A 230,686-nucleotide genomic window follows, 5' to 3' on the forward strand; every position below is an offset into this window, starting at 1 on the left:
GACAGCACGGCCCATTCATCATCGGAGAGTTCATGACGGCGCACCACGGCAAACATGATCCATCACGCAAGACGATCTTTGAAGACGCCCCCTAGAGGGGCGGGCGGTTCTCCGTCGCGGTGTTACGAAGCTGCGAGTCCCTTGACGGTCCGCCGCGGCTCCGGCGCCTGTCGCAGACCCACTAGGAGGCACCCATGAGGATGCTCATCAACGTCGCCGAGACCGTCGTCGCCGACGCGCTGCGCGGGATGGCCGCCGCGCACCCCGAGCTGACGGTCGACGTCGAGAACCGCGTGATCGTGCGCAGGGACGCCCCGGTCGAGGGCAAGGTCGCGCTCGTCTCGGGCGGTGGATCCGGGCACGAGCCGCTGCACGGCGGGTTCGTGGGGCCGGGGATGCTGTCGGCCGCGTGTCCGGGCGAGGTGTTCACCTCACCCGTGCCCGATCAGATGGTGCGGGCCGCGGCCGCCGTCGACAGCGGGGCGGGCGTCCTCTTCATCGTGAAGAACTACACGGGTGACGTGCTCAACTTCGACATGGCCGCGGAGCTCGCCGAGGACGAGGGCATCCAGGTGGCCAAGGTGCTCGTCGACGACGACGTGGCAGTCACCGACAGTCTCTACACCGCGGGGCGGCGCGGTACCGGCGCCACCCTCTTCGTGGAGAAACTGGCGGGCGCTGCCGCCGACGCGGGCATGCCGCTCGAGCGGGTCGAGGCCGTCGCCCGGCAGGTCAACGAGAACGCGCGCAGCTTCGGCGTCGCACTCGGCGCGTGCAGTACACCGGCCAAGGGCATCCCCACCTTCGAACTCCCGCCAGGCAGGCTGGAGTTGGGAGTGGGTATCCACGGCGAGCCGGGGCGCGAGCGGCGGCCCATGATGACCTCGCACGAGATCGCCGACTTCGCGGTCAACGCCGTACTGGAGGACCTCGACCCGCGCAATCCGGTCCTCGTCCTCGTCAACGGCATGGGGGCCACGCCCCTGCTCGAACTGTACGGCTTCAACGCCGAGGTCCAGCGCGTCCTCATCGAACGCGGCGTCCCCGTGGCGCGCACCCTCGTCGGCAACTACGTGACCTCGTTGGACATGGCCGGAGCCTCGGTGACGTTGTGCCAGGTCGACGAGGGGCTGCTGCGGCTGTGGGACGCGCCGGTCCGCACCCCGGGCCTGCGCTGGGGCGCCTGACGCTCCGGGACGCCTCCGCACGCACGGCAACCGGCCCGACAACGCAAGGAGACCCCGTGCTCGACGCCGACTTCTTCCGCCGCTGGCTGACGGCCACTGCCGCCGCCGTCGACCGTGAGGCCGACCGGCTCACGGAGCTGGACTCGCCCATCGGCGACGCCGACCACGGCAGCAATCTGCGGCGCGGGTTCACCGCCGTCGCGGACGTCCTGGAGAAGGAGGCCCCGGACACGCCCGGCGCCGTCCTCGTGCTGGCGGGGCGCCGGTTGATCTCGACCGTCGGTGGTGCTTCGGGGCCGCTCTACGGCACGTTGCTGCGCCGCACCGGAAAGGCGCTCGGCGACGCCGCGGAGGTCGACAGGGCGGGGTTCGCCGAGGCGCTGCGGACCGGCGTCGACGCGGTGGCCGCGCTCGGCGGCGCCGCGCCCGGCGACAAGACGATGCTGGACGCGCTCTTCCCCGCGCTCGACGCGCTGGAGGAATCCTTCGACGCGGCGCGGGAGGCCGCGCTCCACGGCGCCCTGGCCACGACTGCGCTGCAGGCGCGCAAGGGGCGCGCGAGCTATCTGGGCGAGCGCAGCATCGGCCACCAGGACCCGGGCGCGACGTCGGCGGCGCTGCTGTTCGAGGCGCTGGCCGAGACCGCGGAGGGCGACGATGGCCGGAAGGCCGGCCGTGGCTGACGGCCCGCTGGTCGGCATCGTCCTCGTCTCCCACAGCGGTCCCCTCGCCGAGGCGGTCGCCGCGCTCGCCACGGGCCTGGCGGGCGGCGGGGCCACCGCACCGGTGGCCGCCGCCGGTGGAACGCCGGACGGCGGCCTCGGCACCAGCGCCGAGCTGATCTCGGCGGCGGCGGCGCGGGTCGACCGCGGCGCGGGCGTCGCGATCCTCACCGACCTCGGCAGCGCGGTCCTCACCGTGAAGGCCCTGATCGCCGAGGGTGACGAACTCCCGGACGGCGCCCGCCTGGTGGACGCCCCCTTCGTGGAGGGCGCGGTGGCGGCCGTGGTGACCGCGTCGGCTGGCGCGGGGCTCGCCGCGGTCGAGGCCGCGGCGACCGAGGCGTACACCTACCGGAAGGTCTGAGCCTGTCTTTGAACTCCCGCCCGCGCCCCGACGCCCGGCACGCGCCCTCGGCGCAAGCAGTTCCTCCGCGTGGCTAGTCGCCCCGCACGAACTGCCGGGCCAGCGCGTCGCCCCGGTCGACCGCGTCCTGGTGGCTCTCGATCGGGACGGCCTTGGAACCCTTGAAGAAGATGTACGTGACGTCGGAGGCCGCGCCGCCCGTCCGGGGGTCGGGCGGGATGCCGAGCGCCGCGGCCGCCGCGTACGACGCCTCGCCGATGAGCTCGGTGGGGCCGGTGTCGCCGACGACGGCGTACAGCACACTGTCGCGGTGGACGACGGCGGCGACGGTGCCGCCGGTGATGCCGTGCGCGAGGTGGTTCCAGCGTTGGCTGGGTCCGGGCACGACGACGTAGGGCAGTTGCTGGGCGTTCAGTTGGCGGCCGTCGGACTGCTGGTAGGTCGTGGTGTCGAGGAACAGCGGGTCGGTGCGGCGGTTGCAGGCCTGGGTCGGCTGCCCGTCGCAGTCGATGTCCATGTCGGCCTTCCAGAAGACCGCGTTCGGCGTACCGCAGACCGGGACGTCGGCGGGGGCGCCGTCGTCGGTGCGGTACTCGCCCTGCGAGATCTTCGTGCAACCGCGCGTGCGGGCCAGCAGGTCGGCGGCGCGCACCGTCCCCTCGCTTGCGGGTGACCGCTGGGCGGCGGAGTACGGGGCGGGGGGCGGCAGGGCAGCGCCGACCACACCGGCCGCGGCGACCAGGAACACCGCTCCACGACACCTGAATCTGTTACGCACGAGAGGGATATCCCAGTTTGCGCCCCGGCCCATGCCCTTGTCCGCCGATCAGGGTCCGGACGGCCCACGCCCCACCTCTTGATGTGCCCTCGTCACCTGTGTCAAATAGGTCCGGACCAATGCCGTCGAGTGGAAGGCAGCACCGTGCGACGGACGCCCCACCTGTCCACCCCTCCCGCCCTGCTGACCGCCATGGCCGCGACCGCGGTCGCGCTGGGCGGCTGTGCGTGGAGCGGCAGCGACACCAAGGACACCAACCCGCCGGCGGCACCCCGCGGCGTCACCGTGCAGGCGGGCAGTTCGACGACCGCCCACGTCATGTGGAACCAGGCCGTCGACGACACGGACGTCACCGGGTACGAGGTGTACCGCGACGCCAGGAAGGTGAAGACGGTGCCGGGCAGGGAGCTCATGGTGGACGTCGTCGGCCTCAAGCCGTCCGCCACGTACACCTTCACCGTGCGCGCCCGCGACGCCGAGGGGAACGTCAGCGAGGACAGCAAGCGGCTCTCGGTCACGATGCCGGCCGCGACCGCGGCGGACCACGAGCCCCCGTCCCGCCCCGCGCGCCCGACGGGCAGGGCCGAGGGAAGCAGCGCGGCGATGCTGACCTGGGGGACGTCGTCGGACGACGAGCGCGTGGCCTCGTACGAGATCTACCAGGCCGGTTCGAAGATCCACAGCGTCGGCGGGAACCAGACCGCGACGCTGGTCACCGGGCTGCGGCCGGGCACCACCTACACCTTCACGGTCAAGGCCCGCGACGCCGCCGACAACTTCTCCCCCGCGAGCCCCGAGGTCCGCCTCACCACCACGGGCAAGGGCTCGGGCCGCGGCACCGCGCCCACCGGCTTCCGGGCCCGCACGCACCGCGCGGACGGCGCGTACTACATCGACCTGTCCTGGACGCCACCGCGCACCGGCGGCGCCGTGGCGGAGTACCAGATCCAGCTGGACGGCCGCACCGTCACCTCACTCGTCTTCGGCGGCACGGCACCGCGCGACAAGGCCGAGCACAGCTTCTACATCGGCAGGAAGACCGGGGAGCGGCACCGGGTGAGGATCCGCCCGAAGCTGCCCGACGGCACGTGGGGCGGCTACTCGCCCGAGCGGACGGTCACGACGGGATGAGCGCCGGGCGGGCCCGGTACAGGAGTCGACTTCTGTGATGTCCGCGGCCGATCCCGTCGAGGTCGGACACAATCGGAAGCGCTCTCGACCAACTTGCTTGCATCCAGGGGTAGTTGGCGCCGACCCGGAGGCCTGGGCGGCAGGAGCGGGACGGTCATGAGGGAGGCGCGGACGTTGTGCGGTGAGTGGGACTACATCGTGGTGGGGGCGGGGTCGGCCGGCTGTGTGCTGGCGGCCAGGCTGTCCGAGGACGGGCGGGCCCGGGTGCTTCTTCTCGAGGCGGGAGGGGAGGACAGCAAGGCGGAGCTGGCGGTGCCCTCCGCCTGGCCCGCGCTCCAGGGCTCCGAGGTCGACTACGGCTACAGCACGGTCCGGCAGGGCGGCGCCGACGGGACCGCGCGGGCCTTTCCGCGGGGGCGCACGCTGGGCGGCTCGGGCGCCATCAACGGCCTCATCCACCTGCGCGGACACCGCGCCGACTACGACCGCTGGGCGGCCCTGGGGTGCACGGGCTGGGGCTTCGACGAGACGTTGCCGTACTTCCGGCGCATGGAGACCGTCCACGGCAAGGACCCGAAGTTCCGCGGCGCCGAGGGGCCCTTGTCGCCGGAGACCGCGCGGGAGGGCGGCCACCCCCTCTCCCAGGACTTCGTCGACGCCGCCGCCTCGGTCGGCCACCCGAGGACCGACGACTTCAACGGCGTCGATCAGGAAGGCGTCGGATGGCACGACGTGAACATCGCGGGAGGACGCCGCCAGAGCGCCGCGCACGCCTACCTCCACCCGGCCAGGGACGACCGGCTCAACCTCACCGTCTCGACCGGATCCCGCGCGCTGCGCCTGCTCTTCGACGACGAGCGCGGCGGCGACCGCTGCACCGGCGTGGAGATCGAGCGCCACGGCATGCGGCACACCGTGCGCGCGAGGGCCGAGACGATCGTCAGCTGCGGGGCCGTCGACTCGCCACGCCTCCTGCTGCTCTCCGGCATCGGCCCCGCCGACGAGCTGCGGCAGGCGGGCATCACGGTCCGCCACGACCTGCCCGGCGTCGGCCGCAACCTGCACGACCATCCGCTGTGCCCCGTCGTCCACGAAGCCGGCCGCCCCCTGCCCCCCGCGCAGACCAGCCTCGCCGAGACGTCCCTGTCATGGCGCAGTGACGCCCGCGCGCAGGGCCCGGACATGCAACTGCTCTGCATCCACGTGCCGTACCACCCACCGACGATGCCGGTCCCGGCCAACGGATTCACCCTGGCCGTGGCCACCGTGCCCGACAGCCGCGGATCGGTACGGCTGGCCGGTCCCGACCCGCAGGCCCCGCCTCTGATCGACCCGGACTATCTGGGCCGCGAGACGGATGTGCGGCGCATGCTGAAGGGCATCGGGACGGCACGGGAGATCGCGGCGGCGCCGCCCTTCGCCCGGTGGCGCCCGCGCGAGGTGCTTCCCGGGGCGGACGTCACCGACGAGGCCGGGCTGCGGGGCTACCTCGCCGCGGCCGTCGGTCCGTACTTCCACCCCGTGGGCACCTGCGCGATGGGCACGGGACCCGACGCGGTCGTGGCTCCGGACCTGACCGTGCGCGGCCTGCGGGGTCTTCGGGTGGTGGACGCCTCGGTGATGCCCACGATCGTGTCGGTCAACACGAACACGGCCACGATGATGATCGCGGAGAAGGCCGCGGACCTGATCCGCGGGAGCGGCACGCGGCGTCCGCCGGGGTCGGAACCGGGGCCCGTCGTCTGACATGCTGGCGCCGTGCGCGTACTGATCGTGACAGCGGGGAGTTGGGGCGACGTCGCCCCGTACACCGGACTGGGCGTGCGGCTGCGCGCGGCGGGCCACGAAGTGTCGCTGGCCACTCATGAACGTTTCGAGCGGGCGGTGACCGCCCACGGACTCGGCTTCCGGCCGCTGCCCGTCGACCCGCTGAAGGAGCTGGCCTCGCAGGACGGTCAGGGTCTCGCCCGGGCCGTCAGCCCGCCGGTGGCCCTCGCGCGGCTGATGCGGATGACACGGGCGTTCATGCCCCGGCTGACCGACGGGGTCGTGGCCGCCGTGCGCCAAGGCGCCGATGTGGTGCTGAGTTCGACGGTCACCGACCCGGCGTGCGCGGCGCTCGGTGAGGCGCTGGGGCTGCCGAGCCTCGGTGTCTACCTCCAGCCGGTCCGCCCCACCGGCGCCTATCCCCCGATGATCACGAGCGCCCGCACCTTCGGCCCGTACGGCAACCGGCTGGCCGGGCACGCCCTGTGGCTCGGCAGTGAGCAGATCTTCGCCCCCGCCGTCACCGCCCTGCGCCGCGAACTCGGGCTGCCGCGCCGGCGGTTCGGCGGCCCGCTGGGTCTGCCGCGCGGGCGTGGTGTCCTGCACGGCTTCAGTCCGCGGATCGTTCCCCGACCGGCGGACTGGCCCGCCGGGCACGAGGTGTGCGGCTACTGGTGGCCCGAGGCCCCGCCCGGCTGGCAGCCCGAACCGCGGCTCCTCGACTTCCTCGCCGCCGGGCCGCCGCCGGTCTTCGCCGGTTTCGGCAGCTTCGTCACCGCCGAGGCCGAGCGGCTGAGCTCGCTGCTCGCCGAGGCCATGCGCCGCGCGAAGGTGCGCGGCATCGTGCAGGCGGGCTGGAGCGGGCTGCGCGTCGAGAACGACGACGTGATCACGGTGGGCGAGGTCCCGCACGACTGGCTGTTCCCGCGGACGGCCGCCGTGATCCACCACGCGGGCGCCGGCACCACCGCGGCCGCCCTGCGCGCGGGTACCCCCGCCGTTCCCGTACCGGTCCAGCTGGACCAGCACTTCTGGGCCAACCGCGTCCACGCGCTGGGCCTTTCGCCGCGTCCGCCGCGCTTCCAGCGTCTGACCGCGTCCGGCCTCGCGCAGGCGATCACCACCGCCGTGCACAGCCCGGTCCTGCGCTCCCGCGCCGAGGGGACGGCGCTCGCACTCGGCCGCGAGGACGGCGCCCGCCGGGTCGTAGAGACCCTCGAAAGGCTCGGGTAGTGGCGGCCGGAGGCAGCGGTCAGGAAACGGCGGCGGCCCGCTCGGTCAGCAGCGCCGTCGTGCGTCGGCACCAGTCGCGGGTCTCCCGCTCGAAGGCGAGTCCGCGCAGGCACGTCAGGTAGGGGCCGATCCGCTCGCCGGTGCGCAGGAAGTCGTCCTCCTTTGCGTCACCCCGCAGCCGTACGAGGAACTTCTCCAGGGCCTCGATCTTCGCGTCGGCCACCGCGGCGCGCTCCGTGAGCTGCTCGATCACCGGTGCGGCGGCGACACCGTCGACGGCCTGCACCTTGACCAGCAGATCGTCGCGGATGAAGGACGGCTTCGCGGCGCGGGCGGCGAACCGCTCCATCTCGGCGAGGCCGTCGTCGGTGACCTTGAAAAGCCGCTTGTTGGGGCGGCCCTCCTGGACCACCTCCCGCCCGGTGACCAGGCCTTCGCTCTCCAGCCTCGTCAGTTCGGCGTAGAGCTGCTGGGGCAGCGCGTGCCAGAAGTTGGCCACGCCGATGTCGAAACCCTTGGCCAGCTGATAGCCGCTGTACTCGCCGTCAAGGAGCGCCGCGAGCACCGCGTGCCGAAGAGCCATCGTCCGTTTCCCCTTCCCTTCCGTCACCTCGCCCCCTCATCATAGTCATGCATGTGACTACTCAGATTCATGACTATGGCGGCGCGGTGCGCCGCCGCAGGATTTCGGGAGGAACCATGACGGGAACCACGACGCACCCGACGGCCGCGCGCTTCCGCGCCGTCGTCGAGCGGCGCGACCTCGGCGCGCTGGAAGAACTGTTCACGCCGGACGTCCGCCTCTACAGCCCGGTGAAGTTCACGCCCTTCGAAGGCCGCCCTATGGTTCTCGGCCTCTTCGGTGTCCTGCTGCGGACGTTCGAGGACTTCCGGTACGTCGGCGGGTACGCGGGCGAGGCGCAGACCAGCGCCGACGGCACCGTGGCGGAGTCGGACGTCCTGCTGTTCCGCACCACCGTGAACGGGAAAGAGGTCCATGGCATCGATCTGCTGCACTTCGACGAGGAGGGCCGGATCAAGGAGTTCACCGTGATGGTCCGCCCGCAATCCGCGGTGCACGCCCTCGGGCAGGCGGTGCACGCGGGCCTCGTCGAAGCAGGCCTGGTCCCGGCCCCGCAGTGACCTGACCCGGTGGTGCCGCTCTGCGCCGGACGAAGGATTCCGTCACCTGCCCGGCCTCAACCCGCATGCGGTCGCCGCTCCCGGCACGTTGGCTCTTCGTCAGGTAGCACGGGCGATCCCCCGACTCTCGGCGGCGCATGGGTTGTACCGCCTCCCGTGTCACCGGAGGGCAGACTCATGCGTACTACTCAGATATGCGTCCGTGCCGGCCTGACCGTCGCCGCCGCCTCGCTGCCGCTGGCCCTGGGTGCTCCGTCGGCGTTCGCGGGCGACGACCTCACCGTCACCGCCGCCGGATCCACCGTGCGGGCCACCACCACCGCGTGCGGCACCGGAGGCGGCACCGCCTCCCTGATGGGCGCCGCCAACGCCAGCTTCGCCGGAGGGCGGCAGGTGGCGCTGACCAACGGCAGCGCCTCGTGGCAGAACGTCGGCGCCGGTTCCTACACCGTGCTCGTCACCTGCAAGGACGGCACATCCGCCGGGCCCCGTACCGTCACCGTCGGGTCCGCGCCCACGTCCTCGTCGACGACCGCGCCCGCACGCGGCGTCCGCGGTGGGATCGGCGGCGGCAGCGAGGACCGGGGCACGCTCACGCTCGTCGTCGGCGGGACGCTGGTCGCCGCGGCCTCGACCGGCGGCGTCTGGTACCTGCGCCGGCGAGGAACCGCCGGCCGCCCCTGACCCGGGTCCGGTGCCGCCCACCTTTCGCGGGGAAAGGTGGGCGGCAGCCGCACCCCACGCGCCCTTGCCCGCCCCACTGAACCGCCTTACCGTCCTCCCAGCCGACAGGGGAGGGCGCGTTCATGCCACGACCGCTCAGCGTTCAGCTCTACACCGTGCGCGATCAGCTCGTCGCCGACCGGGAGGGGACGCTGCGCCGCCTCGCCGGTGTGGGGTACGGCGCCCTGGAGGCGTACGACGTGCTCGGCGACCCGAAGGGCTTGCGGCGGATCGTCGACGACATCGGGCTCACCGTGTGCGCCGCGCACGCCGTCCGGCCCGAGGAGTGGGACCCGCGGGAGCCGACGCTCGGCCGGTGACCGGCGCGCAGGCCCGTTCCCGCTACGGCTCCTGAAGTTCCTCGATCGCCCGCGTGAGCCACTGGGTCCAGAACGTCTCCAGGTCGATGCCTGCGCGCAGCACGAGGTGGCGCAGCCGGTCCTCGACGGCGTCCTTCCCCGGCGGGAAGTCGCGCCGTTCGATCTCCTCGTACTCGGCCAACTGGCGCCTGTGCAGGTCGAGATGGCGGCGCAGGTCCTCCTGGACGCCCGCCGTCCCGACGACCGCTGCGGCGCGCAGCCGCAGCAGGAGGGTGTCACGCATGGGCTTCGGGTCCTGGCTCGCGGCCGTCCAGCGGGCCAGTTCGGCGCGGCCGGCGGGCAGCACCTCGTACTCCTTCTTCTGGCCGCGTGCGGCCCCCTGCCGCGGCAGCGCGCGGATGGCCCCGTCGCGCTCCAGCCTGCCGAGCTCCCGGTAGATCTGCTGGTGCGTGGCCGACCAGAAGTAGCCGATCGACTTGTCGAACCTGCGGGTCAGTTCGAGGCCCGACGACGGCTTCTCCAGGAGGGCGGTGAGGATCGCGTGCGGGAGTGACATGGGGCAATCCTAGGGACGGGCGGCGCGCGGACGTGGCCGCGCGGCCCGGAGGGGACCACGCGGCCACGTTCTCACAGCGCCGCGGCCAGCTCCGTGCCCTGCTTGATGGCGCGCTTGGCGTCCAGCTCGGCGGCAACGTCGGCGCCCCCGATGAGATGTGCGGCGACACCGGCCGCGACGAGCTCCTCGTGCAGGTCGCGGCGCGGTTCCTGCCCGGAGCAGAGCACCACCGTGTCGACGGGGATCACGGACGACTGGCCGTCCACGGTGATGTGCAGGCCCGCGTCGTCGATCAGGTCGTAGCTGGCGCCCGCGACCATCGCGACGCCGCGGTGGCGCAGCTCGGTGCGGTGGATCCAGCCGGTCGTCTTGCCGAGGTCCTTGCCGATCTTGGACGTCTTGCGCTGGAGCAGGTGGACGGTGCGCGGCGGCGTCGGCCGCTCGGGCTTGGTCAGACCGCCGCGCTCGCGGTAGTCCATGTCGACGCCCCACTGCCGGAAGTACGTCGCCGGGTCCAGGCTCGCCTTCTCGCCGCCGTCGGTGAGGAACTCGGCGACGTCGAAGCCGATGCCGCCAGCGCCGATGATCGCGACCCGCTCCCCCACCGGCGCTCCGTCGCGCAGCACGTCGAGGTAGCCGACGACGCTCGGGTGGTCGATGCCGGGGATCTCGGGGATGCGAGGCGTGACGCCGGCGGCGACGACCACCTCGTCGTACGCGGCCCGGACGAGGTCGTCGGCGGTGACGACGGTGTTCAGGCGGACGTCGACGCCGCGCAGCGCGAGCTGGGTGCGGAAGTAGCGCAGGGTCTCGTCGAACTCCTCCTTGCCCGGCACCTTGCGGGCGACGTTCAGCTGGCCGCCGATCTCGGGGGCCGCGTCGAAGAGGGTGACGTCATGGCCGCGCTCGGCCGCCGAGACGGCGAAGGCGAGCCCGGCGGGCCCGGCGCCGACGACGGCGAGGCGCTTCTTGGTGCGGGTGGGCGAGAGCACGAGTTCGGTCTCGTGGCAGGCGCGCGGGTTGACCAGGCAGGAGGTGATCTGCAGGTTGAAGGTGTGGTCCAGGCATGCCTGGTTGCAGCCGATGCACGTGTTGATGGCCTCGGACTGCTCGGCCTCGGCCTTGGCGACGAAGTCGGGGTCGGCGAGGAGCGGCCGGGCCAGGGAGACCATGTCGGCGGCGCCGTCGGCGAGCAACTGCTCGGCGATCTCGGGGGTGTTGATGCGGTTGGTGGTGACGAGCGGGACGGAGACCTCGCCCATGACCTTCTTCGTGACGAAGGTGTACGCGCCGCGCGGCACGGAGGTCGCGATGGTGGGGATGCGTGCCTCGTGCCAGCCGATTCCGGTGTTGATGATCGTGGCGCCCGCGGCCTCGATCTCCTTGGCCAGGTGGACGACCTCTTCGAGGGTCGAGCCGCCGGGGACGAGGTCCAGCATGGAGAGGCGGTAGATGATGATGAAGTCCGCGCCGACGCGTTCGCGTATGCGCCGGACGATCTCTACGGGGAAGCGGATGCGGTTCTCGTAGGCGCCGCCCCAGCGGTCGGTGCGCTGATTGGTGGGGGCCGCGATGAACTCGTTGATCAAGTAGCCCTCGGAGCCCATGACTTCGACGCCGTCGTAGCCCGCGAGCCTGGCGAGCTCGGCGGCGCGCACGAAGTCCTCGACGGTCTGCTCGACCTCGTCGTCGGTGAGGGCGCGGGGCACGAAGGGGCTGATCGGCGCCTGGATCGCACTGGGCGCGACCAGCTTGTCGTGGTAGGCGTACCGGCCGAAGTGCAGGATCTGCATCGCGATCCTGCCGCCCTCGGCGTGCACCGCCGCCGTGACGGCCGCATGTTCCGCCGCCTCCGCCTCGGTGGTCAGCTTGGCGCCGCCGTCCCAGGGGCGGCCCAGCTCGTTCGGGGCGATGCCGCCGGTGACGATGAGGCCGACGCCGCCGCGCGCACGGGTCGCGTAGAACTCCGCCATCCGCTCGAAGCCGTTGGGGGCCTCTTCGAGGCCGACGTGCATCGAGCCCATCAGGACCCGGTTGGGCAGGGTCGTGAAGCCCAGGTCGAGCGGGTTCAGCAGGTTCGGGTAACGGCTCATGCGGCCCCTCCGTACGCGGTGTCTACAGGACAGTTGTAGACCAGAAGCAAGCGCTTATGCAACTAGTTGCATAAAGGTGGTCGCGTGGACCTTCGCACGCAGCGCGATGTCCGAATCCCGCCAGCCGCGCTCGCGCGCGCGACGCAGACTGGTCCCTGTCAGCACAGAGAACCGCAGGGAACGCGGCACGACCGAGGAGAAGTCCGATGACCGTCTACACGACGACCGACAGCCCGCTGGGCGAGCTGCTCCTGGTGGGCGAGGAGTCGGCCACCGCCAAGGGCGGCACCGCGCTGGCCTCCCTGTCGATGCCGGGCCAGAAGGGCGGCGCCGTCGTCCTGGACGGCTGGGTGCGCGACGCCGAGGCGTTCGAGGTGATCAGCACGCAGCTGCGCGCGTACTTCGCCGGGAACCTGACCCACTTCGACATCGAGTACGCCACCGGGGCGGGCACGGAATTCCAGCGCAGGGTCTGGGACGCCCTTGACACCGTCCCCTACGGGACCACGACCACGTACGGGCGGCTCGCCGAGCAGCTCGGCCTCTCCCGCGTGGCGGTCCGCGCCCTGGGCAGCGCCATCGGCCGCAATCCGCTGCTCGTCGTGCGCCCCTGCCACCGGGTGATCGGCGCCGACGGCTCCCTGACCGGGTACGCGGGCGGCCTGGAGAGCAAGCGGCGACTCCTCGACCTGGAGGCGGCATGACCACGGCCGCACGGACGCCCGGCGCGGCGGCCGACCCGGCGCTCGCCGCCGCGGTCGACTCGGCGGACTGGCCGGCGCTCGCCGCCGAGCTCGACGCGCACGGCTGCGCTCTCACACCGAGGCTGCTCGACCCGGCCGGGTGCCGCGACGTCGCCGCGCTCTACGACGACCCCACGCTGTTCCGCTCCACGGTCGACATGGCCAGGCACCGCTTCGGCTCCGGGCAGTACCGCTACTTCACCCACGAGCTCCCCTCCCCCGTCGCCGCACTGCGCGCCGCGCTCTACCCGCACCTGCTCACCGTCGCCCGCGACTGGGCGGAGCGCCTTGGCCGCCCGGCGCCCTGGCCCGACTCCCTTAAGGAGTGGCTCGACCGGTGCCACACGGCGGGCCAGACCAGGTCCGCCCAGATCCTCCTCCGCTACGAGGAGGGCGACTGGAACGCCCTGCACCGCGACCTGTTCGGCGACATGGTCTTCCCGCTTCAGGTCGTCATCGGCCTGGACGAACAGGGCACCGACTACACGGGCGGCGAGTTCCTCCTCGTCGAACAGCGGCCGCGGGCGCAGTCACGGGGCACCTCGACCGTCCTCCGACAGGGCCACGGCCTGATCTTCACCACCCGCGACCGCCCGGTCCGCACCGCACGCGGGTGGTCGGCGGGACCGGTGCGGCACGGGGTGAGCACGGTGCGGTCGGGCCTGCGCCGGTCCCTGGGGCTGGTCTTCCACGACGCGGCGTAGGCGCTGCTCCCCCTTCAGAAAGGCCGGGTCCAGCTTCAGAAGGGCCAGGTCCAGTCGGCGACCTCGGGGAGGTCGATGCCGTGCTCGCGGATCCAGGAGTGGTGGCGGGTGCGGGCGTCGGCCATGGCCTGGCGCACCGCTGTCGCGCGTACGGCGAGTCCCGGGACGCGGTCGATGACATCCATGACGAGGCGGTAGCGGTCGAGGTCGTTGCGCACGACCATGTCGAACGGCGTGGTCGTGGTGCCCGCCTCCTTGTAGCCGCGCACGTGCAGGTGGGCGTGGCCGGTGCGGCGGTAGGCCAGGCGGTGGATGAGCCAGGGGTAGCCGTGGTAGGCGAAGATCACTGGTTTGTCGGGGGTGAAGAGGGCGTCGTATTCGGCGTCGGCCATGCCGTGCGGGTGTTCCTCGCGGGGCATCATGCGGGCGATGTCGACGACGTTGACGACGCGCACGGCGAGGTCGGGCAGATGCTCGCGCAGCAGCGCCGCCGCGGCCAGGACCTCTTGGGTGGGCACGTCGCCCGCGCAGGCCAGGACCACGTCGGGTTCCCGCGCGCCGTGGTCGGTGCCGGCCCATTCCCAGACGCCTGCGCCGCGTGCGCAGTGGGCGCGGGCCTCATCGAGGGTGAGCCAGTCGAAGCAGGGCTGTTTGCCGGCGACGACGACGTTGACGTAGTCGCGGCTGTCCAGCACGTGTTCGGTCACCGACAGCAGGGTGTTGGCGTCCGGGGGGAGGTAGACGCGGACGACGTGCGGGCTCTTGTTGAGGACGTGGTCGACGAAGCCGGGGTCCTGGTGGGAGAAGCCGTTGTGGTCCTGGCGCCACACGTGCGAGGTCAGGAGGTAGTTCAGGGAGGGCACGGGGGCGCGCCAGGGCAGTTCGCGGGAGGTCTTCAGCCATTTGATGTGCTGGTTGACCATGGAATCAATGATGTGAACGAACGCTTCGTAGCAGGAGAAGAGGCCGTGGCGGCCGGTGAGGGTGTAGCCCTCCAGCCAGCCCTGGCAGAGGTGTTCGGAGAGGATCTCCATGACCCGGCCGTCGCGGGCGAGGTGTTCGTCGGTGTCCAGGGTGCGGGCCTGCCAGGCCTTGCCGGTGGCTTCGTAGAGCGCGTCGAGCCGGTTGGAGGCGGTCTCGTCGGGGCCCACCACACGGAAGTCGCGGCGCTCCGCGGTGTCGGCCATGACCTGTTCGAGCAGAGCGGCGGCGATCCGGGTCGGCTCGTGCAGGGTCGTGCCCGGCTTGTCGACGGGCACGGCGAACCTCTCCAGCGGTGGCAGGGGCAGCGGCCGGGTGAGGCGTCCGCCGTTGGCGTGCGGGGTGGCACCGAGCCGACGGTCACCCTCCGGAAGGCAGGAGCGGACCTGTTGGGTGGGGCGGCCGTCCTCGTCGAAGAGTTCGCGCGGGCGGTAGGAGAGCAGCCACTCCTCCAGCTGCCGCAGGTGGTCGGGGTTGTCGCGGACTCCGGAGAGCGGGACCTGGTGGGCGCGCCAGGTGCCCTCGACGGGCTCGCCGTCCACAGTCTTCGGCCCGGTCCAGCCCTTGGGTGTGCGCAGCACGATCACCGGCCAGCGCGGGCGTTCCGGCACGCCGTCGCTGCGGGCGGCCCGCTGGATGGCGGCGATGCTGTCGAGTGCCTGGTCCATGGCCGTGGCCATCGCCTGATGGACGGTGAGGGGGTCGTCGCCGCTCACGTGGACGGGCTCGTGGCCGTAGCCGCGCAGCAGCGCGTCGAGTTCGTCCTCGGGCAGCCGGGCGAGGACGGTGGGGTTGGCGATCTTGTAGCCGTTGAGGTGGAGGATCGGCAGGACGGCGCCGTCGTGGACGGGGTCGAGGAACTTGTTGGCGTGCCAGGAGCCGGCCAGCGGTCCGGTCTCCGCCTCCCCGTCCCCGATCACACAGGCGACCAGCAGGTCCGGGTTGTCGAGCGCGGCACCATAGGCGTGGGCCAGGGAGTAGCCCAGCTCGCCGCCCTCATGGATCGAGCCGGGTGTCTCGGGTGCCACGTGGCTCGGCACGCCGCCGGGGAAGGAGAACTGGCGGAACAGCTTCGCCATGCCCGCCCCGTCCCGCGTGATGTCGGGGTAGACCTCGCCGTAGGAGCCCTCCAGCCAGGAATTGGCCAGCACGGCCGGGCCCCCGTGCCCGGGACCCCAGATGCACAGCGTGTCCAGGTCGCGTTCCTTGATGACACGGTTGAGGTGGGTGTGGACGAGGTTGAGGCCGGGAGAGGTGCCCCAGTGCCCGAGCAGGCGCGGCTTGATGTGCTCGGGCCGCAACGGCTCCCTCAGCAGCGGGTTGCTCATCAGGTAGATCTGACCGGCGGCCAGATAGTTCGCCGCCCGCCAATGGGCGTCGAGTGCCGCCAGGTGGTCCTTTGCCAGGGGTGCCACGGAGTTCTCTCCTCGCAGTGTCGGGGCGTACGACCGTTTCGGGTACGGGGTACGGCGCGCTGCTGCTCGGGTTCCACGCGAGCGGCGGGTCAGTCGTACGGGACGCGGCCTGCGCTTCGTCACACGTCAGCGTCGGCGTCGGCCGTGCGGAACGGCTGATGCCGCATCCAGCACATCAGCCGTGCGGGAGGCCCGCCACCGGGCGCGCCGGAGCGGGGCGGTACGGCGGGACGGCGCCGGGCGGCACAGCGGACCGGCGCCGGGCGGCGTCAGTGGCCGCTCTTGACCGCCCGCAACAGGACGAACTTGGGGTCGCTCGCCACGACCTCGGCGTTGCCGAAGAGCTTGCGGAGCTTCACGTGGTAGCCGAGGTGGCGGTTGCCGATGACCCACAGCTCGCCGCCGGGGCGCAGCGCGGCGCGGGCTCCGGTGAACATGCGGCGGGCGGTCGCGCCGGTCGTGGCCTGGTGGCTGTGGAAGGGCGGGTTGTTCAGGACGAGGTCCACCGTCCCCGGCGCCACGGCCGCGAGGGCGTCGCCCGCCACGAAGTGCGCCTTGGCACCGTCGGCGGCGTTGGCCCGGAAGGTGGCCTCGGCGGAGGCGACGGCCTGGAACGACTCGTCGATGAAGGTCACCGTGGCGTCGGGGTCCGCGACGGATGCGGCGGTGCCGAGCACGCCGTTGCCGCAGCCGAGGTCGACGACGTGGGCGCCGCCGCGGGCGCGGGGCAGGTGCTTGAGGAAGAAGCGGGTGCCGATGTCGAGCCGGTCGGCGCAGAAGATGCCCGCGTGGTTGACGACGGTGAGGCCGGCGCCGGCGCCGGAGTCGGCGGGCAGCACGTAGCGGCCGGGCCAGGGGTTGGCTTCCGGCGTGCGCTCCGGGTCCGGGGTGCTGAAGATCAGCCGCGCCTTCTGCCGGGCCAGTGAGGTTCTGGTCGGCCCGATGATCCGCTCGAAGAGCTCAAGGGTCGACGTATGGATCTCGGTCACCATGCCCGTACCGACGACGAGGGTGCCCTCGTGCACGGCGGGCGCGAGCCGGTGCAGCTGGTCCTCCAGGAGCGCGAGGCTCTTCGGTACGCGGACCAGGAGTACGTCGACGCGTGCGGGCGGTGCGTCCCTGGTCGTCAGGAGCCGCGCCGAGTCCGGCGCGTGGCCGGCCCGCGCGAGGTTGGCCCGGGTGGCCTGCTGGGCGAGGAAGGAGTCGGTGATCTGCACGGGCACGCGCGCGTGCCCGGCGAGTGCGGTGGTCAGGGCGCCCCATCGGTCCCCGACGACGACCACGGTTTCGGGCTCCGGTCCGCGGAGGTCGACGGTCGCGGCGCCCTCCTCCCCCGCCAGGTGCCGCAGCAGGTAGGCGTCCGCCGCCGACCAGGCGCGCAGTTGCTCGCGGGGGTCCTCCGGGTAGCGGGTGAGGTCGTACGCGCCCCATGACGTGCTCAAACGGTTCATCGTGCTCTCAGGCTAACGGAGAGTCCTTTGTGTCACGATCGGCACAGACCCGCGGCCGGGACGCCACTACGGTCGACGTCATGATCGTATGGCTCAACGGAACCCATGGCGCGGGCAAGACGACGACCGCCGCACTGGTGCAGCAACTCCTGCCGGACTCACGGGTGTTCGATGCCGAGAAGGTCGGCGAGACGCTGATGGACATCAGACCGGGGCTGCCCTGGACGGGCAACTTCCAGCACTGGCCGCCGTGGCGGCCGCTCGTCGTCGAGACCGCCCGCCAGGTGCTCGACTACACCGGCGGCACCCTGGTGATGCCGATGACCGTCCTGGTCGAGCAGTACTGGCGCGAGATCAGCTCGGGTCTCGCCCAACACGGGATCCCCGTACTCCACTTCGTCCTCCACGCCGACCAGGACGCCCTCCGCGCGCGCATCGACGGCGACACCGCGCTCGGCCCTTCCTCGTTCCGCCACGCCCACGTCGAGCCCTACGCCGAGGCGGCCCGCACCTGGCTGCACGCCGAGGCCGAAGTCGTCGACACGACGCACCTCACCCCCGCCGAGGCCGCGCTGCGCATCGCGGAAACCGTCAAGAGCCAAGAGCTGAATCCGGCGGTTCGAGGACCGGGGTGACGTCCGCGTCGTAGGGCGACGGGGGGATTCCCGGACCGGCGGGTCGGCGTCCTCGCTCACCGCTGCGGAGCCGGCTCGAACCAGGTGGCGCCGTCCGCCATCGCCTGCTTGATCCGGAACAGCGAGAACTCGTGCAGCCGGGGCAGCGCGTCCACGTCGAACCACGCCACCTCCAGCGACTCGTCGTCGTTCACCCGGGCCTCGCCGCCGACGGCACGGCAGCGCAGGGTGATGTCCATGTACTGGCAAATGTCGCCGTTGTCGTAGGTGACCGGCTCCAGCGCCTGCACCAGGACCACCCGCTCGGGCACGCAGTGCACGGCCGTCTCCTCGTACACCTCGCGCACCGCGCACTCCGCGGGCTGCTCACCCGGGTCCGGGATGCCGCCGATCACGGACCACCTGCCGTTGTCGGAGCGCCGCCCGAGCAGCACTCTTCCCTCGTCGTCGAAGACGATGGCGGTGACTCCGGGGAGCCAGAGCAGTTGCTGGCCCGCGGCGGCCCGGATCGTATGGATGAAGTCGGGAGTAGCCATGCTCCGACCCTAACGGCGCCGCGTCATTGCCCCTGCCCGGACCAAGGATTACGGCTGCGCGGTGCGCCGGATCCGCACCGCCGACGTCACGGCCCAGCCGAGCCCGCCCGCGGCGATCAGCACCAGAACGCCCTCGGGCAGGACGCCCAGCCGGGTGGCGGGGGTCCGTGACGAGCGCAGCGGCACCTCCTCGACGAGCGAGTCGGCGGTGTACCACGTCGTCTTCGCCCTGACCTTGCCGTCCGGCATGATCACGGCGCTGACTCCGCTGGTCACCGGCACCGCGACGGCGCGGCTGTGCTCGACCGCGCGGATCCGGGACATGGCGAGCTGCTGATAGGTCATCTCGCTGCGGTCGAAGGTGGCGTTGTTGCTGGGCACCGAGATGATCTGCGCGCCGTGGGTGACGGTGTCGCGCACGGCCCAGTCGAAGGCGGCCTCGTAACAGGTCGCGATGCCCACCCGGGTGCCGGCCATGGTGAAGACGCCGGGCTCGGTGCCGCGGCTGAAGTCCTGGCGCACCTTGTCGACGTCGCTGCTGAACGAGCTGATGAGGGAGCGCAGCGGGATGTACTCGCCGAAGGGCTGGATCTGCCGCTTGTCGTACGTGTCCGTGGGGCCCTTCCTCGGGTCCCAGAGGATCTGCTCGTTGTAGAGCTTGCCGTCCTCCTTCTCGACGACGCCGCCGATGGAGACCGGCACTCCGATCGCCGCCACCGCGCGCTCGATCGCGCGGCGCGCCTCGGGGTCGGTGAACGGGTCGACGTCGGAGGAGTTCTCCGGCCACAGGACCAGGTCCGGGTGCTTGGCCTTGCCCGCCTTCACTTCGGCGGCAAGGCGTTCGGTCTCGCGCACGTGGTGGTCCAGTACGGCGCGGCGCTGCGCGTTGAAGTCGAGTCCCGCGCGCGGGACGTTGCCCTGGATCGCTGCGATGGTCGCGGTGCCGTCCTCGGCCTTGTCGCTGACGAACGCGAGCGCGGCGAACGCGCCGCCCACCGGGACGAGCACGCTGAGCACCGCCGCGGCGGCCGCCCCGCGGCGCACGGTGCGGGCGCCGCGCGCGTCGCGGATGCGGCGGACCTGGCGGAAGGTCTCGTAGAGGCCGAAGCCGCAGAGGACGACGGCGAAGCCGAGCACGGGAGTGCCGCCGAGCGCGGCAAGCGGCAGGAAGACGCCGTCCGCCTGACCGAAGGCGACCTTGCCCCAGGGGAAGCCGTTGAACGGCACGCGCGCGCGTGCCGCCTCGCCCGCGACCCACAGGGCCGCCGCCCAGAGCGGATACCCGGGCAGCCGTGAGACGGCCGCGATGCCCGCGCCTACCAGGGCGACGAAGACCGCCTCCACGGCGGCGAGCGCGAGCCACGGGCCGGGGCCGACCTCGACGCCGGTCCATACGAGGAGCGGGAGCAGGAAGCCGAGGCCGAAGAGGTAGCCGAGGCCGAGGCCCGCCTTCCAGGTACGGCCGTGCAGACACCAGGCGAGGAGCCCGAAGGCGGGGAGCGCCAGCCACCACAGGGTGCGGGGCGGGAAGCTGACGTAGAGCAGCACTCCGGAGAGGGCCGCCACGGCGGCGGGCACGAGCCGTCGCAGGGCGCGTGCGGCGCGGGCGGCCCGCGGGGGCTGGGGATCGAGCTGATCCGGCTCTACGGGGGCGGTGGTGGCGGTCACCCGGGGAGTGTACGGCGCCTCAGCCGGGCGCCGACAGGTCGGTCGGCCCAGGCGGCGAGGGGTGCTCGCGACCGCGTTCGCGGAATCGTTTCCGCACGACTGGCCCCACAGCGGGGCGCCAGCCGTTAGCGTGTGGCCGGGCCCCCGTGGCCCGGCCGGTCCACGCCATCGTGGGGCGGTCCGTGCCGGTGGGGTCCGGCATACACCGGGGGGCGACGGGGTGGGGGCGACGGGGACGGCTGTGCCGGCGGGTCCGGCAGCGGCGCGGGAACGGCGGAGCGCGTCCGACGCGACGGGTGGCGCGCTGCTCGGCGCGTGCGCCGCCTGGGCGCTGATCACCGCGGGTGTGCACGGCGGCAGCCCCGAGGGTCTGCTCCTCGCGGTCCTCGCCGTAGCGGCGGGCTACTCGGGCGGACGGATCCGCGGGGCGCTGCTTCCCGTCGCCGCGCCCTGTGCGGGGGCGCTCGCGGGGCTCGGGCTCGCGGTGGCCGCGCCGCACTCCGCGGCGGGCCCCTCTTCTTCGGGCCACGGCGGTGCCACGGCCGCCCTGCTGATCCTTGCGGCGGGTGCGGCCTGCTGCGCGGCGTGGGCGGCCCGGACTCCCGCGGCCCGCCGCGCGCTGCGGCTGCTCGCCGCGGGGATCGCGGTCGCCGCGGCGGTGCTCGGCTCACCGGTCGGGTGCGCGGGCGCCGCCCTGGTGCTGCTCTGCTCGCTCGCGGCGGCCCGGATGCGCGGCAGGACGCTGGGCCTCGCCGGGCTCGCGGTCGTGGCGGTGCTGGTCACCGGTGTCTGCATCGCGGTGGCCGACGACGCGCTGCCGGACGGGCTCGCGGCTCCCGTGGAGGGCGGGCTCGGCCGCCACCGTGTGCTGCTGTGGCAGGACGCGCTGGGTCTCGCGGAGCGGGACCCCGCCATGGGCGTGGGTCCTGGGCGGTTCGGCGAGGTGAGGCCGGTGGTCGCCGAGGACCTGCCGACGGACGGGAAGCCGCATTCGGCGCCGTTGCAGCAGGCGTCGGAGCAGGGTCTTGTCGGGGTGGCACTGCTGGCCGCGGTGTTCTGCTGGCTGCTGTTCGCCCTGTGGCGTTCGCCCGGCACCACCCAGGTCGTGCTGTCGGCGGGCACGGCCCTGACGGCGCTGACCGCCGTGGCGGCGGTGGGCAACGCCCTGAGCGTGACGACGGTGACGACGGGTGCGGGGCTCCTCGCCGGGATCGCCACGGCGCGGCCGCTGGGCGACAACGTACGGGACGGCCCGGAACGTCCGGTCAGGACCCGCTGTCCTTGAGGCCGAGGCGGGCCCGGATGACGCGCACCGCCGCCTCGGCGTTGTCCACCGTCACCGTGAACTTGTGGCCGTCGCCCAGGCTGAGCACCATCCCCTCGCCGCGCCGGACCACGACGGCGGTGCCCTTCTCGGGCCGCCAGCGGTAGCCCCAGCCGCCCCACTGCCGAGGGGTGACGGCGGGCGCGAAGTCGGCGCCGACGACGTGGGAGAGCGGGATGAGGCGGCGCGGCAGTCCCAGATGGCCGCAGCGCACCTCGAGGTAGTCCTCGTCGACCTTCACCGCCACGTGCACGAAGGCGAGCGTCCCGAAGAGCATCAGGAGCCCGACGGTGATACAGCCCACCACGGACATGACCAGCGGGGCGATGCCGGAGGTCCACATGGAGTCCACGGCGAGCTCGACGCCGAGCGCCACACAGGCGGCGCCGGCACAGGCCAGGAGCCACTGGGCGCGGTTGGTCGCGCGTCCGGTCCAGACTTCGAGCGGGCTGTCGGAAGCGGCCCGCTCGCCCGGGGCTTGGTCCCTCATGCTTCGAGACTACTCAGAATCCCCCACGAAGCCACCCGATCACTCACGGTGATCACTGGCGCGGAGCAGAGCCCGGCAGAGGACGGGCCGGACGCCGAAGGCGGGCCCTCAGAGCGCCGGGCTGACCGCCGCGAGCATGCGCCCCTCCGCGTACGCGAGCGCCGAGGGCGGCAACTGCCCCTCGCGGCCACTGAGCAGAACGGTGAGACCGGGCGGCGCGGCCGTGGCGTTCGTGCCGGCGAGCGCTCCGGTCCTGCGCAGCGCCTGGGCGGCCACCGCGCCGGCCGAGCCGTGCAGGACCAGGGGCGGCAGACCGGGCTGCTGGACGGCGGCGCGGATGCGCTCGGCGACCAGCTCGTAATGGGTGCAGCCCAGGACGACGGCCCTTACATCGGGCGGTGTGAGGGCCGCGGCGGCGGCGATCGTCTCGTCGATGGCCTTCTCGTCCGCGTACTCCACGGCGTCGGCGAGGCCGGGGCAGGGCACCTCGGTGACGTCGACGCCACCGGCGAAGTCGTCGATGAGCCCTCGCTGGTACGGGCTGCCGGTGGTGGCGGGGGTGGCCCAGATGGCCACGGGGCCGCCGCCCGCGGCCGCGGGCTTGATCGCCGGTACGGTCCCGATGACCGGGATCCCGGGCTCCAGGTGGGCCCGCAGCGTGGGCAGCGCGTGCACGGAAGCGGTGTTGCAGGCGACGATCAGCGCGTCGGGGCGGTGCGCGGCGGCGGCCTCGGCCACGGCGAGGGCGCGCCCCGTGAGGTCCTTCGGAGTACGCGGTCCCCAGGGCATCCCGTCCGGGTCCGAGGAGAGTACGAGATCGACGTCGGGCCGCAGGCGACGTACCGCGGCCGCCGCGGCGATCAGTCCGATACCGGAGTCCATGAGCGCGATCTTCACCCGGTCACCATAGTCGATGGGCCCCACAGGCACCGTCCCGTGGGGCAGACTTCGGCGGATGAGCGCCGTTGCGTGGACCGCCACCGGATCACTTGCCGCGTGGCTGTGGCTGTTGTTGGGGCAGGGCTTCTTCTGGCGTACGGATGTCCGTCTGCCACCGCGCAGGGACCCGGCCCCCTGGCCGTCGGTCTGTGTCGTCGTCCCCGCCCGCGACGAGGCGGCCGTACTCCCCCGGAGCCTGCCCTCGCTGCTCGCGCAGGACTATCCGGGGCGGGCCGAGGTCTTCCTCGTCGACGACGGCAGTTCGGACGGTACGGGCGAGCTGGCCCGCGCGCTGGCCGAGCGCCACGGCGGCCTGCCCCTGACCGTCGGCTCCCCCGGCGAGCCGCCCACGGGGTGGACGGGCAAGCTCTGGGCAATGCGCCACGGAATCGGCCTCGCCCGCGCGCGGGAGCCCGAATACCTGCTGCTCACCGACGCGGACATCGCCCACGGGCCGGACAGCCTGCGCCAGCTGGTGGCGGCGGCGCACGGCGGCGGCTTCGACCTCGTCTCCCTCATGGCCCGGCTGCGGGTGGCGAGCGTGTGGGAGCGCCTGGTGGTCCCGGCGTTCGTCTACTTCTTCGCGCAGCTCTACCCCTTCCGCCGCGTCGGCAGGAGGGGTTCGCGGACGGCCGCGGCGGCCGGCGGCTGCGTCCTGCTGCGTACGGACGCGGCCGAGCGCGCCCGGATCCCGGACGCCATCCGGCAGGCCGTGATCGACGACGTGGCGCTGGCGCGGGCGGTGAAGCGCTCCGGCGGCCACATCTGGCTCGGGCTCGCCGAACGTGTCGACAGCGTGCGCCCGTATCCGCGCCTGGGTGACCTGTGGCGGATGGTGTCGCGCAGCGCGTACGCGCAACTGCGGCACCATCCGCTGCTGCTGACCGGCACGGTCGGCGGCCTGGCTCTGGTGTATCTCGCCCCGCCCGTGACACTGTTCGCCGGTCTCGCGACGGGGAGCCGCGCGGCGGCGGTGGCCGGCGGCCTCGCCTGGCTGGTGATGACCGCGACGTACCTGCCGATGCTGCGCTACTACCGTCAGCCGCTCTGGCTCGCGCCCCTGCTGCCCGGCACCGCGTTCCTGTACCTCCTGATGACCGTGGACTCGGCGGTGCAGCACTACAGGGGGCGCGGTGCGGCGTGGAAGGGGCGTACGTACGCCCGTCCCGACGCCGCCGCCCCCGAACCCCCGTCCTCGCCCTCGCCCTCGCCCGAGCAGCCCTGACGGGTCACTTCCTGCCGGGCGTCCAGTTCATGCCCCATCCGTAGACGTGGTCGATGGTGCGCTGCGGGCTCACTCCGCGGTCCGGTACCAGGTAGCGGGCCTCGCGCTGGACGACGAGGTCGCCGCCGTTGTTGGTGAGCAGAGCCAGCGCGCACACGGTCGAGGGGACCGTGCACTCGTCGAGGGAGAAGTCGACCGGGGCGCCGTGCTGGGGCTGGAGGGTGACCGTGGCGTTGAGGTCGGCGAAGCTGCGCGCGCCTTCGTAGATGGTCACGAAGATGACGATGCGCCGGAAGTCCTTGATGTGGTCGAGGTTGATGGTGAGGTTCTCGCCGGTGGCGACGGCGCCGGTGCGGTCGTCGCCGTCGAGCAGGATGTACGGCGGCTGGTGCAGCGCTCCGAAGGCGTTGCCGAGCGCCTGGACTACTCCCTTGCGGCCGTCGGCGAGTTCGTAGAGGGCGCAGAGGTCGAGGTCGAGGTCGGCGTGCATGGCGACGGCTCTGCCGAGTTTGGCGCCCCACCCCTTGAACTGCTTGCGCACCTCCCAGTTGAGATTGACGCGCATGCCGCCCGAGGTGCCGCCCTGCTTGGTCAGGGAGACGGAAGGAGCGTCCTTCGTCAGCGTGACTTTGGTCAGGCGCACGGGGGCGGGGGCGGGTGGCGCTGCGGCGGGCGCGGGCGGGGCCTGGACTGCCGGGGGCGCTGGGGCCGGAGGGGCCACTGGGGCCGGAGGGGAGACCGGAGCCGGAGCGACCGGGGTGCCCTGAGCGGGCGTCGGCTGCTGCGGCTCGTCCACCGAGATGCCGTAGTCCGTCGCGAGGCCTTCGAGGCCGCTGCCGTACCCCTGTCCGACGGCGCGGAACTTCCACGCGCCCTGGCGCCGGTAGAGCTCGCCGAGGACGAAGGCGGTCTCCACGGTGGCATCCGAGCTGTCGTAGCGGGCGAGTTCGGCGCCGCTGGACGCGTCGAGGACGCGGATGTACAGACCGGGCACCTGCCCGAAGGTGCCGCCGTCGGCCGACGCCGCGAGCACCACGGTCTCGATCTCCGGTTCCACACGCACGAGGTCGACCGCAAGGACATCGCTCACACCGGTGCCGGAGCGCTGCTTGCCCTCGTGCCGCACCGCTCCGGAGGAATGAGCCGGCTGGTTGTAGAAGACGAAGTCCGCGTCCGAGCGCACCTTCCCCGACGAGGAGAGAAGCAGCGCGGACGCGTCGGCGTCCGGTACGCCGACTCCGGCGCCCCACCCCAGTTCGATCCGTACCGCGGGTGCCGGTACGGGAACATTCGATCCTTTAGACATTGACATGTCCGCCCCCATCACAAGTAGCCGCGTCCGGCGGGGCCGCCGTTTCCGTTCATGACCAACCTATTACCCGGCGGCCTGCGGCCGGGTCCACGACCACCCCGGGCCATGTCCCGCGCGGTGCCGTGCTGCCCGCGAAACCGCAGGCCGTACTCCCGGATCAGCAGCCAGGTCGCCCGCGCGTTGACCGCGAAGTGCCGGTCGAAGCTCTCCACCGTGGTGTCCAGCAGGCCGAGTCGACCGACTCGCAATGGCAGAGCACCAGCGCGGTGACGTCCCCCAACTCACGCTCGGCGCCGTCGAAGAGCCGAGCGAGCACGGCCGGGTCGCTCAGATCCGCCTCGACGGCGAGTGTTCTGGCCCCCCGCCAGGGCCCGCACCGCCGCGTCGGTTGTCGAAGCGGACCTCCAGGGTGGGCCAGCGCGCGGTCCACCGCGTCAATGCGTCCACGGTCAGCGACCCCGGCGGGCAGAGCGACTCGGCGGGAAGGAAGTGGACGACCGTACCGGTGGTCCCGTCGGTCTCCAGAGGCGTCAGGTCAGTCACTGGAACACCGCCCTCATAGCGCTGGCTCCAGGCGCCGTCGCGACGGCGGTTGGTATGGATCAGCCACTCACTGAGCGCCGCCACGACGGACATGCCGCGACGCGGATGCCCGTCCGGAAGCCGCTCCGCGTCCGGGGAGCCGAAGAACCGCAGGTCCTCCGTCGCCATCACCGGCTTCTTGACGATCCGACCGCGGTCGTCGACGCGAGTGTCGGTGCCCCGTCCGTTGTCCGCCACGGACACAGAGCCGTCGCCGTGCAGGGTGATCAGGCACCGGCCTCCCGCTCGACTCGATGCCTCATCGGCGGCATACGCAACGACTTCGAGGACGAGGTGCCCCGGGCCGCAGGGAGCGAACCGCTCCGGCTCTCGGCGGATCCGGGCTAGATGGCCCAAGTCCACATCACGAGCCCAGTCATGCGTGGTGTTGATCCAGTCAGCTCTTGATCCATCCATTCCGCGAGTATCCAGTCTCTCGTTCCGCTCAGGGCGGCTCCCCTGGGCGGGAGGCCGGAAACCCGGCCCTTCTTCCTGCGGTTCGTGCGGAACGCAATTGCTCGGTCAGGTCTCTCACTAGCCGTACGGCTGTACCCCCTCTGAGAGGAGTTGTTCTGCATGATGCGTCGCGTTCGTGTCCTGCTGCTGACCGCCCTGGCGCTGGTCGCGGCCTCCGTGGTGTCGTCCGCTCCGGCCTCCGCCGTCATCGGCGGGTCCAAGAGCACCTACGGCCCGTGGGCCGTCCGCATGCTCGTCGACGGCAAACCGGCCTGCACCGGGACGGCAGTCGCCCGCCAGTGGATCCTCACCGCCTCGCACTGCTTCTACGAGCAGGCGCAGCCGGTCGCCGACAAGCGGATCTCCTTCCGCGTGGGCAATCTCGACATGCGCAGGGGCACCAAGGTCCGCCCCATCCCCCACAAGCGCGTCGGTAGCGCGCACTCCGACATGATGCTCGTCAAGGTCCCGCCGATGAACGTCCGCACGGCGCGCCTGTCCACGGTCGGCGTCCGCGTCGGCCAGGCCGTGCGTCAGTACGGGTGGGGCGCTACCTGCACGACGGACGAGAGCGCCTGCCAGTCGCCCGTACTCAAGCAGTCGGACCTGAAGGTCGTACGGCCGGACGACCCCCGCTGCGCGAACCACACCATTCCGGGCGGCCCCGACTTCTGCATGAAGAAGGTGAAGGGGATTCCCGCCGGAGGTGACTCCGGCGGCCCGGTGATGACCGTCGGCCCGCGCGGCACCGAAACCCTCATCGGCGTCTTCAACGGCTCCGACCGCGAGAAGAGCGCCGAGGCCGGAGAGGTCTCCCAGCAGCTCTCCTGGATCCGCTCCGTCATCCGGCGATAGCGCCGACGCGCGGCTGAGGCAGGCACTCCGGCGGACCCTGGGCGAGCGTGGACCTTCCGCCTCAAGTGCCCCGGCGTGAGCCTCAGTCGCTACAGGCGACCGGCTCAGGACCGGCGTCGATCGCGTCGGTCGCGTCGATCGCGTCGGTCGCGTCGGTCGCGTCGGTCGCGTCGGTCGCGTCGGTCGCGTCGAGCACAGCGTCACCGTTCGCCCTCGCCCACTCGGTCAACATGTGGATCGGGTCGATCAACGTCGCCCCGAGCGGGGTGAGCTCGTACTCGACGCGGGGCGGCGCCTCGGCGTAGGCGTGGCGGCGGACGAGTCCGTGCGCCTGGAGCCGTCGGAGCGTCTGGGTGAGCATCTTGCGGGAGATGCCGCCGATCAACTCGATCAACTCGCCATGGCGCACCGGGCCCTTGCTCAGGCCGTAGAGCACGACCACCGTCCACTTGTCGGCGATCAGCTCGACCGCCAGACGCGCCGGGCAGTCGGCGAGAAAGGGATCACCGGGGCCGAAACCGCTCATGGGGCCCAAGCTACCTGCGCCGAAGGCACTTGCTGGTTCCTGTCGGAAACCTAGCGTTGGTTCTCCTCTTCCCTACCTACCAGGAGAGCCATGCGAGCCATCACCCAGCAGACGTTCGGCGGCCCCGAGGTGCTCACCATCGTGGACGCGCCGGAGCCCCGGCCCCTGCCGACCGAGGCCCTCGTCCGCGTCAGGGCGATCGGGCTGAACCCGCTGGAGGCGCGCCTGCGCGCCGGAGAGTTCCCGCTGATCGGCCGGCCGCCGTTCGTCCTCGGCTGGGACATCAGCGGCGTGGTCGTGGGGACGCCGCAGACGTGGCGGTTCAGGCCCGGCGACGAGGTGTTCGGGATGCCGCTGTTCCCACGGGCCGCGAACGCGTACGCCGAGGTCGTGGCGTCTCCCGCCTTGCACCTGGTGCGCAAGCCGGCGGCGCTCTCGCACGTCGAGGCGTCGGCGCTGCCGATCGTCGGGCTGACGGCGTGGCAGGGCCTCGTCGACCTCGCCGGCGTGAAGGAGGGCGACCGCGTCCTGGTCCACGGCGGTGGCGGCGGGGTCGGTCACGTCGCGGTCCAGATCGCGAAAGCGCTCGGCGCGCACGTGATCACGACCGCCGGCCGGAGCAAGCGGGAGTTCGTCGAGGGGCTCGGCCCCGACGAGGTGATCGACTACACGGCGGTCGACTTCACCGAGAAGATCCGCGACATCGACGTCGTGCTCGACACGATCGGCGGCGACACCGTCGAGCGCTCGCTCGACGTGCTCCGCCCGGGCGGCCACCTCGTGACGGCGGTCGCCGAGCAGGACGCGAGGCTCGCCGCCAGGTACGAGGCGGCCGGCGTGCACTTCAGCGGCATAGCGGTCGACCCCGATCCGCTCGCCCTGCGAGCTCTCGTCGAACTCGTCGAACAGGGCAGGCTCCGGGTGCATGTACAGCGGACGTTCCCGTTCGAACGCGTCGCCGACGCACACCGACTGCTCGACGAAGGCCACCTCTTGGGCAAGCTCGTCCTCACCGTCTGATGCCGTCTGATGCCGTTCGGCGCGGGCTGGCGCCTCCGACAAAGCCTTTGCGCGGGCCGCCGCCCGAATGATGAGGTGGAGCGGTGACGGACCAGGAGGTGGAGGCGACGGTACGACCGCGGACGCTGGCTTGGGTGAAGCGGCATCTGGATGACGGTGAACGGGTCGTCGAGGCCGTGGCGCTGCACGGCGGCATCACGGCCGACATGCGGCGGCTGACCATCCGCACGCGGAGCGGAGGCACCCGGGGCCTGGTTCTGCGAAACTTCGTCGACCCGTACTACGTGCGGCAGGCCGCGGACTTGCTGGGCCGCGAGAGCGACGCCCTGCGACTGCTCACGGCGACCGGTGTCCCGGCACCCGAGCTGGTCGCGGTCGATCCGACCGCAGCACACTGCGAGTACCCGTCGCTCCTGATGACCCACCTGGAGGGCCGGCCGGCCCTCCACGACGAGGGGTTGGAGACACGTGTTCCGCTGCTGGCACGTCAGCTCGTGGCGATTCACGCGGTACGCCCCGGCCGGCCGCCCCGGAAGTACGTGGCGCTGACGACCGCCGAGAGCGTCGTAGTGCCGAAGGGCGCCGACGCGACGGTATGGGCCGCGGCGATCGACGTGATCCGCAAGCCTGCGCCGCCCCATGAAGAGCGCTTCCTGCACCGGGACTTCCAGCCCGGGAACGTGCTGTTCGACGAGGCGCCCGCGCAGTCGGCCGGTGCCCTGATCACCGGCGTCGTCGACTGGGCGGTGACCTCCAGCGGCCCGGCGGATCTCGACGTGGCGCACTGCTCGGCCAGTCTCGCGCTGCTGCACGGCCCGGCGTGGGGGCTGCGGTTCACCGAGGCGTACGAGGAGGCCGGCGGGGTGCTGGCCGCCGCCGCGAGCGAGCGGCTGTACTGGCAGGTGCGGGACGCGCTGGCGAGCTCGGAGGAGGTGCGGGAATTGGCCGAGCTGTGGCGGGAGGCAGGAAGGGCGGAGCTGACGACGCGCGTCGTGGAGGAACGGCTGGACGCCTACGTCACCGCCCTGATGGACGCACAGAGCTGAGCGCACCCCCGAAGCGAAGGGGCGGCCCCTTTCCGCCACCGGCCCCCGCGAACTGTGCCGAAACCCGTGCCGGTGCCACTCTGATGCCGACGCCACTGCGGACTCTCCCGCCTCAGGCGGTGGGCGCCGCCGATACCCCCACCGCACCGGTATGTCGACCTGTCAATCGGGCAAAAATGGCGCAAAAAGGATGACCCCAAGATTGGGACTCCCCAACCAGCACATCAAGGGCTTAACTTATGGAGCATGACCTCCCCCCGCTCCACCTATGGCGGCGGTTACTACTCCGCGCCGTCCTTCCCGGACACCCCTATCTACGACTCCCTCGTCGCCGAGCGGGGCACTCCGCAGATCGCCCCGATCCGGGTTCCCTCCGCGTACGACTCGGGCAGTCACCTGCCCGCGCTTCCGGCCGCGCTGCCCGCCCTGCCGGCCGCGCCGTCCCACCCCAACCCCGCGTACGGCTACGCGCAGGCCCAGCAGCCCGCACCGCTGCAGCAGGCGCCGTCGCAGTACATCCCACAACAGGCCGGTGGCCCGCGCGGCTACCCGGGCGCCCAGCCCCAGCGTCCCGCCCAGGGCACGGGGTACGAGGCGATGCGCCCCGCGGCCCCTCGTCCCGCCCCGGCGACGTACGAGGATCCGTACAACCGCCCCTACCGCGGGTACTGACCGCGCGCGGCCATCCCTGTCAGTGACCGCCGACAGGATGGCCGCATGCCGCGTCCGGGCCTCGTCTTCGACACGGGCCCCGGCTCCCTCATCACTTCGGGCGGAACCTGCGGCTCGAATCCACCGGAATCATCCGCATCGGTGACCCTCTGCCGGTCCTCGAATGATCCGGGCCCGGACGGGGAACGGGATGATGACGGGGAACTGGGTGACGGGTCACGGTCGTTGGGCATCGTGGATGTGAAGGGTTACGCGAAGGGGGCGTCCTCGGAGGGTGATTCCGCTCTCCGCTCCCGGCTCCCGCGCGTAGGCCGTGCCGTTTCTGGTCAAGACGGACGCGGAAGGGGGTGCAGGGCAGTGCGGGCAATCGTCGGCCTCTGGCGGTGGCGGCACAATCCACTGCGCCGCGGCACCGACCTCGTGGAGGCCTGGGTGGCTCTGGTCGCCCTGGTGTTGATCGTCGTCGCGGTCCCTGTCATCGGTGTGCTCACGGCGAGCCAGTCGCGGGACGCGCTCCTCGGCTCGGTGCGCCAGCAGCAAGAGCACCGCCACCGGATCACCGGCACCGTCCTGCGCAAGGTCGACTCTCCCCCGCTCGACCCCGACCCCGAGACGTCTTCCGCCCGTGACGCGCACAGCCGCGTACTCGCGCGCTGGACGGCTCCGGACGACACCGACCGCTTCGGCGTGGTCCTCTCCGACCTCAAGTCCCCGCACACCGGCGACCGCTTCAGGATGTGGACCGACGAGCGCGGCCGGGTCGTGGGCCGCCCGCTGGACGACGCGACCGCGACCACGCACGCCGTCCTCGCCGGCCTCGGCGCGGCCACGGCGGCCGCCGGACTCGTGGAGGGCACCCGCAGGCTGATCCTCTGGCGCATCGTGCGAGGACGCCATGCCCGCCTCGACCAGGCGTGGGCCAAGGCGGGACCGGACTGGGGCCGGACCGGCACCGGTTCCTGACCCCGCCCGGCGCCCTCGAACACGCCTGCCCGAGGCCGCGCAGGTGAGAGCCTGGCCATCGGGTCAACTCCGCATGCTCGCGCGCGCTACGGTGGACCGGCCGAACTCTTCGGCTCCCTGCGCAGTGACGGCACGACGACGCAGGATCCCGCGTACGACGAGGTGGGGGCAGAGCAACTCCATGGCACAAGGCACGGTCCAGGTGACGCACACCGGCACGTCGCGGTGGCGGCGCCGCACCGGCGAGTACGCCTCGCTCGCCGCTGCCTTGGAGGCCGCGAGCGACGGGGACATACTGACCGTCGCCGCCGGTACGTACCGCGAGAACCTCGTCGTCCAGCGCGCGGTGACGCTGCGCGGCCCCGAGAGCTCTCCCGGCTCGGTGCGCATCGCGCCGTCCGACGGTGTGCCGCTGACCATCCGCTCCTCCGCGGTCGTACAGGATCTGCACATCGAGGGCCAGGACTCGGCCGCGCCCGCGCTGCTCGTCGAGGACGGCGCCCCGGAGCTCATCGGCGTCCGGGTGGTGACGCGTTCGGCGGCCGGGATCGAGGTGCGCGGCGGGGCGCGGCCGACCGTGCGCCGCTGCACCGTCGACAATCCCGGCGGCGTCGGCATCGCCGTGCTCGACGGAGGTGGTGGTGTCTTCGAGGAGTGCGAGATCGTCGCGGCGGGCCAGTCCGGCGTCGCGGTGCGCGGCGGTGCCCATCCCCGCCTGGAGCGCTGCCGGGTGCACCACGCCTCGGGCGCGGGCCTCTCGGTGACCGGGGAGCACAGCGGGCTCGAGGCCATCGGCTGCGAGGTGTACGAGGTCAAGGGGTCCGGTGTGCAGGTCACCGGGCGGGCCGCGGCGCACCTGACCGACTGCGACGTGCACCGCACCACGTCCGACGGCATCACGCTCGACACGGACGCCGTGCTCACGCTCGCCGACTGCCGTATCCACGACATCCCGGAGAACGCGGTCGACCTGCGCTCGCGATCCGTGCTCACGCTGACCCGGTCCACGGTGAGCCGGTTCGGGCGCAACGGCCTCTCGGTCTGGGACCCGGGCACGCGCGTGGACGCCAATCAGTGCGAGATCCATGACAGTACGGGCGACTACCCGGCGGTCTGGGTCAGCGACGGCGCCGCCGCCGTCCTGGAGTCGTGCCGCGTGCACGACGTGCCGGACGCGCTGTTCGTGCTCGACCGCGGTTCGCGCGCCGACCTCGTCGACAGCGACCTCTCCCAGGTGCGCAACACCGCCGTGTCGGTGAGCGACGGTGCGACCGCGCAGCTCGACGACTGCCGCATCCGCGAGGCCGCCACGGGCGCGTGGTTCCGCGACCACGGCAGTGGCGGCACCCTCGCCAACTGCACGGTCGACGCCGTCCAGACGGGCGTGATCGTCACCAAGGGCGCCGACCCCACCATCGAGCGCTGCACCGTCACCTCGCCCGCCGAGGCCGGTTTCTACGTCTCCGCGGGAGGCCGCGGCAGCTTTCACGGCTGCCGGGTGAGCGGCAGCGGCGGCTACGGCTTCCACGTGATAGACGGCTGCCGTACGACGCTGAAGAAGTGCCGTACGGAGCGGTGTGCCCGCGGTGGCTTCGAGTTCGCCGAGGAGGGGCCGATCGTCGAGGAGTGCGCGAGCGACGAGAGCGGCGGCCTGCGTACTCCCTCGGCGGCGTCGGCGGCGCCCGCCGTCCAGACGGCCACGCAGACCGTCGGTCTGCTCGGCTCCCTGCCCGCCCAGCAGGCCCCGCAGGCCGCGGCCCCCGCCGCCGAGACGTCCTGCCGCGCCTCCAAGGAGGTGCTCGGTGAACTCGACGCGCTGGTCGGCCTGGACAGCGTCAAGCGGGAGGTGCGCGCCCTGACCGACATGATCGAGGTGGGCCGCCGCAGGCAACAGGCGGGTCTCAAGGCCGCGTCCGTCCGCCGCCATCTGGTCTTCACCGGCTCCCCCGGCACGGGCAAGACGACCGTCGCCCGGCTGTACGGCGAGATCCTCGCCTCGCTCGGCGTCCTGGAGAGCGGCCACCTCGTCGAGGTCTCCCGCGTCGACCTGGTCGGCGAGCACATCGGCTCGACGGCGATCCGCACCCAGGAGGCGTTCGACCGGGCGCGCGGCGGCGTGCTGTTCATCGACGAGGCGTACGCGCTGTCGCCGGAGGACTCCGGTCGCGACTTCGGCCGTGAGGCCATCGACACGCTGGTGAAGCTGATGGAGGACCACCGCGAGGCCGTCGTGGTGATCGTCGCGGGGTACACCGCGGAGATGAAGCGGTTCCTGTCCGTCAACCCCGGTGTGGCTTCCCGCTTCTCACGGACCATCACCTTCAGCGACTACGCCCCCGAGGAGCTGCTGCGCATCGTGGAGCAGCAGGCCGACGAGCACGAGTACCGCCTCGGCGCCGGTGCGTCCGAGGCGCTCCTGAAGTACTTCACCGCGCTCCCCAAGGGCCCCGCGTTCGGCAATGGCCGCACCGCGCGGCAGACCTTCGAGGCGATGGTGGAGCGGCACGCGGGCCGGGTCGCCCAGCTCGCCGAGGTGAGCACGGACGATCTCACCCTGCTGTATCCGGAGGATCTGCCGGAGCTGATGTGACTCCGTCCGCCGCCGGGGGCCTGGGTGCGGGGACGCCCGGCTTGAGGCGGGCCAGGAGCCGCGCGCGTTCCTCGGCGAACGCGGGATCGGCCTGGTAGTCGCCGTGCCCGAGGATCGGCGCCGGGAGCGGGTGCTCCTGGGTGCGGCCGTACGCGAGGGGGTCCTTGAGGGCGGGGCGGTCGACCTGCGGGCCGCAGTCGCCGTGGAGCTGGATGGGGCCGCCGATCGGGTCGGTGGGGCGGTGGAGGTTGCGCCAGCAGTCGACCTCGCGGTGCAGCGAGGAGAGGGCCGCCGGGCCGAAGTGGGCGGGGAACCAGCGGCCGTAGAGGCGCTCCAGGGGCGAGCCGTAGGTGAGCAGTGCGACGCGCCTGCGGACCGAGGGGCGCAGTTGCCAGGCCGCGGCCGCCGCGAGGACGCTGCCCTGGGAGTGGCCGGAGAGGACGAGGCGGCCGCCCGTGGCGCTGGTCGCCCGCGTCCAGGCCGCCATCCGCCAGGTGAGGTCGGGCACCGCGCGCTCGGCGTAGCAGGGCGGCGCGAAGGGGTGGGCGGCGCGCGGCCAGAAGGTGCCGACGTCCCAGAGGATGCCGATGGTGCGGCGGGCCGAGGGGTCCTTGTAGGCGCGGCGGCCCCAGGTGACGAAGAGTATGAAGCCGAGTCCGACCAGCCAGGAGCCGAGCGCCTGCGACGTCTGCGCCGCTCCCTCGAGAACGTCGGGCAGGCCCTGTGCGGCCTGCCCCGGGACCTCGTCCGTGACCCAGGCACCCGTGAGCGCCCCGGCGCCGAGCAGCAGGGTGACGGCGGAGATGATGCCGACGAGCAGCGGCGCGCGGTCGGTGAGGGCGGCACGCGCGCGGGTGCCCGCGATGCGGCGGGTGCGGGTGGAGTCCTTCGGCTCGCCGGGGTAGTCCAGCGGTACGTGCGCCATCTCGCGGCGCTGGTACTGGACGGTGCGCACGCCGAACCAGCCGCACAGCACCGCGACGACCACCAGGAGCAGCGGGATCGCGGACGCCTGCCAGGTGAGCAGTGCGGGCGGCCCGTCGATGGACCCATGGGTGCCGTCCAGCCAGTCGGAGACGCGCTGCGCCCCGCCACCGGTCATGACCCCGCCGAGGGCGCACGACAGCATGGCCACGGCGGGGCCGCCGAAGCCGCGGATGGCGGTGCGGGAGTCGGGCGAGGAGCGGTACAGGAAGTGGGCGGCGGCCGCGAGGCAGAGGACCAGGGCGCCCTGGACGAGCGCGATGCCGCCGAACGTGGCGTTGCCCGGCAGTCTGCCCTCGGAGCGCCAGCCGGGACGCGACCAGCCCGCGTACAGCAGGGCGAGGACGAACAGGGTGAGCGCGCCCAGCGGGAGGCAGCGCACCAGGGTCCTGTCCAGCTTGCGGTCGAGCCTGTGCTCGCTGCGCCCTCTGCGGCAGACCACCCAGACGACGACCGCGCCGCCGAGTGCGAGCGCCGAGTCGAGCGCCCAGCCGAGGGCGTCGAGCGGCGCGGGACCCCCGGGGCGCCGGTCGTGCCGCGCGGCCGAGGTGCCGACCGCCCCGGCGACGGTGAGCAGTCCCGCCGCCGTGTGGGCGGCGCGGAGCCGGGCCACCAGGCGCCGGCCGTACCAGAAGCCGGGCCTGCCGAGCGCGGTGCGGCTGGTCTCCTCCTCCGGGTCGGGCTGGTGGGGCAGGGGCTGCTGGGACTCGTACGCGCTCCAGGTGCGGTGGGAGAGGTACCAGAGCAGGCCGGTGAGCGCGGCGGGCAGGAGGGCGGCGAGGGCGAGGCGGCGGCCGGGCTGCGACCACCAGCCGCCGTGCCCGGAGGCGTCGGTGGCGAGGAAGCCGAGCCAGCCGTGGTCGTCACCGCAGCGGGGTGTGCCGGCGCACTGCCAGGCCGTGAGGTCGAGCGCGATCTCGCAGGCGGCGGCGACGAGCAGCACGGTGAGGGTGAGGCCGATGAGCCGCACCAGGAGGCCGTAGGTGCGCACGAGGCGTCTGCGGTGGCGGGAGGTGGGGCGCATCCAGTGGGCGATGTTGACGACCATGAAGGGCAGCAGCAGGAGCCACAGGGCGCGGGAGCCGTTGCCGGAGGTCAGGTTGCACCAGACGTACGCCTCGGGCACCGGTTTGCCGCGGTAGTCGTCGGGGCGCTGTTCGGCGTCGGCGTCCTCGGTGCGGCGGAAGACGGCCGCCGTGCCGTCGCCGGAGATCCGCACGGTGCGCGGATCGCCCAGCATCTCTTCCGGTGTGGTTCCCCCGACTCCATGGACCAGGAGTTCCAGGGCGGTCTCGTCCTGCGTCGCACGCTCCACTGTTCCGCTTCCCCGAGATACGCGTGGTGAGGGAACCAGAATCTCGGCTCGTGGCCCTCCGCGCACCCCTCCTCACGCAATCTCCTCCTTCCGCGCCGTTCCGCGGCCGTGTGGGGCCCCGGGCGGTGGTACGGGCGCCGGGGGCCCGTGCGAGGATGAGGCGGGGCGCCGGAGGGGCGTGACGGGTGTGACGCGGCAGAAGGGCCGGACCGGCGTGAGCGACCATCAGAACCTTCTCGCCGAGCAGCGCCGCGCTCTGATCCTCGACGAGGTGCGCCGCCGCGGCGGTGTCCGCGTCAATGAGCTCACCCGCAAGCTGGGCGTGTCCGACATGACGGTCCGCCGGGACCTGGACGCGCTGGCCCGCCAGGGGGTCCTGGAGAAGGTCCACGGCGGCGCGGTCCCGGTGGTCGAGGCGAGCACGCACGAGCCGGGGTTCGAGGCCAAGTCGGGCCTTGAGCTGACCGCCAAGGAGGACATCGCGCGGACCGCGGCGGCCCTGGTGGCGCCCGGCACGGCGATCGCCCTGTCGGGCGGCACGACGACGTACGCGCTGGCGCACCACCTCCTGGACGTGCCGGACCTGACGGTGGTGACGAACTCGGTGCGGGTGGCGGACGTCTTCCACTCCGCGCAGCGCACCTCGGGGCAGCGGCAGGGCGCGGCGACGGTGGTGCTGACCGGTGGCGTGCGCACGCCGTCGGATTCGCTGGTCGGTCCTGTCGCGGACCAGGCGATCGGGTCGCTCCACTTCGACGTGCTCTTCCTGGGCGTGCACGGCATATCGCCCAAGGCCGGTCTCTCGACGCCGAATCTGGCCGAGGCGGAGACGAACCGGCGCCTCGTGCGGTCGGCGCGCCGTGTGGTGGTGGTCGCGGACCACACCAAGTGGGGGACGGTGGGCCTGAGTTCGTTCGCCACGCTCTCGCAGGTGGACACGCTGGTCACCGACGCGGGACTGCCCGCGGAGGCGCGCGTGGAGATCTCCGAGCATCTGAACCGCCTGGTGGTCACGGGTGAGCGCGGGGCGGCCGGGAGCGCCGAGGACGCCGCCGGGGCCGGGACGGCCGCCGAGTCCGCCGGTGCGGGATCCGTCGGTGCCGAGTTCGACTCCGGGGTCCGGGCAGACATCTGACGGGCCGCCAGCTATCGTGACGGCTCCGGTCAACCGTCCCGTTCCGCTGGGGGGCAGAGTTCGATGGCACGCCGTCTTGGGCCCGTGGGTCTCGACTTCGTCGAAACCGCTCCCGTACGTCTGGTCTTCGTACGTGAGGTGAGCGCGCCGCCCGAGGCGGTCTACCGCGCCCTTGCCGACGACGTGACGGGCTGGCCCCAGTGGTTCACCGCGGTCACCCTGTGCCGGCCCACCGGCGGCGGCACGGGCCGCGAGGTCCGGCTCAAGGGCGGCACCCGCTTCCGTGAGACGGTCCTCGCCGCCGACGAGCCGACGCGGTACGCCTACCGCGTCGACGAGACCAACGCGCCGGGCATGCGCGCCCTCGTGGAGGAGTGGCGGCTCTCCCCCGCCGGTACCGGAACGCGGGTGCGGTGGACGTTCGCCATGGACGGGGCCGCCCCGTTGCGCGGCGCCGTCAGGCTCGGCCGCTCGGGCCTCGGCCGGGCGTTCCGCGACGCCGTCACCGCGCTGGACCGGCGGCTCACCACGACCAAGCCGTAGCGAGCGGGGCCTTCTCCCCTGCGCCGGGCGCTACTCGGGCCACGCGCCCGTGCCGAGGAGCGTGTCGATCGTCCGCGCGTACGGCGTGATGTCCAGGCCCTGTTCGTCCAGCCACGCGTCCGAGTAGTACTTGTCCAGGTAGCGGTCGCCGGGGTCGCAGATCAGCGTGACGACGCTGCCCGTGCGGCCCGCGGCCACCATCTCGGCGACGATCCTCAGGGCGCTCCACAGGCCCGTACCGGTCGAGCCGCCGGCTTTGCGGCCGATGGCCCGCTCCAGGGCTCGTACGGCGGCGACGGACGCCGCGTCCGGGACCTTCATCATGCGGTCGATCGCGCCGGGCACGAAGCTGGGCTCCATGCGGGGCCTGCCGATGCCTTCGATGCGGGACCCGCAGTCGCTCGTCGCCTCCGGGTCGCTCTTCGTCCAGCCGTCGAAGAAGCAGGAGTTCTCCGGGTCCGCGACGCAGACGCGGGTGTCGTACAGCATGTAGTGGACGTAGCGCGCGATGGTCGCCGAGGTGCCGCCGGTGCCCGCCGTGGCGACGATCCACGCGGGCTCGGGGTAGCGCTCCAGCCGCAGCTGCTGGTAGATCGACTCGGCGATGTTGTTGTTGCCCCGCCAGTCGGTGGCCCGCTCCGCGTAGGTGAACTGGTCCATGTAGTGGCCGCCCGTCTCGACGGCGAGGGCCGCCGACTCCGCGTACATCGTGCGTGAGTCGTCCACGAAGTGGCACCGGCCGCCATGGAATTCGATGAGGCGGATCTTCTCGGCGCTGGTCGTGCGGGGCATCACCGCGATGAACGGCACCCCGATCAGGCTTGCGAAGTACGCCTCGGAGACGGCCGTCGAGCCGCTGGACGCCTCGATGACCGGACGGCCCGGCCGGATCCAGCCGTTGCACAGGCCGTAGAGGAACAGCGAGCGGGCGAGGCGGTGCTTGAGGCTGCCCGTCGGATGGGTCGACTCGTCCTTCAGGTACAGGTCGATGCCCCAGTGCTCGGGCAGCGGGAAGCGCAGCAGATGGGTGTCGGCCGAACGGTTGGCGTCGGCCTGGACCTTGCGGACGGCTTCTTTGAGCCAGGACCGGTAGGCGTCGTCGCTGTGGTCGACATCGAGCGTCGGCATCGGGCCATCGGCTCGATCCTGCTGTGCGGTGCTCACGGCGGGGCTCCTTCGCGTCGTGCCGGACGCGATTCGACGCGGCCGTACACCTCGATCTTAAACACCCGCCACACCCTTCCCACCTGCATAAACACACCTTTGAGCAGCTCAAAGGCGGACGTGTCACAGCCGCCGGGCGCGGCCGGCGACGACGTTCGGCCGGGGGCGCGCGAAGCCGTCGGCCGACGTCTCCATGCACACTGGTGCTCTACGCCCGGGACGTGCAGACTTCACGGCACGGGGCATTCGTCCCGTCGGAAGTGACGCGACAAGAAGCACAAGGGGGCGGTGCCATGGCGGAGCCGGAATTCACGGCGCGGGGCGTGCAGATCGAGCGGCGCTTGCGCTCTCTGACGCGCGCCGGACAGGTACGCATCCACGACGGCCGGCTGGAGTTGCTCACCAGTTACGGCACGGAGATCGACAGCGCGCCGCTGCAGTCGGTGCGCACGGGCAAGCCCTGGTTCGCCGCGGACGACCGGGCGCTGGCCGAGGTGAACGGCACCCGTTACCGGCTCACCCTCGGCGAGCACGAGCCACGGCCCGGCGAGGCGGGGCCGCCGACGGTGCGCAGCTTCATCGAGGCGGTGCGCGACGCCACGGAGCACCACCGTCCGCGAGGCTGAACGGAGCCGCGATCACCCGTGCGAGTTGCAGGCCCGCACACCCTGGGTCACTCTGGTCTCACATCACTCTGGGTTCACCGGCGGTGACACTGCGAACCAGCCCGCCGGCCATACAGCGGGCGGCAGACCGAGCGGCCGCCGCTGAATCCGAAGGTCGTCTTCTTCCGGACCTCAATTCGGGGAGTCGCAGCCGTGATCAGCCAGCCAAGCAGGCATTGCACGGTAGAGCTCCAAGCCCTGCCGTCGCGGATCCGCCAGGTCCGCAGAATCGTATCTGCGCAGTTGCGCTACTGGCATCTGGATCCCTTGATCGACCTAGCCGCCATCGGAGTGACGGAGCTGCTCACCAACGTCCACCGGCATGCCGAGCCGGACAAGGTGTGCACCGTGGAGATCGAGCTGCTGCTCGACCGCCTCACGGTCTCCGTCCACGACCACGATCCCCGGCTCCCGCTGATCGGCGACCCCGACCTCTTCGCCACCTGTGGGCGGGGACTGGCTATGGTCGCCGCGGTGAGCGAGGCCTGGGGTGTCAGCCCGCAGGGCGACGCGGGGAAGACCGTGTGGTTCACGCTTCCCACCCCCGTGCCCGCCGGCGCCTCGTATCCCGTCTACGGGGCGGGCGAAAAGACTCCCGCCCGGTCGGCCGTTGCCGGCTGACCGGGCGGTGATCCGCCTACCGAGGCGCCCTCCCGCCGCTCCGATACGCCCCCGTGCGTACGCGGGCGGCCGGGGCGTCACTCGGCGGCGATGGCCCGCAGTACATCGAGACGTGCCGCCCGCCGAGCGGGGCGCAGGCCCGCCAAGGCTCCCGCCGCAAGGCCCACCAGGGCGACCACCAAGAGTCGCACCGGCGGCACGGCGAACGCGAAGGTGCTCTCGGTCGTGGCGTCGGACGCCCTGACGAGGACCCAGCCGAGGAAGGCGCCGAGCGCGAGGCCGCCGACCGTCCCGAAGGCGGCCACGAGCACCGACTCCCAGCGGACCATGGCCCGCAGCTGGGCCCTGGTCTGCCCCACCGCGCGCAACAGGCCCAGCTCACGGGTGCGTTCGTGGATCGCGAGCGTCAGCGTGTTGGCGATGCCGAGCAGCGCGATGAGCACCGCGAGGGCGAGCAGCGCGTAGACGAGGGTGAGCATCATGTCGATGCCGCTCGCCGAGGTCTGCGCGTACTCCGCGCGGGTCTGCACGTCCGGGTTGCCGTACTTCCGCGCCGTCCCGGCGACCGCCGCCTTGCCCTCGGCCGTGCTCACGCCTTCCTTGAAGGTGACGGAGACGACGCTGTCGGCGTCCTGCATACGGTGCGGGGACCAGGCCTGCCGGGAGATCACGTAGTCCCCGGCCAGCTCGGAGCGGCCGTAGACGGCGCGGACCGTGAAGGTCGCCTTCTTGCCGTCGGCGAAGGCCAACTCGGCCCGCGACCCGACCTTCAGGTCCTGCTTGTCCGCCTCCGAGCGGGTGATCGCGATGCCGTGGCCGCCGAGCGCTCGAAACGATCCTTCGATCCTGCCGAGGTCGAAGGACCTGGCGAACGGCACCGGGTCGGTGACGGTCAGGGCGCGGCCCTCGCCGTTGACCTCCGCGGCGCCCTTGCCGAGGCCGACGGCCGTCTCCACCTCCGGTTGCTTCGCGAGGGCGGGGGCCAATTGCGGGCTGAGGCCGCTGCCGCCCGCGCCGAAGCCGGGGGTGCTCACCGCGACGTCACCGGCGAAGGAACGGTTCACGGTCTGGTCCATCGTGGCCTTCAGCGAGGCGCCGAAGACCGTGAAGAGCGAGACGACGGCCACGCCGATCATCAGCGCGCTCGCCGTGGCGGCGGTCCGCTTGGGGCTGCGCAGGGCGTTGCGCCGGGCGAGGCCTGCGGTGACTCCGCGCAGCCGGTCCAGGGGGCCGCCGAGGATGCGTACCGCCCGCGAGGAGGCGACCGGGCCGAGGACCACGAAGGCGACGAGGGCGAGGACCGCGCCGGCGCCGGCCAGCCAGACGGAAGGGGTGACCAGGACGCCGGTCAGGGTGAGGCCGACGGCGGACAGCGCGAGGGCCGTTCCGGTGAGGGCGCGGCCACGTGAGGCCGCCGCGTGGTCTATCGCGGTCTCGCGCAGCGCGGCGAGCGGCGCGGTGCGGCCGGCCCGTACGGAAGGTGCCAGCGCGGAGCCCAGGCAGACCACGACGCCGACCGCGAGCGGCAGCAGCATGGACAGCGCGCTGATCACCAAGTCGCCCTCGGGGAACGGGAATCCGATGGCGGGGAAGAGTGCCCGCAACCCGGCCGCGACGCCGATGCCGCCCGCGAGTCCGGCGGCCGACGCGACGACGGCGACGGCGCTCGCCTCGACGAGGGTCGACACGGTGACCTGACGGCGCGAGGCGCCGAGCGCCCGCAGGAGCGCGTTCTCGCGGGTGCGCTGGGCGACGACGATGGCGAAGGTGTTGTGGATGCTGAAGGTGGCGACCAGCAGGGCCACTCCGGAGAACACCAGGAGCAGCGTGGTGAAGACGGAGAGGAACTGGCCGGAGATGTTGTCGGTGTTCTCCGCCGCCGACGCCTCGCCGGTGATCGCCTCAACTCCCTTGGGCAGCACGGGTGCCAGCGCCTTCACGAGTTCCCGCTCGCTCACGCCGGGCCCGGCCCGCACCTTGATGGTCGAGGCCTCGCCGGGCCTGGGGGTGAGGTACTTCTCGGCGTCGGCCCGCGTCATCCCCGTGAAGGTGGTCTGCGCCATGCCGTCCTCGCCGCCGAAGGTCACGATGCCCACGATCCGCACCCGCACGGGGTCGGGGGTGCGCAGCGTCGCCGTGTCGCCGACCTTCAGGCCGCCGGTCTTCGCGGCGCCGCGGTTGATCACGGCCTCGCCGGGCTTCGACGGGGCGCGCCCTTCGGCGAGTTGGTACGGGTTCAGCTGTGCGTCGGCGATCCAGTTGCCGGCCAGGGTGGGCGGGCCCTGGCCGCCGACGGGTTCACCGTCCTTGCCGAGCAGCTGGCCCGCGCCCTCGATGCCGGGCTCGGCCGCCGCCACCGCGTCGGACTTCTCGATCTCCTCGGCGAGGCCGGTCGGGACGGGCTTGCGCGTGCCCTGGCTCTCGTCGGGGGTGGTGATGGTGTCGGCGCTGCGGACGACGGCGTCGGTGCCGCGGGTGGCGTTGCCGAACATCATGTCGAAGCCGTGGCGCAGGGTGTCGCCCATGATGAGCGTGCCCGCCAGGAAGGCGACGCCGAGCAGGACGGCGAGGAAGGTGCCGGCGAACCGCCGCTTGTGACCCCGCAGCGACGCCAGGCTGATGCGCGCGGAGGCGGCCAGGGAGCTCATGACGTCGGCTTCTTCCTGCGGGGGCCGAGGTCGGGGCCGTCGGCGGCGGACGCGGCGAAGGCATGCGCGGCAGGGGTGTCGGGTGCGGTGAACGCGGAGGGCGTAGGAGGTGTGCCGGGTGGGGCGGGTGTGCCGGACGGCCTGGTGTCGAAGGCCTTCAGCCGGTCGAGGACCCGGTCGGCCGTCGGGGACTCCATGCGGTCCACGAGGCGCCCGTCGGCGAGGAAGACGACCTCGTCGGCGTGGGCCGCGGCCACCGGGTCATGGGTGACCATGACGACGGTGCGGCCCATCCGGCGCACCGCTCGGCCGAGCAGGTTCAGCACCTCCTCGCCGGAGCGCGAGTCGAGGTTGCCGGTCGGCTCGTCGGCGAAGACGACGTCGGGCCGCCCGGCGAACGCCCGCGCCACCGCGACGCGTTGCTGCTGGCCGCCGGAGAGCTCGGCGGGCCGGTGGTGCAGCCGGTCGCGGAGCCCGACGGCATCGACGAGGGCATCCGTCCACTCGCGGTCGCCGCGGATGCCCGCGAGGTCCATGGGAAGGGTGATGTTCTCGGCGACGGTCAGCGTCGGCACCAGGTTGAAGGCCTGGAAGACGAAGCCGACGCGGTCGCGGCGCAGCAGCGTGAGCCGCCGGTCGTCCAGCGCGGCGAGCTCCGTGTCGCCGATGTGGGCGGCGCCCGAGGTGAGCGTGTCCAGGCCTGCCGCGCAGTGCATCAGAGTGGACTTGCCCGACCCGGACGGGCCCATGATCGCGGTGAAGCGTCCGGCCGGGAAGCCGACGCTCACCCCGTCGAGGGCCCGTACGGCGGTGTCTCCGCTGCCGTAGACCTTCACGGCGTCGGTGACACGGGCGGCGCAGGCCTCCACCGGCCGGGCCGCCCGTCCGGTGGCGGTGCTCATGCGGCACCGCCCTTGGCCGAACGGCCGAACTCCTCGTTCAGGACGGTCAGCCGACGCCAGTACTCGTCCTCGTCGATCTCGCCGGAGGCGAAGCGGTGGCCGAGCACGGCGATGGGCGAGTTCTGGTCGACGCCGGTGTGTGCGGCGGGACCGGCCGCGCCCCGGAACGGACCGCGTCGCCCACGCCACACGGTGCGGCGGAGCAGGGTGAGGACGCCGATGACGACGGCCGCCCAGATCAGCGGGAAGAAGAGGATCCACGGGCCGGGCCCGCCGTTCCATTGCGCCAGGGTCTGCATCGGACTCATCTCCTCGGAAGCGGATGTGCGTGATGCCTCCACACTCGTCCCGGCAGCCCTTCACGTCGTCGTACGGCCGGCGGCACCGGGCGTACCACTGCGGGCGTACGTGCGGCGGCCCCGCCTGCTCCCGCCGCCAGGCAGTTTTCACCACCGCGCCTACCACCGCGCCTCCGGCACTGGATCTCTGTACCTACTAGTATGTACAGTGGCTTCATGAGCACTCCGGAGCGTCTGATCGAGTCCACGCGCGAGCTGCTGTGGGAGCGGGGGTACGTCGGCACGAGCCCCAAGGCCATCCAGCAGCACGCGGGCGCGGGGCAGGGCAGCATGTACCACCACTTCACAGGCAAGCCCGACCTCGCGCTCGCCGCGATCCGGCGCACCGCTGAGGAGATGCGCGCTGCCGCGGAGGCCGTCCTGGGCGGCGCCGGGTCCGCGTACGCGCGGATTGAGGCCTATCTGCTGCGCGAGCGCGACGTGTTGCGGGGCTGCCCGGTCGGACGGCTCACGATGGACCCGGACATCATCGCGAGCGACGAGCTGCGCGCACCCGTCACCGAGACCCTCGACTGGCTTCGCGAGCGGATCGCCGGGATCTTCGAGGAGGGGCGCGCCGCGGGCGAGTTCACGGAGGCGCTCGATCCGCGGGACGCGGCGTCGGCGGTCGTCGCGGTGGTGCAGGGCGGATACGTACTGGCCCGTTCGTCGGGTTCGGCCGGCGCGTTCGACGCGGCGGTGCGCGGTGTGGTCGCGCTGCTGGCATCCGCCCGTACGACGACGGCCGCGCCCGGCTCGAAGTAGCCCCCCCCCGCTCCAACTGACCCTGCTTCCAAGGGAGTACGCGATGCACGCGATGCAGTACGAGATCACTCTGCCCGCCGACCACGACATGGGGACCGTCCGCCACCGTGTCGAGTCCAAGGGACACCTGTTGAACGACTTTCCCGGCCTCGGCTTCAAGGCCTATCTGATGCGCGAACGCGGCAGGAACGGTTCCCCCGTCAATCAGTACGCGCCGTTCTACCTCTGGAACACGGCCCAGGGCATGAACTCCTTCCTCTGGGGCCCCGGCTTCCAGGGACTCGTCGACGATTTCGGGCGCCCTGCGGTGAACCACTGGACGGTCCTCGCGTACGAGGAGGGTCGCTCGGCGGCGGGGGTGCCGAAGGCGGCGATTCGCCGTAGACAGCCGATACCCGAACGCACATCGCTTCCGGACCTGGCGGCCGACCTCGCCGTACAGGCCGCGCAGTTGGTCCAGAAGGACGGCGCCGTGAGCGCCCTGACCGCCGTGGACCCCCGCACCTGGGAGTCCGTGCACTTCTCGCTCTGGGACCATGCGGCGCCCGAGGACCTAGGTGACGTCTTCGAGGTGCTGCATCTCTCCACCCCCGAGCGGGAGCAGCTGCCGCAGGGACGGCACTGGTGAGCGGGGCGGCAGGGTACGCGGTCCGTACCGTTCTCGGGGACATCGATCCGACGGCCCTCGGCGTCTGCGACGCCCACGACCACCTGTTCCTCCGCAGTCCTCAACTGCCGGGCCAGGAACTTGACTCGGCCGCGTCCGCGGCCGACGAGCTGGTCGCGTTCCGTACGGCGGGCGGGCAGAGCGTCGTGCAGTGGACGCCGCACGGAATGGGCCGGCATGCCGGGCGGCTGCCGGGGCTCTCCAGGGCGACCGGCATGCACCTCGTGGCCGCGACCGGGCTGCACCAAGCAGTCCATTACGCACCGGAGTTCATCGACCGGCTCCGTTCGCAGGGCCTCGCGGACCTGTTCGTCCATGAACTCACCGAGGGCATCGGCGATTCCGGCGTACGGGCCGGGCTGATCAAGGTCGCGGGCGGCTTCCACGGTATCGACGCCCACGCGCGCTGGACGATGACGGCGGCGGCCGAGGCGCACCACGCGACGGGCGCGCCGATCGCCCTGCACCTGGAGCTGGGCACCGGCGCGCCGGACGTACTCGACCTGCTCTGCGGCGAATTCGACGTGCCGCCGCACCGCGTGATCCTCGGTCACCTCAACCGCTCCCCCGACTTCACCTGCCATCTGCAAGCCGCGGGGGCGGGCGCCTATGTGGCCTTCGACGGCCCCTCGCGGGCCCACCACGCCACGGACTGGCGCATGCCGGACGCGGTGCGCGCCCTCGCGGACGCGGGCTTCGGCGACCGGATCCTTCTGGGAGGTGACACGACGACGGCGGGGGCACGCTCGGTGAACGGCGGTCCCGGCATGCCCCATCTGCTGCGCAGGGTGCGTCCCCGGCTCCAGATCGCCGTGGGGGAAGAGCTGGTGGAGCAGATCCTGACGGTGAACCCGGGGCGGGCTTTCGGCGTGGCGTGGGCCCAGGCCCCGGCGGTGGCCGGGCCCTGATCGCTTCTCACCTCGTCCTGCGGCCGGTCCACGGAGCCGTCGGGGCGTAGAGGTTCCAGAGCCGGCCCAGGAAGAACCGGCCGAAGCGGTCGAGTGCCGCCGCGCCGCGTGGCCCTGTCGTGCGGAAGGTCGTCAGCTGGTGGAGGAAGTCGGTGAGAGGGATGCTCAACCGCCCCGCGCCGAGCACCGCTGCCGACGGTTCCTCACGGCCCTGGACGTGGCCCTCCAGCAGCCGGAAGGGAAGAACCGTCGTCTCGGGCCACAGACTCAGCGGTGTCCCGCCCTTGAGGTCCTTGCGCCCGGTGAGGGTGCGCGGGCGGTCCTCGGCATCGGTGAAGTGCAGCCGGTACGTCAGCGCCCCGCCCCGGGTCTCGTCCCCCTGGGGGAACATCCGGCAGGATCCGCGCAGTACCGGCCGCCGTCCGCCGAGGGCAGGCGATTCGATCCAGCCGTCGGCCCGGGCCTCGTGGCCGGGCTCGTCCAGGAAGACGTCCAGGTCGTCGACCGTCACCGTCAGGCGCACCGAGAGCCGCTCCCGCACCATGTCACCGCTCTGCTCGGCAGCCCTCGCCGCCCGGGGGTCCGGCGCTCCGGGCGCGTAGAACCCGCGCATCCGTTCCGTGAAGGTGAGGGAGGTGCAATCGCGGTATGCGGGAGCCGTGGGCGGGAGACGCACCGGGTGCCCGGCGGAGCGGTTCTCCAGCAACCGCGTGGACATGCGGTCGGCCAGCGCCGCGATGGTGAGCGACGGATTGGTGCCCACCGGCCCTGGGACAGCCGCGCCGTCCGCCACGTACAGGCCGGGGTGGCCGTACACCTCGCCGTAGGGGTCGCACACGCCGTCGTCGGCGCGGTGGGCCATGGGCGCGCCCCCGACCGGATGGGCGGACACGACGCGCTTGCGCCACCAGAGGGGGGTGTCGACGTACGTGGCCTCCAGTACGTCGGCGACCTGCTTCATGGTCTCGCGCAGCCGCTCGAAGTACGCGGCGCTCGTGGCGGCGCTCCAGTCGGCGTCCAGCCGGCCGTCGCGCAGCCGCAGGACTCCGTCGGGAATGTCCCGGCCCATGCCGAGCAGCGGTACGGAGGTGCTGGAGAGCAGCCCCTCGCCGATCAGCCCGGACAGCGCCCGGGACAGGTGGGGATCAGGGGCGCGCGAGGCGCTCGCGAGGATCCGCCCCAGCGCGAACCGCGTGCCGCGCGAGAGCTGTTGCGGAAGATGGGTGGCTTCCGCGAGCCAGTCGACGAAGCCGGGATATCCGCCGTCCTCGATGTATCCGCCGCGACCGGTCCCGCCGAGGCCGTCGAGTTCGTCGGGCAGCCGCATCGCGGCGGTGATCACCGGTCCCCTGCTGGGCTCCAGCGGACGCGGGTGCCCCTCGCGTCCGGCCCTGATCAGGAGGGCGAGCAGGTCCCCGTTGCTGGTGAACCGGGTGCCGAGGGCCGGGCTCAGACCGGGGAGGTGCTTGCGGGAGCGCAGCAGCAGATGCGAGGTGCCGAAGGTGCCCGCCGCCAGCACCAGCCGGTCGCAGCCGATGGTCCTCGTCGGCGCCTGCCCGCGCGATGTGTGCGGACGGCCCGTACGGCTCGGGTCGTGCCGCACGTAGTCCACCGCGTAGCCGCCGCGCGGCAGCGGCCGGACGAGCCGCGCCTCGTGGTGGGTGCGCAGGTCGGCGCCGTGGTGCCGGGCAGCGGAGAGGTAGGTGTGGTCGAGGCTGTTCTTCGCACCGTCGTTGCAGCCGAGGTCGCACTCTCCGCACAGCCGGCACGTCTTGCGGCCCGTGCCGTGCAGATTGCCGTACACCGGCTCGGTGACCGGCAGCCCCGGTTCGGGGTCGGCGCCGGGCGCGGGCGCGAAACTGACGGCGAGCGGCGGCAGTTGGAAGTCCAGGCCGAGTACGGTCGCCGCCTCCCGCATCGCGTGGGTCTTGGGTGTGCGCGCGTAGGGGGGCCGGTCCAGGGGGTAGGGCGTGGCGCCGAGCATGCACTCGACCGCGTCGTAGTGCGGGTCCAGGTCGGCGCGGCTCACCGGCCAGGACTCGTACCCGCCGCCGGGCAGCGGCTGCTCGTCGACGAACCAGCGTTCGTCCTTGCGCAGCAGCACGTTGGCGTAGACGAGGGAGCCGCCTCCCAGGCCGCTGGCCACCACGGAGTCGAACCTGCGGAAGCTGCGGACGTCGAAGAGGCCGTACAGGCCGGCTTCCGGGTCCCAGAAGGCGCGCCCCAGCTCGGCGGGGGTGCGGGCGAAGGAACCCGGCGGGTAGGGGCGGCCGCGTTCCAGGAGCACCACCGACAGGCCGGCCTCGGCCAGCCGGAAGGCCGTGACGGAGCCGCCGAAGCCGGAGCCGACGACCACGGCGTCGACGTGCTCGTCGGGGAGGGGGTGGTCATGATCGGTCATTGTCAGCCCGCCCGTCGTTTCAGAAAGTCGAGCATCACCGGGAACACGTCGCGGTGCGCGTCCTTGCCCAGCAGGGGGTCGATGTAGCCGTAGCCGGGCAGTACGGCCAGTTCGTACAGGTCGGGGGCGTGCCGCGAGAGGACTCGGTGGCAGGCGACGTTGGCGTCCCCGAAGACCTTGTTGTGCGCGCCGGTCAGGAACAGCACCGGTGTGCTCTGCCGCGCGGCGTTCACCAGGTAGTCGTCCGGCAGTCCGGCGTGGCGCCGGTCGCCGGCGTCGTACTTCACGGCGCGCCCGGCCCGGGCCATCTTCCGGATGTGCCGGTAGTAGTGCATCCCGACGGGGCCCAGGAGGTCGGCGATGCGGTCGTGGGTGGCCGGTGCCAGATTGCCGTGGCTGTAGAGGGCGGGCCAGCCGGTGCCCCACATGAAACTCACCAGGTGACAGGCCGGGTTGTCGCACTCCTGGTGGGCCAGCGACACCAGGCGGGACAGCATCCATCCCCGGCTGAATCGCGCGGCCTCGGCCATCCGCGGGTCGATGGCGGCAAGCCCCAGTCCTTGCTCGAGCACGCGCGGGGCGTACTCGAGCTTCCAGCGCGACCACTTCGGCACCCGCATGATCAGCCCCACGCTCTGGGAGATCAGGCTGGCGACACCGGAAACGGCACCGCCGAACAGGCTCATCATGAACGAGGTCGAGCCCATGCAGTGCGCGATGACATGGACCCGCCGCCGCCCCACATGCCGGCGCAGTTCCGCGAGCGCGGCCGGGTGGTCGTAGTGGGCGACGTCGTCAAGGGTGTACTGGGTGGACTCCGTGTTGTACGGGAAGCGGTTGCTCATCCGCAGGTCGAGGGTCCATACGTCCCCGAACCCGTGGTCGAGGAGGTAGCGGGTCAGGTTGTAGTGCTCGGGCATGATGAACATGTCGCTCGACCCGGTCAGCCCGTGCACCAGCAGGACCACGTCATCGCACTCCTGCCGCCTGAACCGGGTCAGCTCCAGCCTCAGGCCGTCCTCTGTCGTGACCGGGTACGACGTGACCTCGGCGTCCGCCACGCCCTGGTGTGTGTATCGCGGAATGCTGCGTTCCATCCGAACTCCGATGGGGTCGGCCTCCGCGCGGGAGGCGGGACACGGGTGAGCCGACGCGGGGCGGTTGCGGCCGGTGGCTTGTGAGGACGAGTTCACCGGCGTACGCGTTGTTCAGCACCCCGCCGACGTGCCGCTGAACAAAAGCGTGTCGCGTTCGCGGCGGGCGCGGATTGGCCTGCGGGCGGCTTCCGTCCACCGGCCGTGCCATGTTGGGTGAACGCGTTGATCAACGGGGAGGTCGTCGTGGGGCGTCGTGAGAAACCGGTGGACCCGGGTGAGGGTCCGGTGGCGCGATTCGCCTACGCGTTGCGGAAGTTGCGTCAGGAGGCGGGGGCACCGACCTACCGGGCGATGGCGCGGCAGGCAGGCTACTCCCTGACCACACTGGCCACGGCTGCTTCAGGAGAGAAGCTGCCGTCCCTGCCGGTCGTGTTGGCGTACGTGGAGGCCTGTGGCGGGGACGCGACGGAATGGGAAGGGCGGTGGCGAGAGACCAAGCGGGAGGAGGACGCGCAGGAGTCCGGTCCGCCGGAGGAATCGGCGACCGCGCCCTACCGCGGGATGCTGCGCTTCGAGGCCGCCGACAGCGACGTGTTCTTCGGCCGTGCCCGGCTGACCGACGACCTGGTCCAGCTGGTCGGGGCCCACCGTGTGACGGCCGTGTTCGGGCCCTCGGGCAGCGGCAAGTCCTCGCTGCTGCGTGCCGGGCTGATTCCCCGCCTGCGGGACGGCCGTGACGGGCTGCCGCGCCCGGCGGCGATACGCATCCTCACTCCCGGCGCCCGCCCGTTGCGGGACAAGTCGCGGGAGAATCTGTTCGTACCGGCCGAGGGCTCCGGGGAGACCTGGCTGATCGTGGACCAGTTCGAGGAGCTGTTCACCCTCCATCCCGATCCGCAGGAGCAGAAGGCCTTCATCACCTCGCTGTTGTCCGCCCGCGACGCCGACAGCCGGCTCCGGGTCGTGCTGGGGGTGCGGGCCGATTTCTACGGCCGCTGCCTGGAACACGAGGGCCTGGCCGCCGTCGTCCGGCAGGCGAGCCTGCCCGTCGGACCCATGACGGACGGCGAGTTGCGCGAGGTGATCGTCAAACCCGCCGCCGCGGCGGGGCTGATCGTCGAGCGGGTCCTGACCGACCGTCTCATCGCCGAGGTGCGCGAGGAACCGGGCGGCCTGCCGCTCCTCTCCCACGCCCTGCTGGAGACGTGGCGGCGCCGCCGCGGACGCACCCTGACCCTGGACGCCTACGAGGCCGTCGGCGGAATCCACGGCTCCATCTCCCGGACGGCCGAGGACCTGTACACCCGGCTCACCGAACCCCAGACCGATGCGGCCCGCCGTATCCTGCTGCGCCTGATCACCCCGGGCGACGGCGTCCCCGACACCCGCCGACCCGTCGACCGGGCCGAGCTGGACACCACGGGGCCCGCCCACCGCGACACAGAAGCCGCGTTGGCCGCGCTGGCCCGCGCCCGGCTGATCACCCTGGACGAGACCTCCATCGACCTCGCCCACGAGGCACTGATCACCGCATGGCCCCGGCTGCACCACTGGATAGAGGACTCCCGGGCACGACTGCGCCGCCACCGCCGCCTCACCCAGGCGGCACGCCACTGGCACGACCGCGGACGTGACAGCGGATCCCTGCTGAGAGGCACCGAGCTCGCCGAAGCCGAGGAAACCTTCCAGGGTCCCGAGCACCACGGCGACCTGACGGCTTTGGAAGGCGACTTCCTCCGGGCAGGAGCGGCGGCCAGGGCTCGCGGACGGCGGCGCCGGCACAGCGTGATCGCCACGGTGTCCCTGCTCGTGGTTCTCGCCCTGGTGGCGGGTGCCGTCGCCTGGCAGCAAAGCCGGACCAGCGATCAACGGCGTCGCGAGGCGGTGTCCAGGCGGCTGGCCGCCGTGGCCGAGAGCATGCGCTTTTCCGACCCGGTCACGGCGATGCGGCTGAGCACGGCGGCCTGGTCGCTGAGCGAGACGACCGAGACCCGCGCGGCACTGCTGGGCGCCCTGTCCCAACGGGAGCAGGAGGCCTACAAGGTTCCTGATGCGGGGCCGATGGCCGTGGCACATTTGAGCGCCGATGGCCGCACTGTCGTCACGGCGGGCGAGAACACCGCACGAGCATGGGATGCCGTCGGCCACCGGCCGGTCGGCCCGGCCCTTCGACTTCGCAGCGAGTCCACGGACGCCGTCAGTCCCGATGGACGCACCCTGGTGCAGGGTTCAGGCAACCGGATGCGGCTGTGGGACCTGCAAACGGGGAAACCGCTCGGCGCCCCCTTCGGAGAGTTCGGCGCTTTCCACACGTACACGTTCGGGCCTAGCGGCCGCACTGTGCTCGGGGAGGGCGATGCAGGTGGGGACATCACACTCTGGGATGTGAAACGCCGACGGCTGCTCTTTGAGCAGCACGGCGTATCTCAGTGGGCCGTGAGCCCTGACGACCGTCTCCTGGCACTGTGCACGGGTGGAAAGGATCCCATTCAGGTCTGGAACATATCCGAACACCGCCAGTTGTCCCGGCCCTGGGCCGGCTCCCCCGGGCCGGGCCGGTGCGGTGAGAAGGCCCTTGAGTTCACCCCGGACAGCCGCGGACTGATGGCCGAATCCCCGGATGAGCTGCGACTGTGGGACCTGGACACACGCCAGGAGCGGACCCGTATCCGGTACAAGGGGCTGGAGGAGACGGTGTTCAGCCCGGACGGGGAGTTCATCGCTGCCAGTGACGGCCATGAAATTCTGCTGTGGCGAACGGCGGGGCCCAAGACTCCGGTCTTCCGTACGCCGCTGAACAACGAGGCCGCCAGCGAGCTGAGATTCGATGTCAAGTCCGGAGCGATCCGCTACCTCAGCGAAGTGGGCAGCACCGATGTCTTCGTGCGCACCCTGTCCTACGGCGCCGCGTTGACCGACAGCTGGAACAAACAACCTGCGACCCAAGGGGGATTCAGCCGGAGCGGCCGGGTGGTGGCACTGGAGCGACGCATCGGGGACACGTCACGGTTCGAGGTGCGCCGCACCGCAGACGGAAAGCGGATTTCCCTCGCCCCCGGCCTGCGCTGCAACACAGAGTCTCGCCTCACCGACGACATCTGCTACACCGCGCTCGCGCTCAGCCCGGACGGCCAGACCCTCGCCTATGGCAAGACCGTGATCAACACCGATGGCAGACCCAAGCACGGCCCCATCACACTGTGGAAGGTACGCGAGAACGCGAAAGCCCGCTCGCTCACCAGGCCCACTTCCTCCGGTCTTGAGGGCGCTGCGATGGCCGGCCTCACTTTCACCCCGGACGGCCGGTCCCTGCTGGTCCCCCGATGGGATGTAAGCCCCATGGAGATCTGGGACATATCGCGTGGCACACGGAGGAAACAGGGCCCCGCCCACCCGCTACCCCCGAAATCCAAGAACCCAGGGGGCGGTGGCTGGAGTGCAGAGGCATGGGCAGGATTTTCAGGCCGGTCCCCCCTCGCCGTGCGCCCCGATGGGCGGCGAGTTGCCATCCTGGACCAGACCATCGCCCTTCCCTCCGGCCAGGCCACCACCAATAGGCTCCAAGCAAGCACTGCCCTGGCGTTCAGCCCGGACGGCAAGCACCTCGCGGCCGGTGCGGACAACGGACGGGTCGCGTTCTGGGACGGCAAGGGCGAGCAGGCCCTTGGGACGCTCGCCGGGACGTACAACTCTGCCCGCCCCGGCACCGCGGGCATCGAAGCGGTGACCGCGCTGGCCTACTCACCCGACGGCAAGACCCTGGCCGTCGCGGGCGATCACGGCTCGCTGCAGTTGTGGGACGCCGCCTCCCGCCGACCGCTGGGAGGACCGCTGCCAACACCGGGTGATGCTGTCGTCGCGCTGACCTTCTCCACGGACGGCCGCACGCTCCACTACGCAGGCGAGCGCAGCGCGCCGGGCTCCCTTCCCGTGGATCCCAAACGCCTCACCGCGTCCATCTGCCGACGAGCGAACGGCGGGCTGTCCCGCGCGGAGTGGCGCAGGTACATCCCCGAAGTGCCCTACCGGAAGGTGTGCTGACCGACTCCTTCGCGCTGCCTCGCCGCGCGATGCGCGTACCCGCCGCCCCGGGTGCCGCCCCGGACCCGGACGGCGCGACCAGCTCAGCCGCAGCCCGCGATCTCCGGGTGGTCTCCCGTGGCTCCGTCGATCAGCTCCCGCACGATGTCCATGTGCCCCGCGTGCCTGGCCGTCTCCTCCAGCATGTGAATGAGCACCCACCGCATCGTCACCCGGCGTCCGTCCCACGCCGTGCCGACGTCGTCGAGCCCGGTCCCGGCGATCGCACGGTCGGCCGCGGCGCGCGCACGGCCGTAGAACGCGGTGATCCGCTCGGCCGTCTCGTCGTCGGCCGCCGCCATGTCCTCCGTTTCCGGGTCGAACCACAGCGGCTCGGTCCCGAGCCCGAACGTCTCGCAGAACCAGCCGTACTCCACGGCCGCCAGATGCTTCACCAGACCCAGCAGACTCGTCCCCGAGGGCGTCATCGGCCGCCGCATCTGCTCCTCGGTCAGCCCTTCCAGCTTCCACAGGACCACGTCCCGGTGCCGGTCGAGGGCGACGTGCAGGCTCTCCTTCTCGCCTCCTCGGTGAGGGACGTGCCGGGTCCTCGTGCCCGTCGTGTTCGCCGTGCTGGTCTCCGCGTCGTCCATTTTCCGCGCCTTCCCGTCGCCGTCACGCCCGTGTCCCGCGGAACGTAGCAGCCGCCATCGACAGCACCGGGTCAACATATTGCACTGATCGTTCCAGAACGCTACGGTACCGATATGGCCCGGCCGCGGAGTTTCGACGAGGAGCGGGCCCTGGACGCGGCGATGCGCGCCTTCTGGGTGAACGGCTACGAGGCCACTTCGACCCAGGACCTGTGTGAAGCCACCGGCCTGGGCCGCAGCAGCATCTACAACACGTTCACCAGCAAGCACGACCTTTTCCGACGCGCCCTCGCGCGGTACATGGACACGATGAACGCGGCCCAGCTCGACATCCTGGAGGACGTCGAGCGGCCGGCCACGGACCGCGTGCGCGGGCTGCTCGACCGGATCATCGACGGGGAGTTCGAGCAGCGCGAGAACGGCCACAGCGTCGGCTGTCTCACCGTCAATACGACCGTCGAGCTCGCCGGGCGCGACCCCGAGGCCGCCGGCATGCTGGAGCGCGACCTCGCCACACGGCTCACCGCCCTGCGCGCCACGATCCGCTCCGGTCAGCGCGCCGGCGACATCACGACCGAGCGGGACGCGGACACGCTCGCCCGTTACGTCAACGCCGTCATCGGCGGCATGCGGGTCTCCGCGCAGGCCGGCGCCGACCGGGCCGCGCTGGAGGGCATCGCCGAGACCGCCCTTGATGCTTTGACGGCTCGATAGCGGACCCGGCCGACCCGGCTGACCCGACCAGCCCGGCCGCCCCGGGGCACCTCACCCACCCGCCAAGCGCTCTCCGCCCCTCCCCCGGCGCCCCTTCGCGCCCTTTTTCTGTACTGATCTATCCAAAACCTGCCGACAGGAGTACCCCGCCATGCCCCGCGCCGTATACGTACTGGCCCTCGGCATCTTCGCCATGGTGACCAGTGAATTCGTGGTCGCAGGACTGATGCCGCAGATGGCCGACGGGCTCGACGCCACGATCCCGGAGATCGGGTACCTCATCACCGCCTTCGCCGCGGCGATGGCACTCGGCGGCCCCCTCCTCACCGTCGCCGTACTGAGGATGCGTCAGAAGTCCGCGCTCATGCTGCTTTTCGGGATCTTCCTCGCCGGTAACGTCCTCGCCGCCCTCGCACCCGACTACCGCACCATGCTGGTGGCCCGCGTGCTCACCGGCATCGCGTCGCAGGCCTTCTTCGGCGTCTCCATCTCCCTCGCCTCCCGCATCACCCGGCCCGAAGTGCGCGGCCGTGCCGTCGCGGTGGCCCTGAACGGACTGATGCTCGGCACGTTGCTCGGGCTCCCGTTCGCCACGGTCGTCGGTGAACACCTGGGCTGGCGCGCCGCGTTCTGGGCGATCACCGTGCTGACCGCGCTGGCCGCCGCGGCCACGTTCGTCGGCGTACCGAGCGCCGAGGGTGAGAGCGAGGAGAGCGGTGGCCTGCGGCAGGAGCTCGGCGCCTTCCGCAACCCCCGACTGTGGCTCACCCTCACCACCAGCACCTTCGTGATCGGCGCGACCTTCTCCGCCTTCAGCTACCTCAACCCGATCCTCACCGAGCTCACCGGCTTCTCCACCGGGACGGTGCCGCTGCTCCTCGTCGCGTACGGCGCCGCCACCGTCATCGGCAACACCGTCGTCGGCCGCTTCGCCGACCGTCGTACCGTTCCCGTCCTGGTGATCGGTCTCGCGCTCAACCTGACCTTCCTCACCGGTTTCGCGCTCTTCGCCGAACTGACCGCCCCCGCACTCGTGTTCATGCTCGGCATCGGCCTGGTCGGCGTCACCATGAACCCGGCCCTGGTGACCCGAGTCCAGCGCGTCGGCAACGCGCGGCCGCTGGTGAACACCGTCCACTCGTCCTTCATCACCCTCGGCATCATCATCGCCACGTCCGTCGGCGGCCCCGCCATCGACGCCTTCGGGCTGCGGGCACCGCTGTGGATCGGCGCCGGTCTGGCCGCGCTCGGCCTCGTCTCCCTGATACCCGACCTGCTGCGCCGCCGGGCCGCGGCCACGGCGGCCGGACAGGCCGTACCCACCGAGACCACCGAGACCACCGAGACCACCGAGACCACGCGCAAGAGTGTGGACGACGTGCGTCAGCCCGCGTAGAACCTGAGGTGCGCCACAGGCCGAGCCGGCGTGGCCGCCCCTAGCCCAACGCCCCCAGGGGGTCGTCGAGCACCGGCTGCCACGCCAGCTCGGCGGCCCCCACCAGGCTGTTGTGGTCCAGCGTGCACGCCAGGATCGGCACGCCACCGCTGCGCCCCCACAAACTCCGGTCGGCGACGACGGCCCGCAGTCGCTCCGGGTCCGCCTCCAGGAGCGCGCGGTGCAGCCCGCCCAGAATGATTCGGTCGGGGTTGAGGATGTTCACGAGCCCCGCCAGTCCCAGGCCGAGCCGGTCGATCAGGGCCTCGGCCGCGGAACGTACGGACGGGTCGCCGTACGCGTCGCGGAGCAGCTCGCGGGCCTGCACCAGCAACCCCTCCGGGCCCGGCTCGCGGCCCGCCTCCGTGAGGAAGGCGAGGGGGTCCGTCTCGACGTCCAGGCAGCCCCGGCTGCCGCAGTAGCAGGGGCGGCCCTCGGAGTTGACGGCGAGGTGGCCCACCTCCAGGGCGAGGCCCGAACTCCCGGTGTGCAGGCGGCCGTCGAGGACGAGGGCGCCGCCGACGCCCCGGTGGCCGGTCGCCACGCACAGCAGATCCCGCGCGCCGCGACCCGCGCCGTGCCGGTGCTCGGCCAGCGCCGCGAGGTTCACGTCGTTGCCCGCGAAGGCCGGTCCCGCGATGCCCGCGTCACGTACGCAGTCGGCGAAGATCTGGCGGACCTGCGCCCCCGCGGCCCACGCCACATGCAGCGGGTTGAGGGCGGTGCCCTCCGGTTCGGCCACGGCGGACGGGACGGCGAGCCCCGCGCCCACGCACCGCCTGCCGGTCTCCCGCAGAAGCTGCGCGCCCGCCTCGACGACCGCCCCGATGACCTGCGCGGGGTCGGCGCCGACGGTCTCGCAGCCCGGCGTGGTGGCCACGATGCGACCACCGAGCCCGACCAGTGCCGCCCGGAAACCGTCGGCGTGCACCTGCGCGGCCAGCGCCACCGGCCCCTCCGCCGCGACCGCGAGCCGGTGCGAGGGCCTGCCCTGCGAGCCCGCGGCGGCGCTGGGCCTCGCGTCGATCCGGATCAGGCCGAGCGCCTCCAGCTCGGCGGCGACGGCGCCCGCCGTGGCACGGGTGACGCCAAGCTCGGCGGTGAGCACGGCACGGGTGGGAGCGCGCCCGGTGTGGACCAGTTCGAGCGCGGGACCGAGCGCGCCGCGCCCTCGCTCCAGGCGGGTACGCGTGGTCACTTCCCCCTCGGCACGGGGATCAGCCTTGCCGTTCATGAGGGCGAGTCTCCCATGATCCGTGCATGGCCCGGCCGTTCCGCCGTCATCCGCCCGTTCCTCTCCGTAACCGTTCGGTGTCGTCCTTCGGAATCGCCCTGTGCGCCGTCCTTAATCGCCTTGAACGCCACCCGCGCCCGCCCCTACCCTGACTTTGTGCCGCTACTAAACAAACTAGGGACCGCAGCGTCGCGGCCCATCGACCATGACCTCCGCCGCCTGCGCATCGCACTGACCGTCTTCTTCGCCCTCGACGGCTTCGTCTTCGCCGGCTGGGTCGTCCGCATCCCCGCCATCAAGCAGCAGACCGGGGCGTCGGCCGGCGAACTGGGGCTCGCGCTGCTCGCCGTCTCCGCCGGGGCCGTGGTCACCATGACACTCACCGGGCACCTCTGCCGGCGCTACGGCAGCATCCCGATGACCGTGGCCTGCGGGGTGGCGCTGCCGCTCAGCGTCGCACTGCCGCCGCTGACGGGCTCGGTCCTCGTGCTCGGCCTCGTGCTGCTGTTCTTCGGAGCCGCGTACGGCGGGATCAGCGTCGCGATGAACAGCGCGGCCGTGGATCTCGTACGCGCGTTGCAGCGCCCGGTGATGCCCAGTTTCCACGCCGCGTTCAGCCTCGGCGGCATGCTCGGCTCCGGCCTCGGCGGCCTCGTCGCGGGACACCTCTCCCCGACCCGCCACCTGCTCGGCATCACCGTCGTCGGCCTGGCGATCACCGCGGCGGCGGCGCCCGCCCTGCTGCGGTACGGGACGCCGGACCGGCTACGGAAGGCCGACGATGCCCCTGCCCGTGACCAGGCCGCCGCCCCGGTGGAGCCGGCCGGTGGTGCACGCCGGATGGACCGCCGCACGCGCGGGCTCGTGATGGTCTTCGGGTTCATCGCACTGTGCACGGCGTACGGCGAGGGCGCCATCGCGGACTGGGGCCCCCTCCACCTGGAGGACGACCTGCACGCGCACCCGGGCGTCGCCGCCGCGGGCTACGCCTGCTTCGCCTTCGCCATGACCATCGGCAGACTCTCCGGCACCGCGCTCCTCGAACGGCTCGGCAGGACCCGCACGGTGGTCGCCGGCGGCGCGACGGCGTGCGCCGGAATGCTGCTCGGCGCGCTCGCCCCTTCGACCGGACTCGCCCTCGCGGGGTTCGCCGTCACCGGGCTCGGGCTGGCCAACATCTTCCCGGTGGCCGTCGAACGGGCGGGCGCCCTCGCCGGTCCCGGCGGGGTCGCCGCCGCGTCGACGCTGGGCTACGGCGGCATGCTGATCGGGCCGCCGCTGATCGGCTTCATGGCGGACTGGTACTCGCTGCCCACGGCGCTCACGAGCGTCGCACTGCTCGCCGCCGTCGCGTCGGTCATCGGCTTCGCGACACGTCATACGGAGCGTACGGAACGGACCGAACGGACGGAACGGGCGAAGGCCCCGGAAACCGCGCGGGCCGCGGAACGCGGGGAACGTACGGCGCCTACGGAAACGGTCTGACATCAACCGGAGGTTCCGGTTCGAGCCCGCTCCATCCGACACACTTCGCCCTATGGATATTTCCGAGCACATCCAAGTGGTGGACAGGGAAGGCCAGTTGCTGGCCAAGGCCGCCGCCGAGGCGGGGCCCGACATCAAGGTTCCCACCTGCCCCGACTGGCAGGTGCGGGACCTGCTGCAGCACACGGGGATGGTCCACCGCTGGGCCGCGGCCTTCGTCGCCGAACGGCGCACGTCGTACCGGCTCGGCGGTGAACTCCCCGACCTCGACGGCGAGGCGCTCGTCGAGTGGTTCCGCGAGGGGCACGCCGCGCTCGTCGCGACGCTCACCGCTGCGCCGCCCGACGTCGAGTGCTGGGCGTTCCTGCCCGCCGCTTCCCCCCTGGCCTTCTGGACCCGGCGGCAGGCGAACGAGACGACCATCCACCGGGTGGACGCCGAGTCCGCGCGCGGCGGCACACCGTCACCGATCGGCGCCGAGTTCGCCGTGAACGGCATCGAGGAGTTGCTGCTCGGCTTCCACGCGCGGCAGAAGAGCCGGGTCCGCAGCGCGAAACCGCGCGTACTGCGGGTGCGGGCCACGGACGCGCCGGACGAGCGGACTTGGACCGTACGCCTCTCCGAGGGACCACCGGTCACCGAGCGCGGCGCGACGGCGCCCGCGGACTGCGAGGTGTCGGGGCCGGCGGCCCGCCTCTACCTGGCGCTGTGGAACCGGCTGCCGTTCCCGGAGGTCACGGGCGACCGCTCGCTGGCGGCGCTGTGGCGGGAGAGGTCCGCGATCATCATGGGCTGACGGCACCGGCCCGCGGATCGGTCGCGGGGCGCGCCGCCGCTCAGCTCATGGAGCCGTCGAGCATCCGCTTCAGGACCGCCCGCTGCAGGGGCCGCACCTCGGCGTGGAGGGCGCGTCCCTTGCCGGTGAGGGAGACGCGCACGCCGCGACGGTCCTCGCTGCACATTCCGCGCTCGACGAGGCCGTCCTTCTCCAGACGCCCGATGAGGCGGGAGAGCGCGCTCTGGCTCAGGTGGACCTGCGCGGAGATCTCCTGCACTCGGAACGAACAGCCGCCGTCGTCCGACGACCCCTCGGCCAGTACGTCGAGGACCTCGAAGTCACTCGCCCCGAGGCCGTGCGGGTGGAGCTCACGGTCGAGTTCGCACAGTGTGCGCGCATGCACCGCGAGAATGTCGCGCCATTGGTCCACGAGCCCCTGCTCGGCTGTTTTCGCCGCCATGGCATCGCACGGTAGCAGAATCGCGCGGGTTTGTTGCACCGGCATTAAATGCATATGCAATTACATGCGTCCCTGCTCCTGCGCGCACCTGCGCAGTCAGCCCAGCCAGCCCGGCCGGACCAGGCCCGACTCATAGGCAAGGACGACGAGTTGGACGCGGTCGCGGGCGCCCAGCTTCACCATGGCCCTGCTCACGTGCGTCTTGACGCACCTAGGCTTGGACTGACGAGGATACCGGGCCTTCGGCCAGCTCAGCGCGGGTACTACTCGTGGCGTAGTACGGCGGCACGGGGACGCCCACGGGGGAGGGCTACAGGCCACGCCGCCGCGCCGTGTCAACGCTTGCGGACGAGCCGCCGCGTGATCTCGTCAGGGTCCGCGTTCGACCCCCAGGTCTGGAACGTCCGGCCGTTCGCGAGGTTCACGACCCACCACCCGTCAGGCTCCGCGTAGAACGTCCCCAGGGGCCGACCGTTGCCCTTCGCGTAGACGAGAAAGATCCCGTCCGGCTCGCGCCACAGCAGTACGTCAGCCACAGCCCTACGCGCTCCGTCGCTCGCGGACGGGCGGCCCCTCGGGCAGCTCGGCCACCTCCGAGCGGTGCTCGCGAAGCGGCTCGCGGAAGTCCACGAACTCATCCATCCCCACCGTCAGCAGTTCGGCCGCATGGACCGTCAGCGGCAGGTGTCCGGGCTCCTCCCACGAGATCCGCACGCGGGGCGTCCCGGTGACGCCGTGAGTGTCGGTCGTGTGGGCCACGGTCAGCCACTCGCCCTCGTGCTGGACGCGGTGTCCGGGCAGCAGCCGAAGCGCTCGAAGACTGTTCACGAACTTCCCTGCCTTCTCGGTCACTTCGCGTCCTTCTCGTCCTCACGGACCACGAACGCATCCGACCCCCGGAGCCGCCGGAACGCGCGGTGACCGGACCGGCCCGCGTGCTCCAGACACGCCACGTCCACGGGGGCCGCGTCGGGCTCCGGGCCCGTGCTCCAGCCGCACGCCTTGCACGTCGCGGAGTAGGCGGCGGGTACGTCCGGGTGCTCGGTGATTCGGTGGGTCACGAACCGCAGCACGCCCCGCACGCTCACCGCGTCCCCTCCTCGCGGCGGCGGTGCTGCGGGCACGTGCACTTTGGCCAGCGGGCCGACACGTCGGGTAGCCCGTCGGCCGGGTCCGGCTTCACCTCCACCACGTCGTGCGGCTCGGTGCGCGTCCCGTCAGGCTTGATCTCGTACACCGCGATTCTCAGCACGGCCCGCCCCCGTCCGTCGTCCGGACGTGATCGGCGTCGCGGGTGGACACGGTCCGGAGACTTTCGGGCGGCGCGTCCCACGGCTCGCCGCCGTCCTCGGGGACGACGTGGACGAGCCCCTTCGCGATGTGCTCGACCTTGCCGACGCTGGACGTACGCAGGTCCACCACCCGGGAGCCGGTAGGCGGGTACAGGTCGGGGTTGTCGTCAGTCTCCTCGTCGGGGACCGTGGGCTTCGGCAGGCCCGCGAGGATCGCAGCCGTCAGCGCCTCGGCCGTCTCGATGTTGCAGCGCGCGAGATCCACCAGGATCGGCCCGCTCTCGAAACTCGTCGTATCAAGTCGCAACGAGGGGAGGGTGATTCCCGCGCGAGCGAGCGCGGCGTGAAGTCCGCCTAGCGCGGCCTCGCCCCGCTTGAGTCGCTGCGCGGGACTCTCCTTCGCCCGCCCGGTCGTCCTAGTCGCTCGCGTCGTCATTCGACGACCGTAAGCGGGAGGTGACCCTACGTGGGGGCCGAACTGTCCCCGTGCCTTGCCTGCCCCCCCTACGCGGCGGCCAGTACCCCTACCTCGTCGGCGAGTTGCTGTGCGTCGGAGCGGAGCGGCCCCCGACTGTCCTTCGCGAGGTCGTACGCGAGCCCGCGCGCCGAAGGGGTGTAGCGGACCGTCTCCGGCGACGCCTCTTGCGCCCGCTTCAGCCAGTGCACCGCGCCCGCGAGGTCCTTCCGTTGGCGCTGCGCGCGGGCCAGCTCCACGAGCACGCGGGAGCGGCGTTCCACGCTCGGCATGGCGGCCAGGTCGATGGACTCGGCGCGCGTCATCGCGAGCCCCGGAGTCCGGAGGTCCACGCCGACACTCACGCCGTGGAAGTCGGTGTTCGCCCGCCCGAACACGGTCCACGGGTGGACGTACCCGTTGGGCAGCCGGTCGGCGGTGCGGTCGGCCTCGTCCCAGTGCCGCCACGCGTCGCCCTCGCGGCCCTCACGGGCGCACGTCACGGCCGCGTGAAGGTGCAGAGCCCCGAACATGCCCCGGAGGTCGTCGGAGCCGTCTTCGAGCCTCGGCCGGAGCGCGTCGGCGGCCTCGGCCACGACCTGTACGGCCTCCTCGGCGTACCCGTTCTCGCGGAGCCCGTTCCCGAACGTCCAGGCGGCTCCGGCGAGGCTCAGCGGGTTGTCCGCGTCCTGCGCGGCGGTACGGCCCCGGTCCGCGATGATCCAGTACAGCTCGGCCTCGACGCTGTACGCGGTCACCTGCTGCGCCAGGTGGTAGACCTCGGCGAGAGCCGCGTACGCCTCGCGCCTTGCCTGGCCTTCTAGTTGGCGGGGGAGAACCTGGGCGTCGCGGATGAGCGCGGGCAGCAGCGCGCTTACCTCGGTGCGCTGGAAGCGGGACGCGTGCCACAGGGCCCACGCCTCAGCGACGCGGCCCTTCAGCACGTCCACAGACGTACCGAGCACCTGCGGCCCGGACTGGAACAACGAGCCCCGTACGGCGTCACGTACGCCGCTCGCGGCCGTAAGCATCAGCTTCCCGCCAGGAGCCACACGGCGGGGCGACGGGTCGCCCGTCAGAACCGACAGGTCCGAGAGCTTGAGCGCGCTCGCGAGACGGACGAGTAGCCCATGGTTGTGGAGTTGCCGCTTCCCGGTCTCAATCTTCTTCAGCCAGTCCGGCCCACGGCCACAGAGCCCCGCGAGTACAGGGCGGCTCATACCTGCCCGCTCGCGGTGGTACTTGATCCGCTCGCCGGTCGTTGCGTCCTCGGGAAGTGCGTCCGTCATGGGGTAGCTCCCTGGTGTCAAGCCCTTGTGGCCAGCGTACGGCGCGAAGCCGTCCAGCGGCAGGGGATCACGGGCCAGGCCCCGGAAAACAGAACAAGGCCCCGGAGCCAACCACGTCCAACGTGGTCCGACTCCGGGGCCTCGCTCCCGAGAGGGTCACATGACGACGTCACCCCCAGTGCATCGCCACGCGCTGCGTTCTGCGCCCGCTCGTTCGCGGTCAGCCGTGCCGTGCTCGTGCGGCTCGCAGAGCCTTCGTGTGCGGGTCCAGGTGTCCGCGCTCGGCCGTCGTCACCTTGGCCAACTCCTCGGCCTCGGTGGGAAGTTTGAGGGCCCGCGTCAGCGCTCCGTAGGTCGTCCGGTGTGCGCGGATCTCGGCGAACAGCGGGTTCGCGACCGGTTGTCCCTTCGAGCCCGGCACGGTCGCGGGAGCGTCGGCCGCCGCGTCCTCCAGGGCGGCCAGCTCGTCCAGCGTGTCCGCTGCGCGGCGGAGCGTCGCCCACTCGCCAGGCCCGGACACGTTCTTGTCCACGAAGGTTCCGACCACGCGCCACCCGTTGCGGTCGCAGTGGTCTTGGCACTCTCGCACCTGCGTCTCGGCCGACACAGACGCCTGGTCGGCATGGCTTACGCGGACTTAGATGATGACGGACTTCACGGGTGGTGCTCCTAGGTCTGTTGCCTAGGCAGCGTTGTGCGCCCCGTGATCCGGGTTGTTCGCGCGACCTGGGCAGCGGTCTCCCTAGGTGCGCCGGGGGCGGGCCCTGTCAGCCCAACCAGCCGGGCCGCACAAGGCCCGACTCGTACGCGAGCACGACCATCTGAGCGCGGTCGCGTACCCCCAGCTTCGTCATCGCACGTGAGACGTGCGTCTTCGCGGTGAGCGGGCTGACCACGAGGCGGCGGGCGATCTCCTCGTTGGAGAGACCGATGCCGACCAGGGCCATCACCTCGCGTTCCCGCTCTGTCAGTTCACCGAGGGCACCGACGGCCGCCGGTTCCTTGGAGCGCGCCGCGAACTCGGCGATGAGGCGGCGCGTCACGCCCGGCGAGAGCAGCGCGTCCCCGTCGACCACCGCCCGCACCGCCCGCAGGAGCTCGTCCGGCTCGGTGTCCTTCACCAGGAAGCCGGAGGCCCCGGAACGGATCGCCTCGAAGACGTACTCGTCCAGTTCGAAGGTGGTGAGCATGACCACCTTCACGTCGTCGAGGCCAGGCTCGCCGGTGATCCGGCGGGTGGCGGCGAGACCGTCGAGCAACGGCATGCGGATGTCCATCAGAACGACGTCGGGACGCAGTTCGCGCACCATCCGCACGGCCTGTTCGCCGTCGGCGGCCTCACCCGTGACCCCGATGTCCGGCTGCGCGCCGAGTAGCGCCTTGAAGCCTGCCCTGACCAGGGACTGGTCGTCGGCGAGCAGTACCCGGATCACTGGTCCTCCCGAGGTGCGGTGCGGGCCCTTGGTTCACGGCCCGCCGCCAAGGGAAGCACGGCGGTCACGCGGAAGCCGCCGTCGGGCCGCGGGCCCGCCTCGATCGTGCCGTCGAGGGCGGCGGCACGCTCCCGCATCCCGGCGAGTCCGTTGCCGCTGCCGCCCGCGTCGGCGCCGGTGGACGGTCCTTCGTCGTCGATGCGCAGGGTGAGCGAGGCCGCCTCCTGGTGCACCAGCACGCGCGCGTGGCGTGAACCGGAGTGGCGTACGACGTTCGTCAGCGCCTCCTGGACGATGCGGAACGCGGCGAGGTCCGCACCGGGCGGCAGCTTCCCGGTGGCGCCTTCGGTGGTGACGTCGACGGTGAGGCCCGCGCTTGCCGCCTGCTCGACGAGTTCGGGCAGCCGGTCCAGACCGGGCGCCGGGGCGCGGGGCGCGTCCCCCGGCGCGCGCAGGGTGTCGAGGACCTGGCGCACCTCGCCCAGCGCCTCCTTGCTCGCGGCCTTGATGGTGGTCAGTGCGGTGCGGGCCGCTTCCGGGTCGGAGTCGAGCAGGGCCAGGCCGACGCCCGCCTGGACGTTGATGACGGAGATGCTGTGCGCGAGGACGTCGTGCAGCTCCCGCGCCATCCGCAGCCGCTCCTCGTCCGCGCGCCGCCCGGCGGCCCGAGCACGCTCGGCGCGCTCCTTGACCCACTGCTCACGGCGTACGCGGCCGAGCTCGGACACGGCGATGATCGCGACGACCCAGACGGCGCCCGCGATCTCCTCTGCCCACGGGCGGGCACCGTCGTGGCCGGGCGGCAGCCAGCGGTACAGCCAGTGCGCGATCAGCAGATGCCCGGCCCAGAGCCCGCCGACGGCCCCCCAGCCCGCGCGCCGGTGCCCCGCGACGAGCGCGGTGAAGCAAGCCACCGCGACCGCCAGGAGGACGGGGCCGTACGGGAACCCGGCGCCGACGTAGACCAGCGTGAGCCCGGCGGTGGCGAACACGACGGGCACGGGGTGGCGGTGGCGCAGCAGGAGGACCGCGGTGGCCAGGAAGAGCAGCACCCTCGCGTAGGGGTTGAGCGGTTCGCGGCCGGGCTGGCCGTGCTCGGCGAAGCCGGAACCGATCTGCACGAACGCGGTGAGCAGGAAGGTCGTCAGCCAGGGCAGCCGCCGCCGCACTGTCCGCTCCCCGGTCGCGGAATCCCATGGGTTCCGTGGGTTCCACCAAGGCGGGCCTTGTCGCCACATCGGTGGCCCGCCCCACGCCGGGGCCGGGCCGCCGGTCCTGCGTTCGCGCTGGTCGTCCATGACGGCAACGCTAGACCGGGAGGGCTCGGACGGGCGTCCGACGGGCGTGGTGATCACGCGTACTCCCGCGGGAGTAGCTGTGGGCGTACGGCGCCATCGGGATGTCACGGCTGGCGGGCGACCCCGGCCGACAAGTGGACGCGGACATCCGTCGTCGCCACGCGGGCACTCCTGGCTCGTCCATGACCTCGGCCAGTCCCGAGCCGCACCTCAACTCTGCGGCAACAGGCCCACACCATGGCCGAGTTGCGTCACCGCGTGTGCGAAGAACGGCGAGCGGTCCTCGACTAGGCGGTTGTACTGCCCGAACACCTCGAAGCTCACCAGCCCGAACAGCTGCGCCCACGCCGCGACCAGCGCCGTGATCGCAGCCGGTGGCAGATCGGGCGCGACATCCGCCGCGATCCGCTCCCCCTCGGTGCGCAGCACGCCCCGCACCGGCTGAACGGCGAGTCCCCGGCCTTGATGGGCGTCGCGCACGACGCCGATGAGCAACTGCCCCACGCGCGCGGCAGCCCGAACGGTCGAGTCGGGCGCGCTGTATCCGGGGACGGGCGAGCCGTAGACGAGCGCGTACTCATGCGGATGCTCCAGCGCCCAGGCCCGCACCGCCTCACAGATCACGGTCCACCGGCGAAGGGGTTCCTGCCCGGAGGCGTCCGCGTGCGCGGCCTCGGCGGCGGCGCCGAGGGAGTCGTACGCGTCGATGATGAGTGCGGTCAGGAGGTCGTCGCGGCTCGGGAAGTAGCGGTAGAGCGCGGACGACGCCATGCCGAGCTCTCGGGCTACGGCGCGCAGGGAGAGCTTGGCCGCGCCGCCGGCGGCCAGCTGTCTGCGTGCCTCGTCCTTGATCGCGGCGGTCACTTCTTCGCGGGCACGGGCCCGGGCGCCCTTGGTGGCGCCGACGCTGCTGGTCATGCGGGTCAGTGTGTCATGGGGTGGGAGCGGTGCACGCGGTTGCGTGCGGCGCACACAATAGAGAGCACTGCTCTTGCTTTGGAGCGGCGAACTGGTGCACACTGCTCTCAAGCGAGAGCAGCGCTCTCGACAATGAGCACTGATCCGAGAGCACTGATCCGATAGCACTGCTCCGAAAGCCGCCCGCCCCACCAATCCACGGGAGAGCACCATGTCGTCGACAGCCACCACCTCCTCCGCTTCGACCCGGCCCACGCACCCCCCGTACTACCTGGAAGGCAGCCGCCTCAACGTCCGACTCAACGGCGTGATCGGCTGGCTGGCACGGCACGGCGTCAGCCTGGCGGGCAGCGCCGAGCTCTCCGTCCGGGGCCGCAAGAGCGGCAAGATGCAGCGCGTGCCGGTCAACCCGTACACGCACGACGGCGACCGGTGCCAGTACCTCGTATCGGCGCGCGGGCACTCGCAGTGGGTGCGCAATATGCGTGCGGCCGGCGGCGGAGAGTTGCGGGTGGGGCGCAAAATGCGGGTGTTCAGTGCCGCGGAGGTGCCCGACGCGGAGAAGCTGCCGGTTCTGCGCGGCTATCTGGAGCGCTGGGGCTGGCAGGTCAACGAGTACTTCCAGGGCGTGACCTCCGACTCCTCCGACGAGGAGATCCTGGCGGTCGCACCGGACCACCCCGTCTTCCGGATCACCGTGCGCAAGTAGCGCCAGAGCGAGACCGGGGTCGACGGCCCGGCCCAGACCCTGCCAGCCGCCCGCCAGAGACCATGCCCGCTCAGCACACGATCCGACGTGGCGGACGCCCCGGCCCGGCCTCTACGCCATGACGCGCGGTGCCAAGCCGTCCACGATGAGGCGGAGTCCCGCCTCGAACGCCGATTCGGGATCGACGCGTGGCATGTCGTCCGGCAGTTCCGGGCCGGCGGCGGGACCGGAGTCCGCCTGCTCTTCCAGGACGCTGCCGACCGTGAAGCGGCCGGCCGCCAGCATCGCCATCTGCGCGTCGCGCTCGGGCACTCCGGAGTCGACCAGGAAAGCCAGCTTGTGGCGGATCCGGTCGAGGTCCGCGGTGGGCGTGGAGCCGGCGTGGAGGCGCGCGCCGTCGCGACGCATCAGCAGGGTGCGCCGGAAACTGCGGGTGTTCGCCAGGAACCATTCGCGCCAGTCGTCCCCGGGCATCGGCAGCGGCGCGTTCGCATGGGGCGCCATCGCGGCCTGCGCCATGGCGGCCAGGAGGTCCTTCTTGGTGCGGAAGTACCAGTACAGCGAGGGCTGTTCGACGCCCAGACGCTTCGCCAGTCGCCGCGTACTGACGGCATCCAGGCCCACCTCGTCGAGCAGGTCGAGTGCCTCGGAGACCACGGTCTCACGGTTCATCTTCGTCACGTTGACAATCTATCGCCGATAGAGAACTCTGAGAGGAATCATTCACTGATAGATTTTGGGGTGAGCGCACATGAGACGGGGTTCAAGGACGCGGCCCTTGCGCATCCTCATCGCCGGCGGCGGAGTCGCGGGGCAGGCGCTGGCCTTCTGGCTGACGAGGGGCGGCCACCGCGTGACCGTCGTCGAACGCTTCCCCGCACTGCGGGCCACCGGCGCCCAGGTCGACCTGCGGGGCCAGGGCATCGAGGCCGTCCGCCGCATGGGGCTTCTCGACGACGTCCGGGACAGGCTCGTGGACGAGAAGGGCGTCGCCTTCGTCGACGCCCGCGGCAGGGCCCGGGCGACGATCATGGCCAACACCTCCGGGCGGGGCCGCCAGACACTGACGTCCGAGTACGAGATCATGCGTGGCGACCTGGTACGCATCCTCCACGACGCGACCAAGCACGACGTCGAGTACGTCTTCGGCAACAGCGTGAGCGGTTTCGAGCAGGACGAGCACCACGTCGTCGCGCACTTCTCCGACGGGTCGTCCGGCGCGTTCGACCTCCTGGTCGGCGCGGACGGACAGGGATCACGCATCCGTCAAGGAATGCTCCCGGAGGGCTTCGACCCGTATTGGCGGGTCGGCATCCACATGGCGTACTGGTTCGTCCCGCGCATCGATTCCGACAGCGACATCCGGGACACCTATATGGCCCCCGGCGGCCGTCAGATCATGCGCCGCAGCCACAACCCGACCGAGACGCAGGTCTACTTCGTGCTACGAGAGGCATCGGAGGAAGCCTCGGCGATCCATCGGGCATCCGTCGAACGTCAGCGGGAGTTCTGGGCGAACAGGTTCCGCGACGCCGGGTGGCAGACCGGGCGCTTCATCGAGGGCATGGGGACCAGTCCCTTCTTCTACTCCCAGGAGATCGCGCAGGTGCGCACCGGCACCTGGTCCAAGGGCCGCGTGGTCCTGGCCGGGGACGCCGCGCACTGCGCTTCCCCCTATAGCGGCATGGGAGTCTCCGGCGGCCTGGTCGGCGCGTGCGTCCTGGCCGACGAGATCAACCGGCACCCGGACGATCTGCCTACGGCACTGGCGAACTACGACACCGTGCTGCGGCCCTTCGTCAACGAGATCCAGGCCGAGGTCAATCCGCGGCTCCTGCGCCTGGGCATGCCGATGACCCGGGGCGCCATAGAGGCCTTCCAGACGATCACCGCCCTGGCCTGCTTCCTGCACATCCCCGACCTCGCCGCGCGCTGGTCGAAGGAGGACCGCGGCGGCGACTGGCAGCTTCCCCCAAGCAGGGTGCGGCCGGGCTGCTAAGTTCGGCGGCATGGCTGAACTCGGACCCGTCACCTGGCCACCCGCCCCGATACGGACCGAACGGCTCATGCTCCGCGAGTCCGAGGGCGGGGATCGGACGGCGTTCGTCGAGTTGCTCGCGTCGCCGGAGGTGGGCACCTACATCGGTGGCCCTCGGCCGCGTGCGGAGCTCGAGCGCGCGATGCCCGCGGTCCCCGGGCGGCGCCCCGGCCTCTTCGTGATCGAACACGACGGAGCGATGATCGGCACCATCGAGTTCAAACGGCGCGACGCGGAGCCCCGGACCCCTGCACGTCCGGAAGCCGGAGAGGCCGAACTGGGCTATCTGCTCCTGCCGCGCGCGTGGGGACACGGATACGCCGCGGAGGCGTGCGCGGCCGCGCTCGACTGGTGCGCCCGCGCGCTGCCCGGCGAACCGGTGGTCCTCTGCACCCAGACCGCCAACGACCGCTCGATGCGTCTCGCGGCGAAGCTGGGTTTCACCGAGGTGCAACGGTACGAGGCGTGGGGCGCCGAACAGTGGATGGGCATCCGGTTCCCCGTCCCGTAGCCCGCTTGAGCCACCGCTTCTCCTGCCCTGCGCGCAAGAAGCCGCTCACCGAATCAGCCGGCTAGCTCGCCCACTCCCGCAGCAGCCTCTCCCGCTCCGCGCCGCGAGGCGTTCCGCCCTCCCGCGCGCGGCCCCACTCCGACATGGCCGCCAGCGTCGTCTCCATCGTCGCGGCGCCCTCCGTGAGGCGGGACAGGAGGGCGCGGGAGAGGTCGACCTCGGTCTGGGGGTAGCCGATGGCCGCGGCCACGTAGGCGCTCAGCTCGTACTCGCCGCGTGCCGTTGCCACGCGTACCGTCATCATCGCCGCGGCCTCGTCCACCCGGCCGGGGCTCATGGGCAGGGCAAGCTCCTTGACCGTTCCCAGAGCCACGGACGTGACCGCGCCGACCCGCCGCATCAGGGACTTCACCGGGACGTCCGCCACCGTCAGGGCGTGCACGTCCTCCCACGGGTGGAGACCGGACTGACCGTCGCCGAGGGCCACCACCCCCTGCGGGGTCAGGCGTACCCCGGGAGCCAGACCGGACGGCTTCGCGCCCACGTACACGTCGCCCTCGGCGATCCAGAACAGGCCGATCATGGCCATGTGTTGCTCACTTCTCCCGATATCCCGACGACAGCTGCGCCGCCGTCATCACCTCGTGCGCGGGGGGCCCGCGTCGTCTAGCGTTCCCGTGCCTGCAAGACACGGCCCACCATGGGGTGGGTGCGGACCAGCTCGGCCAGCGTCGTCGAGCCGCGCGTGATCCTCGCGAACGCGTTCCACGCGGGGCGGAAGGTCGTGATCGCCGTGTGCACCATGCCGGGGCGGCGCTCGAAGGCCTTGAGCAGGCGGCGCCCGACGCTCATCTCCACGCCGAGGCCCGCCTTGACGGCGAAGGCGTAGTTCAACGCCTGGCGGCGGGCGTCCACCGCGTCGTGCGCCTCCGCGATCCGCACGGCCCACTCCCCCGCGAGCCGGCCGGAGCGCAGCGCGAAGGAGATGCCCTCGCGGGTCCACGGCTCCAGGAGTCCCGCGGCGTCACCGCAGACCAGGACCCGGCCGCGCGAGAGCGGCGAGTCGTCACTGCGGCAGCGCGTCAGGTGCCCCGAGGAGATGCTCGGCTCGAAGCCCGCGAGGCCGAGCCGGGCGATGAAGTCCTCCAAGTACCTCTTGGTGGCCGCGCCTTCGCCGCGCGCGGAGATCACGCCGACGGTGAGGGTGTCGCCCTTGGGGAAGACCCAGCCGTAACTGCCCGGCATCGGCCCCCAGTCGATGAGCGCCCGTCCTGCCCAGTCCTCCGCGACGGTCTCCGGCACCGGGATCTCGGCCTCCAGGCCGAGGTCGACCTGGTCGACCTTCACGCCGACATGTGCCCCTATGCGGCTGGCGCTGCCGTCGGCACCGACGACGGCGCGCGCGAGGACCCTCTCGCCGCCCTGCAGCACGACGGCCACGGTGCGCCGGTCGGGCACCTCGGGGCCGTGCTGCTCCACGCGCGCGACGGTGGCACCGGTGCGCAGCTCGGCGCCCGCCTTCTGGGCGTGCTCGACGAGCTGCTGGTCGAACTCCGGGCGGTTGACGAGCCCGAAGAGCATCTGGCGGGAGCGGCGGGTGCGCGTGTACTTGCCGTCGAGGGAGAACGTCACCGCGTGCACGCGGTCCCGCAGAGGCAGTTCGAAGCCGGGCGGCAGCGAGTCGCGCGAGGGGCCGATGATGCCGCCGCCGCACGTCTTGTAGCGCGGGATGTCGGCTTTCTCCAGAAGGAGCACCGTGCGTCCCGCGACGGCTGCCGCATAGGCCGCGGAGGCCCCGGCGGGGCCGGCTCCGACCACGACGACGTCCCACACGTGCCGGGTGTCGTCCGCTGAGTTCTCGCTGCTCACGTTGGTCTACCGCTCCTGATCCCGCTGTTGGCCGCGCTTTCCTCAGGCATCCTACGGCCGAGGCCCGCGGGCCCCTCCTGTGGGAGGATCACATCTACCCACATGTACAACGTCGCACCTATGAGGAGCGTGCCCATGTCGCCGGATCCGATCGCCGAGACCGTCGCCTCACTGATGCCGAGGGCGAAGGCGGAGCTCACCGAACTGGTGGCCTTCAAGTCGGTGGCGGACTTCGACCAGTTCCCGAAGAGCGAGAGCGAGGCCGCGGCCGGGTGGGTCGCGGACGCGCTGCGCGCCGAGGGCTTCCAGGACGTCGCACTGCTCGACACCCCGGACGGCACGCAGTCGGTGTACGGCTTCCTGCCGGGCCCCGAGGGCGCGCCGACGGTCCTCCTCTACGCGCACTACGACGTGCAGCCGCCGCTCGACGAGGCCGCGTGGGCCACGCCACCCTTCGAGCTGACCGAGCGCGACGGCCGCTGGTACGGACGGGGCAGCGCCGACTGCAAGGGCGGCGTCATCATGCACCTGCTCGCGCTGCGCGCCCTGAAGGCGAACGGCGGCGTCCCCGTGCACGTGAAGGTGATCGCGGAGGGCTCGGAGGAGCAGGGCACGGGCGGCCTCGAGCGGTACGCGGAGGAACACCCCGAGCTGCTCGCCGCCGACACGATCATCATCGGTGACGCGGGCAACTTCCGGGTCGGTCTGCCGACGGTGACGTCGACGCTCCGCGGCATGACGCTCGTCCGCGTCAGCGTCGACACCCTCGAAGGGAACCTGCACTCCGGGCAGTTCGGCGGCGCCGCCCCGGACGCGCTCGGCGCACTGGTGCGCACGCTGGACTCGCTGCGCGCCGAGGACGGTTCGACGACGGTCGACGGTCTGACGAGCGACGCCGCCTGGGACGGACTGCAGTACGAGGAGGCCGCGTTCCGCAAGGACGCGAAGGTCCTCGACGGCGTCGAGCTCATCGGTGCGGGCACCGTCGCCGACCGCATCTGGGCCCGCCCCGCCGTCACGGTCCTCGGCATCGACTGCCCGCCGGTGGTCGGTGCGACGCCGTCGGTGCAGGCGGCCGCGCGGGCGCTGATCAGCCTGCGGGTGCCGCCGGGCGTGGACGCCGCCGAGGCGACGAAGCTGCTGAGGGCGCACCTGGAGGCGCACACTCCGTGGGGCGCGCGGGTGCGCACGGAGCAGATCGGTCAGGGCCAGCCGTTCCGCGCGGACACGACGAGCCCGGCGTACGCGGCGATGGCCGAGGCGATGAGCGAGGCGTACCCGGGCGAGGAGATGCAGTACGCGGGCCAGGGCGGCTCGATCCCGCTCTGCAACACCCTCTCGGCGCTCTACCCGCGGGCCGAGATCCTGCTGATCGGCCTGAGCGAGCCGGAGGCGCAGATCCATGCGGTGAACGAGAGCGTGTCGCCGCAGGAGCTCGAGCGGCTCTCGGTGGCCGAGGCGCTGTTCCTGCGGAAGTACGCGGCGAGCTGACCGGCTCCGACCGGGACGGGCGCACGGCCGGCAGCCGAGCGCCCGTCCCGGCCCCGCGCGGTACGTCAGGTGTCGAAGCGGCGGCGGGCGGCCTCGATGTGGCCGAGGTACTGGTGCGTCCAGCCGCACATTCCGTCGACCGTGGCGCGCAGGGCCCGGCCCGGCTCGGTGAGGGTGTACTCGACCCGGGGCGGCACCGTGGGGTGGACGGTCCGCTCGACCAGGCCGTAGCGCTCCAGCATGCGCAGGTTCTGGGTGAGCATCTTGTGGCTGACGCCCTCGACCTCGTTCCGCAACTCGCTGAAGCGCAGCGTCCGTTCGCCGAGGGCCTCGATGATCAGGAACGCCCACTTGTTGGCGACGTCCGAGAAGATCTCCCGCGCCAGGGAGTCCGCGCGCCTCAGGTCCGCGTCTTCGGGCGAGCCCGTGTACTGCTTGGTCACCATGGCGTTCCTCGGTCGCTTGAACGTGCGTTCTGCCGGATACGCGCCCACTCTCCTATGGTTCCCGGGTAACCACAAGAGAGTATGCGGGCGTCGCTCCGGAGCGCATGGCTAACCGCTGACGGGGACGCCCGCCTCCAGGTAGAGCGCGGCGCCGCGTTCGCGTGCGCGCAGCGCCCAGCGCAGTCGTTCGTAGCGCACGGCGGGCAGGAGTTCGGCGGCCTCCTGCTCGGTGACGAAGCGCCAGCCGCGCAGTTCCGGGCCGGGAAGCAGCATGCGGCGGGCATCCTCGCCCTGGAGCCTGCCGCCGTCGAAGAGGAGGCGCATGCCTCCGTAGCCGGGCGGCTGCGGCGGTTCCCAGTCGGCCACCAGCAGGCGCGGGGTGCGGTCGAGCCGGATGCCGGTCTCCTCCGCCACTTCGCGTACGCCCGCGCGCGTGGGAGCCTCGCCGGGCTCGACGACTCCGCCCGGGAACTCCCAGCCCGCCTTGTACGTCGGGTCGACGAGCAGCACGCGGTCCTGCTCGTCGAAGAGCAGTACGCCCGCGGCGAGGGTCTCCGAGGTGGGCTCCGGGGTCTGCACGATGTCGCACACGGAGGCGCTCTCGGTGCGGACGGCTTCGGCGACGCGTTCGGCGGTCTCGTACGGGGTGAGGGAGCTGGTGTCGATGCGGTGGGCGTCGGCGTCCAGCCAGGCGGCGCGGGCGGCGAGGTACGGCTCGATGTGGTCGAAGGACCACTGGCGCACGCGCAGGTCCCCGTCGGGCTGGTCCGGGGGCACGTCGCGGCCCGATATTCGCTCGCGCAGGATCGTTTCGTCCGGGGCGAGCAGTACGTGGCGCACGGGGATCCTGCGCGCGGCGAGACCGCCGAAGATCTCGTCGCGGTACTCCTGGCGCAGCAGCGTCATCGGCACCACGAGGGTGCCGCCCACCTCGGCGTGCAGGGCGGCGGCGGTGTCGATGACGAGGCGGCGCCAGATCGGCAGGTCCTGACAGTCGCTCACCTCGTCGAGGCGCTTGGGCGGCAGCAGGTACGGCAGTGCGCCGCCGATGACCTCGGGGTCGAAGAGTGTGCTGTTCGGGATCAGCTCGATCAGTTCCCGCGCGGCGCTGGTCTTGCCCGCACCGAACGTGCCGTTGATCCAGACGATCACGGTTCCCCCTCTTCTGTTGGCCCCCTGTGGCTTGCCCGTAACACCCTGCCATGGAAACCCGGCGCTGATGGGAGCGGAGTGGTCCGCGGCATACGGGTGTCAGGCCACCCCCACACTTCCCCCCTGCCTCAATAGCAGGCATTCCGTCAAGGCGCTTCCGTAATCTTCACCCCAACGCGTGGCGAACTCCTTGCATGAAACGTTCCGGCACTCCGAACCGCTCCGGACCCCGCTAGCGTTTCACCACAGGCACCCCGGCCCCCGGTGACTCGCACAGCGGACACTTCGGCTTGGCCGCGCTTTTCGGAGCACTTCGGCCCGGCGCTGGGGGGTACATGCGACAGGACACACTGAGCGAATTCACCTGCGAGGACTCGGATCGACCGCCTCGGGTGTACGGCCTCGACCACGCGGTCGTGGTCGAACTGCACGGCGAGATCGACGTCGTCACTTTTCGCGGATCGGCGCCGCTCCTCGACGCCGTGGCGGCGGGACCGGAGCCGCTCGTCATCATCGACCTCACACAGGTCGACTTCCTCGACTGCTCCGGCCTCGCCCTGCTGATGCGGGTCCGTCGTCGGGTGACCGACAGAGGCGGCCGCCTTCGCCTCGTCTGCACCCATCCGCTGACGCTGCGCGTCATGCGGGTCACGGGCCTCACGTCACTCCTGGCCCCGGCACCGACGCTCGGCGCGGCGCTGCTCGAACCGCCGGAGTCCCTGGAGTCCCCGGAGTCCGCGGAGGACGGGGAGAGCTGACGCACCGACGGGATCCGGCGTGGGATCCGCGCGGGATCCGGCGGACGCCGCGTACGCCATCGGCCGGTCCCCGGCAGGGCGCACCGGATTGCGAGGGGGCTGCGAACATAATGCTGCCCATGAGCGACTCCGCACCGCCCGGCGGCACCGGTAAGGACACGGGCAGGGGCAGTACCAGGACCAGCGGCAGAGGCCGGCTCGCGCACAGTCTGGTGCCCATGACCGGGCGTGATCCTGAAGAGCACGAGCGGGCCTCCTCGCCGTTGGAGCTCCTGTTCGACCTGACCTTCGTGGTAGCGGTCGGCACGGCCGCCTCGCACTTCGCCGAGATGGCCGCCGAGGGGCATCCGGGGCAGGCGGTCACCGCGTTCGTCCTGGCGATGTTCGCGATCAGTGTCGCCTGGATCAGCTTCAGCTGGTTCGCCTCCGCCTTCGGCACCGACGACTGGCTGTACCGGGCCCTGACGATGGTGCAGATGGTCGGCGTCGTCGTGTTCTCCCTGGGACTGCCGGCGATGTTCCACTCCGTCGAGGAAGGGGGCCATCTCGAACTGCGCGTCATGGTGATCGGCTACATCGTCATGCGTGTCGCGATGGTCCTGCAGTGGTGGCGCGCCGCCCGCGAGTCCGCCGCGTTCCACGACGTCGGCAGGGCGAACATCCGCTGGACCGTGATCGCCCAGCTCGGCTGGGTCGTGGTCGCCTTCACCCCGCTGCCGCTCGCGGCCGTCTTCATCGCCTTCGTCCTGCTCGGCGCGCTGGAACTGGGCCTGCCGGTGCTCACGCAAGGCAGCGCGGGCGGGACGCCGTGGCACCCCCACCATGTCGCCGAACGCTACGGCCTGTTCGCCATCATCGTGCTCGGCGAGGGCGTCGTCGGCACCGTCGCCTCCTCGGGCGACCTCCTCGGCGGCGCGGACGGGATGGACTGGAGCGGGAACGCCATCGCCGTCGTCATCGCCGGCGTCGGACTGACCTTCGGCATGTGGTGGGTGTACTTCGCCACGCCCTTCGGTGACATCCTCGTGCACCGCCGCGGGCGCGGGTACCTCTTCGGCTACGGTCACATTCCGCTGTTCATCGGGATCGCCGGCGCGGGCGCCGGACTGCACGTGGCGGGCCTGAAGCTGGAGCACCACTCCGAACTCGGCCATGTCGCGGTCGTCCTGTCCCTGGCGCTCCCGGTCGGCCTCTTCCTGCTCATGGTCTACCTGCTGCACACCTTGCTGATGTCCACCGCGGACCGCTTCCACCTGCTCCTGATCTCCCTGACCCTCGCCGTCCTGGTCCTGGCCGTCGTGCTGGCCGCGGCGGGAGTCGCGATCGCCGTGTGCCTGCTGATCGTCATGGTCGCCCCCTTCGTCACCGTCGTCGGCTACGAAACGGTCGGCCACCGCCACCAGCAGCGGATGCTGGAAGAGCTCCGTACGCGGGACAGTTGACTGGGGCTCGGCGTCCACACCAGCGCAGGCACCAAGACCGGCAACCCCGCCGTCGACCAGAACACGTTGGGCAGACAGGGCGAGGTCGTCACGTCGGACGGCGGTCGCCGGGTCGTCGCGAAGGAGATGAAGGACGGCAGCCGCGCCGTCGCCCCCTTCAACGAGACCGCCGGCCCGCAGTCCGTCTCCACGACGGCGCGGGCGGTCGGCCTGCCCGGCGCCGACGCGTACACGATGCGCGACCTGTGGCAGCACAAGAGCTACAACACGGCGGGCCGGATCGCGGCCACCGCCCCGGCGCACGGCACAGTGCTCCTGCGCGGGAGCGCCGACGGGCAGTGGGCGCGCCACCCGGCGACCGTCGAACTCGGCCTGGAAGGTGACCTGCTGGTGGAGGAGGGCAAGCCCTCCGAGGTCACCTCCGCGGTCACCGACCTGGTCCGGTCGCCCGCCCAGATCTCGAAGGCGACGGTGCCGCTCTCGGCCTCCTCGTCGTCGACGCCGACCTGCGCGGTGACCTGACGTAAGAGCCTGTCTTTGAACCCCCGTCGCCCGCGCTTCGCGCGGGCGACGGGGGTTCAAAGACAGGCTCTGAGCGGGCGCCCGGATCGTACGCCTCTTCGCCACGGACGGCGCGGACGGTATCGACTCGGACCACGGCGACTGGGCGGAGCCCACGCTCAGTTACTGAGAGGCAAAAGAGAACCCTCAGCAAGGGCCGTAGGAGCTGGGTGAGTCGGCTGAGGCGGGAGGGGCGGGGCAGAGGCGTCGCCCCCTCACCTCACCCGCCCACCGCGGACCGCAGGTCCACCGCCGCGCTCGGCTCGATGTCGAGCGCGGCCGCCGCCGCTCCCACCAGCCCCGCGTCCGTGCCCATCAGTGCGGGCGCCACGGTCAGCCGTTGCACGAAGGAGAGCGCGGCGTAGTCCCGCAGGGCCCCGCGCAGCGGCGCGAAGAGGACCTCGCCCGCCTTCGCCACTCCCCCGCCGATCACCGCGATGTCGATCTCGACGAGCGTGGCCGTGGCGGCGATGCCCGCGGCCAGGGCCTGTGCCGCCCGCTCGAAGGAAGCGACGGCGACCGGGTCCCCGGCGCGCGCGGCGGTTGCCACCGCGGCCGCCGAGGTGTCACCGTCGGGGCCAGGGAGCCAGCCGTTCCGCACGGCGCGGCCTGCGATGTTCGGGCCGCTGGCGATCCGCTCGACACAGCCGCGCGCACCGCACGGGCAGGGGTCACCGTCGAGGTCCACGCTGATGTGGCCGATGTGACCCGCGTTGCCGGTGGGGCCCGGGTGCAGCTTGCCGCCGAGGACGAGGCCACCGCCGACGCCCGTCGACACGACCATGCACAGCGCGTTGTCGTGGCCGCGGGCCGCGCCCTGCCAGTGCTCGGCCGCGGTCATCGCCACGCCGTCGCCGACCAGGGCGACGGGGAGGCCACCGGTGGCCGCGCGGACCCGGTCGACCAGCGGGTAGCCGCGCCAACCGGGGACGTTGACGGGGCTGACCGTGCCGGCCGACGCGTCGACGGGTCCCGCGCTGCCGATGCCCACGGCCGACGCCCTGCCCCACAGCTCGCCGGAGGTCAGCTCGCCGAGGACCCCCTCGACCGCCCGCATCACCGTGTCGCCGTCCTCACGCGCGGGTGTCGGCCGCTGCGCGCGCTGGAGGATCCGGCCGCGGCCGTCCACCAGGGCTCCGGCGATCTTGGTGCCGCCGATGTCGAGGGCGGCGACGAGGTCCATGTGCATCTGTGTCGGGTCTCCTGGTGTATCGGCAGGCCGGAGAGTGCGAAGGTCAGTCTCCCCCGCATCTGACAACGTTGTCCAGGCCCTATGCTCGACGCCACATGCTCATGGACAGCCCCCGTGGAAGAAGCGTGGATGTCCCATGGGGAGCTCGTGGACGACTCCGTGGACGACTTCGTACGACAGGACAGGACAGCGCACCGTGGCCGAGACCGCCGCCCGACGACCCGAGAACCGTTACGGCAACCGGCCGACCATGAAGGACGTCGCCGCGCGCGCGGGAGTCGGCCTGAAGACCGTCTCCCGCGTGGTCAACGGCGAGCCGGGCGTCACGCCCGACACCGAACGCCGCGTCCAGGAGGCCATCGAAGCCCTGGGCTTTCGCCGCAACGACAGCGCGCGCGTGCTGCGCAAGGGCCGCACCGCGAGCATCGGCCTCGTCCTCGAGGACCTCGCCGACCCCTTCTACGGCCCGCTGAGCCGCGCCGTGGAAGAGGTCGCCCGGGCGCACGGCGCGCTGCTCATCAACGGATCGAGCGCCGAGGACCCCGAGCGCGAGCAGGAACTGGTGCTCGCGCTGTGCGCCCGGCGCGTGGACGGGCTCGTGGTGATTCCGGCCGGTGACGACCACCGCTATCTGGAGCCGGAGATCGCCGCCGGCGTCGCCACCGTCTTCGTCGACCGGCCCGCCGGCCGCATCGACGCCGATGTGGTGCTCTCCGACAGCTTCGGCGGCGCGCGGGACGGTGTCGCGCACCTCATCGCCCACGGCCACCGCCGCATCGGCTTCATCGGCGACCAGCCGCGCATCCACACCGCCATAGAACGGCTGCGCGGTTACCGTGCGGCGATGGAGGACGCGGGCATCCCGGTGGACGAGGAGTGGGTCTCGCTCGGCGTCACCGATCCGGAGCGGGTGCGTACGGCGGCCGAGACGATGCTGAGCGGCCCCGGCGCGGTCACGGCGATCTTCGCGGGCAACAACCGTGTGACGGTGACGGTCGTACGTGTCCTGGCCGCGCTCGACCGCCCGGTGGCGCTGGTCGGCTTCGACGACATCGAGCTCGCGGATCTGCTGAGTCCGGGCGTGACCGTCGTCGCGCAGGACGCGGCGCAGCTGGGCAGGACGGCGGCGGAGCGGCTGTTCCGGCAGCTCGACGGTGTCGCGGAGGCGCCGGAGCGGGTCGAGCTGCCGACGCGGCTCATCACTCGCGGCTCGGGCGAGCTGCCGCCGGCCGGCTGAAGGACGGGCTCTGGGCGTTCGACCGCTCCAAGGCACGCGTCTCAGAGCCTGTGTCATATCCCCGGTCGGATCAGTGGGCGTCGTCTGGTGCGTGCGATCGCAAGGCGCCGGGAAGTCCTCGTAGCGGAGCTACTAGGACTTTTCGGCAACGCGGCGAGCGTGCGTGCCAGACGGCGACCACCCGGCCGGGGATATGACACAGGCTCTCAGAGCCAGAAGACGACCGCGAGAGCGATCAGCGTGCCGACGGCCACAAGGCCGCCCACGGCGCCGGCGACGAGGGCGGCCTTCTGACTCGTCGGCTTGACTTCCTCCCAGGCCAGTTCCGTGGCCGCGCCGCGGATCAGCCGGTGGCCGTCGGCCGAGGAGAAGGAGTGCCGCTCGCTGCCGTCCAGCGAGCGGCTCCACGTGCGGTAGCGGGCCCGGCCGGTCTCCGTCTTGCTCGCCGTTCCGAACAGGCCGCGCTCCACGGTGCGCACGACATCCGTCATGACGAACGTCTTCTCGTGCGGGCGCAGTTCGACACGGTAGGTGTGCAGTTGCGTGACGCGGCGGCCCACTTGAGGGACGTCCACGTACATGTCGAATCCCCGCTCCGTCCGCCGCAACCGGTACGGCGTGCCCTCCACGGCGGCCACGACTCGGGTGTACAGCGCCTCCGTCAGCACGTGGGCAGGCCCGGCAGCGGCTTGTCGTTGTCGCCGCCCTTGAGGTAGACGTCGCTGACGAAGACATTGGTGTTGCCGCTGTCGTCGTCCGTCTTCGCCCACCAGACGTTCGTCCACCGGCCGTACGTCTCGCGGCGGCCCAGGTTCTGCTGACAGTAGAAGTAGTTGGTGCCCGCGTTGAGGGTGCCCGCCCTGGCGCCGGCCGCGGTGTACGACTGGGCGGAGCGCCACACCTGGCAGTCGTACTTGCCGCCGCCCGCCGGGTGGCAGGCGGGGGCCGACGCCGGGCCGTCGTCGGTCGGCTTGGTGGTGGGGTCGGAGCGCGAGGGGGTCTTGGCGCCGCCCCTGCCCTTGTCCCCGCCCCTGCCCTTGTCCCCGCCCCTGTCCCCGCCTCTGTCCCTGTCCTTGCCGTCGTCCGAACGGTCCTTGCCGCCGCCGTCGGCCTTGTCGTTCTCGTCGGCGCTGTCGTCCGCTTTCCTGCCCGGTTCGCGGGACTTCTCCTCGCCCTGCCCCGACGGCTTGGGGCGCTTCTTCGACTCGCCGCCGAGGGGGCCGTTGCTGCCGTCGTCCTGCGTCGAACCCGCGCGGTCCGGGGCGGCTTCCTGCCGGGCCTGGGCGCCGCTGTCGTCCTTGCCGTCGAGGAAGGCCACGGTGGCGCCCGTCGCCGCGAGGACGACACCCACCGCCACGGCGGCGGGCCAGGCACGGCGGCGGCGCGGGCGCCGGGTGGAGCGCGTCTCGGCGCGGCTCGCGGGGGCGGCGGGCTCCTGCCGCGCCACGGCGGGCGGCGGTCCGAAGCCCGGCGGGGGCGCGCTGGGGATGCTGCGCTCCGTCGTGCCGTACGGCCCCGGTGCGGTCTGCGGCGCGGGCTGCGGCACAGTCTGCGGCGCACCGTTGGCCACGGCTTTGGCGCCGGTGCCGTGCGTCGCCGCCGCCACGTCGGTGAGCAGGCGCCGCGCCGTGTCCGCATCGGGGCGTGCTTGCGGGTCCTTGTCCATGAGTTGGCGCAGTACGGGGGTCAGGGGCCCCGAACGCCGCGGCTCGGGCAGCGGGTCGACGACGATCGCGGTGAGCGTGGACCACGTCGACGTACGGCGGAAGGGGGAGGAACCCTCGACCGCGGCGTAAAGCGTGGCGCCGAGGGCCCAGACGTCGGAGGCGGGCCCCGGGTCGTGGCCCTGGGCGCGCTCGGGCGCCAGGTAGTCGAGCGAGCCGACCAGTTCGCCGCTGCGGGTGAGGTGCGTCGCCGAGCCGTCGTTCGGGTCGTCCATCGTGGCGATGCCGAAGTCGGTGAGGACGACGCGGCCACCGGCTTCCAGGAGGATGTTGCCGGGCTTCACGTCACGGTGCAGAACGCCCGCGCGGTGGGCGGCGGCCAGGGCCTCCATCACCTTGGCGCCGATGCCTGCGGCCTCCCGGGGGTCGAGGGTGCCGCGCTCGCGCAGCACGTCGTCCAGGGAGGGGCCGTCGACGAGTTCCATGACGATGAGGGGCCGTCCTTCGACCTCCGCGACGTCGTGCACGGCGACCACTCCGGGGTGGCGCACCCGGGCGGCGGCCCGTGCCTCGCGCTGCATCCGCAGCCGCAGGTCGTTCAGCTCGGGGCCGGCCGCGTCCGTATACGTGCGCAGTTCCTTGACCGCGACCTCGCGGTGCAGCACCTCGTCGACGGCGCGCCACACGACTCCCATGCCGCCGCGCCCGAGCTGTGCCACGACGCGGTAGCGCCCGGCGAGGAGTCTGCCGACCCCGTCCGTCTGTTCCTGGTCCCCCGAATGCACCGCTGCCCCGTTCCTGCGACACGACTTTCCGTGGCGTACAGACTACGGGGCAGCTGTGACAGGCGGTCGCCGGTGTTACTTGCCCGAGACCGTGAGATCGCCACGGCGCGGGCCGGAGAAGCCCTGCAGGCGGGCCAGGGTGAGGCCGGTGAGGCGGGTGACCTCGCCCGCGTCGAGGGCGCCGCAGTCCAGACCGCGCAGCAGGTATCCGGCGAGGGCCTTGGCGGTGGCGGGCTCGTCGGCCACGGCGCCGCCCTCGTGGTGGCCCGCGTAGGCGGCGAGGCGGGCGGCGGCCGACTCGAAACCCTCGCGGTAGAACGCGAACACGGCGGCGTAGCGGGTGGGGATGTGGCCGGGGTGCATGTCCCAGCCCTGGTAGTAGGCGCGGGCCAGGGCGCGGCGGGTGAGGCCGTAGTGCAGTCGCCAGGCGTCGTGGACCTGCGCGGTGGTGCCGACGGGCAGGACGTTGGTGGAGCCGTCGGAGACGCGGACGCCGGTGCCGGCGGCGGCGACCTGCATGACGGCCTTGGCGTGGTCGGCGGCCGGGTGGTCGCTGGCCTGGTAGGCGGCGCTGACGCCGAGGCAGGCGCTGTAGTCGAAGGTGCCGTAGTGCAGCCCCGTCGCGCGGCCATCGGCGGCCTGGATCATGCGGGCGACGGCGGCGGTGCCGTCGGTGGCGAGAATCGACTGGCTCGTCTCGATCTGGATCTCGAAGCCGATGCGGCCGGGCTCGAGACCGCGCGCCTTCTCGAACTCCTCAAGGAGCCGCACCATCGCGGTGACCTGCTCGGGATACGTCACCTTGGGCAGCGTCAGGACGAGGCCGTCGGGGAGGCCGCCCGCCTCCATGAGCCCTGACAGGAAGATGTCGAGGGTGCGGATGCCGCGGTCGCGTACCGCCTCCTCCATGCACTTCATGCGGATGCCCATGTACGGGGCGGCGGTGCCGTTCCTGTATGCCTCGGCGACGAGCCGGGCCGCGCGGGCGGCGTCCTGGTCCTCGTCGGCGCCCTTGTAGCCGTCCTCGAAGTCGATGCGCAGGTCTTCAATCGGCTCGCGCTCCAGTTTGGTGCGCACGCGCGTGTAGACGGCGTCGGCGAGGTCGTCGGTCAGGCCGAGGACGGCGGCGAAGGAGGCGGCGTCCGGTGCGTGCTCGTCGAGCATCGCGAGGGCCTTGTCGCCCCACGTGCGCAGCGAGTCCGCGGTGAACTGCTCGCCGGGGACGTACACGGTGTGGACGGGCTGGCGGGTACCTGGGTCTCCCGGGTAGAGGCGCTCCAGCTTCGCGTCCACCGGGGCGAGGGAAGCGCTGATGCCCTCGCTGACCGCGCCGGCGAGGCTCGTTGCCACCTTCTCTTGCTGACCCATTCCCGCATCCTCCACACGCTCGGTGCCGCGCCCGACATTTCCGCTCCGCGGAATCAACAATCCGTATATCGAAGTTATCCGTGACTTTCCTGCTGGTCAACACCTTGCCGTGTCCTGCATCCGTAGGGGACCGCGCGCGTTGACGCGTGTCCCGGAGCCCGGCGGGGACCGGCGCGGCCAGTCTGTGGCCCACAGCCTCCAGCGTGCCCTCGGTGCCGACCGTGCGGGCCGAACTCAAGGAGCCCCCGTGGCCATCGACTCCCCCTTCACGCGCCGTTCCGTCCTGCGGACCGCGCTCGCCGCCGCCGTGGCGCTGCCCCTGTCCGGCACGGCGGTGTCCGGCGGCCCGGCCCACGCCGCCGCGGCGCCGGAAGCGCGCCTGGAGGTCATGTCGTACAACGTCCGCTACGCGAGCAACCGGCCCCCGCACACCTGGGCCGAGCGCCGCCCGGCCATGAAGGAGATGCTCCTGCGCGCCCAGCCGCACGTCATCGGCACCCAGGAGGGCCTCTACTACCAGTTGCAGGACATCGAGACGGATCTCGGCGCGAACTACGACTGGGTCGGCACGGGCGTCGGGGGCGGCAGTCGCGACGAGTTCATGGCCGTCTTCTACGACAACCGCAGGCTGTTCCCGCTCGAATACGACCACTTCTGGCTCTCGGACACGCCCTACACCATCGCTTCGAACACCTGGGGTGCCAACTCGCCCCGCATGGCCTCCTGGGTGCGCTTCCTCGACCTGGTCACCAACGCCCAGCTGTACGTCCTCAACACGCACTTCGACCACGTCAGCCAGAACGCACGCGAGCGTTCGGCGAGCCTCATGGTCGAACGCATCGCCCAGCTGAACACGGCCACGCCACTCATCGTGACGGGCGACTTCAACGCGACGGCCCACGACAACGCCGCCTACACCACGATGCTGGGCGCCGGTCTCGTCGACACCTGGGACGTCGCCGAGAAGCGCGGCCCGGCATACGGCACGTACGGCGGTTACAAGCCGCCCGCCCTGGGCGGCGGTCGCATCGACTGGGTCCTGACGAGGCCCTCGGCGACGGTGCACGCGGCGTCGGTGAACACCTTCGCGCTCGGCGGGCAGTACCCGAGCGACCACTGGGCCGTCCAGGTCACGATGACGCTGTGACACGGCGAGGCCCCCGCTCCGCGCACGGCGGAGCGGGGGCCTCGTACCGGCAGCGGGCTCAGCCCTTGCGGGACTTGACCTCTTCGGTGAGGGCGGGGACGACCTCGAAGAGGTCGCCGACCACGCCGTAGTCGACCAGGTCGAAGATCGGGGCCTCGGCGTCCTTGTTGATGGCCACGATGGTCTTCGAGGTCTGCATGCCGGCCCGGTGCTGGATCGCGCCGGAGATGCCCGAGGCGATGTACAGCTGCGGGGAGACCGACTTGCCGGTCTGGCCCACCTGGTTGGCGTGCGGGTACCAGCCGGCGTCGACCGCGGCACGCGAGGCGCCGACGGCGGCACCGAGCGAGTCGGCGAGCGCCTCGATGACCGAGAAGTTCTCGGCACCGTTCACGCCGCGGCCGCCGGAGACCACGATCGCGGCCTCGGTCAGCTCGGGGCGGCCGGTCGACTCGCGCGGGGTGCGCGAGACGACCTTGGTGCCGGTGGCCTTCTCGGAGAAGGAGACCTCAAGGGCCTCGACGGTGCCCGCGGCCGGGGCGGCCTCCACGGCGGCCGAGTTCGGCTTGACCGTGATGACCGGGGTGCCCTGGGAGACACGGGACTTGGTGCTGTACGAGGCGGCGAACACCGACTGCGTGGCCACCGGGCCCTCGTCGCCGGCCTCCAGGTCGACGGCGTCCGTGATGATGCCGGACTTGATGCGGACCGCGAGGCGGGCCGCGATCTCCTTGGCCTCGGCGGAGGACGGGACGAGCACGGCGGCCGGGGAGACGGCCTCGTACGCGGCCTGCAGCGCGTCCACCTTCGGCACGACGAGGTAGTCGGCGAACTCGGGAGCGTCGGCGGTCAGGACCTTGACCGCGCCGTGCTCGGCGAGCGTGGCGGCGGTGGCCTCGGCGCCGGAGCCGAGGGCGACGGCGACGGGCTCGCCGATCCGGCGGGCCAGGGTCAGCAGCTCAAGGGTGGGCTTGCGGACGGCACCGTCCACGTGGTCGACGTAGACGAGAACTTCAGCCATGGGACTTCAATCTCCTGCGGTAACGAAGAAGTTGGGCGGTTGAGGGGTGACTGAAGCTCAGATGAACTTCTGGCCCGCGAGGAACTCGGCGAGCTGCTTGCCGCCCTCGCCCTCGTCCTTGACGATCGTGCCGGCCGTGCGGGCCGGACGCTCGGCGGCCGAGTCGACCTTGGTCCAGGCACCCTCGAGGCCGACCTCTTCGGCCTCCAGGTCCAGGTCACCGAGGTCGAGCGCCTCCACCGGCTTCTTCTTGGCGGCCATGATGCCCTTGAAGGACGGGTAGCGGGCCTCGCCCGACTGGTCCGTCACGGACACGACGGCCGGCAGGGACGCCTCCAGCTGCTCGCTGGCGGAGTCGCCGTCACGGCGGCCCTTCACGGTGCCGTCCTGGACGGAGACCTCGGAGAGCAGCGTGACCTGCGGGACGCCGAGGCGCTCCGCGAGGATCGCGGGCAGCACGCCCATGGTGCCGTCGGTCGAAGCCATGCCCGCGATGACCAGGTCGTAGCCGGTCTTCTCGATGGCCTTGGCGAGCACCAGCGAGGTGCCCATGACATCGGTGCCGTGCAGATCGTCGTCCTCGACGTGGACGGCCTTGTCGGCGCCCATCGAGAGCGCCTTGCGCAGCGCGTCCTTGGCGTCCTCGGGGCCGACGGTCAGAACGGTGACCTCCGCGTCGTCCGCCTCGTCGGCGATCTGCAGCGCCTGCTCGACCGCGTACTCGTCGAGCTCCGAAAGGAGGCCGTCGACGTCGTCGCGGTCGACGGTCAGGTCATCGGCGAAGTGCCGGTCGCCGGTGGCGTCGGGCACGTACTTCACACAGACAACGATCCTCAAGCTCACGCCGGCTCTCCTACTGCATCGTCTTTACTGGGCTGCTGCCTCGGCTCATGGCCACTGCCCCATTGCAGGCAGCATAGGCGCCTGAAGCGGCGGATCCCGGTCGGGGCGGCCCGCGCTCCGACCGAAATATTACTCATGAGTACACCCAGTTCATTCCCCCTGAGCAAGCGCTTTGAACTGTGACCTTCCCAACGCTGCGTAATCGGGCGTGAGCCACGCCCACCGGGAACTCTCAGTCGCGCAAGGCGTTGAAGCGCCCCTGGTGGTACAGGAGCGGGCGGCCCTCGTCGGCGTGGTCGCCGACCACGGCCTGGGCAAGCACGATGCGGTGGTCGCCGGTCGGCACCCGCGCCACGATCCGGCACACCAGCCAGGCGAGCACCCCGTCGAGCACGGGCACCCCCTCGGGCCCCTCGCGCCAGCTCGTCGGCGCGCCGAAGCGGTCGGCTCCGCTGCGCGCGAACGTGGCCGCGAGATCCTGCTGGTGCTCGCCGAGTATGTGGACGCCGACGTACTCGGCCTCGGAGACCGTGGGCCAGCTGGAGGAGCCGGTGCCGATGCCGAACGACACCACCGGGGGTTCGGCGGAGACCGATGTGAGCGAGGTGGCGGTGAAGCCGACCGGTCGGGAGCCCCGGGCCGCGGTGATCACGGCGACGCCCGCCGCGTGCCGCCGGAAGACCGAGCGCAGCAGGTCGGGGGTGGCGTGCCGCAGGGCGCCGAGGGCCGGCGTTGCCGTCATGGGGTTGTCCTTCTGCCGGAGGTACGGGCGACGACGTCGGTGTTCAGGACCGAGGACAGCGCGCGCCCGCATCGCGGACGAGATCCGCGTGGGCGCGCGTGCTGCGGAGAAGGCGGAGAAGGGGGTCCCGGGGCATGGCAGCAGGCTCGCGAGAGATGACGTACGCAGTCAAGCCCTTTCCGCGAGATGAAAGATGCGTCACGGTCGCGACCCCTGCGACCCTTGTGACCTGCGGGGCAGCGGGTCACACGGCCTCCCCGAGAGCGGCGATCACATCGGCCTTGCGGGGCTGTCCCGCGGCGCGCCGCACCACGCGCCCGGCCGCGTCCAGGACGAGGACGGTGGGTGTCTTCAGTACGCGCAGCTCCCGTACGAGATCGAGCCGGGCCTCGGCGTCGATCTCCACGTGGGACACCCCGGGGACCAGCGCGGCCACGTCCGCGAGGACTCTGCGCGTCGCACGGCAGGGCTGGCAGAACGCGCTGGAGAACTGCACCAGCGTCGCCCGCTCCCCCAGCCGCTCCCCGATGTCCGCCGCGCCGAGCCGCCGCCCGGTGTCACGTCCTGGCACTTCCGCCTCACTCCTACCGCCTGCCCCAAGGGCCTTGATCCGCATCTCTCCCGGTACAGCGCTCGCGCGCCCGCGGAGATTCCTACGTGACGAGAATCTCGCGGATCGGCGGCACCAAGGCTGGTCACTCGTCCGTTCTTGGGGCACGATCTGCGCAACGCCGAAAAACCTACGGCTGCGTAACCTCCCGCCGGGAGCCCCCTCCCCAGGCAGAAACGAAGGGCCCTCCCCACCCATGGCAGAGCTTGTCTACCGTCCGGTCATCGGTGCCGCGAAAACCCTGTTCAAGGCATGGGACCTGAAGATCGACTGCAAAGGCTCGGAGAACATCCCACGCTCCGGCGGCGCGGTCCTCGTCAGCAATCACATCAGCTATCTCGACTTCATCTTCGACGGTCTCGCCGCCCTGCCGCAGAAGCGCCTGGTGCGCTTCATGGCGAAGGACTCGGTGTTCCGGCACAAGATCTCCGGGCCGCTGATGCGTGGGATGAAGCACATCCCCGTCGACCGCAAGCAGGGCGAGGCGGCTTACGCGCACGCCCTCGACTCACTGCGCTCCGGGGAGATCATCGGCGTCTTCCCCGAGGCGACGATCTCGCAGTCCTTCACGCTGAAGACGTTCAAGTCCGGCGCCGCGCGGCTGGCCCAGGAGGCCGGGGTCCCGCTGATCCCGATGGCTCTGTGGGGCACGCAGCGGCTGTGGACCAAGGGGCACCCCCGCAACTTCCGGCGCAGCCACCTGCCCGTGACGATCCGGGTCGGGGAGCCGGTGGAAGCCCCCAAGGACCAGTACGCGGGTGCGATCACGCGGCGCCTGCGCGAGCGCTGCCAGGAGCTCCTCGAGGCCGCGCAGCGCGCCTATCCGGTGCGCCCCAAGGGCCCGGACGACACGTGGTGGATGCCTGCGCACCTGGGCGGTACGGCGCCGACCCCCGCCGAGGTGAAGGCCGCCGAGGCCACCTGACCGTCCCGGTCCGTCCGGCGCGTCGTCCGTCCGGCGCGTCTCACAGCTGTGCGGGGTAGATCTGCCAGAGGTGCGGCCGGTCGCGGGCTTCCTTGAGCGGGCGGAGCGCCACTGGACTCGGTTCGGCGTAGAGGACCGGGTAGTCCACCTCACCGGCCCCGGGGTCCACCGGCCAGGCCAGCCGCTCCGCACCGAGACGGAACTGCGCGTCGACGCCGTCCGGGACGTTGCCGCGCGGGTCCTGCCGGTGCCAGGCGCCGTCGAGGCGTACGGCGACCAGGCCGTGCAGGGAGTAGCCGCTTGTGTGGTCGTCCCGCAGCCGCTGGTAGCAGAACGCCGTCGGGATGTCCTCGGCGCGCAGCAGGGCGGCCAGGGCGTGGGACTTGGCGGTGCAGATGCCGGTGCGCTCCCGCAGGACGTCGGAGGCGCGCCAGGTGACTTCCATGCGGCCCGAGTCCTGCGAGTGCGGGATCTCGTCGCGGACGAACTCGAAGGCCGCGCGCGCGTACGCGTACGTGTCGGCGGATGACTTCGCCAGGCTCGCGGCGGTCTCGCGGACCAGCGGGTGATGGTGGTCGACAACCTCGTCGGCGGCCAAGTACGCCGACAGGTCAGGGTTTTCCTGGATCAGCTGCATGGCACGGGAGCATAGGAATACGGTCGCCCGTACGTCAATGACTTTACGGTCGACCGTATACCTATGCAGAAGAACCTATGCAGGAGTCCTGCGCCTCAGAGACGCCGGTTCAGCGCGCCATCTCTTCCTTCAGCGCCGCCAGGAACCCGTCGACGTCCTCCTCGCGGGTGTCGTACGCGCACATCCAGCGGACGTCGCCCGCCGCCTCGTCCCAGAAGTAGAAGCGGTAGCGCTTCTGCAGCCGCTCGCTCACGTCGTGCGGCAGCCGGGCGAAGACCGCGTTGGCCTGCACGGGGTAGAGGATCTCCACGCCGTGCACGGACCGGACGCCCTCCGCGAGGCGCTGCGCCATCTCATTGGCGTGCCGGGCGTTGCGCAGCCACAGATCTTTGGCGAGCAGGGCCTCCAACTGCACCGAGACGAAGCGCATCTTGGAGGCGAGCTGCATGGACATCTTGCGCAGGTGCTTCATGTGGCGCACGGCGTCCTGGTTGATGACCACGACCGCCTCGCCGAACATCGCACCGTTCTTGGTGCCGCCCAGCGACAGGATGTCGACGCCCACCGCGTTCGTGAACGTCCTCATGGGGACGTCAAGTGCGGCGGCGGCGTTGGCTATCCGGGAGCCGTCGAGGTGCACCTTCATGCCGAGCTGGTGCGCGTGGTCGCAGATCGCGCGGATCTCGTCGGGCGTGTACAGCGTGCCCAGTTCGGTGTTCTGCGCGATCGAGACGACCTGCGGCATGGCGCGGTGCTCGTCGTCCCAGCCGAACGCCTGCCGGTCGATCAGCTCCGGGGTGAGCTTGCCGTCGGGCGTGGGCACGGTCAGCAGCTTGAGGCCCGCCATGCGCTCGGGGGCGCCGCCCTCGTCCACGTTGATGTGCGCGGACTCGGCGCAGATCACCGCGCCCCAGCGGTCGGCGAGCGCCTGCAGCGCGACGACATTGGCGCCCGTGCCGTTGAACACCGGGAACGCCTCGGCGGTGGGTCCGAAGTGTCCCCGGATCACCTGCTGGAGACCGGCTGTGTAGTCGTCCTCGCCGTACGCGATCTGGTGGCCGCCGTTGGCGAGCGCGAGGGCCGCCATGACCTCCGGGTGGGCGCCCGCGTAGTTGTCGCTCGCGAAGCCGCGGACGTCCGGGTCGTGGTGGCGTCGGGCGTCGGTCTTCGGAGGGTTCACGGGCTCTCTGCCAGGGATGGTCGCGTCACGAGCGGTCGCGTCACGACCGGTCACGGCTTCTCGGTCAGCCACAGGCGGTTTCCGTTCACTTCACCGGCGGGCTTCTCCCAGACACCGGCGATGGCCTCGGCCAGCTCCTTGACGTCCGTGAAGCCCGCGAACTTCGCGTTGGGCCGCTCCGCGCGCATCGCGTCGTGCACCAGCGCCTTGACCACCAGGATCGCAGCCGCCGCGCGCGGCCCGTCCTCGCCCCCCGCCTTGCGGAAGGCGTCCGCGAGGGCCAGCGTCCAGGCCTCGGCCGCCGCCTTGGAGGCGGAGTACGCCGCGTTGCCCGCCGTCGGCTTGCTCGCGCCCGCCGCGCTGATCAGCAGGTAGCGCCCCCGGTCGCTGCGGCGCAGGCCGTCCTCGAAGGCGAGGGAGGTGTGCTGCACGGTGCGGATCAGGAGCTTTTCGAGGAGGTCCCAGTCGGCGAGGTCGGTCTCGGCGAAGCTCTTGCCGCCGCGCCAGCCGCCGACGAGGTGGACGAGCCCGTCGATCCGTCCGAACTCCTTCTCGGTGCGCCTCGCCCACTCGCGGGTCGCGTCCAGGTCGAGGAGATCGACCGTGTCTCCTATGACGGTCGCCCCGCCGTGCGCGTACCGCGCGGCGTCCACCGCTTCGGCCAGGCGCGCCGGGTCGGCGTCAGAGGCCACGACCGTGGCTCCCGCCTCGGCCAGCCTGAGCAGGGTGGCACGCCCCGCGGGGCCGGCCGCTCCGGCCACCGCGACCACGGCTCCATCGAGTGCGGACATGGTCCTCGCCTCCTCCTGGCGGCCGCTCACGCGGCGGCCTTCTCGGCGTCCGACGAAGCAGTGATGCCCTTGGTGGAGGCGATCACGTTCTTCAGCTTCTTGGAGAGCGCCTCATAGAACATGCTGAGCGGAAACTCGTCGGGAAGCACCTCATCGACAAGTTTGCGCGGCGGCAGCGAGGTGTCCAGGGCGTCCGGGCCCTTGGCCCAGCGCGATCCGGGGTGCGGGGCGAGGTAGCTGGAGACCAGGTCGTACGCGGCGAACCAGTGGACCAGCTTCGGGCGGTCGATGCCGGCCCGGTAGAGGTCCTCGATCTCGCCGCACAGCTGGTTGGTGACCTGCGGCGCGCGCTCCCAGTCGATGCTGAGCCGGTTGTCGGTCCAACGGACCACGTCATGCTTGTGGAGGTAGGCGAAGAGGAGCTGGCCGCCGAGCCCGTCGTAGTTCTTGACGCGGTCACCGGTGACCGGGAAGCGGAACATCCGGTCGAACAGGACGGCGTACTGCACGTCGCGCGCCTGCGGGACGCCCTCGGCCTCCAGCTTCACGGCCTCCTTGAAGGCGGTGAGGTCGCAGCGCAGCTCCTCCAGGCCGTACATCCAGAACGGCTGGCGCTGCTTGATCATGAACGGGTCGAACGGCAGGTCGCCGTGGCTGTGGGTGCGGTCGTGGACCATGTCCCACAGGACGAACGCCTGCTGGCAGCGGTCCTGGTCGCCGACCATCTCGCGGATGTCGTCGGGCAGTTCGAGCCCGAGCAGGTCCACGGCGGCCTCGGTGACACGGCGGAAGCGGGCCGCCTCGCGGTCGCAGAAGATGCCGCCCCAGGAGAAGCGCTCGGGGGCCTCGCGCACGGCGATGGTCTCGGGGAAGAGGACGGCCGAGTTCGTGTCGTACCCGGCGGTGAAGTCCTCGAAGGTGATGCCGCAGAAGAGCGGGTTGTCGTAGCGCGTGCGCTCCAGTTCGGCCAGCCAGTCGGGCCAGACCATGCGCAGCACGACCGCTTCGAGGTTGCGGTCGGGGTTGCCGTTCTGCGTGTACATCGGGAAGACGACCAGGTGCTGCAGGCCGTCCTCGCGGTGCGCGGCGGGCTGGAAGGCGAGGAGGGAGTCGAGGAAGTCCGGCACCCGGAAGCCGTCCTCGGCCCAGCGGCGCAGGTCCGTGACGAGCGCCCGGTGGTACGCGGCGTCGTGCGGCAGGAGCGGGGAGAGCTCCTCCACCGCGGCTATGACGCGGTCCACGGCGAGTTCGGCGATGCTCCGCGCCGGGGCGCCGTCCGCCTCGAAGTCGATGGAGCCGTCCGCCGACTGCCAGGGCCGGATGTCCTCCACGGCATCCTTGAGCACCGGCCACGCCGGGTGGTCCACCACCCGCCCCTCAGCGGTAGGAACCGCACCCTCCGTACCCGACCGCACAAGAATTTCCGTCATAACCCATCCTCCACGGGAGAACCTCGCGTCAGAACACCGTATGCGTGCGAGGTTCTCCGCGACAAGGGGGGTATCGGGAAATTATCCTGTGCCACCCCCTGCCCCACCGCTGTTTTTCCTGTGCGTCGCGGTCGACCCGATCGCTTCCGCCACATCCGTCAACGCTTTCCCCGCATCGGGCAGTGCATCGGGGAAGGCGAGGAAGCCGTGGAACATCCCGGGGAAGTGGGCCGAGACGACATCCACTCCGGCCGCGCGCAGGCGCTCCGCGTAGTGCAGTCCCTCGTCGCGCAGCGGGTCGCAGCCCGCGGTGACGAGGTGGGCGGGCGGCAGCCCGGAGAGGTCCGCGGCGCGCAGCGGCGAGGCGAGGGCGTGCCTGCCGTCCCCGTCGGACCCGAGGTACTGCTGCCAGAACCAGCGCAGGTGCGCGGCGGTGAGGAAGCAGCCCCGGGCGTTCTCGCGGTAGGAGGCGGTGTCCTGGGCCGCGTCCAGGAGGGGGTAGAGCAGCACTTGCAGCGCGAGCGCGGGGCCGCCCTCGTCCCGCGCCCTGAGCGCCGCGGCGGCGGCGAGCCCTCCGCCGCTGCTGTCCCCGGCGGCGACGAGGGCGCCGGGATCGCCGCCGAGCGCGGCGCTCTCGCCGGCGGCCCAGCACAGCGCCGCGTACGCGTCGTCGACGGCCGCCGGGAAGCGGTGCTCGGGCGCCAGGCGGTAGCCGACGGAGACCACGGCGGCGCCGGACCGGGCGGTCAGGCCGCGGGCCGTGGCGTCGTGGGAGTCGAGGCCGCAGAGGGTGTAGCCGCCGCCGTGGAAGAAGACGACGGTCGGGCGGGGGCCCGGATGCCGTGCCGGGTCCGGGAGGTAGACGCGGACGGGGACCTCGGGTGCGCCCGGCGGCCCCGGGACCGTCCGGTCCGCGACCGGGCCGACGGGGAGCGGCGCCCTTCCGCAGGCGGGTGCGGCGGCGAGGATCCGGCGGGCCTCGACGGCGTCGGTGACGGCGCCGCCGAGGTCGGGGAAGGCGGCGGTCAGGGCGTCCACGAGGGGGCGGGCACGGGGGTCGAGGCGGTCCGGGGCGAGGGCGGCGCCCTGGTCGTCGCGCCGCATCATGCGGTGTCCGCTTCCTGGGCGCGGAAGTAGGGGATGACCTTCTCGCCCCACTGCCGCAGGGTCTCCAGACAGGCCTCCTGGGGCACGGTGCCCATCTGGACGAGGCACATGATCTCGTCGGCCCCCGCGTCGCGCAGGCGCTCGACATGGGCGATGGCGTCGTCCGCGGTGCCGTACGCGTGGTCGGCGTTGAACGTGGCGGTCGAGGTCGGACGTACCGGGATGTCGTGCTCGTGCAGGCGCGCGACGACCTGCTCGGCCGCCCTGCGCATCTCGGCGGCCTCGTCACGGCCCTCGACGACCGCCTCGTCGGGGACGCCGGTGCCGCCGTACCAGTGCCCGATGGACTGCGCGAAGAACCGCTGCCCGCGGATGCCCACGCGCCGTGCCGTCTCCCGGTCGTCGAGCACGATCGTCGGACAGAGCACCGAGAAGTGGTCGTTGACGGCGCTCGACACGAAGCGCGCGCCGGTGCGGGCCGCGAGCGCGGCGTCGTACGCCCGGCGCATCCCGGCGATCGACTCGGGGCCCGCGAACCCCATCACCAGGGCGCCGATGCCCAGTTCGGCCGCCTGTGTCAGGGTCTCGGTCCTGCTGCAGGCGAGGAAGAGCGGCGGGTGGGGGGTCTGCGCGGGGCGGGGCAGGATCGGGTGCGGGCCGATGTCGAGGAGCTCGCCGTGGTGCTCCAGCTCCTCCTTCTCCCAGGCCTTTCCGATGATCCGCAGCGCTTCCTCGACCTCTTGCGCCGTACGTTCCCTGTCGACCCCGCACAGCGACGTCTCCTGGGCCGTGCCGCCCCGGCCCGCACCCAGGTCGAGCCGCCCGCCGGAGAGCAGGTCGAGCATGGCGGCGCGCTCGGCGACCCGCGCCGGGTGGTTGAAGTTGAACGGCATGCAGACGACGCCGTGCCCGATCCTGATGGTGCTCGTGCGCGCGGCGACCCAGGTGAGGAAGATCTCGGGCGCGCTCATGTGCGCGTACCACTTGAGCGAATGGTGCTCCACCGCCCAGATGCGGTCGAACCCCATCTTTTCGGCGAGCACGGCTTGTTCGACACTGTCGCGGATGACCTGGTGCTCACGTTCGACGGTCGGATCGGCGAGCTGTGCCTCGAAGATGACGGAGAACTTCATGTGCCCTCCAGGGGGTGATGCCCTCAGCGCCTGTGCGGCATGGCTTTTGTTTCGATCAGCCATATGACTAGTCGTCACATCGCAACATCACAAGGGCTGTCGCACGGGCTTTTCGCGCCGGCGCCCGGGTGCGGTCGGCTCCGGCCGCGGGGCGGGCCGGGCCGCGGGCCCGGCCGGGAATCACCTTCACCGGTGACTGGTTCAGGGGCCGAGCATGACATCGTGAACCGGTCGCGTTACGGTCACGGACGTATGAAGGAACAGGCCCCTCCACTGGTGGAGCCGGGCATGGCCGATGTCCGTGACGGAACCGCCGCTGTTCACAGAATGACGAGAGGCCGGGAAGCAAGGGTGCCGCCGTGGGAGACAGCTTGTCCATTTCGTCCGTGCCCTCGCCCGACGGTCGGCGCCCGTCCCGGCACGTCCCCTCGCCCAGCGACGAGACGGAACTGCTGAGGGTCGCCAACGAGCGGCTGCGTGATCAGGTCTCGGAGCTCCAGGTCCAGGCGCGGGCGCGCTCCAGGGTCGCGCTGGCCGAGGGCATCCTGGTCGAGCGCTACCGCCTCGCGGACGCGCAGGCGGCGTTCGCGCTGCTGCGCCAGGCGTCCCAGCGGGCCAACATCAAGCTGCACCAGCTGGCCGCCGCGGTCGTCAGGACCCCGGGGCCCGTGCCGGGCGCCGAGGTGTGGAACATCAGACGGGCGCAGCAGCCGACGCCGAACCTGGCCACGCTCCACTCCGGCGCGATCGACGCGACCAACCAGGGCGAGGTCCTGGGCGCCGCGCTGCGCCGCGTCATGACCGTCACCGACACCGACATGGGGAACGTGCAGCTGGTCGAGGACGACATCCTGCGCATGGCGAAGCACGCGGGACTGCCCCGGCAGTTCACCGACTACTTCGCGTTCGTGGACGGAAACACCTCATGCGCCCGTGCGGCCGCCGCGAGCCACCAGGTCACCGTCAAGGAGGTGGCCTCGTCGGCCGGTTTCGACGAGGACACCCGCCGGGTGATCCTCGCCTCGGGAAGCCGCGCCTGCCACAGCATTCCCCTCGTCGACGAGCAGAACACCGTCCGCGGCGTGATCTCCTCGCACCACGCCCGCCCCCTCATCGGCTTCACACAGGCGCAGTTGCGGGCGCTGGACGGCACGAGCCGCGCCCTCGGCACCTGGATCAAGTGGCACCAGCACACCGTGCTCGTCGACGCGTTGCAGGACCTCCATCGGATCGCGCTGGCCTTCCGCGGCTAGCGGGCGGGCGCGGCGTTGGTGAAGGCGCCGTCCTTGAAGACGCGTTCGGCGAAGCGTTCGCCGATGAGGCGGTGCGTGGCCGCGTCCGGGTGGAGCTGGTCGGGCAGCGGCAGTCGGGCGGCGTCCGCGGTGCCGTAGAGCTCGCGGCCGTCGAGGTAGTACAGGTTCGGGTCGTCGGCCGCGCGCCGCTCGACGATCCGGGCCAGCTCCTCGCGGATGACGTTCAGCGTGAGCTTCCCGGCCGCCCGTTCCGCCGGGTCGCCCATGGCCTTGAAGCGAAGCAGCCCCTCCCCGATGTCGCTGAGGTCCGGCGCGCTGGGGCCCGGGGTGTCCTCGTGCATGGGGCACAGGATGGGCGAGACGACCAGCAGCGGGGTGTCGGGGTGCCCTTCGCGGACGGTGTCGAGGAAACCGTGCATCGCCGGGGTGAAGGCGCGCAGCCGCATCACGTCGGCGTTGACCAGGTTGATTCCCATCTTGATGCTGATCAGGTCCGCGGGGGTGTCCCGCAGGGCGCGGGCGGTGAACGGGTCGAGCAGGGCGCTGCCGGCAAGGCCGAGGTTGATCAGCTCGACACCGCCGAGCGAGGCGGCGAGGGCGGGCCAGATGGTGGTGGGGCTCGCCGCGTCGGAGCCGTGGCTGATCGAACTGCCGTGGTGCAGCCACACCTTGCGGCCCGGGTCCCGGGCGGGCTCCACGGGTGCGTCGGTACGCAGCGCGAGGAGCTCGGTGGTCTCGTTGTGCGGCAGCCAGATCTCGATGTCCTTCATGCCGTCCGGCAGGTCGTCGAAGCGCACGGTGCCGGGGTCGCCGGTGGTGTGCTCGAAGGTCCCGGCCGCCATGTCGATGGTCAGCGTGTGACCGCCCTTGACGCTGCCCCGGTCGGCGAGGACACCGTCGACGACCAGGTCGTAGACCCCGTCGGGGCGGGGCGGCACGCCGACGTAGGACCGCTTGGTGGGCAGGGTGTCCAGCTCGACCGCGGTGGCGCGGGTGCGGAACGCCAGGCGTACGCCGGAGGGCTGGGCCTCGGCCATGGCCAGCTGTCCGTCGGTGTTCTGCCTGCGGGCGCGGGCGGGCAGCCGGTGCGGGAGTATGCCGTGCGCGGTCTCTTCGACGTCGAGGGCGCCGCGCAGGAGGTCAGCGGTGACGGGCGTGGTGGTCCAGTGCCGGTCGCTGTTCGGCGCGTTGTCCGGTGTGTTGTCCGGTGTGTTGTCCATTGCTCTGTTTCCTTGCCGGGATCATCGTCACGTTGATCCGCTCATTGATTGCGTCAGCATGTTGATCGGGCATCAGGCATCAGGCTGACGGGGCGGGCCAGTTGCGCAGCAGGGCGTCCAGGGCGTCGATGACGCGCGTCCAGGTCTCCTGCGAGTCGGGCGCGCTGTGGCTGAAGCCACCGGCCAGCTCCAGGCTGACGTAGCCGTGGAAGACGCTTCCGAGGAGGCGGACCGCGTGGGTCTGATCCGGCTCCCCCAGGTCGTATCCGCGCAGGATCGCCCGCGTCATCTCCGCGTGCCTGCCGCCCGCGCCGGCGGCGGCCGCCTCGGGGCTGAGCCGCAGCTGGGCCGCGGCGTAACGTCCGGGGTGCTCCCTGGCGTAGTCGCGGTAGACGTTCGCGAGGGCGGCCAGGGCGTCCTTTCCCGCGCGTCCTGCGAGCGCGTCGGCGCCCCGGTCGGCGAGTTCGGCCAGGGCCAGCAGGGCGATCCCCGTCTTGAGGTCCTGGGAGTTCTTCACGTGCGAGTACAGGCTCGCGGTCTTGACGTCGAAGTGCCGGGCCAGCGCCGAGACGGTCACCTGGTCGAAGCCGACCTCGTCGGCCAGCTCCGCACCGGCCCGGATCAGCCGTTCCGTGGTCAGCCCTACGCGGACCATGACACTCCCCTCGTTCGCCTTGCCTTGAACGAGTATGCATTTACCTAAACCCTTTAGGCAAATTGGCATGCGCTTTAGGGCTGTTCCGAGGCCAGTCGGAGTACGGCTGCCGGGACCGGTGGACCGTGGGTCAGAGCACGGTGATGTGGCCGGGGGCGGGCAGGCGCGGGGCGGTGGCGGGCTCGTGGATGTCCGCGAGGGCCATGAAGAGCAGGGCCACCGCGAGGGCGCCGGGGTCGGGAACGCCGAGGGCGTGGTCCCCGACGTAGCTGGCGCGGCCACGCCGGGGGCGCAGGGAGGCGGTGGCCAGGGCGCCGCGGATGGCGGCCTGGGCGGCCTCGGTGAGCGGCGCCTCGGGGGCGGCCTCCCGTGCCGCGGCCAGGGACTCGGCGGCGGGCGCGAGGGCGTCGACCAGCGTGCAGTCGCCGGGGCTCGCGCCGCCCACCCGGTGGATGGCGGCGTGACCGGCCGCGGCGGCCTCGGCGAGCGCGGCGACCGACGGAGCGCCGCCGTCCGGCGGCGAGGCCGCGGCCAGGTGCTGGAAGAGGAGGCCGAACAACGGGCCGCTGGTGCCCCCGACGCCGTTGAGGAAGGCGTCGGCGAGAGCGGCCGTGCCGTCGGCGCCCGTCTCGTCGGCCAGCTTCACCGCGCGCCGGACGCCACCGGCGAGGTTGTCCCCGAAGTCGCCGTCACCGACGAGCTGGTCGAGCTTGGTGAGGTTGTCACGCACCTGCGTGACAACGAGCGCGTAGCGGTCGAGCAGGGCGCGGTCGCCGCCCGTGCGCGGGGCGCGTACGGGGGAGCTCTCCTTCGACGGCGTCTCCTGCGCGGGCCCGCTCGGGGCGAGCGAGGGGCGCGGCAGGACCAGCGGGGTCCGGGTGGGGGCGGTCCACAGGTCGGCCCACCCCGCGTCGAGCCGGGTGAGGGTGAGCGAGAAGCCGGCCATGTCCAGGGCGGCGGTGAAGGTGCCGGGGACGACCAGCACGGGCCGGACGCCGCGGGCGGTGAGTTCGTCGCTCAGCAGCACGGCGATGGCGCCCAGCTCCAGTTCGGTGGTGGCGCCCAGGCCGTTGACGAGGGCGAGCACCTCGTCGGGCCCGTCGGGCAGCGCGTCGAGGAGGTCGTCGGTCATGCGCCGGACGAGGTCACCGGTCGCGGGCCGCGCGATGGTGCGGGTGCCGCGCTCGCCGTGGATGCCGACGCCGTAGTCGAGCGTCCCCTCGTCCAGCGTGAACGCGGGGCTCAGCGTGGTGGGCGAGGTCTGGGCGCGGGCGGCGACCGCGATACTGCGGGAGCGGGCCACGATCCGCCGCCCCAGCTCGGCGAGCTCCTCCAGGGTCGCGCCCCGATCGGCCGCGGCGCCCAGGAGCTTCTCGACCACGACGGTGGCGGCGGTGCCGCGGCGGCCCGTCGCGCTGTCCGCGCTGTCGGTGGCCAGGTCGTCGTCGACCAGGACCGTGGCGACGGGGATGCCGTCGTGCCGCAGGCGTTCCGCCGCGATCTGGAAGTTGATGACGTCACCGGTGTAGTTCTTCACGATGTGCAGCACGCCGCCACTTTTGGCGGCCGCCGCGCTCGCCTCGTAGATCTGCCGGTTGTGCGGGGAGGCGAAGATCTCGCCGGGGCAGACGGCGTCCAGGCCGCCCCGCCCCAGGAGCCCGGTGTGCAGCGGCTCGTGTCCGGACCCGCCGCCGGAGACCAGGGCGACCGTGCGCGCCGGGTCGGCGTCGCGCGCCCGCAGATACAGGGGGCTGCTGTTCACCTCGATCAGCCCGGCGTGCGCCAGGGCAAGACCTCGGGCGGCGGTCAGGACCGCGTCGTTCTCCGGCAGGAAGTAGCTCATCTGGATCTCCGTAGGTGGGCGGTGAGAGGGGTCGGTGCGGTCGGCGTACGGGTGGTCGCCTGCCCGGGTCGTGTCGCCGCCCGGTACCACGGGGTTCCGCCGGCGCCGGACGACGTGGTGCTCACCCTGTCCGCCCCGCGCTCTCCAAGGTCGGCACCCGCGCCTACCGGCACTCCCGCGTTCCGGTCCCGCGACCCGTGTGCCACGCTGACACCGTGCACCGGCCCGGGCGGCGATACGCAGAGGGCGCGCGGCACCCTTCGTACGACAGCCCATCTTTGCGAGGTCTTGACAGTTGCCCGACGCGCGACGCGAGGATCTGGGACGGATGCTGCGCGCCTGGCGGATGGCGCGGGACCCCGCGCTGCTGCCCGGCCCGGTGCCCTTCCGCGGCCACCGCCGCTACCTCACCCAGCTCGACATGGCCCTACTGCTCGGGGTCTCCGAACGCTGGTACCGCGCCCTGGAGCGGGGCGAGGACCGCGGGTACGCGCGCGAGATGATCACCGGTGTCGTCCGGATCCTGGACCTCTCCCCGCGCCGGGCGAGGGCCCTGTACCGGGGCACCGGGCACCAGCCCCCGAGGCGGCGGGCCGAGGGCGCCCGGCCGGACGACGCACTCCTCGACCTGTTGCACCAGCAGCGCCGGATGAGCTGGATCTGCGACCAGGCCTGGGACGTGGTCGCCGTCAACGCCGTGGCCGCGCGGCACTGCCCCTGGCTGGCCCGCCCGGCCGCGAACGCCATGACCTGGGCGTTCTCCCCGGAGGCCCGCTATCAGCTGCGTGACTGGGAGACGAAGTGGGCCGCGCCGCTCCTCGGCCGGCTGCGCCTCGCCTGGCAGCGCTGGCCGGACAACGAGCGTCTTGACGACGTGGTGCGCACCGTGCGGCGCGAGCCGGGCGTCTCCGACCTCTGGGACCGCGCGGCAGAGGATCAGAACCCCTCCGACGAGGCGCCACGTCCCATGTACTTCCCGCTGGTGGCGCCCGATCCGGTCGATGTGCACATCAGAACGTACGGCCGCTTCGGCGACACGGCGCTGCGTTGGCTGATCCTGACCCCGGCGGACCCGTCCGTCAGCTTTCCCTGACCTACGTCGGCATACGCGGACGTCTACCGGCATCCGCCCGGCGGGGCCCGCTCAGTCCCGTTCGCCGCGCGCCCGGTGCCGGGCGCGCAGAATCAGCAGCACGATCCCCGCGACGGCGCCCGCTCCCGCGTACCCGAGGACCATGTCCTTCTCGGCGGGCGACTCGCTGATGTGCGCCTCCCCGCCCCGCGAGACCCAGACGCGGTCGCCGGTGATGCTGCTCGTCCCCGTCGGTGACCGTCGCCCAGTACCCGGAGACGTAGGTATGCGTGGCGAGGAGCGCGTGGCGCAGCGGTACGGCGAAGGCGACCATCGCCGCGAGCCACAGCCCGACCGCTATCGCCCGGCCGACAGCGCGCCGCTTCCCCTTGGTACGCCGGGCCCCGGTCACACCGCCCCCTCACCATGGCTGCCGAGCCGTCACCCTACGACGGTCGGCCGGGCAGGGCGGCGAGCCAGTCGGTCAGGAGCCGGTTGACCTCGGTGGGGCGTTCCTGCTGGACCCAGTGGCCGCAGCCGTCGAGGATGTGCGAGGAGGACAGGCCCGGCAGGGTGTCGGGGAACGCCTTGATCGCGTCGGCGAGCCAGGTGGTGGAGGCGTCCAGGGCGCCGCCGATGAACAGGGACGGCTGGGTGACCGGGGCGCCCGTGTGCCCGGGGTTGAGGTCCGCCCAGTCGCGGTCCATGGCGCGGTAGCGGTTGAGCGCGCCGGTCAGGCCGGTCCGCTCGAACTCCCCGGCATAGACGTCGAGATCCCGCTCGTCGAGCCAGCCGGGCAGCCGGCCCTCGGGGAACCGGTCGCGCAGCCGCCCGCCGCGGCTCACGAAGTGCGGGTCGGGCGCGTCGGGACCGGGCATGGTGTCGGCGGAGAGAGCCGCGTAGAAACCGGCGAGCCAGCCCCGGACGTCGGGTTCGATCTCGGCCTCGGCGCGGCCGGCCTCCTGGAAGTACGAGACGTAGAACTCCTCGTCACCGCCCATGCCCGCGAACACCTCGCCGGGGCGCGGGCCGCCCGGCGGCGTGTACGGGACGCTCAGCAGGCCGACCGCGCTGAAGACGTCGGGCCGCAGGAGGGCGGAGTGCGCGGCGACGGTCGCGCCCCAGTCGTGTCCGACGATCACCGCGGTCTCCTCGCCGAGCGCGCGCACCACGGCGGCGTTGTCCTCGACGAGTTCGAGCATCCGGTACGCGGAGGCGTCCCGCGGCCTCGACGAGCGGCCGTAGCCGCGTACGTCGACGGCGACCGCGCGGTAGCCGGCCGCGGCCAGGGCCGGCAACTGATGGCGCCAGGAGTACCAGGACTCCGGGAAGCCGTGCACGAGCAGGACGAGGGGCCCGGTGCCCTGCTCCACCAGATGGGTCCGGCCCGCGGGTGAGGCGACCAGGCGGTGCGTGCGGTCCGCGGCGGACGAAGGCTGAGACATGGATCCTCCTGTGCGCTCATGCCGTCGGCGGCGGGGTCCGCCGACCGTGCGACTGAGATGGGCGTGGTCACGAGCTTGCTGCGGCGCGGGCGGTGTCGCGATCTTCGTTGCCGATTCGGCAAATCGCCGGTTGGCGTGGAGCCGCCGCCGGGGCCGGAATCCGGATCGGCTTCGGGGCCGGTCGCGCCGCGGGGAATCGGACCATGCCTCAAGTCCGGTACGTACGCCGGGGGTTGACACCGCCGTTGGCCGGAATACGTTACATGCAATATGGAACATGCCGTCGAACAGATGGGACTTCCGTGACAGAGACAAGCCATCAACGACCGCGCCCGTGCGATCTCCTGCTCTCCCACGCCCGTGTCGTCACCGTCGACGACCGGCGCGCCGTGTACGAACCGGGGTCGGTCGCCGTCGTGGGCGGGTACGTCGCCGCCGTGGGGCCCGCGGCGGAGGTCGACGCGGCGTGGCGGGCGGCCAGGACGGTGGACTGCCGGGGCCGTGCCGTGCTGCCGGGGTTCACCGACGGACACACCCACCTGTTCCAGTCGCTCGCGCGGGGCCTCGGCGAGGGGCTGCCCATCTGGCCGTGGCTGTGCGAGTTCATGTGGCCGTACTCGATCGCCATGGAACCGGCCGACGCGCGGATCGCGGCCACGCTCGGCGCGGTGGAGGCGCTGCGCTCGGGCATCACGACCGTCGTCGACAACCACTACGCGCCCACGGACGTCGAGACCGTGCTCGCGGTGGCCGACGCCGTCGAGTCGGCCGGTCTGCGCGGCGCGGTCGCCCGGGGCATGCTCGGCGACCGTACGGCCGTCGCGGCGGCCCGGGGCCTTCCCGAAGAGCTGTTCCGCCACTCCACCGCGGAGGAGCTGGAGATCACCCGCGAGTGCCTGGTGCGCCGTGGGCCGAGGGCGCGGGTCGGCGTGTGGCCCGCGCCGCTGAACCTCAGCTACGTGGACCAGAAGCTGGTCACCGGCGCGGTCGCGCTGGCCGAGGAGTTCGACGTCCGCTGGCACGCGCACTGCTGCGAGGGCGCCAAGGACCCGGAGAGCTATGTGGAGGCGTACGGCGTGCGGCCCGTGGAGTGGCTCGAACGCGCGGGGCTGCTCGACTCGCGGGCGACGCTCGCCCACGCCGTGTGGCTGGCCGACGACGAGATCTCCGCGCTCGGCGAGCGCCGCGCGGGCGTCGCGCACAACCCGGCGTCCAACGCCTATCTGGCCTCCGGGGTCATGCGGCTGCGCGCGCTGCGGGAGGCCGGGGCCGTGGTGTCCCTCGGCACGGACGGGCCCAGCGCGGGGCACCGCCAGGACATGTTCGAGGTGATGAAGCAGACCCTGTTCGGACAGCGCCAGCAGACGCTGGATCCGGCGGCGCTGCGGGCCGAGGACGCCCTGGAGCTCGCCACCCGCGAGGGCGGCAGGTACGCCGCCGCGGGCGCGGGCGCCGTGTGCGCCGGGGCCCCGGCCGACCTCGTCGTGGTCGGCCTCGACCGGCCGCATCTGCGCCCGCTGCACCGGACCGTGGCGGCGCTGGTCTACTCGGCGCGCGGCTCGGACGTCGACATGACGATCGTCGACGGCAGAGTCGTCTTCGAGGACGGCCGCTGCCCACTGGTCGACGAGGATGCGCTGCTCACCGAGGCCCAGGAACGGGCCGAACGCCTCGTGGCGCGGGCCGGGTTCGCCGGACTGCGCACCCCTTGGCGGCACTGAGACCGCCGCACGCACCCTCTGGCACCGCACCGCACCGCACCGCACTGCACCACACCGCATCGCTGTCCCTCGGCTGCCCGTCCGCGGCCCCGCACGTGCGCCACAAGTCACGCCCCGTCGGCTCACGCCCAGACGGGTGGAGGGAGAACGCACATGCACCACCGGAAAGCACACGGCAAGGACGCCCGCACAGCCGCTGAACGCAACCCCCCTGACAAGGCCCCCGCCGGCAGAGACCCCGTCGAGGCCGTGCCGTCGCTCTGGCGGCTCGCCGTCTACGGGCTCCAGCACGTCCTCGCCTTCTACGCCGGCGCCGTGGTCATGCCGCTGCTCGTCGCCGAGGGCATCGGCCTGTCCGGCGACGACATCGGTCTGCTGGTCAACGCCTCGCTCCTGACCTGCGGTCTCGCGACGCTGCTCCAGTCCGTCGGGCTGCCCGGCATCGGCATCCGGCTGCCGGTCGTGCAGGGCACGTCGACGACCGCCGTCCCCTCGCTCGTCTCCGTGGGCCTCGCGGCGGGCGGCGCGCGGGCGGGGCTGCCGACGGTGTTCGGCGCGGTGATCGCCGCGGGTCTCGCACTGTTCGTCATCGCGCCGGTCTTCAGCAGGCTGGTGCGGTTCTTCCCGCCGCTGGTCACCGGCACCATCGTCACGATCGTCGGCATCACGCTGCTCGCGGTGGCCGCGCGTCAGGTCGGCGGCGGCGACCCGGCGGACCGCTCGTTCGGTTCGCCCGCCCATCTCGGCCTGGCCGCCGTCACGCTGGTCGCCATCCTGCTCTTCAACAAGCTCTCCCGGGGCTTCCTCGCCACCGTCGCCGTCCTGGCCGGGCTCGTCATCGGGACCGGGGTCGCCGCGCTCACCGGGCGTACGGACTTCTCCGGGATCGGGGACTCCGCCTGGCTGGGCATGGCCGCGCCGCTGCACTTCGGCGCGCCCCGGTTCGACACCGTGGCCCTCCTGTCCGTCTTCCTCGTGATGGTCATCATCGCGGTGGAGTCCATCGGGCAGTTCTTCGCCGTCGGCCGGATCGTGGGCCGGGAGGTGTCGGGCCTGCACGTCACGCGCGCCCTGCGGGCGGACGGCCTGGCGACAGCAGCCGCCGGGGCACTCAACTCCTTTCCCAGCACGGTGTATTCGCAGAACATCGGGCTGATCCAGCTGACCCGCGTGAAGTCGCGCTGGATCGTCGCGGCGAGCGGCGTGATCATGATGCTGCTCGGCCTGGTGCCGAAGGTGGGTGCCGTGGTGGCGTCGATGCCGACGTCGGTGCTGGGCGGGGCGACGATCGTGCTGTTCTCGACCATCGCGGTGGTCGGCGTGCAGATACTCGGCCAGGCCGATCTGGCCGACCAGCGCAACACGATCCTCGTCGCGGCCAGCGTGGGGATCGGCTTCCTGCCGACGGCGTTCCCGCAGTTCGCCGAGCAGATGCCGGGGCGGCAGCTGCATGCGTTGTTCGAGAGCGGCATCATCCTCGGCACCCTCACGGCGGTGCTCCTCAACCTCTTCTTCCACCATCTGCGACTGCCGGGACAGAAGAAGAACGACGCGCGTTCCGAGAAGAGTGACGCGCACTCCATTGACCGGTCCGAACATTACATGCAACATGAAGACCTACCTGACGGACCCGAAGTCGTCGCCAAGGACGCGCCATGACAAGGGAGTTGGAGATGCAGACGCAGAGGGCGGTGAATCCGGTGGCGGCGGGGACCCTGCTGGCGGACCGCGCGTACGACGAGCTGAAGAGCGCCGTGCTCGCCGGGCGGCTGCGTCCCGGCGACGCCCTTTCGGTCCCCGCTCTCGCCGTGCAGATGGGCATCAGCCGCAGCCCCGTCCGTGAGGCCGTGCAGCGGCTCATCCACGACGGCCTCGCCACCCATGCCGCCCATCGGGGTGCGGTCGTCTCCACGGTCGACATCGAGGACGTGCGCCAGCTCTACGCCGTGCGCGAGGTGATGGAGGGCCTCGCGGCCCGCCTGGCCACGGAGCGGCTCGACGCCGGCACGGTCGGCGAGCTGCGCCGCCTCCTCGAACGCCACGAGGCGCTGGTGACCTCCGAGTTCGACGAGCAGGCACACATCGAGATGGACGTCGCCTACCACCGGCTGATCCGCGAGGCGGCGGGCAACGACCACCTGACCGCCGCCCTCGACACCATCCAGGGCAAGGCGCACCTGGCGCTGCACTCGCTGTGGCGCAGCCCGCAGGCCCCGCGGCTCGCCGTGGACGAGCACCGGCGCGTCTTCGAGGCGATGACGGCGGGCGATCCGGACGCCGCGGAGCAGGCGGCCCGCGACCACATCAGGCGGCTGCGGACCCGGCTCTCCCAGGCCGTATCGGCGGACGCCGCCCCGGACGCCGCCCACCGGCCGGTGCGCCCCACCGCGTGAAGGCTCGGCCCCGCCCCCCGCTCCACGGAAGGGATGTGACCCCATCGTGAGCACCACCACCAGCGAGCGCGACGGCGTCGGCGTACGCAACGGCATCGGCGAGAGCGTCCCGCGCCCCGACGGCAGGCTGAAGGTCCGCGGCGACTTCGCCTACGCCTCCGATCTGCGCTGGGAGGGCATGGTGTGGGGCGCGACCCTGCGCAGCCCGCACCCGTCGGCCCGCATCCTGCGCCTGGACACCTCCCGCGCCCGCCGCCTCCCGGGGGTGGTGACGGTGCTCACCCACGAGGACGTGCCGGGGAGGAAGCTGTACGGCATGAAGGTCGCCGACCAGCCGGTGCTCGCCATCGACCGGGTGCGCTACCAGGGCGAGCCGGTCGCCCTGGTGGCCGCCGACCATCCCGAGACGGCCCGCCGCGCGCTGCGCCTGATCGAGGTGGAGTACGTGGAGCTGCCCGCGCTCACCGATCCGGAGGAGGCGCTCGTGGCCGCCGGGCCGCTGGTCCACGAGCGGCGCGTGGACGGCGGGGAGGGCAACGTCGTACGGCACGTCCGCATCCGGCACGGCGACCTGTCCGCCGCGCGGGGGACGGCGGACGTGGTCGTGTCGGGAACGTACGAGGTCGGCATGCAGGACCAGGCGTTCCTCGGCCCGGAGGCGGGCCTCGCGATCCCGGCCGACGACGGCGGCGTGGACGTCTACGTGTCCACGCAGTGGCTGCACGACGACCGGCACCAGATGTGCTCGGCTCTCGGACTGCCCCCGGAGAAGGTGCGGTTGACGCTCTCCGGGGTGGGCGGCGCGTTCGGCGGCCGCGAGGACGTGTCGGTGCAGATCCACGCCGCGCTCCTCGCGCTGCGCACCGGCCGTCCCGTGAAGATGAGCTACCACCGCGAGGAGTCGTTCTTCGGACACGTGCACCGGCACCCGGCGAAGATGTGGTTCGAGCACGGCGCCACCCGCGAGGGGAAGCTCGTCTTCGTCAAGGCGCGGCTCCTCCTCGACGGCGGCGCGTACACCTCCACGTCACAGGTCGTCATCGCGAACGGCTCGTACTTCGCGGCGGGCGCGTACGAGGTGCCGCACGCCGAGATCGACGGGTTCTCCGTCTTCACCAACAACCCCCCGTGCGGGGCGATGCGCGGCTTCGGCGCCGTGCAGTCCTGTTACGGAGTGGAGTCCAACCTCGACAAGCTGGCACGCGAACTCGGTCTGGAGCCGGTCGAGTTGCGGCTGCGCAACGCCATGAAGACCGGGACCGTACTGCCGACAGGGCAGGCCGTGGACGGCCCCGCACCCGCCGCCGAACTCCTGCGGCGGCTGCGCGCCCGCCCGCTTCCTTCCGCCCCCGACGGCGCCTTCGGCCTGCCCGGCGGCCTCAACAACACCACGCACGGCGAAGGCGTCAGACGGGGCGTCGGGTACGCGATCGGGGTCAAGGCGATCGGCTTCTCCGGTGGCGTCGACGACCGTTCGGTGGCACGCGTGCGGCTCTCGCTGGTGAACGGCGAGCCGGTCGCCGAGGTGCACACGGCGGCGGCCGAGTGCGGGCAGGGCATCGTCACCGTGCAGGCGCAGATCGTCCGCACCGAGCTGGGGTTGGACCGCGTGGTGGTGCTCCCCGCCGACACCCTGGTGGGGGACGCCGGGTCGGCGTCGGCGTCCCGGATCACCTGGATGAGCGGGGGCGCGGTGCGGGGCGCGTGCGAGGCACTGCGCGATCGGCTGGCCGGCCTCGGCGACGGGGACTTGACCGACCTCCTGGCCGCGCACGGGCCACTGGAGAGCGAGTACGAGTTCGCGCACCGCCGCACCCACCCGGTCGACCCGGAGCGCGGGCAGGGCGACGCGCACATCGCCTTCGCTTTCGCGGCGCACCGGGCCGTGGTGGACGTGGACACCGAGCTCGGCCTGGTGAAGGTGGTCGAGCTCGCCACCGCGCAGGATGTCGGCAAGGCGATGAATCCCCTCGCGGTGACGGGCCAGATCGAGGGCGGCAGCGCACAGGGGCTCGGGCTCGCCCTCATGGAGGAGCTGCGCGTGGAGGGCGGCCGGGTGCGCAACCCGTCGTTCACCGACTACCTCATCCCCACCGTGGCGGACATGCCCTCCGTCCCCGTCGACCTCCTCGAACTGCCGCACCCCGACGCGCCGTACGGCCTGAACGGGGTCGGCGAGCCGCCGACCCTGTCGTCCACCCCGGCGATCGTCAACGCGCTGCGCGACGCGACGGGCCTGGAGCTCTCCAGGGTGCCGGTGCGGCCCACCGACTTCCTGACCGCGGAAGGGAGGTGAGGCGGGCCCTGCCCTGGGTCCCCAAACGGTCCACCACGTGAGACATGGTCGGTACCAGCTGGGAAGGAACGAGCACCTTGATCATCGACACCCATATGCACCCCACGAACATCGTGGACCAGGCCTGGCGGCACGACGGGTCGCCCTTCACGGGCGAGCGCACCATCGAGATGATGGACGGCCCGTACATGATCAACGGCAAGCCGCGCCGGATCGACTACGGCTGCATCATGCCGCCGCCCGGCAACAGCGTCTGGCAGGACGGGATGCGGACCGGGCGCGAGGGCATCCGCGACTACATGGCGTACATCACCGAACTGGTCCAGCGCTACCCCGACCGGTTCATCGGGAACTTCATGTACAACCCGCGCTTCGGGCCCGAGAACGGCGCGAAGGAGCTGGAGTTCCACGTCAAGGAGTACGGCTACAAGATGGTCAAGCTGCATGCCAACATGCATGCCTACCGTCCCGACCGGGCGCTCGACTGGCTCCGTCCCGTGCTGCGCGTCTGCGACGAACTGGGCCTCGTCGTGCTGATCCACACCGGGGACGGGCCGTACTCGATCCCGACGCAGTTCTACCCGGTCATCCGGGAGTTCAAGGACGTCAACTTCATCCTGGCGCACTTCGGGGTGCAGACGGGCGGCGTCTACTGCTTCGAGGCGCTGTACATGATCCTCGACTCACCCAATGTGTACGGGGAGTCGGGCTGGCTGCTCCAGTCGCGGATCGTGGAGTTCGCGCAGCAGATGGAGCGCCACCAGCTGGTGTTCGGCACGGACTCGCCGCCGAACGAGCCGGGCATGTGGGCGAGGGAGTTGGAGGTGCTGTGCGGGCCGCCGCCGCAGGGCATGCACCTGTCCGAGGAGGACCTGGAGGGCTACCTCGGCAACAACATGGCCAAGCTGCTCGGGCTGAAGCCCTCTCCCCCGCCGCGTGACCAGGCGGAGGCGCAGCTGCGCCTGAAGGACACCTACGCCTCGCTGGACACGGCGTCCCGGGCGTGACTCCCGCGCGCGGGGCCGCCCTTGTGCTTCGGGCGGCCCCGCGCCTGCTTCCCGTCAGCCGGGCCGACCCGGCGTCCACTTCCCGCCGGTCCGGCAGGCACGGCACAGCACGGCGTCGAGAAACGGATCCCTCATGCAGCGCATCGGTCACATCCTTCCCTCCACCACACTCGGCGCCGACCGCTGGGCGGTGCGGATCTGCGCCCCCGTAGCGGTGGAGACCGCGCACCCCACGGCCCGCGCCGCACTGGCCGAGCAGCTGTGCGGGCCTGCGCTCACCGAAAGCCAGACGGCTGAACTGGACCGCGCCGCCCAGCAGTTGGCCCACGCGGGCGCGGACGCCGTCGTATGGAACGGCGAATCGTGCGGGCTGCACGGGGTGGCACACGCGCGGGCCGTGGTCCGCGCCATCGAGGCGAAAGCCGGCGTGCCCGCGTCCACGATCACCCTGGGCCAGCTCGACCTGCTCGCCCGGCGCGGGCTGCCGTCGCTGGCCCTGATCGTCCCGGGTTCGCGCGAGCGCGCGGGGCGTATCGCCGACACCTACCTCGCCGCGGGCCTGCGGGTCTCCTCGGTCACCGCACTGGGCCTCGCGACGGCGCGGGAGGCCGCGGAGCTGCCCGTGGCGCGGCTGCGGCGGCTGCTGCTCGACGCGGACACTGACGACGCGCGCTGCGTGGTGGTGGCGGGCACCGAGCTGCCGGTGGCGCCGGTCGCCGCCCTGGTGGAGCGGGAGCTCGGCAAGCCCGTCTTCGACGGTGCGCGGGTCGCGGTGCACACCGGCCTGGAACTCCTGGGGCTGCGCGTCAACTCCCCCGAGTGGGGGCTGCTGTTCACCGGCGACGAGCACGCGGGGGTCTGCTGTGACAGCCACTGAGAGCGGGGCGCAGGACCTGCGGGGGTTCCTCGACGCGCAGTCGGGCGCCGACGACGTCCTGACCGTGGCGGAGGAGATCGAGGGGGAGGACGTGGCCGCGCTGGTCCAGGAGCTGGCGGCGCGCGGCCGGCACGACATGCTGGTGTGCCCGCGCGTCAAGGGCCTCGGCACGACGCTGGTCACCAACGTCTTCGCCTCGCGCCACCGGGTGGCCCGCCTCCTCGGCACCGACCGGGCCGGCCTGCACCGCGCCTACCAGGCGGCATCGGCACGGCGCCGCGAACCACGTGTGGTGGCCGGCGGGCCCGTGCAGGAGGTGGTGGAGGAGGGCGGCGCCGTCGACCTGACCGCCCTGCCGCTGATCCGGCACTTCGCGTCCGACCGTGCCCCGTACATCACCAGCGGCGTCGTCACGGTAGAGGCGCCGGACGACGCGCCGGGCCGCGCCGGCAACCTCAGCTACCACCGGGCCATGGTCCACTCCCGCGACGAACTCGCCACCAGCCTGCACTCGCGCGGGCATCTGTGGCAGCTCCTGCACCTCGCCGAGGAGCGGGGCCGGGTCCTGCCGGTGGCGATGGTGATCGGCGCCCATCCGCTGTTCCTGCTCGCCGCGTCCGCCCGGGTCGGCCCCGGCGATGACGAACGCGCCATCGCGGGCGGTCTTTTCGGCGCGCCGCTCGACGTGGTCGAGACGCCGCGGCACGGCATCCGGGTGCCCGCGGGGGCCGAGCTGGTCCTTGAGGGGTTCATCGATCCCCGGCGGCGGGCGGAGGAAGGGCCGTTCGGGGAGTTCTCCGGGTACTCGTCGGACCGCTCCACCCACAACGTCCTGACCGTGCAGACGGTCCTGCGCCGCCACGACGCCCTGCTCCTCGACGTGGTCGGCGGCAACAGCGCCGAGCACCTCACCCTGGCCAGGCTGCCCCGCGAGGCGGAGATGGCCGAGCAGCTGACGCGCCGCTTCCCCGAGGTCACCGCCCTGCACTACCCCACGTCGGGCACGCACTTCCACGCCTACGCGGCGCTGCGGCAGTCCCGTCCCGGCCAGGCCCGCCAGATCATGCTGGCGCTGCTCGGCTGGGACCCGTACCTCAAGACGGTGGTGGCGGTCGACGAGGACGTCGACGTGACTCGGGACGCGGACGTGCTGTGGGCCGTCGCCACGCACCTCCAACCGCACCGTGACGTGTTCCTCGTCGACGGCCTGCCGGGCAGCCCGCTCGACCCGTCGTCGACGGCGGACGGCACGACGTCCCGGATGGCGCTCGACGCGACGCGGGGCGCCGATTTCCACGGCGTACGCATCCACGTGGAGCCGCACCGCGTGGAAACGGCGCGCCGCATCATCGACGGGCCCGCGCCATGCGGTTGATCGTCGGCATCACGGGCGCGACCGGGGCGATCCTCGGCGTCCGGCTCCTCGAAGCGCTGCGGCAGCTCGACGATGTCGAGACGCATCTGGTCCTCAGCCGCTGGGCGCGCGCCACGATCGAACTGGAGACGCCCTGGACGGTCCGCGACGTCGGCAAGCTCGCGGACGTGGTGCACCGCCCCGGCGACCAGGCGGCGCCCCTCTCCTCGGGGTCCTTCGCCACCGACGGCATGGTGGTGGTGCCGTGCAGCATGAAGACGCTCGCCGGGATACGGGCGGGCTACGCGGACGGTCTGATCGGCCGCGCCGCGGACGTCGTGCTCAAGGAGCGGCGCCGTCTGGTGCTCGTCCCGCGGGAGACGCCGCTGCACGAGATCCACCTGGAGAACATGCTGGCGCTGGCCCGGATGGGCGTCACGCTGGTCCCGCCGATGCCCGCCTTCTACAACCACCCGGCGACGGTCGCCGACATCGTCGACCACGTCGTGGCGCGCGTGCTGGACCAGCTCGGTCTCCCGGGGCCGGGGACGGGGCGGTGGAACGGCGTTCCGGGGCGCTGATGCGCCGTTTCAGCGCGTGGCGCCCTCGGTGAGGACGGCGGAAAGGACGCGCACATGGCCGTGCGGGAGGTCCTTGGTCGCCGTGAGCAGGGTGAGGCGACCGGTGCGGGCGAGGGCGCGGAGCCGGTCGAGTCCGGCGGCGCGGCCGGCGTCGGCGAGCTCCTGGCGGTAACGCCCGGCGAACTCCTCGAAGCGGTCGGGGTCGTGGGCGTACCAGCGGCGCAGCTCGTCGGAAGGCGCCAGCTCCTTCTCCCAGACGTCTAGGTGGGCCCGCTCCCTGGAGATTCCGCGCGGCCACAGCCGGTCGACGAGGACGCGGCTGCCGTCACCGGGGTCCGAGGGGTCGTAGACGCGCTTGACCTGGATGTCGAGGTGGCGACTTGTCGTCATGTCCGCATTTTCCCTCCGCGGGAAGGGGCTCGGGCACCGCGCGCATGACCCGTTCGGGCGAGCAGTACGGGCCGCGGCTCCCGGGCCCTGATCCAGTGTGCCCATGACGGGACGCATCGGCAGCATCGACCGGCGGTGGTTCGAACGGGTGGCGTCGGCGCGGCTGCCGGGCGCCGAGCAGCTGCTGCCGCCGCTCAGCAGGGCGGCGAACCACGGGCGCCTCTGGTTCGGCTCGGCGGCGGTGCTCGCCGCCGTGGGCGGCCCCGCGGCCCGGCGTGCCGCGCGGCGCGGGGTGGGCGCTCTCGCGCTTGCCTCGCTGACCACGAACTCCGTCGCCAAGTACGCCGTACGCCGGCGCAGGCCCGTCATGGCCGGGGTCCCCGCGGTGCGGCACCTGGGCAAGAGACCCTGGACGTCGTCGTTCCCGTCCGGGCACTCCGCGTCGGCGGCGGCGTTCGCCGTCGGGGTGGCCCTGGAGGCGCCCCGGTACGGCGCGCTGCTCGCGCCGGTCGCCGCGGCCGTCGCCTTCTCCCGGGTGTACGTGGGAGTCCACTACCCCGGCGACGTGCTGGCCGGATGCGCGCTCGGCGCCGCCGCGGCCGCGCTCACCTGCTACTGGTGGCCGCCGCGTCCCTCGCCCGCCCAGCACCGGCGGACCCGGGTCGCGGCGCCCGCGCTGCCGGACGGCGAGGGGCTGATCGTCGTCCTCAACTCCGGTGCGGGCAAAGGCGTTCCGGGGCGGCTGCCCGCGCGTGAGCACCTGGAGCTGCTGCTGCCGGGGGCCGAGATCCTCGCGCGCGGCCCCGGCGACGACCTCGGCGAGGTGCTCGACAAGGCCGTGGCGCGGGCCACCGGGTCGGGCGGCGTGCTCGGGGTGTGCGGCGGCGACGGCACGGTGAACGCCGTCGCCCGGCGCGCCGCGTCCGCAGGCCTTCCGCTCGCGGTCTTCCCCGGCGGCACCCTCAACCACTTCGCCCTGGACGTCGGCACGCCCACCTTCGAGGACACCGCGCACGCGGTGCAGCGCGGCGAGGCCGTCCGCGTCGACCTGGCCCGCGTGCGCGACGGGTCGGGCGCGGCCGTCACCGGCTTCGTCAACACCTTCAGCATCGGGCTCTATCCGGAACTGGTGCGCAAGCGCGAGAAGCTGGAGGGGCGCATCGGCAAGTGGCCCGCGGCGGCCGTGTCGTTCCTCGACGTGCTGCGGACGGCGGCCCCGCTGCGGATCCGGCTCGACGGCCGGGACCGCGTCCTGTGGCTGCTCTTCGCGGGCAATGGCCAGTACGTCCCTGACGGCCTCGCGTTCACCCACCGGCCGCGCATGGACGACGGCCTCCTCGACGTCCGCACGGTCGACGCGGAGGCGACGCTGGCCCGCACCCGCGTCGCCCTCTCCGCCCTGGGCGGTGCGCTGCGGCGCTCCCGGGTCTTCCGCGCCGAGCGCGTCGAGGAGATCGCGCTCAGCGGCCTTGAGGACGTGGCGAGCCTCGCGTACGACGGGGAGACCGCTCCGGCGCCGGACGCCCTGCGCCTCGACAAGCGGCACGGCGCGCTGCTGGTCTACAGCCCGGCCGCGCCGCTGGACGAGATCGCGCAGCGGGCCCGCACCATGTCGCTCGCGGCGAACCGCCGCCCGCGCCGGGGGCCCACTGCCTGAGAGCCTGTCTTTGAACCCCCGTCGTCCGCGCGAAGCGCGGGCGCAGCGGTGGATTGGGGCCTCCCCTGCTCGAGCGGAGCCGAGAGCTTGGGGAAGCGTGCGATCGGTGTGCGGAGTTCCAGGTCATGTGGCGGAGCCACCTGTCCTGGGGCTCCGTGCGCCGAGCGTGCGTGCCGGGCGCCGGGGCGCAGACGGGGGTTCAAAGACAGGCTCTGAGTGTGCGACAGGTCCTGCGGCGTCATCCCCGCGCGCCGTCCCACCAGGGCCCCCGACCCCTTGCGCCCACACCGTGCCGTTCACTTCAATGCCGCGTATGGCAGCCCGTCGCACGACATCGCCCAGCTCATCGCGGCACGGCACACCGCGGCGGCAGGAAGACGCTTCCGGGAGCGAGCCGGCGGCGCCGCTGCCGCCGACCGCCTGGGCGGTGCTCGGGCTGCTCTCCTTCCCCGGGGAGCGGACCGGCTACGAACTCAAGAAGTGGGCCGACGCCTCGCTCCGGTTCTTCTACTGGTCACCCGCCATCAGCCAGATCTACGCCGAGCTGCGCCGCCTGGAGGGCCTCGGGTACGCCACCTCGCGGCGGTCGGGGCCCGACGAGCCCCGCGCCAAGCGGTCGTACGCCATCACCGACGAGGGGCGCGCCGCCCTTGGGGCGTGGGCGGGCGGCGGCCAGGACGCCGGGCCGCCCGTCCTGAAGCATCCGCTGCTGCTGCGGGTGTGGCTCGGGCACCTCACGGCGCCGGACCATCTGCGCGCGCTGGTCGCCGAGGACATCGCGCGGACGCAGGGCGAGCTGAAGGAGGTGCGGGACGCGCTCGCGCGGGCGGACGGGGCGGAGGCCTGGTCGCACCCCGGGGTGGCGCTGCGCTGGAGCGAGCGGCGGCTGGCGGCCGAGGTGGAGCTGGCCGAGGCGATGCTCGGCGACCTCGACGCACTGGCCGCGCCAAAGGCCCCGGCGGACGCGGCGCCGTCAGCCGTCCCCGCTCCCCGCCGCCCCCGTCAACGTACGAAGGACGCGCCCACCCCCGGGTGAAGCGACTCGCCCCGATGGCCCCGCGCCCGGTAGGACGGGCGGGGTCAGCCGTCCCCCGCCGTACGGAGCAGCGCACCCGTGAGCACCCGTGCCGTCCTTGTCGCCGCCCTCATCACCGGCCTCCTGCTCGGGATCACCGGAACCAGGGCGGACGGCTCCACCCACCCCCGTCCGCACGGTTCGCTCACCGCGTCGGGCCATTAGGCTGCGACATTGCCGCGCGGCTTCCTCCGTCCTCGTCGCGCGGTCGCCGAGCCTCCGTCGACGGAAGCGAGTGGATCTTGAACTTCCTCACCATCGGGCATCGCGGGGTCATGGGTGTCGAGCCCGAGAACACCCTGCGTTCGTTCCGCGCCGCACAAGCGGCGGGCCTCGATCTCATCGAGCTGGATCTGCATCTGAGCAAGGACGGCGCCCTCGTCGTCATGCACGACGCCGACGTGGCCCGTACGACCGACGGCAAGGGGCCGATCGCCGAGAAGACCCTCGCCGAACTGCGGGAGCTCGACGCGGGCCGCGGCGAGCGCGTCCCCACCTTCGATGAGGTCCTGGACGCCGTGAAGGCGCCGCTGCAGGCCGAGATCAAGGATGTCGCGGCGGCCCGGGCCCTCGCCGATGTGATGCTCAGCCGCGATCTGGTCGCCCGCGTGGAGGTGATCTCCTTCCACGACGAGGCGGTCGCCGAGATCGCGCGCCTGGTGCCCGGGGTACGCACCGCTCTCGTCGCCAGCCGTTACGGCACCGACGTGGTGGAGCGGGCGACGGCTGTGGGCGCCACCACCCTTGTCCTCAACATCCGGCGCCTGACCCTGGAGATCGTCGAGCGGGCGAGGAAGGCCGACCTGCGGATCATCGGCTGGGTCGTGAACACGCAGGACGACCTGCGGCTGGTGCGGGCGCTGCAGCTGGACGGGGCGACCACCGACTACCCCGAGATCAAGCGGACGGGCCGCTTCACGGCCTAGGCGCGGGCCGTGCCCGTGCAGCACTGAAGCCCCGGACCGTCGGTCCGGGGCTTCGGCGCATATCGGTTCAGCCGGTCCGGGCCGGTTCCAGGGCCGGGTCCGGGTCCGGGTCCGGTGAACGGTCGTCTTCCGGGGGCGCCGGTGCCGGGCGGTCCGGGGTGATCACGCCCTGTTCCAGGGCCATCTCGCGCGCCACCCGGGGCGCCGTCCACAGCGTCGGCAGCATGATGAAGCCCACGGGGACCGCCGTGACGACGATGAACGACTGCAACGCCGTGATGCCGCCGTCGCCGACCAGGATCAGCACCGCCGCCGCCGCGCCCATCAGCAGGGCCCAGAACGCCCGTACCGCGCGCGCCGGTTCACCGGCCTTCGTGCCCGCCACGGCGATGCTGTACGACATCGAGTCGGTGGTCGTCACCACGAACGTGATCGTCAGCAGGAGCAGCGCGACCGCGACCACCGCGCCCATCGGGAGCCGCTGTGCCATGGAGATGACCGCGGCGTCCATGCCGACCGCCTTCAGCGGTCCCGAGATCGCGCCGGGGTCGCGCTGTTCCAGGAAGATGCCGGTGCCGCCGAACACCGTGAACCAGAACATGGTGGCGAGCGGCGGGATGATCGCGGTGGAGACCACGAGGTCGCGCAGTGTGCGGCCCTTGGAGATGCGGGCGACGAAGATGGACATCAGCGGGCCGTAGCCGAGGAACCAGCCGAAGAAGAAGACCGTCCAGGAGCTGAGCCACGCGTGGTCGCCCCGGTTGAGGGCCAGCGGCACGAAGTCGTGCGCGTACTGGCCGAAGCCGCCGAGGAACGAGTCGAGCACGAAGCCGAGGGAGCCGAGGACCAGGAAGACGGCCATCAGGGCGACCGCGAGCCAGATGTTGGCCTTGCTGAAGAACTGGATGCCGCGGTCCAGGCCGCTGGCGACGGAGAGGACGGCGACGACGGTCAGCAGGACGATGACGCCGAGCTGCACCGGGTAGCCGCCGGAGATGCCGAAGACCTCGGAGAGGCCGTAGGACACCTGGAGGCCGAGGAAGCCGATCGGTCCGACGGTTCCGGCGACCACGGCGATGACGCAGACGATGTCGACCGCGGCCCCGAGGCGGGAGTGCAGGATGCGCTCGCCGAGGAGCGGGTGGAGCAGCGTCCGCGGGCGCAGCGGCATGCCGCGTTCCTGGCCGCGGATCATCACGATCGAGGCGAGCGTGCCGAGGACGGCCCAGGCGAGGAAGCCCCAGTGCGCGAAGCTCTGGGAGAGCGCCGCGTCGGCCGCCTGCTGGGTACCGCTCCTGACGCCGTCGTAGAAGGGGGGCGTGTCGACGTAGTGCTGTACGGGCTCGCCCGCCGCGAAGAAGACGCCGCCGCCCGCGAGCAGCGTCGACATGATCATCGCGATCCACTGGAACCTGCCGTACTCCGGGCGCTCTCCCGCGCCGCCGAGCCGTACCTTCCCGTACCGGGAGAAGCCCAGCCACAGCGCGACGCCGAACGTCGCGAGCAGCAGCACCTGCCACAGTGGGCCGAACCACCGCGCGACGAAGGTGAAGACGGTGTTCACGGCGTCGCCCGTGGCTGTGGGCGCGATCAGCGCGGCCAGGACGAACGCGGTGAGCAGCCCGCCGCTGACGGCGAGCACCGGTATGTCGGCGCGGCCGCGGTCTCCGGGGGCCGCGGCGGGCGCGGTATGGCCCGCCGCGTCGTCGTCCGCGGCGGGCTCCCCGTCGGTGGGTACGGCGGTGCGGGCGGGGGCAGTCGGCATGGGCTTCCTTGCTGAGGGGGCTTCGCACACGGGGCGGCGCGGGCGCGCGGTGCGGGGCGTACGCGCGCACGGCGGTCAGAGCCGCTCGGTGCGCAGGTCAGCGTGGAAGGGTGCTATCCGAAGGCCGTTTTCGTCAAATTCCGGACAATGTCCACCGCATTTCAGGCGACGTCCTTGGTCAGGAGCTCGAATTGCAGGTCGTCGCGTTGCGGGATGCCGAACCGCTCGTCGCCGTACGGGAAGGGCGTCATCTTTCCCGTACGGCGGTAGCCGCGGCGCTCGTACCAGGCGATGAGGTCCTCACGGGCGTTGATCACGGTCATGTGCATCTCGCGGACGCCCCACGTCTCGCGCGCGGCCCGCTCCGCCTCGGCGATGATCACCTTGCCGAGCCCGGTGCCCTGCTGGTCCGGGCGCACCGCGAACATCCCGAAGTAGGCGTGGTCGCCGCGGTGTTCGAGCTGGCAGCAGGCCACGAGTCCGCCGTCCCGCTCGACGGCGATGAGCCGGCTCAGGGGCGACTCGATGACCTCGGCGACGCCCTGCGGGTCGGTGCGCTGGCCCTCCAGGAGATCCGCCTCGGTGGTCCAGCCGGCCCGGCTGGTGTCCCCGCGGTACGCCGACTCGATCAGCGCGACGAGCGCGTCGACGTCGGCGGCGGTGGCGTCCCGGTAGGTGAGTTCGCCGAGTGTGGGGTGCGGGGCGGTTTCCATGGAGCTGACTCTCCGGTTTCGTGTCGCGAGGGGGCAGCGGGGCCGTCAAGTGGCTCCGCCGAGCCTAACCCCCCTCCCTCAGGCGCTAAGGTGCGGCCGCATGGTGCATGTACTGAGCGGCAGGACCCTGCTGCGCCCCACCGATCCGGACCGTTCGCGCGCCTTCTACGGCGAGGCGCTGGGTCTCGGCGTCTACCGCGAGTTCGGTACGGGGCCCGAGCGCGGCACCGTCTACTTCCTCGGCGGCGGCTTCCTCGAACTCTCCGGCCGTTCCGAGGCCCCGCCCGCGCCCGGCATGCAGCTGTGGCTCCAGGTGGCGGACGTCCGGGCGGCGCACGAGGAGCTGCTGGGGAACGGCGTCGAGGTGCTGCGGCCCCCGGTGCGGGAGCCGTGGGGGCTCGTCGAGATGTGGATCGCGGACCCGGACGGCGTCCGGATCGTCCTCGTCGAGGTCCCGCACGACCATCCGATCCGCTACCGGCCGGGCATCTGAGGGCCGCCCTCCGGCAGGCTGGGCCCGGCTCTCACGTGCCGGTCAGCGGCAGGACGGGGAAGGTGTGGTCCCGCCAGATCAGGCGGGACGGCTCCTCGGGGTAGGGCGCGACGGCCGGGTGGGTGTCGAAGAGCCGTACGAGCCGCTGTTCGTCGTACGGGGGCCAGCCGGGGTCGCCGTGGGCCGCGAACGACGTCCACGCGGCGCGCATCCCGGCGGACACCGCCTCCGCCTGCGCCATGCCCGCCGCGCCGATCAGCGCGGCGGGCTGGCCGCGGTCCGGGGTGCCGAACACCAGGGGCACGTCGAGGCCGTGGCAGGCGCCGAGTACGCCGCCCATGCCCGGGGCGGGCCAGGTCAGTTCGTAGACGTGGGCGCGGCCCCCGGCACCGGCCTGCGCTTCGGCGAGGTGGAGTGTCGGCATGCGGAACACCCAGTCGGACAGGACGAGGTCGTACAGCTCGTCCGGGCCCGCGGCCGGATGGGCGGCGCGGTAGCGGTCGGCGCCGTCCGGGTGCGGGGCGAAGGTGTGCAGGGCGGTCGCGGCCTGCGCCTCGCTCACCTGGCCGAGCAGTCCGTCGAGCGCGGTGAGCAGCCGCTGTTCGTGGCGGGTGTGCCCGGCGAGGAGGTCGATGCGGCGGCCCGCGCCGTCGGTGAGGGCCTGCCACGGGGTGGCGGCCAGCGTCTCGCCGTCGACGACCGGCGAGAAGATGACCGACCGCAGCGCGGGCCTGCCCCAGCGCGCGGCCCGCCCCGCGCACCCGGCGCCGACCGCGTCTCCGGCGGCGGACAGCCGGTGCGGCGGCACCTCGCAGAGGTCGGCCGCCGTGGGCCGCAGCCCCAGCTCGGCCGCGCACGTGGCGGCGATGTCGGCGGCGAGTTCCGGCGAGAAGAATGTGCCCTGCGCACTCTGTGCGACGGCCCGGCCGAAGAGCCCGGCCGCGCCGTCCATCGCAAGGAGCGCGGCGACCGATCCGCCGCCCGCCGACTGACCGAAGACCGTGACACGGTCCGGGTCGCCGCCGAAGGCGCGGATGTGGTCCCGCACCCACTCCAGGGCGGCGATCTGGTCGAGCAGGCCGCGGTTGGCGGGTGCCCCCTCGAACTGCCCGAAGCCTTCGAGCCCCACGCGGTAGTTGAACGTCACCACGACGACGCCGCCCTCCCGTGCCAGGCGCCCGCCGTCGTACTCGGGAAGGCCGGACATGCCGATGGTGTAGGCGCCGCCCTGGATCCACACCATCACCGGCAGTCCCGCGCCCGGCCCGGGGTCGGGCGACCAGACGTTGACCGTCAGCCAGTCGTCGCCCGCCGACTCCCGCGCAAGGGCGTCCATGCCGAAGTGGCCGCCCTGCGGGGGCGGCGGCCCGTACCCGACGGCTTCGCGCGTCCCGCTCCAGCCCCGGACCGGCCGCGGCGCGGCGAAGCGCAGCGCGCCGACGGGCGGCTCGGCGAACGGGATGCCGCGGAAGACGGCGACGCCCGCCTCACGAGCGCCGCGCAGCGCTCCGGCCCGCGTGCGGACCTCGGGCCCGGCTCCGGACGCACCGGACTCGGAAACGGTCATCACGACTCCCCCTCCGCACGGGCGGAACGCGGTCGCGGGGACGCGCGTCGCCCGGGCACCACGCAGCATCCCGCCCCTGCCGGGCCCCGCGCCAGTCATTTACGGAAGGCCCGGCCGCAAGCCGTTTCGCGCCGCCAATATTGTGAAGCACGTCACACGAGCAATCCATCCGGGATGCAGGGGTACAAGGCCACGGGTACGGTCCGCAGAAGATCATCCACGGCTCTGGCAAGACCTGACGGCCCTGAAGTCGATCTCCAACAGCTCAGGAGAGACATCACATGGCAGCTCCCCGGATCCTCATCGTCGGCGGCGGTTTCGCCGGCATGGAGTGCGCTCACAAACTGGAGAAGAAGCTTTCGCCCCACGAGGCGGAGCTGCGGCTGATCAGCCCACAGGATCACCAGCTGTATCTCCCCCTGCTGCCGCACGTCGCCTCCGGAGTGCTCACTCCGCAGTCGGTGGCCGTGCCGCTGCGCCGGATGCTGCGCCGCACCTCGATCGTGCCGGGCGGCGCCATCGGCATCGACCCCAAGGCCAAGGCCGTGATCGTACGGAAGATCAACGGCGAGGAGGTCGTGGAGCGCTACGACTACCTGGTCCTGACGCCCGGCAGCGTCACGCGGCAGTTCGACATCCCCGGCGTCGACCGGTACGCGGTGGGCGTCAAGACGCTCGCCGAGGCCGCCTGGATCCGCGACCACGTCATCTCGCAGCTGGACCTCGCCGCGGCGAGCACGAGCCGCGAGGAGCGGGAGCAGCGGCTGCAGTTCGTGGTGGTCGGCGGCGGTTACGCGGGCGTGGAGACGGCCGCGTACCTGCAGCGCCTGACCTGCGCCGCGGTCAAGCGCTACCACGGCCTCGACGTCTCGCAGATCAAGTGGCACGTGGTGGACGTCGCCCCCAAGCTGATGCCGGAGCTCGGCGAGCGGCTCGGCGACAAGGCGATGGAGATCATGCAGCGCCGGGGCGTGAACGTCTCGCTCGGTGTCTCCGTGGCCAAGGCGACCGAGGACACCGTCACCCTCACCGACGACCGGGTCCTGCCGTGCCGCACGCTGATCTGGACCGCGGGTGTCGCGCCGAGCCCGCTCATCGCGACGCTCGGCGCCGAGACGAACAGGGGGCGGCTCGTCGTCAGGCCCGATCTGACGGTCCCCGGTCTCGACGGCGTCTTCGCGCTCGGCGACGCGGCGGCCGTGCCGGACGTGGTCAAGGGCGGCGACGCGATCTGCCCGCCGACCGCGCAGCACGCCATGCGCCAGGGATGGGCCGCCGCGAAGAACGTCGTCTCGGCGCTGCGCGGCTTCCCGCTCGCCGACTACCGGCACAAGGACATGGGCCTCGTCGTCGACCTCGGCGGCGTCCAGGCGGTGTCGAAGCCGATGGGCGTCCAGCTGACGGGGCTGCCCGCCCAGGTCGTGGCGCGCGGCTACCACCTGGGCGCGCTGCGCACGGTCACCGCCCGCTTCCGCACGGCCGCCAACTGGGGCCTGAACGCGCTCGCGGGCGACGACTACGTACGCACCGGCTTCCAGGCCCAGCGGCCGGCCACGCTCAAGGACTTCGAGATGACCGACGCCTACCTGACGCGGGAGCAGATCGACGAGCGGGTCGCCGCGGCCTGAGGAGCCTCGACCGACCAGGGTCAGAGCCTGTCTTTGAACCCCCGTCGTCCGCGCGAAGCGCGGGCGCAGCGGCGGATTGGGGCCTCCCCTGCTCGAGCGGAGCCGAGAGCTTGGGGAAGCGTGCGATCGGAGTGCGGAGTTCCAGGTCATGTGGCGGAGCCACCTGTCCTGGAACTCCGTGCGCCGAGGGCGCGTGCCGGGCGTCGAGGCGCAGGCGGGGGTTCAAAGACAGGCTCTCAGCCGTGCCGCACGCCGATGCGCCCCTCCAACTGTGCGAGCAGTTCCCCGAGGAGCCCGCTCAGTTGGCCCTGGCCCGCTCCGTCGAGTACCGAAAGGACGACCGTCTCGTACGCGAGCTGCTCGGGCAGGATCGCGTCGACGAGGGCGCGGCCGGCCTCGGTCAGGCCGACGTGCGCGACGCGGCGGTCCCGCGCGTCGGCTCGCCGGTCGACCAGCTCGCGCTCCTGCAGCAGCTTGAGCCGCTTGGTGACGGCGGCCCCTGACGAGAAGGTCTCCCGGGCCAGCTCGCCGGGCGTCAGCTCGTGCCCGGTGCGGCGCAACGCGCCGAGCAGGTCGAACTCGGCGCGGGTCAGTCCTGCCCGGCGCAGCGGGGCGTCCTCGGCCTGCTGGAGGAGGGCCGCGCAGCGGTTGATGCGGCCGATCACCTCCATCGGCCCGGTGTCGATGTCGGGTCGCACCGCCTGCCACTGCCGCACCACCGCGGCCACCGTGTCCCCAGCGGGGCCGGCCACCGGGCCGTTCTCCGTCGTCATGCTCGTGCGCCCTCCCAGGCGTCGGCGTCCCTCGCGCGGGTCCGCGTCCGTTGACCGTCGTCTCCGCCCTGGCCGTTCGGTCGGCGGACCGTCGCCGCGAGCGTACGGTGTCCGGCGCGCTCGGCGGCGAGCACCCGCTGTTCGGGCAGGGCGCGCTGCCACCATTCGCCGGCCGCCGCGTCGGCGGCGGCGCGCAGGTCGACGAGGGCGGCGGTGAGCCGGCGCCGCGCCGGTTCGACGGGGCCCGCGCCCGCGAGAGCCGCCTCGGCCTGCGCCGTGGCCCGTTCGGCGGCCGCGATGGCCCGTTCGATGTGGTCTCCGGCGCGCCGGTTGGTGACGAGGACGGCCGCCGCCACGCCGAGCACGGCGCCGACAAGGGTGTCCACGACGCGGTCGAGGATGAGTTCGCCGGGCTGCTGGAACCGGGCGAACTCGGTGACGAGCAGCGCCATCGGCGTCACGCACACGGTGCCGAGCCAGTAGTTGCGGGTGATCAGCGCCTCCGCCCCGAAGGCGAGGGCGAGGCAGCACACGATGAGCTCGGCGTGGCCGAGGTGCGCGAACGGCGCGATCGCCGCGAAGGCGAGCACTCCGACGAGGTTGCCGACCACGCGCTGCACGCCCCGGTTCCAGGTGAGCGTGGTGTTGGCCTGGTAGAGGGAGGCGGCCGTGACCAGTGCCCAGTAGGGGCGGCCGATGCCGAGCGCGAGCGAGCCGTATCCGGCGAGGGCGCAGCCGACGGCGGTGCGCAGCGCGATGGGCAGCAGCGGGGAGCCCGGCCCGAGCCGCCGCCACAGCGGGACCACGGGCTCGGCGAGTTCGGCGGCCACGCCCAGGAGTTCGTCCTCCTCGCCGGGGCGGGCGGCACCGGGGCGCGGTACGGCGCCCGTGCCGCGCAGTCCGGCCGCCCAGGTGCGCAGCGCGGCCGGGTCGACCGCGGCGGGCGCCGCCAGGGCCTCCTCGGCACGGACCACGAGGCGGGCCAGGGCGTGCCGGGCGGCGGTGCGGGCGCCGGTGGCGAGCAGCGACTGCCAGGCGGCGTGCACGGCGCCGGCCGCGGCGGCGCGGGCCTGCTCGGTGCCCGGCGCGGTGGCGTCGGCGCGCGCCGCGTCCGCGTAGGCGGCGGTGGCGCGCAGGGCGCGTGCGGTGGCCCGGCGCTCGGGTCCGTGCGGGCGCACCAGGGCGGGCGCCATGCCCACGAGCCAGGCGATGGCGCCGCCCGCGAGGGTGAGCGCGAGGTGGCCGGGGACCTGGCCGAGTGTCTGCGGCGCGAAGAGGGTCGCGGAGCTGATGAAGGTGAAGATCAGGTGCCCGGGCGGCCCGACGCGGGTGGCGTCGCAGAGTGTCTTCTGTGCGGCGGCGAGCAGCGCGCCGACCGCGACGAGGACCGCGGCGGAACTCGTCAGAGACGCGGTGACCAGGGCGAGGGCGATGCTCGCGGTCATCCCGGCGACGACCAGGGCCAGGGTCCGCGCGCGGGCGGCGTAGGGGAGGTTGTGGGCGTACAGGGCGCAGAACGACCCGGCCATCGTGTACATCACCAGGTCGAGCCGGCCGAGGGCGAGCAGTGTCAGGTTCGGTATCGCGTTGGCCACGACCACGCTGGTCGCGGGCTTGAACCAGATGTCGGACGGCTTGCCGGGGCGCAGCACGCCCGCGAGGGGGAGGCGGCGGACGCGGGCGGGGCGGGGGGACGGCTGCGGGGGCGGGGGCGTACTGCTCATGACCAAAAGGTTAGCAAGTGTTTTACTCGGAAACGATTTAGGTCGACGAGGCGTCGGCCCCGTCGGACAGGCGCGCCCGCGCCCCCGTGCTCCCCATGCACCCCCGTGCGCTCGCGTACGGCCCCGGCGACCCGGGAATCGACCGGACGACACGGTCGAGACGACACCGTCGACAGGGGGAGGGTGCGGTGCACGGACCGGCACAGGCCGCCTGGCTGCTGGTCGCGCTGTGCGCGGCGACCGGGGGCTACTGCCTGCTGCGGATGCGCAGCCGGATCGAGGAACAGCGCCGCACGGCCGGCGGCGAGGCGCTCATGGGGTTCGGGATGGCGGTGATGGCCGTCCCCGCGGCCGTCCTCGCGCCGCCGCGCTGGGCCTGGCTCGTCTACGCCGCGGTGTTCGGCGGCGCCGCGCTGCACACCGGGTGGGCGGCCCGCGCGAATCGCCACCACCTCCACCACCTCATCGGCGCGTGCGCCATGGCCTACATGTCGGTGGCGATGGCCACGACTCCGGCAGCACACGCCGGGCACCACGGGGGCGCCGGAATCCCGTTGCTGACCGGCGCGCTGCTGCTCTACTTCGCCGGGTACGTGCTGTGGTCGGGCGCGCGCCTCGCTCCCCGGGCGGCCTCCTCCGCGGGGGGTGGGTCCGCCGTGCTGGGGTGGGCGGACCGCTCCGAGGTGGCGCTTGCGTGCCGGCTCTCGATGGGGATCGGGATGGTGGCGATGCTGATGACGCTGTAGGCGCCGCCCCGGCGGGTGGCGCCCTTCGTCCCGGCGCGGTGGTGGCGGTCGCCCCTGCGAGTGGTGGCCGCCGCCTCAGCGGGCGATCAGCGCGGCGAGCGAGGTGAGGCTGTCGACCCGCCAGTCCGCCGTGTCGGCGACGGCCGGATCGTCCGCCCAGTAGTACCCCCAGGGGCCGCGCCGGATGTGTGCGGCCAGCAGCCCCGCCTGCTTGGCGGGGAAGAGGTCGTGGCCGGGGTGGTCGCCGACGTAGAGCGTCTCCTGGGGCTCGGCCTGGGCCACTTCGAGCACCCGCTCGAAGAAGGCGGGGTCCGGCTTCGACACTCCCCAGTCGCCCGACGTGACGACGAGGTCGGCGGGCAGGTCGAGGTCGCGCAGCAGTTCGGCCGCCCGCGCCGTCGCGTTGCCTGCGATGACGACGCGGACACCGAGCTTCTGGAGACCGCCGAGGGCGGGGCGTACGTCCGCGTAGAGGTCGGCCTCGCCCAGGTGCTCCCCCCGGCCCGCGGTCTCGCGTGCGTGGTGGGCGGAGGCGATGTCCATGTCCGGGCTGACGAGCCGGAGCGCGTCGGCGTTCCCCCCGCCCTGCGCGACGACGGCCCCGATCAGCGCGGAGAGCGTGTGACGCGGCACCTGGAGCCAGTCCGCCCAGGCTGCCCAGTAGCGGTCGTCTTTGGTGAGGGTCTCCCCCACGTCGAACACGATGGTCTCGATCACCGTCAGCACACTACGGCGTCCCGCCGCCCCGGCCGCGGTCGTCACCCGTACGGGAAATACACCCGTGTCGGCCGTGGCGTGCGTCACTTGGGGTGACAGGCCATACCCTCCGGTAGCCCAACCCTCATAGGCTGGGCGCCATGATGGTCCCCGTCGCGCTGTTGCTGCTGGGCGTTCTCACCGCTGTCGTGGCCCCGCGGATGCTCGCGCGGGCCGACTGGCCGGAACGCGAACCCGTGGTCGCGCTGTGGGCCTGGCAGTGCGTGGTGGCGGGCGTCCTGCTCTGCTGCGCGCTCTCGATGACCCTGAGCGCCGCCGCCGCGTGGCAGGCCGTGCGCGGCCATGTCTTCGCGCCCGCGCCGCACGCCGTGGTCGAGGCGTACGCCCTCCAGGCGCCCGGCCCCTGGGCGGCGGCCACCGCGGTGGCGCTCGCCTGCGGCGGGGTGTGGACGGCGGTCATGCTGACCCGCGAGATCGCGAGGGCCCGCGCCCGGCGCTCCGACCGCAGGGCCGAACTTGTCGTACGTTCCCCGCTGTTGCCCGGCGAGGAGCCCGGAGCCAACCGCCTCGTCCTCCTGGAGGGCGAGCGGCCCGACGCCTGGTGGCTGCCGGGCCAGGCGCCCCAACTGGTCATCACCACGGCCGCGTTGCGGCGGCTGAAGGGCCGTCAGTTGGACGCCGTGCTGGCGCACGAGCAGGGTCACGCGCGGGCCAGGCACGACTGGCTGCTGCACTGCTCGGGGGCGCTGGCCGTCGGCTTTCCGCAGGTGCGGGTGTTCGCGGCGTTCCGCGACGAGATGCACCGCCTGGTGGAGCTCGCCGCCGACGACGTCGCCTCGCGCCGCTTCGGCCGCCTGACGATCGCCCTCGCCCTGGTCGAACTCAACGAGGACCGCGGCGTGTTCGGCCCCTGCCCGGCCCCGCAGGCCCACGTCCCGCAGCGTGTCCACCGGCTGCTCTCGGCCCGCCCGCGCCTGACCGCGACCCGCAGACTGCGCCTGACGGCGACGGCGGCGCTGGTGCCGGTGATCCCCGTCCTGGTCACTTTCGTACCGGGTCTTCGCGCACTGGGCTAGCCCGTATCCGAGAATTCACGGCGTCCGACGCGGCCCCGGGGCGCCTGCGCCGCACGGCAATCCCGCGTGCCGGACAGCGGGCCGCGCGGCCGGGGCGGAACCGAACCGTGCGTACCCGCGCCGCTGTCGGGTAGGCGCCACGCCCCGGGCCCCATGACGGCCGCAGCTCCGATCCGTCGGCGAGGATCACTCCATGCACCCCGCGTCCACCGACTCCCCGACCCGCCCGCCCCGCTCCCGGGCCGCGCTCACCGCCGCGGCCCTCTGCGCGCCCTCGCTCCTGCTGCTCCTCCTGGTCGGGCTGGAGTGGCGTCCGCTGCTCTCCCTGGACGGCGACATCGCGCGCACCACGCATCGCTGGGCGGTGAACGGCCCCGGCGCCACCCGGACCGTCCGGATCCTCAGCGACTGGGTGTGGGACCCCTGGACGATGCGCGCGGTCATCGCGGTGGTGATCGTCCGGTTCGCGGCCCGCGGGGCGTGGTGGCCGGCGCTCTGGCTCACCGGCGCCTGCGTGGCCGGCTCGGCGGTGCAGCAGGGACTCAAGGCGGCGGTCGACCGGCCGCGCCCGGTGTGGCCGGACCCCGTGGACTCCGCGCACTTCGCGGCGTTCCCCTCCGGCCACGCGATGACGGCGACGATCGTCTGCGGCCTCCTGCTGTGGCTCCTGCACACGCACGGCGCACGCCCCGCCCTGTGGCGCACCGCCCTGGCCCTGGCCGCGCTCTCGGTGACCGGCGTCGGCCTGACCCGCGTCTGGCTGGGCGTCCACTGGCCCTCCGACGTACTCGGCGGCTGGCTGCTCGGGGCACTGACGGTGGCCCTGGCCGTCATGACGTACGAGAAGGGGCCCGGCGGGCGCGCCAACGGGGCATGACGGCGTCGCACGCCTGTGGGCAGGCAACACTCCCCCGCGGTGCTGCCTGCCCCAGGCTGCTGCGACCCGCGCGGCGCCTCTCGCGAGACTCCGCCTCGGGACTCCCCGAGTATACTGGCTCGGAGCCAGTCAACGCAGGAGTTATCAGGATGTCCCCGCGTAGCCCATCGGTCAACGAAGAATTGCGCAGACGTTCCCGGGAGCGTCTGCTGCAGGCGACGGTGGACCTGGTCGGCGAGCACGGGTTCGAGGCCACGACGCTCGGGCACATCGCGGACCGGGCCGGCGCCGCCCGCGGCCTGGTGTCGTACTACTTCCCCGGCAAGCGTCAGCTGCTCCAGTCCGCGGTGCACCGGCTCATGCACCGCACGCTGGAGGCGGCCCTTGAGCGGGAGCCGCGCACCGATGACGGGCGCGAGCGGCTGGCGCGGGCCGTCGACGCGATCCTGGGTCTGGCCAGGGACGAGCCGCTGCTCATGCGTACGCACATGGCGGGCATCCTCCAGGCCGAGGGCTTCGTGCAGTGCCCCGAGCAGCAGCGTCTCGCGGAGCTGCTGCGCGAGACCGTCGTCCGTTACGGCTCGCCCGACGCCGACCGGGACTACCCGCTGCTGCGGGCGCTCCTGATGGGCGCGGTCTTCGCGCTGCTCATCCCCGGCGCGCCGATGCCGCTGACGACGCTGCGCGCCGAGCTGTTCCAGCGGTACGGACTGGACTGGGAGCTCGGCGTCCCGCCGGGCGGCGCACCGCCCGACGGGAACTCACCGCACGGGCCCCTGAGGCCTCTTCCCTCAGGACAGCCCGGCTAGGGCCTGTCCGTCAGTCGAAGTAGTCCGGCTGCGTCTGGACGTTGAGCTCGCGCATGCGGACCCGCTGGGCCGGATCCGTCCGCTTGTCGTTGATCTTCAGGACGTCGAGGCCCATCTCGATGTCGTTCGAGTAGACGCGGCCGTTGTAGTAGTACGCCGACCACGCGCCCGCCGTGGTGATCTTGTCGGTGGTGTGCGGGCCGCGCTCGAAGTAGCCGATCTCCCTGGGCTTCGTGGAGTCGGTGAAGTCCCAGACGGAGACGCCGCCCTGGTACCAGGCCTGGACCATGAGGTCCTTGCCCCTGACCGGGATCAGCGAGCCGTTGTGGGCCACGCAGTTCTCGGTGTCCGCCTGGTGGCGCGGGATCTTGAAGTAGCTCTTGAAGACCAGCTTGCGCTTGTCGCCCTTGCCCTTGATGTCGTAGATGCCGTTGGCACCCCGGTTCGGTCCCGTGGCCGCGTTGCACGTGGCGGCCGAGCCGCCGCCAAGCTCGTCGGTGAAGACGACCTTGTCGGCCTTCTGGTTGAAGGTCGCCGAGTGCCAGAACGCGAAGTTGGTGTTGTCCTGCACCTGGTCGATGATCCGCGGGTTCTCCGGGTCCTTGATGGAGAACAGGATGCCGTCGCCCATGCAGGCGCCCGCCGCGAGGTCCATGGAGGGCAGCACCGTGATGTCGTGGCAGCCGGTGGTCTTGGAGACGCCCGGGTTGGTGGGCCCGCCCGGGTTGCCGCCGCCGTCGGGGCCCTCACCGGGGAAGAGCACGGGGAAGTTGACGACCGCGGCCTTCTCCGGGGCCTTGCGCGGCACCTTGATGACGGTGATCCCGTCGTGCGGCGGCTGGCAGTCGGGGAACGCCGCGTTCGGGGAGTACGAGGAGACGTAGATGTAGACGTTCCTGCGCTCCGGCACCAGCGTGTGGGTGTGGGAGCCGCAGGCGGTCTCGACGGCGGAGACGTACCTGGGGTTCGACTTGTCGCTGATGTCGAAGATCTTCATGCCCTCCCAGGAGGACTTCTCCGTTGCGGGCTGCGTGGTGCTGTTGCAGGAGTTGTCGCTGCGCGAGGAGTCGGTGGACAGGAAGAGCAGGTTCCCGGAGACGGACACGTCGTTCTGCGAGCCCGGGCACAGGACCTGCGAGACGGTCCTCGGGGCCTTCGGGTCGCTGATGTCGTAGATGCGGAAGCCGTCGTAGTTTCCGGCGAAGGCGTACTTCCCCTGGAACGCGATGTCGGTGTTGAGCCCGGGCAGCGCGTCCTTCGGGACGTTGGCCAGGTGCTCGATGTTGTCCGAGTGGACGACCTCGTCGGGCGCCGGTATGTCCCCGCGCTCGATGGCCTTCTTCGTCCGGTCGGCGTCGCTCTTGGAGACGCTCTTCGGGGCGGCCGGAGAGTCACCGGGGTCGGGGACGGCTCCGGCGGGCGCGGCGGTGAGCAGCGCGGCCAGCAGTCCGGCCGCCGCCGCGCCGACTCCCAGGCGTCTGCGCCGCGTTCGGGGATTGTTCAACAGGGTCACTGCATCCTCCCTTGTGGCCGTTCGCAGTTGAACGGTTCACGCACACCCGCAGTATCGTGCTCATCATGCACAGATCAACAGAGGGAATCGGACTCGTCACGAGACTTTCCGGTCACCGATGCTCATCCGCGTGCTAATACGGACCCCGAATCGTCCGCGCGCCACCAGGAGGTCACTGTGCTCCACCGCCGTACGTCCGCCGTCAGCGCGATGCTGGCGACCGCCGTTCTCGTACTCGGGGGGTGCGACTCCGACGGGGGCGGCGGGGACGGATCCGATGCCGGGCACAAGGCGTCGCCGGGTCCTTCGGTGATCGCGCCGGGCAAGCCGGGCGAGAGCGCGGCGACGATGTCCGCGAAGGACGCCGCGCGGCAGAGGTCCGAGGACGACTCCCCCAACTCGGCCGACTTCACGTACACGCAGATGATGATCGTGCACCACGCCCAGGCGCTGAGGATGACCGGACTCGCCCCGGAGCGGGCCGGGTCGGTGCGCGTCAAACGGCTGGCGTCACGCATCAGCTCCGCGCAGCGGCCCGAGATCGGCGCGATGAAGGGCTGGCTGAAGAAGCACGGCGGCCCGCGCGAGCACGCCGGGCACGAGCACGCGGCGATGCCGGGCATGGCGAGCGAGGCGCAGCTGAAGCAGCTGCGCGCGGCCAGGGGCAAGGCGTTCGACCAGCTCTTCCTCAAGCTGATGATCACGCACCACAGCGGGGCCCTCACCATGGCCACGGACGTGCTCTCCGAGGGCAACAACATCCAGGTCGAGGAGATGGCGAACGACATCGTGGCGCAGCAGTCGAGCGAGATCAGCCGGATGCGGGAGATGGAGTGACGGCCGCCTCCCCCCTCTCCCCCCGGCGCGGGCACCGAGGGCCGCCCGGGCCCCTGACACCGCACGCGACACCACACGCGCCTGTGCGCCCACACCCCTGACACGCGCGCTCCCCGGTGCGATCCTGAAACCGTCCCGAGGTCACCTCGCGGAAGGAGCACCACCGTGCTGCACGTCGCCGTCGTCGGTTCGGGTCCCAGCGGGGTGTACGCCGCGCAGTCCCTCGTCCAGCAGGACCGGGTGCCGGATGTGCGGGTCGACGTGCTCGACCGCCTCCCCTGCCCGTACGGCCTGGTGCGCTACGGAGTGGCGCCGGACCACGAGAAGATCAAGTCCCTGCAGAACAATCTGCGCGCGGTCCTGGAGGACGAGCGCGTACGCTTCCTCGGCTCCGTCGAGATCGGCCCCGCCACCCTGCCCCCGGCCCGGCTCCTCGGTCTCTACCACGCGGTGGTCTACTGCGTCGGCGCGGCGGCGGACCGCAGGCTCGGCGTACCGGGCGAGGAGCTGCCGGGCAGCTACTCCGCGACCGAGTTCGTCTCCTGGTACAGCGCGCATCCGGACGCGATGGCGGAGCCGGGCGCGCGGGCCGGGTTCATCAGGGACGTGGAGTCGGCCGTCGTCATCGGCGTCGGCAACGTCGCGGTGGACGTCGCCCGCATGCTGGTCCGCGGCGCCGCGGAACTGCTCCCCACCGACATGCCGGACGCGGCGCTCGGCGTCCTCGCGGGCAGCCGGGTGCGTGAGGTGTCCATGGTCGGGCGGCGCGGGCCCTCACAGGCGCGGTTCACCACCAAGGAGCTGCGCGAGCTCGGCGCCCTGCCGGACACCGAAGTCGTCGTCGACCCGGCGGAGTTGGCACTGGACCCCGCGTACACCGACCCTTCCGGCCTGCCCGCCGCGGGCCGACGCAACGTCGAGGTGCTGCGCGGCTGGGCCGACCGCCCGGCGCGGGGCCTTGCCCGGCGGATCAGGCTGCGCTTCTTCCTGCGTCCCGTCGCGCTGACGGCGGGAGCGACGGGCCATGTGGCCCTGACCCGCTTCGAGCGCACGCTGCCGGACGGCCGGGGCGGGGTGACGGGGTCGGGAGAGTACGAGGACATCCCGGCCCAGCTGGTGCTGCGCTCGGTCGGCTATCGCGGGGTGCCCCTCGAAGGGCTACCGTTCGACGCGGAGCGGGGCACGGTGCCGCACGCGGCGGGACGGGTGCTGCGGGACGGCGCGCCCTCCCCCGGCGAGTACGTGGCCGGCTGGATCAAGCGCGGCCCCACCGGCGTCATCGGCACCAACCGGCCGTGCGCCAAGGAGACGGTCCAGTCCCTGCTGGACGACGCCCCCGCTCTCGGACGGAGGCAGGTGCTCGACGACCCCCTGTCCGGGTTGCGGGCGGCGGGGCTGCGGCCGGTCGAGTGGCCGGGCTGGCTAGCGATCGAACGCGCGGAGGCGGAGCTGGGGCGCACGCTCGGCCGGGGCGTGGTGAAGATCCCGGACTGGGAGGGCCTGCGGGCGGCGGCGCGGCACACCTCCTCCGGCTAGGACCTGCACCGGAGGGGCACGTCGGGAGGGGCATTCAGGAAGCGATCGGGGTGGCTCACGCGGCCAGGTCGGCTCACGCCTGGGCGGCGAGACGGGCGTCCTGTCGGGTGGCGGCCGCGAGGACGCTGTCGAGCAGACCAGGGAAGAGGGCGTCCAGGTCGTCGCGGCGCAGCACGTTCAGCTTCGTCGTGCCCCGGTAGATCTGCCGGATGACGCCGTTCTCGCGCAGCACCCGGAAGTGGTGCGTGCAGGTGGACTTCGTGACGGGCAGTTCGAAGAACGAACAGGAGAGCCCGTCCGCCCCCTCCTCCCGGGCCAGCTCCCGCACCACCCGCATCCGCATGGGGTCGGCGAAGGCGTGCAGCACCCCTTCGAGCCGGACGTCCCCGGGCTCGGGGTGGGCGAGCGTCCTGCTGCTCGCACTGCCGGTCGCACTGCCGGTCGCGGCGGCGGTCGTCATGGCGGCTCCACTTCGTCCTGTTGATCCCGGGTCCCGAGTCCCTGACCCCCGAGTGTTCCCTGCGCTTCATTGTACGAGAGCCATCGTAGTTTGACATGCGCCGTACTACGAGGTTTATCGTACGAGCAGCGGACCCGCACATCGGCGCCTCCGCACCCGCACGCACATCCGCCGTGAACGAATGGAGCCCGCCGTGAGCGCGCTGTTCGAGCCGTACACCCTGCGATCGCTGACCATCCCGAACCGGGTCTGGATGCCCCCGATGTGCCAGTACTCGGCGGCGCCCGACGGTGCCGACGCCGGCGCACCGCAGGACTGGCACTTCGCGCACTACGCGGCGCGCGCCGCGGGCGGTACGGGCCTGATCATCGTCGAGGCCACCGCCGTCAGCCCGGAGGGCCGCATCAGCCCGTACGACCTGGGCATCTGGAACGACACGCAGGCCCGCGCCTTCCGCCGCGTCACGGACTTCCTGAAGAGCCAGAACACCGTGCCCGCCATCCAGCTCGCGCACGCCGGCCGCAAGGCGTCCACCGACCGGCCCTGGAAGGGCGGTGCCCCGCTCGGCACGGACCAGCACGGCTGGCAGGCCGTCGCGCCGAGTCCGGTCGCCTTCGACGAGCAGCACCCCGTGCCGACGGAGCTCACCGTCGAGCAGATCCGCGCGATCGTGGGCCAGTTCGCCGAGGCCGCGCGCCGCGCCCTGGACGCGGGCTTCGAGGTGGCCGAACTGCACGGCGCCCACGGCTACCTGATCGGCGAGTTCCTCTCCCCGCACAGCAACAAGCGCACCGACGTGTACGGCGGTTCGTACGAGAACCGCACGCGCTTCGCGCTCGAGGTGGTCGACGCGGTGCGTGCCGTGTGGCCCGAGGACAAGCCCCTGTTCTTCCGCATCTCGGCCACCGACTGGCTGGAGGAGGCGGGCTGGACGGCGGACGACACCGTCCGCTTCGCCGGCGAGCTCAAGGAGCACGGCGTCGACCTGCTCGACGTCTCCACCGGCGGCAACGCCGCGGGCGTCAGGATCCCCGTGGAGCCCGGCTACCAGGTCCCGTTCGCGGCCCGCGTGAAGGCCGAGACGGAGCTCGCGGTCGCCGCGGTCGGTCTGATCACCGAGGTGGAGCAGGCCGAGAAGATCCTCGCCAATGGCGAGGCGGACGCGGTCCTCCTGGGGCGCGAACTCCTGCGCAACCCTTCGTGGGCGCGGCTCGCGGGTCGCGAACTCGGCGACGACGTGCACGTGCCGGACCAGTACCACCGTTCTGTCTGATCCCTCTGACGCCACGGTGGCCGCACCGCCGCCCTCTTAGACCCGGACGGCTCGGGGCACCCGTTGAGGCCGGACCTCATCCGACACAGTTGGATCTCATCCGGCGCGGGAGGGCGGCGATGGCGACAGAACGGCTTCCGGAGCACGAGCAGCGCATCCTGGAGGAGTTGGAGGAGTCCCTCCGGCGGGACCGGCCCCTCCAGGCGCGCTGGCGGCTCCTGCGCCTCGAACGGCGCGTACGGACCGTACTGACGCACACGCCGCGACCCCTCACCGTGGCCTTCCTCGCGATCGTGTGCGGCGCGCTCCTCATCATCGGGATCCGCACCTCGACGCCCGGCGTGATCTGGGCCTTCGCCGTTCTGTGGTCGCTCACTCTGGTCGGGTTCCTGCGTCTGCTGTGCCGGTGGACCGATCCGTGAGCTCCGCCGCCGCAGCTCAGCGGCGCAGATTCAGACGGTCCACTCAGCGACGCAGCTTCAGACGGTCCAGGGCCGCGACGCCGAAAGCCGCCAGGGCGATCTGGATGAGCCACTCCACCCAGTCCACGCCGTCGGTGTCGGCCACGCCGAGGCCCGCCGCCACGGCCGTACCGATCAGCGCGGCCACGATGCCGACGACGATGGTCCACAGCACGCCGATGCGCTGCCGTCCGGAGACGACGAGCCTGCCGAGGACGCCGATGACGGCGCCGATCAGAATCGCGCTGATGAGCCCGGAAATCTCCATCACTGCCCCTTGTCCGGTTCCTGACCGGTTCCCTCACCGGTCCCTTGCAGGAGATGTGCAGGTCACTCGGGTATGGCCGCCAGGGTGAAGGAGTGCCCCATGGGGTCGGAGTAGGTCCGCGTGTCCCGCGGCCCGCTGTTGTTCTTCGTCTCCACGGGCCGCGCGCCCAGGCCGATCGCCTCGCGCTCCGCCTCGTCCATGTCGTGGCGGGCCACCATGATCCTCAGATGCGCCTGCTGCGAGTCCTCGGGACGCGGCCAGCTCGGCGGTATGTAGTCGCGCTCCCTGTGCACGGCCAGGTGGACGCCGCTGTCGTTCGTGACCTCGACGTAGTCGGGGTCCTTGCTCAACCGCACCTCGGCGCCGAGCAGTCCGGCGTAGAACTCGGCCAGTTCCTCCGGCTCCGAGCAGTCCAGTACGAGCACGGTCTTCTTGTGAACGGTCATACCGACCGGGTCCCCCGCGCCGGACCGCCCAAACGGACGTACGGTTCGCCCAGCCGTCCCAACTTGCCCTCACTTGCCGCCACTGCCGAACGAACCACTGCGCCCCCGGATCCAGCGCCTGCGCCGCTGGTCGCCACTCCGCGTGGACGAGGCGTTGCCCGCTCTCTGACCTGACGCGGCGTCAACCGCCTTGCTTCCTTTGGGACTTCATCCGGCCCACGATGCTCCGCCACCTCCCCGACGGGCCCCTCGGCAGGCAGGCGCGGCTGCTCCTCGGGCCTCGGTGGCCGCTGCTCCCTGCCGCGGACCCGGATCCCGAACCACACGGCCCACACCAGCAGGGCGGCGATGCCCAGGCCGACCAGGAACGGCGCGAGGCCGCCCCCGGGCACCCCGGCGGCCAGATGTCCCACGCTGAGATCAGTCATGGGCGGCGGGTACCCGCGTACCCGCGACGAAAGCCCGCGCGAACCCCCGAACCCCGGGCGCGGCCCGGGGCTCGGCTCACTTCATCCACTCCGCCTCGTACGCGGCATACGTGCCGTCGTGCGTGGCGAGGTGTACGAACTGGTCGACGTATGCCTTGAACTCGTCGTCGCCGCGCGGCACCGCGTAGGCCTTCTCCGAGAAGGTGAAGGGCTTGTCGGGGTGGAGGGGGCACAGCTGGGGGTGGAGTTTCGCCTGGTAGAGCGTCTCGCTCGCGTCGGTCATCATCACGTCCGCCCGGCCGTCGACGATCTCCTGGAAGATCGTGGTGTTCTCCGGGTGCAGCTTGATGGTCGCCCGCTTGATGTTGGCGCGGGTGAACTGCTCGTTCGTCCCGCCGGGATTGACGACGACCCTCGTGCCGGGCTTGTCGATGTCCGTCAGGGCGCCCGCGCCGAACCTGCCCTTGTCCGCGCAGCGCACGATGGGCGTCTTGCCGTCCTCGCGCGTCGGCTCGCTGAAGTAGACCTGGCGGGCGCGCGGCAGGGTGACGGAGACGCCGCCGACCCCGATGCCGCAGCGTCCGGCCGCCACGTCCTTGGTCAGGTTCGCCCAGGTCGTGGCCACGAACTTCGGCTTGGCTCCGAGGCTCTTGGCCAGGTCCCGCGCCATCTCCACGTCGACACCGCTGTACGTGCCCTCGGCGGGGTCGAGCTTCGTGAACGGGGCGTAGTCGCCGGTCGTGCAGACCTTCAGCACGCCCTTCTTCGGGACGGAGTCGAGGAGAGTCCCGTGGTGCCTGTCCGGGCGGTCCGCCCGTCGGGCTGCGTCGGGCGACGCGGGCGCGGCGGCGGTGACGGCCAGCAGGCAGACCAGGGCGGACAGGGCGGCGGCACGCTTCATGGGGGGGCTCCTCTGCGCTACGGACGGCGGCTGTTGAGAGGGCTGAGAGGGGCGAGGCGGACCGGGGTCAGGTCGGGCTCCTCGTTGTCGTACGCGTCCTCGTCGAAGGGGTAGAGCGGCCGCTCCACCCGATGGTGGCCGAGCCGCAGCAGATCCTGGTCGACGCCGCCCGGCGTGAGGGCCAGCAGCCAGTCGGCCGCCATGTCGTGCAGCTCGGGCTCCAGGTAGCCGATCTTCACGGCCACGATGTCGTACGTACGCGGGTCGACGCCGAGACCGCCCTCTTCGGGGCCCATGAAGTCGGCCAGGGTGTGGAACGGCTTGCGGCGTTCGACGAGGATCACGGTGAGGCCACCGCTGCGCACGGCCGCCATGTCGACGCCGCGGTCGTACGCGCCGCCCTCGGCACGGTCCTTCTGGTCGGTGGCGCGCTGCAACGCGACGACGGTGCCGGTCAGTTCGTACGGCCCGCCGTGGTTCGCGTCGACCTTGCCGCCGACGCTCAGCGTGACCTCCGCGCCGACGCCCGCCTCGAAGCAGCGGGCGACGGCGACCGGATCGGTGATGCCGGGGTGGACCGCGGTGACCTGCCCGGAGCGGATCGCCTCGTTCTCCAGGAGCTTGCCCAGCATGTACGCGAGGTCGCCCGCGCCGCCCGCCGTCGGGTTGTCGCCCGAGTCGCTGATCAGGAAGGGGCGCCGGGGCGAGGCCACCGCCCGCTGGATGCATTCCTCGGCGCTGCCCGTCGGGCCGACGAAGACGAAGTCGCGGCGGGCGTCCCAGTACCGGCGGGCGAGCTTCCCGGCCTCGGCGGCGGCGAGTTCGGCGTCGTCACCGGTGACGACGATGGCGGCCTTGCAGCGCGGCTCGTCGGCCCAGGCGTAGCCGACCCACATCGCGGCGTCGAGGATGCCGGGCAGCTTCTCGATCCCGGCGAGCGAGGCGTAGAGGGACTTGGCGGGCTCCAGGCGGGTGCTGGTCTTCTCGCCGGGCAGCAGGACGGGGACCTGGACCCAGGCGCGGTGCGGGCGCGTGCCGGCGAGGAGGCAGCGTACGAGGTTGCGGGCGGCGCGTTCGCGGGTCTCCCAGGCGTCCTCGTGCGGGGCGAGGCGGTGGGCGGTGAGCAGGTCGACCGGTTCGGCGAAGCGGCGCGAGACGTTGCCGTGCAGGTCCATGGCGGCGGAGATCATCGGACGCCCGGTGCCGTCCGGGGTGCCGTTGGAGTCGAGCGCGGCGCGGACGGCCTCCGTCAGGTCCGCCTCCGCGTCGGTGAGCCCGATGACGCTCATCGCGCCGTGGATGTCGTACACGAGGCCGTCGAGCGGACCCGCCTCCCTGATGCGGGTGACGAGTTCGTCCTTGAGGATCAGGTACGACTCCGCTTCCACCGGTCCGCCGGGCAACGACGTCGCGTGCAGCAGCGGCACCCATTCGACCGTCGCGGCGAGGTCGGAGTCGGCGCGCGTCCACGTGTACCGGTCGAGGAGGTCCTGGCCGCGGGTCCGGCGGAAGTCGTCCGTCGTGGAGCGGTGCGGGCAGAAGGTGGACGACTCGATGCCGATGCCGCCGATGCCGATGCGCAGGCGGCGGTGGTTCGCGGAGGGGGTCATGCGGGTGCGCTCTCTTCCTGGGGTGCGGGTGCCTGGGACGCCGGGGTGGCGGAGGTGGAAGGGGAGGCCGGGGAGGTCGGGAGGTGGTGGCGCAGCGCCGTCAGGCCCGCGCCGAGCAGGCCCGCGTCGACGCCCGTCACCGTGGTGGTGATCTCCAGGTCGGCCGTGGCCAGCGGCAGGCAGCGTTCGTAGAGGACGCCGCGCACGGCGGCGACCAGCGGTTCGGCGGTGGCGAGTACGCCGCCGAGGGCCACGGCCTGCGGGTTGAAGAAGTTGACGACGACGGACAGGACGGTACCGATGTGCCGTCCCGCGGTGCGGACGAGCGTGGTGGCCTGCGGGTCGCCGTCCGCGACGAGCCTCAGCAGGTCGGCGGTGTCGGCCACCTCGACGCCTTGCAGGGCGAGTTCGCGGATGAGGGCGGCACCGCTTGCGACGGTCTCCAGGCAGCCGATGTTGCCGCAGCTGCACGGGCGGTCGCCCGCCGCGTCGACGCGGACGTGGCTGATGTCGCCCGCGCTGCCGTTGGCTCCGTCGTGCGGACGGCCCGCGGAGATGATGCCGCTGCCGATGCCGCGGCCCGCCTTGACGACGACGAGGTGGTCGAGTTCGGGGCGGGCGACGCGGTGCTCGCCGACGGCCATCATCGTGGCGTCGTTGTCGACGGTGACGGGGATGCCGAGCCGCTCGGCGAGGACGTCGCGCAGCGGGTGACGGTGCCAGCCGGGCATGCGGGAGGGGCTGAGGACGCGGCCGGTCGCGGGTTGCACGGGGCCGGGGAAGGCGACGCCGAACGCACGCACGGTGCGGCCCTGCTCGCGCTGGCGGGCCACGAGTCCTCCGACCTGTGCACAGAGCCAGTCGACGGCGGACTCGGGCCCCGCGGTGATGTCGTGCGGCAGATCGACGGCGTCCGTGACGGTGCCGCCGGGGTCGACCACGCCGAGGCGCGCGTGGTGGCTGCCCAGGTCCGCGGCGACGGCGACGCCCCCCTGGGCGGCCACCCGCAGCAGCCGCGGCCTGCGGCCCCCGCGCGAGGCGCCCTCGCCCGACTCGGAGAGCAGTCCGGCGTCGACGAGTTCCTGCACCCGCAGGGAGACCGTCGAGGGGGCGAGGCCCAGCTCCCGCACGAGCTCCGTACGGGAGGAGGCGACGCCCGACGAGACCAGCCGCAGGATGTCCTGCGCCGACCCCGACTCGCCGTGTGCAGTGCCGGCCATGCCGCTCCCCCAGGGTTGGTTCGCCGCTTTGTGCGACATCTTGCTTCGACAACGGGCCGAACTCTAGGTGCCCACGAACCAAGTTGACCAGGCCTCCCCGGAGAATCCCGGCTGCGACGGAGAACTTAATCGGGCATTCCAGAACGACTCTCCCAACCCTCCCTCAGTCTTCGCCGAACGAAGCTATTGACTTGTTTTTCGACAGCGGCCTAGCGTTCGGGCGCCGCCCCGTCGTTCTCCGGCACGGGCCGGCCCCGTACCCCTTGGAGGCCCATCGCCATGCGCTCACTCAGGTCCGCGGCGGCCGCGCTGCTCGTCCTCGCGGCGGCCCTCACCGGCTGCACCCGCGAGGGCGGCCGCATCGACATGGGCCCCACCGGCGGCACACCCGTCGAGGGCGGCACGGTGACGATGGCGCTGCCCCCGGCCGCGACGCCCAACTGGATCTTCCCGATCGGTGCGCCCGGCTACGGCGCCTCGTACAACTACGGCATCAGTTCCCTGCTGTTCATGCCGGTGTACGACCCCGTGCAGGACAGGACGCGGGGCGAGTTGACCACCCACGGACCCAGCACGCTCGGCCTTGCGCCGAAGTACAGCGACGGCAACAGGACCGTGACGGTGCCGCTGCGCGAGGGCGTCAAGTGGTCCGACGGGACGCCTGTCACCGCCCGCGACCTGGAGTTCTGGTTCCACCTGGTCAAGGCCAACAAGGCGGAGTGGGGCAGCTACTCGGTCGGCACGATGCCCGACAACGTCAAGCGGTTCGAGACGCTCGACGACCACACCGTGCGGCTGCACCTGACCCGCGCGTACAACCCGGACTGGTTCACCGCCAACCAGCTCACCCTTCTGCGGGCGCTCCCCCAGCACGCCTGGGACGCGAAGAGCGACGGCGGGAGGATCGGCGACTGGGACCGCACGACCGCGGGCGCCAAGGCCGTCTTCGCCCGCCTGACCCGGCACGCCAAGAGCCTCGGCTCGTACGGCTCCGACGCGCTCTGGAAGACGGTCAACGGGCCCTGGAGGCTGGCGGGCTGGCGCGACAGCGGTCAGGTCACCATCGTGCCGAACGAGAAGTTCACCGGTCCGCGGTCGGAGCGCCCGCACCTGGACAAGGTGGTCTTCAAACCGTTCACGACCGCCGACTCCGAGTACAACGTGCTCCGTTCGGGCGGCGTCGACTACGGCTACATCCCGCCGTCGGTGATGGCTCAGAAGGAGAAGTTCGAGGGCAAGGGCTACCGCGTCGATCCGTGGGAGGGCTGGGCGGCGACGTACATCGTCTACAACTTCAACTCCGCCGGGGGCGGCCCGTTGATGAACCAGCTCTACATCCGCCAGGCGATGCAGCACCTCGTCGACCAGAGGGCGATGAGCGACGTCATCTGGCAGGGCAGCGCGACACCGACGCTCGGCCCCGTACCGGTGACCCCGAAGAGCCAGTACCTGTCCGAGAGGATGGCGAAGAACCAGTACCCGTTCTCCGTCGGCAAGGCCAAGGCCCTGCTCGCCCGGCACGGTTGGCGGACGAAGGACGGCACGGCACGTTGCGTACGCCCCGGCACCGGCCCCGACCAGTGTGGCAAGGGCATCGGCGCGAACACCCCGCTCGAACTGACCCTGCTCTCCCAGTCCGGCTCGACCGAGACGACGAACATGATGCAGGAGCTCAAGTCGTCGCTCTCCAAGGCCGGCATCGACCTGACCGTGCGCCAGCAGCCGCTCAACTCGGTGCTCGGCAACTCCGTGCCGTGCAAGGCGAAGGACCCAGGATGCGACTGGGACATGTCGTTCTTCGGGACGGCCGGCAGCTGGTACTACCCGCTCAACCCCAGCGGCGAGCAGCTCTTCTCGACGGGCGCGTCCGCCAACTTCGGCAGCTACAGCGACAAGAGGGCCGACCGCATCATCCGGAGCGTGCAGTACTCCCCCGACATGAAGTCGGTGCACGAGTACGGCGAGTACCTCGCGGAGCAGCTCCCCGTGATGTGGATGCCCAACCCGGCGTACCAGGTCTCGGTGATCCGCAACGACCTGCGCGGCGTCTCGCAGAACCCGACCGTCACCTTCGCTCCCCAGCACTGGTACTACGTCAAGAAGAAGGGGGCCGAGAAGTGACCGGCTTCACCGGCTTTCTGGTCAAGCGCCTCCTCCAGGCGATCGTCGTCCTCTTCCTGGTGTCGGTCATCGTCTTCGTCCTCCTGCACCTGCTGCCGGGCGGCCCGGCCCGCGCCATCCTCGGCCCGAAGGGCACACCGCAGCAGATCGAACACTTCAACCACCAGCAGGGCTACGACCGTTCCCTGCCGTTGCAGTACGCGATGTATCTGAAGCGGCTGCTCACGGGCGACCTCGGCGAGTCCTTCAAGCTCAACTCGCCGGTCATCGACCTCCTGACGCAGCGGCTGCCGAAGACACTGCTCCTGACGGTGCTCTCCACCGTGCTCGCGGTCGTCATCGCGGTGCCGCTCGGCCTGCTGCAGGCCGTCCGGCGCGGCAAGGCGTCGGACTACGCGCTCACGGGTCTCGCCTTCCTGCTGTACGCGACGCCGGTGTTCTTCCTCGGCCTCATCATGATCATCCTGTTCGCGCAGGTCATGCCCGTGTTCCCGGCGGAGGCGCCGCAGGGCGAGACCATCGGCGCACTGCTCGGCGACTTCACCGGGCTGATCCTTCCGGTGGTCACGATGGCGTTCGGCATCATCGCGATGTTCAGCCGCTACATGCGCTCGGCGGTACTCGACAACCTCACCGAGGACTACGTCCGCACCGCGATGGCCAAGGGCCAGTCGAGCCGCCAGATCATGGTCAGGCACGTCCTGCGCAACGCGCTGATCCCCCTCGCGACGCTCCTCGGCCTCTACCTCCCGACCCTCTTCAGCGGCGCCCTCGTCGTCGAGTCGATGTTCAACTACCCCGGCATGGGGCTGCTGTTCTGGAACGCGGCGCAGGGCTCCGACTTCCCCGTACTGCTCGGCGTGACGCTGGTCGTCGGAGTCGCCACCGTCGTCGGCTCGCTGCTCACCGACGTCCTGTACGCCGTCCTCGACCCCCGGATACGGAGCGTGGCATGAGTACCACGGTCGCCCCTGTCACCGCGCCAGGCCATGAGGACGCCGCGCGGGCCACGCCTTCGCTGGCCCACCGCACGCTCCGGGTCTTCACCGGCAACAAGCTCGCCCTGACGGGCGTGGTGGTGCTGCTCCTGCTGCTCGCCTTCAGCTATCTCGGCCCGTTCCTGTACTCGACCGAGCAGGTCCACACCGACCTCTCGCAGGCCAACCTGCCGCCCGGCACCTCCGGCCATCTCCTGGGCACCACCGATCTCGGCTACGACATGACCGGCCGCCTGATGGTCGCGGGGCGGACATCCCTGGAGATCGGTCTGGCGGCGGGCCTGCTCGCCACCCTCTTCGGCACCGTCTACGGCGCGATCGCGGGCTACTTCGGCGGCTGGGTCGACGCCACGATGATGCGGATCACGGACGCGGCGCTCGCCATCCCCGCGATGTTCCTGCTCGTCGTGGTGGCCGCGATCATCACGCCCAGCAAGGGCGTCCTCATCGTGATCATCGCGTCGGTGGCGTGGCTGTCCCCCGCCCGCCTGGTGCGCGGCGAGGCGCTGTCGCTGCGCGACCGCGAGTACGTCCAGGCCATGCGGATGATGGGCGGCGGCGGCGCACGGGCGGTCTTCAAGCACATCGTGCCGAACGCCATCGGCACCGTCATCGTCAACTGCACGTTCCAGATCGCCGACGCGATCCTCTATGTCAGCTACCTCGCGTTCCTCGGCCTGAGCATCCCGCCGCCCTCGGCCGACTGGGGCTCGATGCTGTCGGCCGGCATCACCTACACGCAGAACGGCTACTGGTGGCTGATCTTCCCGCCGGGCATCGCGATCGTGCTGGTCGTCGCCGCGTTCAACTTCATCGGCGACGGGCTGCGGGACGCGTTCGAAGTCCGGCTGCGGAAGTAACAGGAGGGACGAGAAGATGACCGAGCCCCAGCGCGCCGCCGAGCCCGCGACCGCGACCGAAACCGAGCGCGCCGCCGGGCCCGAGCCCGCGACCGAGCCCCTGCTCCGTATCGAGGACCTGCGCGTCGACATCGCCTCGCGCGAGCGCACCGTCCACGCCCTCGACGGCGTCTCCCTCTCCCTCGCCCCCGGCGAGGCCCTGGGCATCGTCGGCGAGTCCGGCTGCGGCAAGACCATGACCGCGCTCAGCGTCCTCGGCCTGCTGCCGCCGGGCGGCGCGATCACCGGCGGACGCGTCCTGTTCGACGGCCGCGACCTCGCCACGGCTTCCGCCCCCGTCCTCCAGGACATTCGCGGCAACACGATCGGCATGGTCTTCCAGGATCCGCTGACCTCCCTCAATCCGACGATGACCATCGGCGCGCAGGTCGCGGAGCCGCTGCTCCTGCACCGCCCCGGCATCGGCAGGAAGGAGGCCTGGGCCAAGGCCCAGGAAATGCTGCGCCTGGTCGGCATGCCGCAGCCGGCCGAGCGCATGAAGGCCTATCCGCATCAGCTGTCGGGCGGCATGCGCCAGCGCGTGTCGATCGCCATGGCGCTGGTCTGCGAGCCGAAGCTGCTGATCGCGGACGAGCCGACGACGGCCCTCGACGTGACGACGCAGCACCAGATCCTGGAACTCATCGACGAGCTGCGCTCCCGCCTCGGCATGGCGATGATCCTGGTTACCCACGACCTGGGCGTCATCGCCAACCGCGTGGACCGGGTCGCGGTGATGTACGCGGGCAAGGTCGCCGAACACGCGGACGTGCGGGGCCTGTTCGCCCGCCCGCGCCACCGCTACACCGAGGCCCTGTTCGCCGCGCTGCCCGAGCGCGCGGCCGACAGCGGCACCGAACTGCACACCATCCCGGGCCTGCCACCGAACCTCGCGGTCCGCCCCACCGGTTGCCGTTTCGCGCCGCGCTGCACGTTCGCCACGGACGGGTGCCGCGCCGAGGAGCCGCAGCTCGTGGACGCCGGAGCCGAGGGCACGGAGCACCGGTTCGCGTGCTTCCACCCGGTGCCGGAGGTGGTGGCCTCCGAGGACGAGGTGGTGGTGCCCGCGACCGTGCCCGCCACCGGCGCACCAGGTGACGTACTCCTGGAACTCGACTCGCTCGTCAAGGAGTTCCCCCTCAAGGGCGGCGCGTTCTCGCGCAGCCGCGGCACGGTCAGCGCGGTCGGCGGGGTGTCGCTGACCATCCGCAAGGGCGAGACGTACGGCATGGTCGGCGAGTCCGGCTGCGGCAAGACGACGCTCGGGCGGATCGTGGCGGGCCTCGACGAGCCGACCGGTGGCACGGTGCGGTTCGACGGCGCCGACCCGGCACGGATGTCGCGGGCCGAGCGGCGCGCGCACCGGCGCCGCGTGCAGCTGATGTTCCAGGACTCCACCGCCGCGATGGACCCGCGCATGCGGGTCGGCGAGATCCTGCGCGAGCCGCTCGTCATCCAGGGCGTCGGCGACCGTGCCGAACGGGAGGACCTCGTCGCCGGGCTCCTCGACGCCGTCGGCCTGCCGCGCGGCGCCGTGCACCGCTACCCGCACGAGTTCTCCGGCGGTCAGCGCCAACGGCTCGGTCTGGCAAGAGCGTTGACACTGTCGCCCGATCTCGTGGTGGCCGACGAACCGGTGTCCGCACTCGATGTGTCCGTGCAGGCGCAGATCCTCAACCTGATGCGCGAACTGCAGCGCGAGCGCGGTCTGACCTACTTGTTCATCTCGCACGACCTGGCCGTCGTACGCCATCTGGCGGACACCGTCGGCGTGATGTACCTGGGCAAGCTCGTCGAGTCGGGTCCGGCCGAGCGCGTGTACGCGCATCCGCTGCACCCCTACACGCGCGGGCTCCTCGACACGGTCAACCTGCCCGACCCGGAGGCGGCCTCCGGCGCCGCACGCACACCTCTGGAGGGCGAGACCCCCTCCGCGGCGAAGCCCCCGTCGGGCTGCCGCTTCCGGACCCGCTGCCCTCTCGCGCAGGACGTGTGCGCCACGACCGAACCGCGGGTCAGCACGCCGAACGGGGAGGGGCACGAGGTGGCCTGCCACTTCCCGTTGACCTCGCCTCAGCTAGCGTCGAGGGTGTGAGACTCGCCGAAGCCCTCGCCCAGCGCCCCGTCGTGCTCGACGGCGGCCTCTCCAACCAGTTGGAGGCCGCCGGGCACGACCTGAGCGATGCCCTGTGGTCCGCGCGGCTGCTCGCCGACGCACCGGCCGCGATCGAGGCCGCCCACCGCGCGTACTACGAGGCGGGCGCCGAGGTCGCCATCACCGCGAGCTACCAGGCGACGTACGAGGGGTTCGCGCGGCACGGCATCGACGCGGCACGAACCCGGGAACTCCTGCTCCTCGGCGTCGAGTTGGCGCGCCGCGCCGGATCGCGTCTCGGGCGCGAGGTGTGGGTGGCCGCGTCGGCGGGGCCCTACGGGGCGATGCTCGCCGACGGCGCCGAGTACCGGGGACGGTACGGCCTGTCCGTCGACGAGCTGGAGCGCTTCCACCGGCCGCGGCTGGAAACCCTCGCCGAGGCCGGACCCGACGTCCTCGCCCTGGAGACGGTGCCCGACACCGACGAGGCGCGGGCGCTGCTGAGAGCGGTCCGCGGACTCGGGGTGCCCGCCTGGCTGTCGTACAGCGTCGCGGGCGACCGCACCCGCGCGGGGCAACCGCTCCAGGAGGCCTTCGCGCTCGCCGCGGAGGTGGACGAGGTGATCGCGGTCGGCGTGAACTGCTGCGATCCCAGGGACGCGGGGCCCGCGGTGGCGCTCGCGGCGCGGGTGACCGGCAAACCCGCGGTCGTCTACCCGAACAGCGGGGAGGCCTGGGACGCCGCGACGCGGTCCTGGCGCGGTCCCGGCCGGTTCGCTGCCGGGCAGGCCGAGGAGTGGCGGGCGGCGGGGGCGCGGCTGATCGGCGGGTGCTGCCGGGTGGGTCCCGGCGCGATCGCGTCGGTGGCGGCGGAGCTCGCGCCGGGGCGGACCACCGGCCGGGCAGGTCCGGCAGCGGACGGGTGACACCCCGCTGACCTGGCAGGACGCCGTCAGCGGGGGTGACTGTCAGTGGTGGGGTGCAGACTGGCCGATACCTGAGACAACGACGTCCCGGAGGTGGTCGGCATGGCCGACATCATCCTGACCGTAGGCACCCGCAAGGGCCTTTTCATCGGACGCAGGCGGGGTGGCGCCTGGGAGTTCGACGACAGCCCGTACTTCAACGCGCAAGCCGTGTACTCCGTCGCGATCGACACCCGCGGCCCCACCCCGCGCCTGCTGGCCGGCGGTGACAGCGCGCACTGGGGGCCCTCCGTGTTCCACTCCGACGATCTCGGACGGAGCTGGACGGAGCCCGCGAAGCCCGCGGTGCAGTTCCCCAAGGACACCGGGGCGTCGCTGGAGCGGGTGTGGCAGCTGCACCCGTCGGCCGCCGAGCCCGACGTGGTGTACGCGGGCACGGAGCCCGCGGCGCTGTACCGCTCGGAGGACCGCGGCGAGTCCTTCTCGCTCGTCCGCCCCCTCTGGGAGCACCCCACCCGCTCCAAGTGGGTGCCGGGCGGCGGCGGGGAGGGCATGCACACCGTGCTCACCGACGCCCGCGACGCACGCGCGGTGACGGTCGCGGTGTCGGCGGCCGGAGTGTTCCGCACGCTGGACGGCGGCGCGAGCTGGTCCCCGGCGAACAGGGGCGTCTCGGCGGTGTTCCTGCCGGAGCCCGACCCCGAGTTCGGCCAGTGCGTGCACAAGGTCGCACGGGACTCGGCCGACCCCGACCGGCTGTACCTGCAGAACCACTGGGGTGTGTACCGAAGCGACGACGCGGGCGCGCACTGGACGGACATCGGCGCGGGCCTGCCGTCCACGTTCGGCTTCGCGGCCGTCGCGCATCCGCACCGCGGGGGCACGGCGTACGTCTTCCCGATCACCGCGGACAGCGACCGTGTCCCGGCCGACCACCGGTGCCGGGTCTACCGCACGGGTGACGCGGGCCGGAGCTGGGAGCCGTTGAGCGCCGGACTGCCCGAGGAGGACCACTACGGCACGGTGCTGCGCGACGCGATGGCGAGCGACGACTGCGATCCGGCGGGCATCTACTTCGGCAATCGCAACGGCGAGGTGTACGCGTCGGCGGACGACGGCGACAGCTGGCGGCTGCTCGCCTCGCACCTGCCGGACGTGCTCTGCGTACGGGCCGCGGCCATCGGTTGATCGACCCCGCCGTTACGGCAGTAGGGTGACGCCGTGGCACCACGACCCTTGCATGAAATCGTCGAACCGGGCTGGGCGAAGGCCCTGGAGCCGGTGGCCGAACGGATCGCCTCGATGGGGGACTTCCTGCGCGCGGAGATCGCCGCGGGACGCACCTACCTCCCCTCGGGGCAGCATGTCCTGCGCGCCTTCCAGCAGCCCTTCGACGACGTCCGCGTCCTGATCGTCGGCCAGGACCCCTACCCCACACCAGGTCACGCGGTGGGCCTGTCGTTCTCGGTCGCCCCCGAAGTGCGACCGCTGCCCGGCAGCCTCATCAACATCTACCGCGAGATGAGCAACGACCTGGGGCTGCCCCCGCCGTCGAGCGGCGACCTCACGCCCTGGACCGAGCAGGGCGTCCTGCTGCTCAACAGGGCGCTCACCACCGCCCCGCGCAAGCCCGCCGCGCATCGCGGCAAGGGCTGGGAAGAGGTCACCGAGCAGGCCATCCGGGCGCTGGCCGCGCGCGGAAAGCCGCTGGTGTCGATCCTGTGGGGGCGCGACGCCCGCAATTTGCGCCCGCTCCTCGGCCAGTTGCCCTCGGTGGAGTCCGCGCACCCGTCACCGATGTCGGCCGACCGCGGCTTCTTCGGCTCGCGCCCCTTCAGCCGGGCCAACGACCTGCTGGTCAAGCAGGGGGCGAAGCCGGTGGACTGGCGGCTGCCGTGACGCCCGGTCAGTGGGTGCTCGGCGTCGATTCGGGCGGGTCCGGCCTGCGGGCCGCGCTGCGGCACGTGCCGGACGGGTCGCAGGGACCGGAAAAGCCGCAGGGGCCGCGCGGAGCCGAACCGGTGCGCGCCGGTTCGGCCGAGCCGGTACGCACGGGGCCCCGGGGCATCGACGCCGCCCACTTCCTCGACCAGCTCCTGCCCATGGCGCGGGCCCTGCTGGAGCAGGCGGGCGGCGGACACATCACGACGGTCTGCGTCGGCGCGGCGGGCCTCGCGACCCTCGGCGACGACCTCCGCGCCGAGCTGCCCACCGCCCTCGGCCGGGCCCTTGGCGTACGGCGCACGGCGCTCGCCGCGGACGCCGTGACCGCGTACGCGGGCGCGCTCGGCGACCGCCCCGGGGTGGTCGTCGCCGCGGGCACCGGAATGATCGCGATCGGCACGGACCTGGCCGCCTGGCACCGCGCCGACGGCTGGGGCCACCTGCTCGGCGACTGCGGCGGTGGCGCCTGGATCGGCCGCGCGGGACTCGAAGCGGCGATGCGGGCGCACGACGGCAGGCGCGGCGGTTCGAGAGCACTGCTCACGCGCGCGCGGGAGAGGTTCGGCCCACTGCCGGGTCTGCCCGGCCTCCTCTACCCCCGCGCGGACCGGCCCGCGGTCCTCGCCTCCTTCGCGCCCGACGTGGCCGGCTGCGCGGCGGACGATCCGGTGGCGGACGGCATCCTGCGGGCCGCGGCCCGCCACATCGCCGAGGCCGCGGCCGCCGCCCGGCCCGGCACCGAGGAGTGCGAAGTCGCCCTCACCGGCGGCCTGTTCAACATGGGCGAGCCGTTGCTCGCGCCCCTGCGCGAAGAACTCGCGGATCAACTGCCGCGCGCGAGGCGGGTTCCCGCGGCCGGTGACCCGCTGGACGGAGCGTTGCGCATCGCGGTCGACATTGCCGTCGGCCGGCTGCGCCTGCCGCACGACGCGCGCATGCTCTCCGTCCACGGACAGGAGGACAGCCACGGACAGGATGACAGCCCTCACGGAGGGGGCGACAGCCTTCACGGACGAGGCGAGAGTTGACCTCTGCGTAATTCATCAGACAAAAACGGACTTATACCGCCCACCTGCACCCTCCCCGAACAGCGAGGGCTCGCAAGCCAGTAGCATGCGGGCGCATGAGCTCCTCCACTGGGCCCGCATCCGGCCTGCCTGTACGAATGCCGCGCCCCCGTCAGCCGGGCCGGCACCGCCGTCCGGAGCCCGTCGCGGCTCCTGAAGGCGCGCCCGCACTTGTTCTCGCCGTGCCGGGCGCCCCCAGCACCACCACGCGCGGCCTCGCCGAGGAAGTCGTGAGCATCGCCCGCTCCGAGCTGCCCGGTCTCGACGCCAGAATCGGTTACCTCGACGGTACGGAGGACGCCACCGTCACGTCCTTCCCCGAGTTTCCCTCGCTGCAGTCCGTGCTCGCGCGCGCGTCCGCGGAGCGTGCCGCCCGCGCCGAGCGGGCGCGTGTCGCCGACCCCGAGGTGGCCGAGGCCGCGCAGGCCGAGGGCCCCGTCGCCGTGGTCGTGCCGTTGCTCGCGGGCCCCGACGCCACGCTGATGCGGCGCTTCCGGCAGGCCGTCATGGACAGCGGTGCCGCCGCCGAGCTGACCGATGTGCTCGGTCCGCACCCGCTGCTCGCCGAGGCGCTGCACGTGCGCCTCTCGGAGGCCGGGCTCGCCCGCGCCGACCGCGCCCGCCTGTTCACCGTGGCGACCGCCGCGGACGGCATCGTGCTGGCCACGGTCGGCGGCGAGGAGGCCGTGCAGGCCGCCGGGATCACCGGCATGCTGCTCGCCGCGCGCCTCGCGGTGCCCGTGATGGCCGCCGCGCTCGACGAGGAGGGCGCCATCGCGGCGACCGCCGACGAGCTGCGCGGCTCCGGCTCGGCCCAGCTGGCCCTCGCGCCGTACCTGATCGGCCCCGAGCTCGACTCCGCCCTGCTCGACGCCGCCGCGAAGGAGGCGGGCTGCTCCGTCGCCGAGCCGCTCGGCCCCTACCCGGCGATCGGCAAGCTGGCGCTGGCCAAGTACACGACGGCGCTCGGCATCACGCCGCAGCAGCCTTCGGGCACGCCGGTGCACTGACACTCGGACCGTATTCGGACCGTATGACGACGGGCCCGCCCCGATGTGGGGGCGGGCCCGTCGCCGTATTCACCAGGGGATCACGTCACGTCGCCCGGCCGAAGATCACGCAGGAGGCCGCCGGCGCCTCGACGGAGCCCGTCCGCTTCGGCAGGCCCGTCTCCTGGTCGATGGTGAACCAGGTGACGTCCCCGGAGCGCTCATTGGCCGCGTACAGGTGCCGCCCGGCCGGGTCGATGGCGAGGTCGCGCGGCCAGTGGCCGCCGCACGGCACGGTGGCCGCCAGCCGTGGCGTGTCGCCCGCCTCGTCCAGGGCGATGACCGAGATGACGTCCGGCCCGCGCGTGGCGGTCCACAGGAACCGCCCGTCGGGCGCGACGACGACCTCCGAGGGGTAGGTGTCGCCGTCCGGGGCGTCCACGAGAATCGGCAGCTCACCGAGGGGCTTGAGCCCGCCGTCCACCGCGTCCCAGGAGCAGACGGTGAGGGTGGGGCTGAGCTCGTTCAGGACGTACGCGCGATCGCCGCGCGGGTGGAAGACGAGGTGCCGCGGGCCGGAACCCGGGCGCAGCGCGACCTCGCGGTGCAGGGACAGCTCGCCGTCCCGGAGCGCGCAGACCCGCACGGAGTCCGTGCCGAGGTCGACGCTGACCGCCCAGCGCCCGCTCGGGTCGGCGAGGACCTGGTGGGCGTGCGGGGCCTGCTGGCGCTGCGGGTGCGGGCCTGAGCCGGTGTGCCGCAGCTCGCTCGACGGCGCGGGCGCGAGGGTGCCGTCGGCGCGCAGCGGTACGGCCGTGACGCTGCCCGAGCGGTAGTTCGCGGTGAGTACGTGGCCGTCGTGCAGAGCGAGGTGCGTGGGCGCGGAGCCGACCGGGACGGGCGGCCCCGTGAGCACGGCCCTGCCCCCCGCGGTCCGGAACGCGGCGACGGCGCCGTCGGGCGTCTCACTGACCGCGTAGAGCGTCTCCCCGTCGGGAGAGAGCGCGAGGTAGGAGGGGTCCGCGACCGCGTCCGTGGCGCCGACGAGGGTCAGCGCGCCGGTGTCCGGATCGACATCCGCGGTGAGGACACCGTGCCCTCCGGCCGCGGTGAAACCTCCGATGTACGCCCGCCCCGATGTACGTCCCGACGCTCGCCCCGAGCCCCGTCCCGCCTGCCTGCCGACGACCACTGTCCGTCCCCTCTCGCCCGGAGCGCCGCGTCCGCGCCGCCCTTCGTGCGGCCGACGCTAGCAGCCGGTCTAGACCAGGAGGTCGACGCACGTCGGTCGGAACGTCGAGTTCGCGTACGGGCGGGGTGGCGGGATCGGGTACTGAGACGGGCCGGAGGGGCGACGCTCGGCGGCTCAGCGGCCGGTCAGCGGCGTGGAGCCCGCCCGCTGCAACGGCGTCGCGAGGTCGACAAGCGCTCTTTCCAGGCTGTGCAGGTGAGCGAGCGCGGGCTCGGCCACGGCTGCGTGCGCCAGGTCGCCGGCCGTCGGCCCCGCGCTCGCCCCTGGTGTCGTCAGGGCCTCGACCGCCGCCTCGACGCGCCAGCACGCCGCGGCGAGGCGGTCGTCGTGGGACGCCTCGGGGTCATCCGCTATGGCCGCGAGACCGCGGACCTCGCGAGCGCAGTCGTCGAGCAGAGCGAGCACCTGCAGCGCCCGTCCCTTTCGGGCTCGCAACGGGCTGAAGGGGTGCACGAGCGGGGCCAGGGAAAGCCGGACCCGGCCCAGCAGCGCCTCGAGTTCGGCGATCACCGGGGTGGGGTCGGCGGACGCCGAGCCCCCCAGCCGGGCGGCGGCCTCCGCCGTGCAGGCGTGCACGCAGCGCAGCGCGCGCTCGATCCAGGCCTCGGTCGTCGCATGGGTCGTGATGGGCAGGATGAGCAGCACCGCGAGTGCCGCGCCCAGCGCCCCCACGCCGGTCTCCGCGAGCCGCAGCCCGAGCAGGCTCGTGTCCAGTACTCCGAGGAGTCCGTAGAGGGATCCCGCGAGCACCGTCACCGAGAGCATCATCCACGAGTACGAGACAGCGGCCGTGTAGAAGATTCCGAAGACGCTGACCGCTATCAGCAAGGCACTGGGGACGGGAGCCCCGTCCAGCGGCACCACGAGGACGAGTCCCGCGGCGATGCCGAGGACGGTGCCGAGCACCCGGCGAAATCCCCGGACCAGCGTCTCGCCCCGCGAGGTGGTGTTCACGAAGACCCACCAGGTGGCCCCTACGGCCCAGTACCAGCGCTCGCCGGACAGGGCCTGCCCCATGGCGAGCGCGAAGGCGCCGCCTGCCACGGCCTGGATCGACTGCCGGGTGGTGGCTCGGGCCAGCCCCCTGCCGCCCGGCGCAGCGGGGACCACGGCGGGCGGCAGCCGGCGCTCGTAGCACCACGCCCCGAAGCGCACCGCCGAGGAGGCGACCAGGGACAGCAGGACCGCGGCCCAGAGCTGGGGCAGCTGCGCCGGTTCCGCGTGGAGGAACTGCGCGGTGAAGAAGGTCATGAACGCGAACACGCCGAGCGAGTGCCCGCGCGGCCCCCACCGCCGCGCGTACACGCCCGCCCCCATGACGGCCAGGAAGGCGATGTCCCGCGCCACGGGGTAGTCGTGCAACCCGGCGGCGAGGGCCAGCACGGGGAATCCGACGGCGGGCAGCAGCGCGGTGGTGACCGCCTGCCCCCGCACGCTCGCGTCGGAGACGGTGAACAGGGCGAGGAGGGCGGCGAGCCCTCCGGTGATCGCTGCGGCGAGCGAGTGCCCTGCGGCACCGCACACGGCCACGGCAAGCGTGATGCCGAGGACGGCACGTGCGGCGAAGCGCAGCCTCGCACGTCCCGGATCCGGCGCCACGAACACCCTCTTCAGCACGGCTTCCCCGCCCCTTTCGCTCCGACTCGTTCTGTCCACATGAAAAAGGCGCCGCGGAGATCCGCAGCGCCATCGACCAGGACATCACATCATCGAACCGCCATTGGCTCAACCGGTGCAGCCGTGACTGGGCCAATGGCTCACTCCCGGGCTGCGGACGCGAGGCATGGCTGGCCAACTGGCCAAGGGGTGGGCGGCCCACCGCTGCTCGGCAGTGACCAATACGCATTTCTCGTCCCCGGCACGTGAGATTTCATGCCACACGCAAACTTCCCCGGTCGGCCGCCGCACGTCAGCGCCCGACCGGGGAAGGTCTGATTTCGGGCCGAACTGTTTCCGGTGAGGTGTTACCGGAAGTCTCCGAAAATGAACCCACTGAGGTACTTGTGGAGCTCCTCCTTCGACAGGTCGCCGCTGCCGTCCGTGTCCAGTTGCCCGAACGTGCCCTGGATCCGTTCCTGGGGAACACCCCACGCGCGGTGGTAACGCTCGAACTCGCTCTTCGAGACCTTGCCGTCGCCGTCGGCGTCGAACAGCTTGAAGAGCTGCTCGGTGAACGGAGCCAAGGTGCGCTGGACCGCTGCCGGCTCGGCGTCGGCGTAGAAGTCGACGTACTCCTTGCGGCTGATCTTGTCGCCGGCGCTCAGGCCGATGTCGGAGAGCACGCCCTGCCACAGCCGGGTGCTCGCCTGCCGGAAGTCTTCGTGCTGCTGGGAGCCGGTAGCGAAACCGAACCGGCCGGTCAACTGCTCGGCCAGCGACTCGATGTCCTCGATGCCCAGCTCGCCACTACCGTCGAGGTCCATCAGATCGAATGCCTTGCTCACCCTGCTGCGTTGGCTCTCGGTTTGTTCGATACTCACTTTCCGTACCCACCTCTCCACCAGTTCCGGCGATCATTTCGCTGAATAGTAGACACCTCGGTAAAGAGTGTTCAATGGTCAGGTCGGGTGCATATGACGATGGCTGAATCAGGTGACTCGGCGCGGCCGTCGGCGACTTGGCATTCGGAATTGCCTGGCGCGCGATCCATCGTTCACGGAAATTGCGCATCTGGAGCCCCACGACTACCCCGGACGCGCAGGAGTGAGGGCCGTGGCGTTCGAGGGCGGCAGGAGGCGAGGGCGTCGCGGGCACGGATTTTCGGACAACTGCCCTTTGGATTCGTCCAGTTCGGAGTCACGTCGCGGTATCCGCTGTTACGGTCGGCAAGGGACTTCCATTCAGCGCACAGCAGCCGGGATTCAGCACACAGTCAAGAGAAGGGCATCGCCTCTATGGCCCATCAGATCGACGCCGCCGAAAACCTCCTCGCCTACGTCAGGGACGTGTCCCTTCGCGACGACGAGATCCTGAGAGGACTGCGGGAGGAAACGGCGCAGCTGCCCGGCGGTACGACCATGCAGGTGATGGCGGAGGAAGGGCAGTTGCTTGCCCTGCTCGTCCGGCTCACCGGAGCCCGCTCCGTGCTGGAGCTCGGCACCTTCACCGGATACAGCACGCTGTGCATGGCCCGTGCGCTGCCCGCCGACGGCAAGGTCGTGACCTGCGACGTCACCGACCGGTGGCCCGATATCGGCGCCGCGTACTGGAAGCGGGACGGCGTCGACGACCGTATCGAGCTGCGCGTCGGGGACGCGAAGGACACCCTGGACGGGCTCCTCGCCGAGCGGGGCACCGGCGCGTTCGACCTCGTATTCATCGACGCCGACAAAACCAACTACCGCGCGTATTTTGAGAAGTCGCTCGCCCTCACCAGGAGCGGCGGACTTCTGGTCATCGACAATACGCTCTTCTTCGGACGCGTCGCGGACCCGGAATTCGACGACGCCGACACCGTGGCCATTCGAGAACTCAATTCGGCGCTCGCCACGGACGAGCGGGTGGACATCTCCCTGCTTCCGATGGCGGACGGCATCACTCTGGCCCGTAAGCGCTGAGTCGGTAGGGGCGGCCCCGGTCGGTGTGGCACTCCTACCGGGGCCGCCCCCGGCGGCTCGCTCCCGCCGCCGTCGCTCAGGACAGTTCCACCGCGGTGACCTTGATCGTCGTGGACGCCGGACGTGGCGCGGGCCGCAGATGCAGGCGCTGGAGGTCGTCCGCCGCCCGCGGCAGGGTGGCGACGCAGGAGCACGGGTCGCTGTCCGTGAACCCCGCGAAGCGGTAGGCGATCTCCATCATGCGGTTGCGGTCGGTCGGCCTGAAGTCGGCCACCAGATGGGTGCCCGCGCGGGCCGCCTCGTCGATGAGCCAGTTGAGGATGGTCGCGCCCGCGCCGAACGACACCACGCGGCACGAGGTGGCCAGGAGCTTGAGGTGCCAGGCCTGCGGGCGGCGCTCCAGAAGCAGTACGCCGACCGCGCCGTGCGGGCCGAACCGGTCCGTGAGCGTGACCACCAGGACCTCGTGGCCGGGATCGTTGAGGAGCCCGCGCAGGTCGGCATCGGAGTAGTGCACTCCGGTGGCGTTCATCTGGCTGGTGCGCAGGGTGAGTTCCTCGACGCGCGACAGCTCCTCGTCGGTGGCGCGGCCGATGCGCATGTCCAGTTCCAGGGAGCGCAGGAAGTCCTCGTCGGGACCGGTCGCCTCGTCCCGGGCGGCCTCGCGCCGGAAGCCCGCCTGGTACATCTGGCGCCGCCGCCGGGAGTCGACCGTCTGAAAGGGCGGGGTGAACTCCGGTCGGCCGAGCAGGCGTTCAGCGGCCTCGGCCTCGTAGCAGCGGACCTCGGGCAGGTGGTGGGTGACCTCGGCGCGTTCGGCGGGCTGGTCGTCGATGAAGCCGACGGTGGTCAGAGCGAAACCCAAGGTGTCGGCGATGCGGCGTACGGAGTCCGACTTGGGCCCCCAGCCGATCCGCGGCAGCACGAAGTACTCGGCGATGCCGAGCTTCTCCAGGCGGGCCCAGGCCGTGTCGTGGTCGTTCTTGCTGGCGACGGACTGGAGGATGCCGCGGGAGTCCAGCTCCACGACGACCTCGCGTATCGCGTCAGACAGCGTCACCTCGTCGTCTTCCAGGAGGGTCCCCTGCCAGAGGGTGTTGTCGAGGTCCCAGACCAGGCACTTCAGTACGGGCGTCGATGCGGGCGCTGTCGGCGATATCGGCGCTGTCGGCGCGGTGGGCGGGTTCGCTCCGGTTGTCGTCACTCCGATTCCCTTCACATACTGCTGCCGAGGACGTGTCGCGCCAGCATCAACTGGCACATCTCGTTGCTGCCTTCGATGATTTCCATCAGCTTGGCGTCGCGGTGGGCGCGGGCCACCACGTGCCCGTCACGTGCTCCGGCCGAAGCCATGACCTGCACGGCGGTGGCCGCGCCGCGGGCCGCGTTGCCCGCGCTGATGTGCTTGGCAAGGACAGTGGCCACGACCTGCTCCGGTGCCCCTTCGTCCCAGCAGCGCGAGGCGTGCTCGCAGGCCCGGGTGGCGCTCTGCTCGGCGACGAAGAGCTCCGCGAGATGGCGGGCGACGAGCTGGTGCTCGCCAAGCACGACACCGAACTGCTCGCGCGTGGCGGCGTGCCGGGCGGTGGCCGTCAGGCAGCCGCGCAGAATGCCGACGCACCCCCAGGCCACGGACATGCGACCGTAGGCGAGGGCGGTGGTGACCAGCAGCGGCAAGGGCAGCGACGAGCCGCCGAGCACGTGCGCGGCCGGGACCCGCACCGCGTCGAGGGCGATGTCGGCGTGCCCGGCCGCCCGGCAGCCGAGCGGGTCGGCGACGCGCGTGACGCGGACGCCGGGGGTGTCGGCGGGAACGACGACGGCCACCGCCTCGTCCCCGCTTCCCGCGCCCGCCCCGCTGTCGCCCTCACCCTTCCCCGCACCGTCGCCGTCCTCGTACTTGCCGAACAGGACGAGCAGGTCGGCGTAGTGCGCGGCGGTCACCCAGACCTTGTGTCCGTCGAGGACGACCTCGTCGCCGTCGCGGCGCACCCGGGTCGTCATGGCGGACAGGTCGCTGCCCGCACCGCGTTCGCTGAAGCCGGCCGCCGCCAGGTCGCCGCCGGTGAGCCGGGGCAGGAACGCCGCGCGCTGCTCGGCGGTGCCGAAGCGCTCGATGGTCCACGCGGCCATGCCCTGCGAGGTCAGCACGGACCGCACCGAACTGCAGAGGCTGCCCACGTGCGCGGTGAACGCGCCGTCGGCCGCGCTGGACAGGCCCCAACCGCCGTACGCCCGCGGCACCTGCGGGCACAGCCGCCCGGCGGCACCGAGCTTGCGCAGCAGGCCGACGGGGAGCAGCCCCGCGCGGTCCCAGGCGTCGGCCTCACCGGCCACCAGGGCCGTGACGGCGGCGGTCGCCTCGTCGAGAGCCGTCGCCTGCGCCGGGGCGGGTCCATCGGCCGTCAGCCGCTCACTCACCGGTTCCTCCGGCCGCCGCCTTCTGGAGCCGCTCCACGAGCCCCGTCATCGACGTCACGGTACGGAAGTTGTCCAGCCGCAGATCGGCGCCGCGTACGGAGACGCCGAAGGACTTCTCCAGGTGCACGACGAGCTCCATCGCGAACAGCGAGGAGAGACCGCCGGAGGCGAAGAGGTCGGCGTCGGTCTCCCAGGAGCGCTTGGTGCGCGCCTCCAGGAAGCGCAGGATCTCCTTCTCGACGGCCTCGGTGTCGAAGCTGCTCATCAGTTCTCCTCCTGGTATGCGTAGAATCCGCGGCCGGTCTTGCGGCCGAGTTCGCCCTGGCGGACCTTGTCGAGCAGCAGGTCGCAGGGGCGGCAGCCCTCGTCCTTGGTGTGCTGGTACAGAACGCGCAGCGAGTCCACCAAGTTGTCGATGCCGATCAGATCGGCGGTGCGCAGCGGGCCGGTGGGATGGCCCAGGCAGCCCTCCATGAGGGCGTCGACCGCCTCGGCCGTCGCGGTGCCCTCCTGCACGACCCGGGCCGCGTCGTTGATCATCGGGTGCAGGACACGGCTGGTGACGAAGCCGGGGGCGTCGCGCACGACGACCTGGTCACGGGCCAGGGCGGTGAGCAGGGCGCCGACGGCGGTCATGGTCTCCTCGCCGGTCCGGGCGCCCCGGATGACCTCGACGGTCGGGATCAGGTAGGGCGGGTTCATGAAGTGCGTGCCGACGACGTCCTCGGCGCGTTCCGCGTATCCGGCGAGCTCGTCGATGGGGATGGACGAGGTGTTCGAGATCAGCGGGGTGCCGGGGCGCACCCGGGCCGAGACGTCGGCGAGCGCCTTGGCCTTGAGTTCGGCGACCTCGGTGATGGCCTCGACGACGGCGGTGACGTCGCCGACGCCTTCGGCGGTGGCGGCCAGTGTCAGGGTTCCGGTGTCGGCGGTGGCCGGGAGGCGGCCCATCAGCTGCGCCACGCGCAGCTCCCGGTCGATGTCGTCCCGGGCCCGGCCGAGTCGCTCCTCGTCGACGTCGACGAGCAGGACCGGTACGCCGTGTCCGAGGGCGAGGGCGGTGATGCCCGCCCCCATGACCCCGGCGCCGAGGACGGCGATCCGGTGGGGGCCGGTGTCGGCTCGATGGTCGGGGGCGGTGTGCGGCGCTCGCGTCATGCGCCTCTCCTAAGGTGCTGGTGGGGCATCAGATGGTGGTGGTCGAGTGAGCGAGGACGGTGTCGAGCCAGTCGGCGACAGCCCGGGCCGTGGTGCCGACGTGCTCCTCCATGAGGGAGAAGTGGTCGCCGGGCACGTCGACGACGCATCGGGCGGTCGGCCAGGTGGCGCGCCAGTCGCCCGCGCCGGGATCCGGTGTGCCGAGCGGTTCCCTGGCGCGGACGAGGAGGGTGGGCGCCTTCACCTCGGGCGGTGTCCAGGTGTCCAGGAGGCGGAAGTAGCGGCCCATGGCGGTGAGGCGGGTGCCGTCCATGGGGGCGGCCCGCTCCTCGCGCGCGAACATTCCGCCGATCAGTACGTCGTTGAACTGGGTCATCCCTTCGTTGTCCGAGAGGTAGGTGTCGAGCAGCACCACGGCGGCCGGGCCCGCGCCCAGCTCCTCCAGGCGGGCCGCGACACCGTGCGCGAGGGTGCCGCCGGAGGAGGAGCCGGTCAGGACGAGGGGCCGCTCGCCGAGTTCCTCGCGCAGGGTGCGCGCCTGGAAGTCCAGGAGTGCGGACATCTCGGCGGGTACGGGTTCACCCGGCAGGAACCCGGGGGCCGCGAGGGCGCTGACGCCGTACCGGTCGCGGAACCGGGCGGCGAAGCGCGCGTACTGGTGCGCGCCGCCCAGCGCGACGACGGAGCCGAAGCACACCAGCTGCGGGGCGCTGTCGTCGCGGCACAGCCGCAGTAGCTCCGGCTTGGCCGCCGCGGCCATGAGTTCGCTTCCGGTGCGGAAGTCGGGGCGCAGGGCGGCGGCGTGTTTGAGGAGGGCGATGCCGTCGTCGACCCGGCCGAGGTCGCAGGCCTGCCGGAACAGGGTGCCGACGGGATCGGTGGTCGTGGGCCGCCCGGTCGCGGGCCCGGGGTCGTCCACGGCCGCCGTGGCCAGTTCGGTGCGCAGCAGTCCGGCGAGGCGGGCGGGGGTGCCGCTGTCGAGGACCGTGGTGGGGCGCAGCCGCAGGCCGGTGCGGGTGGCGAGCCGGTTGCGCAGCTCGACCGCGGTCAGCGAGTCGAAGCCGACGGAGAGGAACGCGTCGTCCGCGGCCAGGACTTCGGGCGTGGCGTGTCCGAGCACGTCGGCGGCCTCGCCCAGGACGAGGTCGAGGAGGATCTGTGCGTACTCATCCTCGTCGGCGGTGGCCAGGCGTCGGCGCAGGGGCTCGCCGTCGGGCGCGGTTCGGGATACGGCCCGCGTCTTGACGAGGGAGCGCAGGAGCGGGGGCACGCCTTGGGCCCGGTAGGCGGCGAAATCGAGGTGGACGGGTACCAGGAGTGGCTCGCCGAGGCCGAGCGCACGGTCGAACAGCGCCATGCCCTCCCCCGCCGAAAGGCCGCGCACGCCGCTGCGGTTCAAGCGCCGCAGGTCGGTGTCGGAGAGGCCGGCGGTCAGGCCGCTGCGCTGCTCCCACAGGCCCCAGGCCAGTGAGGTGGCGGGCAGGCCGAGGTGGTGCCGCTGTGCCATGAGGGCGTCGAGTGCGGAGTTGGCCGCGGCGTACGTGGACTGGCCGGGGCTGCCGAAGACGCCGGCGGCCGACGAGTAGACGACGAACGCCGTCAGGCCCGCGTCCCGGGTGAGCGCGTGCAGGTGGTGGGCCCCGTCCACCTTGGGCCGCAGCACGGCGCGCAGCCGCTCGGCGGTCTGCGCCTCCAGCAGGCCGTCGTCCAGGACGCCCGCGGTGTGGACGACGGCGCGCAACGGGTGGTTCGCCGGTATCCCGGCCAAGACGTGGGCGACGGTCTCGCGGTCCGCGATGTCGCAGGCCGCAGTGGTCACGTCGGCGCCCGATTCCCTCAGTTCCTCGGTCAGTTCGGCCACGCCGGGGCTGTCGGCTCCCCGGCGGCCGAGCAGCAGCAGGTGGCGTACGCCGTGCCGGGTGACGAGGTGGCGGGCGAGGATGCCCGCGAGGACGCCGCCTCCGCCGGTGAGCAGGACGGTGCCGTCCGGGTCGAACGGCCCCTCGCCGCTCCCGGCGGGCGGCGCGGCGCGAACGGAGCCGGGGGCGCGCTCGATCCTGGGCGCGTGCACGAGCCTGGGCGCGTACAGGACACCGTCCCGCAGAGCGAGTTGCGGCTCATCGGCGGCGAGTACGGCGGGCAGGGCCGCGGCCGTCGCGTCCGGGTCGTCGGTGTCCAGCAGGACGAACCGGCCGGGGTGTTCGAGCTGGGCCGAGCGCAGCAGCCCCCAGACGGCGGCGGACGCACCGGACACGTTTTGCGCGGGTCGCGTGCCGGGTCCGGGCGCTCCTCGGGTGAGGACGACCAGCGGGACGGCGGGTGACGTGGCGTCCGCGAGCCAGGCGCGCAGGCGGTCCAGGACGGTCGCGGTGACGCGGTGCACGTCCTCGGGCGTGTCGGGTCCGGTCGGCGGCGGGCAGGGCAGCAGGACCGCGTCGACGGCGTCGACCGTGAGGGGCGTGGCGGGGAACCCTGCCGGCAGCAGCCGGGCGTCGGCTTCCCCGAGCACCGCCCAGCGGCCGTGGGCGGGTGGGGCGGCCTGCTGCTCCGCCCGGATCCAGTCCACGCGGTACAGCGAGCGGTCGAGGGCGCACAGTCCGTCGTACGAGGCCATGCGCAAGGTCAGTGACCCGATGTCCGCGACGAGTCGACCGTCCTCACCGGTGATGCGCACGCTCACCGCGTCCGTGTCGTCGGTGCTGCCGTCGGTGCGCAGGGACACTCGCAGCGTACGCCCCGAACCCGAGCCCGAGCCGAGGGTGACGCGGCTCCACGAGAACGGCAGGGGCACGCCCGATGCCCCGCCACTGCCGTCGCCGACGTCCGATGCAGTGGTACGCAGCCCCGCCGTCTGGAGGGCCGCGTCGAGCAGCGCGGGGTGCACGGTGAAGGCGTCCGTCACGCCGTTAGGCAGGCTCACTTCGGCGAAGACCTCGTCGCCGAGGCCCCAGGCGGCGCGCAGCCCCTGGAAGGCGGGGCCGTACTCGACGCCCCGGGACTCCAGCGCGCCGTACAGGTCATCGACGCTCAGCGGCCGGGCGCCCTCCGGCGGCCAGGCCGCGGGCGCGGCAGGCGCCGCGTGTTCCGCCGTACCGGGTGCGAGGTGGCCGCTCGCGTGCTGGGTCCACTCCTGGCCCGGCGCGTCCTCGGGCCGGGAGTGGAACGCGACCGCGCGCCGCCCCCGCTCGTCCGCCGGGCCCACGCCGAGCCGCAGTTGGACGCCCGCGGCCTCGCCCGCGGCGGGCAGGGGCAGCGGGGCGGCGAGGGTCAGCTCCTCGATCCGCGGGCAGCCGAGCCGGGCGCCGGCGTGGGCCGCCATCTCCAGGAAGGCCACGCCGGGCAGCAGGGCGGTGCCGGAGACGGCGTGGTCGGCGAGCCACGGGTGGGCGGCCGTCGAGAGCCGCCCGGTGAAGAGGGTGCCGCCGTCCGGCAGGTCGACCGCGGCGCCGAGCAGGGGGTGACCGGGGTCGCTCTGTCCTGTCGTGGCCGGGTCGCCGCCGGGGGCGGGCGCGTCGAGCCAGTAGCGCTGCCGCTGGAACGCGTACGTGGGCAGGTCGACGCGGCGGGCCCCGGTTCCCTCGTACGCGGGCCGCCAGTCGACCGGAAGGCCCGCCGCGTACGCCTCGCCCAGGGCGAGCAGCAGTCGCCGCGGGCCGCCCTCGTCGCGGCGCAGTGTGCCGATCACCTCTACGTCGTGCACGTCGGCGTCGGCCGCCGTGTCCGCGATGCCGTAGGTGAGGGTGGGGTGCGGGCTGACCTCGACGAAGGTGCGGTGGCCCGCGTCGAGCAGCCGGTTCACGGCCGCGTGGAAGCGGACGGGCTCGCGCAGGTTGCGGTACCAGTAAGCGGCGGTGATGCCGTCGGCGCTCAGCCAGTCGGCGTCGACGGCGGAGAGCAGCGGCACGTCGGGCGTGCGCGGCTCGATACCGGCGAGCGCGGTGTGCAGTTCGTCCCGCACTGTGTCGACGGCGCCGGAGTGCGAGGCGTAGTCGACCGGGATGTTCCAGGCCATGAGGCCCTGCTCCGACAGGTCCGCGACGAGATCGCGGACGGCGGCGGAGGGGCCCGCGACGACCACGACGCGCGGTCCGTTGACCGCCGCGACCGACACTTCTCCCCCGCGCTCGGCCAGGAGCCGCTCGGCCTCCCGCCCCGACATCATCAAGGTGGCCATGCCGCCCCCGCCGGTGACCCCGGCCAGGGCGCGGCTGCGCAGGGCCGCGACCCGGGCGGCGTCCTGAAGGGTGAGGGCTCCGGCGACGCACGCCGCGGCGACCTCGCCCTGGCTGTGGCCGACGACCGCCGCGGGCTCGACGCCATGGGCGCGCCACACGGCCGCGAGGGACACCATCACGGCGAACAGCGCGGGCTGCAGGACCTCCACGCGGTCGAGGGACGGCGCGCCGGGATCGCCGCGCAGCGCCGCGCTCGGCGACCAGTCGAGGTACGGGGCGAAGGCCCGCTCGCAGTCGGCCATGCGGGCGGCGAACACCGGTGAGGCGTCGAGGAGTCCGCTCGCCATGCCGGGCCACTGCGCGCCGAGCCCGGGAAAGACGAAGACGGCTTTGCGTCCGCCGCGCGGGGCGGTGCCGGTGGCGCCTTCGGCGAGGAGTTCGCCGCGCGCCAATGCGCCGAGGCCGTCGAGCAGTCGGGCGCGGTCGGAGCCCACGACGACGGCGCGGTCGGTGAACCGGGAGCGGCCGGTGGCCAGGGAGAGGCCGATGTCGGCGGGGCGCAGTCCCGGGTCGGCCAGGACGTGGGCGTGCAGGGCGGCGGCCTGGCCGCGTAACGCCGTCGTGCCCTTGGCGGACAGTGGCCAGGCGACGGGTCCTTCGTACTCCCCCTGCTCACCCGCCGCTTCCCGCTCCTCGGGGGCCTGCTCCAGGATGACGTGGGCGTTGGTGCCGCTGGCTCCGAAGGAGGAGACCCCGGCGCGGCGCGGGCGGCCCGTGGCGGGCCACGGCGTCGCGGCGGTGAGCAGCCGGACGGCGCCTTCGGTCCAGTCGACCTGCGGGGTGGGTCGGTCGATGTGCAGGGTGCGCGGCAGCAGGCCGTGGCGGAGCGCGAGGACCGTCTTGATGACGCCGCCGACTCCGGCGGCGGCCTGGGTGTGCGTGAGGTTCGACTTGAGGGAGCCGACCCACAACGGCCGCTCTGCAGGCCGCCGTTGCCCGTACGTGGCGAGCAGCGCCTGCGCCTCGATGGGGTCGCCGAGTACGGTCCCTGTGCCGTGCGCCTCGACGGCGTCGACCTCGGCCGGGGCCAGCCCTGCGCTGTCCAGTGCCTGGCGCATGACGCGTTCCTGGGCGGGGCCGTTCGGCGCGGTCAGGCCGTTGCTCGCGCCGTCCTGGTTGACGGCGGAGCCGCGGATGACGGCGAGGACCGGGTGGGCGTGGCGGCGGGCGTCCGACAGGCGCTCCAGGAGGACCATGCCGGCGCCTTCGCCGAAGCCCGCGCCGTCGGCGGCGGCGGAGAAGGACTTGCAGCGGCCGTCCGGTGCCAGGCCGCGCTGCCTGCTGAACCCGACGTAGAAGCCGGGCGTCGCCATCACGGTCACGCCGCCCGCGAGGGCCAGGGTGGCGTCGCCCGCCCGCAGGGCCTGGCAGGCCAGGTGGAGGGCGACGAGCGAGGAGGAGCAGGCGGTGTCCAGGGTGACCGCGGGGCCCTGGAGGCCGAGGGTGTAGGCGACGCGCCCCGAGGCGACGCTGGCGATGGAGCCGGTGCCGAGGAAGCCCTCGAGTTCCTCGGGTACGCGGGTGAGGCGGGAGCCGTACTCGCTGTAGATGACGCCCGCGTAGACGCCGGTGCGGCTGCCCTTGAGCGTGCGGGGGTCGATGCCCGCGCGCTCGATCGCCTCCCAGGAGGTCTCCAGGAGAAGGCGCTGCTGCGGGTCCATGGCGAGGGCCTCGCGGGGCGAGATCCCGAAGAAGCCGGGGTCGAAGGCGCAGGCGTCGTGGAGGAATCCGCCTTCGCGGGTGTACGAGGTGCCCGGAGCGTCCGGGTCGTCGTCGAAGACGCCGTCGAGGTCCCATCCCCGGTCGGCGGGGAAGCCGGTGACGGCGTCCCGCTCCTTGACGAGCAGTTCCCACAGGTCTTCGGGGGAGTCGACGCCACCGGGGAAACGGCAGCTCATCGCCACGACGGCGACCGGCTCGCGGGCGCCGCCCGCCTCGTTCGCCCCGTCCGCCTCGTTCGCCTCGTTCGCCCCGTCCGCCTCGTCCGCCTCGTCCGCCTCGTCCGCCTCGTCGGTGAGTCTGCTGATCTCCTGGCGTAGGCGCTGGTTGTCGAGGAGGGAGGCCCTCAGTGCCTCGACCACCTGGTCCTGGTCCGTGGACATGTTCTTCCTTTCGTCCCGCGCCGGGTCAGGCACGCTCGCCGCCGCCCAGCGCCATGCGCACGAGTGCGTCCACTTCCATCTCCTTGATCGCGTCGGTGTCGTCCACGGGGCCCGTGCCGCCGCTGTCGGGTGCCTCGCTGTCGGCCTCGGTGAGGCGGAGTACCGCTTCCAGGAGTCCGGCCTCGCGCAGCCGTGTCACCGGGACTGCGGCGATCCGCCGTCGCAGTTCCCGGTCGCCGTCCGCGTCGGCGTGGGCGGCCGGTTCGACGGGGGCGGCTGGTTCGGCGGGCGGGGCGAGGCGGGCGGTCACGTACGCGGCGGCGGCTGCCGGGGTGGGGTGGTCGAAGACGAGGGTGGCTGGCAGGCGCAGGCCGGTGGCCGCGTTCAGGCGGTTGCGGAGGTCGACGGCGGTCAGGGAGTCGAAGCCGAGGTCCTTGAACGCCTGCTCCGGGTCGATCGCTTCGGGGCCTTCGTGCCCGAGGACGTCGGCGACGCGGGCCCGTACCAGCTCCTCGACCCGCTCCCGGCGCTCCTCACCGCCCAGGGACGCCAACTGGTCGCGCAGCGTAGCCACTTGCGCCGCGTCGGCCCTCGCCGCGGTGGGCCTGGCACCGCGCACCAGACCCCGCAGCAGCGGCGGCACGGAGCCGCGCGTGGCGCCCGCCCGCAGTCGGGCGGTGTCGAGGCGTACGGGCACGAGCAGGGTGTCGTCGAGGCGCAGCGCGGCGTCGAACAGCGCGAGGCCCTGGGCGTCGGAGAGTGCGGCGACACCGCCGCGGGCCATTCGCCGCAGTCCGGTGCCCTCCAGCGTGCCGGTCATCTCACTGCGCTGTTCCCACAGCCCCCAGGCGAGGGACTGGCTGGGCAGCCCATCCGCGTCGCGGCGTTGGGCCAGGGCGTCCAGGTAGGCGTTGGCGGCCGCGTAGTTGGCCTGGCCGGCGTTACCGATGACGCCCGCCGCGGAGGAGAAGAGGACGAACGCGGACAGGGGCAGCTCGCGGGTCGCCTCGTGCAGGGCGAGGGCCGCGTCGACCTTGGGCCGCAGGACGCGGTCGAGACGTTCGGGTGTGAGCGAAGTGACCACGCCGTCGTCGAGGGCACCGGCGGCATGCACGACACCCGTCAGGGGATGCTGGACCGGCACCTTCGCGAGCAGCTCCGCGACGGCGGCCCGATCGGCGACGTCACACGCCGCGAACTCCGCTTCGCAGCCAAGCCTTTGCAGGTCGGCGAGGAGCGCGGCGGCCCCGGGCGTGTCGGCTCCGCGCCGCCCGGCCAGGAGAAGGTGTTTCACACCGTGCCGGGCCGCGAGGTGCCGGGCGACGAGCCCGCCGAGCACACCGCCCGCGCCGGTGACGAGGACGGTGCCTTCGGGGTCCAGCGGCGCGGATCGTTCATCGGCCGGTCCCGGCGGCGGTACGGGGGCGAGGCGCGCGGCGAGCATTTGCCCTTCACGTACGGCTAGTTGGGGCTCGCCGAGGTCCAGGGCGCCCGGCAACAGGGCGAGCAAGTCCTCCCGGTCCGGCGCGTCGACGAGGACGAACCGGTCGGGGTGCTCGGCCTGGGCCGAGCGCACCAGGCCCCGGGCCGCCGCGGCGGCGGGATCGCTCAGGAAGTCGTCAGGCCTCGTGCGGACGGCACCACGAGTGAGGAACACCAGGCGGGTATCGGCGAACCGGTCGTCGGCGAGCCATGCCTTCAGGAGCGCGAGGGTGGCGCCGACGACGGCCCGTACGGCGGACGCGTCTTCCCCATCGTCCTCAGCAGACCCGCCGTCCCCAGCAGTCCCACCGCCCCCGCCGGGCACGGGGCACGGCACGAGGAGCACGTCCGGCAGGGGTGCCCCGCGGTCGACGGCCGCGACGAGGGCGGCGAGGTCGGGGTAGGTGTCGAGCGGCGGCGCGCCGGAGCCGAGGGCGGCCCATGAGGTGGGCGGGGTGCGGTCGGTGGCCGGAGTGGGGAGGGGTGTCCATTCCAGGCGGTACAGGGAGTCGTCCGTCGGCGAGGCCTTGGTGGTGCGCAGGGCTTCGACGTCGACCGGGCGGACGGCCAGCCCGGCCACCGTGATCACCGGGCGGCCGGAGAGGTCGTGCGCGGTGAGGGACACGGTCCCCTCGGTGTCCGGGGAGAGGCGGACGCGCAGCGCGGTGGCTCCGGAGGCGTGCAGGGTCACACCGGTCCACGCGAACGGCAGCCGTGCGGTGCCCGGTGCGAGGTCCACGCCCCCGCTGCCACCGGGTGCCAGCCACAGTCCTTGGAGCGCCGCGTCGAGCAGTGCGGGGTGGATGCCGAAGGCGGTGGCCGCCGCCTGCTGGTCCTCGCCCAGGCGTACCTCGGTGTACAGGTCGTCCCCGTGGCGCCACGCGGCGCGGAGCCCCTGGAAGGCGGGGCCGTAGCCGTATCCAGCCGCGGCGAAGCGCTCGTAGAGGTCGTCGACGTCGACGGTCTCGGCCCCGGCCGGTGGACGGCCCGTCCCGTCCACCGGTGGCCCCGCCTCGGCCGCCTCGGCCGCTTCGGCCAGGAACCCGGTGGCGTGCGGGGTCCACGGCGCGTCGGCCGCGGCGTCCGGCCGGGCGTGTACGTCCACCGTGCGGCGGCCGGTGCCGTCCGGGGCGCCGACCCGCACCTGTAGCTGTACGCCGCCGCTCGCGGGGAGCAACAGGGGGGCTTGAAGGGTCAGTTCCTCCAGGGCGGGGCATCCTGCCTCGTCCCCGGCGCGGACGGCGAGGTCCACGAACGCGGCGCCGGGCAGCAGCACGACATCCGATACGGCGTGGTCCGCGAGCCAGGGGTGGGTGCGCACCGAGAGCCGCCCGCTGAGCAGCGTCTCGCCGGTGTCGGCGAGTTCGACGGCCGCGCCCAGGAGCGGGTGTCCGGTCGCACCGAGACCCGCCGCCGTGACGTCGGCGCCGGCGTCGGGGCCCGGCACGGCCCAGTAGGGGCGGTGCTGGAAGGCGTACGTGGGCAGGTCGACGCGGTGGGCGGCGGTGTCCGCGAAGAGCGGTGTCCAGTCGACGGGAGCGCCGTGCGCCCAGGCGGCGCCGAGGGAGCGGAGCACCCGCTCCATGCCGCCCTCGTCGCGCCGCAGGGTGCCGAGCACGGCCGCGTCGTCGGCGCCCGCCGACTCCAGGGTCTCCTCCACGGCCGGGGTGAGGACCGGGTGCGGGCTCACCTCGATGTACGTACGGTGGCCCGCCGCGGCGAGGGCGCGCACGGCGGACTCGAAGCCCACGGTGCGGCGGAGGTTGGTGTACCAGTAGCGGGCGTCCATCGTCGCCGTGTCCAGCCAGCCGTCGGTCACGGTGGAGTACAGCGGGATGTCGGGCGCAGTGGGCTCGATGCCCTTGAGGGCGGTGGCCAGTTCGGCTTCGAGGGCTTCCATGTGGGCCGAGTGGGACGCGTAGTCGACGTCGACGCGCCGTGCGCGTACGCCGTCGGCCGCGCACGCCTCCACGAGTTGCTCCAGCGCGTCCACGTCACCGGAGACCACCACCGACGAGGGGCCGTTGACCGCCGCCACCGACAGCCGTCCCTCCCAGGCCGCGATCCGCTCGGCGGCCCGGCGCGAGGGCAGCGCGAGCGACACCATTCCACCGCGTCCGGCGAGCCGGGCGAGCGCGCGGCTGCGCAGGGCGACGACCTTCGCCCCGTCCTCCAGCGTCAGCGCGCCGGCCACCACGGCCGCGGCGATCTCACCCTGGGAGTGCCCGACGACGGCGTCCGGGACGACACCGTACGCACGCCACAGCCGCGCGAGGGACACCATCACGGCGAAGAGGACCGGCTGCACCACGTCGACGCGGTCCAGGCCGCTGCCGTCGCGCACGACGTCGAGCAGCGACCAGTCGACGTGCGGGGCGAGCGCCTGTGCACAGGCGTCCATGCTGTCGGCGAACTCGGGGCTCTCGTTCAGGAGTTGTCGGGCCATGCCGGTCCACTGCGAGCCCTGTCCCGGGAACATCAGGACGGTGCGGGACTCGTGATCGGCGACACCGCTCACCGTGGGGTCCCCGCCCTCCACCCACTCCTTCAGGGCCGGAAGGAGGCGGTCCCGGCCGCCGACGAGGAGGGCGCGGTGCGGGAAGGCGGTGCGTCCCGCGAGGGAGAGGGCGACGTCCGCCGCGTCGGCCGCGTCGGCCGGGTCCGTCCGGGTCAGTCGGCGGAGCAGGCGCTCGGCCTGGTCGCGCAGGGCGTCGGCGGAGCGGGCCGAGAGGCACCAGGGGACGACCGGAATGGTGCGGGCGCGCTCGGGCCCGTCGGGTCGGGAGTGGGGCTCGGCGGGCTCGGCGGGCTCGGGGGCCTCCTCCAGGACGACGTGGGCGTTGGTGCCGCTGAGCCCGAAGGAGGAGACGCCCGCGCGACGCGGCCTGCCCGTGTCGGGCCACTGCTCGGCCTCGGTCACGAGGGCGACGTCGCCCGCCGTCCAGTCCACGTGGGTGGTGGGCCGCTCGGCGTGGAGCGTTGCCGGGACGGTGGCACGGCGCAGGGCAAGGACCGTCTTCATGACGCCCGCGACGCCCGAAAGAGCTTGGGTGTGGCCGATGTTGGACTTGAGGGAGCCGATCAGGAGGGGCCGCCCCGCAGGCCGGTCCTGGCCGTACGTGGCGAGGAGCGCCTGGGCCTCGATGGGGTCACCCAGGGTGGTGCCGGTGCCGTGCGCCTCCACCACGTCGACGTCCGCGCCGGTCAGTCCCGCGTCGGCGAGGGCGGCGCGGATGACGCGCTGCTGGCTGGGGCCGTTGGGGGCCGAGAGACCGTTGCTCGCGCCGTCCTGGTTGACGGCGGAGCCGCGCAGGACGGCGAGGACGGGGTGGCCGTTGCGGCGGGCCTCGCTCAGCCGCTCGACGAGCAGCACCCCGGCTCCCTCGGCCATGCCCATGCCGTCGGCGTCGTCGGAGAACGCCTTGCACCGGCCGTCGGCCGCGAGGCCGCGCTGCCGCGAGAAGCTGATGAGGGCGCCGGGTGTCGCCATCACCGCGACGCCGCCGACCAGGGCCAGCGAGCAGTCCCCGGCGCGCAGCGCGCGGGCGGCCAGGTGCAGGGCGACCAGGGAGGAGGAGCAGGCGGTGTCGACGGTGACCGCGGGTCCCTCCAGACCCAGGGTGTAGGCGACGCGCCCGGAGACGACGCTGGGGGCGCTGCCGGTCAGCAGATGGCCCTCGCCCTGTGCGGAGCGGGCCACCGCGGCCCCGTAGTCGCTGTAGTTGACGCCGGTGAAGACGCCCGTACGGCTGCCGCGCAGCGCCTCCGGGTCCAGGCCCGCGCGTTCCAGGGCTTCCCAGGAGATCTCCAGGAGGAGCCGCTGCTGCGGGTCCATGGCGAGGGCTTCGCGGGGTGAGATGCCGAAGAAGGCCGCGTCGAAGTCGGCGGCGTCGTGCAGGAATCCGCCGTGCCGGGTGGTCGAGGTGCCCGGGTTCTCGGGATCCGGGTCGTAGAGCGCGTCGATGTCCCAGCCGCGCCCGGCCGGGAATCCGGTGACGGCGTCGCCCCGCTCTGAGAGCAGTCGCCAGAGTTCCTCGGGCGAGGCGACACCGCCGGGGAGGCGGCAGCCCATGGAGACGACGGCGATCGGTTCGTCGGCCGCTTCGGAACGGGGGGCCGCCACCGCCGCCACCCCCGCTGCCTCCGCCGTCTCATCCGCCCCGAGCAGGCAGGACTTCAGGTGCGTGGCGAGCGCGGCGGCCGACGGGTGGTCGAAGACGAGGGTCGACGGCAGCCGCAGGCCGGTCGCCTTGTTGAGGCGGTTGCGGAGTTCGACGGCGGTGAGGGAGGCGAAGCCGAGCTCCTGGAACGCCCTGGTGGGCGGTACGGCGTCGGCACGGTCGTGGCCGAGGACGGCGGCGGCGTGGCCGCGGACGAGGTCGAGCAGCAGCCGGTCCCGTTCGACGGGCTGCCGCAGCGCGGTGAGCCGCCTTCGCAGGTTGGATGCGGCCGGGACGTCATCCTCGCCGTGCCCCTCCAGAGCGCGGCGCGCTTCGGGGACGGTGCTCAGGAGCGGACTGGGGCGGCCGGTGGTGAAGACCGGGGCGAACTGCTCCCAGTCGACGTCGGCGACGGTCACGAGCGTCTCGTCGTCGTCGAGGATCTGCTGGAGCGCGGCGAGCGCCCGCTCGGCGTCGATCCGGGGCAGGCCGTGCTCTTCGAGGTTGAAGAGATCGGCATCGGCATCGGCGACGTCGGTGGACGGCGCGCCGTCCGCACCGGCCGGGGGCGCCGCCCGCCAGATGCCCCAGTCGACGGTGGTCGCGCTCAGGCCGCGACCGCGCCGGTACTGGGCGAGGGCGTCGAGGTGGGCGTTGGCCGCGGAGTACGCGCCGTGGTCACCGCTTCCCCAGACGCCGGCGATCGAGGAGAACATCACGAACGCGTCGAGCTCGCGGTCGAGCAGGGCGTCGAGATGCGCCGCGCCCGCCGCCTTGGCGGCGACGACACGCTCGTACGCCGTCACGGGGATGGTGTCGAGCGGGGCGAGCGCGATGTGCGCGGCGGCGTGCACGACCGCGGTGACGGGTGCGCCGTCCGCTTCGAGCCCGGCGAGGAGGCGTTCGACCTGGTCGCGGTCGGCCAGGTCGCAGGCGGGCAGCGCGAGCGTCGCGCCGTACTCGGCCAGCTCCGCACGGAGTGCGCCCGCTCCGGGCACGTCTTCCCCGCGCCGCCCGGGCAGGACCAGGTGGGTGGCGCCGCGGCGGGACAGCCAGCGCGCCAGGTGCGGGCCCAGGGTTCCAGTGCCGCCGGTGAGCAGGACGGTGCCTCGGGGCTTCCAGACACGCGCGGGGCGAACGGGGCGGGGGGCGCGGACGAGACGGCGGGCGTAGAGGCCGGTGGGGCGCACCGCGAGCTGGTCCTCGCCGTCCAGGCCCCCGAGCGCGGCGCAGAGCCGTTCCCCGGCGCGGGCGTCGGCCGTGTCCGGCAGGTCGATCAACCCGCCCCAGCGCCGCGGGTGTTCCAGGGCGGCGACCATCCCGGTGCCCCACACCTGCGCCTGCGCGGGCGCGGTGAGCGGATCGCCCGCGCCCGTGGAGACGGCGCCACGGGTGGCGCACCAGAGGGGCGCGGTGACGCCGAGGTCACCGAGCGCCTGCACGAGCGCGAGGGTCAGAGCCGTACCGGTGGGCAGGCCCGGGTGTTGTGCGTGCGGGTGATCCGCGAGACCGAGAAGGGAGAGAACCCCGGCGAGGGGGCGGCCACCGGTGGCGGTGCTGACGGCAGCGGCGAGACGGGCGCGGCACGCCCCTTCCGCCACCCCACTCCCCACCGTGACCACCTCGGCCCCATGCACCCGAAGCGCCCGCACGGCCCCCCGTACCGTCTCGCTCTCCTCGTGGCCTTCCGGTACCAGGACCAGCCACGTGCCCGTGAGCGCGGGTGCCGCCGGGTCGGGGACGGGGTGCCAGTCCACGCGGTAGCGCCAGGCGGCGGTGGAGGCGGAGGAGGCGGAGGAGGCGGAGGAGGCGGAGGAGTCGAGGGACTCACGCTCGACGGGTGACGGCGCGACAGGCGTCAGCCAGTGGCGGCGCTGCTGGAACGGGTACGTGGGCAGGTCGACTCGGCGCGCGCCCCAACCCTCGTACACCTTCCGCCAGTTGACCGGCACGCCGCGCGCCCACAGTTCGGTCGCGGACGTCAGGGCGCGGCGGATGCCGCCCTCGTCGCGGCGCAGGGTGCCGGTGACGACGGCGTCGGGGACGCCCGCCGACTCGACGGTGTCCTGGACCGGCACCGTGAGGACCGGGTGCGGGGAGACTTCGAGGAAGACGCCGTGCCCCTGCTCGGCGAGTGCGCGGACTGCGGTGTCGAAGCGCACGGTGTGGCGCAGGTTCCGGTACCAGTACCCGGCGTCCATGGCTGTCGTGTCCAGCCGCTCCCCCGTGACGGTGGAGAGGAGTGGGGTGCGTGAGGCGGCCGGAGTGATGTCGGAGAGGGCCGTGAGGATGTCTTCCTCGATGCCCTCGACGTGCGCGGAGTGCGAGGCGTAGTCGACGGGGATCGTACGCGCCCGTACGCCGCGCACCGCGCACTGCCCGGTCAGCTCGGCGAGGGCCGCCGCGTCACCGGACACGACGACGGACGCCGGGCCGTTGACCGCCGCGACCGACAGCCGCTCGGCCCAGGGGGCGATCATGTCCTCGGCCCGCTCACGTGACACAGCGAGCGAGACCATGCCGCCGTCGCCCGCGAGCGCGGCGATGGCCCGGCTGCGCAGGGCGACGACCTTCGCCCCGTCCGCCAGGGACAGCGCCCCGGCGACCACCGCCGCGGCGATCTCCCCCTGCGAGTGGCCCACCATGGCGTCCGGTTCGACGCCCCAGGACCGCCACAGGGCGGCCAGCGACACCATCACGGCGAACAGCGCGGGCTGCACCACGTCGACCCGCTCCAGCGGCGCCGCGCCGGGATCGCCGCGTACGGCGTCGTGCAGCGACCAGTCCACGAAGGGGGACAGCGCGTCCTCGCAGGCGGCCATGGAGCGGGCGAACTCCGGTGCGGTGTCCAGGAGTTCGCGGCCCATGCCGGGCCACTGCGCACCCTGCCCCGGGAAGACCATGACGACCCGGCCCGCCCCGGGCTCCGCGAGGCCGGTGACGGCGCCGGCGGCGCTCTCCGGGCCGCGGGCCAGCTCATGGAGCGAGGCGAGGAGTTCATCGCGGTCGGCGGCCGTCACGGCGGCGCGGTGCGCGAACGCGGTGCGCGTGGTGGCGAGTGAGTAGCCGATGTCGGCGGGGCGCGCATCCGGGTCCGCGGCGAGGCGCGCCCTGAGGCGTACGGCCTGGTCGCGCAGGGCAGCCGCGGTGCGCCCGGAGAGCAGGCACGGCACGGCGTCCGGCGCGGTGCCCGTGGGCCGCTGCACCGGCTCGGGTTCCGGGGCCTGCTCCAGGATGACGTGGGCGTTGGTGCCGCTCATGCCGAAGGAGGAGACGCCCGCGCGGCGCGGACCGCCGGTCCCGGGCCACTGCCTGGCCTCGGTCAGGAGCGCGACGGTGCCCCCGCTCCAGTCCACATGCGGGGTCGGCTCGGTGATGTGGAGGGTGGCGGGCAACACCCCGTGGCGCAGCGCGAGGACCGTCCTGATGACGCCCGCGACCCCGGCGGCGGCCTGGGTGTGACCGATGTTGGACTTCAACGAGCCGAGCCACAGGGGGTGTTCGCCGCGGCGGTCCCGGCCGTAGGTGGCGAGCAGCGCGTCGGCCTCGATGGGGTCACCGAGGGTCGTTCCGGTGCCGTGCGCCTCGACGGCGTCGATGTCGGCGGCGGACAGGCCCGCGTCGGCGAGGGCGTCGTGGATGACGCGCTGCTGGCTGGGGCCGTTCGGCGCGGTGAGGCCGTTGCTGGCGCCGTCCTGGTTGACGGCGGAGCCGCGCAGCACGGCGAGGACGGGGTGGCCGTTGCGGCGGGCGTCCGACAGGCGCTCCAGGAGGAGCATGCCGACGCCCTCGCCCCAGCCGGTGCCGTCGGCGGCGGCCGAGAACGGCTTGCAGCGGCCGTCGGCGGCCATGGCTCCCTGGCGGCTGAACTCGGTGAACACCGACGGCCGCGACATCACGGTCACGCCGCCCGCGAGCGCGAGCGAGCACTCATCGGCGCGCAGCGCCCGCGCCGCCTGGTGCAGGGCGACGAGCGAGGCCGAGCAGGCGGTGTCGACGGTGACCGCGGGTCCTTCAAGGCCGAGGGTGTAGGCGACGCGGCCGGACATGACGCTCATCGAGTTGCCGGTCATCAGGAAGCCCTGGACGATCTCGGGGGCGCCGGTGCCGAGCTGGGCGTAGCCCTGGTCGATGGCGGCGGCGAACACGCCGGTGCGGGTGGCGCGCAGCGACGCCGGGTCGATGCCCGCGCGCTCGACGGCTTCCCACGCGGCCTGGAGCAGCAGCCGCTGCTGCGGGTCCATCGCGACGGCCTCGTGCGGCGACACGGCGAAGAACTCGGCGTCGAAGTCGGCGGCGCCGTCGAGGAACGCGCCCTGGCAGGGCACCCCGCCCGCGGTGAGCCGGGCGGTGTCCCAGCCGCGGTCGCCGGGCACGCCGGTGACGGTGTCCCGGCCCGCGGCCAGGAGCTCCCACAGCTCCTCGGGGGTACGGACGCCGCCGGGGAAGCGGCAGCTCATCGACACCACGGCGATCGGCTCACGGCCGCGGGCCTCGGCCTCGCGCAGCCGCCTGCGGGTGTCGCGCAGGTCGATGGTGACGCGGTTGAGGTAGTCGCGCAGCTTCTGCTCGTTCTGTTCGCTCACCGGGCCCCTCCGTGGGTGCGTCGGGACGGCGTGGCCCGGACGGGACTCACGATGGTCTGGACGGGACTCACGAGATGCCCAGCTCCTTGTCGATCAGGTCGAAGATCTCTTCGTTGGTGGCGGACTCGACGGCTTCGGCGGAGTCCGCCCCGCCGTCGGCCCCCGCGGGCTCCGCCGCCGGTTCGAGGCGGGCGAGGGCGCCGCGCAGCCGCCGGGCCAGGCCCGCGCGCCGGTGTGCCCCTTCGGTGCCCGCGTCGGCCAGTTCGGCCGCGAGCGCGTCGAGCCGGTCGAGTTCGGCGGCGCCGGGTGGCGCGGCCGGCGCGGCACCGGCGAGGAGCCGGGCGGCGAGGTGGCGGGCGAGCGCGTCGGGGGTGGGGTGGTCGAAGACGAGGGCGGCCGGCAGCCGGGTCCCGGTCGCCGCCATGAGCCGGTTGCGGAGTTCGACGCCGGTGAGGGAGTCGAAGCCGAGCTCCTTGAACGGCCGCTCCGCACCGATCAGTTCGGTGGAGGCGTGGCCGAGGACGGCGGCGGCGTTGCCGCGCACCAGGTCGAGCAGGGCCCGGTGCGCCTCGGCGGGCGGCAGGCCGCCCAGCTGTTCGGCGAGCGAGGGTCCCGCGGGCGCGGTGGTGGCCGCGGGCGCGGCGCCCTTGCGCGCCGCGCCGCGCACGAGGCCGCTGAGCAGTGGCGGCAGTGGGGTGCCCGTGGCGGCCGCCGCGCGCAGTGCGGCCGGGTCGACATCGGCGGCCAGTACGTGCGGCTGCGCCGCGCTCAGAGCGGCGTCGAGCAGCGCGAGGGCCGCTGCGGTGGACAGGGCGCCGACGCCGCCCCGCGCCATCTTCCGCACGTCGGCGTCGGTGAGGTGCGCGGTCAGGGCGCTGCGCTCCTCCCACATGCCCCACGCGATGGACACGGCGGGCAGCCCTTCGGCGCGGCGGCGTGCGGCGAGCGCGTCGAGCGCGGCGTTGGCTGCGGCGTAGTTGGCCTGTCCGGCGGCGCCGAGCAGGGCGGCGCCGGACGAGAACAGGACGAAGGCGGCCAGGTCGTGCTCTCGGGTCAGCTCGTGCAGGGCGAGCGCGGCGTCCGCCTTGGGCCGCAGGACGCGGGTGAGCTGCTCCGGTGTGAGCGCGGTGAGGGTGGCGTCGTCGAGGACTCCGGCGGCGTGCACGACACCGGTGAGCGGGTGCGACCGGGGCACGCCCGCGAGAAGGTCGCCGAGGGCGGCGCGGTCGGTCGCGTCGCACGGCTCGACGGTCACCTCGGCGCCCGCATCGCGCAGTTCGCGTACGAGCTGCCCGGCCCCCGGGGCGTCCGTGCCGAGGCGCCCCGTCAGCAGCAGACGGCGTACGCCGTGGGCGGTGACCAGGTGGCGGGCGACGAGTCCGCCGAGGGTGCCGGTGCCGCCGGTGATCAGCACGGTGCCGTCCGGGTCGAGGGGCGCGGGCAGTGTGAGGACGTTCTTGCCGATGTGCCGGGACTGGCTCAGGTGGCGGAACGCCTGCGGTGCCTGGCGCAGGTCCCAGCAGGTGAGCGGCAGCGGCGTCAGGGCGCCCCGCTCGAACAGGGACAGGATCTCGGCGAGCATGGCGCCGACCCGCTCCGCTCCGGCCTCCATCAGGTCGAAGGCCCGGTAGTGGACACCGGGGTGGTCGCGCGCCACGTCGTCGGCGTCGCGTACGTCGGTCTTGCCCATCTCCACGAACCGGCCCCCGCGCGGAAGCAGCGCCAGTGACGCGTCGACGAACTCCCGTGCCAGGCAGTCGAGTACGACGTCCACGCCCCGGCCGCCGCTGACACCGAGGAAGCGGTCGGCGAAGTCGACGGTGCGCGTCGAGGCGATGTGGTCGTCGGCCAGACCTGCCGCCCGCAGCACGTCCTGCTTGGCGGGGCTCGCCGTCCCGTACACCTCGGCTCCGGCGTGCCGGGCGAGCTGGACGGCGGCCATGCCGACGCCGCCCGCCGCCGCGTGCACGAGGACCGACTGGCCGCGCCGCAGCCCGCCGAGGTCGAACAGGCCGTAGTACGCGGTGAGGAAGGCGATCGGCACCGACGCGGCCTGCGCGAAGGTCCAGCCGGCCGGGATCCGGGCGAGGGTGCGCTGGTCGGCGACGGCGGTCGGCCCGAAGGCACCGCCGAACACGCCCATCACCCGGTCCCCCGGCGCGAGGTCGCCGACGTCCGCGCCGACCTCGAGGACGACCCCTGCGCCCTCGCTGCCGAGCGTCGTCTGGTCGGGGTCGAGCCCGAGGGAGACCACCACGTCGTGGAAGTTGAGGCCCGCCGCCCGCACGGCGACACGCACTTGGCCCGCGCCGAGCGGGGCGAGCGCGTCGGGCGCGGGGACGGTCGTGAGCCCGTCGACCGTGCCGTCCCCGGACAGGGCGATCCGCCAGCCGTCCGCACTGTCGGCGGGCGGCGGCAGGGTGTCCCGGCCGGGCCCCGCGGTCAGGCGCGGCACGAGGATCTCCCCGGCGCGCACGGCGACGTGGGGTTCGCCCGAGGCGAGCGCGGCGGGCAGGGCGGCCCGCGACTCCGGGCGGCCGTCCAGGTCCACGAGCAGGAATCGGCCCGGGTGTTCGACCTGCGCCGTCCGCAGGAGGCCACCTGTGCCGGACCGCGTCCAGTCCGCCGCCCGGTCGCCGGGCCCCGTGCTCACCGCGCCCTGGGTGACGACGGCGAGAACGGAGCCGTCGAACCGCTCGTCGGCCAGCCATTCCTGTACGAGGGCGAGGCATTCGGCGGTGACGGCGTGGAACTCCGCGCCGCTGTCCCGGCCTTCGGCCCCGGTGCCCTGCGCGGCGTTTCCTCGCGGGCAGTCGGCGACGACCAGGGCGGGCACGGGGCTGTCCGGTTCGGCGCGCAGGGCAGCCAGGTCGCCCCAGTCGGGCGTCGGCGAAAGGCCGTCGGCGTCCGGCGCGGGCTCCAAGGCCACCCAGTCCACCCGGTGCAGCCCGTCCCGCCCGTCTCCCGCACGCGGCGAGCCACCCACAGAAGCGGGCCGCAGGGCGAGCGAACCGGCCGAGAGGACCTCCTGCCCCGCGAGGTCGTACACGGTCAGGGCGACGGCGTCAGGACCCTCGGCGGTGAGCCTGACCCGTACGGCGGTGGCCCCCGTGGCGTGCGCGGTCACGTCGTTCCAGCTGAACGGCAGACGTGCGGTGTCGTCACCGGCGGGCAGCAGGGCGGCGCTCTGCAGGGCGGCGTCCAGGAGCGCCGGGTGCAGGCGGTACCCGGGGGCGTCGGCGTGCTGGCGCTCGTCCAGGACGAGTTCGGCGCAGATCTCGCCGTCCCTGGCCCAGGCGGCACGGAGCCCCTGGAACGTGGGCCCGTACGTGTATCCGGCCGCCGCGAACCGCTCGTAGAGGTCCCCGATGTCCACGGCCTCGGCCCCGGGTGGCGGCCAGGCGACGAGGGCGGGCCCTGCGGGGCGGATGGCGGGGGCGACGGTTCCGGTGGCGTGGGCGGTCCACACGGGGGCGTCCCCGGAATCCGGCTCGGTCTCCCGCTCCGTACGCGAGAAGAGGCCGAGCGCCCGTCGCCCCTCACCGTCGGGCGCCCCGAGCCGGACCTGAATGTGCACGGCGCCCTCTTCGGGCAGCAGGAGCGGTGCGGACAGGGTGAGTTCGTCCACCGTGGCGCAGCCGGCTTCGGCGGCGGCCCGCAGCGCGAGCTCCAGGAAGGCGGTGCCGGGCAACAGGACGGCGCCTTGGACCGCGTGCTCGGCGAGCCACGGATGCGTACGCCGCGAAAGCCGCCCCGTGCACAGAAGTTCACCCGTGTCGGCGATCTCCACGGCGGCGCCCAGGAGCGGATGCCCTGTCGTGCCGAGCCCCGCGGAGGCGACATCCCAGCTGGTGGCCGGGACGTCCAGCCAGAGACGGCGCTCCTGGAAGGGGTAGGTGGGCAGGTCGGTACGGACGGCACCAGTTCCCTCGAAGACGGCCGACCAGTCGACCGCGAGGCCGTGCACGTGGGCCTGCCCCACAGCGAGCAGCATCCGCTGAAGGCCGCCTTCGTCCCGACGCAGCGTGCCCAGGACCACGCCACTCGCCCCGGCCGCCTCCAGCGTCTCCTCGACCGCCATCGTCAGCACCGGGTGCGGGCTCACCTCGATGAAGGCGCCGAAGCCGTCGGCAGCCAAGGTGCGGACGGCCGACTCGAAGCCGACGGTGCGGCGCAGGTTCGTGTACCAGTACGCGGCGTCCATCTCCGAGGTGTCCAGCCACTCCCCCGTCACGGTCGAGAACAGCGGGACGTCACCGGGGGCCGCCTCGACCCCTTCAAGGGCCTGCCTCAACTCCGCCTCGATCTGCTCCACATGCGTCGAGTGCGAGGCGTAGTCCACGTCGATACGGCGGGCCCGTACCCCGTCTGCCGCACAGCAGTACAGGAGTTCCTCCAGGGCGTCGGAGTCGCCCGACACCACCACGGCCGAGGGTCCGTTGACGGCGGCCAACGACAGCCGCCCGCCCCAGGCGGTCAGCCGCTCCTCCACCGCGGTGGACGACAGCGCCACCGAGACCATCCCGCCGCGCCCGGCGAGGCGCACAATGGCCCGGCTGCGCAGGGCGACGACCTTCGCTCCGTCCGCCAGGGACAGCCCACCGGCCACCACCGCTGCCGCGATCTCCCCCTGGGAGTGCCCGACGACGGCATCGGGCGCGACACCGTACGAGCGCCACAGCCTCGCCAGCGACACCATCACCGCGAACAGCACCGGCTGGACCACGTCCACCCGCTCAAGCCCCTCGCCCGAGCGCACGGTGTCGAGCAGCGGCCACTGCGTGTACGGAGCGAGCGCCGCCTCGCACTCCGCCATGAACCCGGCGAACTCCGCCGACGCGTCGAGCAGTTCACCAGCCATGCCCACCCACTGCGCGCCCTGCCCCGGGAACACGAACACCGTGCCGTCGGGCACCTGCGCCTTCGCCGTCACGACCTGCGGCGAGGGCTCTTCGGACGCCAACGCGCGCACACCCTGCATCAGTTGCTGCCGGTCTCCGACCACCACGGCCCGGTACTCGTGGAGCGCCCGGGTCACCGCCAGCGAAAGGCCCACGTCACCGACGTGGACGACGTCCTCGCCGCACACCTCGAGCAGTCGCGCGGCCTGCTCCCGCAACGCCTGCGGCGACTTCGCCGAGAACACCCACGGCACCGGCACCGGCGTCCGCGCCTCGGACGCCCGCGCGGCGGTGTCCTCCGACACCTGCTCCAGAATCACGTGCGCGTTCGTCCCGCTCACGCCGAACGACGACACCCCGGCCCGGCGCGGCCCGCCGGCGGCGTCCCACGCGCGCGCCTCGGCGAGCAGCCGCACGTCCCCTGTCGTCCAGTCGACCTGAGGGGTCGGTTCGTCGACGTGGAGGGTCTGCGGCAGCGTCCCGTGCCGCATCGCGAGGACCATCTTCATCACCCCGGCGACACCGGCCGCCGCGGAGGTGTGGCCGATGTTGGACTTCAGGGAGCCCAGCCACAACGGCCGCCCCTGCGGACGCCCCTGCCCGTATGTGGCGAGCAGCGCCTGCGCCTCGATCGGGTCTCCGAGCGTGGTCCCGGTGCCATGCGCCTCCACCGCGTCCACGTCCTTCGCCGACAGGCCCGCGTCCGCGAGCGCCGCGCGGATCACCCGCTGCTGGCTCGGCCCGTTCGGGGCCGTCAGGCCGTTGCTCGCCCCGTCCTGGTTCACCGCGCTCCCCCGCACCACCGCAAGCACCGGGTGGCCGTTGCGCCGGGCATCCGACAGCCGCTCCAGAAGCAGGATTCCGGCGCCTTCGCCGAAGCCGGTGCCGTCCGCGCCCGCGGCGAAGGACTTGCAGCGGCCGTCGGCCGCGAGGCCGCCCTGGCGGCTGAACTCGACGAAGAGTTCGGGGCTGGACATCACGGTGACCCCGCCCGCGAGCGCGAGGGCGCACTCGCCGCGGCGCAGCGACTGCACCGCTGTGTGCAGGGCCACGAGCGAGGAGGAGCACGCCGTGTCGATGGTGAGGGCGGGGCCTTCGAGGCCGAAGGCGTAGGCGATGCGGCCGGACACGACGCTGCCGGAGTTGCCGGTGCCCAGGAAGCCCTCGACGTCCTCGGGGATGTGCGGAAGGAGCCGTACCGCGTAGTCCTGCTGCATCAGACCGATGAAGACGCCCGCGGGGGTGCCGCGCACCGCGGCCGGGTCGATGCCTGCGCGCTCGAACGTCTCCCAGGTGAGGGTGAGCAGGAGGCGCTGCTGCGGGTCCATGGCGATCGCCTCGCGGGGCGAGATGCCGAAGAAGTCGGGGTCGAAGTCGCCGGCGCCGGCGAGGAATCCGCCTTCGCGCACGTACGAGGTGCCGGTGTGTGCGGGGTCGGGGTCGTAGAGCGTGTCGAGGTCCCAGCCGCGGTCGGTGGGGAAGGCGGAGATGCCGTCGCCGCCGGACGCGACGAGCCGCCACAGGTCGTCGGGGGTGCGGACGGCTCCGGGGAAGCGGCAGCCCATCGCGACGATCGCGATCGGTTCGTCCGCGGACGACGCGGTCGCGGTGGCTTCGGAGCCCGCCTCGGCGGGTTCGGGGCCCGTCCCGGCGGGTTCGGGGCCCGTCCCGCCGAATTCGTCGCGCAGGTGCGCCGCGAGCGCCTGCGGTGACGGGTGGTCGAAGACCAGCGTGGCGGGCAGCCGCAGGCCGGTCGCGGCGTTCAGACGGTTGCGCAGTTCGACGGAGGCGAGCGAGTCGAAGCCGAGGTCGCGGAAGGCGCGTGCCGGTACGACCGCGCTGTCGGAGGTGTGGCCGAGTACGGCTGCGGCCTGCGCGCACACCAACTGGACGAGCGTGCGCAGGCGTTCGGCCTCCGGCAGGGCGGCAAGGCGCTCGGGCAGTGCGGCGTCGGTGCCGCCGGGCCGCACGGCGGCGGCCGTGGGCCTGCGTACGGGTACTCGTACGAGCGAGCGCAGGAGCGGAGGCACGGCCTCCCCCTCGGCGGCCCGGGCCCGCAGTGCGCGCGCGTCGAGCCGGAGCGGCAGCAGCGCCGGGGCGTCGACGGTGAGGGCGGCGTCGAGGAGCGCGAGGCCCTCGTCGGTGGTGAGCGGCGGCATGCCGGAGCGGGCCAGCCGGCGCAGGTCGGCGTCGTCGAGGTGGCCGGTCAGGGTGGAGCGCTGCTCCCAGAGGGTCCAGGCGAGGGAGTGCGCGGGCAGGCCTTCGGCGTGGCGGTGCTGGGCGAGGGCGTCCAGGTAGGCGTTGGCCGCTGCGTAGTTGCCCTGTCCGGGGCCGCCGAAGGTGCCCGCGGCGGAGGAGAAGAGGACGAAGGCCCGCAGTTCCTTGTCGCGGGTGAGCTCGTGCAGGTGCAGGGCGGCGTCGGCCTTGGGGCGCAGCACCGTGTCGACGCGATCGGGCGTGAGGGAGGTGATGACGCCGTCGTCGAGGGCGCCCGCGGCGTGTACGACGGCTGTCAGGGGGTGGTCGGCGGGGATGCCGTCGAGGAGGGCGGCGAGCGCGTCCCGGTCGGCGGCGTCGCAGGCGGCGACGGTGACGTGGGCGCCGAGCGCGGTGAGTTCCTCGGCGATCTCCGCGGCGCCCGGCGCGTCGGGGCCGCGTCGCCCGGCGAGGAGGAGGTGACGGACGCCGTGCCGGGCAACGAGGTGGCGGGCCACGCGGGAGCCGAGCAGTCCGGTGCCGCCGGTGACGAGGACGGTGCCGTCGGGGTCGAGAGTGACCGGGTGCGGGTCGGTGGCGGGGACCTTGGCGAGGCGGGGGGTGAGGGCCCTGTCGCCCCGTACGGCGAGTTGCTGTTCCCCGCTCGTGAGCGCCGCTGCGACGGTCTGCGGCGCCGCCTCTTCGTCGAGGTCCACGAGGACGAAGCGGCCGGGATGTTCGGACTGGGCGGAACGCACCAGGCCCCACACGGCCGCGCGGGCCGGATCGGTGGGCGCGTCACCGACGGCGTCCCCGGTGACGACGGCGCCCCAGGTGACCAGGACGAGCCGCGTGTCGGCGAGACGCTCGTCGGCGAGCCAGGTCCGGAGGATTTCCAGCGCCCGGTGGACGGCGGTGTGCACGCCGTCCGGGTCGGTGTCGGCAGGCCGGTCCTGAGGTGCGAAAGTCCGGTCCTGAGGTGCGAACACGAGCTGCGGAGGTGCTGTGCCCGCGTCGAGGGCGGTGATGAGTGCAGCGGTGTCGGGGTAGGCGGTCGACGTCGGCAGGCTGCTGTTGTCGGGGCCGATGACTGCCCAGTCGGTGCCCACCGGAGCGGGTGGGCAGGTGAGGGGGGTCCACTCCACCTGGAACAGCGAGTCGTGGTGGGTGCGGGTCGTGGGGGCGTCAGGTGCGGCCGGGCGCAGGGTCAGGGCCTGAACGGTGGCGACGGGGTTTCCGTTGGCGTCGGTGACGTCGAGTGTGAGAGTGTCCGGCGCGGTCCGGGTCAGGCGGGCGCGCAGTGCGGTGGCGCCCGACGCGTGCAGGGTGACGCCCGACCAGACGAACGGCATGCGGCCGCCGTCGTTCCCCGCGTCGTCGGCGGTGAGTCCGCTGGCGTGCAGAGCGGCGTCGAGCAGCGCCGGATGCAGGGCGAACTGCCCGGCGTCCTGGTGGAGTTCGGGCGGAAGCTCCGCTTCGGCGCACAGGTCGTCGCCGAGCCGCCACGCCGCCGTGAGTCCCTGGAAGGCGGGCCCGTAGGCGAAGCCGCCCTCGGCGTAGCGCGCGTACATGCCGTCGAGGTCGACGGGGTCGGCGCCGGGCGGGGGCCAGACAGCTCGGGTGTCGTGGGCCGGGGCGGGGGCCGCCGGGGCGAGGATGCCGGTGGCGTGGCGGGTCCACTCCTCGTCCGTGTCCGGGTCGTCGGGCCGCGCGTGCAGGGCCAGGGTGCGGGTGCCGTCGGCGGCCGGTGCGCCGACGGTCAGGCGCAGCACGACGCCGCCGTCCGGGGGCAGCGTCAGGGGGGCTTCGAGGGTGAGGTCGTCGACGCGGGAGCAGCCGGTGCGGTCGCCCGCGAGGACGGCGAGTTCCAGGAATGCGGTGCCGGGCAGCAGGGCGTCACCCTGGACGGTGTGGTCGGCGAGCCAGGGATGGGTGCGGAGCGAGAGTCGCCCCGTGAACAGCAGGCTGTCGCTGTCGGCGAGCGCGACGACGGCACCGAGGAGCGGGTGCCCCGAGGGGTCCAGGCCCAGTGAGGCGGCGTCGCCCGCGGGCGCTCCTGAGTCCTCCAGCCAGTAGCGCTCCCGCTGGAAGGCGTACGTGGGCAGGTCGGCGCGGCGGGGGTTCTGCGGGGTGAGGGCGGCGTCCCAGTCGACGTGGACGCCTCGCACGTGCAGTTCGGTGAGCGCGGTGAGCAGGCGGCGCGGGCCGCCGTCGTCGCGGCGCAGCGTGCCGAGGGCGAGGGCGTCGGTGCCGGCGGCGGCAGCGGTGTCCTGGAGGGCGGCGGTCAGCACGGGGTGCGGGCTGACCTCGATGAGCACGCGGTGGCCGTCGGCCAGCAGGGCCCGCGTGGCCTGCTCGAACTCGACGGTGTGGCGGAGGTTGTCGTACCAGTAGGCGGCGTCGAGGCGCTCGGTGTCCAGGAGGCCGCCGGTGACGGTCGAGTAGAAGGGCACGTCGGCCGGGCGTGGCGCGATGTCCGCCAGCGCCTCGGACAGCTCGGCGCGGATCCGCTCGACGTGCGGGCCGTGCGAGGCGTAGTCGACGGGGATGGTGCGGGCCCGTACGCCGTCGGCTTCGAGGGCGGCGAGGAGCTCGGCCAGGGCCTCGGGGGCACCGGAGACGACGGCCGACTCGGGGCCGTTCACGGCGGCGAGCGCGAGCCGCCCGCCCCAGGGCGCGATCCGTTCCCGTACCCGGTCGGCGGGCAGCGACACCGACGCCATGCCGCCGTGCCCGGCCAGCGCCCGCAGCGCCCTCGCGCGCAGGGCGACGACCTTCGCGGCGTCGTCGAGGGTGAGGGCCCCGGCGACACAGGCCGCGGCTATCTCCCCCTGGCTGTGCCCGGCCACGGCCGCGGGCTCGACACCGTGGGCGCGCCACACCTGGGCGAGGGAGACCATCACCGCGAACAGAGCGGGCTGCACGACGTCCACGCGGTCGAACCCCGGGGCGCCGGGGGCGCCGCGGACCACGTCGAGGAGTGCGAAGTCGGTGTACGGGGCGAGGGCGTCGGCGCACTGGGCGAGGCGGGCGGCGAACTCCGGTGAGGTGTCCAGGAGTTCACGGGCCATGCCGGGCCACTGGGAGCCCTGGCCTGGGAAGACGAAGGCGACGGCCTCGCCGGTGCGGGCGGCGGCGCGCACGATGCCGGGCGGCAGCGGGTCGGCGTCGCGGGCGAGCGCGTCGAGCCCGTCGAGCAGCGCCTGACGGTCCTCGACGACGAGGGCGGCCCGGTACTCGTGCGCGGCCCGGCCCGTCGCCAGGGTGTGGGCGATGTCCGGCAGACGCAGGCCGGGGTGGTCCGCCAGGTGGGCGCGCAGGGTGGCCGCCTGGGCGCGCAGGGCGTCGCCGCCGCGCGCGGAGACGACGCAGGGCACGGGGCCGGAGTACTCGTCGGCGGGCGGCGGCTCCTCGCTGAGCGGCGGCTCCTCGGCGGGCTCGGCCTGTTCGAGGACGACGTGGCCATTGGTGCCGCTGACGCCGAAGGAGGACACGGCGGCGCGGCGCGGACGCCCCGTCGCGGGCCAGTCGATGGTGTCCGTGACCAGCTTCAGCGACCCCGTGGACCAGTCGACCTGCGGGGTGAGGTCCGTGCCGTGCAGGGACGGCGGCACCACGCCGTGCCGCATGGCGAGGATCATCTTGATGACGCCGCCCACACCCGCGGCGGCCTGGGTGTGGCCGATGTTGGACTTCAACGAGCCGATCAGCAGCGGCCGTTCGGCAGTGTGCTCACGGCCGTACGTGGCGAGGAGCGCCTGCGCCTCGATGGGGTCGCCGAGCGGGGTGCCGGTGCCGTGCGCCTCCACGACGTCGACGTCCGCCGCCGTCAGCCGGGCGTGCGCGAGGGCCTGGCGGATGACGCGCTGCTGGGAGGGCCCGTTGGGCGCGGTGAGGCGGCTGCTCGCGCCGTCCTGGTTGACGGCGGAGCCGCGTACGAGCGCGAGCACCGGGTGGCCGTTCCTGCGGGCCTCCGACAGGCGCTCGAGGAGGAGCATGCCGACGCCCTCGCCCCAGCCGGTGCCGTCGGCGGCGGCCGAGAAGGACTTGCAGCGCCCGTCGGCGGCGAGACCGTTCTGCCGGCTCATCTCCACGAACGGCACCGGCGTGGACATCACCATGGCGCCGCCGGCGAGCGCGAGCGTGCAGTCGCCCTGCCGCAGCGCCTGGCAGGCCAGGTGGAGGGCGACCAGGGACGACGAGCAGGCGGTGTCGACGGAGACGGCGGGGCCTTCGAGGCCGAAGGTGTAGGCGATGCGGCCGGACGCGACGCTGTCGGAGCTGCCGTTGCCGAGGTAGCCCCGGACGTCGTCGGGCACCTGGCGCAGCCGGACCGCGTAGTCCTGGTACATCACCCCGGCGAAGACGCCGGTGCGGCTGCCGCGCAGGGTGTGCGGGTCGATCCCGGCGCGTTCGAACGTCTCCCAGGTGGTCTCCAGGAAGAGCCGCTGCTGCGGGTCCATGGCGAGGGCCTCGCGCGGCGAGATCCCGAAGAAGCCGGGGTCGAATCCCGCGACGTCGTCGAGGAAGCCGCCCTCGGCGCTGTACGTGGTCCCGGGGCGCTCCCCCGCCGGGTCGTGCAGAGCGGCCAGGTCCCAGCCGCGGTCGGCGGGGAAGGGCGTGATCGCGTCGGTGCCCGTCGAGACGAGGCGCCACAGGTCTTCGGGGGTGCGCACACCGCCGGGGTAGCGGCAGCCCATCGCGACGACGGCGACGGGTTCCCGGTCCTTGGCCTCGGCCTCGCCGAGGCGCTGCTTGGTCCGGTGCAGGTCGGCTGCCACCCGCTTGAGATAGTCGCGCAGCTTGTCGTCATTCACCGTGCATCGTCACCTTTGGTACGCGGGGCGGGCGGGGGGGCGTCCGGGCGGGGGGGCTACGTCATGGCCCGCCGAGTTCGCTGTCGATGAAGTCGAAGAGCTCGTCGTCGGTGGAGCCCATGCGGTCCTCGACGGCCTCCGTTTCGGGGCCGGCGTCGGGGCGCAGCGTCTCCAGGAGGTCCTGGAGCCGGGCCGTGAGGGCGGTGCGTGCCCCGTCGTCGTGCACGGTGTCGCGCATCGCGGCTTCCAGGCGGTCGAGTTCGGCGAGGACCGCGGGGGCGGGTCCGCCCGTGCCGCTTGCGGGGGCGATCCCCTCGGCGAGGTGGCGGGCGACCGCGGCGGCCGTGGGGTGGTCGAAGAGCAGGGTCGCGGGCAGGGGCAGGCCGGTCGCGGCCCGCAGCCGGTTGCGCAGCTCCACGGCGGTCAGTGAGTCGAACCCGAGGTCGAGCAGTGGCAGCTCGGCGCCGACGGCGACCGGGTCGGGGAAGCCGAGAATCAGCGCGGCATGGGTGCGGACCACGTCGACGAGGACCCGCTCGCGCTGCGCCGGGGGCAGGCCCGTCAGGCGCTGGCGCAGCGCCTCCGCGGCGTCGGGTCCTGGCCCTTCGCCCGCCGCGGCGCGCCGTACGGGGGTGCGGACGAGCCCGCGCAGGAAGGCGGGCACCCCACCCGCGGCGGCCTGTTCGGCGAGGGCGCGGGTGTCCAGGCGCAGTGGCAGGAGAGCGGGCGCGTCCAGGGCGGTGGCCGTGTCGAAGAGGGCGACGCCGTCGGCCGGTGTGAAGGCGACGATGCCGCCGCGGGCGATGCGGGCGAGGTCGGCCTCGCCGAGGTGCCCGGTCATGCCGCCGCCGGTGGACCACAGGCCCCAGGCCAGCGAGGCGCCGGGCAGGCCGCGGGCGCGCCGCCGGTGGGCGAGGGCGTCGAGGAAGGCGTTGGCGGCCGCGTAGTTGGCCTGGCCCATGCCGCCGAAGACACCGGCGATGGAGGAGAACACGACGAACGCGGTGAGATCCTGGTCGGCGGTCAGCTCGTGCAGGTTTACGGCGGCGTCGACCTTCGGGCGCAGCACGCGGTGCAGCTGCTCGGGCGTCATGTCGGCGACCACTCCGTCGTCGATGACGCCCGCGGTGTGCACGACACCGCGCAGCGGATGCTCCAGGGAGTCCAGGAGCTTCTCCAGGGCTTCCCGGTCGGCGGCGTCGCAGGCGACGATCTCGGCGTCCGCGCCCAACGTGGCCAAGTCGTCGAGGAGTTGGTCCGCGCCGTCGGCGTCGGGCCCGCTGCGGCTGGCGAGCAGCAGGTGCCGTACGCCGTGCTCGCCCGCGAGGTGGCGGGCGACCAGGGCGCCGATGGAGCCGGTGCCGCCGGTGATCAGGACGGTGCCGTCGGGGTCCCAGGGGGTTTCGCCCGTCGACAGGGAGGCGGGGACGCGGGCCAGCCGGGCCGTGTGCACCTGCCCGCGGCGCAGCGCGAGTTGGGGCTCGCCCGTGGCGAGTGCCGCGGTCAGGGCGGCGCGTGAGGCCGCGTCGCCGTCGGTGTCGACGAGTACGAACCGGTCGGGGTGCTCGGTCTGCGCGGAACGGACCAGACCCCACACGGCGGCGTGTGCCGGGTCGGGCACGTCGTCGTCGGGATCGACGGGGACGCCGCCCTCGGTGACGAGGACCAGTCGCGCCCCTTCGAAGCGCCCGCCGGCGAGCCATGCCCGCACCAACTGAAGTACATGAGCCGTGAGTTCGTGCGCGCACCGGGCCGGATCATCGCCTTCCGAGCCCGGCAGGGCGGTCATCACGAGGCCCGGCACCTCGGCGCCCGCGTCGATCGCCGCGCCCAGGGCGGTGAGGTCCGCGTGGACCGGCGCGAGGCCGGCGAAGTCGTCCCCGAGCCCGGCCACGGACCCGGGCGCGTCCGCGGCGGTCGTCGCGACGGGCCACTCCAGACGGAACATGTCCTCGTACGCTCCCGTGCGGGACCCGGCGCCCGTACGGGACTCCTGGATCCGCTCGGCCGTCACCGGCCTGAGCACCAGGGAGCGGGCGGAGGCGACCGGAGCCCCCGTGGGGTCGGCGACCGTGAGGGCGACGGCGTCGCGCCCCGTGGGCGTCATGCGCAGCCGCAGGGCCGCCGCACCCGACGCGTGCAGCCGCACGCCGCTCCAGGAGAACGGCAGCCAGCCCTGGTCGCTGCCTTCGAGTACGCCGAAGGCCAGCGAGTGCAGCACGCTGTCGAGGAGCGCCGGGTGCAGGCCGTAGCGGCCCGCGTCCGGCTGCTGCTCCTCGGGCAGCCGCGCCTCCGCGTAGATGTCGGCGCCCAGGCGCCAGGCGGCGTGCAGGCCCTGGAACGCGGGCCCGTAGGCGAAGCCGCCCTCGGCGAGGCGCTCGTAGAGGTCGTCGACGTCGAGGGGTTCGGCTCCGGCGGGCGGCCACGCGGTGAGGTCGTCGGTCCGCGTCGGCGTGCCGTCGCCGAGGCGACCGCTCGCATGCCGGGTCCAGGGCTCGTCGGGTGCGGCGTGCTCGGGCCGCGCGTGGACGGCGAAGGCCCGCCCGCCGGTCGCGTCGGGTGCCTGGACGGCGAGCTGGAGGGTGACGGCGCCGCGCTCGGGCAGGGTCAGCGGTGCTTCCAGGGTGAGTTCTTCGACCTCGGCGCAGCCGGTCAGGTCGCCCGCGTGGACGGCGAGTTCGAGGAAGGCCGTGGCGGGGAACAGCGCGCCGCCGAGGACGGCGTGGTCGGCGAGCCAGGGGTGGGCGGCCACGGACAGCCGGCCGGTGAACAGGTGGCCACCGGTGTCGGCGAGCGGCGAGCCCGCGCCGAGCAGCGGGTGCGCGGACGGCAGGAGGCCCGCCGCGGGCATGTCGCTCGCCGCCGGGGTGGGCGGGAGCCAGTAGCGGGAGCGCTGGAAGGCGTACGTGGGCAGCGCGACGGGGGTGTCCGGTACGTCGGCGAAGAGCGGTGCCCAGTCGACGCGCACGCCGTGGACGTGCAGGCGGGCCAGGGCGGCGGTGAGCGCGGCGGGCTCGGTTGCGTCCTTGCGCAGCAGCGGCACCGATACGACGTCGGCGGCGGCCCCGGTCAGGCAGTCGGGACCGAGCGCGGCCAGGGCGCCGTCGGGTCCGAGGTCGACCAGGGCGGTGGCTCCTTCGGCCTCCAGGGTGCGTACGACGTCGTGGAAGCGGACGGTGGACCTGACGTGGCGGACCCAGTGGCCGGGGTCGCACAGTTCCTCGGCGGTGGCGACCGCGCCCGTCAGGTCGGAGACGACGGGGATCTTCGCCTCGTGGTAGGCCACCTGCTCGGCCACGGCACGGAAGTCGGCGAGCATGCCGTCCATGTGCGGGGAGTGGAAGGCGTGGCTGACGGCGAGCCGCCGGGTCTTGGCGCCCTTGCCGCGCCAGTGCGCGGCGATCTCCTCGACGGCCGCGGCGTCGCCGGACAGGACGGTCGCGGCGGGCCCGTTGACGGCCGCGACCGCGATGTCGCTCTCCCTGCACGCCAGTTGGGGCAGCAACTCCGCCTCGGGGACGGTGAGCGCGATCATCGCGCCGCCGTCGGGCATGGCCTGCATCAGGCGGCCCCGGGCGGCCACCAGGGCGGCGGCGTCGGGGAGCGAGAGCACTCCGGCGACGTGCGCGGCGGCCAGCTGCCCCACGGAGTGCCCGGTGACGAGGTCGGGCCGCACCCCGTACGACTCGACGAGCCGGTGCAGGGCGACGCCCAGGGCGAAGAGGGCGGGCTGGGTGTAGGCCGTGGTGCCGAGCAGCGCCGCGTCGGGGCTGCCCGGCGCGGCGTGGACGACGTCGCGCAGCGGCCGGTCCAGGATCGGGGTGAACTCCGCGCACACCACGTCGAAGGCATCGGCGAACACCGGGAAACGGGCCAGGAGTTCGGCACCCATGCCGAGGCGCTGGCTGCCCTGGCCCGGGAACAGGAAGGCGGTCTTGCCGCCCCGCCCGGCGATGCCCGTGATCACGTCGGGCGACGCGGTGCCGTCGGCGAGCGCGGTCAGGGCGGCCTCGAACGCGTCCCGGTCGGCGCCGAAGAGGACGGCCCGGTGCTCGAAGGAGCTGCGGCCGGTGGCCAGGCCCTTCGCGACGGCGTCGGGGTCGGGCGGCGCGGGGTCGGCGGTGATGCGGTCGAGGAGGCGGCGGGCCTGCGCGCGCAGGGCGCCTTCGCCCCGGCCGGACAGCAGCCAGGGCAGGCGAGGGCCGCTCGGCGGTGCCGCGGCGGGCACCGGAGGGGCGGGAACGTGTTCCAGGATGGTGTGGGCGTTGGTGCCGCTGACGCCGAAGGACGACACGGCGGCGCGGCGTGGGCGGTCGCCGTCGGGCCAGGCGGTGTTCTCGGTGGGCACCCGTACATGGCCCGCGGACCAGTCCACGTACGGCGTCGGCTCGTCGATGTGGAGGGTCGCCGGGAGCGTCCCGTGCCGCATGGCGAGGACCATCTTGATGATCCCGGCGATGCCCGCGGCGGCCTGGCTGTGCCCGATGTTGGACTTCAGCGACCCGACGAGCAGCGGCCGTTCGGCGGGGCGCTGCCCGTACGTGGCGAGCAGGGCCTGCGCCTCGATGGGGTCGCCGAGTTTCGTACCGGTGCCGTGCGCCTCCACGGCGTCGACGTCGCCGGGGGCCAGGCCCGCGCCGGCGAGGGCCTGGCGGATGACGCGTTGCTGGGAGGGTCCGTTCGGGGCGGTGAGGCCGTTGCTCGCGCCGTCCTGATTGACGGCGGAGCCGCGGACGAGTGCGAGCACCGGGTGGCCGTTCCTGCGGGCGTCGGAGAGGCGCTCCAGGAGCACCATGCCCGCGCCCTCGGCCCACGCGGTGCCGTCGGCGGCGGCCGCGAACGGCTTGCACCGGCCGTCGGCCGCGAGGCCGCGCTGGCGGCTGAACTCGACGAACGCGCCCGGCGTCGCCATCACGGTGACACCGCCCGCGAGCGCCAGGGAGCACTCGCCGCCGCGCAGCGCCTGCGCCGCCATGTGGAGGGCGACCAGGGAGGACGAGCAGGCCGTGTCCACGGTCACGGCCGGGCCTTCCAGACCGAAGGTGTAGGCGATGCGCCCGGAGGCGACGCTGCCCGCGCTGCCGATGCCGAGGTAGCCCTCCAGCTCCTCGGGCGGCTCGGTGACGCGGGAGCCGTAGTCGCGGTGGCTGGAGCCGACGAAGACACCGCCGTCGCTGCCCTTGACGGTCCTCGGGTCGATGCCCGCCCTCTCGAACGCCTCCCAGGCGGTTTCGAGGAGGAGGCGCTGCTGCGGGTCGACGGCGAGGGTCTCGCGGGGCGACATGCCGAAGAAGGCGGGGTCGAAGTGGTCGGCGTCGTAGAGGAAGCCGCCCTCGCGGGTGTAGGTGCGCCCCGCCTTCTCCGGGTCCGGGTCGTAGAGGCCCTCCAGGTCCCAGCCGCGGTCGGTGGGGAATCCGGAGACGGCGTCGGTGCCCTCGGCCAGGAGCTGCCAGAACTCCTCGGGGTTGGTGACGCCGCCGGGGAAGCGGCAGCTCATCGCGACGATCGCGACGGGGTCGTCGTCCCGTAGGGCGCGGGGCGCGGGGGTGGGTACGGCGGCGGGCCTCGGCGCGCCGGGCAGCTCCGCGCTCAGGTGGTCGACGAGCGCGGTAGTGGTCGGGTGGTCGAAGACGAGGGTGACGGGCAGGCGCAGGCCGGTGGCCTCGGCCAGGCGGTTGCGGAGTTCGACGGCGGTCAGCGAGTCGAAGCCGAGGTCCTTGAACGCCCGCTCCGGTTCGATGGCGGCGGGGTCGTCGTGGCCGAGGACGTCGGCGGCCCGCGCCCGCACCAGGACGGCCAGTTCCTCGGTGCGTTCGGCCTCGGACAGTGCGCCGAGCCGGGCGGCGAAACCGTCCTCTCCCCCGCCGGGCGCGGCGGCGCTCTCGGCGAGCGCACGGCGCGCTTCGGGAAGGTCGCCGAGGAGAGGGCTGGGCCGCAGCGCGGTGTAGGCGCGGACGAAACGGTCCCAGGCGAAGTCGGAGACGATCAGACGGGTCTCGTCGTCGTCCAGGGCCTGCCACAGGGCGTCGACGGCGAGCTCCGGGTCCATGGCGGGCAGGCCGTCCCGTACGAGGCGTTCGCTGGTGGCGCCCGCGGCGAGGCTGTCGCCGCCCCACAGGCCCCAGGCCACGGAGGTGGCGGGCAGGCCGTGGTCGCGGCGGGACCGGGCGAGGGCGTCGAGGGAGGCGTTGGCGGCGGCGTAGCTGCCCTGCCCGATGCCGCCGAGGGTCCCGGCGAGCGAGGAGAACAGCACGAAGGCCGTCAGATCCGTGTCCCGGGTGAGCGCGTCGAGGTGGAGTGCGGCGTCCGTCTTGGGGCGCAGCACTCCGGCGGCGCGCTCGGGGGTGAGGGTGTCGAGCACGCCGTCGTCCAGGACGCCCGCGGCGTGGAACACGGCGCGCAGCGGGCGGTCCGCCGGGATGCCGTCGAGGAGCCGTGCGAGGTCGTCGCGGTCGGCGGCGTCGCAGGCCACGATGGTGAACTCGGCGCCCAGCGCGGCGAGTTCGGCGGCGAGCGCTTCGGCGCCGGGGGCGTCGGGGCCGCCGCGGCTGGTGAGCAGGAGATGCGCGGCGCCACTGTGGGCGAGCCTGCGGGCGATGCGGGCGCCGAGCCCGCCGGTGGCGCCGGTGACGAGGACGGTGCCGTCGGGTGTCCAGCCGGTGGCCTCGCGCTCGCGGCGTGGTTCCGCGTGGGCCAGGCGCCTGCCGAAGACTCCTGAGGCGCGCACGGCGAGCTGGTCCTCGCCGTCCGGGTGGGCGAGGACGGCGGCGAGCCTGCCGCAGGCGCGCTCGTCGAGGCGTTCGGGCAGGTCGACGAGGCCGGCCCAGCGCTCGGGGTACTCGACGGCGGCGACCCCGCCGAGGCCCCAGTGGAGCGCCTGGAGGGGTGCGTCGAGCCGGTCGGAGCGGCCCACGGCGACCGCGCCCCGGGTCGCGCACCACAGCGGGGCCCGCACGTCGGCGTCGCCGAGCGTCTGGAGCAGCGCGGTGGTGAGGGCCAGGCCCGTGGGCAGCACGGTCCCGTCGGCGTACGGGGATTCGTCGAGGGCCAGCAGGGAGAGCACGCCGTCGGTCGGGGAGTTCTCGGCGAGGGCGCGCAGGCGGTCGGCGAGCGGCCGCCGCCCGCTCTCCCCCGCGTCCTCGGCGCCGAGTTCCACCAGGACGGGGTGTGCGCCGTGCTCGCGCAGGGCCTGGGCGCAGGCGGCCACGGCCGGGTCTTCGGCGGCGCCTTCGGGGATCGCGAGCCACCAGGTGCCCATGAGGCTCGCACTCCCCTCCTGGGCAAGGGCCTTGAAGACGACGCGATGGCGCCACGAGTGCAGCGTGGACCTGGTCCGGCTGCCGCGCAGCCAGTCGGAGAGCGCGGGCGCCACGGTACTCATGGCCGCGCGCATCTCGTCGTCCTCGATACGCAGCCGGTCGGCGAGGGCGTCCGGGTCCTGTCCGGCCACGGCGTCCCAGAAGCCGTCGTCGACGGGGCCTGTGGTGTCCGTGACCGCGCTCCGGGGCGTGGGCCGCATCCAGTAGTGGCGGCGCTGGAAGGCGTACGTGGGCAGCTCGCAGCGGCGGGCGCCGGTGCCGTCGAAGACCGCGTCCCAGTCCACCGGGTGGCCGAGTACGTGGAGTTCGGCCAGGGAGGTGAGGAGGCGGGCGCGACCGCCCTCGCCCCGGTGCAGGGTGCCCACGACGCCCCCGGCGCCGCCGGCCGTCTCCAGGGCCTCCTGGATCCACACGGTGAGCGCCGGATGGGTGCTGGTCTCGACGAAGAGGCGGTGCCCGTCGGCGAGGAGGGCGTCCACGGCGCGGTGGAAGGCGACGGGCTCGCGCAGGTTGCGGTACCAGTACGTGGCGTCGAGGGCAGTGGTGTCGAGCGCGGTGCCGGTGACGGTCGAGTAGAACGGCACGCGGGAGGGGCGCGGGGTGATTCCGGCGAGGAGGGTGCGCAGTTCGTCGTGGATCTCCTCGACCTGCGGGGAGTGCCCGGCGAAGTCGACGCCGGGGATGGGCCAGCACAGCACGCCGTCGTCGGCGAGCGCGCCGTGCAGCTCGGCCACGGCGTCCGGGTCGCCCGAGACGGTCACCGTCGTGGGGCCGTTGACGGCGGCGACGTCCAACCGCCCCGCCCAGGGCGTAAGTCGGGCCTCGATGCTCTCCAGGGGCTGCGGGACGTACAGCATCGCGCCCCGCCCTGTCAGCGCCACCAGTGCCTTGCTGCGCAGGGCGACGACGCGGGCGGCGTCCTCCAAGGACAGCGCCCCGGCCACACAAGCAGCGGCGATCTCCCCCTGCGAATGCCCGAGGACCGCGGCAGGCTCCACCCCGTACGACCGCCACACCCCCGCCAACGACACCATCACCGCGAACAACACCGGCTGCACCACATCCACCCGCTCCAACGACGCAGCACCCGGCACCCCACGCAACACATCCACCAACGACCACTCCGTGAACGGAGCCAAAGCCTCGGCACACTCACCGATCCGAGCCGCGAACACCGGCGACCCGTCCAGAAGTTCACGCGCCATCCCCGGCCACTGCGACCCCTGACCGGGAAAGACGAACACGGCACGGTGGTCCCGGGCTGCGGTGCCGCGTACGGCGCCGGGGCCGGTGCGCCCGTCGATGAGGGTGTCGAGCGCGGCGAGCAGGGCGCCCCGGTCGTGACCGACGGCGGCGGCGCGGTGCTCGAAGGCGGTGCGCGTGGTGGCGAGGGAGAACCCGACGTCGGCGGGGCGCAGTTCCGGCCGGGCGGCGACGTGGGCGCGCAGTCGTACGGCCTGCTCGTGGAGGGCGTCGGCGGTGCGCGCGGAGAGCACCCACGGCACGTCCGCGTCCGGAGCACCGGCCTGCGGGGGCTGCTCCTGCGCGGGGGGCTGTTCGAGGATGACGTGGGCGTTGGTGCCGCTCAGGCCGAAGGAGGAGATCCCGGCGCGCCGGGGGCGGCCGTCGGCGGGCCAGGGCGCGGGCTCGGTGAGGAGCGAGACGGCTCCGGTCGACCAGTCGACGTTCGGGGACGGCGCGTCCACGTGCAGGGTCGCGGGGAGGACCTCGTGGCGCAGGGCGAGGATCATTTTCATCATGCCCGCGACACCGGCGGCGGCCTGGCTGTGCCCGATGTTGGACTTCAACGAGCCCAAGTACAGGGGCTGTCGGCGGTTCTGCCCGTACGTGGCGAGGATGGCCTGCGCCTCGATGGGGTCGCCGAGCGTGGTGCCGGTGCCGTGCGCCTCCACGGCGTCGACGTCGGCGGCGGTGAGACCGGCGTCGGCGAGGGCTTCGTTGATCACGCGCTGCTGGGCGAGGCCGCTGGGGGCGGTGAGGCCGTTGCTCGCGCCGTCCTGGTTGACGGCGGAGCCGCGCAGGACGGCGAGCACGGGGTGGCCGAGGCGCCGGGCGTCGCTCAGCCGCTCCAGGAGCAGCAGCCCGACGCCCTCGGCCATGCCGAAGCCGTCGGCCGACGCCGCGAAGGACTTGCAGCGCCCGTCGGAGGCGAGCCCGCGCTGGCGGCTGAACCCGGTGAAGGTCAGCGGCGAGCCGATCACGGTGGCGCCGCCCGCGAGCGCGAGGGAGCACTCACCGTTGCGCAGCGCCCGCGCGGCCAGGTGGACGGCGACGAGCGAGGACGAGCAGGCCGTGTCCACCGTCACGGCCGGGCCCTGGAGGCCGAGCGTGTACGCGACGCGGCCGGACAGGACGCTGGTGGAGATGCCCGCGACGAAGAGGCCTTCGAGCTCTTCGGGGACGTCGTCCATGCTGCCGCCGTACCCCTGGTAGGCGGCGCCCGCGAAGACGCCGGCGCGGCTGCCGCTCAGCGTGCGCGGGTCGATACCGGCCCGCTCCAGGGCCTCCCACGAGGTCTCCAGGAGAAGGCGCTGCTGCGGGTCCATGGCGAGGGCCTCGCGCGGCGAGATGCCGAAGAAGTCGGCGTCGAAGCGGCCCGCGTCGTAGACGAAGCCGCCCGCCGCCGCGGAGCCGGTGCCGGACCGCCCGGGGTCGGCGTCGTGGAGCGCGTCCAGGCCCCAGCCCCGGTCGGCGGGGAATTCGGCGACCGCGTCGCGGCCTTCGGCGACGAGCCGCCACAGCTCCTCGGGGGTGGTGACGCCGCCCGGGTAGCGGCAGCTCATGGAGACGACGACGATCGGGTCGTCGTCGTCCGCGGCGGCCCGCGCCACCGGGGACACGGTGGGCGCGGGTGCCTGGCCGCCCAGGAGTTCGGTGCGCAGGTGGCGGGCGAGGGCGCCGGGCGAGGAGTAGTCGAAGACGACGGTGACGGGCAGCCGCAGGCCGGTCGCCGCGGTGAGCCGGTTGCGCATCTCCACCGCGGTCAGCGAGTCGAAGCCGAGGTCGCGGAAGGCCCGCTCGGGCGCGATGGAGTCGGCGTCGTCGTGACGGAGCACGGCCGCTGCCTCGGTGCGCACGAGGTCGGTCAGGACGCGCTCGCGCTCCGGGTCGCTCAGGTCGCGCAGCCGTTCGCCGAGGCTCCCTGCGGCCGGGGCTGCGTCGTCATCGGCCGGGGCGGTGCCCGGCTCCAGGGCGGCGCGGGCCTCGGGGACGCCGCCGATGAGCGGGCTCGGCCTGCTGGTGGTGAAGACCGTGGCGAACCGGTCCCAGTCGATGTCGGCGACCACGGCGAGGGTCTCGTCGTGGTCCAGGACCTGCTTGAGGGCGGTGACACAGGTGGCGGGCGGCATGAACAGCACGCCCTGGGCGCGCAGTTGGTCCTCGGCGAGATTCGCCGCCATGCCGCCGCCGTCCTCGGGACTCCAGATGCCCCACACGACGGAGGTGGCGGTGAGCCCCCGCGCCCTGCGGTTCTCGGCGAGCGCGTCGAGGTGGGCGTTGGCGGCGGCGTACGCGCCGTGGATCGCGCTGCCCCACACGCCGGAGATGGAGGAGAACAGCACGAACGCGTCGAGCGTGTCCCGGTCGAACAGCGCGTCCAGGTTCGCGGCGCCCAGCGCCTTGGCGTGCAGGGTGCCGGCGAACTCGGCCGGGTCCGTCTCGTCGAGTGCCACGAGCGAACCCCCGGCGGCGGCGTGCAGCACGGAGCGGATCTCGCAGCCGTCCGCCGCCAGGTCCGCGACGAGCGCGGCGAGGGCGTCCCGGTCGGTGATGTCGCAGGCGGCGACCGTGGCGCGGGCTCCCAAGTCGGCGATCTCTTCGACGAGTTCCTCGGCGCCGGGCGCCTCGGGGCCGCGGCGGCTGACGAGGACGAGGTGCTCGGCGCCCTGCCGGGCGAGCCAGCGGGCGATGTACGCGCCGAGGCCGCCGGTGCCGCCGGTGATCAGCGTGGTGCCGCGCGGGGTCCAGGTGCGGGGCGGCGCGGCGTCGCCGAGCGGGGCGCGGACGAGCCGGCGGCCGTGCACGCCCGCACCGCGCACGGCGAGCTGGTCCTCGGCGGCGGGCGCGGCGAGCACCGCGCGGAGCCGGGCCGCGGCCCGCGCGTCCGGCTCCGGCGGCAGGTCGACGAGACCGCCCCAGCGGCGCGGGTGTTCCAGGGCGGCGCACCGGCCGAGGCCCCAGCTCACGTGCTGGGCGGGGCTGACGGGCGGGTCGGCGGGACCGACGGCGACGGCGCCGCACGTGGCCCACCAGAGCGGTGCCTCGACGCCGGTGTCGCCGAGTGCCTGCACCAGGGTGAGGTTGAGGGCGGCGCCGACGGACATCGAGGGCCGGCGTGAGTGCGGGCGTTCGTCGGTGGCGAGGAGCGAGAGGACGCCCGTGGGCACGGTGCCCGCCAGGGCTTCGGTGAGCCGGGCGGCCAGCGGACCGCGTTCGGCGTCGGGTTCGTCGAGGACGACGGTGACGGCGGTGGCCCCGGCGTCCTCCAGGGCGCGTACGCAGGCGAGGCTCCACGCGTCCCCGGTGCCGGTCGAGGCGGGGGACAGCACGAGCCAGGTGCCGGTCAGGCGCGCGGCTGCGGGCTCGGGCAGGGGCTGCCACGTGGGGCGGTAGCGCCAGGACTCGACGGTGGCGAGCTCCGCGCGCCGCTCCCGCCAGGTGGCGAGCGCGGGCAGGACGGCGCTGAGCGGCTCGTCGGGCCCGACGCCGAGGGTCGCGGTCAGCTCGGGCAGATCGCCGGTGCGGACGGCCTCCCAGAAGCGGTCCTCCACGGGGTCGACGGGCGCCGCCGCGGTCGGCGCGGGCGGCGACTCCAGCCAGTACGGGCGCCGCCGGAAGGCGTACGTGGGCAGGTCGGCCGGCGCCGCGTGCCCCGCGAACACGCGGGACCAGTCCGGGCAGAGACCGCGGGTGTGGGCCTCACCGAGGGCCAGCAGGAAGCGGTCCTGGCCCCCTTCGTCGCGGCGGAGCGTGCCGAGCACGGCGGCGGGCCGCTCGAGGCCCGCGGACTCGGCGGTCTGCTCCACGCCCACGGTGAGCACCGGGTGGGCACTGGTCTCGACGAAGAAGCCGTGCCCCTGGTCGAGCAGGCCGCGGACGGCTTCCTCGAACCGCACGGTCCGGCGCAGGTTGCGGTACCAGTACGCGGAGTCCAGAACCGTCGTGTCGGACACCCAGTCGGCGTCGACCGTCGAGTAGAACGGCACCTCGCCGGCGCGCGGCGTGATGCCCGCGAGGACGGTGTGCAGCCGTTCCTCGATCTCCTCGACGTGCGGGGAGTGCGAGGCGTAGTCGACGGGGATGACGCGGGCCTGCACGTCCTGCGCGACGAGGGCGGCCACCACGCCTTCGACAGCCTCCGTGTCCCCCGAGAGGACCGTGCTGGAGGGCCCGTTGACGGCCGCTACGGACAGCCGCCCCGCCCACGGTTCCAGGTGCGGGCCGAGGTCGGCGGCGGGCAGCGGCACGGACGCCATGCCGCCGCGCCCCGCGATCTCCCCAAGCGCCCGGCTGCGCAGCGCGACGACCTTGGCCGCGTCCTCCAGGGACAGCGCGCCCGCCACACAAGCGGCGGCGATCTCCCCCTGGGAGTGCCCGACCACCGCGTCCGGCTCGATCCCGTACGAGCGCCACAGCTCCGCCAGCGACACCATCACCGCGAACAGCGCGGGCTGCACCACGTCGACGCGCTCCAGGGACGGGGCTCCGGCGGTGCCGCGCAGCACCTCTTCCAGCGACCAGTCCACGTACGGCGACAGAGCGCGCTCGCACGCCGCCATCCTGGCCGCGAACACCGGTGCCGCGTCGAGGAGGCCGACCGCCATGCCCGGCCACTGCGAACCCTGCCCGGGGAAGACGAACACGGTCTTGCCGACGGGCCCGGTGGTCCCCCGCACCAGGCGCGGGGACGGGACGCCCCCGGCGAGCGCGGTCAGCCCCTCGGTGAACCCGGCCCCGTCGTCCGCCACGACGGCGGCGCGGTGCTCGAAGGCGGACCGGGTGGTCGCGAGGGCCCGGCCGATGGCGCCGTCCGTGACCGGGGCATCCCCGGTCGTGGCCCCGACGTGCGCGAGCAGGCGCGCGGCCTGGGCGCGCAGGCTGTCCTCGTCGCGGGCGGAGAGCACCCACGGCAGCGGGCCCGCGGCGGGCGCGGCCCCCGGCTCCTCGGCGTCCGGTGCGACGTCCGGTGCGACGTCCGGTGCGACGTCCTCTTCGAGGACGAGGTGGGCGTTGGTGCCGCTCACGCCGAAGGCGGACACTCCGGCCCGGCGCGGGCGCCCGCGCGTCTCCCAGGGGCGGGACTCGGTCAGCACGCGGACGGCGCCCTGCGACCAGTCGACGAACGGGGTCGGCTCCTCGACGTGCAGGGTGCGGGGCAGCCGCCCGTGGCGCAGCGCCATGACCATCTTGATGACGCCGCCGACCCCGGCCGCGCCCGAGGTGTGGCCGATGTTCGACTTCAGCGAGCCGATCCACAGCGGCCGTTCGGAGTCCCGCCGCTGCCCGTACGCGGCGAGCAGGGCCTGCGCCTCGATGGGGTCGCCGAGGCGGGTGCCGGTGCCGTGCGCCTCGACGGCGTCGACGTCGCCGGGCGCGAGCCGGGCGTCCGCGAGGGCGTCGGCGATGACACGCTCCTGGGCGGGGCCGTTGGGCGCGGTCAGGCCGTTGCTCGCGCCGTCCTGGTTGACGGCGGAGCCGCGGACGACGGCGAGCACCCGGTGGCCGTTGCGGCGGGCGTCCGCGAGGCGCTCCAGGACGACGACGCCCGCGCCCTCGGACCAGCCGGTGCCGTCGGCGGAGGCCGCGAACGCCTTGCAGCGCCCGTCCGCGGACAGGGCCCGCTGGCGGCTGAAGGCGACGAACGCGTCCGGTGTCGCCATCACCGCGACGCCGCCCGCGAGGGCGAGGGAGCACTCGCCCGCGCGCAGTGAACGGACCGCGAGGTGCAGGGCCACCAGGGACGACGAGCAGGCGGTGTCGACGCTGATCGCGGGGCCTTCGAGGCCGAGGGTGTAGGCGACGCGGCCCGAGACGACGCTCGCTGCCGTGCCGGTGTCGAGGAGGCCCTGCAGTTCGGGGACGTCGCGCGAGGCGCTGCCGTAGTCGTTGCGCATCGCGCCGATGAACACGCCGGTCCGGGTGGCGCGCAGTGCGGCCGGGTCGATGGCCGCGCGCTCGACGGCCTCCCAGGCGGTCTCGAGGACGAGGCGCTGCTGCGGGTCCATGGCGAGGGCCTCGCGCGGCGAGATCCCGAAGAAGCCCGGGTCGAAGTCGGCGGCGTCGTGCAGGAATCCGCCGTGGCGGGTGGCGGAGGTGCCGGGGTGGTCGGGGTCCGGGTGGTAGAGCGCCTCGGTGTCCCAGCCGCGTCCGGTGGGCCATTCGGTGATGGCGTCGGTGCCGTTGTCGACGAGGTCCCACAGCCGCTCGGGGGTGTCGGCGCCGCCGGGGTAGCGGCAGCTCATGGCGACGATCGCGACGGGCTCGTGGCGGGCGTCCTCCGCCTCGCGCAGCCGCCGCCTGGCGTCTCCCAGGTCCGCGGTGGCGCGCCTGAGGTATTCGAGGAGCTTGTCGTTGTCCGGCATGGGTGTCTCGCTTCTCCCTCAGGCGCCGTAGTTGTTGTCGAGCAGTTCGAACAGTTCGTCGGCGGTGGCGGTGGCCGTGTCGGCGCCCTCCGCCCCGTCGGCGTCGCCGTCCTGTGGTCGGCGGCCGTTCCAGGCGCGCAGCAGGTCTCGCAGGCGGGCGCCGATCTCGTCGGCGTCGGGGGTGTCCGTGCCCGCGGTGGCCAGGGCGTCGGCGATGCGGTCCAGTTGGGCGAGGAGGGGCCGCTCCGGTTCGGGTGGCGCGGCCAGCCGTTGGTGGAGGTGGGCGGCGAGCGCGGCGGGCGTGGGGTGGTCGAAGACCGCGGTGGGCGGCAGCGGAACCCCGGTCGCCGCGCTGAGGCGGCTTCTGAACGTCACGGCGAGCATCGAGTCGAACCCCGCTTCGGAGAAGGGCCGTTCGGGCTCGACGGCCGCGGTGCCGGAGTGGCCGAGCAGGGCGGCGGCGTGCGTGACGACCAGGTCGAGGACGGTGCGGCGGCGGTCGGTCTCGTCCAACGGGGCCAGTTGTGCCGCGAGTTCGGCCGCGTGGTCCGTCCCGTCCTTCGCGGTCGGCCCGGCCGCGGGCGGCGGGGCGGTCACCGGCCCGGTCGCGGCGCCGGCGGCCCGGCCCGGGGTGGGCAGCCAGTAGCGCTCGTGCTGGAAGGCGTAGGTGGGCAGGGGTATGTGCGCGGTGGTGGGCGGGGGCAGCACGGTGGCCCAGTCGACGGGGGCGCCGTGCGTCCATGCCTCGGCGAGGGAGGCGAGGAGGCGGTCAGCGCCGCCGTCGTCGCGGCGTACCGTGCCGACGGCGGCTACCGGTCGCCGGGACCGCTCGGCGGTGTCGGCGACCGCGGCGGTCAGCACCGGGTGCGGGCTCATCTCGACGAACAGGTCGTGCCCGGCGGCGAGCAGGGTCTCGGTGGCGCGTGCGAACTCGACCGGTTCGCGCAGATTGCGGTACCAGTAGGCCGCGTCCAGCACGGCGCCGTCGACGACGTCGCCGGTCACGGTGGAGTACAGCGGCACGTCCGGTGTCCTCGGCCGTACTCCGGCGAGGGCGGAGCGCAGCGCGTCGCCGACGTCGGTGACCTGGGCGGAGTGGGCGGCGTAGTCGACGGGCAGCCGTCGGGCCCGTACGGTCTCGCGTGCGCAGTCGGCGAGGAGTGCCTCCAGGGCGGCGGGGTCACCCGCGACGACGACGGCCTGCGGGCCGTTGACCCCGGCCACGCCGATCCGCTCGTCGTACGGGAGCAGCATTTCCCGTACGCGTTCTTCGGGCGCCGCCAGGGAGACCATGCCGCCGCGCCCGGCGAGGCGCAGGAGTTCCCGGCTGCGCAGGGCGACGACGCGGGCGGCGTCCTCCAAGGACAGCGCCCCGGCCACGCAGGCAGCGGCGATCTCCCCCTGCGAATGCCCGAGGACCGCGGCAGGCTCCACCCCGTACGACCGCCACACCCCCGCCAACGACACCATCACCGCGAACAACACCGGCTGCACCACATCCACCCGCTCCAACGACGCAGCACCCGGCGCCCCACGCAACACATCCACCAACGACCACTCCGTAAACGGAGCCAAAGCCTCGGCACACTCACCGATCCGAGCCGCGAACACCGGCGACCCGTCCAGAAGTCCACGCGCCATCCCCGGCCACTGCGACCCCTGACCGGGAAAGACGAACACGGTCCGCGCCTCGCCCGCGCGGCCCGTGACGGCGCCGGGTGCGGGCGCCCCGTTCCCCAGCGCCGTGAGCGCGCCGAGGATCTCCGGCCGGGTGCGGCCGGTCACCGCGGCGCGGTGGCGGAACGCGGTGCGGGTGGTGGCGAGCGCGTGGGCGAGATCCGCGAGCGGCCGCTCGGGGTCGGCCTCCGCGTGCTCGCACAGGCGGCGGGCCTGCGCGCGCAGGGCGGGAGCGGAGGCCGCGGACAGGGGCAGCGCGACGGTGTCACCGGCGAGTGGTTCGGACGCGGTGGACGTGACGAGAGCGGTGGGACCGGCAGACTCGACGGGCAGCGCCGTCAAGGGAGCGTCGTCCGGCGCCTGTTCGAGCACCGCGTGCGCGTTGGTGCCGCTCATGCCGAACGACGAGACCCCGGCGCGGCGCGGGCGGCCGGTGTCGTCCCACGGCCGGGCCTCGGTCAGCAGCCGTACCGCGCCCCGGGACCAGTCCACCTTGGTGGACGGCGTGTCGACGTGGAGGGTGCGGGGCAGCAGGCCGTGGCGCAGGGCCATGACCGTCTTGATGACACCGGCGACGCCCGCGGCGGCCTGGGTGTGGCCGATGTTGGACTTCAACGAGCCGAGCCACAACGGCTGGTCCTCGGGCCGGTCCTGGCCGTAGACGGCGAGGAGGGCCTGCGCCTCGATGGGGTCGCCGAGGGTGGTGCCGGTGCCGTGCGCCTCGACGAGGTCGACGTCGCCCCCGCTCAGCCCCGCGGCGGCGAGCGCCCGGCGCAGGACGCGCTCCTGCGCGGGGCCGCTCGGGGCGGTGAGGCCGTTGCTCGCCCCGTCCTGGTTGACGGCGGAGCCCCGTACGACGGCGAGGACCGGGTGGCCCCGGCGGCGGGCCTCGGAGAGCCTTTCGACCACCACGACGCCGACGCCCTCGCCCCAGCCGGTGCCGTCGGCGGTGTCCGCGAAGGACCGGCAGCGGCCGTCGGGCGAGAGCCCGCGCTGGCGGCTGAACTCCACGAAGGCGTCGGGGGACGCCATGACGGCGGCGCCCCCGACCAGCGCGAAGGAGCACTCCCCCGCACGCAGCGCCTGCCCGGCCAGGTGGAGGGCGACCAGCGACGAGGAGCAGGCGGTCTCGACGGTGACGGCGGGGCCCTCGGTGCCGAGGGTGTAGGCGATGCGTCCGGAGGCGACACTCGTGACCGTGCCGCTGAGCAGGTGGCCCTCCACGTCGGCGGCGGGGTCCTGCGGCCCGGCGCCGTACCCCTGTCCGGCGACTCCCAGGTAGACGCCGCCCTGGCTGCCGCGCAGCGTCGTGGGGTCGAACCCCGCGCGTTCGAGGGCCTCCCACGAGGTCTCAAGGAGGAGTCGCTGCTGCGGGTCCATGGCGAGCGCCTCGCGCGGCGAGATCCCGAAGAACTCGGCGTCGAAGTCCCCGGCGCCGTCGAGGAATCCGCCGCCGCTCGTGTAGAAGGTCCCTTCGCGGGCGGGGTCGGGATCGTAGAGGGCGTCGAGCGGCCAGCCGCGGTCGTCGGGGAGCGGGCCGATCGTGTCCCGCTCGCTCGTGACGAGGTTCCACAGGTCCTCGGGGCTTCGTACTCCTCCGGGGAAACGGCAGGCCATACCGATGACGGCCAGCGGCTCGTCGGCGACAGCGGTGGTGGGCGCGGGCGAAGCGTCCTGCAACTCTGGCCCGGCACCAGTGAGTTCGCGGTGCAGGTGTGCCCCGAGCGCGGTGGCCGTGGGGTGGTCGAAGACGGTGCTGGCGGGCAGGGTGAGGCCGGTGGCGGTGGCGAGGCGGTTGCGCAGCTCGACGGCGGTGAGCGAGTCGAAGCCGATGTCGTGGAAGGACCGTCCGGCGTCGACGGCCGCCGCCGAGTCGTGCCCGAGGACGGCGGCTGCCTCGGTGCGCACGAACTCGGTGAGCGCGCGGTGCCGTTCGGCGCCGCCGGGCAGGGCGGCGAGCCGCTCGCGCCAGCGGACGACCGCGTCGGATGCCGCGTCGGGCGCCCGCCCGGAAGCCTCCTCGGACGCCGTTTCGGACATCGCATCCGACATCGCATCGGGAAGGTCGCTGAACAGAGCGCTCTCACGACCCGAGCGGAAGGCCGGGGCGAAGCGCGCCCAGTCCATGTCCGCTACGGCGATGCCGCTGTCGTCGCGCCCCAGGGCCCGCCACAGCGTGTCGAGCGCCGCCTCGGGCGCCATCGGGACCAGGCCGAGGCCACGCAGCTTCGCGCCGGTCTCCCCCTGCGCCATGCCCGCCCCGGCCCACGGCCCCCAGGCCACACAGGTCGCGGCGCGCCCTTGTGCGCGCCGCCGCTCGGCGACGGCGTCGAGGAAGGCGTTGGCGGCCGCGTAGGTGGCCTGTCCCCCGCTGCCCCAGACGGCGGAGACCGACGAGAAGAGCACGAAGGCGTCCGGGTCGTCGCCGAGCAGCGCGTCCAGATGGGCCGTTCCGCGCACCTTGGCCGCGCTCTCCTCGGTGAGCTGTGCGGTCGTGCAGTGGGCGATCCGGGTGTCGGAGGTGACACCTGCCGCGTGGAAGACGGCCCGTACGGTGTCGCCGTCGGCCGCGAGGCGGGCGAGGAGGTCCGCGAGGGCCGACCGGTCGGCGACGTCACAGGCCGCGACGGTGGTACGCGTGCCCGACGCGGTGAGTTCGCGGGCGAGTTCGGCCGCACCGGGGGCCTTTGGCCCTTGACGGCTCGTCAGGACGAGGTGGTCGGCGCCGCTTCGGGCGAGACGGCGGGCCACCCGGGCGCCGAGACCGCCGGTGCCGCCGGTGACCAGGACCGTGCCACGTACGGTCCAGGCGGAGGCGCCGTGTTCGGGCATACGGTCTTCGGCGGCCGTCGATTCCCTGACCAGGCGGCGGCCGTGGAGACCGTCCTCGCGGATGGCCACCTGGTCCTCGGCGCAGCCGCCGTCGTGCGCGCGCACGGACCCGGACAGCAGGGCGCACAGGCGCCGCAGGGCGGTGTCGTCGGGCCGTTCGGGCAGGTCCACGAGACCGCCCCAGCGCTGCGGGTGTTCCAGCGCGGCGACCCTGCCGAGCCCCCACACCTGGGCCTGTACGGGGTCGTCGGGGCCGCTGCCGTCCACGGCGACGGCACCGGTGGTGACGCACCACAGCGGCACCTCGGCGCCCGCGTCACCGAGGGCCTGGACGAGCAGGAGGGTGGCGTCGGGCCCGGTGGAAGGGGCGAGCAGCGACAGTACGCCGCTCACGCCGGACGGTACGCGCGCGGCGAGCCCGGACCGGTCGGTGCCGTCGGGGACGGCGAGGACGGCCGCCTCGGCGCCATGCTCGGTGAGCGCGCCCCGGCACGCCTCGGTGAGCGGCGCGTCGACGTCCGCCTCGGGGACGACGAGCAACCAGGTGCCGGTCAGCCGGGCGGGGGCCGGGTCGGGCAGGGGGCGCCAGGTGACGCGGTAGGTCCAGGCGTCCGTCGCGTCGGCGGTACGGGACGGGCGGGGCGCGGGCCAGTACCTGCGGCGCTGGAACGGGTAGGTGGGCAGGTCCAGCGGGGGCGCGGTGCTTGCGGTGCCTGCGCCTGTGGTGCCTGGGGTGCCCGCGGTCCAGTCGACGGGCACGCCCCGTACGTGCAGGGCGGCGAGGGCCCCGGCCAGCGACTCGGCTTCGGTGCGGCCCGCGCGCAGCAGCGGTACGGCGCGGCAGTCGTCGTCGGCGGTGCGGCACTCCTCGACGAGGCCGGACAGGGCGCCGGCGGGGCCGAGTTCGAGGCAGCTGGTGGTGTTCTCCGCGAGCAGGGCGCGGGCGCCGTCGAGGAAGCGGACGGTGCCGCGGACGTGCCGTACCCAGTACTCGGGATCGCACAGTTCCTCGGCGGTGGCGCGCTCGCCGGTGAGGTTGGAGACGACGGGGATGCGCGGCGGTGCGTACGTCATGCGCCGCGCGACCGAACGGAACGCGTCGAGCGTCGTCTCCACGCGCGCCGAGTGGAAGGCGTGGCTGACGGCGAGTTCCTTGGTGCGGCGGCCCCGTGCCCGGAAGGCCTCGGCGAGGTGCAGGACGGGCGCGCGGTCACCGGAAAGGACAGTGGAGCGCGGCCCGTTGACGGCGGCGATGGAGACGCCGTCCGTGTTGACCGGGTTGCCGCCACCGTCGACCGGGGCGCCGTTCGCGTCGGTGCGGGGGTCCGCGAGCAGCGCCCGTACCTCCGCCTCGTCGGCTTCCACGGCCACCATGGCGCCGCCGTCGGGCAGTGCGTCCATGAGGCGTCCGCGCGCGGCGACCAGGGCGCAGGCGTCCGGCAGGTCGAGGACTCCGGCCACGTGGGCGGCGGTGAGCTCGCCGATGGAGTGCCCGAGCAGTGCGTCCGGGCGTACGCCCCAGTGCTCCATGAGCCGGAACAGCGCCACTTGGAGGGCGAACAGCGCGGGCTGGGTGCAGCCGGTGCGGTCCAGGAGTGCGGCGTTCTGGGTGCCGGGGGCGGCGAACATGACGTCGCGCAGGGGCGGTTCGAGGTCCGGGGAGAGATGGGGTGCCAAGTGGGTGAGGACGTCGTCGAGCGCGTCGGCGAAGGCCGGTTCCGTGCGGTACAGCTCGGCGCCGGCGCCCGGGCGCTGGCTGCCCTGGCCGGGGAAGAGGAAGGCCGTCCGGCCGGGGGCGCCCGCGTGGCCGGTGACGAGCCGCCCGGCGGAGACCCCCTCGGCCAGGGCGTCCAGGGCGGCGAGGACCGCGTCGGGGTCGCGGCCGAGGACGGCGGCGCGGTGCTCCAGCGCGGCACGCCTCGTGGCGAGGGCGCGGGCCACGTCCGCGAGGTCACCGGTGGGGTGTTCGCCGAGATACGTGCGCAACTGGGTGGCCTGGGCGCGCAGGGCGTCCGGGGTGCGGGCGGAGAGGAGCAGCGGCACGGCTACGGCCGTGTCGGGTGCACCGTCCGATGCCGGGACCTCGGCGGGTGGCGCCTGTTCGACGACGATGTGGGCGTTGGTGCCGCTGATGCCGAACGAGGAGACCCCGGCCCGCCGCGGTTCACCCGTCTCGGGCCAGGGCGTGGGCCCGGTGAGCAGCCGTACGTCGCCCGCGGACCAGTCGATGTGCGGGTTCGGTTCGTCGGCGTGGAGGGTGCCGGGCAGTTCTCCGGCGCCGAGGGCGAGCACCATCTTCATGAGCCCGGCGACCCCGGCCGCGGCCTGGGTGTGCCCGATGTTGGACTTGACCGAGCCGAGCCACAGCGGCCTTCCGGCGGGCCGCCCGGCGTGCACGGCCTGGAGCGCCTGCGCCTCGATGGGGTCGCCGAGCACGGTGCCGGTGCCGTGCGCCTCCACGGCGTCGACCTGGTGGGGGCGCAGGCCCGCGTCGGCGAGCGCGGCGCGGACGACCGCCTGCTGGGCGGGTCCGTTCGGGGCGGTCAGGCCGTTGCTCGCGCCGTCCTGGTTGACGGCCGAGCCGCGGATCACGGCGAGCACCCGGTGGCCTGCGCGGCGGGCGTCGCTCAGCCGCTCCAGAAGCAGCACTCCGGCGCCCTCGCCCCACGCGGTGCCGTCCGCGCCCGCCCCGAACGCCTTGCACCGTCCGTCGCGGGCCAGACCGCGCTGGCGGCTGAACTCGACGAACAGGCGGGGCGTGCTCATCACCGTCGCGCCGCCCGCGAACGCCTGGTCGCAGTCGCCGCGCCGCAGCGCCTGGGCGGCGAGGTGCACGGCGACCAGCGACGATGAGCAGGCCGTGTCCACGGTGAGGGCGGGCCCCTGGAGACCGAGGACGTAGGAGATGCGGCCGGACATCACGCTGGCCGTGTTGCCGGTGAGGAGGTGTCCTTCGGACACCTCGGGATCGGCGTCCGCGAGGCCCATGTAGTCCTGGCCGTTGGTGCCGACGAACACGCCGATGCGGCGCCCGCGCAGCGCGGCCGGATCCTGCCCGGCGTGCTCCGCGGCCTCCCAGGAGGTCTCAAGGAGGAGTCGCTGCTGCGGGTCCATGGCGAGCGCCTCGCGCGGCGAGATCCCGAAGAACTCGGCGTCGAAGTCGGCGGCGCCGGACACGAACGCGCCCTGCGTGCAGTACGTGGTGCCGGTCCGGTCCGGGTCCGGGTCGTAGAGCCCGGCCGCGTCCCAGCCCCGGTCCGACGGCCAGTCGGTGACGGCGTCCCGGCCCTCGGTGAGCAGCCGCCACAGCTCGGCCGGGCGCCGTACACCGCCGGGGAACCGGCAGCCCATGCCGACGACGGCGATGGGCTCGCCGTCCCGGGCGGCGGACGTCCCGGACAGGGCCCGGGCGCCGACGGTTCCGCCCTCCCTGGCGAGTTCGCCGGGCGTACCGAGTTCGGTCAGGAGGTGGTCGGCCAGGACGGCCGGTGTGGGCCGGTCGAAGAGCACGGTCGCGGGCAGTCGTACGCCGGTGGCGGCGGCGAGGCGGTTGCGCAGTTCGACCGCCGTCAGCGAGTCGAACCCCATGTCCGTGAAGGCCCGTTCGGGGCGTACGGCGTCGGGGGCGGTGTGCCGCAGGACGGCCGCCGCGTGCGTACGTACGAGGTCGGTGACGAACCGCGCCCGTTCGGCGGCGGGCACGGCGGCGACCTGCTCGCGGAACGCCCCCTCACCAGCGCCGGTCCGGTTCTCGCCCGCGCCCTCGCCCTCGTCACGGCCGGTCAGCTCGGAGAGCAGGGTGGCGGCGCGCGGCCCCGTCGTACCGGCGAACCGGCGCCAGTCCGCGTCGGCGACCACGACGAGCCCATCGTCCTGCGACAAGGCGCGCCCGATGGCGGTGACGGCCGCCGCGGGGTCCATGGAGGCCAGGCCGCGGTCCCGCAGCCGTCCGGCGACCTCGTCGGCGAGCATGCCCTCTCCCGCGGCCCAGGCGCCCCAGGCGAGGGCCGTGCCGGGCAGCCCGTCGGCACGGCGGGAGGCGACGAGGGACTCCAGCGCGGCGTTGGCCGCCGCGTAGCCCGCCTGTCCCGCGTTGCCCACGACTCCCATGACGGAGGTGAAGACGACGAACGCCGACAGGCCGAGGTGGGCGGTCGCCTCGTGCAGCACGTCGGCGCCGGTCACCTTGGCGCGGAGCGACACGGCGAGCCGCGCGGGGGTGAGGGCGTCCAGGACACCGTCGTCGAGGACGCCCGCCGCGTGCACGACAGCGGTCAGCGGCCGGTCCTCCGGCAGTGCCCCGAGCAGTTCCGCCACCTGCTCCGGGTCGGTGACGTCGCACGCCGCCACTGTCACGGCCGCGCCCGACTCCGCGAGTTCGGCCCGCAGCGCCTCCGCGCCCGGCGCCCCCGGCCCGCGTCGGCCGACGAGGAGCAGCCGCCCGACGCCGCGTGCGGCCAGCCACCGCGCCACGTGGGAGCCGACCCCTCCGGTGCCGCCGGTGACGAGGACCGTGCCGCGCCGGAACGCCTCGTCGGGCGCGGGTGGATCGCCGTGCACCGGCGCGGGCAGCAGTCGCCGTCCGTGGACCCCGGTCGCCCGCACCGCGACCTGGTCCTCGTCGGTCACGGACGCCAGCACGGCGCACAGCCGCCGCAGCGTCCGCTCGTCCGGCTCGTGGGGAAGGTCTACCAGGCCGCCCCAGCGGTCGGGATGCTCCAGCGCGGCGCAGCGGCCGAGCCCCGCGACGGCCGCGTGCGTGCGGGCGCCCGGCCGCTCCCCGACCCCGACCGCGCCGCGCGTCACGCACCACAGCGGCGCGTCGAACCCGGCATCACCGAGCGCCTGGACCAGCGCGAGGGTGAGCGCGAGCGCGCCGGGCAGTCCGGCGTGTTCGGGATGGGGGCGGCGTTCGTCCGCGAGGAGGGAGACGACTCCGGCCACAGGGCGCCGACCGGCGGCGGTTGCCAGCGCGGCGGCCAGCGCGGCGCGGCTCTGCCCGGCCCCTTCGGCCCGTACGACGGTCAGATCGAGGCCGACCGCCTCAAGACCGCCCACGACGTCCGCGGCGGCGGCCCCGTCTTCGGGGCATACGGCCAGCCAGTGCCCGGACGGCGCAGGGGCAGGCGGCATGTCCAGCGGTCGCCAGCCCACGCGGTACCGCCAGGAGTCGACGCGCCGCTCCCGCGTCCGGCCGGCCCGCCAGGCGGTCAGCGCGGGCAGCACCTCGTCCAGGGCAGCGGGGGTCACCCTCAACGTCTCGGCGAGACGCGCCGGTTCCGCTGCCGCGAGCTCCTCCCACAGCCCGTCCGTCCCGTCGGCCGCACCGGCCGCTGTCGACGGGGTCTCCAGCCAGAACCGCTCGCGCTGGAAGGGGTAGGTGGGCAGGTCAACGCGGGTGGCACCGGTACCGTCGAAGGCGGGCGACCAGTCCACGGGGATGCCGTGGGCATGGGCCTGGCCGAGGGCCAGGAGCATGCGCTGCGAGCCGCCCTCGTCGCGGCGGAGCGTGCCGAGCACCACACCGCTCTGCCCGGCCGCCTCCAGCGTCTGCTCGACCGCCATGGTCAGCACCGGGTGCGGGCTCACCTCGATGAAGGCGCCGAAGCAGTCGGCAGCCAAGGTGCGGACGGCCTCCTCGAAACCGACGGTGCGGCGCAGGTTCGTGTACCAGTACGCGGCATCCATCTCCGAGGTGTCCAGCCACTCCCCCGTCACCGTCGACAACAACGGCACGTCACCACCGACCGGCTCGATCCCCCTCAGAGCCTCCGCCAACTCATGCTCGATCGCCTCCACATGCGCCGAGTGCGAGGCGTAGTCGACATCGATGCGGCGGGTCCGTGTCCCTTCGGCCGCACAGCTGCTCAACAACTCATCCAGGGAGTCGGAGTCACCCGACACCACCACCGCCGACGGCCCGTTGACCGCGGCCACCGACAACCGCCCACCCCAGGCGGCAAGCCGCTCCTCCACCTCGGCGGACGGCAACGCCACCGACACCATCCCGCCACGCCCCGCCAGCCGCACAATCGCCCGGCTGCGCAACGCGACGACCTTCGCCCCGTCAGCCAACGACAGACCACCGGCCACCACCGCCGCCGCGATCTCCCCCTGCGAATGCCCCACCACCGCATCAGGAACAACCCCGTACGCGCGCCACAACCGTGCCAGCGACACCATCACCGCGAACAGCACCGGCTGCACCACATCGACCCGCTCAAGCCCCTCACCCGAGCGCACCACATCCAGCAACGACCACTCCACAAACGGCGCAAGGGCCGCCTCGCACTCCCCCATCGAAGCCGCGAACCCCGCCGACTCCTCCAGGAGTTCACGGGCCATGCCCACCCACTGCGCCCCCTGCCCCGGGAACACGAACACCGTCTTTCCCGGCCCCGACGCCTTTCCCGACACCACGAACGGCGACGGTTCACCGGCCGCCAACGCCCGTACACCGGACAGCAGCTGCTCCCGGTCCCCGGCCACCACGGCCCGGTACTCGTGAAGCGCGCGGGTAACGGCCAGCGAGAGACCCACGTCCCCCAGCCGCACATCCTCACCGCACACCTCAAGCAGCCGCTCCGCCTGTCCCCGCAACGCCTCCGGCGACTTCGCCGACACCACCCACGGCACCGGCACACCCACCTCAGGAGCCTGCTCGACGACCTCCTCCGGCATCTCCTCCACGATCACGTGCGCGTTCGTCCCGCTGATCCCGAAACCGGAGATCCCGGCCCGCCGGGGCCCCTCGCCCCGCGGCCAGGGTGTGGGCTCGGTGAGCAGGCGTACGTCGCCCGTGCTCCAGTCCGCGTAAGGCGTCGGCTCGGTGATGTGCAGGGACCGGGGCAGCAGTCCGTGCCGCATCGCGAGGACCATCTTCAGCACGCCGCCGACACCGGCGGCGGCCTGGGTGTGGCCGATGTTGGACTTCAGGGAGCCCAGCCACAACGGTCGTTCCTCAGCACGCTGCTGCCCGTACGTGGCGAGCAGCGCCTGCGCCTCGATCGGGTCCCCCAGGCGGGTGCCGGTCCCGTGGGCCTCGACCGCGTCCACGTCCTTCGCCGACAGCCCCGCGTCCGCGAGCGCCGCGCGGATCACCCGCTGCTGGCTCGGCCCGTTCGGGGCCGTCAGGCCGTTGCTCGCCCCGTCCTGGTTCACCGCGCTCCCCCGCACCACCGCAAGCACCGGGTGGCCATTGCGCCGGGCCTTCGACAGCCGCTCCAGAAGCAGCACGCCCACACCCTCGGCCAGGCCGAACCCGTCGGCCTGTGCGGAGAACGCCTTGCAGCGGCCGTCGGCCGCCAGGCCGCCCTGGCTGCTGAACTCCACGAACATGCCCGGCGTCGGCATCACCGTCGCGCCGCCGGCGAGCGCGAGGGCGCACTCGCCGCGGCGCAGCGCCTGTACCGCGAGATGCAGGGCCACGAGCGACGACGAGCAGGCCGTGTCCACGGTCACGGCGGCGCCCTCCAGGCCGAGGGCGTAGGCAATGCGGCCGGAGGCGACGCTGCCGGTGTTGCCGGTGAGGAGATGGCCGTTGCCGTCCGTCGCCTCGTGCAGGCGGGGGCCGTAGTCCATGGTCATCGCCCCGATGTAGACGCCGGTGCGACTGCCGCGCAGGGTCTGCGGGTCGATCCCGGCGCGTTCGAGGGTTTCCCATGACGTTTCGAGGAGGAGCCGCTGCTGCGGGTCCATGGCGAGTGCTTCGCGGGGCGAGATGCCGAAGAACTCGGCGTCGAAGCGGTCGGCTTCGCGCAGGAATCCGGCTTCGCGCTGGTAGTGGCGGCCCGGTGCGACGTCTTCGGGGGCGCAGGCTCCCTCGGTGCTCCAGCCGCGGTTGGCGGGGAACGGTGTCACGGCGTCGGTGCCGTCCGTCAGAAGCCGCCACAGGCGCTCCGGGCTGTCGGCGCCGCCGGGGTAGCGGCAGCCCATCGCGACGATCGCCACGGGGTCGTCGTCCGGGGCCTCGGCGGGCGCGCCGCGTCCCTCGTCGCGCTCCCCGTCCGCTTGTGGGAAGGGCCGGGACGACGTACCCGTCAGTATCTCCTCCCCGAGAACCTCGGCGAGCCGCCGCGGTGTCGGGTGGTCGAAGACGGCCGTCACGGGCAGCGCCCCGGCGCCGGTGAGCGCGGCGAGGCGGTTGCGGATCTCGACCGCCGTCACGGAGTCGAGGCCGAGGCCGGTGAAGGTGGCGTCGGGGTCGACGGGCCCGGCGCCGCCGAGCACCGCGGCGACCTCCTGTCCCACGACGCCCAGCAACCGCTCGCGCCGTCCGACGGCGGTGAGGCGGGCCAGCTCGTCGCGGAGGGCGGTCCCGGGGTCCGCCGTGTCCGCGTCGTCGTCCGACTCCCGCGGGCTGGTGGGGAGTTCGGCGGGGTGTGCGTCGAGCCCTGCGAAGACGGCCGTGTGGTCCGGGGTGGCGCCGTGCGCGTACGCCTCGCCGAGCGCGGTGAGGAACTGCGTGCGACCGCCGTGACCGCGGCGCAGCGTCGCGCCGATGTGGGCGTTGACGTTCTCTTCGGTGGCGGTCGCCTGGAGGGCGGTGGTGAGGACCGGGTGCGGGCTGATCTCCACCAGAAGGCGGTGGCCGTCGCGCAGCAGGGCCGCGGTGGCTTCGTGGAAGCGGACTGTACGGCGCAGGTTGCGCGCCCAGTAGTCCGCGTCCAGGACCGGTTCCGGCAGCAGGTCGCCGGTGAGGCCGGAGTAGTACGGGAGGCCGGAGCGCAGCGGCCGGACGGCGGCCAGGTCCGCGTGGAGACGCGGCACGATGGCGTCGATGTGCGGGGAGTGCGCGGCGAGTCCGACGGCGATGCGGCGCGCGTGGACGCCCTCGGCGGTGAGCCGGGCGACGAGATCCGTGGCGGCCGCGGTGTCACCCGACACGATCACCGAGCCGGGGCCGTTGACGGCGGCTACTCCCAACTGCCCGTGGTACGCGCCGAGTAGGGCCGTGACGTCGGCGAGCGGAGCCATGACGGAGACCATCTCCCCGAGCCCGGACAGGGTGGCCTGCGCCTGGCTCCACCGGGCGACGACGCGGGCGCTGTCGTCCAGGGAGAGCGCGCCGCTGACGGCGGCGGCGGAGATCTCGCCGCAGCTGTGGCCGAGGACCGCGGACGGCTCCACGCCGTGGTCGCGCCAGTGACCGGACAGGGCGACTCCCACGGCGAACAGGGCAGGCTGCACGATGTCGGGGCGCCCCAGGGCGGGTGCGCCGTCGGCGCCGCGCAGCACGTCCATGAGCGACCAGTCGACGAAGGGCTCCAGCGCCTGTGCGCAGTCGTCCATGCGATTCCTGAACTCCGGTGCCGTTACGAGGAGTTCGGCGGCCATGCCGGGCCACTGGGAGCCCTGCCCGGGGAAGACGAAGGCGACGTCGGTGCCGGTCCCGCCGGGCCCCTCGATGAGGCCCGGAGTGCGGCGCCCCCGGGCGAGGGCGTCGAGGCCGTCCAGGAACTCCTCGCGCCCCCGGGCCACGAGGGCGACGCGCCGTCCCCGGGTGGTCGTGGCGCGCGCGAGGGCGAGCCCGATGTCCGCCGGGCTCCACCGGGGCAGGGCGCGCAGGTGGTCGCGCAGCCGTCGCGCCTGCGCCGCGAGGGCGCCCCTGCTGTCGCCGGACAGCACCCACAGGAGGGGGGTCCCGGCAGTGGAATCGGGCAGGTTCACGCCATGGCTCCTCAGCACGCACAGGGGGCAGGTGGCAGGGACGCGGGGCAGGGGGCGGGCCCGTGTCAGTGGAGGTGGGTCTTCGGAGTACGGGTCGGAGTACAGGACTGTCAGTACAGGCCCTCGACGGCGGTGCTGACGGTCTGGAGCGGACGCACGTCGGCCACGCCGTCGCAGGGCCACTCGGCGTCGATGTGACGCGCCGCCTGGTCGCGTTCGAGGATGTTGGGCAGGAAGAGGTCGTCGTGCAGGACGGTGAGGCGGACCTGGCCGGTCGCGCCGGGCGGGACGACCGCGCGCCAGTCGTCCTTGCGCACCACGGCCATGGTCACCTGCGGATAGTTCGGCATGTACGGGATCGGGCCGCCGCTCTCCGCTACGCCGAGGAAGGCGGCGTTGCCGAAGGTGTTGCCGTAACTGATGCCGCAGATCCCGCCGTCGAGAGCGGTGCGGAAGTCACGGTGCATCGCGGTGTTGATCTGGGTGCCGCTCAGGCGCGCCCCGGCGAGGGCCGCGACGCGCTCGGGCGAGTGCCCGCACAGCGCCGCGAAGAGGGCGGGGGTGGTGTTGAGGTAGTCGATGCCGCCCTGGTCGAGGGCGTCGGTGATCTGGTCGAGGAGGTGCCCGGTATAGCGCTCGACATCGGCCGGGCGGCCTTCGCGGATGAGTCGCTTGACCCAGCGCGGGTCCATGTCGATGGCGTACACCAGGCCCGCGTACAGGTCGGCGGCCTCCCAGGCGCCGTGCCCGATGAGGTGCGGTCCGGTGGGGGTCGCCTGGAGCCAGCCGCGGCCGGGCGCGAACCCTTCGTGGACGAAGGACCAGCGGCGCCAGACGGCGCGGTGCCGGAGCATGGCCGGGGTGTAGAAGACGCGGCAGGGCCTGCCGGTGGTGCCGCCCGTGTCCCAGACGCGGCCGGCGAGCGGCCGCCGCAGGGCGCGCGGCACCAGGTCCGCCGGATCCACGCCGCGCAGGTCGTCGAGCGGGAACGGGCCGAAGGCGGTGAGCTCTTCGTAGCGTGTGATGTCGAGCGGGTCGAAGTCGAGCAGCTCGCGGCGGCTCAGCCAATACGGGCTTCCGTCGACGGCGTCGAAGGTGCGCCGCACGACTCTGCGGGTCCATTCATCGATGTCGATACCGAGCCACTTCACGACGAGTACGTCGGGATCGGTGGCGTCTTCTTCTTCAGGACCCGCCGCGCGGTCGGTGCGCCACATATCAGCGATTCCAGGTGACGGGGTCGTCCTGGGAGATCCTGATGCCGAGATCATAGGCGGTACTGACGGCGAGTTGAATATTCTCGGGATTCTCCACATGAACGACGGGGAACGGGAAGGAGAGAATCCCTTCGGGAATCGCTGGTCCCATGACGAGGCCGAGTCGGACGTCGTGGCTCCGCATTCCTTCGTAGATGTCGACGAGGCTGATGGGGTCGGTGGGGTTCCGCTCGAACATGTCACGCACTTCGTCCGCCGTTTTCAGCTCTCCGCGCTCCAGACAGGAGAGCAGAGGAATGCGTGGCGCGGTGAACGGCATCTTCGCCACATGGGGCGCGATGAAGTCCCGGAAGGGCGCCCGCAGCGGCGAGTGCACGGCGATGGTCCGGCCGGGCAGCGGCACGATGGCGCCGGGGGCGGACTCGGCGGCCAGGCGCTCGATCACCGCGAGGTGTCCTGCGAGCATGACGATGCGCTGGGACCCGTCCGCGACGGGTCCGAAGTCGCCGGCGAGGTGGACGTCCGCGACCCCTTGCCACGGTGGTGGCGACTGCGCGTCCCCGGTCTGCAGAAAGGCGAGGGCAACGCCCTCCTCGGGGGCATCGGGGCGGGGTTCCGGGGCGTCGGCCGCACGGGCCAGCATCGTGAACAGCGACCGGCGGTCCAGGGCCCCGGCCAGACAGCCGGCCGTCATCGCGCCCAGGCTCAGTCCGCCGAGCACGTCCGGGCGCAGGCCCGCCTCCGCCAGCAGGTCGTGCACGGCGATGGCGAGCGCCGCTTCACGTATCGTGCCCGCGCTCTGCCGCCGCTCCCGCCCCGAAGGCAGCTCGCCCCGCAGGATCTGTTCCGCCGTCAGACCGGTCCACCCGGATATCTCCGCGTAAAGCTGCCGGACGAGTGGTGATGACTCGTACAGTTCGATCCCGTGCGGCTCGACCCCGACGCCACCGCCGAACAAATACCCCAGGGGCATGCTTACTCCTGTCACACTTTCAGGAACTTCTTTCCGCGCGACAACGAACTCAGCGCTGAGCCCGAATCACCGGCGATGATCTCCAGCACTTCGACGAAATAGACCCACGACAGTCGGCGCCACGGCACACAGGACCGACTCGCGAACGTTGAGGAATGAATACTGGTCGAGCCGATCGAGCGGCGGAATGAGGGCGTAGAGAAGTACGGGAATGAACTTCGGCGAGCCTAACACCGGGGCCGCGAGCACAAAATGGCGCCTTCCCGGATCCAGCCATTGCTTACGCGCCCCCGGCCTCCGCCGGGGAAAGGCACAAACAGGCCAGCACCGAACACCCCGCACGCCTCATCAAGCAAAACGCTTCGCACGCCCCGATACGCGCTCCCCCATGCCCGCAGCGGTCCTCTCCGCGGCACTCTCCCGGCTTCCGTCCATGGCCCGGAACACGCCAGCGGCGCATGCCACACGCGGTTGCCATGCGGGCAGGACACCACAGCAGCCACACGCGCTCCCGCGCGACCGGCCACTGGAGGTGGCGCAAAGCTTCGGTCGAGGGCCCGGATCGAGACTTCGCACGCGCGCACGCTTGCGAACGGGGGACCGTCTGCGGTTACCCGCACGGCCTCACGGAGTTGGCGCGTTCACGGCCCGTCCGACCCGCCCGCGTTCCCGGAGTCAGTCGGAGTGGTGCCGCTGGTAGCGCCGGCGCGACGTCGCGGCGCCGCCCATCACCGTCCTGACGACGTCATGGGCAAGGGTGTCGCTCACGGGGGCGTGACCGAAGAGAACCCGGTGGTAGGTCGTGTCGGCGAGCACATCGAGGAACAGGTCGATGTCCGCGTCGGGGCGGATGTCGCCACGTTCGATGCCGCGGCGCAGAGCCGCCTCGGTGGTCGCCCTGCGGGGATGGAAGATCGTCTCGGTGAAGGTGCGGTCGCCCTGGCCCTGCTCGGCGCGGTCGCGGGGATCCTCGCGCTGCGGTCGGTGACACCCGCGGGCACGCTCACCGTGCGGGCCGGGGTGCCGACAGGTGTGGTGCCGCGCTTCCTGCTCTGCGGGGCGTACTTCGGCAGTGAGGTGTTCCTGCCGCTCGGCCTCGTCCGGCAGGCTCTCAGCGGCCTGGGCGGCGCCGCGGTCTCGCCGGCCGACGCCCACGGGTCGTCCACGTTCCTCGCCCTGACGGCGACGTTCGCGCCGACGGGGGCACTGGCGGCGACCGGCGCGCTCGCGGCACGCCGGATCAGGCCGACGGGGACCTGAGAATCTGTCTTCACACTCCGGCCGGGTGCTCGGGTTCGAGTACGAGGACCGGGATCACGCGGGAGGTCTTCTCCTGGTATTCGGCGTACGGCGGGTACGCGGCGACCGCGCGCCGCCACCACTGGGCCTTCTCCTCCCCGGTGAGCTCACGGGCCGTCAGGTCCCGGCGTTCCGCGCCGTCCTGGAGAACCACCCGCGGGTCGGCCTTGAGGTTGAAGTACCAGACCGGGTGGCGCGGGAAGCCGCCCTTGGAGGCCACCGCCGCGTACCGCCCCTCGTGCTCCACGCGCATCAGCGGGACCTTGCGGAGCTTGCCGCTCTTCGCGCCGCGCATCGTGACGATGACGACCGGCAGGCCCGTGTCCCAGAGCGTCGCGCCCCGCGTGCCGTCCGAACTCTCGTACAACTCGACCTGTTCGCGTATCCACTGCGCCGGACTCGGCGCGTACTCGCCCTCAAGAGGCATCGCTTTCACCCGTCGTCGCGTACGGAATTTACCGGCCCAGTCCAGCACAGGCCTGGCTGCCGGTTCGACCCGAACAGGCCGAACCCGGCCAATGGCTCAGTTACGCACTCGATATCGAGCCATCAAGAGTCCACTTGTTCGAACACCCTCTGATGACTTTCCCGCGAAAGCCGACCGCATCACACCAGGTCAGCGAGGGTTTCTTCGCTACTCGGTCCCCGGTCGGCGGCATCCGTCCCAAAGCTTGACCACAAATTCCACACATCCCCTCTCCATAGCGGCTCCCATGGTCTAGATTGTCCGTGCTTCAGCTGTTCGGGCACGAAGCGATCGACAACGATCTATAGGTCCGGCGCTACGGAGGACAGCCAGCATCGCGTTCCCCGCGTCAGACGTGGGGATGATCAATTCTTGGAGCCCCAAAAGAGACCGCGGGTGCGGGGAGCACCCGGCTTTCTACGGGCTCGCGCGCACCTCGGAGTTTCGGCAGGGCCCATGGGTCCGCCGGTGCCGGGGCGGGCTGTTCGAGCAGCGCTGGCCCAGCCGGCAGTTGATGCGCGGAGGGTGGGGACCCACCGCGGGCAAGGAACGGCGCGGCGCGGGGGGCGAGGCCCCCCGAGGGGAGGAACAGTGCGGGGGGCGGGGGCCTCCCGGGGGGAGGAACGGTGTCGGACGAGCACGTCGAAACACTGGGAACCTGGGGGGTTCTGTGCGGCAGGGGGGATTAGTCAGCCCGTTTCCGCCGACGCGAGGGCGTATGGCGAACGAGGCGATCAACCGGCCCGCTATCGACTGGGAGCAGCGGTACCGACGTACCGTGATCACCAGCGATACGGTGACCACCGCTTTCGTGGTGGCGTCCATAGGCAACTTCTTCGGGGCCCGGGACGCGGCCAACTGGCACGAGAAATGGGGAATTCTCGCATTCGGCACCGAGCTCCTCGTGCTGGGTGCGCTCGCGGTGAGCCGGGCGTGGGCACCGGCCGTTCTCGGCCAGGGTGCCGAGGAATTCCGCCGGCTCGGCCGCTCGGTTTTCACGGCGGCCGTCGTCCTGGCGCTCGGCGGAATCGCCCTCACCTCGCGGAACATCAAACTATGGATCTTCGTCGCGATCCCCGCGATCACACTCACCACCATGACCGCGCGGTATCTGCTGCGCCTCTGGCTCCATAAACAGCGAAAAGAAGGGCGGTGCCTGCGCCCGGTGCTCGCTGCCGGGAGCGTGGCCACCGCGCGCGACCTGATCGTCCGGGCCCGCAAGTCCCCGCACCTCGGCTGGCGCGTGGAAGCGGTGTGCACGACGGACGGTCACGGGCTCGACGGCGACCAGCTGGAAGGAGTGCCGGTCGTCGGCCAACTGTCGGACGTGGCAGGTCATGTACGCCGCGACGGCTACCGCGTCGTCGCCGTCACACCGGACCCGCACTGGTCACCGGACCGGCTGCAGCGCCTCGCCTGGAACCTGGAGGGCAGCGACGCCGAGATGGTCGTGGCTCCGGTACTGATGGAGGTGGCGGGACCGCGGCTGCACGTCGACGCGGTGCTCGGCATCCCGCTGCTGCGGGTCAGCATGCCCGCCTTCACCGGGGGCCGCAGAATGGTCAAGGGAATCGTCGACCGGCTGGGCGCGGCGATCCTGCTGTTGCTGTTCGCGCCGCTGATGGTGCTCGTCGCGCTGCTCGTGCTCGCGGACAGCCGCGGCGGGGCGGTGTACCGCCAGCGAAGAGTCGGCAAGGACGGCCGCGAGTTCACCATCTTCAAGTTCCGCACGATGGTCTCGGGGGCCGACCGGGCGCGTGCCGAGCTCGCCGACCGCAACGAGGGCGCGGGCCTGCTGTTCAAGCTCCGCCGCGATCCGCGGGTCACGCGGGTGGGAGCGGTACTGCGCCGGTACTCGATCGACGAACTCCCGCAGCTCTTCAACGTACTCACCGGATCGATGTCGCTCGTCGGTCCGCGGCCACCGCTGCCGGAGGAGTCCGCCGCCTACGGCCCGGACATCCGGCGGCGCCTCCTGGTCAAGCCCGGGCTCACGGGGCTCTGGCAGATCAGCGGACGCAGCGATCTGCCGTGGGAGGAGGCGGTCCGCCTCGACCTGCGGTACGTGGAGGACTGGTCGCTCGCCCTCGACACGGTGATCTTGTGGAAGACGCTGCGTGCGGTGCTCTACGGGCAGGGGGCGTACTGATGCGCACGGATCGGCATTCGGCCGGCGCGCGAACAGCGGGCCGAAAGGGCCTGCCTTGGGGGGACGGGACATGAGGGTCAGCGTTTTCGGGCTCGGCTACGTGGGCTGCGTGTCAGCCGCGTGCCTGGCCGGCATGGGGCACGAGGTCATCGGCGTCGACGTGAACCAGGTGAAGGTCGACCTGGTCAACGCCGGCAAGGCCCCGGTGGTCGAGGAGCGGATCGGCGAGCTCATATCCGAGGTCGTGGGGACGGGGGCGCTGCGCGCCACCGCCGACGTCCGCGAGGCGATCATGGGCAGCGAGATCTCGCTCATCTGCGTGGGCACGCCGTCGGAGTCCAACGGCAGCCTCTGCACCACGTACTTGGAGCGGGTCACCGAGCAGATCGGCGCCGTCCTCGCGGAGCGGCGGGGCCAGGGTGAACACGGGCGGCAGACCATCGTCTTCCGCAGCACGATGCTCCCGGGCACCTGCCTGGACCTGCTGGTACCGATCCTGGAGAAGTCCCTCGGCACGGCCGGGGTGGACTTCGGGGTCGCGGTCAACCCGGAGTTCCTGCGCGAGGGCACGAGCGTGCGGGACTTCTTCGACCCGCCGAAGACCGTCATCGGCGAACTCGACCCGGTGAGCGGCGAGACGGTGGCGGCGCTCTACGACGGCCTGCCCGGCGAGGTGTTCCGGGTGCCGGTCCCGACGGCCGAGGCGATCAAGTACGCGGACAACGCCTTCCACGGCCTCAAGATCGGTTTCGCCAACGAGTTCGGCGCGGTGTGCCGGGCGCTCGGCGTCGACTCGCACCAGGTGATGGACGTGTTCCTGGCCGACCGCAAGCTGAACATCAGCCCCGCCTATCTGCGGCCCGGCTTCGCCTTCGGCGGCTCCTGCCTGCCCAAGGACTTACGCAGCCTGGTATACGCGGCGCAGCGGGCCGACGTCTCGGTGCCCATCCTGTCCCACGTGCTGCCCTCCAACTCCGCCCACCTCCAGCGGGCGGTGGAGCTGGTCGAGCGCACGGGCAAGCGCCGGGCCGGGCTCTTCGGCCTCTCCTTCAAACCCGGCACGGACGACCTGCGCGAGAGCCCGCTCGTCGAACTGGCGGAGCGGCTCTTCGGCAAGGGCTACGACCTGAAGATCTACGACGCCAACGTGAGCCTCTCCCGGCTGCTCGGCGCGAACCGCGAGTACATCGAGACCCGGCTGCCGCACCTGGCGCACCTGCTCGCGGACTCCGTCGACGAGGTCCTCGACCACGCCGACGTGTGCCTCGTCGGCACCAGGGACCCGGCCGTCCTCTCGGCGCTGCCCCACGGCGACGAAGGACCGGTGCTCATCGACCTCATCCACCTTCCCGACGCCGACGCGCGCCGGACCGAACCGGGGTACGTGGGCCTTGCCTGGTGACACATCGTCCGACATAGCCGGCGGCGCCCGGCCGGACCGGCGCGCGCTGATCCTGGTCGAGAACCTGTCGGTGCCCTTCGACCGGCGCGTGTGGCAGGAGTGCACGACGCTGCGCGACGCCGGCTGGGAGGTGCACGTCATCTGTCCCCGCGGGACGAAGCGGGACACGGAGGCGGAGGCCGAGATCGACGGGGTGCGGATCCACCGCTACCCGTTGCGCGCGGCCACCGGAGGCCCCGCCGGGTACCTCCGGGAGTACGGATCGGCGCTGTGGCACACGGTCCGCCTGGCCCGCAAGGTCGGCCCGGTCGACGTCGTCCACGCCTGCAACCCGCCCGACCTGCTGTTCCTGCCGGCGCTCTGGCTGAAGCGGCGCGGCGCGCGGTTCGTCTTCGACCAGCACGACCTGGTGCCCGAGCTGTACCTCTCCCGGTTCGACCGCGGCGAGGACCTGCTCTACCGCGCCGTGTGCGCGCTGGAACGGATGACCTACCGGGCCGCGGACGTCGTGCTCGCCACGAACGAGAGCTACCGGGACGTCGCCGTGCGCCGTGGCGGCCGACGCCCCGCGGACGTCTTCGTGGTGCGCAGCGCGCCCGACAACGACCGGTTCCACCCCGTGCCGCCCGAGCCGGAGTTGAAGCGCGGGAAGCCCCATCTCCTGTGCTATCTCGGGGTCATGGGGCCGCAGGACGGCGTCGACTACGCCCTGCGGGCCCTCGCGAAGCTGCGCGACGAGCTCGGGCGGAGCGACTGGCACGCCGTGTTCGTCGGCGGCGGCGACACCTTCGACGCGATGGTGGAGCTGTCCCGGCGGCTCGGGCTGAGCGAACAGGTCCAGTTCACCGGTCGCATTCCGGACGCCGACCTGGTGCGCTACCTGTCCACCGCGGACGTGTGTCTCTCCCCCGATCCGCACAACCCGCTCAACGACGTGTCGACCATGAACAAGGTCCTGGAGTACATGGTCATGGGCCGTCCGCTCGTCTCGTTCGACCTCAAGGAGGCGCGCGTCTCCGCCGGTGACGCCGCCCTCTACGCACCCGCCAACGACGAGAGCGAATTCGCCAGACTCATCGCGCTGCTGCTCGACGATCCGGAGCAGCGGGCCAGGATGGGCAAGGCGGGCCAGGAGCGCATCAACGGACAGCTCTCCTGGCGGAATTCGCAAGCGTCGCTGCTCGCCGCCTACGCCGTTGCCGGCCGTGATCACGCTCCGGCGTCGAAGGGCGACCCGGCGCGGGGACCGAGGAGGCGGCGCCGTTGAGCGATGACACGATACGTCTGGTCACGATCGGGCGGATCTTCCGACGGCGCTGGCGACTCCTCGCCATGGCCGCCGTGGTGGGCGCACTCGTCGGCTACGGCGCCTCCCTGCTGTTCCCGCCCAGCTACACGACGTCGACCTCGGTCCTCCTTTCGGGGCAGTGGGAGGAGCGCGAGCTGCTGACGCAGGCGCAGATCGCGGCCAGTTCGGCGGTGGTGGACCGCGCGGCCGCCGCACTCAACTGGGAGGGAGTCACCGGCAGCGACCTGCAGGAGCAGGTGAGCGCCAAGGCCGCCGAGGGGAACATAGTCAAGATCTCGGGGACGGCCGAGACGCCGGAGCGCGCGCAGCGGCTCTCCGACCAGGTGGCCCAGCAGTTCGTCACGTTCGCCGCGCGGCTCGCGGGCGACGACACCGACCCCGAATCCTCGGCGGGACCCGAGGCGCTGCGGCAGAAGGTGCTGCAGACCAACCGCCGCATCACCGAGCTGGCCAACGCCGCCGACCCCGGGCAGACCGTGGAGAGCGTGCAGGCCCGCACCGAGCTGGAGAAGCTGCGTACCGCGCTCCAGGAGGCCATGAAGAAGCTGGACGACGCGGACCCGGCGACCAACAAGGCCGGCATGGTCGTCATGGGCCCCGCGGCCCGGCCGGCCGGCGAGGCACCGCCGACGAGGACGCAACTCGTCGTCGGCGGGGCGCTGCTGTTCTTCCTGTCCGCGGTCATCGGCCATCTGACCGCCGCCCGGGTGAGCCGGCGGCTGCGCACCGAGCCGGAGATCGCCGCGGCGCTGGGCTCGACGCTGCTCGGCACCGTCGACGTACCGGGCGACGGGCGCGCGCACCGGTCGAAGGGCGGCGGCCCGAGGGCCTGGTTCCGCAGGCTCCTCGGCCTCGACATCCGGTGGGACGTTCCGGCCCCGCAGCCGTCCGGCGGCGAGGCCGGCAGGCAGATCCGCTACCGGCGCGTGTGCGCTCGCCTGCGGAGCCAGCTCAAGGGCTCGCGGAGGCTGTTGGTCGTCGTCCCGGACGGTGACGAGGTCGCCCGCCGGGCCGCGGGGCTGCTCGTCACGGAGGCCGAGAGCGATCCTGCCGCCGCCTCTTCGGGCCGGGGGTACCCCATGCTGCGGGTGGTGGACGTCTCGGTGGCCCGGCCGCTGGTGCCGGACCGCGGCGCCGAGTCCGGCGCCCTGGTCGTGCTCAGCGCGGGCAGCTGGACCGCGGGCGAGCTCGCCGGCATCGCCGAGGCGTGCGCGGACGCGGGGCACGAGGTCGTCGGCGGCGTCGTCGCCGGCGCGGTCCGGGGCCGTGCGGCGCGGACCGCCGACCGCCCTCCGCAGCACGCCACGCCCGCGATGGCGGGCGGCGCCGACGCGAGGGGAGGTGCGGTGTGACGACGAGCAAGAATGCCGAGTCCTCGCCCGCCACGCCGCTCCTCGACCTGCGGGCGCTGGTCGTGGCGGTACGCAGACGCCGCCGCCTCTGGTGCCTCATGGCGCTCCTCGGGCTGCTGGCCGGCGCGGCGATGGCGGTCCTGATGCCACCGGCGCCTTCCGCGACGACCAAGGTCCTCGTCGTGCACCAGGAGGACCAGCCGAACGACACCGGGACGCTGATCCGTACCGACGTGGAGCTGCTGAAGACCACGAGGATCGCCGACCGGGCCCTGCGCGCCCTGAAGTCCTCGCAGGACCCGGAAGACTTCATGGGGGACTACCGGGGCACCGGCCTGACCAACAACCTGCTGCAGATCGATGTGGCGGGCACCGACGACGCGCAAGCGGTGGCCCGGGCCGGGGCGCTGGCCGACGCGTTCGTCGCGGACCATGTGCAGCGGATGCGGCAGGCCGCGAGCGCCGAGGCCAAGGCCCTGGTCCAGCAGCGTGACCGGATGCGGGACGAGCTCGCCAAGGTCAACAGGGCGATCGGCGACCGGTCGCCGGAGACCGACCCGAAGGCGTCGGCGAGCATCGAGTCCCTCTTCGCCCGCCGGGCCGAGCTCAACTCGCGGATCGCCGACTTCGACCAGCGCGCGGAAGAAGCGCGCACCGGCACACCCAAGCTCGTCGCGGGCACCCAGATCGTGGACGCCCCGCGAGCGGTGCGGCACTCCCTGCCCAAGGCGGCTGTCACCAACGCCGTGATCGGGCTCCTGCTCGGGCTCGTCCTCGGGCTCGCGGTGGCCGCGGTCGGCGCGGTGGTCGCGGACCGGCCGGTACTGCGCCGGGAGATCGCGTCGCACCTGGGCGCCTCGGTCATCGCGGAGCTGCCCCGCGCGCCCCGCGGGCCGGCCGTGCCGTGGCAGCGCCGGCGCGGCCGGGAGGCGCGCGAACGGCTCACCACGACCCTGACCCGCGCCGTGCGCGGCGCCGCGGAACCGGTGTCGCTGCTCGAACTGGGCTGTGCGCGCACCACGAGCGCGATCGCCCTGGACGTCGCCAGAGCCCTGGCGGACCAGGAGCCGGTGGTCGTCATCGACGGCCTGACCGGCCCGCAGCTCGCCGAAAGCAAGCGGCAGCCGGGAGACCCGGCCGTGGTCAGCGGCGACCAGGCCGCGAGCGTGCCGCGCCAGACGGCCAGGCTCGGCGTCGGCTCGGTCGCGCCCGGCACGGCCTGGACCGACCTGCAGTACCTCGGCAGCCAGACCGTGCTCGTCGTGCGCGCCGGGCACGGCAGCGCCACCTGGCTGCACACCGTGGCACGGCAGCTCGCGGACCAGCGCATCCCGGTGATCGGTGTGGTGCT

At 72.9% G+C, this 230,686-nt stretch carries 165 protein-coding genes and 7 pseudogenes (1 of these 172 cut by a window edge); 82 read left to right on the forward strand and 90 right to left on the reverse strand.

Annotated elements, in window-relative coordinates; genetic code table 11:
* The first annotated feature begins 194 nt into the window (after nucleotides 1-194).
* The 3 genes from dhaK to AC07DI_RS13755 are packed head-to-tail and all read left to right on the forward strand — an operon-like array spanning nucleotide 195 to nucleotide 2,273.
* On the forward strand, nucleotides 195-1,187 hold the full coding sequence (dhaK, locus tag AC07DI_RS13745; RefSeq protein ID WP_478904483.1) for a dihydroxyacetone kinase subunit DhaK: 993 nt from the start codon (nucleotides 195-197) through the stop codon (nucleotides 1,185-1,187).
* A gap of 56 nt (nucleotides 1,188-1,243) precedes the next feature.
* A complete protein-coding gene (gene dhaL, locus AC07DI_RS13750; protein WP_478904485.1) occupies nucleotides 1,244-1,870 on the forward strand; it encodes a dihydroxyacetone kinase subunit DhaL in 627 nt (208 codons plus the stop codon).
* Nucleotides 1,845-2,273 (forward strand): PTS-dependent dihydroxyacetone kinase phosphotransferase subunit DhaM, encoded by a 429-nt coding sequence (locus tag AC07DI_RS13755; protein ID WP_478904487.1) that lies wholly within the window; start codon nucleotides 1,845-1,847, stop codon nucleotides 2,271-2,273. Before dhaL ends, AC07DI_RS13755 begins: the two co-directional genes overlap by 26 nt.
* Nucleotides 2,274-2,346: 73 nt before the next feature.
* On the opposite strand, the gene AC07DI_RS13760 is transcribed toward AC07DI_RS13755, so the two are convergent.
* Nucleotides 2,347-3,021 carry a glycoside hydrolase family 75 protein gene (locus AC07DI_RS13760; protein WP_478904488.1) on the reverse strand — a complete coding sequence of 225 codons (675 nt, stop codon included), beginning with the start codon at nucleotides 3,019-3,021 and terminating at the stop codon, nucleotides 2,347-2,349.
* A 174-nt stretch (nucleotides 3,022-3,195) separates the two neighbouring features.
* Between AC07DI_RS13760 and AC07DI_RS13765 the strand changes: the two genes are divergently transcribed.
* The 3 genes from AC07DI_RS13765 (at nucleotide 3,196) to AC07DI_RS13775 (ending at nucleotide 7,182) form a co-directional block, all read left to right on the forward strand.
* Nucleotides 3,196-4,182 (forward strand): fibronectin type III domain-containing protein, encoded by a 987-nt coding sequence (locus AC07DI_RS13765; protein WP_478904490.1) that lies wholly within the window; start codon nucleotides 3,196-3,198, stop codon nucleotides 4,180-4,182.
* Between the two features lie 156 nt (nucleotides 4,183-4,338).
* Complete coding sequence (locus tag AC07DI_RS13770) at nucleotides 4,339-5,928, forward strand: GMC family oxidoreductase (protein ID WP_478904492.1); 1,590 nt, start codon at nucleotides 4,339-4,341, stop codon at nucleotides 5,926-5,928.
* Between the two features lie 12 nt (nucleotides 5,929-5,940).
* The gene (locus AC07DI_RS13775; protein WP_478904494.1) at nucleotides 5,941-7,182 is read left to right on the forward strand and encodes a glycosyltransferase; all 1,242 of its coding nucleotides are present in this window, start codon (nucleotides 5,941-5,943) and stop codon (nucleotides 7,180-7,182) included.
* 19 nt (nucleotides 7,183-7,201) lie between these two features.
* Here the strand turns inward: AC07DI_RS13775 and AC07DI_RS13780 are convergent, their stop codons facing one another.
* Nucleotides 7,202-7,765, reverse strand: coding sequence for a PadR family transcriptional regulator (locus AC07DI_RS13780; protein WP_478904496.1), 564 nt, complete (start codon nucleotides 7,763-7,765; stop codon nucleotides 7,202-7,204).
* A gap of 116 nt (nucleotides 7,766-7,881) precedes the next feature.
* Between AC07DI_RS13780 and AC07DI_RS13785 the strand changes: the two genes are divergently transcribed.
* From AC07DI_RS13785 to AC07DI_RS13795, 3 genes are all read left to right on the forward strand, one after another.
* Nucleotides 7,882-8,325, forward strand: coding sequence for a nuclear transport factor 2 family protein (locus AC07DI_RS13785; protein WP_384258972.1), 444 nt, complete (start codon nucleotides 7,882-7,884; stop codon nucleotides 8,323-8,325).
* A 177-nt stretch (nucleotides 8,326-8,502) separates the two neighbouring features.
* Nucleotides 8,503-9,009: a hypothetical protein gene (locus tag AC07DI_RS13790; RefSeq protein ID WP_478904498.1), complete on the forward strand. Its 507-nt coding sequence runs from the start codon at nucleotides 8,503-8,505 to the stop codon at nucleotides 9,007-9,009.
* Between the two features lie 122 nt (nucleotides 9,010-9,131).
* Nucleotides 9,132-9,368: a hypothetical protein gene (locus AC07DI_RS13795; RefSeq protein WP_478904500.1), complete on the forward strand. Its 237-nt coding sequence runs from the start codon at nucleotides 9,132-9,134 to the stop codon at nucleotides 9,366-9,368.
* A 22-nt stretch (nucleotides 9,369-9,390) separates the two neighbouring features.
* On the opposite strand, the gene AC07DI_RS13800 is transcribed toward AC07DI_RS13795, so the two are convergent.
* Entirely contained in the window at nucleotides 9,391-9,924 is a 534-nt protein-coding gene (locus tag AC07DI_RS13800; RefSeq protein WP_384258978.1) for a PadR family transcriptional regulator, read from the reverse strand.
* A 71-nt stretch (nucleotides 9,925-9,995) separates the two neighbouring features.
* Complete coding sequence (locus AC07DI_RS13805; RefSeq protein WP_478904502.1) at nucleotides 9,996-12,017, reverse strand: oxidoreductase; 2,022 nt, start codon at nucleotides 12,015-12,017, stop codon at nucleotides 9,996-9,998.
* 206 nt (nucleotides 12,018-12,223) lie between these two features.
* Here AC07DI_RS13805 and AC07DI_RS13810 point away from each other — a divergent pair, with 206 nt between their 5' ends.
* Both AC07DI_RS13810 and AC07DI_RS13815 read left to right on the forward strand, forming a co-directional pair.
* On the forward strand, nucleotides 12,224-12,721 hold the full coding sequence (locus AC07DI_RS13810; RefSeq protein ID WP_478904504.1) for a methylated-DNA--[protein]-cysteine S-methyltransferase: 498 nt from the start codon (nucleotides 12,224-12,226) through the stop codon (nucleotides 12,719-12,721).
* Nucleotides 12,718-13,464 (forward strand): 2OG-Fe(II) oxygenase, encoded by a 747-nt coding sequence (locus AC07DI_RS13815; protein WP_478904506.1) that lies wholly within the window; start codon nucleotides 12,718-12,720, stop codon nucleotides 13,462-13,464. Before AC07DI_RS13810 ends, AC07DI_RS13815 begins: the two co-directional genes overlap by 4 nt.
* A gap of 35 nt (nucleotides 13,465-13,499) precedes the next feature.
* On the opposite strand, the gene AC07DI_RS13820 is transcribed toward AC07DI_RS13815, so the two are convergent.
* Together AC07DI_RS13820 and AC07DI_RS13825 are read right to left on the reverse strand one after the other, a co-directional pair.
* On the reverse strand, nucleotides 13,500-15,860 hold the full coding sequence (locus tag AC07DI_RS13820; RefSeq protein WP_478904508.1) for a phosphoketolase family protein: 2,361 nt from the start codon (nucleotides 15,858-15,860) through the stop codon (nucleotides 13,500-13,502).
* A 269-nt stretch (nucleotides 15,861-16,129) separates the two neighbouring features.
* On the reverse strand, nucleotides 16,130-17,311 hold the full coding sequence (locus tag AC07DI_RS13825; protein WP_478904510.1) for a methyltransferase: 1,182 nt from the start codon (nucleotides 17,309-17,311) through the stop codon (nucleotides 16,130-16,132).
* Between the two features lie 80 nt (nucleotides 17,312-17,391).
* On the opposite strand from AC07DI_RS13825, the gene AC07DI_RS13830 reads away from it, so the two are divergent.
* Nucleotides 17,392-17,946 (forward strand): P-loop nucleotide/nucleoside kinase family protein, encoded by a 555-nt coding sequence (locus AC07DI_RS13830; RefSeq protein WP_384258989.1) that lies wholly within the window; start codon nucleotides 17,392-17,394, stop codon nucleotides 17,944-17,946.
* 56 nt (nucleotides 17,947-18,002) lie between these two features.
* Here the strand turns inward: AC07DI_RS13830 and AC07DI_RS13835 are convergent, their stop codons facing one another.
* Together AC07DI_RS13835 and lnt are read right to left on the reverse strand one after the other, a co-directional pair.
* Nucleotides 18,003-18,482, reverse strand: a complete 480-nt coding sequence (locus AC07DI_RS13835) for an NUDIX hydrolase (RefSeq protein WP_478904512.1) — start codon at nucleotides 18,480-18,482, stop codon at nucleotides 18,003-18,005.
* A gap of 48 nt (nucleotides 18,483-18,530) precedes the next feature.
* Nucleotides 18,531-20,150, reverse strand: a complete 1,620-nt coding sequence (lnt, locus tag AC07DI_RS13840) for an apolipoprotein N-acyltransferase (RefSeq protein ID WP_478904513.1) — start codon at nucleotides 20,148-20,150, stop codon at nucleotides 18,531-18,533.
* Nucleotides 20,151-20,391: 241 nt separating this feature from the next.
* Between lnt and AC07DI_RS13845 the strand changes: the two genes are divergently transcribed.
* The gene (locus AC07DI_RS13845) at nucleotides 20,392-21,435 is read left to right on the forward strand and encodes an O-antigen ligase family protein (protein ID WP_478904515.1); all 1,044 of its coding nucleotides are present in this window, start codon (nucleotides 20,392-20,394) and stop codon (nucleotides 21,433-21,435) included.
* Here the strand turns inward: AC07DI_RS13845 and AC07DI_RS13850 are convergent.
* Nucleotides 21,416-21,964 carry a hypothetical protein gene (locus AC07DI_RS13850; RefSeq protein ID WP_478904517.1) on the reverse strand — a complete coding sequence of 183 codons (549 nt, stop codon included), beginning with the start codon at nucleotides 21,962-21,964 and terminating at the stop codon, nucleotides 21,416-21,418. The genes AC07DI_RS13845 and AC07DI_RS13850 overlap by 20 nt on opposite strands.
* A gap of 108 nt (nucleotides 21,965-22,072) precedes the next feature.
* Nucleotides 22,073-22,861 carry a glutamate racemase gene (locus AC07DI_RS13855; RefSeq protein WP_384259000.1) on the reverse strand — a complete coding sequence of 263 codons (789 nt, stop codon included), beginning with the start codon at nucleotides 22,859-22,861 and terminating at the stop codon, nucleotides 22,073-22,075.
* Between the two features lie 58 nt (nucleotides 22,862-22,919).
* Here AC07DI_RS13855 and AC07DI_RS13860 point away from each other — a divergent pair, with 58 nt between their 5' ends.
* The gene (locus AC07DI_RS13860) at nucleotides 22,920-24,128 is read left to right on the forward strand and encodes a glycosyltransferase (RefSeq protein WP_478904519.1); all 1,209 of its coding nucleotides are present in this window, start codon (nucleotides 22,920-22,922) and stop codon (nucleotides 24,126-24,128) included.
* Nucleotides 24,129-24,132: 4 nt separating this feature from the next.
* On the opposite strand, the gene AC07DI_RS13865 is transcribed toward AC07DI_RS13860, so the two are convergent.
* From AC07DI_RS13865 to AC07DI_RS13875, 3 genes and pseudogenes are all read right to left on the reverse strand, one after another.
* Nucleotides 24,133-25,440 (reverse strand): TerD family protein, encoded by a 1,308-nt coding sequence (locus AC07DI_RS13865; protein ID WP_478904521.1) that lies wholly within the window; start codon nucleotides 25,438-25,440, stop codon nucleotides 24,133-24,135.
* A 110-nt stretch (nucleotides 25,441-25,550) separates the two neighbouring features.
* Nucleotides 25,551-25,858 (reverse strand): annotated as a pseudogene (locus tag AC07DI_RS13870) (SDR family oxidoreductase); the annotation flags it as partial.
* Nucleotides 25,768-26,220, reverse strand: a complete 453-nt coding sequence (locus AC07DI_RS13875) for a hypothetical protein (RefSeq protein WP_478904824.1) — start codon at nucleotides 26,218-26,220, stop codon at nucleotides 25,768-25,770. The pseudogene AC07DI_RS13870 and the gene AC07DI_RS13875, both read right to left, overlap by 91 nt.
* 378 nt (nucleotides 26,221-26,598) lie before the next feature.
* Here AC07DI_RS13875 and AC07DI_RS13880 point away from each other — a divergent pair, with 378 nt between their 5' ends.
* Nucleotides 26,599-27,333 carry a S1 family peptidase gene (locus AC07DI_RS13880; protein WP_384259009.1) on the forward strand — a complete coding sequence of 245 codons (735 nt, stop codon included), beginning with the start codon at nucleotides 26,599-26,601 and terminating at the stop codon, nucleotides 27,331-27,333.
* An 82-nt stretch (nucleotides 27,334-27,415) separates the two neighbouring features.
* Here the strand turns inward: AC07DI_RS13880 and AC07DI_RS13885 are convergent, their stop codons facing one another.
* Complete coding sequence (locus tag AC07DI_RS13885; RefSeq protein ID WP_478904523.1) at nucleotides 27,416-27,859, reverse strand: winged helix-turn-helix transcriptional regulator; 444 nt, start codon at nucleotides 27,857-27,859, stop codon at nucleotides 27,416-27,418.
* A 90-nt stretch (nucleotides 27,860-27,949) separates the two neighbouring features.
* Here AC07DI_RS13885 and AC07DI_RS13890 point away from each other — a divergent pair, with 90 nt between their 5' ends.
* The 5 genes from AC07DI_RS13890 (at nucleotide 27,950) to AC07DI_RS13910 (ending at nucleotide 34,150) form a co-directional block, all read left to right on the forward strand.
* A complete protein-coding gene (locus tag AC07DI_RS13890) occupies nucleotides 27,950-28,879 on the forward strand; it encodes an NADP-dependent oxidoreductase (protein WP_478904525.1) in 930 nt (309 codons plus the stop codon).
* An 83-nt stretch (nucleotides 28,880-28,962) separates the two neighbouring features.
* A complete protein-coding gene (locus AC07DI_RS13895) occupies nucleotides 28,963-29,925 on the forward strand; it encodes a phosphotransferase family protein (protein ID WP_478904527.1) in 963 nt (320 codons plus the stop codon).
* A gap of 246 nt (nucleotides 29,926-30,171) precedes the next feature.
* Complete coding sequence (locus tag AC07DI_RS13900; protein WP_384259018.1) at nucleotides 30,172-30,597, forward strand: DUF6643 family protein; 426 nt, start codon at nucleotides 30,172-30,174, stop codon at nucleotides 30,595-30,597.
* 357 nt (nucleotides 30,598-30,954) lie between these two features.
* Nucleotides 30,955-31,560, forward strand: a complete 606-nt coding sequence (locus AC07DI_RS13905; RefSeq protein ID WP_478904529.1) for an Rv1733c family protein — start codon at nucleotides 30,955-30,957, stop codon at nucleotides 31,558-31,560.
* 181 nt (nucleotides 31,561-31,741) lie between these two features.
* Nucleotides 31,742-34,150 carry a right-handed parallel beta-helix repeat-containing protein gene (locus tag AC07DI_RS13910; RefSeq protein WP_478904531.1) on the forward strand — a complete coding sequence of 803 codons (2,409 nt, stop codon included), beginning with the start codon at nucleotides 31,742-31,744 and terminating at the stop codon, nucleotides 34,148-34,150.
* On the opposite strand, the gene AC07DI_RS13915 is transcribed toward AC07DI_RS13910, so the two are convergent.
* A complete protein-coding gene (locus AC07DI_RS13915) occupies nucleotides 34,110-36,374 on the reverse strand; it encodes a hypothetical protein (RefSeq protein ID WP_384259059.1) in 2,265 nt (754 codons plus the stop codon). The two genes, AC07DI_RS13910 and AC07DI_RS13915, sit on opposite strands and share 41 nt — an antisense overlap.
* A 289-nt stretch (nucleotides 36,375-36,663) precedes the next feature.
* Here AC07DI_RS13915 and AC07DI_RS13920 point away from each other — a divergent pair, with 289 nt between their 5' ends.
* Together AC07DI_RS13920 and AC07DI_RS13925 are read left to right on the forward strand one after the other, a co-directional pair.
* On the forward strand, nucleotides 36,664-37,584 hold the full coding sequence (locus AC07DI_RS13920) for a DeoR/GlpR family DNA-binding transcription regulator (protein WP_384259025.1): 921 nt from the start codon (nucleotides 36,664-36,666) through the stop codon (nucleotides 37,582-37,584).
* A 63-nt stretch (nucleotides 37,585-37,647) separates the two neighbouring features.
* Entirely contained in the window at nucleotides 37,648-38,127 is a 480-nt protein-coding gene (locus AC07DI_RS13925; protein WP_478904533.1) for an SRPBCC family protein, read from the forward strand.
* A 30-nt stretch (nucleotides 38,128-38,157) separates the two neighbouring features.
* On the opposite strand, the gene AC07DI_RS13930 is transcribed toward AC07DI_RS13925, so the two are convergent.
* Complete coding sequence (locus AC07DI_RS13930; RefSeq protein ID WP_478904805.1) at nucleotides 38,158-39,255, reverse strand: PLP-dependent cysteine synthase family protein; 1,098 nt, start codon at nucleotides 39,253-39,255, stop codon at nucleotides 38,158-38,160.
* Between the two features lie 329 nt (nucleotides 39,256-39,584).
* On the opposite strand from AC07DI_RS13930, the gene AC07DI_RS13935 reads away from it, so the two are divergent.
* Together AC07DI_RS13935 and AC07DI_RS13940 are read left to right on the forward strand one after the other, a co-directional pair.
* Nucleotides 39,585-39,917 (forward strand): hypothetical protein, encoded by a 333-nt coding sequence (locus tag AC07DI_RS13935; RefSeq protein WP_384259029.1) that lies wholly within the window; start codon nucleotides 39,585-39,587, stop codon nucleotides 39,915-39,917.
* A gap of 192 nt (nucleotides 39,918-40,109) precedes the next feature.
* A complete protein-coding gene (locus tag AC07DI_RS13940; RefSeq protein WP_384259032.1) occupies nucleotides 40,110-40,577 on the forward strand; it encodes an ATP-binding protein in 468 nt (155 codons plus the stop codon).
* 77 nt (nucleotides 40,578-40,654) lie between these two features.
* On the opposite strand, the gene AC07DI_RS13945 is transcribed toward AC07DI_RS13940, so the two are convergent.
* From AC07DI_RS13945 to AC07DI_RS13955, 3 genes and pseudogenes are all read right to left on the reverse strand, one after another.
* Nucleotides 40,655-43,216 carry an ABC transporter permease gene (locus tag AC07DI_RS13945; RefSeq protein WP_478904806.1) on the reverse strand — a complete coding sequence of 854 codons (2,562 nt, stop codon included), beginning with the start codon at nucleotides 43,214-43,216 and terminating at the stop codon, nucleotides 40,655-40,657.
* 155 nt (nucleotides 43,217-43,371) lie between these two features.
* Nucleotides 43,372-44,127: pseudogene (locus tag AC07DI_RS13950) on the reverse strand (ABC transporter ATP-binding protein); the annotation flags it as partial.
* On the reverse strand, nucleotides 44,124-44,426 hold the full coding sequence (locus AC07DI_RS13955) for an SHOCT domain-containing protein (RefSeq protein ID WP_384259035.1): 303 nt from the start codon (nucleotides 44,424-44,426) through the stop codon (nucleotides 44,124-44,126). The pseudogene AC07DI_RS13950 and the gene AC07DI_RS13955, both read right to left, overlap by 4 nt.
* A 216-nt stretch (nucleotides 44,427-44,642) precedes the next feature.
* On the opposite strand from AC07DI_RS13955, the gene AC07DI_RS13960 reads away from it, so the two are divergent.
* Genes AC07DI_RS13960 through AC07DI_RS13970 form a run of 3 tightly spaced genes read left to right on the forward strand, consistent with a single transcriptional unit; the run spans nucleotide 44,643 to nucleotide 46,805 of the window.
* The gene (locus AC07DI_RS13960) at nucleotides 44,643-45,230 is read left to right on the forward strand and encodes a TetR/AcrR family transcriptional regulator (protein WP_478904536.1); all 588 of its coding nucleotides are present in this window, start codon (nucleotides 44,643-44,645) and stop codon (nucleotides 45,228-45,230) included.
* Nucleotides 45,231-45,273: 43 nt separating this feature from the next.
* On the forward strand, nucleotides 45,274-45,858 hold the full coding sequence (locus tag AC07DI_RS13965; RefSeq protein ID WP_478904538.1) for a DUF4865 family protein: 585 nt from the start codon (nucleotides 45,274-45,276) through the stop codon (nucleotides 45,856-45,858).
* Nucleotides 45,855-46,805 carry a phosphotriesterase family protein gene (locus tag AC07DI_RS13970; RefSeq protein ID WP_478904539.1) on the forward strand — a complete coding sequence of 317 codons (951 nt, stop codon included), beginning with the start codon at nucleotides 45,855-45,857 and terminating at the stop codon, nucleotides 46,803-46,805. The genes AC07DI_RS13965 and AC07DI_RS13970 overlap by 4 nt, the downstream gene beginning before the upstream one ends.
* Nucleotides 46,806-46,812: 7 nt before the next feature.
* Here AC07DI_RS13970 and AC07DI_RS13975 read toward each other — a convergent pair whose 3' ends face one another.
* Together AC07DI_RS13975 and AC07DI_RS13980 are read right to left on the reverse strand one after the other, a co-directional pair.
* On the reverse strand, nucleotides 46,813-49,206 hold the full coding sequence (locus AC07DI_RS13975) for a GMC oxidoreductase (protein WP_478904541.1): 2,394 nt from the start codon (nucleotides 49,204-49,206) through the stop codon (nucleotides 46,813-46,815).
* Nucleotides 49,207-49,208: 2 nt separating this feature from the next.
* The gene (locus AC07DI_RS13980) at nucleotides 49,209-50,267 is read right to left on the reverse strand and encodes an alpha/beta fold hydrolase (protein WP_478904543.1); all 1,059 of its coding nucleotides are present in this window, start codon (nucleotides 50,265-50,267) and stop codon (nucleotides 49,209-49,211) included.
* A 279-nt stretch (nucleotides 50,268-50,546) separates the two neighbouring features.
* Between AC07DI_RS13980 and AC07DI_RS13985 the strand changes: the two genes are divergently transcribed.
* A complete protein-coding gene (locus AC07DI_RS13985; RefSeq protein WP_478904544.1) occupies nucleotides 50,547-54,344 on the forward strand; it encodes a WD40 repeat domain-containing protein in 3,798 nt (1,265 codons plus the stop codon).
* Between the two features lie 83 nt (nucleotides 54,345-54,427).
* On the opposite strand, the gene AC07DI_RS13990 is transcribed toward AC07DI_RS13985, so the two are convergent.
* Nucleotides 54,428-54,976, reverse strand: a complete 549-nt coding sequence (locus AC07DI_RS13990; protein WP_478904546.1) for a DinB family protein — start codon at nucleotides 54,974-54,976, stop codon at nucleotides 54,428-54,430.
* Between the two features lie 114 nt (nucleotides 54,977-55,090).
* On the opposite strand from AC07DI_RS13990, the gene AC07DI_RS13995 reads away from it, so the two are divergent.
* Entirely contained in the window at nucleotides 55,091-55,690 is a 600-nt protein-coding gene (locus tag AC07DI_RS13995) for a TetR/AcrR family transcriptional regulator (protein WP_478904547.1), read from the forward strand.
* A gap of 151 nt (nucleotides 55,691-55,841) precedes the next feature.
* Nucleotides 55,842-57,086, forward strand: a complete 1,245-nt coding sequence (locus AC07DI_RS14000; protein WP_478904549.1) for an MFS transporter — start codon at nucleotides 55,842-55,844, stop codon at nucleotides 57,084-57,086.
* A 40-nt stretch (nucleotides 57,087-57,126) separates the two neighbouring features.
* Here the strand turns inward: AC07DI_RS14000 and AC07DI_RS14005 are convergent, their stop codons facing one another.
* Nucleotides 57,127-58,359: an ROK family protein gene (locus AC07DI_RS14005; protein ID WP_478904551.1), complete on the reverse strand. Its 1,233-nt coding sequence runs from the start codon at nucleotides 58,357-58,359 to the stop codon at nucleotides 57,127-57,129.
* Between the two features lie 156 nt (nucleotides 58,360-58,515).
* Between AC07DI_RS14005 and AC07DI_RS14010 the strand changes: the two genes are divergently transcribed.
* Nucleotides 58,516-59,844 (forward strand): MFS transporter, encoded by a 1,329-nt coding sequence (locus AC07DI_RS14010; RefSeq protein WP_478904552.1) that lies wholly within the window; start codon nucleotides 58,516-58,518, stop codon nucleotides 59,842-59,844.
* Nucleotides 59,845-59,896: 52 nt separating this feature from the next.
* Nucleotides 59,897-60,640, forward strand: a complete 744-nt coding sequence (locus AC07DI_RS14015; protein WP_478904554.1) for a maleylpyruvate isomerase family mycothiol-dependent enzyme — start codon at nucleotides 59,897-59,899, stop codon at nucleotides 60,638-60,640.
* A gap of 40 nt (nucleotides 60,641-60,680) precedes the next feature.
* On the opposite strand, the gene AC07DI_RS14020 is transcribed toward AC07DI_RS14015, so the two are convergent.
* The 12 genes and pseudogenes from AC07DI_RS14020 to AC07DI_RS14075 all read right to left on the reverse strand — a co-directional run bounded on the left by AC07DI_RS14020 (nucleotide 60,681) and on the right by AC07DI_RS14075 (nucleotide 67,766).
* Nucleotides 60,681-61,082, reverse strand: coding sequence for a MarR family winged helix-turn-helix transcriptional regulator (locus AC07DI_RS14020; RefSeq protein WP_384263108.1), 402 nt, complete (start codon nucleotides 61,080-61,082; stop codon nucleotides 60,681-60,683).
* Between the two features lie 96 nt (nucleotides 61,083-61,178).
* Nucleotides 61,179-61,298, reverse strand: a pseudogene (locus tag AC07DI_RS14025) (LuxR C-terminal-related transcriptional regulator); the annotation flags it as partial.
* Nucleotides 61,299-61,417: 119 nt separating this feature from the next.
* Entirely contained in the window at nucleotides 61,418-61,618 is a 201-nt protein-coding gene (locus AC07DI_RS14030; RefSeq protein WP_478904555.1) for a hypothetical protein, read from the reverse strand.
* A 4-nt stretch (nucleotides 61,619-61,622) separates the two neighbouring features.
* Nucleotides 61,623-61,934, reverse strand: a complete 312-nt coding sequence (locus tag AC07DI_RS14035) for a hypothetical protein (RefSeq protein ID WP_384263114.1) — start codon at nucleotides 61,932-61,934, stop codon at nucleotides 61,623-61,625.
* Nucleotides 61,931-62,170: a DUF7848 domain-containing protein gene (locus AC07DI_RS14040; RefSeq protein ID WP_384263117.1), complete on the reverse strand. Its 240-nt coding sequence runs from the start codon at nucleotides 62,168-62,170 to the stop codon at nucleotides 61,931-61,933. Before AC07DI_RS14040 ends, AC07DI_RS14035 begins: the two co-directional genes overlap by 4 nt.
* Nucleotides 62,167-62,334, reverse strand: coding sequence for a hypothetical protein (locus AC07DI_RS14045; protein ID WP_478904556.1), 168 nt, complete (start codon nucleotides 62,332-62,334; stop codon nucleotides 62,167-62,169). Before AC07DI_RS14045 ends, AC07DI_RS14040 begins: the two co-directional genes overlap by 4 nt.
* Complete coding sequence (locus tag AC07DI_RS14050) at nucleotides 62,328-62,681, reverse strand: hypothetical protein (RefSeq protein ID WP_478904557.1); 354 nt, start codon at nucleotides 62,679-62,681, stop codon at nucleotides 62,328-62,330. Before AC07DI_RS14050 ends, AC07DI_RS14045 begins: the two co-directional genes overlap by 7 nt.
* Nucleotides 62,682-62,878: 197 nt before the next feature.
* A complete protein-coding gene (locus AC07DI_RS14055; RefSeq protein ID WP_478904558.1) occupies nucleotides 62,879-64,117 on the reverse strand; it encodes a helix-turn-helix domain-containing protein in 1,239 nt (412 codons plus the stop codon).
* 220 nt (nucleotides 64,118-64,337) lie between these two features.
* Nucleotides 64,338-64,742 (reverse strand): annotated as a pseudogene (locus AC07DI_RS14060) (recombinase family protein); the annotation flags it as partial.
* 142 nt (nucleotides 64,743-64,884) lie between these two features.
* Nucleotides 64,885-65,550, reverse strand: a complete 666-nt coding sequence (locus AC07DI_RS14065; protein WP_478904560.1) for a response regulator — start codon at nucleotides 65,548-65,550, stop codon at nucleotides 64,885-64,887.
* Nucleotides 65,547-66,848 carry a sensor histidine kinase gene (locus AC07DI_RS14070; protein WP_478904561.1) on the reverse strand — a complete coding sequence of 434 codons (1,302 nt, stop codon included), beginning with the start codon at nucleotides 66,846-66,848 and terminating at the stop codon, nucleotides 65,547-65,549. The genes AC07DI_RS14065 and AC07DI_RS14070 overlap by 4 nt, the downstream gene beginning before the upstream one ends.
* 210 nt (nucleotides 66,849-67,058) lie before the next feature.
* Nucleotides 67,059-67,766, reverse strand: a complete 708-nt coding sequence (locus AC07DI_RS14075) for a TetR/AcrR family transcriptional regulator (protein WP_478904563.1) — start codon at nucleotides 67,764-67,766, stop codon at nucleotides 67,059-67,061.
* 211 nt (nucleotides 67,767-67,977) lie between these two features.
* Here AC07DI_RS14075 and AC07DI_RS14080 point away from each other — a divergent pair, with 211 nt between their 5' ends.
* Nucleotides 67,978-68,475 (forward strand): nitroreductase family deazaflavin-dependent oxidoreductase, encoded by a 498-nt coding sequence (locus tag AC07DI_RS14080; RefSeq protein ID WP_478904564.1) that lies wholly within the window; start codon nucleotides 67,978-67,980, stop codon nucleotides 68,473-68,475.
* A 111-nt stretch (nucleotides 68,476-68,586) separates the two neighbouring features.
* On the opposite strand, the gene AC07DI_RS14085 is transcribed toward AC07DI_RS14080, so the two are convergent.
* Nucleotides 68,587-69,147, reverse strand: coding sequence for a TetR/AcrR family transcriptional regulator C-terminal domain-containing protein (locus AC07DI_RS14085; protein WP_478904807.1), 561 nt, complete (start codon nucleotides 69,145-69,147; stop codon nucleotides 68,587-68,589).
* 106 nt (nucleotides 69,148-69,253) lie between these two features.
* Between AC07DI_RS14085 and AC07DI_RS14090 the strand changes: the two genes are divergently transcribed.
* Entirely contained in the window at nucleotides 69,254-70,474 is a 1,221-nt protein-coding gene (locus AC07DI_RS14090; RefSeq protein ID WP_478904566.1) for an FAD-dependent monooxygenase, read from the forward strand.
* A 10-nt stretch (nucleotides 70,475-70,484) separates the two neighbouring features.
* On the forward strand, nucleotides 70,485-71,024 hold the full coding sequence (locus AC07DI_RS14095) for a GNAT family N-acetyltransferase (RefSeq protein WP_478904567.1): 540 nt from the start codon (nucleotides 70,485-70,487) through the stop codon (nucleotides 71,022-71,024).
* Nucleotides 71,025-71,085: 61 nt separating this feature from the next.
* On the opposite strand, the gene AC07DI_RS14100 is transcribed toward AC07DI_RS14095, so the two are convergent.
* On the reverse strand, nucleotides 71,086-71,613 hold the full coding sequence (locus AC07DI_RS14100) for a hypothetical protein (RefSeq protein WP_478904568.1): 528 nt from the start codon (nucleotides 71,611-71,613) through the stop codon (nucleotides 71,086-71,088).
* 77 nt (nucleotides 71,614-71,690) lie between these two features.
* The gene (locus AC07DI_RS14105) at nucleotides 71,691-72,893 is read right to left on the reverse strand and encodes a geranylgeranyl reductase family protein (RefSeq protein WP_384263148.1); all 1,203 of its coding nucleotides are present in this window, start codon (nucleotides 72,891-72,893) and stop codon (nucleotides 71,691-71,693) included.
* Nucleotides 72,894-73,028: 135 nt separating this feature from the next.
* Between AC07DI_RS14105 and AC07DI_RS14110 the strand changes: the two genes are divergently transcribed.
* Complete coding sequence (locus tag AC07DI_RS14110; RefSeq protein ID WP_478904569.1) at nucleotides 73,029-74,384, forward strand: M20/M25/M40 family metallo-hydrolase; 1,356 nt, start codon at nucleotides 73,029-73,031, stop codon at nucleotides 74,382-74,384.
* A gap of 65 nt (nucleotides 74,385-74,449) precedes the next feature.
* On the opposite strand, the gene AC07DI_RS14115 is transcribed toward AC07DI_RS14110, so the two are convergent.
* The gene (locus AC07DI_RS14115; RefSeq protein WP_478904570.1) at nucleotides 74,450-74,830 is read right to left on the reverse strand and encodes a winged helix-turn-helix transcriptional regulator; all 381 of its coding nucleotides are present in this window, start codon (nucleotides 74,828-74,830) and stop codon (nucleotides 74,450-74,452) included.
* 108 nt (nucleotides 74,831-74,938) lie between these two features.
* A complete protein-coding gene (locus AC07DI_RS14120) occupies nucleotides 74,939-75,982 on the reverse strand; it encodes an NUDIX hydrolase (RefSeq protein ID WP_478904572.1) in 1,044 nt (347 codons plus the stop codon).
* Between the two features lie 335 nt (nucleotides 75,983-76,317).
* Between AC07DI_RS14120 and AC07DI_RS14125 the strand changes: the two genes are divergently transcribed.
* The 3 genes and pseudogenes from AC07DI_RS14125 to AC07DI_RS14135 form a co-directional block, all read left to right on the forward strand.
* Nucleotides 76,318-76,740 (forward strand): anti-sigma factor antagonist, encoded by a 423-nt coding sequence (locus AC07DI_RS14125; protein ID WP_478904573.1) that lies wholly within the window; start codon nucleotides 76,318-76,320, stop codon nucleotides 76,738-76,740.
* Nucleotides 76,741-76,958: 218 nt separating this feature from the next.
* The gene (locus tag AC07DI_RS14130; protein WP_478904808.1) at nucleotides 76,959-78,182 is read left to right on the forward strand and encodes a low temperature requirement protein A; all 1,224 of its coding nucleotides are present in this window, start codon (nucleotides 76,959-76,961) and stop codon (nucleotides 78,180-78,182) included.
* 66 nt (nucleotides 78,183-78,248) lie between these two features.
* A pseudogene (locus AC07DI_RS14135) lies at nucleotides 78,249-78,491 on the forward strand (NPCBM/NEW2 domain-containing protein); the annotation flags it as partial.
* Here the strand turns inward: AC07DI_RS14135 and AC07DI_RS14140 are convergent.
* Nucleotides 78,443-78,655 (reverse strand): annotated as a pseudogene (locus AC07DI_RS14140) (hypothetical protein); the annotation flags it as partial. The pseudogenes AC07DI_RS14135 and AC07DI_RS14140 sit on opposite strands and share 49 nt — an antisense overlap.
* Before the next feature lie 134 nt (nucleotides 78,656-78,789).
* Between AC07DI_RS14140 and AC07DI_RS14145 the strand changes: the two are divergent.
* A complete protein-coding gene (locus tag AC07DI_RS14145; RefSeq protein WP_478904809.1) occupies nucleotides 78,790-78,873 on the forward strand; it encodes a hypothetical protein in 84 nt (27 codons plus the stop codon).
* Nucleotides 78,874-78,963: 90 nt separating this feature from the next.
* On the opposite strand, the gene AC07DI_RS14150 is transcribed toward AC07DI_RS14145, so the two are convergent.
* The gene (locus AC07DI_RS14150; RefSeq protein ID WP_478904575.1) at nucleotides 78,964-79,932 is read right to left on the reverse strand and encodes an ROK family protein; all 969 of its coding nucleotides are present in this window, start codon (nucleotides 79,930-79,932) and stop codon (nucleotides 78,964-78,966) included.
* A 139-nt stretch (nucleotides 79,933-80,071) separates the two neighbouring features.
* Here AC07DI_RS14150 and AC07DI_RS14155 point away from each other — a divergent pair, with 139 nt between their 5' ends.
* Entirely contained in the window at nucleotides 80,072-81,172 is a 1,101-nt protein-coding gene (locus tag AC07DI_RS14155) for a LacI family DNA-binding transcriptional regulator (RefSeq protein WP_384263166.1), read from the forward strand.
* A 206-nt stretch (nucleotides 81,173-81,378) separates the two neighbouring features.
* On the opposite strand, the gene AC07DI_RS14160 is transcribed toward AC07DI_RS14155, so the two are convergent.
* The 3 genes from AC07DI_RS14160 to AC07DI_RS14170 form a co-directional block, all read right to left on the reverse strand.
* Entirely contained in the window at nucleotides 81,379-81,810 is a 432-nt protein-coding gene (locus tag AC07DI_RS14160) for a hypothetical protein (RefSeq protein WP_478904577.1), read from the reverse strand.
* A 23-nt stretch (nucleotides 81,811-81,833) separates the two neighbouring features.
* Nucleotides 81,834-83,621: a serine/threonine-protein kinase gene (locus AC07DI_RS14165; protein ID WP_478904578.1), complete on the reverse strand. Its 1,788-nt coding sequence runs from the start codon at nucleotides 83,619-83,621 to the stop codon at nucleotides 81,834-81,836.
* A 75-nt stretch (nucleotides 83,622-83,696) separates the two neighbouring features.
* Entirely contained in the window at nucleotides 83,697-84,989 is a 1,293-nt protein-coding gene (locus tag AC07DI_RS14170; protein ID WP_478904579.1) for a DUF6986 family protein, read from the reverse strand.
* A 247-nt stretch (nucleotides 84,990-85,236) separates the two neighbouring features.
* Between AC07DI_RS14170 and AC07DI_RS14175 the strand changes: the two genes are divergently transcribed.
* Nucleotides 85,237-86,136, forward strand: coding sequence for an endonuclease/exonuclease/phosphatase family protein (locus AC07DI_RS14175; protein ID WP_478904580.1), 900 nt, complete (start codon nucleotides 85,237-85,239; stop codon nucleotides 86,134-86,136).
* A 58-nt stretch (nucleotides 86,137-86,194) separates the two neighbouring features.
* Here the strand turns inward: AC07DI_RS14175 and AC07DI_RS14180 are convergent, their stop codons facing one another.
* From AC07DI_RS14180 to AC07DI_RS14195, 4 genes are all read right to left on the reverse strand, one after another.
* Entirely contained in the window at nucleotides 86,195-87,157 is a 963-nt protein-coding gene (locus AC07DI_RS14180) for an electron transfer flavoprotein subunit alpha/FixB family protein (RefSeq protein WP_384254870.1), read from the reverse strand.
* A gap of 57 nt (nucleotides 87,158-87,214) precedes the next feature.
* Nucleotides 87,215-88,000 carry an electron transfer flavoprotein subunit beta/FixA family protein gene (locus AC07DI_RS14185; RefSeq protein ID WP_384254868.1) on the reverse strand — a complete coding sequence of 262 codons (786 nt, stop codon included), beginning with the start codon at nucleotides 87,998-88,000 and terminating at the stop codon, nucleotides 87,215-87,217.
* Nucleotides 88,001-88,232: 232 nt separating this feature from the next.
* Nucleotides 88,233-88,742: a flavin reductase family protein gene (locus AC07DI_RS14190; protein ID WP_478904582.1), complete on the reverse strand. Its 510-nt coding sequence runs from the start codon at nucleotides 88,740-88,742 to the stop codon at nucleotides 88,233-88,235.
* 244 nt (nucleotides 88,743-88,986) lie between these two features.
* Nucleotides 88,987-89,358, reverse strand: a complete 372-nt coding sequence (locus AC07DI_RS14195) for a thioredoxin family protein (RefSeq protein WP_478904583.1) — start codon at nucleotides 89,356-89,358, stop codon at nucleotides 88,987-88,989.
* A gap of 190 nt (nucleotides 89,359-89,548) precedes the next feature.
* Here AC07DI_RS14195 and AC07DI_RS14200 point away from each other — a divergent pair, with 190 nt between their 5' ends.
* Complete coding sequence (locus AC07DI_RS14200; protein WP_384254861.1) at nucleotides 89,549-90,277, forward strand: lysophospholipid acyltransferase family protein; 729 nt, start codon at nucleotides 89,549-89,551, stop codon at nucleotides 90,275-90,277.
* A gap of 40 nt (nucleotides 90,278-90,317) precedes the next feature.
* On the opposite strand, the gene AC07DI_RS14205 is transcribed toward AC07DI_RS14200, so the two are convergent.
* The 6 genes from AC07DI_RS14205 to AC07DI_RS14230 all read right to left on the reverse strand — a co-directional run bounded on the left by AC07DI_RS14205 (nucleotide 90,318) and on the right by AC07DI_RS14230 (nucleotide 96,555).
* On the reverse strand, nucleotides 90,318-90,914 hold the full coding sequence (locus AC07DI_RS14205) for a transglutaminase-like domain-containing protein (protein ID WP_478904586.1): 597 nt from the start codon (nucleotides 90,912-90,914) through the stop codon (nucleotides 90,318-90,320).
* Nucleotides 90,915-91,023: 109 nt separating this feature from the next.
* Entirely contained in the window at nucleotides 91,024-92,094 is a 1,071-nt protein-coding gene (locus tag AC07DI_RS14210) for a threonine aldolase family protein (RefSeq protein ID WP_478904587.1), read from the reverse strand.
* Between the two features lie 50 nt (nucleotides 92,095-92,144).
* Complete coding sequence (locus AC07DI_RS14215; protein WP_478904588.1) at nucleotides 92,145-92,885, reverse strand: SDR family NAD(P)-dependent oxidoreductase; 741 nt, start codon at nucleotides 92,883-92,885, stop codon at nucleotides 92,145-92,147.
* 26 nt (nucleotides 92,886-92,911) lie between these two features.
* Nucleotides 92,912-94,315, reverse strand: a complete 1,404-nt coding sequence (locus AC07DI_RS14220; RefSeq protein ID WP_478904589.1) for a DUF6421 family protein — start codon at nucleotides 94,313-94,315, stop codon at nucleotides 92,912-92,914.
* An 81-nt stretch (nucleotides 94,316-94,396) separates the two neighbouring features.
* Nucleotides 94,397-95,422 carry an alpha/beta hydrolase gene (locus AC07DI_RS14225; protein ID WP_478904590.1) on the reverse strand — a complete coding sequence of 342 codons (1,026 nt, stop codon included), beginning with the start codon at nucleotides 95,420-95,422 and terminating at the stop codon, nucleotides 94,397-94,399.
* The gene (locus AC07DI_RS14230) at nucleotides 95,419-96,555 is read right to left on the reverse strand and encodes an LLM class flavin-dependent oxidoreductase (protein WP_478904592.1); all 1,137 of its coding nucleotides are present in this window, start codon (nucleotides 96,553-96,555) and stop codon (nucleotides 95,419-95,421) included. The genes AC07DI_RS14225 and AC07DI_RS14230 overlap by 4 nt, the downstream gene beginning before the upstream one ends.
* 371 nt (nucleotides 96,556-96,926) lie before the next feature.
* Here AC07DI_RS14230 and AC07DI_RS14235 point away from each other — a divergent pair, with 371 nt between their 5' ends.
* Nucleotides 96,927-97,808 (forward strand): ANTAR domain-containing protein, encoded by an 882-nt coding sequence (locus AC07DI_RS14235; RefSeq protein WP_478904594.1) that lies wholly within the window; start codon nucleotides 96,927-96,929, stop codon nucleotides 97,806-97,808.
* Here AC07DI_RS14235 and AC07DI_RS14240 read toward each other — a convergent pair.
* From AC07DI_RS14240 to AC07DI_RS14250, 3 genes are all read right to left on the reverse strand, one after another.
* Entirely contained in the window at nucleotides 97,805-99,028 is a 1,224-nt protein-coding gene (locus tag AC07DI_RS14240) for a GDSL-type esterase/lipase family protein (protein ID WP_478904596.1), read from the reverse strand. The genes AC07DI_RS14235 and AC07DI_RS14240 overlap by 4 nt on opposite strands.
* A 79-nt stretch (nucleotides 99,029-99,107) precedes the next feature.
* Nucleotides 99,108-99,683: a TetR/AcrR family transcriptional regulator gene (locus AC07DI_RS14245; RefSeq protein ID WP_478904597.1), complete on the reverse strand. Its 576-nt coding sequence runs from the start codon at nucleotides 99,681-99,683 to the stop codon at nucleotides 99,108-99,110.
* Between the two features lie 130 nt (nucleotides 99,684-99,813).
* A complete protein-coding gene (locus AC07DI_RS14250; RefSeq protein WP_478904599.1) occupies nucleotides 99,814-101,526 on the reverse strand; it encodes a dihydroxyacetone kinase family protein in 1,713 nt (570 codons plus the stop codon).
* A 295-nt stretch (nucleotides 101,527-101,821) separates the two neighbouring features.
* Between AC07DI_RS14250 and AC07DI_RS14255 the strand changes: the two genes are divergently transcribed.
* Complete coding sequence (locus AC07DI_RS14255; protein WP_478904601.1) at nucleotides 101,822-102,619, forward strand: MmyB family transcriptional regulator; 798 nt, start codon at nucleotides 101,822-101,824, stop codon at nucleotides 102,617-102,619.
* Between the two features lie 425 nt (nucleotides 102,620-103,044).
* Here the strand turns inward: AC07DI_RS14255 and AC07DI_RS14260 are convergent, their stop codons facing one another.
* Nucleotides 103,045-104,043, reverse strand: a complete 999-nt coding sequence (locus tag AC07DI_RS14260) for an alpha/beta fold hydrolase (protein WP_384254830.1) — start codon at nucleotides 104,041-104,043, stop codon at nucleotides 103,045-103,047.
* A gap of 302 nt (nucleotides 104,044-104,345) precedes the next feature.
* Between AC07DI_RS14260 and AC07DI_RS14265 the strand changes: the two genes are divergently transcribed.
* The 8 genes from AC07DI_RS14265 to AC07DI_RS14300 all read left to right on the forward strand — a co-directional run bounded on the left by AC07DI_RS14265 (nucleotide 104,346) and on the right by AC07DI_RS14300 (nucleotide 114,272).
* Nucleotides 104,346-105,764: an amidohydrolase family protein gene (locus AC07DI_RS14265; protein WP_478904603.1), complete on the forward strand. Its 1,419-nt coding sequence runs from the start codon at nucleotides 104,346-104,348 to the stop codon at nucleotides 105,762-105,764.
* Between the two features lie 153 nt (nucleotides 105,765-105,917).
* Entirely contained in the window at nucleotides 105,918-107,423 is a 1,506-nt protein-coding gene (locus AC07DI_RS14270) for a nucleobase:cation symporter-2 family protein (RefSeq protein ID WP_478904605.1), read from the forward strand.
* Nucleotides 107,424-107,437: 14 nt separating this feature from the next.
* The gene (locus AC07DI_RS14275) at nucleotides 107,438-108,157 is read left to right on the forward strand and encodes a GntR family transcriptional regulator (RefSeq protein ID WP_478904607.1); all 720 of its coding nucleotides are present in this window, start codon (nucleotides 107,438-107,440) and stop codon (nucleotides 108,155-108,157) included.
* Nucleotides 108,158-108,203: 46 nt separating this feature from the next.
* Nucleotides 108,204-110,453, forward strand: coding sequence for a molybdopterin cofactor-binding domain-containing protein (locus AC07DI_RS14280; RefSeq protein WP_478904609.1), 2,250 nt, complete (start codon nucleotides 108,204-108,206; stop codon nucleotides 110,451-110,453).
* Nucleotides 110,454-110,530: 77 nt separating this feature from the next.
* Nucleotides 110,531-111,460, forward strand: coding sequence for an amidohydrolase family protein (locus AC07DI_RS14285; RefSeq protein ID WP_478904611.1), 930 nt, complete (start codon nucleotides 110,531-110,533; stop codon nucleotides 111,458-111,460).
* Between the two features lie 133 nt (nucleotides 111,461-111,593).
* The gene (locus tag AC07DI_RS14290) at nucleotides 111,594-112,337 is read left to right on the forward strand and encodes an aspartate racemase/maleate isomerase family protein (RefSeq protein ID WP_478904613.1); all 744 of its coding nucleotides are present in this window, start codon (nucleotides 111,594-111,596) and stop codon (nucleotides 112,335-112,337) included.
* A complete protein-coding gene (locus AC07DI_RS14295; protein ID WP_478904615.1) occupies nucleotides 112,324-113,712 on the forward strand; it encodes a UbiD family decarboxylase in 1,389 nt (462 codons plus the stop codon). The genes AC07DI_RS14290 and AC07DI_RS14295 overlap by 14 nt, the downstream gene beginning before the upstream one ends.
* Nucleotides 113,703-114,272, forward strand: coding sequence for a non-oxidative hydroxyarylic acid decarboxylases subunit B (locus AC07DI_RS14300; RefSeq protein ID WP_478904617.1), 570 nt, complete (start codon nucleotides 113,703-113,705; stop codon nucleotides 114,270-114,272). Before AC07DI_RS14295 ends, AC07DI_RS14300 begins: the two co-directional genes overlap by 10 nt.
* Before the next feature lie 9 nt (nucleotides 114,273-114,281).
* On the opposite strand, the gene AC07DI_RS14305 is transcribed toward AC07DI_RS14300, so the two are convergent.
* A complete protein-coding gene (locus AC07DI_RS14305) occupies nucleotides 114,282-114,662 on the reverse strand; it encodes a DUF488 domain-containing protein (protein ID WP_478904619.1) in 381 nt (126 codons plus the stop codon).
* A gap of 103 nt (nucleotides 114,663-114,765) precedes the next feature.
* Here AC07DI_RS14305 and AC07DI_RS14310 point away from each other — a divergent pair, with 103 nt between their 5' ends.
* From AC07DI_RS14310 to AC07DI_RS14325, 4 genes are all read left to right on the forward strand, one after another.
* Nucleotides 114,766-116,319, forward strand: a complete 1,554-nt coding sequence (locus AC07DI_RS14310; RefSeq protein WP_478904621.1) for a phosphatase PAP2 family protein — start codon at nucleotides 114,766-114,768, stop codon at nucleotides 116,317-116,319.
* 313 nt (nucleotides 116,320-116,632) lie between these two features.
* The gene (locus AC07DI_RS14315) at nucleotides 116,633-117,355 is read left to right on the forward strand and encodes a PadR family transcriptional regulator (RefSeq protein ID WP_478904623.1); all 723 of its coding nucleotides are present in this window, start codon (nucleotides 116,633-116,635) and stop codon (nucleotides 117,353-117,355) included.
* Between the two features lie 78 nt (nucleotides 117,356-117,433).
* On the forward strand, nucleotides 117,434-117,559 hold the full coding sequence (locus tag AC07DI_RS14320) for a hypothetical protein (RefSeq protein ID WP_384254804.1): 126 nt from the start codon (nucleotides 117,434-117,436) through the stop codon (nucleotides 117,557-117,559).
* A 77-nt stretch (nucleotides 117,560-117,636) separates the two neighbouring features.
* Nucleotides 117,637-118,320 (forward strand): glycerophosphodiester phosphodiesterase, encoded by a 684-nt coding sequence (locus AC07DI_RS14325; protein WP_384254801.1) that lies wholly within the window; start codon nucleotides 117,637-117,639, stop codon nucleotides 118,318-118,320.
* Between the two features lie 67 nt (nucleotides 118,321-118,387).
* Here the strand turns inward: AC07DI_RS14325 and AC07DI_RS14330 are convergent, their stop codons facing one another.
* The gene (locus tag AC07DI_RS14330; RefSeq protein WP_478904625.1) at nucleotides 118,388-120,085 is read right to left on the reverse strand and encodes a BCCT family transporter; all 1,698 of its coding nucleotides are present in this window, start codon (nucleotides 120,083-120,085) and stop codon (nucleotides 118,388-118,390) included.
* A gap of 161 nt (nucleotides 120,086-120,246) precedes the next feature.
* On the reverse strand, nucleotides 120,247-120,798 hold the full coding sequence (locus tag AC07DI_RS14335) for a GNAT family N-acetyltransferase (RefSeq protein WP_384254796.1): 552 nt from the start codon (nucleotides 120,796-120,798) through the stop codon (nucleotides 120,247-120,249).
* Between the two features lie 100 nt (nucleotides 120,799-120,898).
* Here AC07DI_RS14335 and AC07DI_RS14340 point away from each other — a divergent pair, with 100 nt between their 5' ends.
* Entirely contained in the window at nucleotides 120,899-121,291 is a 393-nt protein-coding gene (locus AC07DI_RS14340) for a VOC family protein (RefSeq protein ID WP_384254794.1), read from the forward strand.
* A gap of 31 nt (nucleotides 121,292-121,322) precedes the next feature.
* On the opposite strand, the gene AC07DI_RS14345 is transcribed toward AC07DI_RS14340, so the two are convergent.
* Nucleotides 121,323-122,858, reverse strand: a complete 1,536-nt coding sequence (locus tag AC07DI_RS14345) for a carboxylesterase/lipase family protein (protein WP_478904628.1) — start codon at nucleotides 122,856-122,858, stop codon at nucleotides 121,323-121,325.
* A 281-nt stretch (nucleotides 122,859-123,139) separates the two neighbouring features.
* Here AC07DI_RS14345 and AC07DI_RS14350 point away from each other — a divergent pair, with 281 nt between their 5' ends.
* Nucleotides 123,140-124,486: an NAD(P)/FAD-dependent oxidoreductase gene (locus tag AC07DI_RS14350; RefSeq protein WP_478904630.1), complete on the forward strand. Its 1,347-nt coding sequence runs from the start codon at nucleotides 123,140-123,142 to the stop codon at nucleotides 124,484-124,486.
* A 236-nt stretch (nucleotides 124,487-124,722) separates the two neighbouring features.
* On the opposite strand, the gene AC07DI_RS14355 is transcribed toward AC07DI_RS14350, so the two are convergent.
* Nucleotides 124,723-125,259 carry a MarR family winged helix-turn-helix transcriptional regulator gene (locus AC07DI_RS14355; protein WP_384254787.1) on the reverse strand — a complete coding sequence of 179 codons (537 nt, stop codon included), beginning with the start codon at nucleotides 125,257-125,259 and terminating at the stop codon, nucleotides 124,723-124,725.
* Nucleotides 125,256-126,983 carry an FUSC family protein gene (locus AC07DI_RS14360; RefSeq protein ID WP_478904632.1) on the reverse strand — a complete coding sequence of 576 codons (1,728 nt, stop codon included), beginning with the start codon at nucleotides 126,981-126,983 and terminating at the stop codon, nucleotides 125,256-125,258. Before AC07DI_RS14360 ends, AC07DI_RS14355 begins: the two co-directional genes overlap by 4 nt.
* 188 nt (nucleotides 126,984-127,171) lie before the next feature.
* Here AC07DI_RS14360 and AC07DI_RS14365 point away from each other — a divergent pair, with 188 nt between their 5' ends.
* On the forward strand, nucleotides 127,172-127,729 hold the full coding sequence (locus AC07DI_RS14365) for a DUF5134 domain-containing protein (protein WP_384254782.1): 558 nt from the start codon (nucleotides 127,172-127,174) through the stop codon (nucleotides 127,727-127,729).
* A gap of 75 nt (nucleotides 127,730-127,804) precedes the next feature.
* Here AC07DI_RS14365 and AC07DI_RS14370 read toward each other — a convergent pair whose 3' ends face one another.
* Nucleotides 127,805-128,446, reverse strand: coding sequence for an HAD family hydrolase (locus AC07DI_RS14370; RefSeq protein WP_384254780.1), 642 nt, complete (start codon nucleotides 128,444-128,446; stop codon nucleotides 127,805-127,807).
* A gap of 140 nt (nucleotides 128,447-128,586) precedes the next feature.
* Between AC07DI_RS14370 and AC07DI_RS14375 the strand changes: the two genes are divergently transcribed.
* The 3 genes from AC07DI_RS14375 (at nucleotide 128,587) to AC07DI_RS14385 (ending at nucleotide 131,208) form a co-directional block, all read left to right on the forward strand.
* Nucleotides 128,587-129,522, forward strand: a complete 936-nt coding sequence (locus AC07DI_RS14375) for a M56 family metallopeptidase (RefSeq protein ID WP_478904634.1) — start codon at nucleotides 128,587-128,589, stop codon at nucleotides 129,520-129,522.
* A 193-nt stretch (nucleotides 129,523-129,715) separates the two neighbouring features.
* The gene (locus tag AC07DI_RS14380; protein ID WP_478904636.1) at nucleotides 129,716-130,399 is read left to right on the forward strand and encodes a phosphatase PAP2 family protein; all 684 of its coding nucleotides are present in this window, start codon (nucleotides 129,716-129,718) and stop codon (nucleotides 130,397-130,399) included.
* A 149-nt stretch (nucleotides 130,400-130,548) separates the two neighbouring features.
* Nucleotides 130,549-131,208, forward strand: coding sequence for a TetR/AcrR family transcriptional regulator (locus tag AC07DI_RS14385; protein ID WP_384254772.1), 660 nt, complete (start codon nucleotides 130,549-130,551; stop codon nucleotides 131,206-131,208).
* A gap of 10 nt (nucleotides 131,209-131,218) precedes the next feature.
* Here AC07DI_RS14385 and AC07DI_RS14390 read toward each other — a convergent pair whose 3' ends face one another.
* Entirely contained in the window at nucleotides 131,219-132,721 is a 1,503-nt protein-coding gene (locus AC07DI_RS14390; protein ID WP_478904638.1) for an LVIVD repeat-containing protein, read from the reverse strand.
* 210 nt (nucleotides 132,722-132,931) lie between these two features.
* Here AC07DI_RS14390 and AC07DI_RS14395 point away from each other — a divergent pair, with 210 nt between their 5' ends.
* Both AC07DI_RS14395 and AC07DI_RS14400 read left to right on the forward strand, forming a co-directional pair.
* Nucleotides 132,932-133,558, forward strand: coding sequence for a DUF305 domain-containing protein (locus tag AC07DI_RS14395; protein ID WP_478904810.1), 627 nt, complete (start codon nucleotides 132,932-132,934; stop codon nucleotides 133,556-133,558).
* 165 nt (nucleotides 133,559-133,723) lie between these two features.
* Complete coding sequence (locus AC07DI_RS14400) at nucleotides 133,724-135,094, forward strand: FAD-dependent oxidoreductase (protein ID WP_478904640.1); 1,371 nt, start codon at nucleotides 133,724-133,726, stop codon at nucleotides 135,092-135,094.
* A 73-nt stretch (nucleotides 135,095-135,167) separates the two neighbouring features.
* Here AC07DI_RS14400 and AC07DI_RS14405 read toward each other — a convergent pair whose 3' ends face one another.
* Nucleotides 135,168-135,554 carry an ArsR/SmtB family transcription factor gene (locus tag AC07DI_RS14405; RefSeq protein WP_478904642.1) on the reverse strand — a complete coding sequence of 129 codons (387 nt, stop codon included), beginning with the start codon at nucleotides 135,552-135,554 and terminating at the stop codon, nucleotides 135,168-135,170.
* 193 nt (nucleotides 135,555-135,747) lie between these two features.
* On the opposite strand from AC07DI_RS14405, the gene AC07DI_RS14410 reads away from it, so the two are divergent.
* Both AC07DI_RS14410 and AC07DI_RS14415 read left to right on the forward strand, forming a co-directional pair.
* A complete protein-coding gene (locus AC07DI_RS14410) occupies nucleotides 135,748-136,827 on the forward strand; it encodes an NADH:flavin oxidoreductase/NADH oxidase (protein WP_478904644.1) in 1,080 nt (359 codons plus the stop codon).
* A gap of 119 nt (nucleotides 136,828-136,946) precedes the next feature.
* Nucleotides 136,947-137,249 carry a DUF3040 domain-containing protein gene (locus AC07DI_RS14415; RefSeq protein WP_478904645.1) on the forward strand — a complete coding sequence of 101 codons (303 nt, stop codon included), beginning with the start codon at nucleotides 136,947-136,949 and terminating at the stop codon, nucleotides 137,247-137,249.
* A 43-nt stretch (nucleotides 137,250-137,292) separates the two neighbouring features.
* Here the strand turns inward: AC07DI_RS14415 and AC07DI_RS14420 are convergent, their stop codons facing one another.
* The 6 genes from AC07DI_RS14420 to AC07DI_RS14445 form a co-directional block, all read right to left on the reverse strand.
* Nucleotides 137,293-137,556, reverse strand: coding sequence for a GlsB/YeaQ/YmgE family stress response membrane protein (locus AC07DI_RS14420; protein ID WP_384254759.1), 264 nt, complete (start codon nucleotides 137,554-137,556; stop codon nucleotides 137,293-137,295).
* A gap of 62 nt (nucleotides 137,557-137,618) precedes the next feature.
* Nucleotides 137,619-138,002: a VOC family protein gene (locus tag AC07DI_RS14425; RefSeq protein ID WP_384254757.1), complete on the reverse strand. Its 384-nt coding sequence runs from the start codon at nucleotides 138,000-138,002 to the stop codon at nucleotides 137,619-137,621.
* Complete coding sequence (locus AC07DI_RS14430) at nucleotides 137,999-138,430, reverse strand: DUF6479 family protein (protein ID WP_478904648.1); 432 nt, start codon at nucleotides 138,428-138,430, stop codon at nucleotides 137,999-138,001. The genes AC07DI_RS14425 and AC07DI_RS14430 overlap by 4 nt, the downstream gene beginning before the upstream one ends.
* A 76-nt stretch (nucleotides 138,431-138,506) precedes the next feature.
* On the reverse strand, nucleotides 138,507-139,331 hold the full coding sequence (locus tag AC07DI_RS14435) for a transporter substrate-binding domain-containing protein (RefSeq protein WP_478904649.1): 825 nt from the start codon (nucleotides 139,329-139,331) through the stop codon (nucleotides 138,507-138,509).
* Between the two features lie 17 nt (nucleotides 139,332-139,348).
* Nucleotides 139,349-140,941, reverse strand: coding sequence for a M81 family metallopeptidase (locus tag AC07DI_RS14440; RefSeq protein WP_478904651.1), 1,593 nt, complete (start codon nucleotides 140,939-140,941; stop codon nucleotides 139,349-139,351).
* A complete protein-coding gene (locus AC07DI_RS14445; RefSeq protein ID WP_478904652.1) occupies nucleotides 140,938-142,161 on the reverse strand; it encodes an ROK family transcriptional regulator in 1,224 nt (407 codons plus the stop codon). The genes AC07DI_RS14440 and AC07DI_RS14445 overlap by 4 nt, the downstream gene beginning before the upstream one ends.
* 279 nt (nucleotides 142,162-142,440) lie before the next feature.
* Between AC07DI_RS14445 and AC07DI_RS14450 the strand changes: the two genes are divergently transcribed.
* The 9 genes from AC07DI_RS14450 (at nucleotide 142,441) to AC07DI_RS14490 (ending at nucleotide 153,221) form a co-directional block, all read left to right on the forward strand.
* Entirely contained in the window at nucleotides 142,441-144,282 is a 1,842-nt protein-coding gene (locus AC07DI_RS14450; RefSeq protein WP_478904653.1) for a peptide ABC transporter substrate-binding protein, read from the forward strand.
* Nucleotides 144,279-145,238, forward strand: a complete 960-nt coding sequence (locus tag AC07DI_RS14455; RefSeq protein ID WP_478904654.1) for an ABC transporter permease — start codon at nucleotides 144,279-144,281, stop codon at nucleotides 145,236-145,238. Before AC07DI_RS14450 ends, AC07DI_RS14455 begins: the two co-directional genes overlap by 4 nt.
* Complete coding sequence (locus AC07DI_RS14460; protein WP_478904655.1) at nucleotides 145,235-146,140, forward strand: ABC transporter permease; 906 nt, start codon at nucleotides 145,235-145,237, stop codon at nucleotides 146,138-146,140. Before AC07DI_RS14455 ends, AC07DI_RS14460 begins: the two co-directional genes overlap by 4 nt.
* 16 nt (nucleotides 146,141-146,156) lie before the next feature.
* Nucleotides 146,157-148,274, forward strand: a complete 2,118-nt coding sequence (locus AC07DI_RS14465) for an ABC transporter ATP-binding protein (RefSeq protein ID WP_478904656.1) — start codon at nucleotides 146,157-146,159, stop codon at nucleotides 148,272-148,274.
* A complete protein-coding gene (gene mmuM / locus AC07DI_RS14470; RefSeq protein WP_478904657.1) occupies nucleotides 148,271-149,200 on the forward strand; it encodes a homocysteine S-methyltransferase in 930 nt (309 codons plus the stop codon). The genes AC07DI_RS14465 and mmuM overlap by 4 nt, the downstream gene beginning before the upstream one ends.
* A gap of 102 nt (nucleotides 149,201-149,302) precedes the next feature.
* Nucleotides 149,303-150,388 carry a WD40/YVTN/BNR-like repeat-containing protein gene (locus tag AC07DI_RS14475; RefSeq protein ID WP_478904658.1) on the forward strand — a complete coding sequence of 362 codons (1,086 nt, stop codon included), beginning with the start codon at nucleotides 149,303-149,305 and terminating at the stop codon, nucleotides 150,386-150,388.
* 33 nt (nucleotides 150,389-150,421) lie between these two features.
* Nucleotides 150,422-151,099, forward strand: coding sequence for a uracil-DNA glycosylase (locus tag AC07DI_RS14480; protein WP_478904659.1), 678 nt, complete (start codon nucleotides 150,422-150,424; stop codon nucleotides 151,097-151,099).
* Nucleotides 151,096-152,172: an N-acetylglucosamine kinase gene (locus AC07DI_RS14485; protein WP_478904660.1), complete on the forward strand. Its 1,077-nt coding sequence runs from the start codon at nucleotides 151,096-151,098 to the stop codon at nucleotides 152,170-152,172. The genes AC07DI_RS14480 and AC07DI_RS14485 overlap by 4 nt, the downstream gene beginning before the upstream one ends.
* Before the next feature lie 95 nt (nucleotides 152,173-152,267).
* A complete protein-coding gene (locus tag AC07DI_RS14490) occupies nucleotides 152,268-153,221 on the forward strand; it encodes a sirohydrochlorin chelatase (RefSeq protein ID WP_478904661.1) in 954 nt (317 codons plus the stop codon).
* A gap of 85 nt (nucleotides 153,222-153,306) precedes the next feature.
* On the opposite strand, the gene AC07DI_RS14495 is transcribed toward AC07DI_RS14490, so the two are convergent.
* The 3 genes from AC07DI_RS14495 to AC07DI_RS14505 form a co-directional block, all read right to left on the reverse strand.
* A complete protein-coding gene (locus AC07DI_RS14495) occupies nucleotides 153,307-154,392 on the reverse strand; it encodes a lactonase family protein (RefSeq protein WP_478904662.1) in 1,086 nt (361 codons plus the stop codon).
* A 174-nt stretch (nucleotides 154,393-154,566) separates the two neighbouring features.
* Nucleotides 154,567-156,069: an FUSC family protein gene (locus AC07DI_RS14500; RefSeq protein ID WP_384254724.1), complete on the reverse strand. Its 1,503-nt coding sequence runs from the start codon at nucleotides 156,067-156,069 to the stop codon at nucleotides 154,567-154,569.
* 347 nt (nucleotides 156,070-156,416) lie between these two features.
* Entirely contained in the window at nucleotides 156,417-156,932 is a 516-nt protein-coding gene (locus tag AC07DI_RS14505) for an EF-hand domain-containing protein (RefSeq protein ID WP_478904663.1), read from the reverse strand.
* 414 nt (nucleotides 156,933-157,346) lie between these two features.
* On the opposite strand from AC07DI_RS14505, the gene AC07DI_RS14510 reads away from it, so the two are divergent.
* Complete coding sequence (locus AC07DI_RS14510) at nucleotides 157,347-158,009, forward strand: O-methyltransferase (protein WP_478904664.1); 663 nt, start codon at nucleotides 157,347-157,349, stop codon at nucleotides 158,007-158,009.
* A gap of 76 nt (nucleotides 158,010-158,085) precedes the next feature.
* Here the strand turns inward: AC07DI_RS14510 and AC07DI_RS14515 are convergent, their stop codons facing one another.
* The 13 genes and pseudogenes from AC07DI_RS14515 to AC07DI_RS14575 all read right to left on the reverse strand — a co-directional run bounded on the left by AC07DI_RS14515 (nucleotide 158,086) and on the right by AC07DI_RS14575 (nucleotide 223,084).
* Nucleotides 158,086-159,135 (reverse strand): HAD-IIIC family phosphatase, encoded by a 1,050-nt coding sequence (locus AC07DI_RS14515; protein ID WP_478904811.1) that lies wholly within the window; start codon nucleotides 159,133-159,135, stop codon nucleotides 158,086-158,088.
* 89 nt (nucleotides 159,136-159,224) lie between these two features.
* The gene (locus AC07DI_RS14520) at nucleotides 159,225-160,349 is read right to left on the reverse strand and encodes an acyl-CoA dehydrogenase family protein (protein WP_478904812.1); all 1,125 of its coding nucleotides are present in this window, start codon (nucleotides 160,347-160,349) and stop codon (nucleotides 159,225-159,227) included.
* Nucleotides 160,350-160,422: 73 nt separating this feature from the next.
* Nucleotides 160,423-160,695, reverse strand: coding sequence for an acyl carrier protein (locus tag AC07DI_RS14525; protein ID WP_384254717.1), 273 nt, complete (start codon nucleotides 160,693-160,695; stop codon nucleotides 160,423-160,425).
* Nucleotides 160,695-161,588, reverse strand: coding sequence for a 3-hydroxyacyl-CoA dehydrogenase family protein (locus AC07DI_RS14530; RefSeq protein WP_478904665.1), 894 nt, complete (start codon nucleotides 161,586-161,588; stop codon nucleotides 160,695-160,697). The genes AC07DI_RS14525 and AC07DI_RS14530 overlap by 1 nt, the downstream gene beginning before the upstream one ends.
* 28 nt (nucleotides 161,589-161,616) lie before the next feature.
* Nucleotides 161,617-167,925 carry a type I polyketide synthase gene (locus AC07DI_RS14535; protein ID WP_478904666.1) on the reverse strand — a complete coding sequence of 2,103 codons (6,309 nt, stop codon included), beginning with the start codon at nucleotides 167,923-167,925 and terminating at the stop codon, nucleotides 161,617-161,619.
* Between the two features lie 25 nt (nucleotides 167,926-167,950).
* Nucleotides 167,951-178,153 carry an SDR family NAD(P)-dependent oxidoreductase gene (locus AC07DI_RS14540; RefSeq protein WP_478904667.1) on the reverse strand — a complete coding sequence of 3,401 codons (10,203 nt, stop codon included), beginning with the start codon at nucleotides 178,151-178,153 and terminating at the stop codon, nucleotides 167,951-167,953.
* 67 nt (nucleotides 178,154-178,220) lie between these two features.
* The gene (locus tag AC07DI_RS14545; protein ID WP_478904668.1) at nucleotides 178,221-190,067 is read right to left on the reverse strand and encodes an SDR family NAD(P)-dependent oxidoreductase; all 11,847 of its coding nucleotides are present in this window, start codon (nucleotides 190,065-190,067) and stop codon (nucleotides 178,221-178,223) included.
* Nucleotides 190,068-190,128: 61 nt separating this feature from the next.
* Nucleotides 190,129-204,990 (reverse strand): type I polyketide synthase, encoded by a 14,862-nt coding sequence (locus AC07DI_RS14550; RefSeq protein ID WP_478904669.1) that lies wholly within the window; start codon nucleotides 204,988-204,990, stop codon nucleotides 190,129-190,131.
* Nucleotides 204,991-205,008: 18 nt separating this feature from the next.
* A complete protein-coding gene (locus AC07DI_RS14555; RefSeq protein WP_478904670.1) occupies nucleotides 205,009-219,168 on the reverse strand; it encodes a type I polyketide synthase in 14,160 nt (4,719 codons plus the stop codon).
* A gap of 110 nt (nucleotides 219,169-219,278) precedes the next feature.
* A complete protein-coding gene (locus tag AC07DI_RS14560) occupies nucleotides 219,279-220,385 on the reverse strand; it encodes an arylcarboxylate reductase (protein WP_478904671.1) in 1,107 nt (368 codons plus the stop codon).
* 1 nt (nucleotide 220,386) lies between these two features.
* Entirely contained in the window at nucleotides 220,387-221,358 is a 972-nt protein-coding gene (locus tag AC07DI_RS14565) for an ACP S-malonyltransferase (protein WP_478904672.1), read from the reverse strand.
* A gap of 789 nt (nucleotides 221,359-222,147) precedes the next feature.
* A pseudogene (locus tag AC07DI_RS14570) lies at nucleotides 222,148-222,513 on the reverse strand (TetR-like C-terminal domain-containing protein); the annotation flags it as partial.
* A 115-nt stretch (nucleotides 222,514-222,628) separates the two neighbouring features.
* On the reverse strand, nucleotides 222,629-223,084 hold the full coding sequence (locus tag AC07DI_RS14575; RefSeq protein WP_478904673.1) for a nitroreductase family deazaflavin-dependent oxidoreductase: 456 nt from the start codon (nucleotides 223,082-223,084) through the stop codon (nucleotides 222,629-222,631).
* 709 nt (nucleotides 223,085-223,793) lie between these two features.
* Here AC07DI_RS14575 and AC07DI_RS14580 point away from each other — a divergent pair.
* The 5 genes from AC07DI_RS14580 to AC07DI_RS14600 all read left to right on the forward strand — a co-directional run.
* Entirely contained in the window at nucleotides 223,794-225,272 is a 1,479-nt protein-coding gene (locus AC07DI_RS14580; protein WP_478904674.1) for a sugar transferase, read from the forward strand.
* A 70-nt stretch (nucleotides 225,273-225,342) separates the two neighbouring features.
* The gene (locus tag AC07DI_RS14585) at nucleotides 225,343-226,674 is read left to right on the forward strand and encodes a nucleotide sugar dehydrogenase (RefSeq protein ID WP_384252117.1); all 1,332 of its coding nucleotides are present in this window, start codon (nucleotides 225,343-225,345) and stop codon (nucleotides 226,672-226,674) included.
* Entirely contained in the window at nucleotides 226,664-227,941 is a 1,278-nt protein-coding gene (locus AC07DI_RS14590; protein ID WP_384252114.1) for a glycosyltransferase family 4 protein, read from the forward strand. Before AC07DI_RS14585 ends, AC07DI_RS14590 begins: the two co-directional genes overlap by 11 nt.
* Nucleotides 227,938-229,335, forward strand: coding sequence for a Wzz/FepE/Etk N-terminal domain-containing protein (locus AC07DI_RS14595; RefSeq protein WP_384252111.1), 1,398 nt, complete (start codon nucleotides 227,938-227,940; stop codon nucleotides 229,333-229,335). Before AC07DI_RS14590 ends, AC07DI_RS14595 begins: the two co-directional genes overlap by 4 nt.
* On the forward strand, nucleotides 229,332-230,686 hold the 5' portion of the coding sequence (locus AC07DI_RS14600) for a Wzz/FepE/Etk N-terminal domain-containing protein (protein WP_384252108.1). The gene runs 175 nt beyond the window's last position; only the first 1,355 of its 1,530 coding nucleotides appear in the window; it begins with the start codon at nucleotides 229,332-229,334; its stop codon lies beyond the right edge, outside the window. The genes AC07DI_RS14595 and AC07DI_RS14600 overlap by 4 nt, the downstream gene beginning before the upstream one ends.

This window comes from Streptomyces sp. NPDC044106, from assembly GCF_056433985.1.

Excerpts from the sequence above, each read along its gene's own strand:
- dhaK (WP_478904483.1), top strand. The coding sequence starts at position 195 with ATGAGGATGCTCATCAACGTCGCCGAGACCGTCGTCGCCGACGCGCTG.
- AC07DI_RS13755 (WP_478904487.1), top strand. The coding sequence starts at position 1,845 with ATGGCCGGAAGGCCGGCCGTGGCTGACGGCCCGCTGGTCGGCATCGTC.
- AC07DI_RS13770 (WP_478904492.1), top strand. The coding sequence starts at position 4,339 with ATGAGGGAGGCGCGGACGTTGTGCGGTGAGTGGGACTACATCGTGGTG.
- AC07DI_RS13780 (WP_478904496.1), bottom strand. The coding sequence starts at position 7,765 with ATGGCTCTTCGGCACGCGGTGCTCGCGGCGCTCCTTGACGGCGAGTAC.
- AC07DI_RS13785 (WP_384258972.1), top strand. The coding sequence starts at position 7,882 with ATGACGGGAACCACGACGCACCCGACGGCCGCGCGCTTCCGCGCCGTC.
- AC07DI_RS13790 (WP_478904498.1), top strand. The coding sequence starts at position 8,503 with ATGCGTACTACTCAGATATGCGTCCGTGCCGGCCTGACCGTCGCCGCC.
- AC07DI_RS13795 (WP_478904500.1), top strand. The coding sequence starts at position 9,132 with ATGCCACGACCGCTCAGCGTTCAGCTCTACACCGTGCGCGATCAGCTC.
- AC07DI_RS13800 (WP_384258978.1), bottom strand. The coding sequence starts at position 9,924 with ATGTCACTCCCGCACGCGATCCTCACCGCCCTCCTGGAGAAGCCGTCG.
- AC07DI_RS13805 (WP_478904502.1), bottom strand. The coding sequence starts at position 12,017 with ATGAGCCGTTACCCGAACCTGCTGAACCCGCTCGACCTGGGCTTCACG.
- AC07DI_RS13810 (WP_478904504.1), top strand. The coding sequence starts at position 12,224 with ATGACCGTCTACACGACGACCGACAGCCCGCTGGGCGAGCTGCTCCTG.
- AC07DI_RS13815 (WP_478904506.1), top strand. The coding sequence starts at position 12,718 with ATGACCACGGCCGCACGGACGCCCGGCGCGGCGGCCGACCCGGCGCTC.
- AC07DI_RS13825 (WP_478904510.1), bottom strand. The coding sequence starts at position 17,311 with ATGAACCGTTTGAGCACGTCATGGGGCGCGTACGACCTCACCCGCTAC.
- AC07DI_RS13830 (WP_384258989.1), top strand. The coding sequence starts at position 17,392 with ATGATCGTATGGCTCAACGGAACCCATGGCGCGGGCAAGACGACGACC.
- AC07DI_RS13835 (WP_478904512.1), bottom strand. The coding sequence starts at position 18,482 with ATGGCTACTCCCGACTTCATCCATACGATCCGGGCCGCCGCGGGCCAG.
- AC07DI_RS13850 (WP_478904517.1), bottom strand. The coding sequence starts at position 21,964 with ATGAGGGACCAAGCCCCGGGCGAGCGGGCCGCTTCCGACAGCCCGCTC.
- AC07DI_RS13860 (WP_478904519.1), top strand. The coding sequence starts at position 22,920 with ATGAGCGCCGTTGCGTGGACCGCCACCGGATCACTTGCCGCGTGGCTG.
- AC07DI_RS13865 (WP_478904521.1), bottom strand. The coding sequence starts at position 25,440 with ATGTCAATGTCTAAAGGATCGAATGTTCCCGTACCGGCACCCGCGGTA.
- AC07DI_RS13880 (WP_384259009.1), top strand. The coding sequence starts at position 26,599 with ATGATGCGTCGCGTTCGTGTCCTGCTGCTGACCGCCCTGGCGCTGGTC.
- AC07DI_RS13885 (WP_478904523.1), bottom strand. The coding sequence starts at position 27,859 with ATGAGCGGTTTCGGCCCCGGTGATCCCTTTCTCGCCGACTGCCCGGCG.
- AC07DI_RS13890 (WP_478904525.1), top strand. The coding sequence starts at position 27,950 with ATGCGAGCCATCACCCAGCAGACGTTCGGCGGCCCCGAGGTGCTCACC.
- AC07DI_RS13900 (WP_384259018.1), top strand. The coding sequence starts at position 30,172 with ATGACCTCCCCCCGCTCCACCTATGGCGGCGGTTACTACTCCGCGCCG.
- AC07DI_RS13910 (WP_478904531.1), top strand. The coding sequence starts at position 31,742 with ATGGCACAAGGCACGGTCCAGGTGACGCACACCGGCACGTCGCGGTGG.
- AC07DI_RS13915 (WP_384259059.1), bottom strand. The coding sequence starts at position 36,374 with ATGCTGGGCGATCCGCGCACCGTGCGGATCTCCGGCGACGGCACGGCG.
- AC07DI_RS13925 (WP_478904533.1), top strand. The coding sequence starts at position 37,648 with ATGGCACGCCGTCTTGGGCCCGTGGGTCTCGACTTCGTCGAAACCGCT.
- AC07DI_RS13930 (WP_478904805.1), bottom strand. The coding sequence starts at position 39,255 with ATGCCGACGCTCGATGTCGACCACAGCGACGACGCCTACCGGTCCTGG.
- AC07DI_RS13935 (WP_384259029.1), top strand. The coding sequence starts at position 39,585 with ATGGCGGAGCCGGAATTCACGGCGCGGGGCGTGCAGATCGAGCGGCGC.
- AC07DI_RS13955 (WP_384259035.1), bottom strand. The coding sequence starts at position 44,426 with ATGCAGACCCTGGCGCAATGGAACGGCGGGCCCGGCCCGTGGATCCTC.
- AC07DI_RS13960 (WP_478904536.1), top strand. The coding sequence starts at position 44,643 with ATGAGCACTCCGGAGCGTCTGATCGAGTCCACGCGCGAGCTGCTGTGG.
- AC07DI_RS13965 (WP_478904538.1), top strand. The coding sequence starts at position 45,274 with ATGCACGCGATGCAGTACGAGATCACTCTGCCCGCCGACCACGACATG.
- AC07DI_RS13975 (WP_478904541.1), bottom strand. The coding sequence starts at position 49,206 with ATGACCGATCATGACCACCCCCTCCCCGACGAGCACGTCGACGCCGTG.
- AC07DI_RS13990 (WP_478904546.1), bottom strand. The coding sequence starts at position 54,976 with ATGGACGACGCGGAGACCAGCACGGCGAACACGACGGGCACGAGGACC.
- AC07DI_RS13995 (WP_478904547.1), top strand. The coding sequence starts at position 55,091 with ATGGCCCGGCCGCGGAGTTTCGACGAGGAGCGGGCCCTGGACGCGGCG.
- AC07DI_RS14000 (WP_478904549.1), top strand. The coding sequence starts at position 55,842 with ATGCCCCGCGCCGTATACGTACTGGCCCTCGGCATCTTCGCCATGGTG.
- AC07DI_RS14005 (WP_478904551.1), bottom strand. The coding sequence starts at position 58,359 with ATGAACGGCAAGGCTGATCCCCGTGCCGAGGGGGAAGTGACCACGCGT.
- AC07DI_RS14015 (WP_478904554.1), top strand. The coding sequence starts at position 59,897 with ATGGATATTTCCGAGCACATCCAAGTGGTGGACAGGGAAGGCCAGTTG.
- AC07DI_RS14020 (WP_384263108.1), bottom strand. The coding sequence starts at position 61,082 with ATGGCGGCGAAAACAGCCGAGCAGGGGCTCGTGGACCAATGGCGCGAC.
- AC07DI_RS14055 (WP_478904558.1), bottom strand. The coding sequence starts at position 64,117 with ATGACGGACGCACTTCCCGAGGACGCAACGACCGGCGAGCGGATCAAG.
- AC07DI_RS14070 (WP_478904561.1), bottom strand. The coding sequence starts at position 66,848 with ATGGACGACCAGCGCGAACGCAGGACCGGCGGCCCGGCCCCGGCGTGG.
- AC07DI_RS14075 (WP_478904563.1), bottom strand. The coding sequence starts at position 67,766 with ATGACCAGCAGCGTCGGCGCCACCAAGGGCGCCCGGGCCCGTGCCCGC.
- AC07DI_RS14080 (WP_478904564.1), top strand. The coding sequence starts at position 67,978 with ATGTCGTCGACAGCCACCACCTCCTCCGCTTCGACCCGGCCCACGCAC.
- AC07DI_RS14085 (WP_478904807.1), bottom strand. The coding sequence starts at position 69,147 with ATGAACCGTGAGACCGTGGTCTCCGAGGCACTCGACCTGCTCGACGAG.
- AC07DI_RS14095 (WP_478904567.1), top strand. The coding sequence starts at position 70,485 with ATGGCTGAACTCGGACCCGTCACCTGGCCACCCGCCCCGATACGGACC.
- AC07DI_RS14100 (WP_478904568.1), bottom strand. The coding sequence starts at position 71,613 with ATGGCCATGATCGGCCTGTTCTGGATCGCCGAGGGCGACGTGTACGTG.
- AC07DI_RS14110 (WP_478904569.1), top strand. The coding sequence starts at position 73,029 with ATGTCGCCGGATCCGATCGCCGAGACCGTCGCCTCACTGATGCCGAGG.
- AC07DI_RS14115 (WP_478904570.1), bottom strand. The coding sequence starts at position 74,830 with ATGGTGACCAAGCAGTACACGGGCTCGCCCGAAGACGCGGACCTGAGG.
- AC07DI_RS14125 (WP_478904573.1), top strand. The coding sequence starts at position 76,318 with ATGCGACAGGACACACTGAGCGAATTCACCTGCGAGGACTCGGATCGA.
- AC07DI_RS14130 (WP_478904808.1), top strand. The coding sequence starts at position 76,959 with ATGACCGGGCGTGATCCTGAAGAGCACGAGCGGGCCTCCTCGCCGTTG.
- AC07DI_RS14150 (WP_478904575.1), bottom strand. The coding sequence starts at position 79,932 with ATGCACATGGACCTCGTCGCCGCCCTCGACATCGGCGGCACCAAGATC.
- AC07DI_RS14155 (WP_384263166.1), top strand. The coding sequence starts at position 80,072 with ATGGGGAGCTCGTGGACGACTCCGTGGACGACTTCGTACGACAGGACA.
- AC07DI_RS14170 (WP_478904579.1), bottom strand. The coding sequence starts at position 84,989 with ATGGGTCAGCAAGAGAAGGTGGCAACGAGCCTCGCCGGCGCGGTCAGC.
- AC07DI_RS14180 (WP_384254870.1), bottom strand. The coding sequence starts at position 87,157 with ATGGCTGAAGTTCTCGTCTACGTCGACCACGTGGACGGTGCCGTCCGC.
- AC07DI_RS14190 (WP_478904582.1), bottom strand. The coding sequence starts at position 88,742 with ATGACGGCAACGCCGGCCCTCGGCGCCCTGCGGCACGCCACCCCCGAC.
- AC07DI_RS14195 (WP_478904583.1), bottom strand. The coding sequence starts at position 89,358 with ATGCGGATCAAGGCCCTTGGGGCAGGCGGTAGGAGTGAGGCGGAAGTG.
- AC07DI_RS14200 (WP_384254861.1), top strand. The coding sequence starts at position 89,549 with ATGGCAGAGCTTGTCTACCGTCCGGTCATCGGTGCCGCGAAAACCCTG.
- AC07DI_RS14205 (WP_478904586.1), bottom strand. The coding sequence starts at position 90,914 with ATGCAGCTGATCCAGGAAAACCCTGACCTGTCGGCGTACTTGGCCGCC.
- AC07DI_RS14215 (WP_478904588.1), bottom strand. The coding sequence starts at position 92,885 with ATGTCCGCACTCGATGGAGCCGTGGTCGCGGTGGCCGGAGCGGCCGGC.
- AC07DI_RS14220 (WP_478904589.1), bottom strand. The coding sequence starts at position 94,315 with ATGACGGAAATTCTTGTGCGGTCGGGTACGGAGGGTGCGGTTCCTACC.
- AC07DI_RS14225 (WP_478904590.1), bottom strand. The coding sequence starts at position 95,422 with ATGATGCGGCGCGACGACCAGGGCGCCGCCCTCGCCCCGGACCGCCTC.
- AC07DI_RS14230 (WP_478904592.1), bottom strand. The coding sequence starts at position 96,555 with ATGAAGTTCTCCGTCATCTTCGAGGCACAGCTCGCCGATCCGACCGTC.
- AC07DI_RS14240 (WP_478904596.1), bottom strand. The coding sequence starts at position 99,028 with ATGGACAACACACCGGACAACACACCGGACAACGCGCCGAACAGCGAC.
- AC07DI_RS14245 (WP_478904597.1), bottom strand. The coding sequence starts at position 99,683 with ATGGTCCGCGTAGGGCTGACCACGGAACGGCTGATCCGGGCCGGTGCG.
- AC07DI_RS14250 (WP_478904599.1), bottom strand. The coding sequence starts at position 101,526 with ATGAGCTACTTCCTGCCGGAGAACGACGCGGTCCTGACCGCCGCCCGA.
- AC07DI_RS14260 (WP_384254830.1), bottom strand. The coding sequence starts at position 104,043 with ATGTCTCAGCCTTCGTCCGCCGCGGACCGCACGCACCGCCTGGTCGCC.
- AC07DI_RS14270 (WP_478904605.1), top strand. The coding sequence starts at position 105,918 with ATGCACCACCGGAAAGCACACGGCAAGGACGCCCGCACAGCCGCTGAA.
- AC07DI_RS14275 (WP_478904607.1), top strand. The coding sequence starts at position 107,438 with ATGCAGACGCAGAGGGCGGTGAATCCGGTGGCGGCGGGGACCCTGCTG.
- AC07DI_RS14290 (WP_478904613.1), top strand. The coding sequence starts at position 111,594 with ATGCAGCGCATCGGTCACATCCTTCCCTCCACCACACTCGGCGCCGAC.
- AC07DI_RS14300 (WP_478904617.1), top strand. The coding sequence starts at position 113,703 with ATGCGGTTGATCGTCGGCATCACGGGCGCGACCGGGGCGATCCTCGGC.
- AC07DI_RS14305 (WP_478904619.1), bottom strand. The coding sequence starts at position 114,662 with ATGACGACAAGTCGCCACCTCGACATCCAGGTCAAGCGCGTCTACGAC.
- AC07DI_RS14310 (WP_478904621.1), top strand. The coding sequence starts at position 114,766 with ATGACGGGACGCATCGGCAGCATCGACCGGCGGTGGTTCGAACGGGTG.
- AC07DI_RS14315 (WP_478904623.1), top strand. The coding sequence starts at position 116,633 with ATGGCAGCCCGTCGCACGACATCGCCCAGCTCATCGCGGCACGGCACA.
- AC07DI_RS14330 (WP_478904625.1), bottom strand. The coding sequence starts at position 120,085 with ATGCCGACTGCCCCCGCCCGCACCGCCGTACCCACCGACGGGGAGCCC.
- AC07DI_RS14335 (WP_384254796.1), bottom strand. The coding sequence starts at position 120,798 with ATGGAAACCGCCCCGCACCCCACACTCGGCGAACTCACCTACCGGGAC.
- AC07DI_RS14340 (WP_384254794.1), top strand. The coding sequence starts at position 120,899 with ATGGTGCATGTACTGAGCGGCAGGACCCTGCTGCGCCCCACCGATCCG.
- AC07DI_RS14345 (WP_478904628.1), bottom strand. The coding sequence starts at position 122,858 with ATGACCGTTTCCGAGTCCGGTGCGTCCGGAGCCGGGCCCGAGGTCCGC.
- AC07DI_RS14350 (WP_478904630.1), top strand. The coding sequence starts at position 123,140 with ATGGCAGCTCCCCGGATCCTCATCGTCGGCGGCGGTTTCGCCGGCATG.
- AC07DI_RS14355 (WP_384254787.1), bottom strand. The coding sequence starts at position 125,259 with ATGACGACGGAGAACGGCCCGGTGGCCGGCCCCGCTGGGGACACGGTG.
- AC07DI_RS14360 (WP_478904632.1), bottom strand. The coding sequence starts at position 126,983 with ATGAGCAGTACGCCCCCGCCCCCGCAGCCGTCCCCCCGCCCCGCCCGC.
- AC07DI_RS14375 (WP_478904634.1), top strand. The coding sequence starts at position 128,587 with ATGATGGTCCCCGTCGCGCTGTTGCTGCTGGGCGTTCTCACCGCTGTC.
- AC07DI_RS14380 (WP_478904636.1), top strand. The coding sequence starts at position 129,716 with ATGCACCCCGCGTCCACCGACTCCCCGACCCGCCCGCCCCGCTCCCGG.
- AC07DI_RS14385 (WP_384254772.1), top strand. The coding sequence starts at position 130,549 with ATGTCCCCGCGTAGCCCATCGGTCAACGAAGAATTGCGCAGACGTTCC.
- AC07DI_RS14395 (WP_478904810.1), top strand. The coding sequence starts at position 132,932 with ATGCTGGCGACCGCCGTTCTCGTACTCGGGGGGTGCGACTCCGACGGG.
- AC07DI_RS14405 (WP_478904642.1), bottom strand. The coding sequence starts at position 135,554 with ATGACGACCGCCGCCGCGACCGGCAGTGCGACCGGCAGTGCGAGCAGC.
- AC07DI_RS14415 (WP_478904645.1), top strand. The coding sequence starts at position 136,947 with ATGGCGACAGAACGGCTTCCGGAGCACGAGCAGCGCATCCTGGAGGAG.
- AC07DI_RS14420 (WP_384254759.1), bottom strand. The coding sequence starts at position 137,556 with ATGGAGATTTCCGGGCTCATCAGCGCGATTCTGATCGGCGCCGTCATC.
- AC07DI_RS14425 (WP_384254757.1), bottom strand. The coding sequence starts at position 138,002 with ATGACCGTTCACAAGAAGACCGTGCTCGTACTGGACTGCTCGGAGCCG.
- AC07DI_RS14430 (WP_478904648.1), bottom strand. The coding sequence starts at position 138,430 with ATGACTGATCTCAGCGTGGGACATCTGGCCGCCGGGGTGCCCGGGGGC.
- AC07DI_RS14435 (WP_478904649.1), bottom strand. The coding sequence starts at position 139,331 with ATGAAGCGTGCCGCCGCCCTGTCCGCCCTGGTCTGCCTGCTGGCCGTC.
- AC07DI_RS14440 (WP_478904651.1), bottom strand. The coding sequence starts at position 140,941 with ATGACCCCCTCCGCGAACCACCGCCGCCTGCGCATCGGCATCGGCGGC.
- AC07DI_RS14445 (WP_478904652.1), bottom strand. The coding sequence starts at position 142,161 with ATGGCCGGCACTGCACACGGCGAGTCGGGGTCGGCGCAGGACATCCTG.
- AC07DI_RS14450 (WP_478904653.1), top strand. The coding sequence starts at position 142,441 with ATGCGCTCACTCAGGTCCGCGGCGGCCGCGCTGCTCGTCCTCGCGGCG.
- AC07DI_RS14460 (WP_478904655.1), top strand. The coding sequence starts at position 145,235 with ATGAGTACCACGGTCGCCCCTGTCACCGCGCCAGGCCATGAGGACGCC.
- AC07DI_RS14465 (WP_478904656.1), top strand. The coding sequence starts at position 146,157 with ATGACCGAGCCCCAGCGCGCCGCCGAGCCCGCGACCGCGACCGAAACC.
- AC07DI_RS14475 (WP_478904658.1), top strand. The coding sequence starts at position 149,303 with ATGGCCGACATCATCCTGACCGTAGGCACCCGCAAGGGCCTTTTCATC.
- AC07DI_RS14490 (WP_478904661.1), top strand. The coding sequence starts at position 152,268 with ATGAGCTCCTCCACTGGGCCCGCATCCGGCCTGCCTGTACGAATGCCG.
- AC07DI_RS14510 (WP_478904664.1), top strand. The coding sequence starts at position 157,347 with ATGGCCCATCAGATCGACGCCGCCGAAAACCTCCTCGCCTACGTCAGG.
- AC07DI_RS14525 (WP_384254717.1), bottom strand. The coding sequence starts at position 160,695 with ATGAGCAGCTTCGACACCGAGGCCGTCGAGAAGGAGATCCTGCGCTTC.
- AC07DI_RS14530 (WP_478904665.1), bottom strand. The coding sequence starts at position 161,588 with ATGACGCGAGCGCCGCACACCGCCCCCGACCATCGAGCCGACACCGGC.
- AC07DI_RS14535 (WP_478904666.1), bottom strand. The coding sequence starts at position 167,925 with ATGTCCACGGACCAGGACCAGGTGGTCGAGGCACTGAGGGCCTCCCTC.
- AC07DI_RS14550 (WP_478904669.1), bottom strand. The coding sequence starts at position 204,990 with ATGCCGGACAACGACAAGCTCCTCGAATACCTCAGGCGCGCCACCGCG.
- AC07DI_RS14560 (WP_478904671.1), bottom strand. The coding sequence starts at position 220,385 with ATGTGGCGCACCGACCGCGCGGCGGGTCCTGAAGAAGAAGACGCCACC.
- AC07DI_RS14565 (WP_478904672.1), bottom strand. The coding sequence starts at position 221,358 with ATGCCCCTGGGGTATTTGTTCGGCGGTGGCGTCGGGGTCGAGCCGCAC.
- AC07DI_RS14575 (WP_478904673.1), bottom strand. The coding sequence starts at position 223,084 with ATGCCTCTTGAGGGCGAGTACGCGCCGAGTCCGGCGCAGTGGATACGC.
- AC07DI_RS14585 (WP_384252117.1), top strand. The coding sequence starts at position 225,343 with ATGAGGGTCAGCGTTTTCGGGCTCGGCTACGTGGGCTGCGTGTCAGCC.